This window comes from Allocellulophaga tsushimaensis, assembly GCF_055383085.1.
In genome coordinates this window covers 3,748,641-3,979,326 of the sequence record NZ_AP039451.1, presented here as the reverse complement: position 1 = coordinate 3,979,326, position 230,686 = coordinate 3,748,641, and the positions used below count along the sequence as shown (strand labels likewise).

Genomic DNA, 230,686 nt, shown 5'->3' with positions numbered 1-230,686 from the left:
CGCATTTGTTTGTTAGGTTAAACAAAATGTTTACTTTCGCCGAGAATTTTGGTTTAGAACAATTTGTTATGATAATTTATTGTTTTGATTAAAAGGGAATCTAGTGAAAATCTAGAGCTGTTCCCGCAACTGTAAGTTTATGCCAAACCAGTTTGGCACCTAGTTTCTAGGGTTTTATTTACTTCTTTGCCACTGAGAAGATTTCTTGGGAAGGCTAAATAAAATAAAACAAGTCAGGAGACCTGCCAAATTTCAAAAACTATTGTTAAACTTTCGGGATAAAGGTTTACGTATGGGTACAGACATACTATTCGCTCGAACAAGAGATTAAAAATGAACAAATTTTTTTATGGGTTTTGTGCTACCATATTGGTAGGTACTAACCTTGTTGCACAAACGCAACAGAATGATTCCATTGCAATAAAACAATTGGACGAAGTAATTGTTAGTGATTCTCGTTTTGCCATAAAACGTGAAAATTCTGGAAAAACAGTGATTAAAATTACTGCTGAAGAAATTGAAAAAAATCAAGGAAAAAGTATCGCAGAAATTATTAACACTAAATCTGGAATTGAAATTGCAGGGAGTAGAGGTAGAGATGGTTCTATTTTGGGTGTTTTTGCCAGAGGTGGTAGAGGTAGGCAGGTATTGGTATTGATTGATGGGATTCGTGTAACAGATCCATCTAGTTTTTCGCCTCAATATGATTTGCGTTTACTTTCCACAAGTGCAATTGAATCTGTTGAAATTATTAAAGGAGCGGCAAGTACATTATATGGCACTAATGCTGCAACAGCAGTAATCAGTATTACAACAAAGAAAAGCACAACTAAAAAAATTGCGGGGACTTTTAAGGCTGCAACCGGAACCAATCAAACTTCAGAAAATCAAAATTATGATTTTAGAAGTTTTACAAATAGTGCTTTAGTACATGGAACTTTAGATAAGTTTAAGTATAAGATTGGCACTTCAAATCGATTTTCAGATGGAATTTCAGCTGCTGTAACTCCAGAAAATGAAGATGATGCCTTCTCACAGTATAGCGCTGATATTAGTATAGGATATCAATTTTCAAATCAATTTTCTGTTTCAGTTTTTGGAAACAAAACAAAAATAAATACTGAGTTTGATGCCGCTTTAGCAGAGGCACCTAATCGTTTTATACAGGACCAAGAAAGAATAGGCATCTCTTCTACTTTTGCATACAATAAAAATGGGTCATTACAATTAAACAGCTCTTATTCTGATTATACTTCAGATTCTGAAAGTACATTTGGAGAAACAGTAACCAATGGGAAAAATTTATTTGTTGAATTATATAATAAGTATATTATTGCACAAAAATGGCATTCCGTACTTGGTGTAAGTTATAATAAAGATGAAGCTATTTTTAGTAATGAGGTGGATTTTACAATTATAGATCCTTATGCTAATGTAGTATTTGTATCTGGAAAAGGTTTTAATTTAAATGCTGGTGGGAGGTATAATACACATTCAGAATATGGAAATAAGTTTTTATACAATATCAACCCTTCTTATGCTTTTTCTACAAATAATGGGTATTTAAAACTTTTAGGTTCATATGCTACATCTTATATTACACCGGCTTTAACACAGTTATTTGGTGATTTCGGAGCGAACCCAGATTTAATACCAGAGGAAAATAGGACTATTGAAGGAGGAATAGAATATGTAGTAAATGATGCTTTAAGAGTAGGTGCTGTTTATTTTGATAGAAATGAAAAAGATAGGTTTGGCTTTGATCAAAATTTTATGACCATAAATATTTCTGATGAAATTGATGTAAACGGAGTTGAAACAGAAGTTTTTTGGAACCCAACATCTAATTTGGATATTAGTGCTAATTATACGTTTACAGAACGAAAAGGAGATAATGCAATACGTATTCCAAAACATAAATTGAATGCTACTTTAGGATATAAGTTTAATAAAAACACCTCAGGGTCGCTCTCGTATACCTATACTGGGGATCGTTTAGATACTGATTTTACTACATTTACAGATGTTTCTTTAGATGCTTTTTCCATACTCAATTTATATTTAGATCATCAAGTTATCGCAGAAAAACTTCGTATTTTTATTGCTGCGGATAACCTTTTTAATACAAATTATACAGAGATTATAGGGTTTACAACAAGAGGAACTAATGTACGTTTGGGCTTTACGCTTAAACTTTAAAAAGTAAATATTAGACTTTAATTAAAAAGGCTCGGTAGATACCGAGCCTTTTTTGTTTGTGTAAAAAATGTATAATAAATTTTAGTTGGATACTTTTCTGGTATCTCCACTTTTATTCTTAATGATGTATAAGTTTTTTGGTAAGTCTGCAATAATTTGGTTTTCTTCAGAAATGCTATTGACAGTCTTGGTTAATACTTTTTGACCAGAAAAATTATAGATGTCAATTTGATATGGTTTTTCTGAAATAGGGCTATTATTTGTTTTAGAATAAAATTCATCAAAACCACCAAGAGGTGTTGGGCATATAATACAGCCGCCAAAAGGATCACCACCTCTTCCTGTAGCTGAAGAGTAATTAATAGGAATAGCAGTTACATTATTATTTTCAAGGCTTTCATCATTAAAGTCATCATTATCAGCTACAACTAAAATATTTGTAGTTCCTGAATTACGACCAAGAGCTCCAGATATTTCTGAATAGAAAAATGTAACATTAACTTGTCTGCTTGAATTTGGAGATATGGCAGCAAAATTAGAAATTTGCCCAAATTCGATATCTGTCGAAGTCTCCAGAGTTGTATTAGACGATAAAAAATATCTTAAGTTAGTTCCTTGTGAGGATGCATTTCCTTGGTTTTTTACAGATATATTTGCATTGATCGAAAATGCAGAATTGGCTATATGTCTATCATTACCTATGTCAGCAAGTACTCTACTACACTGAGAACATCCACTATCTACAGTTGTGTTATCTCTATCGATAATTAAATCTGGTTTACCTGATGAGTTAGGACAGTTAGCTCTATTTGTAGGTACTATTTTTGAACTACCTTGTCTATAGCGCACATCAAAATAATGTTCTACTCTAACATTAACTCTAACTCTTACTTGATAATTTCCATTTCTTGCCCAATTAGAATTTAGTGAGCTTGAATTTACCTGTGCTAAATAAGCAGATTTATTAGTAGCTCCTATATTTTTTACAGTTCTCCATCTTTTATTTTGATTATCAAAAATTTGAATCGCATAACTACTAATCCATCTTTCATAGACTTTTCTCCATCTAATATTAAAAAAATCTGTTTCACATTGATCAGAAGGTCCTAAGTAATTAACATGGGATATCCAAGGAGTAGTTCCTGCATAGTCTGGATTAAAGTTTATAGGTATATCATCAAAATTAATTTGAGCATAATTTAATTGACAAGCAATCATTAAAATTAAAAAAGTAATTTTTTTCATATTATCTTAGTTTAGAATTTATATTACATCTAATATAATATTATTAAAACAATATAGAAAATAATTTTTGTTAAAAATGAAAAATAATTCATTTTAAATAAAAAAATCCCTATCAAGACGCCATTTATAGGGATTATATGATGTAATTGTGATTAATTATTTCTGCAATAACATATCTTGATTTTGAAGATACATTTCATCAGTAAACTTTGGAAGTTTTAGTTCAATTGATTTAGACATATTAAAATTTGGAACCATTTCTTTTGTTTTAGAAGTACTACTTCCTGTAATTTGTTGTAATGCAACATTAAGCAAAGCTTCTGTAGGGTCTCCAAAAGGCTTAATGTCTGCTAAAAAACGAAATTCTTCGACTAAGATATCTGGTTCAAAACCAAAAGTGTAATCACTTTGGTTAAGACTATTAAAAACTTGAAAAACAATAGGTTGCATTCCAACTGTATGATTAGAATTTCTATTGTTTAAGTTTGTGAATGGGTCGTTGCCAGAAGCTGGTGAATCAACAACTGTTATTGAGCCTTCATTTTTTCCAACTGTTCTTTCTCCGATTATTGTAACAGGCATATAAGGTCTTAACCCATTTATAATCATCTCACTTGCTGAAGCAGTACTCCTACTGGTAAGCACATATAACCTATTAATATTTGAAAGTCTATTAGCAACCTCATCACCAGTGCGCTGGCTAGTTGTTTTATCAAAAAGAAAAACTTCATCGAAAAAAGTGAAAGTGAAACCTTCATCAGCTTCTCTTTTAGAATTATATTCAAGACGTGCAAAAGCGTCATTTTGTGCAGGTATACTTCCATTGATCATGCTAGCTAAGTGAGAAGATGTTAATACTGAACCGCCACCATTATATCTTAAATCTAAAATTAACTCGTTAATGCCCTCACTTTTAAAAGTTCCAAACACTTCATTTAATTCGCCATTAAATGTATTTCTAAATCCATTATAGACTAAATAACCAATTTTTCTACCGCCTTGTTCAATTATAGTAGAGTAGTGTACAGGATTAGATGTTATTGTTTCAGCAGTTAGTGCTATTTCGCCATCTATTGGTATTAGAGTTTCATTTTCAATATTAGCTAGTCCTAAAGTTATATTTTCTTCAGAAAACACTTTATTGATGATGGCTCCATTACCTGTAGTCATTCGTTCTCCATCAACTCTGCTAACAATATCACCTCTCTTTAAACCTGCTAAATCTGCTGGCGAACCTTCAACCACATAAGCGATAAAAATTACAACATCATCTGAATTTTGACTCACTCTAGTTAAACTTCTTGGAAATCCAATGCCATAAGATTTACTGATGCCTCTAAAACTATTTAATTGTTCATTTACATCTGGGATGTACCATGAGAAATCATCTACTTCCCCTGGTTTGTATATTAAAGAATTAAATAGATCTTGAGAATTACTAAATCCATTTAAGTAGGTGTTGAAATCATCAATACTAGAAAATCTATCGTCGGCTAAATTTGGTTGATCATCTTGCCAAAAATACCAATAGTTTAATCCATTCCAGATAAAATCGTTTACTTCACTATTTAGCTCAACAGATACTATTTCGTCATCATTTTTATTACAGCTAGAGATTGTTAAAAACAAACCAATAGCTATTATCATATACTTTTTCATTTTTTGCAATTTTAAATTTTTTATAACTTTTTCATCTTTAAACTAGCAATAATCATACCTAAAATGTTGATCATACCTCTATTACTATGCCTCTAAAATACTTAGATTAGGATTAAAAAAAAAGTATTCTGTAACAAAAATCGTTGTATGTCGTCTTCCTTGTATAAACTGCTAAAAATGGTTTTACAACAACACCAACTAAAAAATGAAACAAGTAGAATTTTTAAAAGTTGTGCTTCCCTTTAAAGATAAATTGTTTCGCTTAGCGAAACGATTACTAGTATCTACTGAAGAAGCTGAGGATGCAACACAAGAAATATTACTAAAGTTATGGTCTAAAAATGAAAAGATTGAAAAGTATAATAATGTAGAAGCTTTTGCAATGACCATGACTAAAAACTTTTGTTTAGACCGATTGAAATCTAAGCAAGCGGGTAATTTAAAACTAGTGCATAGTAATTATAAAGACGAGAACTCCTCTTTACAAAAACAAGTAGAAACTAGTGACAGTGTAAGCTGGGTAGAAAAAATAATGGACGAATTGCCAGAACAACAAAAAATGGTTTTGCAATTAAGAGATGTAGAGGCATATGAGTTTGAAGAAATAGAAAAAATGCTTGATATGAAAGCTACAGCGGTAAGAGTAGCATTATCAAGGGCAAGAAAAACAGTAAGAGAAAAATTAGTACAAAAACATAGTTATGGAATTGGATAATATAGAAAAATTATTAGAAAAGTATTTTGAGGCTACTACAACAGTTGCTGAAGAAAAAACCTTGAGAGCTTATTTTGCCAAAGAAAGTGTAGCTACACATCTAGCACAATACGCACCAATGTTCACCTATTTTTCTAATGCTAAAGAAGAAGAATATACAAAGCAAATGCCACTAAAAACTAAAAAGCAAAAGCCAAAGTGGTTAGCTGTTGCTGCTGTAGCATTCCTATTTTTTGGAGTTTATTTTGGGAACACTTATTTAGAGAAAAAAGAAGCTGATAAAAGAAAAGCACAAATGGCCTATGAAGAAACTAAGAAAGCCTTAGATCTTTTAGCAGTAAATTTTGGAAAAGGAATTGAAAAAGTTGCTTATCTAAATGAATTTGAAACAACAAAAATGAAAATTTTTAATAATAAATAATAAGTAAATAAATTATGAAAAAGTCACTAATAATTTTATTAATAAGTATTCTGCCTTTAGCTGGGCTATCACAGTCAGCCTTTGATAAGTTTGCAGATTTAGATAATGTTACTTCAGTAACAGTTAGTAAAGCTATGTTTGATCTTATTGCAAAAATCGGAGTAGATACTAACGATGCAGAAGCTCAAGAATATATTGAAATGGCAGAAAAACTAAGTGGGTTAAAAGTTTTTACTACTGACGATGCCACAATATCAAAAGACATGCAGTATACTGTAAATAAATATTTAAAATCTGCTTCTTTAATAGAATTGATACAGGTTAAAGACAAAGAAGCTGATATAAAATTTTATATTAAAGAAGGTAAAGATAAAGACCATGTTAGCGAGCTATTAATGTTTTTAACAAGTATGAAAAATATTGAAATAGAAGGTAGAAAATTTGAAACTGTTCTATTATCCTTAACTGGTGATATTGAATTATCTAAAATAGGAGCACTTACTAGTAAAATGAATCTTCCTAAAGAATTAAATAATGCTGGAGGAAATAACTAAAAATATAATGCAGTTATTGTACAATAACTGCATTATTTTAATCATCAATCATTAATTAATTAATTAAACTTTGAAATAAATTCAAGGTGATCAAAAACAACAATCATGAAAAAAATCAATTTATTCGTTTTAATCGCAGTTTTACCATTATTTGGCTTTTCGCAATCTATATTTGATAAATATGAGGATATGGATAATGTAGGTTCCGTAATTGTAAATAAGGGTATGATAGATCTTTTAGGCTCTTTAGGCGAAATGTCTGATGATAAAGAGGCAAAAGAGTTTTTAGAGGTAGCATCAGGTATTAATTCTGTGAAAGTATTTATGACAGAAGATGAAAAAATGTCTGCTGATATGAGTTTTACCGTAAAAAAGTATTTAAAAAAATCTTCTTTAGAAGAGCTAATGCGTGTAAAAGATAAAGATGTTAATGTAAAGTTTTACATTAAAAAAGGAAAACGGAAAAACCATGTTACTGAACTTTTAATGTTTGTTTCTGATCTTAAAAATAAAGATGTTGGTATTAAAGGAAGAGCTTTTGAAAGTGTAATTGTTTCACTTACAGGAGATATCGATTTAGATAAAATAGGAACAATAACAAATAAATTAAACTTGCCTAAAGAATTGAACAAGGCAGGAAACTAATATAAAGTGTAAAGCCATAAAAATGAGAAAAATTATATACAGTTTATTCATTAGCCTTAGCATGCTCTTAACTGCTTGCTCTTCTACAAAGAGTATCCAAGAATATTATGTAGATAATTCTGAGAACCCTAATTTTATTTCTTTTGATTTGCCTGCTAGCCTTTTAAATTTAGATAAAGCAGCTCTAAGTGCAAAACAGAAAGAAGCTATAAGCTCTCTAAAAAAACTAAATATTTTAGCTTTTCAGAAAACTACAGAGAATATTGCTGCATATAGAGCAGAAAAAGTAAATGTAAAAGCAATATTAAAAAATGATAAGTTTCAAGACTTAATGAAGCTAAATACAGAATATGGTAAAGGTGTTATAAAATATTTAGGGGATAGTGATGCTATAGACGAAGTTATCATTTTTGGTGATAATATAGATAAAGGTTTTATGTTAATAAGAGTATTAGGAAATGATATGAACCCTTCACATTTAATGGATGTAGTGAATGCTCTAAAAAAATCTGATTTTGACTTAGAACAATTAAAAGGTTTAGGTAACTTTTTTGAGAAATAATTTTATGTTGTTACTTTAAAAACTCCTGATATGGAAATTTCCATGTCAGGAGTTTTTGTTGTTACCTAGTATTAAATTTATGGCATTTGCTTAACTTGAACCTATATTAACTAAACACTATATTTTAAAATGACAAATTTACAAGAAACTGTTGTTGATAAGGCAGCAGATGCAGTAACAACTGGTAGCTTTTGGGAAAATTTATCTCCTGAAATTATAATGAAATATGCAATAGATTATGGGTTACCCATCGTAAAAGCTTTATTAATTTTTATAATTGGTTCATGGGTCATCAAGAAAATTGTTAAAGTCATTGCTAAAGTAATGCGTAAAAATAATTATGATGAATCATTACAGAAGTTTCTGCTGAACCTAATTTCATGGGCATTAAAAATCTTTTTAATTATAACTGTGATCTCTACATTAGGGATAGAAACCACAAGTTTAGCTGCGGTAATTGCAGCAGCCGGTTTAGCCGTTGGTTTAGCTTTGCAAGGTTCACTTTCTAATTTTGCAGGAGGAGTATTAATCATCATTTTTAAACCCTATAAAATAGGAGATTTAATTGAAGCGCAAGGTATAACTGGTGTTGTAAAAGAAATAGAAATATTCACTACTAAATTAAATACTCCTGAGAATAAATTGGCTATTGTTCCTAATGGTGCTATGGCTAATGGAAATATTGTTAATTATACTGCTGAAGGAAAAATACGAGTAGACACTTCAGTTGGTATTGGTTATGGAGAGGATATGAAAAAAGCAAAAGAGGTTTTATTAGCAGTTTTAACATCTCATCCTAAAGTGCTTAAAGAACCTGCTCCATCTGTAAATGTTGCAGAACTAGCCGATAGTTCTGTTAATTTGGTGGTTAGGCCATTTTGTAAACCAGAAGATTACTGGGATGTGTTTTTTGATACTGTAGAGGGTAGTAAACTAGCCTTAGATAAAGCTGGTATAGAAATTCCTTATCCACACGAAGTACAGATCAATAAATAACAAATTACACCTACACCTGTCAGGTTTTAGAAACCTGACAGGTGTAGGTGTGTTTTTCAAAACCTGACAGGTATGTTTTATATTCCTGTGTAATTGCTCGGTGTAATTGCTTTTAATTCCGTTTTTATGGCATCAGAAACTTCTAAAGTATCTATAAAATCAGCAATCGAATGCTGATTTATCTTTTCATTTGTACGGGTTAAACCTTTTAACGCTTCATATGGATTTGCATATCCTTCTCGTCTTAGTATGGTTTGTATAGCTTCTGCTACTACTGCCCAGTTGTTCTCTAAATCTTGTTCAAATTTTTCTTTATTTAAGAGTAATTTGTTAAGTCCTTTTAAAGTAGATTGTATGGCAATGATCGTATGCGCAAAAGGTACGCCTACGTTTCTAAGTACGGTACTATCCGTTAAATCTCTTTGTAATCTAGAAACGGGAAGTTTAGCACTTAAGTGTTCAAAAAGTGCATTTGCAATACCTAAATTCCCTTCAGAATTTTCAAAATCTATAGGATTTACTTTATGTGGCATTGCTGATGAGCCTACTTCTCCCGCTTTTATTTTTTGTTTAAAATAATCCATAGACACATAAGTCCAAAAATCTCTGTCTAAATCTAGGAGGATGGTATTGATGCGTTTTAAGGTATCAAACAATGCGGCCATATGATCATAATGTTCAATTTGAGTGGTAGGAAAAGAATGTTGTAAGCCTAATTTTTCTTGAACAAATTTTTGACCAAAGACTTTCCAATCTATAGTAGGATATGCCACTTTATGTGCATTAAAATTTCCAGTTGCTCCACCAAATTTAGCAGCACTGGGGATATCGTTTAATAAATTGAATTGCTCTTTTAATCGTACAGCAAAAACTTCAATTTCTTTGCCCAAACGAGTAGGAGAGGCAGGCTGACCATGCGTGCGTGCTAGCATAGGAATTGTAGCCCATTCTTTAGCTAATTCCTCAATTTTAGCTAAAATCTCCAGATAATTTGGTACGTATACATCATTCATTGCTTCTTTTATAGAAAGCGGAATAGCAGTATTATTAATATCCTGAGAGGTTAGACCAAAATGTATAAATTCTTTAAATTCTTGTAAGCCTAGCGAATCAAATGCAGCTTTAATAAAATACTCAACTGCTTTTACATCGTGATTGGTTGTTTTTTCAATTTCTTTAATTGCTAAAGCATCTTCAGAAGAAAAACTCTTATAAATAGCTCTTAAATCATCAAATTTAGAAGGGTCAAAACTGGCAAGTTGAGGCAATGGAATTTCGCACAATGCAATAAAATATTCTATCTCTACTAGAACTCGATATTTTATTAATGCTTCTTCAGAAAAAAAAGGAGCTAAAGCTGCTACTTTACTTCTGTAACGACCATCAATAGGTGATATTGCATTTAATTGATTTAATGACATTTCTATGATTTTGATTAAAAATTTGAAAGGTGCAAATGTAATTAAAATTGTGCTTATATTTTTGGTGTAAGCACCAGTTTAAAGTACTATTTGGTATGTTGTAAGTTATAGTTTTGCTAATGTTTGTCTTGCTCTAGCCTTATATGCAGCACTCCCATTATTATAATTTTGCTCTAATACTAATTTAAGTTCAGGGTGTACCCATTTAAATTTTTCACCCAATAGTAATAAACTTGTCATAGAATAGGCTTGTGCAGCTACTTTATGATCACCAATAAGCCAATCAAAGCAAGCTGAAGTAATCCGCTCTAAATAGGTGTTTGTTAAAAATTTAATGCTTTCAGGATCTTTCTTTTTAAAGTAAGATAGGGTTAAATATTCGCATATTTTAGCAACCGGACGTACAGCAGAATCGTTATAAACACTACTTAAATTTCTAGTAAATTCCTCTAAATAAGGAAAAATAAAGTGTAACTGTTCTTTGGCCGTAAATTCTAATACCCAACATGCCCTAGGGGAAATTTTATCATCTACGGAAAAGGCGATGTCTATTAAAGGAGCTACTAATTCTTTATGAGTATTAATTAGTTGTGCCATTTCTGTTCTTTTCTCTCTAGAATGGTTTACATCATTTAATGCCTTATACAATTCATTTGGTGTCACACAAAAATATTTTAGTATAGATAATTGATTTTTGGTAATTACAATTTAAACAGTTAATAGCTTAACTTTTAATTCGGATCATTTTTTAATACACTGATGTATTTCCTTGCTTTAGTTTACAAAATCATATAATATAAAACTAGCTATTATTTTAGGTATAAAGCCCTATGAGATCATCAACTAAAATTGGAATACCATTTACAGCGGTTTTAGATATGATGGTTAAATTATTAAAGTCTGTTTGTTGCACAGATGGTTTTGGATCTATAAAATAAATAGGGGTATTTGCTTTTATATAATTTACTAAGCTAGCAGCTGGGTATACTTGCATAGAGGTGCCAATAATAATTAAGAGATCTGCTTGTTCTGTAATCTTAATGGCTTTTTCTAACAATGGTACTTCTTCTCCAAACCAAACGATATGCGGTCTTAATTGATGTCCATTTTTACTTAAGTCACCTAAATTTAGATCGGTTTCCCAATCTATAATTTCAGTAGTACTATGTGCTGTGCTCCTTACTTTTAATAATTCGCCATGTAAATGAATAATTTTTGAACTTCCAGCTTTTTCATGGAGATTATCAATATTTTGAGTAATAATTGTTGTGTCAAAGTGTGCTTCTAAATCTACCAAAGCTTTATGAGCGGCATTTGGTTCTACTTTTAATAATTGTCTGCGTCTTTCATTGTAAAAATCTAAGACAAGCTTTGGATTATTTTTAAATCCCTGTGGAGAGGCTACTTCCATAACATTATGTCCTTCCCAAAGTCCATCAGCATCTCTAAATGTTTTTATGCCGCTTTCTGCACTAATCCCAGCACCAGTTAAGATGACTATTTTTTTCATTTCTTTTTCCAATTTTTATAAGCATTTGAATTTACTAAGTTTTCAAAAGTATTTATTTCAGATTCATCAATATCTTCTATATAGTCTATTAAATCAGATTTTTGGTAATCATAGATATGTATTAAATCATCTAAAAAACGGATGCATTCTCCATATTTTTCAGCTGTATTATAAATCATTAATAAAGTAAATTTAGCTTCTGTATAATTGGGAAAATTTTGAATTATTTTTTTAAATGAAGTTATAGCTAAATTATATTTTTTTTCTTCAAAAGCTATATTTCCCCTATATAAATTGAGAAATCTATCATTTGTAATAGCTTCTAAATAGTTTAATACTTCATATACTTTGTCATATTCTTTTGTTAAAGTATAATAATCTATACTAAGCAAATAAATGGTTTTATCGTTTGGATAGGCTTTAATCATATTTGCCATTGCATTTAGGTATAGTTCTTCGTCTAAATTACTAGCAGCGGTAGTTTTTATAATATGAATAATTTTTAGATTTTTCAGATCATCTCCTTCAATCTCATTTAATTCTTCAATTGTAGTCTTATAGTCTTGTTTACTATATGCTAAAAATGCTTTTAATAAGTGTTTTTGATCTAAACTTTCTTTTGAAGCAATTATTTTTTTGAAATTTGATATAGGTATGTAAGCTTTAAATAGCTTATTAATACTTTCTGTTAGATTTTCTCCGCTAGTATAATAGTAAATATCACCAATATAAAATTTACCGTTTTTTTTATTTATTAAGTATTCATGATAATTAATTCCTCCCTCTTCAGAAAAAAGCCTAAATAATATTTTATAGGCTTTTATATCGTAATCATAATAATAATCAATGAAATCATAATAACCATTATTAACATTTATATCATCATAAATTTTTTTTGGTATACCTTTTATTTTTCTGACAAGACCTTTTACAAAACTATCTGTATATTGTTTTATAGTTGATCCAAATTCATCAGTTTTAATAGTTTGATTTATAAAATAAGATTTATCTAAATGTTCTAAAAAAGCTTTGCTATCATTATTATAAATAGCATTTTCAATTTGATATCCTAAGTCATATATAAGAGAATCATTTTCTACTTTTAGTTTTGCTTTTGTTCTTATATTTTTTGTGTTTATTTGACAAAAAACATTTGAGGTACCATAAAGGATAAAACAGATGTATAGTAATATGGACTTAATTTTCATACTTTAGGCAGCAATTACACTGTATAAATATACTTTTTTGATTTTTATTATATTCGGTTTATGGAAGACAATTTACTTTTAAATTATTTAGAAGAATTTATTTCTACTGATCGGAAGCAACGTTTTCTAGAGGTTTTAGAAGAACGCACTAAATATATTACCGTAGCCATAGAAGATGTGTACCAGATGCATAATGCAAGTGCAGTAGTGCGTAGTTGCGAAATATTTGGGGTACAGGAAGCACATATTATAGAAAGTAAATATGGGAAACGCTTAGATAAAAACATTGCGATGGGAGCAGAGCAATGGGTAGATGTTTGTAGATATGATAGCACCTCTTCATGCATTAAAAAATTAAAAGAAGATGGGTATCAGATTATTGCAACTACACCACATCATAATTCAAATTTTTTAGATGATTTTGAAATTAAAGGGAAAACTGCTTTGTTTTTTGGAACAGAGAAAAGTGGATTGAGTGATGAGGTTTTCATGGCTGCAGATGGATTTTTAAAAATACCTATGGTTGGTTTTACAGAAAGTTTAAATATTTCGGTATCTGCAGCCATTATTTTAGAACGATTAGCGACAGAACTTAAAAAAAGCACTTATAATTGGCAACTTACTGCATCAGAGAAATTAGAAAAACGTTTAGATTGGACCAAAAAGTCAATTAAGAGTATCGATGCCATTTTAGAAAGGTATTATAGCATTAAATAATTTTTAGTACATTTATTTGCAACCAATAAACTGATATACAGATGACTACAATATTACTCGTTTTAGGTGGAATTACCATAGTATTCCTTTTTTTAATATTAATAGCACCAAAAACATATGATGTTTTTAGAACTATAGAAGTTCATAAACCAAAAACAACTGTTTTTGAATATTTAAAATATTTAGAGAAACAACAAGAATGGTCTCCATGGGCAAAAAAAGATCCTGATAGAAAAACGAAACTAACTGGAACCGATGGAACTGTGGGAGCCGTACATTATTGGAATGGTAACAAAGAAGTTGGTGAAGGAGAACAAGAAATTACAAATATTATTGAGGGTGAAAAAGTTGAAGGTGAACTTCGTTTTTTTAAGCCTTTTACATCTACTTCCAATTGTTACTTAATAGTAGAAGAGGCTGCTAATAAAAGTAGTAAAGTTACTTGGGGTTTTTCTGGAAAAAATAAATTTCCGATGACGATACTGTCTTTATTTATGAGTATGGATAAAATGGTAGGTAAAGATTTTGAATCTGGTTTAAAAGATTTAAAATTGATATTAGAAACCAAGTAGCACTATTATTTTTTCTTTTTTCTATTTAGTACTTTGTAATCTTCATAACAACCACTAATAGCATCTAGAATTTGTAAATCGTTTGCGGTTAATATAAAAGAATTAGAGTAGTTACAGTTTGTTAAGATATCGTTTATATCTGCCTTATCTATTTGGAGTAGTACAATAAGGGTTTGCCTATCAAATTTTGAAGCAAGTAAATCTTTAATAGCATCATCTTCTTTTACTTTTCTTAGCTTTTTTAATTGGTTAGGTCTTTTGCCAAAAAGGTTTCTTAATAAATCAGCAGGATTTAAAATGGCACCAAGTACTTTAGTTACTGCACTAGGATTTTTCTTGCCCGCTTCATAAGCTGTATTTAAACCAGAGATACTGTATTGGTATGCATCGTTTACAGGAAGATTTTTAACATCAATTTCTAAATATCCTGTGAGTTGATATGGTGTAACTATAACTTCTTCTAATGCATATGCGAGCTCCGTTAATGAAATTTTTGTGTTTTCAAACTTTATCATGTCGTTTGTTACACTTATTTTTTGTGGTTTAAATCCTAAATAGGTGAGGTACAAAGTATCATTTAAAGTTGCAGGGATACTGAATTCGCCTTTTTCATTGGTAATGGTTCCAACCACTTGGGTGAGGTTAACAATATGCACACTCTCCATTAACGCTTTAGTTTGGTCGTTAACCACAACTGCTTTTACAAGCGTTTCTTTATTTATTTCAGTTTCTTGTGAAAAACTCAAAAAAACAGATAATAGTAAAATGCATAATATAACTTTCTTCATCTATAAATTATAAAAATACCCATGAGGTTAAGATAGGTATAAAAATAGAAAACTATATAAAAAAATACGCCTGAGCGTATTTTTTTATTATTTAATTAACTAAAAGAAACCACTTCTTCTTTTGCTTTTTCCGCTACTACCAGAATTTCCAGATCCAGAACTTCTACTAGCACCTCTAGCGCCAGAAGACCTTCTTCTTGAGGAATCTCCACTATCTCTGTTCCTACTTTTATTTCCATTACCGTAACCGCCACGAGAAGAATCTCTTCTTCCGCCACCACTACGATTTCTATCTCTACCACCACGGCGACTACCACCTCCAGGGTTACTAGAAATTTCTACATTTACAAATCTACCATCTACTTTATAATCTTTAAAAGTTTCAAGAATCTTTGGTGTTAAAGCTGCATCTGTATTAAAGAAAGAAAAACTCTCTTTTACATCTACTTTAAAAATATCATCTTTACCAGTGTCTAAAGTATCTCTTAAGAAGTCTTTTAAGGACATCCAGTCATAATCGTCTTTTTCCCCAACGTTTATAAAATAGCGAACAGAACCACTTGTAGGTACTTCGTTAGTATTACGAGCGCTTCTTTCTCTTCGATCATTTCTATCAGATCCGCTAGTATTTAAATCTTTTGCTTTGTTGTAATAGTTAAAGAAACGTGTAAATTCTACTGAAACCACTTTTTTAATTAGTTCTTCTCTGTCTAGTCCTTCAAAAATTTCGTTAATAGCCGGTAAATAACTTTCTACTTCAGGATTAATTTCAGTACTTTTTATTTTTTTGGCTAAATGATGCAATTGAATCTCACAAATTTCCATTCCGGTTGGAATTTTCTTTTTGAGGAATTTTTGATTGATTTTATTTTCAATTGCTTTAATTTTTCTTAGCTCACTGCGCGTAACAATAACCATAGAAACGCCTTCTTTTCCAGCCCTTCCGGTACGCCCACTACGGTGTGTATAAGTTTCTATTTCATCGGGTAATTGATAGTTAATTACATGTGTAATATTATCTACATCAATACCTCGGGCAGCTACATCAGTAGCAACAAGCATTTGAATTTGTTTTTTACGAAAAGCATTCATCACCAAATCTCTTTGGTTTTGACTTAGATCTCCATGTAATGCTCCTGCATTATAACCATCTTCTATTAGATTTTCAGCTACTTTTTGAGTATCCCTTTTTGTTCTACAAAAAATTACAGAAAAAATATCAGGATTCGTATCTGCTAGTCTTTTTAATGCAGGATAACGATCTCTTCCACTAACAACATAATACTCGTGTTGGACGGTAGAAGCTCCAGAATTTTTTGTTCCCACAGTAATTTCCTGTGGTTTATTCATGAATTTTTTGGCTATTGTGGCTACTTCTCTTGGCATTGTTGCAGAAAATAACCAGGTAGATTTTTCTTTAGGAGTATCGGAAAGTATTTCTTTAATATCTTCATAAAAGCCCATGTTTAACATCTCATCAGCCTCATCTAGAATACAATAATCAATTTTAGAAATGTCTACTAGGCCTCTCCCGATCATATCTTTCATACGGCCTGGTGTGGCTACAACGATCTGAGCTCCTCTTTTTATTTGCCTTGCCTGATCTGTAATACTTGCACCTCCATAAATGGCTACCACATTAATATTACGTTCGTATTTAGAATATGCCTGTATTTCTTTTGTAATTTGTAAACACAGCTCTCGAGTAGGAGAGAGAATTAAGCCCTGTGTAGTTCTACTATTTGGGTCAATTTTTTGAATTAGTGGAAAACCAAAAGCTGCGGTTTTACCTGTTCCGGTTTGTGCAAGTGCTACTAAATCGGTATCACTTTCTAATAAAATTGGGATTGCTTTTTCTTGTACTTCAGAAGGGGTTTCAAAACCCATATCTGTAACAGCATCTAATATGGACTTTTGCAGTCCAAGTGCTTCAAATTTTGTCATAAATAAGTTAATGTTAATCGCAAATATGTATGTTGCGTAGAGTGATTATCATCTTATTATAACCTATCCTGACTCCGAGCAACACATGCTATACCAGCGGCGTTAATTGAAGTTGCAAAGGTACTCTTATTATTTAAGATTACCATTTCTTGTTTTTAGTTCCTAAAATAGTCTCTTAAGGACTGTTATTATTGAGTTTTTAGAGTTACTATGTATACTTTTATTTTTTTTATTTTGTTTCTATACCATGCAAATAGCTAATTAATGCTCTTGTAGCTTGTCCGCGATGACTAATTTTATTTTTAATTTCTTGTGGTAATTCTGCAAAAGTTTCCTTAAAACCATCTGGTCTAAAAATAGGATCATAGCCAAAACCTTTTTCTCCATGTTTTTTGTGCGTGATTTTTCCTTTAGCAATTCCCTTAAATATTTTTTGTTGCTTTCCAATATTTAAAACAATACAAGTTTCAAAATATGCTGCTCTGTCTTTTTTGTTTTTTAATGAAGTTAAAAGCTTATTCATATTTGCTTCAGCATTTTTTTGAGCTCCAGCATAGCGTGCAGAATATACGCCCGGTTCTCCATTTAAGATAGCTACCAAAAGTCCAGTATCATCAGCAAAACAATCTAAGTTATATTTTTTTGTTACAAAATCAGCTTTCAATTTAGCATTACCTTCTAAAGTATTTGCTGTTTCAGGGATTTCATCAAAACAATTAATATCATTTAAAGAGAGTAGTGTGATGTTTTTTGGCATCATAGCTTTTACTTCTTCTACTTTATTTTGGTTGTGTGTTGCAAAAACTAATTTCATGTATTTTCATTTTTATTAAAAGGCTAATATCTTACAAAATTTCTGAATTAAATAAAATCACAAATACAGATCAAAATCATTTAATTTCTGATCAATACAACAATATTGTACTGCTTAAACAAATAGAATTATAAATATCATAGTAAATTTTCTTATATTTATCTCTAAATTATTAAATCAAACTAAACCATAGTATGCATAAATTATTGTTAGTTTTTTTGTTGTTGTTATTTTCTATTTCTAATGCTCAACAAACAATTTTATCAGAAAAAAATAACCCTAATTTAAAAGTGCTTAGTACAAATTCCTTTGATATTGGGAAAAGCAGTTTGCATTTTGTTAATTACAGAGAGAAAAATGGAAAAAGGTATTATAGTAAGCCTTATTATGTTACTGAAAACAGGGACGTAAAAAAACTCAAAGCAATAAATTATATTCCTAAATCCAATATTGTTGGACATCATGTAAATAATGGAGTATTTACTTATGTATCTTTCTTAGCAAGAAAAAAGATATATTATGTCACAGACTTAGACCTAGATACTGGTATCTCCATAACTTCTGATCCAATAAAATTTAAGGATGCTACCAATGTGTTTAAATATGAGGATAAGACTATTATTTCGTATTTATCTAGTATCGATTATACCGCAGAATTTTTAGAAATAAAATCTTCTAAGAATTTTAAAAGCATAGCTTTTAAAATCCCTGAAAAACAACAAAACGCATTTTCTAAGGTCATTACCCTTTTTTCAAAGCCAACTCAAATTTTAACAGACGAATATTCTGAGAATGGTTCTATAAAAAATGAAAAAGTATATGGATTAGGAAATAAAATACACTATACCTTGGATTATGCAAAAGGTGTAAATAAGGTGTTTACGTTTGATTTGGATCAGCCAGAAAAAGGAGTTAATGTTTCTAGATTTGTTACTTCTAACTTAGATGATATAAAAGATAATAATTCATTTTTATATAATAAATATTTATTTTGTTTATCCATTTCTAAGGAAGACCTGTTATTACAGGTTAGAAGTTTAGAAGACTCTGTTTTTTTAAAAGAATACAGGGGAATAGATGATTTTACAATGAATTCAAGTATATCAAGAAAATTTATTGTAGAATCTTATGTAAGAAATGTATCAAAAAAAAAGATAAGACCAACTATAACTGTTTACGAAACTGAAGATGAAAATTTAATGGTACGCATTTCAAGGGTATATCCTGAAAGATATAATTATAATAATGATTTTTGGTGGCATCATCAGATGTTTTTACAGCACCAACAATTTCATCAACAATCCATAAATAGTGTTCCAAGGTTTAGCCCTAATCCTAGTTTTTATGAAAACCTTGATGCTATTTTTTATACATATGATAATGAGGAGGTAATAGAATTTGTACTTGATAAAAATTTTAAAATTCAGTCAAAAGAAAATTATACCACCAAATTAAGGAAAATAGATAAGAAAAAAGTTTTTAGTAAATATCAAAATTCAAAGTTAAATAGAAAAGTCTCTGCTGCTTTTTTTGATACTAATACTACTTTAATATATTTAAATGGTGAAAAAAAGATAATTATTAGAAATGTTGATTACTAGTATATAATATAGGCTGTTATGGTGTTAGACTAGTAGTTTGAAGAAGCTCTAACAATTAATTCAGCTTTTAAAATTATTTTATTTAGCTTTTGCTTTACAGTTGTTTTTTTAGCGTGTGCTAAAAAGGTTTTGGCAGCTTGTTTTCCAATTTCAGCACTATGCTGATTAATACTAGATAATGTTGGAGTTACCATAGCTGTAAAAGGTTCGTTTCCAAAGCCAATTAAAGCAATATCTTCGGGTACTTTAACACCTTGTTCATTTAGTACTTGTAATGCGCCTAAAGCAGCATAATCACTAGCAATGTATACAGCATCTGGTCTATTTTGTAACTTTAACAATGCTAACATTTTTGCTCTTCCTTCCTCAATACTAAGGCTACTTTCTATTAGTAATTCCGGATCTAAGGGTAATTGGTGCTTTGTAATAGCATCAATATACCCTCTAATTCTGTTATTAAAAATGCGGGTATGTTTATAACCACCAATATGTGCAATTCGTTTACAGCCTCTTTTTACCAAATGTTCTACAATCATATGGCTACTATCATAATCATTAATTCCAATATAATCTACATTTAGATCATTCTCCCCACGATCAAACAAAATAAGCGGAATTCCTTTTGCTTTAATTTTTTCGTAATAGCTTAAGTCAACTGTTTCGTTTGCCATAGAAGCAATAATGCCATCTACTTGAGTAAACAACAACGTATCTATAGTATCACATTCCTTTTTAAAAGATTCATTAGATTGGGTAATAATAATGTTATACCCTTCTTTATTTAAAACTTCCTCTAAATTCTGTATTACAGACGAAAAGAAATTGCTATTGGTTCTAGGAACAATAACACCTACAAGATTACTTTTTCCACTTCGTAATGCACTGGCAAGATGGTTAGGTTGATAGTCTAAGTCTTTAGCAACCTTTTTTACGGCTTCTTTTGTTTTATTGCTAATTCTGGGATCGTTATGTAAGGCTTTAGAAACAGCAGCAGCCGATATATGTAAAACATTTGCAATATCTTTTATGGTTGATTTTTTTTTCTTTCCCAATTTTATATATATTTGCTTAAACGTTTAAGCAAAAGTAAGTCTTTTAGCTTTTAGAAACAAAATAACACTTTTCTGAAGTCTATTTTGTTTTCTTTTAAAGAATTTGCTTTAACGTTTAAGCAACTTTAATTAATATCAACTTAAAAACAAATAAAATGGGTAGAGTAGTAACTTTTGGAGAAATTATGCTTCGTTTAGCACCTCCAGGATTTTTAAGATTTTCGCAAACAAATAGTTTTGATGTAGTTTATGGAGGAGGAGAGTCTAATGTAGCAGTTTCTTTAGCTAATTATGGTGTTTCTGTAGATTTTGTTACACGTTTACCAAAAAATGATATTGGTGCTTGTGCTTTAATGGAAATGAGAAAAAGAGGTGTAGGGACTGATAAAATAGTTTATGGAGGTGATCGTTTAGGAATTTACTTTTTAGAAACTGGTGCAGTATCTAGAGGCTCTAAAGTAGTATATGATAGAGCACATTCTGCTATTGCCGAAATTGAGTCGGGGATGATAGATTGGGATGTTGTTTTTGATGGTGTTGAATGGTTTCATTGGACAGGAATTACCCCTGCTATTTCTCAAGGAGCAGCAGATGTATGCCTAGAAGCTGTAAAAGCAGCAAGTGCTAAGGGAATTACCATTTCTACAGATTTAAATTATAGGGCAAAGCTTTGGAAATTCTGTGATGCAGCTCATAGAGAAACCATTATGACGGAGTTAACCTCTTATTGTGATATTGTTTTAGGAAATGAAGAAGATGCCGAAATGCACTTTGGAATTAAACCAGAAGGTATTAGCGTACAAACTGAAGGGCATAATGTAAAAGCAGAAGCTTTTTTATCTGTTTGTGAGCAAATGATGAAAAAATTCCCTAGAGCTAAAAAAGTGATTACAACCTTAAGAGGTTCTATTTCTGCATCACACAATACATGGGCAGGCGTTTTATATGATGGTAAAACTTTATTCCAAACACGTCAGTACCAGATTACAGATATTGTAGATAGAGTGGGTGGTGGCGATTCTTTTATGGGAGGATTAATTTACGGATTATTAAAATACCCAGAGAATGATCAGAATGCATTAGATTTTGCTGTTGCAGCTTCTTGTCTAAAACATACAATAAAAGGAGATGCAAACTTAGCAACCGTAGCAGAAGTTGAAAAATTAATGGGCGGCGATGCTTCAGGACGTGTTGCTAGATAAATAATGTTTGTTTAATTGTTGATTTGTAGAATAGTATATCGTTTTTTCAAATCAACAATCAAACAAATTAACAAATTAACATTTAAGGAAAAATGGCACAATATTCAAGAATAGAAGTAGCAGCAGTAATGAAGGAAAACGGAATGGTTCCTTTATTTTATCACCCTAATATAGCATTAGGTAAAAAAGTTTTAAAGGCATGTTATGATGGAGGTTCCAGATTAATGGAATTTACAGCTAGAGGGGACTTTGCTTTTGAAGTTTTTTCAGAATTAAATAAGTATGCTATTAAAGAACTACCAGGGATGATTATGGGGGTTGGCTCTATAACAGACGCAGCCGCTGCATCTTTATTTATGCAAATGGGCGCAAACTTTATTGTAACACCGTCGCTTAGAGTAGATATTGCAAAAGTTTGTAATCGTAGAAAAGTTTTATGGTCTCCTGGTTGTGGTTCATTAACAGAAATTAATGATGCAGAAGAGTTAGGCTGTGAAATTGTTAAGCTTTTTCCAGGCTCTCTTTATGGTCCAGGTTTTGTAAAAGGAATTAAAGGTCCACAACCATGGACAAGCGTAATGCCAACTGGTGGAGTAAGTACAGAAGAAGCAAACTTAAAAGGTTGGTTTGATGCTGGTGTTACTTGTGTTGGTATGGGATCTAAATTAATTAGCAAAGAAATTTTAGCTAATGAAGATTATGCTGGTTTAGAAAAAACAGTTAGAGAAACCTTAGCTTTAATCAAAAACTTGAGAAGCTAATGATATTAGCTAGACTTATCGAAAACAAAAAATCCAGTGTATTAGCACTGGATTTTTTTATCCCTTGAAATCAGTTTCTAAATATACTGATTGATTATATTCTCGAACAATTCTTGTTTACCGCTTTGCAATTCTAATTCTCCGTTTTCTAAGGCAATTTCATATAAAGCTTTAAAATCTAGTTTTCCATTTTCAAAATCTTTTCCTTTCCCTGTATCAAAAGAACTATAACGTTTAGTGCGTAGCGCATCATAAGAAGAAGAACTAATAATTTTATCAGCAGTTAATAAGGCTCTAGCAAAGGTATCAGCACCACCAATATGCGCTAAGAATACATCTTCCATATCCGTAGAGTTCCTTCTAATTTTAGCATCAAAATTAATACCTCCTCCTTGTAAGCCACCACCTTTTAAGAATACTAACATAGCTTCAGTCACTTCTTGGATATTATTAGGAAACTGATCTGTATCCCAACCATTTTGGTAATCCCCACGGTTAGCATCAATACTCCCTAACATATTATGAGCAACAGCAACTTCCATTTCGTGTTGCATGGTATGGCTCGCTAAAGTAGCATGGTTTACTTCTAAGTTTAATTTAAAATCATCTTGTAAACCATACTGATTTAAGAATCCAACCACAGTTGCAGCATCAAAATCATACTGATGTTTCATAGGTTCCATAGGCTTAGGTTCAATAAAGAAAGTGCCTTTAAAACCTTGACTACGGGCATAATCTCTTGCCAACCCTAAGAACTGTCCCATATGGTCTAATTCTCTTTTCATATCCGTATTCAGTAAAGACATATAACCTTCACGACCACCCCAAAAAACATAGTTTTCACCATCTAAAGCAATCGTAGCATCTAAGGCCAGTTTTATTTGTCCGCCCGCTCTTGCTAAAACATTAAAATCTGGATTAGTAGCTGCACCATTCATATATCTTGGATTGGAGAAACAATTAGCAGTACCCCATAATAGTTTTACACCAGAAGCTACTTTTTTCTCTTTAATAAAATCAGTAATAGTCGCCAATCTTTTTTCAGACTCAACAAGAGTAGTACCTTCTTGCACTAAATCATAATCGTGAAAGCAGAAATAGTCAAAGCCCATTTTTGTAATAAACTCAAAAGCAGCATCTGCTTTTTCTTTAGCGGCATCAATAGCATTGGTGGGTTGATCCCAAGGAAAATTCTGCGTACCTGGCCCAAAAGGATCGGCACCTTGCCCACAGAAGGTATGCCAATAAGCAATGGCAAAGCGTAAATGTTCACTCATTGTTTTTCCAGCAACCACTTGACTTGGATTATAATATTTAAACGCTAAAGGATTATCAGATTCTTTCCCTTCAAATTTTATATCGCCTATTCCTTTAAAGTATTCTTTATTTCCTATAAGTGCCATTTTATTGATTTTGTTAGGGTTTGTATAATATATTAATTGTTTTTGTGAATTTATTATCTGGTAATTTATAAGATCTTAATAGTAATACAAAGCAAATTACTAATACCCTAACTTTTAGTGTTTCTTAGCTCATTATGTTTATTAAATACACTAATAACATAACTTGTTATATCTTCCAGGTGTTAGATAAGTAATAAGTGTTAGAATGTTAAAGATTTTTATGTGTTATAGCTATCAAAACTAATCTTTAGATAAAACGATTAATTTTGGCTAATTAGGTGTATTTTGGTCGTGGAGGTAAAGAAAAGTTAATTTAGCTTACGCTCTTTTGTTACCGGGTTTTCATGAAAAAACAGATATAACAATACTTCTATTTTGTCTCCTAATTTTATTCGAAGTTTTGTAAAAGCTTTCGTGATTTGTGCTTCTACTGTTTTAACAGAAATGTCTAAATAATCGGATATTTCAACATTGGTTAGGCCTTCTTTTTTACTTAATGAAAAGATCTGTTTGCATTTTGGCGGCAACTTATCAATTTCAGTAGTAATTAAATCGATGACTTTCTTATAGTTTTTCTCATCTGTTTTTTCTACCTCTTCGTATAAAAATTCATAGTATTTCATTTGTAGCGTCATGGTAGCTCTATCCTTTTTGTAGGTATTTACAAATTCATTATAAACAGATTTATATAAAAAGCTCTGGATAGAATATTTATTATTAAGATTTTCTCTCGTTTGCCACGTTTTTAAAAGCACATTTTGGACGATATCCTGTGCTTGCGCATGATTGTCTATTAAGGTTAATGCATAAGCATAAAGTTTCCTGTGATATTTATCTAATAAATACATATAGGCTTTCTCTTCACCTCTCTTTAAAGAATCAATCAAAACCTTATTATCTGTTAAATCCATGTTATTTGTTTGTTGATATGGCAATCAAACCTACTAATTAATTACGAATTAAAAAAAAATATCATATTAATTGAGAATTTTTTAAAAAAAATATTTTAAAAAGATTAGGGTATCGCAAATTTGCTTTGTATTAATTAAAAGACCTGTATTTATGGATGCATCTGAAATTCAAAAAACTATTATCCAATTTCTTCATAATTCAGCTAATAAAGCAGAATTGGATAAACTAAGTGTTTGGTTACAAGATCCATCAAATGAAGCGATTTTTAAAGATTATATAAAAACCCATTACGCAATAACCCTTGGAATGAATAACCCAGATTCTAGTGAAATTAGAGAACGCCTACTTAAAGAGATTAGGAAAGAAAAAAGTATTTTCTACCGCTTTAAGCAAAATCAAATTCTAAAATATGCTGCAGTTGCAATTCTTTTTTTAGCCCTGGGCTATTTTTTTCAAACAGATTTTTTAAAGAATTCTAATGATGAATTATTAAATCCTACAGAAGAAGCTATAACGCTGAAGTTAGATAATGGTAATATCCAGATTATTTCGCCAGACGGACAAACCAAATTGGTAGATTCTGAAGGTAAAGTAATTGGTAAACAAGAGGGGGAACAACTTGTTTACTCAAACGATAGTAAAATCTCAGAACTTGTTTACAATACTATAAATATTCCCTATGGTAAAAAATTTGAAATAAGATTATCCGATAATACATTGGTATATCTAAATTCTGGCACATCTCTTAGATATCCAGTACAGTTTCTAGATGGACAAAAACGCCAAGTATATTTAAAAGGTGAAGCTTATTTTGATGTGGCGGAAGATAAAGAAAATCCTTTTGTTGTAAATGCTCAGGAATTAAATGTGCAAGTGGTAGGCACAGAATTTAATGTAATAGCATACCCTGAAGATCAAGAAACAGATGTTGTATTAATTGAAGGTTCTGTTGGTTTATCAGAACAAGGTAAACCTTTAGATTCTAATACACCAAACCTTCTTCAACCTGGTTTTAAAGGAACTTTTAATAAAGAACTAAAAACAATTAATAAAAGTAAAGTAAATACACTCCTTTATACTTCTTGGATGGATGGCAATATTGTTTTTAGAAATGAATCTTTCGATAATATTATTAAAAGATTAGAACGTCAATATAATACATCAATAATAAATAATAATGTGGCACTTTCAAATGAAACTTTTAATGCAACAATAGAAGTGGATAAAGAATCTTTAGAAGACGTCTTAAATTATTTTAAGAAAGTGCATCAAATACAATATCAAATTATAAATAATAAAGTCGTAATCAATTAAAAATTAAATGCCAATGAAATAAAAAAAGTTAAGTTAATAAAAGTTACACCTTTTTAAATAAAAAAATATCGGAAAATGCTGTCACATTTCCCGATGTATTTATGTGACAAACTAATTAAAGTTAACCACTTTCTAACACTACAAAATTATGAAAAAAGTATTTAACTCCAATTTTTTAAAATTTGGAGTTCCAAAATTTGATTTAAAAATGAAGTTATCCATTCTTTTTCTGTTTGCAATGGTCTTTGTGTTACAAGCAAATACTTCATATTCTCAAGGTACAAAAATTACCTTGCAAATGGATAATGTTAAGGTTACTGATGTAATAGATGAGATAGAATTGAAAACTGAGTTTAAGTTCTTATTTAATACTAAAGTTATTGATTTGAATAGGATCGTTTCCATAAATCATAAGAAACAGACTATAGATAAAATTTTACTTGATCTATTTAATAATACAAATACAGGTTTTGAAATAGAAAACCGAAAAATTTTATTAGTAAAGAAACAAAAAACTAGTGAAGCTTCCCCCCAAAAAACAATAAAAACTGCGCAAGTTGCAATAACTGGTAGTGTAAAAGATTCAGGAGGTGTTCCTTTACCAGGTGCTAGCGTTTTAGAAAAAGGAACTACTAATGGTGCACAAACAGATTTTGATGGTAATTTTACCATAGAGCCACAAGGAGAGAATCCAGTTTTAGTGATTTCTTATATTGGTTTTGCTACAGTAGAAATACCTGTAGATGGAAAAACCACTATAGATGTTATTTTAAAAGAAAGTGCTGCTGGTTTAGATGAAGTAGTGATTATTGGATATGGTTCTATAGCTAAGAGAGATGTTACTGGTGCAGTATCTACCTTAAAAGCGGGTGTCTTTAATAGAGGACAAATATCATCTCCAGAATTATTAATTCAGGGTAAATCTCCAGGAGTGCAAATTTCTTCTGATGGTGGTGAACCAGGTGGTAATGTAAATGTTAGAATTAGAGGTACATCTTCTGTTAGGAGTGGTAACGGTCCCTTATATGTAGTTAATGGAGTACCTTTAAGTGGTGCACCTATAGCACCATCTGGTGCTAATGTAGGAGGTAACGATGCAGGTAACGGAAACACCACTCCAAAAAACCCACTTAGTTTTCTTAACCCTAGAGATATTGTAAGTATTGATATTTTAAAAGATGCATCAGCAACCGCTATTTATGGTTCTAGAGGAGCTAATGGTGTCATTATAATAACAACAAGATCTGGAAAGGCTAACAAAAATGCTTTAATATATAATTCTTCTTTAGCTGTTAGTAATATCACTAGAGAACTACCCCTGCTATCCGCAGAAGAATTTGTGGCAGCCGGAGGTAATGACTTAGGTGGTAATACAGATTGGCAAGATGTAGTATATAGATCTGCACTTTCTGAGAATCATCATATTAGCTATGGTGGTGGCACGGAAGATGGTGATTCTACTTATTCGCTATCTTTTGGTTCTCAAGATCAAGAAGGTATTGTAAAAGGTAGTGGCACAAAAGTGTACACAGGTACTATTAATACCAGTTATAAATTATTTAATGATAAATTAAAAATCATTGCTTTTGCTGCAGGTGCCAATATTTTAGATGATAATCCACAAATTTCTAATGATGCAGGTGTACCTGGGGATTTATTAGGCGCTGCTAACAGAGCAAACCCTACACAACCTATTTTTAATGCAGATGGTAGTTTTAATCAGCCTGGAGTTTCAGAACTTAACCCAGCAGCTATTTTAGCACTTTCTAGAGATAATACCAATACGTTAAGAATTTTAGCTACTATTTCTGCAAATTATAATTTTACAGATAATTTTTCGTATAAGTTTAACTATGGTGTAGATCGTTCTAACTCTCAGCGTATCAGTGGTGTTTCTAGTGATCTTATCGCAGCAATATCCTCTAGAGGAGGTATTGTAACAGTAGCAAACGCTTTTCAGTCTAATTTGTTATTAGAGCATACATTAAACTATAATACAGATCTTAATGATCATAGTAGGTTAAATGTACTTGGAGGGTATTCGTATCAAAAATTTAATACAACATCTTCTGTATTTACAACAGAAAATTTTCAGACTTCAGATTTAGATGTTATGATAAATAACTTAGAGTCTGCTAATACATCAATTGGTAACGCAGGAGAGGCTAGGAGTGATGCTACATCAGATGAGCTTCAATCCTTTTTTGGAAGAGTAAATTACTCTTATGATGGGAAGTATTTAGCTACTGCTACATTAAGAGCTGATGGATCTAGTAAATTTGGGGAGAATAATAGATATGGATATTTTCCTTCTGTAGCATTAGCATGGAGATTGTCTGACGAAGATTTTATACCAGACGCTATTGATAACCTTAAATTTAGAATAGGATATGGTATCACAGGAAATCAGGAATTCCCGGGTGGAGCGGCTTTAACTATCCAACGTTTTGATCGTAATAATAATCTTTCTGCACCAAGATTTTCTAACCCAGATCTTAAATGGGAACAGACCAGTCAGTTAAATGCAGGAATTGATTTTGCTTTTTTAGATAGTAGAGTTAGAGGTTCTTTTGATGTGTATAAAAAAACAACTACTAATTTATTGTTGCAACTAGATAGTGCTGTACCGGCACCTGCTCCTTTCTTTTTTGCTAATTTAGATGCAGAAGTGGTTAACCAAGGTTTTGAATTTGGTATAGAAGCAGATATTATAAAGAAAGATGATATTAACTGGACTTCTTCATTTAATATTGGTTACAATAAAAATGAGGTAACCAGGATTGATAGAACAATTCAAACAGGAGCTATTAGTGGTCCAGGTTTAACAGGAGCATTTGCGCAGGTTATTACAGAAGGACGACCACTTTATTCATACTTTATATCTGAATTTAGCGGATTTGATGAAAATGGATTTAGTATAGAAAGTGCTCCTACAATTCTGGATAAATCTCCTTTACCAGATTTTACATTTGGTTTATCTAATTATATAACTATTAAAAATTTTGATATAAATATGTTTTTCTCGGGTCAGGTAGGGGCATATATTTATAATAATAATGCTAATGCTCAGTTCTATAGATCTGCTCTTGTTGGAGGGCACAATGTTACCCGAAATATATTAAATAATGGCGAAGCAGATACCAATGGTAATGGAGTTTCTACACGTTTCTTAGAAAATGGTTCTTTTTTAAGATTACAGAACTTATCTGTTGGGTATAACTTTAATACAGATAAAATTAATTTTATTGATAAACTGAGATTTAGCCTTACGGGGCAAAACTTATTTACCATCACTGGGTATTCAGGTCAAGACCCTGAGGTAAATGTTGATAAAAATATTAATGGTGTACCATCTTTTGGTATTGATTACTCAGCATACCCTAGAGCACGTACTTTAGCTGCAGGATTAGAAGTTTCATTCTAATATTTGACTTAAATATTATGTATAATAATAATAACTACAACTATGAAAATAAAAAATAAAATAAAACTAATAGTTAGTTTTTTTGGCCTAATTATATTGGGCGCATGTACGGATTTAGAATTTAATAACCTATCAGGAATTACTCCTGAAGGTTCTGGTGATTCTAGCGAATTATTAGCATCTGCATACGGTAACCTAAGAGAATTTGCTAACGAAAGAACTATTTTTGGTTTATCGGAACATCCTTCCGATGTACTTATGGGACCAACAAGAGGTGGAGATTGGTTTGATAATGGTGTATTTCAACAAATGCATTTGCATTCATGGGCTCCTGATCATTTATTTATTAGAACTGTTTGGAGCGACTTAAATGCAGGGGTTTTTAGAGCTACTGAAGCTATTGCTGGTACTGGTGCAACTCCTCAAATAATTGCAGAAGCAAAAACGGTAAGAGCTTTTTATATGTTTCATATTTTAGACTTTTGGGGCATTACTGTTTTTAGAGAAGCTACTGATGGCTTAGAGGTAGATCCAACCGTGAGAACTTCAGCCGAATCTGTTGCATTTCTTATTGAAGATTTAGAATCTGCATTGCCAGATTTACCTGATACATCCAGCCCTAATGTAGCAAATAAGAATACCGCTAGAGCTATTTTATGCAAGCTTTATCTTAATAAAGCTGTTTATGATGTTGAAGACAGAAGTGTTTCAAGCTCTTTTAATTTTGAAGCTGCGGATATGGATAAAGTGATTGAATATGCAAATGCAATTATAGATTCAGGAGAGTATTCATTATCACCAGGGGTATTAGGATATTTCAATACATTTGCAGAGTTAAATGATGTGCAAAGTTCAGAATTAATTTTTTCTGTTCCTTCCTCTCAAATTCCACAATTTAAAGCAAAATGGAATTGTTCTTTGCATTGGAACCAAAAACCTAATGGATGGAGTGGTTATGCAACATTATCTGATTTTTATGACACTTTTGATGAAGAGGATAGTCGTTTAGGAGGGCCTTATAATAGTGCAACTAATCCATATACAGAAAACTCTGGAGTTAATGCAGGTTTTCTTATAGGATTACAAACAGACGAAACAGGTGCACAGGTATTTGCTAGAGATGGTGTTACCCCAGTTGATTTTACAAGAGAAGTAACGCTAAAAGTAAATGGCGAAACAGAAGGGATTAGAGTATTAAAATACATCCCTGACTTTACTGGTGGTAATGATAACGCAGATAATCCTACCAATAGTATGGTATTGTTACGATATGGTGATGTTTTAATGAATAAAGCTGAAGCTATATTTAGAGGGGGAACAGATCCTATGGGACAAACTGCTTTAGAGGCTGTAAATGCAGTGAGAACAGTTAGATATACAACACCATCGCCATTTACAGAAGTAACTGCAGAAAATCTTTTAGCTGAAAGAGCAAGAGAGTTGTATTGGGAAGGATGGAGAAGAAATGATTTAATTAGATTTGGTAAATTTTTAGATGCTTGGCAAGAGAAACCTGCAACTACAGCAGAAAGAGTTTTATACCCAATTCCGCCTACAGCAATATTAGCAAACCCTAATTTAAATCAGAATCCGGGATATTAATAAACGAATTAATTTTTATGTAAACCATAAAAAAAAGAGTTTAGGTTTATATTGATTAAACCTATTTTTTACTGTTTAAGTTTTGAGTTTAGTTTTTTGGAAACACTCCATAGCAAATTAATTTTCTTTTGAAAGTATAATTCCCTCAAAAAATATTTTTGATTAAGGAAGTTAATATAGTGTATGGGGTGTTTTTTTAAATATATTGCTATTAAAAAAAGAGCACAAAAACATATATGGGTAAGCATTTTTTTATTTTAATATTTTTTTGCGGAATTTTCTCCTGTGTAGAAACTAAAGAAAAAAACACCTCTAAAACACTATTTAAAAAAGTTAGCTCTGAGGAAACAAATATTCGTTTTGAAAATACAATTACGAATACTAAAGACCTTAATATTTTTAACTACCGTAATTTTTATAATGGAGGTGGGGTAGGGATTGGTGATATTAATAATGATGGTCTTTCTGATATTATATTTACAGCCAATCAAAATAAAAATAAGCTATACTTAAATAAAGGAAATTTTAAATTTCAGGATATTACAGAAAACGCTGGAGTTTCTGGAAAAAACAAATGGTCTACTGGTGTAGTTATGGTAGATATCAATGCAGATGGTTGGTTGGATATTTATGTTTGTAATGCAGGAAATATTGATGGCGATAATCAAAAAAATGAACTCTACATTAATAACAAAGACCTCACATTTACAGAAGCTGCGGAAAAATATAACCTAGCCGATAATGGTTTTACTACACATGCTTCATTTTTTGATTATGATAATGATGGAGATTTAGATGTTTACCTGTTAAACAATAGTTTTATACCAGTAAACAGTTTAAGTTTTTCTAACAAACGAGATTTAAGGAGTAAAGATTGGGATGTTGATGCTATTTTAAAAGGCGGTGGTGATAAGCTATTGAGAAACGATGCTAATTATTTTGTTGATGTTAGTGAAGAAGCTGGTATTTATGGTAGTCTTATTGGGTTTGGACTTGGCGTAACTGTAGGCGATATTAATAACGATCAGTGGCCAGACATCTATGTATCTAATGATTTTTATGAACGCGATTATTTATACATTAATAATAAAGATGGTAGTTTTTCTGAAGAAATAAAAGATTGGACTAATCATTTAAGTCTGTCATCAATGGGAGCAGATTTAGCGGATATTAATAATGATGGATATCCTGATGTTTATGTAACTGATATGCTACCGGAAAAATTAAGCCGTGTAAAAGAGACAAATGAATTTGAACGGTATGATTTGTTACAGCTCAAAAAAGAAAAAGGTTTTCATAATCAATTTATGCAAAATACATTGCAGCTTAACAACCAAAATGAAAGTTTTTCTGAAATTGCATACCATGCAGGAATAGCCATGACCGATTGGAGTTGGGGTGCCGTAGTAATGGATATGGATAACGACGGATATAAGGATATCTACGTGTCTAATGGCATTTATCACGACCTTACAAATCAAGATTTTATGGATTTTTTTGCCAATACTATTTTAGAAAAAATGGTACGTACAGGCAAAAAAATTGCAATGGACACTATAGTTGATAGAATGCCAAGTACTCCCATTCCTAATTATGCCTTTAAAAATAATGGTGATTTAACTTTTTCAAATACAGTAAGACCTTGGGGTTTTGAAGAGGCAAGTTTTTCTAATGGAACTGCCTATGGCGATTTAGATAATGATGGCGATTTAGATCTTGTTGTTAATAATGTAAATCAGCCTGCTTTTGTTTATAAAAATGAAACAAATATACAGTCCACTAATACCTATCTACAATTAAAGTTAACAGGCAAAGACAATAACACTTTTGCAATAGGAAGCAAAGTAGATATCTATACCAAAAATGGAATTATACACCAGCAATTGCAGCCTTCAAAAGGTTTTCAGTCTTCATCAGATTATATGATAACTGTTGGTACTGGAGTACATAAAAAAATAGATTCTTTAATTATCACGTATCCAGATCATAGTCAACAAATCAGAAAAAATGTTGCTACCAATCAATTATTAGTTTTTCATCAAAAAGATACCACCAATAGCTATATAGGAAAAACATTGGTAGCGCAGAAAAAATTACTTTCTAAAGAAGTAAACACTGTTTTAGAAGCGCATAAGGAAAATAATTATGTAGATTTTAATTATGAAGGTTTAATTCATAAAATGATATCAAAAGAAGGGCCAGTAATAGCTACAGGAGATGTAGATAATGATGGTATAGAAGATCTATTTATAGGAGGAGCAAAGGGGCAAGAAGGACAAGTATACCTTTTAAAAAATAAAAAGTTTTTAAAAAAGAATACTGTAGCATTTACCAACGATCTTGATTATGAAGATACTGCAGCTAGCTTCATAGACGCTAATGGAGATGGGTTTTTAGATTTACTTGTTGGCGCTGGAGGAAATGAAATGGGAAGTATAAGAAATGGTTTTAACCTGCGCCTTTATATAAATGACGGGAAAGGGAATTTTTCTAAAAGTATGTTCAATCTTCCTCAAAATAATTATAATACTTCAGTAATAGCGCCTTATGATTATGATCAAGATGGAGATATAGATGTTTTTGTGGGCAATAGAAGTGTTCCAGGAGTTTATGGAATGGCTCCTAAACACTTTTTATTAGAGAATGATGGAAAAGGAAACTTTACGAATAGCATACAGTTACATATTCCAGAATCAAATAAAATAGGAATGCTTACTGATGCGGTATGGGAAGATATCAATAAAGATGGGCTAAAAGATCTTATTTTAGTTAAAGATTGGGGTGGAGTACAGGTTTATATAAATCAAGAGAAAACATTAGAGCCAATAATTACTAATCTTGAAGCCCTTAATGGATGTTGGAAAACATGCAAAGCTGAAGATATAGATAATGATGGAGATATAGATCTTATTCTTGGTAATAGAGGAACAAATTCAATATATAAAGCAGATAGTACAAACACCTTAAAAATGTATGTTAATGATTTTGATAACAATGGTGCTATTGAACAAATTTTTACCACAACTATAAATGGAGAAGATGTTCCTATACATTTAAAAAGAGAACTCACAGATCAATTACCAGATTTAAAGAAAAAAAACCTACGCTTTTCGGAGTATTCAAATAAAACAGTACATGATTTATTTCCAAAAATAAAACTAGAACGTGCCATAAAAAATAGCGTTACGATTTCTGAAAGTGTAGTAGCGCTAAATAATGGTGATACTACATTTACAATAAAAAAATTGCCGGTTCAGGCTCAGCTTTCATGTATCAATGCTATTGAAGTTTTTGATCTTAACAATGATGGGCATTTAGATATTATTTATGGCGGAAACGATTATTCACTAAAGCCCCAATTTACGCAATTAGATGCCAGTTATGGAGGTGTTTTGCTAGGTAATGGAAAAGGCGATTTTAAATGGATGCCTTATCAAGATTCTGGTTTTTTTGTAAAAGGTGTTATCAATAATATCAAAATAATAAATTCAAAAAAGAAAACACCACAAATTATTATTGGAATAAATAATGAATTGCCAATACTATATTCTATTGCAGAAAATGATTAGTGTATCTAACATACGATATTTCCTAATACTAGTATTGTTAGTAGGTTGTGAGTCCCAAAAAGAAAAACCAAAACTTTTTGAGCTGATCTCAGCTGAGCAAAGTGGTATACACTTTAAAAACACCCTAAAACCAACTGAGACGCTTAATATCTTAGATTATTTGTATTTCTACAATGGGGGAGGTGTAACTATTGGTGATATTAATAATGATGGTCTAGTAGACCTTTTTTTTACGGGTAACCAAGTTAAAAACAAACTCTATTTAAATAAAGGAAATTTTCAATTCGAAGATATTACAGAAAAAGCAAAAGTTGCAGGAAATTCAGATTGGAATACTGGAGCTACTATGGTAGATATTAATGGAGATGGACTATTAGATATATATGTGTGCGCTGTTTCGGGAGTAAATGGCTTACAAGGGCGTAATGAACTTTATATCAATAAAGGAAACCTTGGCTTTGAAGAACAAGCCATACCATATGGATTAGGTTTTGAAAATTATAGTACGCAAGCAGCATTTTTTGATTATGATAATGATGGTGATTTAGATATGTATTTACTAAACCAATCTGTACACACCTTAGCATCTTATGGTGCTTCTTCTATCCGTAATAATCGTATAACAAACGGAGACAAACTATTGCAAAACAAAGATGGTGTATTTATAGATGTAAGTGATACATCTGGTATTTATGGAAGTACTATTGGCTATGGATTAGGCGTTTGTACAGCAGATTTTAACAATGACGGTTATATAGATCTTTATATCTCTAATGATTTTCATGAAAACGATTATTATTACATCAATCAAGGAGATGGTAGTTTTAAAGAAAGTATAACAGAAAAATTTGGACATACTAGCAAGTTTTCTATGGGGAGTGACGCCTCAGATATCAATAATGATGGCTATTATGACCTTTTTACTTTAGATATGATGCCTGAAGATGAGAAAACCCTAAAGGCTAGTATTGGAGAAGATAATATTGATATTCATAATTTGAAAATTAATAAATTAGGATATCATTATCAGTATGCTAGAAATATGCTCCAGATAAATGAAAAAGCAATTTCTTTCTCTGAAACAGCTTTGTTAAGTGGTGTTTCCGCAACAGATTGGAGCTGGTCTTCATTATTTGCCGATTTTGACCTTGATGGAAATCAAGACCTTTTTATTAGTAACGGTATCCCTAAACGCCCTAATGATTTAGACTATATTAATTATATAGCTAACGAAGAGATCAAGTATCAGGTTAATAACACAAAAATAATAGATCAAAAAGTGTTAGATAAAATGCCATCAGGAGCTAGTCAGAATTATATTTATAAAGGGACTGGAACACTTAATTTTATTGATAAAACAGCATCATGGTTGCCGCAAGATCTTTCTTTTTCTAATGGTAGTGCTTACGGTGATCTAGATAATGACGGTGATTTAGATCTAGTAACTAATAATATCAATGCTACTCCATTACTTTATAGGAATGTTAGCGCAAATACCAACCATTATCTTAAACTTAAATTAAAAGATACTACCAAAAATAGTTTTGGTATAGGAAGTAAAATTTTTGTGCATCAGAATGGAAAAACACAGTATAAACAACTTTTTACAACTAAAGGATTTCAATCTTCGTCAGAACCTTTGCTGCATTTTGGTTTTGAATCAAAAACATTAATTGATAGTATTACCATTGTTTGGCCAAATCAAGAGCTTCAAAAATTATATCATATTGCTTTAGACACCAGTTTACTAATTCAAAAAGAAAAAGCAGTAAGAGCAACAGTTCATAAAAAACAACTTCTTTCTAATAAAAAGCCAGTTTTTTTACAATTAGAAAATACCCTTGGATTAAATTTTAAGCATACTGAAAATAACTTTATTGATTTTAACAGGCAAAGTTTAATTCCCTATAAAATATCAGATAGAACACGCGCTATGGCGGTAGGAGATATTAATAATGACTTTAAGGATGATATTATCATAGGTGGAGGTAAAACACAGAAAGCTGCTATTTATATTCAAGGGGAAGATGGGTTTAAAATGCAAGAAGATTCGGTAATTGCATTAGATGCAATAAATGAAGATACCCATATTCTGATTGAAAACTTAGATCATAAAAAAGGGAATGATGTATTGATGCTTTCTGGTGGTGGGGAATTTTATAAAAAAAGTAAGCCATTATTAGATCGTTATTATCGCAATACAGGAGTAGGTGGCTTCTATAAAGAAACAGTATTCCCAGCATCTTATGAAAATAGTTCGGTTGTTAAATCAGCAGACATAGACCAAGATGGAGATTTAGATCTTTTTATTGGGAGCAATGCAGTAGCAAATAATTTTGGAAGTATTCCTAATTCATTTTTATTAGAAAATACACCAGAAGGGTTTAAAGTTATTGAAAATGAAACCCTTCAAAAAATAGGGATGGTTACTGATGCTATTTTCTCAGATTATGATGCAGATGGAGATGAAGACCTTATTGTAGTTGGAGAATGGATGGCTCCCGTGTTTTTTCGAAATGAGAAAGGAATTTTTATAAAAAGTGAAGTCATAAAAGATAAATTAAATGGTTTGTGGCAGGCAATTAGCCCTTTTGACATTGATCATGATGGTGATGTAGATTATGTATTAGGGAATTGGGGGTTAAACTCTAAATTTAAGGCAAGTACAGACTATCCTATGTTGATGTATTATGGGGATGTTGATAAAAACGAAATGACAGAAACCATAGTCTGTATAGCAAAAAACAAAACATACTATACTTTGAATAATTTTGATGAGCTTTCAAAACAACTTCCATTATTACAAAAGAAATTTAACACTTATAATGCTTTTGCAGGAAAGTCTGTTAAAGAAATTTTTAGCACTACAGAACTTAAGAAGTTAAAAACTTTAGAAGTACATGAACTCGCTTCTGGATATTTAAAAAATGATGATGGTACATTTACATTTGTGCCTTTTAGAGAAGAACTCCAAATAGCACCTATTACAAATATGTTAGTCCATGATTTTTCTAAAAACGGTTCTGATGCTATTTTTTTAGCTGGTAATTATATGGGAGTAAGCCCATATCATGGTAGGTATGATGGATTTATGGGTGCTATAGTATTTGATGATGCTACTATAAAATTTGGAAAAGATATTGGTATAAATTTAGCTAAAAAACAAGTGAGTCAAATAAAAATAATACGAATTAAAGGTGTAGCTTATATGGTGGTAATGATTAATAATAGTCAATTAGAATTATATAAAATTCAATAATTACAACATAGATATTAAAAAGCATATAAATGAAAATTATTAAAAAAATCGTTTTATTTTTTCTCGTTTTATTTTCTTTAGTTTCCATATGGTATCTTTTTATAAAAGCAAATGATTTTGAAGTTGTTATTAATGTAAAAACGACACCAGGTACCGTTTATCAGAACGCATTAGATTGGAATAAAAATTTAAATATAGATAAAGCAAGAACTTCAATTCGCGAAAAAGAGCCTTTTCAGCGTCTAGTTCATACCTATAATTTTGAATCACACCAATTAGAGTTCGATTGGGATATATATAAAATAAATGATTCCATAACAAAAGTTGCTATTGGAATAAATGATTTAAACCACTCAATAAGTACAAGAATTAAAAAGCTAATAGGTACTTCCAAAATAGAAGGTTTTTTAAATCAGGAATTTTCAGGATTCAATAAAGTTTTAACTAAGCAAATAAAACAATTTAAGATTAAAATAGATGGAGAAGAGAATACTCCAGAAACCTATGTTGCTTATGTAGCTATATCTTGCGACCAAGGGGAGAAGGCAAATAATATGATTCATAATAGTACTTATATCAATACTTTTTTAATTGATCATAAAATCAAATTAAAAACCAACCCATTTGTAGAAATTACAGATTGGAATATCAATACAAGAAAAATAAATTTTAACTTTTGCTTTCCTATTGAGCAGCAAAGTAATTTTCCTTTTCATGAAGAAATAAAATATAAAAAAGTTACCGCAAAAAAATCATTAAAGGCAACTTTTTATGGTAACTATAGTTTTACTGATAATGCTTGGTACGCATTATATCAATATGCCAAAGAAAACCAGTTAAAATCTATACAAACCATTACCGAAGTGTTTTATGATAATCCCCATACTGGCGGAAAAGATAGTACTTGGAAAGCAGCAATTTATATGGGAATTGAATAATACAGTTTAGTAGAATAAATCTGTTTTTGTATCTTTTACAGCTGATAGTCTAAAAGTAGATTTTTTGATGAAATATAAACTGAAGAGACTCTTTTCTATTGGTCTTATTTTAATTTGCTGTTCCAGTTGTAATGCGCAATCTAAATTAGTTAAAGAAGAATTTCGTATTGTAGTAAACGAAGAGATAAAATACTATTTGTATTACCCATCTGGTTATGAAGATAATATGAGTAAAGAGTATGGTTTGCTCCTTTTTTTGCATGGTGGTGGAGAAACCAGTGCAAATGCAAAAGGCGAAGCCATTCCGCCAAAAATATTAATGGATGGTACAGAATTCCCTTTTTTAGTTTTAGCACCGCAACACGATAAAGAAAAAAAATGGTGGGATACTAAAGCAGTAAAACAATTATTAGACACTGTTGTGCAAAATAACAGAATAGATACTAAAAGAATTTATTTGTCAGGTTTAAGTAGAGGGGGAGGTGCAGCCTGGGAAATGGCAGTACAATACCCAGATACCTTTGCAGCACTAGCCATTGTATGTGGTATGGCTCCAACGCCCTATGCACATTGGATTAATAAAGAAATGCCCATATGGGTTTTTCATGGAGAAGATGATCCAGTTATCCCTATTTCAGAATCCGAGGAAATTGTAGCACGGTTAAAAAGCCTTCATTACAAGATACAGTTTACACGTTATAAAAATACTGGGCATAATGCCTGGGATAAGGCCTATAGAACCCCAGCATTATTCACTTGGATGCAAAATCAAAAAAAGAAGTAACTTGTAAACCGTTGATCATAGAAATTTAATCATATGATAAAGATGATATGTAAGAGAAAAAACACCTATTCTCTATTTTATTTACTGTTTCTCTTTTTTTTGATGGGATGTAAAGAAGCTACTAAAAAAGAAGCTATCACAAAGGAAAATGTATTAGATTCGGTACAAGTTGATACTAGTATGGTAACCAAAACTATAGTACCACAGTTAAAAAGTTTTGCAGGTTTATCAGATACTACTTTTGTTAGGCTGGCAGACTATAGTAAAGATTTTGAGTATGATTTGCGATATGCAACAACCAATAATTTTTTAAAAGAAAAAGTATATGACTGTGCAGAATGTTATACAAGGGTAAAAACTGCAAAAGCATTGATTAAAGCCAATAAAAGTTTATTAAAAAATGGCTATAAAATTAAATTTTACGATTGCTACAGGCCTAATTCTGTACAATATAAAATGTGGGAAATTGTTCCAAACCCTCAGTACGTGGCTAATCCTAAAAAGGGTTCTATTCATAATAAAGGAGGAGCGGTAGATATTACCTTAGTTACCTTAGAAAATGAACCTTTGGATATGGGCACAGATTTTGATTTTTTTGGGAAACGCGCCTATCATGATAATACCAATTTACCAGATGAAGTGTTAAGGAATAGAAAACTCCTAAAAGAAACTATGGAGGCTTATGGGTTTTGGTCAATTAGAACAGAATGGTGGCATTATAATTTAGGGGCAGCTAGTAATGATAAAGTCGCAAATTTTAAATGGGATTGCCCTAATTAAGCCTAAATAAGATGTATTACTTAGTATCTGTATTATATTTAAATGAAATAAGAGATAACAATATGAGGAGAAAAATAATACTACTTTGTTCTGTGATTTTTACAGTATTATCAGTAGCTGCGCAAGACACTATTTTACCTTTATGGAACAAAAAGATTCCAAATCAACTGAAATCTAAAGAAAAAGAAAAACAAACAAGGAAAGCAATTTACGGAATTAGTAATGTACAAAACCCAACTATAGAAGTTTATTTACCCGCTAAGGCAAATGCAAATGGGCAAGCAATGCTGATATTTCCAGGAGGTGGTTATGGTAATTTAGCGTATGATTGGGAGGGAATAGATATTGCTAAATATTTAAATGCAAAGGGTATTGCCGGTATTGTTGTAAAATATCGTTTGCCCAATTCAAAGTCTCTTACAGAGCAGTATAATGTGCCTTTACAAGATGCACAACGTGCTATGCGTTTGGTGAGAAGTAATGCGGAGCAATGGAATATTAATGCTGATAAAATTGGAATTATAGGTTTTTCTGCTGGCGGACATTTAGCTTCTACTTTAGGAACTCATTTTGATGAAAAAGTATATGAAAAACAAGATGTTATAGATGAATTAAGCGCAAGACCAAATTTTATGGCATTACTATACCCTGTAATTTCAATGAAAGAAGAGCTAACTCACAAAGGATCTAAAAATAACTTATTGGGTAAAAAAGCAACTCCAGAAATGGTAAAACGTTTCTCTAATGAATTACAAGTAACTGCAAATACACCGCCAACTTTATTGATACATGCTACAAACGATACTGTTGTGCGAGTAGCCAATAGCATCAAATTTTATGAAGCCTTAGTAGTACACCAAATACCTGTAACGATGCATATTTATAAGGATGGAGGACATGGTTTTGGTTTAGGTTTAAACCATAATACCGTTAAGGATTGGACCGCTAGATTGGGCGATTGGCTTAAAGATTTGTAATAAGAAAATACAGCTGTTATTTAATAATCCGAATAGGTTGTTGGATATAAAAAATCAATATCAATATGCGAAACATTATGTTGGTATTTGTCTAATGCAGCCATTTTTTTCCATTCTGGGGCAGCAACAAACTTTTTCCAATAAGCATCTCTAGTTGTTTTGTCTTTATAGGTAGTTAAATACATTAAGTTAGGCATTTGCGGTCCAGAAAGTACTTCTCCATAAAACACACTTTGAAAACCAAGCGATTTAAAAAGTGTTATTTCTCCACCTTCATTAAACATATCTACCTTATTTCTATGTAATTCTTCTGTTGCAGATTCATAACTCCGTAATTCATAAATACGTTCTTTTCTTAAATTTTTTAAAGCAGGCACTTCTAATTGAGGCTGATCTGCAAATGCTTTTAATAAAATAGAACTGATTCGTTTGTACGGAGGAGTATGATATGCAGCATTTAAATATGTTTTTCCTGTATTTAAATAGACAGAATCTTTTTGTAATTTTTCTGTAATAGCATAAAACTGTTCTAAATGGGTAAACGGAGCAAGTACATAGGTCTTTTGAATGCTATCCTTTTCATTAGGTCTAGATTTAAAAACTCCTATCTGCTTTACACCTTCTCTTTTAAGTGCTGGTAAATACGCCTCTTTTAAATACTGATCTGTAGCAATTTCCTGTGCTTTAGTCTCAAAAGCATATATTTTTAATTGATAGTACTGACGATTTGATTTATGTAAAACTTCTTCATTTTGAGTTTTAGTTGCATTTGTACAGCTTATAAATGTAGCGATAAGAATTACAACTAAATATGTTCTTTTAATTTCCATAGTTTTTCTATTGAAAACAAAGATATAGGAAACCTGAATTTTTATGGAATAAAATTACAAATTAGCCTTCAAACTCTAAATCATCTCCACCACCATTAGTTCTCTGCCCACGTTGAGGTTTTCTATTTTGTTGTTGATTAAAACGGTATAGGAATGACATATTTATTTGACGTACGCGCCATTGAAACTCACTAATGGTAAAAACATTATCTGTTCTTGTTTCACGCCTGCGGATACGTGAATTAAAAAGGTCTCTTACATTTAAAGATAGTGTAGCTTTATCCTTAATAAGGTCTTTGCTAAATGCCAAATTAGTACTTAAAATCCCTTTGTTTCTAGCTTGTGCATTTCTAGAAGCACCTCTATAAAATAAATTAGCCTGAAAATCTATTTTGGCAGGTAGTGGTAATTTGGCACTAAAACGCGTAAACCAGGTAAAATTATCAGCATCAAAATTTTGTGTTATTTCGGTACCTTGAAAATTTATAAAACTATGATTTCCTCTCAATTGTTGTTGAAATACATTAAGATTCCAGGTAAGTCGCCATTTTCTTATTGGCGTATAAGTGGTTGTAAACTCTGTTCCGTAGCGCAGGTCTGTTGCTAAATTTATTGGAGTTCTCGCCTGTACTGGAACAATTACATCATTATTAGGATCGTCTGGATTTGCTAGTATTACAAAATCTCCTGTTTCTTGAGTTATAAACTGAAAAACACCTGTAGATCTGTTTACATATGCTGAAGTAGTAAACGATACTTTAGCCCAACGTTTTAAATAACCAATATCATAAGCATCTGTAAAGGTAGGGTCTAAATCTGGATTTCCTTGAAACAGGTTTGTATTACTAGAACGGGAAGGAAAAGGATTTATAAAGCGCGAACGAGGTCTGCGTAAACGCCTACTATAACTTATATTGAATTGTTCTTTGTCTGAAAGTTCATAACCTAAGAATATAGAAGGAAACCAACTTACATAATTTTTATTACTCAGATCGTTTGTATCGATAAGTTTAATATCAATATCAGTAGTTTCTACTCTCAAGCCTCCTAAAATACTAAACTTATTGTACTTACTGCCCAATTGCGTATAAATAGCATTAACATTTTCTATATAGCTCAGTTCGTTACTAAAATTTGGATTGCTAGAAAAATCCCCACTTAATTGCTGTGTTCCAAAATCAAAATCGGTATTAAAATTATTGAAAGTACCTCTATAACCAAATTCAAATTGAGATTTATTGTCTTTCCCAAATGGTAAAACATAATCCATTTGTAAAAGCTGATTGGTCTGACTTTCATCATTTATAGTTCTTTCGGTTGGTAATGAATTGGTGTTGTTTAGAACAATTTCATCTATCAAAGAGTTTTCTAATTCAGTTCCTTTAGAAAATTGGTAATCAAAAGTTAATTCATGCCCTTTATCGTCAAACTTTTTCTTGTAATTTAGGGAGTATTGCACATTTTGATCCATATCATCTTCAGAAGTAAACCGCTGCCTTTGTATGGTTGGGTTTTGATTTGCATCAAAATTATCAAAATCTATAGCTACGGTATTAGTGCCATTCCGTTTTCTAAAAACAAAAGAGTTCGTGATGCTACTATTTTTGCTTAAAAATAGTTCTAAACCAATATTAGTATTGAAACCGCTATTTTGTCGCTGAATATCTCTTTTCTCATCCTGGAAACTTAGCGTATTTCCATTAGCATCAAAATTCTCTTGTTCAAAAAGCGCATTTCCGGGACCATTCCTAAATCGGTAAGACGTATTTGTAAAAATATTAAACTTCTCTCGCCTTAAATTTAGACTTAACGCTCCGCCATAGGTTTCTGGAATACCAGTAAAAACATTTATAGAACCGTTTAATCCTTTTGTTTTATTCTGTTTTAAAATAATATTTAAAATACCTGCAGTACCTTCAGCATCATACCGTGCAGAAGGGTTGGTAATGACTTCTACTTTTTCTATAGCATTGGCTGGGAGTTGTTGCAGCGCATCTGGACTAAGACCAGATAGGGCAGAGGGCTTTCCGTTAATAAGAATACGAACACTTTCATTACCACGTAAGCTAATATTACCTTCTACATCAACATCTACAGAGGGTACGTTGTCTAATACATCAGTTACAGAACCCCCTTTAACAGTAAGATCTTGCCCAACATTGTATATTTTTTTGTCTAAACGCAGTTCAACAGTTGTACGTTCTGCTACAACTTCTACACCTTCTAACTGTGCTACATCTAGTGCTAATTTAATGGTCCCTAGCGCTGTGGAAGATCTGTATAATTGTTCTTTTAATTGATAGGTTTTGTATGAAATGTATTCTATACGAACATTGTATTTACCTGGATAGGTTTCAACAGAAAATTTCCCCTCTTTATCTGTAATACCCCCAGTAACCCTATCTGGGTTACGTACACTTTGCAAAACAAGAGTTGCATATTCTAAAGGCTCTCCTGTATCTTTATCTATTACTGTTCCTGTTATTTTTATGGGTTGCGACCTCTTTCCTTGTGGTCTTTGCGCAATGCATTGAATTGTAATTAATAAAATAACAATCAGCAATAGTTTCTTCATATTATTCTTTGCTTTTCTTTTTTTTCTTCTTTTTCTTCTTCTTTTTTACCTTGTACTGATTTTTTTGCAACTCTACCATCGCATCATACTTATCTGCAGGTAAACCAGACTTTAACTCCTCATCATGAACTTTTTTCATTTTTTCATATGCCTCTCTATTTTGTTCAGGGCTTAAGGCTAAAATTTGTAGTTCAATACTTTTTTGAACAAATTTTGTAAGTGAAGCTCTAACAATGGCACTTTCAAAAGGATTAAGATCTACTGCCTTTACAATATTTGGCATCTGTAGGTCTACAATTTGTTTGGCATTTAATTTTTCGGGTTCTTTTTCTGGGGTAGTCGCCTGAGGAATCGTATTTCTATTTCTTCCAAAACCTCTTCCATTTCCATACCCGTACCCGTATTGTGCAGCTGCTTCTGTAGTAAAAACTACAAAGGCGAATAAGATCATAATATGTTTTAAATTTAATTTCATCTTATATCTGTTTTTATATGACTATCAAATTATAATAAGGTTTAATTAGAGTATTAATATATATTCTAATTATTAAAGATGCAAGATATAAAATATGCTTTAAATAGAGTATGACAAAAACTTTTTGGGTAGCAGAAATAAAACCATTACACAGTAATTTCTATATCCATTTATGCTTGAAACATCTTCTTTTTGCAGGTGCCTATTGGACTTATTTGCTTTTAAGTTTTTTGGCCACACTATTGTAATATTCTTGCGTTAACTTTTCTGTCCATATGGTTGGTTCACTTCCATAAATAGCAATATAGGTAATTGAATGATCTCTAGAAGAGGTATGCCAGTGTTCCCTATTTTTTTCACACCTTAAAACATCTCCTTTTTTTATGATTATTGGTTCTTTTCCCCTTTCTTGATAATAGCCTTTACCCTCAATAACAATTATAACCTGATCTGTTTTATGTTTGTGCCAATCTAATGTAGAATTGGGACTAAATGTTGCTTGTGTAATATTATGAACAAAATTCTCATCTGCTTTTGATAAAAAGTTTAACCAAGCATCACCAATATGATGTGTATTGGGTGCTTTAATACCTTTATCTAAATATGAACTTATATGATACTTGGAGTCTTGTGCATAAATAGATAAGGGTAGGAGTATGACTAGAATTAAAAATCGTTTTTTCATTTATAAAAGTTTTAATTAAAAATAACACAATTTAAATGAATTGTAATGAACTGTTAAAGTTGATTGTCATTAAAAATAATTGATCTACAGCTGTTTATTTCAAATTTTGGCTAAAAGGAAAGAAATAAAAACGGTTTAGATATTAATTTTCTAAACCGCTTTAAACTATTTTTAAGTTACTTTTTTAAATACGAATACTACCACCTCCAAACAGAGGAAGCGTCATTGAAAACGTTTCTTTAAATAATAATTTTTGTTCTTCCAGTATTCCAATAGCTATTTTTTCGCCCATTAATATAGATTCGTAATAATCTGTAAAATAATGTACGCCTGCCCAATCTCTACCTATAGATATATTAGAAGCTAATTTGTTTAATTCCCCTTCAACTGTTAATTCAGCACTTTTTCCAAATTGATCTAATACAGGCGTTAATTCTAATTTTTCACCATTATGTGTAGATACATATGCTTTATTGGCGTTTACTCCATCTGCTTTAAACTTGCTATTACAATCAAAAAATGCTTTTAAAACAGTAACACAAGCACCAGCAACAGTAGCATGCCCTGCACCATAAGCAGGGTGCATTGGTGCCCCCTCTGTAAATGCCATTGGTAAAAGATAATTTTTGTCAGGTGTATGTCCAGATTCAAATAAATCTCCATTTTGATTGTCAATTAAACTAAGAATTGAACCATTGGCAGTACCTATATCGTCACGCATTGTTTTAAATTCTTCTGTCACATCTGCTAAATTATCTGCCATAGTTAATCTTGCAGCTAGTACTTCTGGTCTACATCTGCGGTGTACATTATATTTTTGAAATCGTACTGCTTTTAGAGCTCTGGTGGCTACTTCAGTAACTAAGGTTAAAATATGTGGTCCTCCAAAATGTGCAAATCCTTGCTGATGGTCTCTAGAATCATCTTGTTGATAAGGGATTCCTGGGTCAAAAGCAACACCTTTTCCTAAAAGAATTAAACATGCATTAAAATAAGCTTCATAAAGTGCATCATAGTGTACATATGTTGCTAAATCTCTTGGCGTGTAAATAAACCTTCTTCCTGTAGCCCCTTGCACATACTCTTCTAATCCAGAAACATTTGCCGCATTCTGAACATCTAACCATTCTTCCCATTTTGTCATATAATCTCTTGGAGCAGCGTTGCGCACTTTCTGGTCCACAGAAATGGCTCCAAAAGTTATTTTTCCTTCTTCAACTCCTCTTTCATTATCTCTAGAATTAATGCCAGTATTCCCAATCAATAAAAATTGAGAAAGATACGGTCCTATATCATCACCTCTGGTAATCCCTCTAAAGGCGTTTGATGGTGTTGGATGAAGTCTATTTAGCCTTCTTATTTCTTCTTGTTTTGATAAACTTAAGTCTACATCAGAAAACCAATCTAACTGTTTTAATTCTTCAGTAATTTTTAGCGCTTCTTTTACATCATTTTTATTCGCTTTTAAATCTCCTAATCGTGGTTGGTTTACAACACCATTTTGTGGTATAGACTGGCTTTTATCTTCTAAGTATTGATCATCAAGAATCCCAGCACTTAACGCATTTAATGGAACATCTCTAAGTAGTGCTTGTGCATACACTTCTGCCATTTCTGCGGTTAGTTCAGGACTTCCTAAGGTTGGAGCGGGTGGCATTGTTACAGCTTGAGCATCAAAACCTTCTAATTCAAAAATTAATCCTGCACTTTGGCTTTCCCAAGCTCTTAGACCAACATTATTCTTATTATTTACAGGTTCTGTATCTAATTTTCCTGTTTTTGCTATTTTAGAAAACCACATTTTTGGAGGCGAACAGTTCTCTGTAGACCCACAATGTTCTTCTGGTCCTAAAGGCGTATCCCTAAAGTCTCTTGGATCTCCACTATCAATACCTCTTACAAAATATTGAAAATGTTGTGGGTCTTTTAATAAACCCGTTTTTTTGTCGTGTGGGAGTCCTTTCGTAAAGCTAACCGCATAAATAGGTTTATCTTTATCGTTTATTTTTTTTCTAAACCTTTGCTCATCACCATTACTTAGATGTTTTACAATTGGTCTTTCGTTTGCTAAAAGATTAGCTTCATTACGTTTATTAAAAGCCTCTTTTTTTCTTAAATTGTTTGTCATGGTATTATTTATTTAGAAATTAAATATTGAGTTAACATGAATTTGAAAGCGTTTTATTTTTAAGAAAATATCCTCAAAATATGTTGCGTATTAAGCCGTTTAAAAAGCAATACCTTTTTTTAAAAATTCGCTTAGGGGAAACAATTAATAATACAGTAAATATAAGTGTAATCTTATATTTAAATATTACATAACTGTATGATTTGTAGTATTTTATGTGTGAATTGTATTTTTAATATCTTATATTAAAATAGAATAAATGTATATTTTGAATACGTACTTTTATGATACATAAACTCCTGTTTTATAATGCTAAATTTTATAGGAAACTAGCAATTTAAATACGATAAGGTTTCTCGCTTTATAGGTATTTTTTGTAAATAACTTTTATAGGTATTATTACATTGTATGTAATGTCTGATTACTTTCATTAACAATTAACTCTCCCCAATTAAATAGGGTTTTCTCTTCATCTTCAAGGATATTTTTATAAGTGTTATGTAATAGCGCTTTTAATTGATCACCTTTATGCATCATGAAATTTTCTATTGATTTTTCTAATCCTATGTTCCTATTAATATTATGGATTAAATAATCTTTTGAAAAACCATACGAAATAGGGAGTACATCTCCTTTTTCGGTTATAATTATTTCTTTAAATAGATCTCTAGTAGTGTTTATGTTATCTATTTTTCCATATATGATTTCTGGTCGTGTTTCTATATATGACTTATGTAACAAGTCTAGTTGAATTTTTACTGGAGTAGTTTCTTGTACAACAGCACAAAGTATAAAGATACGTTGTAAATCATCATTACTCAATAAAAACTCATTATGAAGTTCATTAATTGACCTACCTGCATTTTCTATCGGATGTAATTGTAATAAATTACCACCATTATTTTCTACTAATTCGATTAAATCTGGTATTTGCTGCCAAGATTTTTTTGTTACGGTATGTATAAATCCATAAGGAATATTACTATCTTTTAATACTTGAACTCCTTCCAACATTTTATCATATGCAAACTCTGATGCCCTAATTTCATTGTGTAGTTCTTTATTTCCATCTACACTAATTGCAATAGAATCGATATAGTTTAACGTTTCTCTATTTCTTTTAGACTTTAAAAGCATGCCATTGCTCACAACCTGATTGTTATACCCTAACTCTTTTGTATAACAAAGTAATTCTTTTAAATTTTTATATAAGAAGGGTTCACCGCCAGAAATTGAAACAACATTAAAGTTATGTTTTTCCCTTAGATATTTAAGATATGGCAATATCTTATCTAACTCTAAGCCTATCTTTTGATTAGGCCCAGAGCTAGAATAACAATGCAAACATCTTAAATTACAATTTAATGTAGGATGAATATGTACAATTGAGAAGTTTGATGAAGCACTCATTTTATCTTCTATATCTATTATTGGAAAATGTGGCTAGTACCTCAAGAAATTCGGGAGCTCGTATACCTCTTGGGAAAACCTCAATTTTGCTAAGGTCTCTACTCTTTAAAATATTTTTAATGCGCCCAATATTATTAATTGCAAGTTTGCCTCTAACACATATACTGTCAGGGTTTTTTATGCCTACAGGAAATACATCATCCCATTTAATTCCCTTCCCAACTGACTGTGCAATAAATTCGGTTGAATTTTTTAGTAGTGTCTGATCTAGCTCAGGGTTAGATAGTCTTTCCACCAAATGTTTTTGAAATAATTTTACATCTTTAGAATCCATAATTGTTAAATTTTAATAGTTAAAATTGAAATAGTGTTTTCTAAAGGTAGGTTTAATCTTATAGTAGTAGATTACTTAATTGTACAACTTGTAGTTATTTATGTATAGGCTGTATTTGAAATTGTATTAGTAATAAAAAGAAATATAGGCTAAGTTATTAAAGCATTTAAAGTAATGATTTTCAGTAAATTAAATGTTTTTTAGAGTTCAATATTCTGTTCTAGAAGTATTTATTTCTCCGATCTAAGCACTAGAATTAATGAATTCTGAATACAAAACATAATGTCTAACAGCTAATAATAAGATTAACAAAATAGTAACTTTTATCTATTTAGGTAAGGAGCACACTATGATATAATTTTTACAATTTCATCTGCTGGTCTACCGATTACTGCTTTATTCCCATTAATAACTATGGGTCTTTCTATCAGTTTTGGATCTTTTAACATTGCATCAATGATCTCTTCATCAGAAAGTAATTTTCCACGATAATTTTCTTTCCAAACCGCTTCATTTTTTCGAACTAAGTTTTCTGGTTTAAGATCTAAATAGTTTAAAACCTTTTTTAATTCTTCTTTTGTAGGGATATCTTCTAAGTACTTTATAATTTTAAAGTCCTTACCAGAATTTTCTAAAATTTGTAACCCTTCTCTAGATTTGCGACACCTTGGATTGTGATATATTTTAATCATTATTTTTTAGTATTGAGTGGTTAGTAAAAAGTATTGCGTATTCATTTTTAGCTTGTTGCAACTATTACAGAGGTGGTACTAGCTATTATAATCATCATCATTTCCACATAATAATTAAATACAAAAAGTCCCGTTAATATTAAATGATCATTACTGATTGAAGATTCAATTTCTCCTTTAGAAGCTGAACCCCTATATTTAATTATAGGCTGTCCGTTTTCTAAAACACTCCATTTTTTACCCCAAAAGCTATCAGATTTCCAATCAATTTTTTTGCTCTCAATATTTATTTCTGCTTTGTTTCCCCATGTATTGAATTTTATTTTCCCTACAACCTTCTTTTGGATTAAGTCAGTAATCTCAGTTTCTGAGTTAAAAAAACCTCTTTTTTGAAACTTTAATTTGCTATTATTTAAATTCCCTATAGAAGTTGAACTAAACGACTTTTTATTCAATTCCCCAATTTTTTGGTTTACAGCAAACAATTCGTATTTTGAAGCGAAAACCTTTTTTTTCCAATTAATTTTCATAATTACTATTTTTTACCAATAACAAATTCCTTATTCCTCCTCTTTCTGCCCCATCATCATTAAATATGCTTTTAAAAATTTATTAATGTCACCGTCCATTACAGCATCTACATTACCAGTTTCTTGTGCCGTACGTACATCTTTTACTAGCTTGTATGGATGCATCACATAATTGCGAATCTGTGAACCCCATTCAATTTTCATTTTAGACGATTCAATTTCTTGTCGCGCTTCCATTTTTTTACGCAATTCTATTTCATATAATTGCGATTTAAGCATTTTCATGGCAGTGGCCCTGTTATCATGTTGAGAACGAGAGTCTGAACATTGAATTTGTATTCCAGAAGGTTTGTGAACCAGTTGAACTTTAGTTTCTACTTTATTTACGTTTTGCCCACCAGCACCACTAGATCTAGCCGTTGTAATTTCAATATCAGCTGGGTTTACTTCTATTTCAATACTATCATCAACTAATGGATATACGTAAACGGAAGCAAAAGAAGTATGTCTTTTAGCATTGCTATCAAAAGGAGAAATACGTACCAAACGGTGTACTCCATTCTCTCCTTTAAGCCATCCAAACGAAAATTCGCCATCTATTTGTAACGTAACTGTTTTTATACCTGCAACATCACCTTCTTGGTAATTGAGCTCTTTTACTTTGTAGCCGTTTTTTTCGCACCACATCATATACATGCGCATTAGCATAGCAGCCCAATCACAACTTTCAGTACCACCAGCTCCTGCGGTGATTTGTAATACAGCAGACAGCTCATCGCCTTCCTCTGAAAGCATGTTCTTAAATTCTAAATTTTCAAGAGTATCAACTGTTTTTTCGTAATGTTTTTCTACCTCTTCATCACTAACATCTCCTTCTTTTTGGAATTCAATAAGAACTTCTAAATCATTCACTAGAGTTTCTACAACTTTATAATCATCAACCCATTTTTTTTTAGATTGAATAAATTTCATTTGAAGCTGCGCTTTTTGAGCATCATCCCAAAAATCTGGCGCTAAAGTTTTCTCTTGTTCGTTCTCTATTTCAATAAGTTTGGCATCAACGTCAAAGATACCTCCTTAACGCACCAAGGCGATCTAAAAGACCTTTGTATTGGTCTGTGGTAATTGTCATGTTTATTTTAAATTTTTAGTAAAAATAGCACTCTTTTTTACTTTATTTATATGATGCGAAATGTTTTATTTTATCTAAATTTAGCGGATCAAAAAAATCATCATGAAACAAGGCTTTTTTCTTATTTTTTCGTTCCTTTTTAGTTCAACTTCTCTTTTTGCACAATTTACAGAACAAAGTAAAAACTATACGAAATATAAGGGTTATTTTGATTTTTACTATGATGCAAAAACGGATAAAGTTTTTTTGGAAGTAGCTGCTTTAGAAAAAGAATTTTTATATGTCTATAGCTTAAGTAATGGTATAGGAAGTAATGATATTGGCTTAGATAGAGGGCAAATAGGGAATGAGCAAGTTGTTTATTTTAAAAAAGCAGGAAATAAGTTATTGCTGGTACAACCTAATTTAAAATTTAGAGCGCTTACAGAAAATACCTTAGAAAAGAAATCGGTTGAACAAGCATTTGCAAAATCTATTCTTTATGGTTTTCCAATACTAGAAGAAAAAAAAGGGAGATATATTATTGAAGTGAGTAGTTTTTTAATGCAAGATGCACATGGAGTTTCGCAAAGATTAAAAAATGCGAATCAAGGTTCTTATGCTGTAGATCTTTCAAAAAGTGCATTTAATTTAGAAAGAACCAAGGCTTTTCCAGAAAATACGGAGTTTGATGTTGTTTTAACATTTAAAGGAGAACCTAAAGGAGATTTGTTAAGGTCTGTTACACCAAATGCTAGCTTGGTAACTGTTGCGCAACACCATTCTTTTATTAAACTTCCAGATAATGCCTACAAAAAAAGAGTGTTTGACCCTAGATGTGGTTCTTATCCTTTTTCATATTATGATTATGCAACACCAGTACAGGAACCTATCCTTAAACAATATATTACAAGACATCGTCTTAAAAAAAAGAATCCCAATGCAGCTATGAGCGAGGCTGTAGAACCTATTATTTATTATTTAGATAATGGAACACCAGAGCCAGTACGCTCTGCTTTATTAGAAGGCGGTAAATGGTGGAACCAAGCTTTTGAAGCTATTGGTTATAAAGATGCTTTTCAGTTAAAAATATTACCAGATGATGTAGATCCATTAGATGTACGGTATAATGTAATACAATGGGTACACCGTTCTACGCGTGGCTGGAGTTATGGCAATAGTATTACAGATTCGCGAACAGGAGAAATTATAAAAGGACATGTTAGCTTGGGAAGTCTACGAATTCGTCAAGACTTTTTAATTGCGCAAGCACTCATGGATAAGCCCTTTGCAGAACGGGACGATAACTATAAACCAATGTTGGCATTAGCGCTGGCTAGAATTAGACAGCTCTCTGCACATGAAATAGGGCATACTATTGGTTTTGCTCATAATTTTGCTGCTAGCACCAATGGTAGGGCATCAGTAATGGATTATCCGCATCCACAATTTGCTATAAAAAATGGCAAAATAAATTTTTCTAATGCCTATGCCGAGGGAGTAGGAGCTTGGGATAAAGTTACTGTAGCTTATTCGTATAGTGAATTTACAAATGAGAATGCTGAAAAAGAAGGTTTAAATACGATTTTAGATACCGCTAGAAAACAGGGACTCCGATATATTTCTGACCAAGATGCCAGACCAGCAGGAGGAGCACATGCCTTAGCACATTTGTGGGATAATGGTAAAAGTGCTACGCAGGAACTAGAAAGTGTATTACAAATACGGAAACAAGGAATTGCTAACTTTTCAATAGATAATATTAAAACGAGAGAAGCAAATTCTACCTTAGAAGATGTTTTTGCCCCATTGTATTTTTTCCACAGATATCAAACAGAAGCTGTTGCTAAAGTAATAGGAGGTTTAGATTATAATTACACGGTAAAAGGCGATGGGCAAGAAACAGTAAAGATTATTGATAGAAAAACGCAAGAAAAGGCATTGAATACTATTTTAAAAACCTTGGATGCTCGTGAGATAGCAATCCCTAAAGAAAAATTAAAGCTATTTCCTCCCAGAGCTATTGGTTTTAGTAAAACGAGAGAATCTATAAAAGGAAAAACGGGTGTTTCTTTTGATGCGCTTTCTGCTGCTGAAACTGCTGCAGATATGACGCTAACTTATCTTTTGCATCCAGAAAGAGCGTCTAGACTAATTCAGCAGAAAGCATTAGATTCCAAACAATTGGGTTTAGCTGCTTTAATTGATGAAATTGTAAAAGAGACCTTTAACAAAGTTCATAAAGATGCGTATCTAAGAGAAACTCAAGCTAATATTAACTTTAGAGTATTGGAGCATTTAATGAATTTAGCAGCACATAAAAATGTGCATCCACAGGTGAATGCTATTGTTCATGCAAAACTAAATGAGTTGAAAGCACCATTAGATAAAGCAGCATTAGCACTATATGGGAATAGTTATGGTCTAATGATTCAGAAAGAAAGAAACCGTAGAATAGCTGCTTTTTTAAAGAACCCATCTGCGTTTAAAATTTTACCAACACCTAAAATTCCAGATGGATCACCCATTGGGATGGAGTGTTTAGACATGAATTTAAAATTTTAAGAGCTTAATAAATGTCCTATAAACTGCCTTTGACTTTTAGTTATTATGTTTTTTAAAAAGTAATAAAAATTAAAAAAGCTCCCAGAAACATGTAAATTCGATTATGGGGATATTAAGATTATAAAAAATAAATTGATTGAAATGAAAATTAACTTAATAAGTGATACAGTTACCAAACCAACTCCAGAAATGCTAAATGCTATGATGCATGCAGAAGTTGGCGATGACGTTTTTAAAGAAGATCCAAGTATTAATGCTTTAGAAGAAAAAGTAGCAAAGTTATTTGGTATGGAAGCTGCATTGTATTTTCCGAGTGGTACCATGGCAAATCAGGCCTCTATAAAATTGCACACGCAGCCTGGAGAGCAGTTAATATGTGATAAATATGCACATGTATATAATTATGAAGGCGGTGGCGTTAGTTTTAATAGTGGTGTTTCTTGTAAATTAGTTGACGGACATAGGGGGATGATGACAGCGGAACAAGTAGCAGCAGCGATTAATCCGCCAGATTTTTATCATAGTCCATTGACTAGTTTAGTTTGTATAGAAAATACAACTAATAAAGGAGGAGGAGCTTGTTGGAATTTTGAAGAACTTAAAAAAATCCGTACTATCTGTGATGAGAATAATTTGGTATATCATCTAGACGGTGCTCGCTTATGGAATGCTATGGTAGCAAAGCAGGAAACTCCTTTGCAATATGGTAAATTATTTGATACAATTAGTGTTTGCTTAAGTAAAGGTTTAGGTTGCCCTGTAGGATCTATTTTAGTAGGTGATGCTGCAACTATACATAAAGCATTGCGAGTACGTAAAGTATTAGGAGGTGGAATGCGTCAGGCAGGGTTTTTGGCTGCAGCTGCAATTTATGCTTTGGATCATCATGTAGAAAGACTAGCAGAAGATCATAAAAAAGCAAAAGAAATAGGGGAGGTACTTAATCGCCTAGATTATATAAAGAAAGTAGAACCTATAGAAACGAATATCGTCATATTTGAAATTGATGAGACTAATAGAAGTGCTGACGTTTTTGTAAAGCAATTAAAAGATAATAATATCCATATTATTGGTATGGGTCAGGGGAAACTTAGAATAGTAACACATTTAGATTATACAAATGTGCAACATGAAGCTTTTTTAACTATTTTAAAGAAGCTATAGGAAGAACAATTTTATTTTAAATCTTTCCAGCCCCACTGCAAACGTCACATTTTCCACATTTTTTTATAATCGGACGACGGATTTAAGTTTTTATAAATATAACAAACAATAGATACAATGATCTGGATTAGTAAAACTCTTAAAATCATTTATGATAGAGTTTATCAATATGATTTCTTAAATATTTAATTCCATTTTCCATACCCGCTTCAGAAGCATAATATTGAGAATGTGCAATAATACCACCATTAAGGTTTTTTAAACTAAAAAGAAAATCGCCATTATGATTGGTTTTGCGTTCAAAGACATTCGTTTTTTTAAGCAGGGTATGTAAAATAGCTAGGGTGGCTTCAAAATCAATTTTACTTTTAAAAGAAATACTATTCAATAACGTGTGCCCTTTTTTACTCTTAATGAGAAAAGAATAGCCATCGTTAGTCTTTGTTTCTAATTGTATCATACAAAATCAACTTTCTTTAAAGTTAGAAAAAAAACTTTAAAGCATAAAATACACTTTTTATATATTCTTTAACTTTTTATGTAATTCATCGGTGTTTTAATATAATTCATCGATAATGCTAAAATCAAATGCTATTTTTCTTTCTTTTTTTTTCTTCAAGTTACATTTGACTAACTATAAATTTTATAAACACTAAACACAATGAAAAAAGTTTTATTTTTTGCTGCAGTCTTATCTGCATCTTTTACAATTGCCCAAGATTTACCCGCTAACCCCGAACCAGGAAAATGTTATGTACGTTGTACTACACCAGATGTTTACGTAAATGAAACCGTGTCTTTTACTGTAAAACCAGCTTACAAAGTCTTAAAAACGGTACCAGCCACCTTTAAAACAATTACAGAAAGAGTAGAGGTGAAAGCCGCTAGTAAAAAGTTGACTATTATTCCTGAAAAGTGGGGAACAGAAACAGTAACCTATACTTCTAAAGAAGGTGGAAACTCGTTAGCAGTAGTTCCAGCAACATTTAAATCTGGTTCAGAAACAGTAGAAATTAAACCCGCTTATGCGCAATGGGAGTTAGGTGCTGCTGCACCTGATTGTTCTTCTGGTAACCCAGATGACTGTAGGTATTGGTGTTATAAAGGTTACCCTGCAGAATATCAAACAGTATCTACTACCCTTTTAGATAGTGATGCTTCTGTAAGAACTACTCCTTTAGGATCTAGAAATGGAACATATACTAGACGAGTGCTTTTAGAACCAGCAAGAGTTGTAGAAAAGATTATTCCTGCAGAATACAAAGAAATTACTAAAACTGTTTTAGATAAAGATGCGTATACTACAGAAGTAAATATGCCTGCAAAAACAAAATCTGTAACTAGAGAAGTATTAAAAGAAAAAGGAGGCCTTACAAGTTGGAAAGAAGTAGAGTGTTCTTTAGTAGAATACCAAGCATTACCAATTAGTTGGAATACAGGAAGTGCTACTTTAACTTCGGCAGCAAAAACGCTTATAGATACGCGTTTATTACCAGTTTTAGCTAAAAACCCTGGAGTAAAAGTAGAATTAGCTTCGCATACAGATGTAAGAGGTGGAGCGGCAGCAAATCAAAGCTTATCTGAAAGAAGAGCTAAAGCAGTTGCAGATTATTTAATAACTAAAGGGATTAACCCTAGCCTTTTAGTTGCTAATGGCTATGGAGAAACTAAAACTAAAAATAGATGTAGAGAAGGTGTTTCTTGTACAGAAAGAGAGCATGCTGTAAATAGAAGAACTGAGTTTAGGTTAATAAATAACTAAATTTCTATTGACACAAAAAAACCCCAATAATATTTATATTATTGGGGTTTTTATATTAAAAAAAATTGTTTTTAGTTTGCTTTTATATATTTATCTAAAAATTCTTTATGGTATTTAAGTTGCCCATTCATACTATAACCAGACATTTCATCTAACTTAATTCCTTCTTTGTTTAAAATATTAACCGCAGGAATAGCTGATTTTTTATTGTATCTAGAAGCTAATTCTTTATTCAGACGATATTCTTCAGCTGTAAGTAGATCTTTATTTCTAGGTAAATCGATGTAGAGTAAAATGTAGCTCTCTGCATATTCTTTAAACGCTTCAGTTTCTAAAAAATCTTTCTTTAAAGCGATACAAGGTGGGCACCAATCGCTACCTGTGAAGAATAGTAATATATTCTTGTTTTCTTTTTGCGCTTTTTTAGTAGCTTCATTATAGTTGGTTAACCAATTATAAGAAGTTTCGGTTATCAAATCTCCCTGAGCACTTAATAAAATAGGGAATAATATTAAAATGATAATTTTTTTCATAATTTTTTATTTGGCTATTAAATTAACAAAAATGATGCCGTTTATAAGATACTACAAATTTAAAATAGTAATGCCTGGTAAAAATCCAGAAGTATACTAAATAATGTTTATACTATAATTAAACGCATTTTTGCTATTAGAATTGTTTGATGGTATATTTTATTTTAATTGGTTTACAGGTGCTTATAAAATTTTATAAAGTATACTAATATGCTCAATAGTAGCCATTTAAACGAGTTTTGAGCATACTAAAACAATTAACCGATTATCTATAGCAGTTGTAAAAAACAAGAATAAATTACCACCGTCTTTTATTTTTAATTTTTTTCTGATGACAGCAACTGAATCTGGGAAGTTACGTGTGCTGATATTAGCTTTTACTATTTTTAATTTTTGGATAACTTTTTTATTATAAGGATATATAGCCTCAATTTTAAAGGCTCTCCCTGGAAAATCTACTAAATTAGGAGAGGTGTATAAATGAGTATGTTCATGTAGTTTTGCTACTTTAAAGTGTGCTCCTAGGCTTTTAAAAGCTCCTGATTTAAGAATTGCACTATTGGGTTCATACAAGTAATCTAAGGGCAGACTATAACTTGTAACCGCACTTTTCTCATTTGATAATATAAATTCAAATTTTTCTGCTATTTCATTTTTGATATGAATAGTTTTAACTACAATTTTATCTTTCACATCTTTTTCTAAAAACCATAACAATTCTTTTACGTCATTATTTATGGCAACTACATGAATCTCTTTTACAAATTTTAGTTCTTTTATTCCAATCGAAAGGTCTAAGAGTGGGGAAGTTTTTAGTAAAAAATGTTTGGTTTTGTTCAATATAAAATTTAAATGTTTTGGAATATTGGGCAAACAATCTGATAGTAAAAATACTTTTTCTTTACGATCATTTCTGCGCGAAGGATCGCAAAAAATCCAATCAAAAAATAGTTCAGTTCTATGTAAAAAATCCAATCCGTTTTCAGGAATAAATGTACAGTTATTTACACCTAATTGATTAAAATTATGCGCTGCAATTTCGGATAATTTTTCATTGATTTCGCAATGGTATATTTGACTCATTTTTTGACTCATAAAATAACTATCTACACCAAGACCACCAGTGAGATCTAAAACGGAATTTCCTGTAATATTATTTGCTTTATATTGAGCCGTAATTTCTGAAGAAGTTTGTTCTATATGTAACTTGTTTGGATAATAAATATTGGGTGTTTTAAACCAAGTCGGAAGCTTTGTTTTGCATTTTTTTTTAGCTTCTAGCTGCTCAACTAACTCTTTTTGTGAAACTTCTTTAAAAATTGGTTTTTTAAGTAAAACTGACATGATGTCAGCATTCCAATTTTTATTTATAAATAATTGTATACCAGTATGTAGTATGTATTTATTCAAAGTAAAACTATAAATTTTCAGTCATTGATTTTACAATCTTATTTTCTGATAAAAACTCTTTTAAGATTACTTTTATTGCTGTATAACCAGGCACGGCAACAATCATTCCTGTGACTCCAAATAATAGGCCAGCTATAATAATAATTAAGAAAATTTCTAAGGGGTGTGATTTTACACTATTGGAAAAAATAAAAGGTTGTGAGAAGAAATTATCTACGAGTTGACCAATTACCAAACCTATAAAAACATAACCCGCTTTTGGGAGTATAACTGTACTAAAATCCGCACCTAAATTACTGGTCATTGTAAGCCCTAACATAAGCACTCCTCCTATAATTGGACCGATGTACGGAATAACATTAAATAATGCACATAAAAAAGCAATTACGATAGCGTTTTCTATACCCACAATAAAGAGCACAATACTGTAGATAATGAAGAGAATAAATATTTGTAAAAGCAGTCCTGCAAAATATCGAGAAAGCAGTCCATTTATTTTTGTGATAGAGTTTACCATTCCACTTTCTTTTCGCTCTGGAATAAAGGTTAATAATCCGTTTTGGAAAAGAGTACTATCTTTTAAAAAGAAGAAAGAAATAAAAAGTACTGAAAACAAACCAATACTTGCACTACTTAAAACTCCAATTATAGAATTAAAAAAATCCGGTATAAAACCAACATCAATGCCTTCCAAAATGTTTTTTTCAATATCACTGTCCGCCAATAAATGGGTAACGGTTTCAGGAGTAGCTCCAAAATACTCGGTTATTTGGCTGTAAAGGGTATTTACATTTGCTTGTAATTGATCTATGTTTAACAATGATAAATTTTTACCTTGTTCTGTAAGTACAGGAATAAAAAGTGCAATGAGTCCTGCTAAAACACTAACCATAATTAGCATGGTTACAATAACTGCTGCTGTATTAGGAAATTTTAGTTTTCGTCTTAGAAATATAACAATAGGCCTCCCTATTAAGGCAATAACTGCAGCAATGCATAAATAGGCTAAAACAGATTGTATTTTATACAAAAAATAAAGTACTAGTAGAATTCCAGTAAGTATTCCTACTGCTCTTAATATACCATTAGATAATGTTTTTGATGTCATTGGTTTAATTTTTAAAAACATATTGGATTATATTCGCTCCCATCTGTAGTGCCTTTAATCGTATTTCTTCGGAGTCATTATGCACAGAAACATCTTCCCAACCATCGCCTAAATCACTTTCAAAAGTAAAAAGTAAGATAAGTCTGTTGTTGTGATATATACCAAATGCTTGTGGTCGTTTTCCATCATGTTCATGTATTTTTGGTAGCCCTTGGGGAAAGGTATACGTCTGTTTAAAAATTGGATGATCGGCCCCTAATTCAATCAATTCCTTATCTGGAAATACTTTTTTTAATTCTTTTTTTAAATATGGTTCCATGCCATAATTATCATCAATATGTAAAAAACCACCAGATAATAAATATGACTTTAGATTTTCTGCATCTTCGTTTGTAAAGAAAACATTTCCATGCCCTGTCATATGCAAAAAAGGATATTGAAAAATAGTAAGGCTATTTGCTTCAACTGTTTCTGGTTTAGCTTTTATAGTTGTGCCAATATTAGCATTACAAAATCGTATCAGATTTGGTATAGCAGTTGGGTTGGCATACCAATCACCACCTCCATTGTATTTTAAAATAGCAATTTCCTGAGCAGGTGTAATTGCAAAAGACATAAAAATAAGTATAACAGTAAGTTTTTTCATGAAGCATCGACTTTAAACAATAGATTCAAATTTAAAATATTATGAAGAATAAAGCAGGGATTTTTGGATTAGTTTTAATTACTATTATGATAACTTCATTTTCAATTTCTAATCTAAATGGAGAAAATGACAAAGAAACTCCCCATGCTTCTGATGCTGTAGTTGTTTTAGAGTTGTATACCTCTCAAGGCTGTTCTAGCTGCCCTTCTGCTGATGCTTTATTAGAAAAAGTGAATGCGCAATATGGAGATGCAGTATATGCGCTTTCGTATCACGTAGATTATTGGAATTATATTGGTTGGGAAGATCCTTTTAGTAAAGCTGAGTTTACAAAAAAGCAGACAGCTTACAATTATAAATTTAAAAATAGAAGTAACTACACACCACAACTTATAGTAAATGGTAAAACTCATTTTGTAGGTTCTAGCGCCTCTAAAATGCGTGCAAATATCAATTTGTTTAAAAAAGAAGAGCTACCTAATAATGTTAAAATTTCTAATATACAACTCAATGCTAATAGTGTTGGTTTTGATTATGAAGTATCAGGTAACTTAGTTGGTAAAGAATTACGTGCTGTTTTGGTTATTGATAAAAGAGTAACTCGAGTAAAACTTGGTGAAAATAGAAATAAAACCTTAACAAATACAAATATTGTAGTTGCAGAAAAGTATATGAGACCCAAAGAATCGGGGAATGGTTTTATTCAAATTCCAGAAATCATTGAAGATAATGATGCCATTTCTATAGTCCTTATTACTGAAAATGAAGATTTTGATATTACGGGTGCGGCAAAAAGCAGTATTAATAAATAGAATATTTCAATATTTTTTAGAAAAGTAAATATAGCGATTGTGTCATTTTTGGACGATTTTATAATTTAATTATTTACCATTCTCATGGTGGCACAGGCAAATATGGCTGCTGTTTCGGTTCGTAACCTGTTTGTCCCTAAAGATATGGGTTCATAGCCTTTATTTAAAGCCATATCAATTTCAGAACTACTAAAATCTCCTTCAGGGCCAATAAGTATAGTAGCGTTTTTACCTGGGCTTAGCTGCTTCTTTAAATCTTTCTTTTCTTCATCTTCACAATGCGCAATAAATAATTGCTCCTCAGGATTATTTTTATCTAACAATTCTTTAAAAGAAAGTGGTGCATTTAATATAGGAAGGTGGTATTGTAATGATTGTTTCATGGCAGACTGTATTACTTTGTATAACCGATCTAGCTTTACAATTTTTCTTTCGGAATGATCGCAAATAATTGGTGTAATCTCTGAAACACCAATTTCAGTAGCTTTTTCTAAAAACCACTCATACCTGTCGTTCATTTTAGTTGGCGCTACGGCCAGATGTAAAAGCGGTTTTTGTTGTGTATGTTCTTTTATGTTAAGAACTTCTACAGTACACTTACGAGTGTCCGGAATTAGAATTTTTGTTTCTAAAACAAGGCCTTTTCCATTGGTAACATATAAAATATCACCTACTTTTTTACGAAGCACTTTTACAATATGCCTACTCTCATCCGCCGGAAAAGTGTACTTTTCTGTATTATGGTTTAGATCAGCACTGTAAAAAAGTTGCATATTTTAAGAGTTAATTACGTAACGCGCTTTGGCAGTTATACTTTGGTTTGTAAAAAGTTGCTCTTTATATTTTAGATAACCAACTATACCAATCATAGCTGCATTGTCTGTACAGTATTCAAATTTTGGAATATAGGTTTTCCACCCTAAACTGGTTTCAGCATCTTGAAGTGCTTTTCTAATCCCAGAGTTTGCAGAAACACCTCCACCAATTGCGATTCTCTTAATTCCAGTCTTTTTCACTGCTTTTTGTAGTTTAGACATTAAAATAGTTACAATTGTATGCTGTATGGAGGCACAAATATCATTTCTGTTTTCTATTAAGAAATTTGGATTTTTTTGCGTTTCTCTTTGTATAAAATATAGGATACTTGTTTTTAAACCACTAAAACTAAAATTTAAGTCACCTACTTTAGGTTTAGGAAAAGGAAAAGCATGTGGGTTTCCTAAAGCCGCATATTTGTCAATTAGCGGTCCGCCTGGGTATGGTAAACCTAATATTTTAGCACTTTTATCAAAAGCTTCTCCAACAGCATCATCTAGCGTTTGCCCTAGAATTTGCATCTTAAAGTAATCTTTAACAAGTACTATTTGGGTGTGCCCGCCACTTATGGTCATGGCTAGAAATGGAAAATCTGGTGTTTCCATACTTTCTTCTTCAATAAAATGAGCCAAAATATGAGCCTCCATGTGGTTTACTTCAATTAAAGGAATATGCAAACCAAGGGCTAAAGACTTTGCAAAAGAGGTACCAACTAATAAAGAACCCATAAGTCCAGGTCCACGCGTAAAAGCTATGGCGGATAACTGTTTTTTATCGATATTTGCCTTTGTTAATGCTTGGTGTACAACAGGAACAATATTTTGTTGATGTGCTCTTGAGGCAAGTTCAGGGACAACCCCCCCGTATTCCTCATGAATTTTTTGTGTAGCCACAACATTACTGAGCCTTTTTCTATTGCATAAAATAGCAGCAGAAGTGTCGTCACAAGAAGATTCTATAGCCAGAATATAACTATTTTTGCTATCCATTAGTATTTGGAATAAAAATTGAAGGTACAAAGGTAAAACATAAAAGCCCTATCAGAAAACTTAGAAAAATATTGTTTAGAACGTTTTTAGTAGTAGTACTATTATGCGTTTTCGCAACCTTAATTTTCTCGCTTCCCATTGTACAAACTAGCCTTGCTAACTATGCTACAGATAGTATTAATGAAAAGTATGGCACTAACATAAAAGTTGATAAAGTAAAAATTTCACTCATCACTTGGGATACCTCTTTACAAGAAATTTACGTAGAAGATTATAAAAAGGACACACTCTTTTATATAAAAAGCCTAACGACCTCCCTAATTGATATTAGAAATATAAGTGGAAAACGAATAGAATTAGGCGATGCAAAAATAGATGAACTCCATTTTAAACTAAAAACATACAAAGGAGAAAAAGAACCTAATATTAATGTCTTTGTTGATAAACTTTCTGGTGGAGAAAGAACAGGAGCTCCTTTTTTATTAACGTGCTCTGGTATTACGGTAAAAGATAGTAAGTTTAAACTAATAGATGAGAATTATGAAAATAGCAAACGTTTGCTATTTACTAATTTGAATATTGATTCTGAAGATTTTCAGGTTTTAGGTCCAGACGTAACCGCTAGAATAGAAGCACTTTCTTTTAAAAGCAGTAGAGGTTTGATGGTTGAGAAACTAGCAACAAATTTTAAATATACCAAAACTCAAATGAATTTTGATAAACTCCAAATAAAGACGCCTAAGTCTAAATTGTTTGGAGATGTAAAAATGAATTATGATAGAAGTGATTTTTTAGATTTTGTTAATAAGGTAAAGTTTTCTGGAGCATTTGAAGAATCTACCATTGCTTTTGATGAAATAAACCTATTGTACAATCAGTTTGGAAAAGGGAAAGAAGTTACTTTTTCATCTACAATTGATGGTCCTTTAAATAATTTAGATGTTTCTAAATTATTTCTTTTTTCGGATAATACAGGAATCCGAGGAGATTTTAATTTTAAAAACCTTTTTACCTCTAGTAAGCCTTTTGTAATGGAGGCTAATATGAAAAATGTAACAAGCAGTTACTACGAGTTACGTAGCTTGTTGCCTAATATATTAGGGAAAACCTTACCCTCATCTTTTCAAAAATTTGGACAATTTACGATTAGAGGAACTTCTACAGTTACAGAGAATACTATAGATGCTAAAGTAAACATAAACACAGCTGTAGGTAGCAGCTATTCAGATATTGCACTTTCTAATATTAAAGATATCGATAATGCATCTTACAAAGGTTTTATCTCTTTAATAGATTTTGATTTAGGAACTCTTACTAATGATAAAAATTTAGGAAAAACTACCTTAGATTTTAATGTAGAAGGGCAAGGTTTTTTAGCAAAAACATTAAATACAGAAGTAATAGGAGAGGTCTACAATATTAATTTTAATAACTATAATTACAAAAACTTAAAAGTTTCAGGAGTATTAAAAGAACAATTGTTTGATGGTCTTTTAGTCTCTAATGACGAGAATTTTAAAATTGACTTTAAAGGATTAGCAGATTTTTCTTCAGAAGAAAATAACTTTAATTTTATTGCTTCTGTTGATTATGCTGACTTTAAAAAATTAAATTTTATTAAAGATAGCATCTCTATATTTAAAGGAGAAGTTAATATGGATATTACGGGTAATACACTTGATAATATCGTTGGGGATATTAAATTTTTTAAAACAGTGTATCAAAATAAAAATGATACCTATTATTTTGATGATTTTAAAGTATCATCAACTTTTGAAAACGATTCTATTCGTCTTATCGATATTAATTCTCCAGATATTATTACGGGGTATATAAAAGGAAATTTTAAAGTTGCTGAGCTTATAAAATTAGGAGCCAATTCTGTAGGTAGCATTTATACCAATTACAAACCATATGATATATCTAAAGGGCAACGCTTTGCTTTTAATTTTAAAATATATAATAAAATTGTAGATGTTTTTTATCCAGAAGTAAAGTTTGGTCCAAATACTTTCATAAGAGGTAATATTATTGCAGATCAAGGCGATTTTAAACTTACGTTTAAATCTCCGCAAATAGAAGCTTTTGGAAATGCTTTAGATAGTATTGATATTAAGATAGATAATAAAAACCCATTATTTAATACCTATATTTCTGTTGCCGACGTTGCTACTAATTATTATGATGTTCAAGACTTTAAATTAATTAATACAACTTTAAAAGACACTTTGTTTTTTAGAACAGAATTTAATGGAGGGAAAACATTTAATGATAAATTTAACCTTAATTTTTATCACACCTTTAATAAAGATAATAAGTCAGTTATAGGTTTAAAGACATCAGATGTTAGTTTTAAAGGCAATAAGTGGATCATCAACAAATCGGGTAAGAAAAATAAAGTTATCATAAATAAAACATTAGATAGCATTACTATAGAGGAGATTGTAATGAATAATGGTTTAAATGAACAAATAATGCTTAAAGGGCAAATAGCAGATTCTACTTATAAAGATTTAAAATTAGATTTTAATTTTGTTTCATTAGATAAAATTACACCATCAATTGATAGCCTTAAATTAGATGGTAAAGTAAATGGGAAGCTTTATATAAATCAAAGAAATAGTGTATATAGACCATCAACTAACTTAGATGTTAAAAACTTTTCAGTTAATAAAATACCTTTAGGAGATTTAATTATTGATGCAATTGGGAATAAAGATTTAACGAACCTAAGTATCAATTCAAGATTAACAAAAGATGGTGTAAACGCCTTTAATCTTATTGGTAATTTAGATATTAAAGATAAAGTTCCTAATGCTGATTTAATTGCTAGTTTTGATCGGCTAAATCTTGCACCTTTTAAACCTCTTGGAGAACCTGTTTTATCTAATATCCGTGGTTTTGTTAGTGGAGATGCTCAAATAAAAGGAGGACTAAATAATCCTGATATATCAGGAATTTTAAGTTTAAATGATGCTGGTATCGGTATTCCATATCTTAATGTAGATTATAACTTAGGACCAAACTCTACAGTAATGCTATATAATCAAGTATTTGATTTTCAAAATGTTGCTGTAACTGATGTTACAGAAAATACAAATGCAACTGTAGATGGTATTATAAAACATCAATTTTTTAAAGATTGGACATTAAATCTAAATGTAGATACCAATGACGATCGACTTTTGATTTTGAATACGCCCTACAAAGAAGATGCCTTATATTATGGGACAGGATTTTTAAATGGCTCTGGTAAAATATATGGACCAACAAAAGCACTTAATGTAGAAGTGAATGGAGAAACTGCAAGAGGTACTTCGTTAAAGATACCCATTAGTGATGTTGCAACAGTAGGGGATTACTCTTTTATAAATTTCATAGATAAAAATACGGTTTCTAGTTTTGAACAACAAAGAGAAATAGAGACATATGAAGGTTTAGAATTGGCTTTTGATTTAGATATCACGCCAGATGCTGAAGTTGAAGTCATTGTAGATCAAAAAACAAAGAGTGCTTTAAAAGGCACTGGAAAAGGGCTTTTATTAATGGAAATTAATACCAATGATAAATTTATCATGGAAGGTACTTTTGTTGTGGTTACCGGAGAATATAGATTTAAAAAAGCTGGTATTATTGACAAAACATTTACTGTTGTACCTGGAGGCACTATAAATTGGGAGGGCGACCCCTATAAAGCTAAGTTAGCAATGGAAGCAGTTTATTCTTTAAATGCAAACCCAGCACCATTATTAGATAACTCTGGATACACAAAAAAAATACCGACTAATGTAATTATAAAATTATCAGAATCCTTAGAGCAACCCACAATAGATTTTGATATTGCTTTTCCGAGTGTAAGTTCTGTTATAAAATCTCAATTAGAATATCGTCTTCAGGATCCTACCGTTGAAGATAATAACGCTTTCTTTTTATTAGCACAAGGAACTTTTGTAGATGAGGCAAATGGAGGATTAAACCAACAAGCCTTAACTGGTAATTTATTTCAGTCGGCTGGAAATTTATTGACCAATGTATTTGGAGGAGACAACGATAAATTAGATTTCGATTTAACTTACGATCAAGCGGATTTAAGCCCTACAGGGGACCAAGGTGAAAGTGAATTAGGTTTTAATTTTGCAAGTAGACTAGGAGATAGGTGGCTTTTAAATGGTAGGTTTGGTATCCCAGTAGGAGGGGGTAATAGTGTAAGCCAAACTGCTGTGGGTGGAGATTTTGAATTGCAATACCTTATTAATGAAGAAGGATCGTTTAGTATGCGTTTTTTTAATAGAGAAAATGAAATTCAACAATTTTTTGGAGACAATCAAGGGTATACTCAAGGGGTAGGTCTTTCTTATCAAGTAGATTTTGATAATTTTGAAGAATTAAAGAGACGACTTTTCGCCAGAAAACCTAAAAAAACTCCAGTTGTTAAAAAAGATACGATATCAGAAATAGAAGATCCTTTAGACAATCCCATAAATTTTATTCCTAAAACTAAGCAGAAAAAATAGGCACATAGCCTAAATGGTTTCTGTTTTTATCATTTTTTTTGTTGTATTTGTAACGAAAACGTTATAAATGTATTTTGTACATTAATAAAGCTTGTTTCTATGTATTCTTAATCCGAAAAGTTTATTAATTTTACATCTTACAAACTTTGATGAGTACAGAAATAAAAAAAATAGGTGTTTATACTTCTGGTGGAGATTCACCTGGGATGAATGCGGCAATTCGATCAGTTGTGCGTACTTGCGCATATTTAAAGATAGAATGTGTTGGTATTTACAGAGGATACCAAGGGATGATAGAGGGCGATTTTAAACCAATGGATGCCCGTAGCGTAAACAATATTATCAATAAAGGAGGTACAATACTAAAATCTGCGAGATGTACCGAGTTTCAAACCAAAGAAGGCAGGCAGAAAGCTTACGATCAATTAAAAACTGAAGGCATAACCGGTTTGGTTGTTATAGGTGGTGATGGTAGTTTCACTGGGGCATTGATTTTTAATAAAGAATTTGATATCCCTATTATAGGAATTCCGGGTACAATTGATAATGATATTTTTGGTACAACTTATACTTTAGGTTTTGATACCGCTTTAAATACAGTAGTAGATGTAATAGATAAAATTAGAGATACTGCTAGTTCTCATAACAGACTCTTTTTTGTTGAGGTAATGGGTAGAGATGTAGGGCACATTGCTCTAAATGCTGGAGTAGGAGCAGGTGCCGAAGAAATTTTAATACCAGAAGAAAACTTAGGTTTAGAACGCCTGTTAGAATCCTTAAAAAGAAGTAAAAAATCTGGAAAATCTTCTAGTATAGTTGTTGTAGCCGAAGGCGATAAAACAGGAGATAATGTTTTTAAACTGGCTGAATATGTTGAAGAACATTTGCCGATATACGATGTTCGTGTATCCGTATTAGGGCATATGCAAAGAGGTGGAGCGCCATCATGTTTTGATAGAGTTTTGGCAAGTAGAATGGGGGTGAAAGCGGTAGAAGCTTTATTAGAAGGAAAAACAAGTTTAATGGTGGGTATTCAGGATAATAAAATAACACTTACTCCAATAAGTAAGGCTATAAAAGGACATACAAAAATAGATAGGGAACTCATGAGAGTTTCTGATATAATGACTGTATAATTTTAATAAATTAAATAAATAAAGAAGAAAAAATGTCAAATTTAAAAATAGGAATTAACGGATTCGGTAGAATTGGAAGACTAGTTTTTAGAAGTAGTGTAAAAAGAGGTGATGTAGATGTTGTTGCCATTAATGATTTATTGGATGTTGAACACCTAGCATACTTACTTAAATATGATTCTGTTCACGGAAAATTTGACGGAACTGTAGAAGTTAAGGATGGCCACTTAGTAGTAAATGGAAAAACAGTTCGTATTACTGCAGAGAGAGATCCTAAAAATATTAAATGGGATGCCGTTGGTGCTGATATTGTTGCAGAATGTACAGGAATCTTTACCACTTTAGATTCGGCACAATATCATATTGATGGTGGAGCAAAAAAAGTAGTAATATCGGCTCCTTCTAAAGATGCTCCAATGTTTGTAATGGGCGTAAATCATACAGAAGTAGAAGCGTCAAATACTATTGTTTCTAATGCATCTTGTACAACAAATTGTTTAGCACCTTTAGCTAAAGTATTAAATGATAATTTTGGAATAGAAGAGGCCTTAATGACAACAGTACATGCTACAACAGCAACTCAGATGACAGTTGATGGTCCTTCTAGAAAAGACTGGAGAGGTGGTAGAAGTGCAATGTTAAATATTATTCCTGCTTCTACTGGTGCAGCTGTTGCGGTTACAAAAGTAATCCCAGCTTTAAAAGGGAAATTAACAGGGATGGCTTTTAGAGTACCAACAGCTGATGTATCTGTAGTGGATTTAACAGTGAAAACATCAAAAGAAACTTCTTTAGATGAAATTAAGAAAGTATTTAAAGCGGCTTCTGAAGGTGAATTAAAAGGAATTTTAGGATACACAGAAGAAAGTGTGGTATCACAAGATTTTATTGGTGATCCTAGAACAAGTATTTTTGATGCAGGAGCTTGTATTGAGTTAAATGCAGGATTTTTTAAATTAATATCTTGGTATGATAATGAAGCTGGTTTTTCTAATAAAATGTTAGATTTAATTCAGCACGTTTCTAGCTTATAAAAGCTTAAATAAATAACATATCCTGAAAGTGAATATACCATTTACTTTCAGGATTATTTTTTTACTTTTTCAAAATATGATTCTAATAGTAGATAGTGGAGCAACAAAATCTGATTGGATTGCTCTAGATAGTAAAGGAGAACAATTATTTATGACACAAACTTTAGGTTTAAGCCCTGAAGTATTAACGCGTGAAGTTATTGAAGATCGTTTAGCTAACAACTTTGAGCTTTCGCAATGTAAAGAAAAAGTAACAGATCTTCATTTTTATGGTGCTGGTTGTGGAACAGATAAAATGCGAAGCTTTTTAAAAAGTATTTTTGCTTCTTATTTTCCAAATGCAAAAGCAGAAGTAAAAGAAGATACTTATGCTGCTATTTATGCAACAACAGCAATAGGAGATCAAAGTATTGTAAGTATATTAGGTACAGGATCTAATTGCAGTTATTATGACGGGCATCAGCTATTTCAAAAAGTAACCTCTTTAGGATATATACCTATGGATGATGGCAGTGGTAATTTTTTTGGTAGAAAATTAATTCGCGATTATTATTTTCACAAAATGCCACAAGATTTAGGAATTAAATTTGCTAAAGAATACAACTTAGAGGCAGATGTAATTAAAGAAAATTTATATAAACAACCAAACCCCAATACTTACTTAGCAACTTTTGCACGTTTTATTGTAGAAAATAAAGAACATCCTTATTGTAAAGCAGTAATAGATAAAGGTTTCCAACAATTTATTAATAACTATATCATGCAATTTGAGTTGGCTACAAAAGTACCTGTTAGTTTTGTTGGTAGTATAGCATATTATTTAAGAGATGAGCTTACGGCTGCATTAAAACGTAATGATTTGGTTGTGGGAGCAATAAAACAAAGGCCTATAGATGGTTTAGTAGAGTTTCATAAAAAAACCATGTAATAAGTATTGTTATTTGAAACTAAAAAATAATTTTGACTACTGACTACTGACTACTGACTACTGACTACTGACTACTGACTACTGACTACTGACTACTGACTACTGACTACTGACTACTATTTATTTTACAGCAATCATAGAAATTTCAACATTTACAAATTTAGGTAGGTTTGCTACTTCAACAGTTTCCCTAGCTGGAGCAGTTTCAGCATTAAAGTAAGAACCATAAATCTCATTTATTTTTGCAAACTGATTCATATCTTTTACAAAAATTGATGATTTAACAACATTTTCAAAAGTCATCTTGGCTTCTGTTAAGATGGCTTTTAAATTTTCCATAGATTGTTTGGTTTCTGTTTGAATATCGCCTTGAACTAGTTCTCCTGTTTTTGGATCTATTGGTATTTGTCCAGAAATATACAATGTATTTCCTGTTAAAACAGCTTGGTTGTATGGCCCTATAGGAGCAGGGGCATTAACAGTATTTATTATTTTTTTCATAGCTATAAAGTTAGCATATTTCATAAAAGATCTACATTGTTTTGATTATTTTTCTTTCTGAAAATACTCACACATTTATGTTAAATAAAAAAGACTGCCCATTAAGAGCAGTCTTTTTACAAAGTATATATAATTATTAGTGGTTTCTTATTGGACAATTAATTTGTGTGTTTTTTGTACTCCATCAGCAGAAACGCTAACCAAGTATATTCCACTCGATAATTTAGTTGTGTTAATACTAGTAGAATTGCTTTGTAAAACTAAAGCGCCATTTAAGTTGTATACATTAACATTTACTTTATCTGCTGCAGTATCAAGATAAGTAGTACTACCAGCTTTTACAGGGTTAGGATATAAACTTACTTCCGATGGATTACTAGTATTAGTGAGTTCATCTAAAGAAAGAAATGATACCGTAGCTGCAACTCCCGCTTGGCCTAGTCCAGTATACGTAAATATTTCCCAATCGCCACGTGCTCTTACACTAGTATTTAATACTGGTGTTCCGTTGGAGTTTTGAGGAACTTGAACATATTGGCCGCCTGGCGTTTTTAAGGCAAAACGTCTCGTACCTGGTAAAACTTCCCATATAAATCTTGTATTGTTATTGTTTTTATTTGTAGCATTAGCGGTTAAATTTCCAGTACCATTATGTTGTAGGTATTTTGTGCCACCTTGTTGCACGCTTAGAGCAACTCCTCCATTTGGATGTGCCTCAACGCTAAAACGTTCCCATCTCTTCCATGCCTGTGTTGGTGGACTCGTCTGATTAGATGATTTTACAAGACCTCCATCATCAAAACGAGTAGATACATATCCTAAGACTGGCTTGCCAGCTCTATTAACCCAACTAGCTTGTACAGGTATAATACCAATTAATTGTCCTATTGGAGCATTAGAAGTGGTTGGAGGGATTGGATTAGGATTTGGAGAAGTAGCTCCCACTTCTCCCCAATCAAATAACTCCCAACTTAAGGGCTGTGGTGCTAACGAGGTTACGGAAGGATTATTTTGATTATGAGGGGCTATCACCCATGCATCTAATTCATAACTTCGTAGAGATACTTTATTAGCACCCCTATCTTTCCAATGAAATTTTTCCCATTGCTGTCTGTTATTCGATGTCGCAATTATGGGTTGCGTTTCATTAGTACCAGTGATTCTTAAATATCTTCCTGTTGCAACAGACTTTAATACCACTCCATTATTTGCTGGATGCGCTTCTACAGTAAAATGTGTTTTTGTAGCATTACTATTCGTTGCGACAGCCTTTAAAACATTCCCAGATTCTACAGATAAGTATTTACCAGGTCCACCAGCTTGCTTTAACCATATTGTTTTTCCAATTGGAGCATTGTTAATACCATTTCCATAGTCTGAGCTTAATGGTGTAAATTCTGGTTGTCCTGGTTTTTTTCTCCAAAACCTTACCCATTGTACCTCAAAACTTGCAAGAGGTGTAACAGCATTGGCATTAGCTAAGGGGTTATCTTGTTGATAAGCAACACCGCCACTACAACATATATTATATCTTGTTCCTCTTAAATGTGGCGAAGAACTTAAAATAATTCTAGTAGGGGCTGGATCTACAGCAGCATTCTGCGGTTGTTTTGATCTGTAGTATTCAACACCATCATAAAAGAAAACAATTTTATCTCTGGCCCATAATACTCCCCATGTATGCTCTTCAAATGCATTTCGTTGAACTACAGAATAATCTCGTGTAGTGGTATTAGACCTTCCTTCTACTGCTCTTTTTTGCGTATAATGATGAGAAGAAGTTGCTCTACGTAAATGATTTTGAAAAGCAAAACCACTATATTCCATAACATCTATCTCGGTAGGGTTATTCTCATTAGCATTCCACATCCAAAAAGTTGGCCATACCTTGCCATTATTTGGTCCGTTTATTCTTAATCTTGCCTCATAATAACCGTATTTTTGATTAGAAGCTATAGGACTAGATTGTAACCATCCTCCTTTAGATGTAGTACCATCCCAAGAATTAGAGATGGTCAATTTACCACCTGAAACATTTACTTGACTTCTTAAAAAGCCTTCATTGGTTGTGTTTTTTACTTCCCATTTATTTAACCCACCATTAAATTCATCAGAATATCTCGTGTCTAATTGCCAATTATTTTGATTACCTGGGGGTTGAGCGAAAACGTTTGCGCTAAAAAATAGAGCTATTAAAAATAAAATAGGATAAGTAGTTTTTTTCATGATTTTGGGTTTTGAAAATTACTGTAATTGAAGTATGTATGTTAATTTTTTAACAATATTAACATTAAATTATGAAATAATGTTTTAAAAAAATACTTTTTCGATAAAGTGTATATGTTTAATTTATACTATTCTTAATTTCTTAAAAAAAAAAGTATCTTAAATTTTCTAATTGATAAGATGTTTTTTTGAATACGTTATGTTACATGACGTAGTGAGAAAATAAAATATTTAAACCTGAATAAAAATTAAAATAAATGGGTGATAGTCACTATTCTTTTTAATCCAGTAAGGTTAAGTAATAATAGTGATAAGCAATTAATTGTAGTGTTATAGCACATTAACGTTGTTGAGGACTTCTTCTGCTTTGTTTGTCCCATTTTAAATCTTTTAATAAGGAAGACGATATTCCTATAAAAAAGTTCCAGCGTTCTAATGTACCAAATGGGGTCCAAGCAAAACGTAGATTAAAACTTTCTAAATTTCTTTCAAAACGAAGTTGTGTAACAGAAAACCCTTTGTTTACAAAATCATAACCAGAAGATCCCCCAATTTTCCATTTAGGGGTTAAGGCTATATTTCCAGAAAATTGCATGGTATGATTGCTAATATCATTTTGCCTATTAGAATTAGAATAACCAATTACATAGGCAACACGTAAATCCCACGAAATAGGATTAGAGTAGAATTCGTTGTTTACTTCTTCCTCATCAATATTAGGGTTATTACGTCCATTTATAAAATCAGCATCACCAAATAGATCATCATTTCTACCGCCACTTGAAGCTGCATAATCATAATCTAGGTTATCATCTTCTTCCTCTTCTTCCTCTCCTTTTCCTTTTTTCTTAAAATCCTTATTAGAAATGGAATAGCTAATATTAGACCTAGCGTTGGTTAGCCTAAATAAGCTACCACCATTTTCTCTATTAAAGGTATTTATTCTGGTACCATTATTATCAATAGCGTAGGGATCTAAAGTAGCACTGAAATTAATAGACATTTTATTTTTTAAAATGCTTGTATTTCCATTTAAGCGAATTGGGGCTAATTTTAAAGAATCTGCGTTAAAGTTATAACTACTACTAATATTAAGGTTTTTTAATATAGATACTTTCTTAGGTTCCGTAGCGGTAGAATCTTTAGAACGTACTTTGGCTTCTAATGTATTTGCCAAAGAAAAACTTAAAGAATTAGATCTGGATAAGCTAGGTACTCCATTTAAAGTTCCTTGGAACCTTGTGAATTGTGATATTTCCCCATCTCTGTCAAGTACAGGTAAACCTGTTTCAAAATCTAATAAATCTTCGTAAAATTGGTCAAAAGCTGGGGTGTATCCATAACTTATAGATGGACGTACAACATGGCGTAAAGCTTGTATTTTTTTATCCTCTCCAAAATTAAAAGTACCGTAAATATTGGTGGTAAGACTTGTACTAAAATTATACCTGTTAAATCGATCAAAGCCATTAACAGTATCTCTAACAATTTCTCTATTTCCATTATCCAATAATCTAGATGATTGCGAAAACGTATTTCCTGTCCAAATATCTTCATAATTACCTCCCATAGTAATGCTAAAAAATTTGGCTAATTTAAAATTGGTGTTAATGGGGATTCGATGTCTTGCACCAAGTCTAGCATTATCAAACATTCTAGTGGTTAAAAAGTTTTCCTCAGTAGTTTGTATTTGGTTTTGAGCATTTACATCATACTGAAAATTTATATTTTCAATAATTCCTTTTTTGGTACCTTCTCTTTTTGCAAAAGGATATATACGTTCTACACTTCCTTGTAATGTAGGCAAAGTTAAATCAACCGTTTGTGTTCTTGTATTTTGCCTATGACTCGCTGTTAAACTGACATTAACCGAAGGATAATTTGGAAATGTTTTTGAATAAGATACAGAAGATTGAAAAGTGTTATTCTGACTGTTTGAAATATCTCTTTGTTGAAATGAATTTGTAAAAAAATCACTACTTCCTAAGTTTACAGAAGCTGAAAATCTTGAATTTGGACTAGATTTAGGATCTTGAGAATGACTCCATTGAATATTATAACTTTGAAACTCATTAAAATCATCAAAACCTTTTTGACTGGTAATTAAATTTTGATATTGAAGATTAAAACTACCTCTAAATTTATAGCGTTTGGTGTAAATAGACCTAGAATTTAAGCCCCAACTACCATTTGTAAAAAGGTCTCCGGTTATTTCTAGATCCGCATATTCACTAAGTGGAAAATAATAACCACCATTTTGTATAAAATAACCCCTATCTGGTGTGTTACCAAAAGTTGGGAAAATAAGCCCTCCTGTTCTACCAGAGCTTAATGGAAAAAAGGCAAGTGGCGTAAATATTGGAGTAGGGACATCAGAAATATATAGTTGTATAGGTCCTGAGATTACTTTTTCTCCTGGCACTAATTTTCCTTTTCTCCCATATAAGTAATAGTCTGGATTAACAGTATCTTTAGCAGTAGTTAACTTAAAGCGATCTAAAAAGTATACAGAGTCATTTTGCTTTTTAGTAATATCTGCATATACTTTCATAGCATCACTACCTAAAGCTCCTAAACCAGCCTGTTGTTCTGTTCTAGAATTCCAAATTAATGCTTTTTGAGTGTCAAAATTAAAACGGATAGAATCTGGATTTACCACCTGATCTGCTTGCTTAAAATTAGGAATTTGGGAGTAATTGCCTAATGAATCTTTAATTCTACCAGCATAAACCTCATTAGTTAAATAATCTAAAATAATAATGCCTGCTTTTAATTCTGTATCTTGGTAATATACTTCAGCCTCATTATACATATAAATTTTATGTTCCTTTTTACTCAGCCTTACATAATCTTTGGCTTTATATTTGATTACATCTAATAAAAGAGGCTTTTTTTTAGGTAAAGTATCAGTGGCAGAAGAATCTATTTGTGTGCTGTCTTTAATTGCTAAGAAGGAAAAGTCTTTAGGAGCAGAAATAGAATCTTGGATAGGATTAATTGTTATTTTTTTAGTAGGTATTGGGGTAAGAGGATCTCTTTGACTGTATATAGAAGTAACACTACTAAAAAGTAGTATGATAAGAAGTAAATAATGTTTATTTGATTGCAATGCTTTAAATCCTATTTTTGTAATGGTTTTTGGTTCTCCTGATTACTTAAGAATTAGAGTTCAAACATACATATATTTTTTGTTCTGTCGGTTCGACATTACAATAAATTTAACCTTATTTCTATATAAAAATGAACATTAGACACCTTGATAAAAAATATTTGCGCATTTTATCTTTGCTATGTGTAATTTTTCTTTTGACGTCTTTTGACGGTAAAACAAAGGAAAAACAACAAGAAGCACCTTTTATTGTGGTTTTAGATGCTGGACATGGAGGGCACGACCCTGGAAATTTAGGAAATGGATATTTAGAAAAAAATATTGCACTAGGTATTGTGTTAAAAGTAGGAGCAATATTAGAAAAGGAACCAAATATAAAAGTAATCTACACAAGAAACGATGATACTTTTGTTGATTTATACAAGCGGGGAGAGATTGCAAACAAAGCAAATGCTAATTTATTTGTTTCAGTACACTGTGACTCTCATACATCTGAGGCACATGGGGCAGGAACTTTTGTGTTAGGGCTACACGCCAATAAACAAAATTTCGAAATTGCTAAGAAAGAAAACTCAGCTATTTATTTAGAAGATAATTACCAATCTAGGTATGCGGAATACGATATCAATTCTCCAGAATCTGTAATCGGTCTGACTATAATGCAAGAAGAATTTTTAGATCAAAGTATTCTTTTAGCTAAAATGATGCAAGATAATTTTACAGGTAGCTTAAAAAGAAAGGATAGAAAAGTAAAACAAGCAGGTTTTATTGTATTACACCAAACTTTTATGCCCAGTGTTTTAGTAGAAACAGGATTTTTAACCTACAAGCCAGAAGGAGCGTATTTAAATTCTACTAAAGGGCAATCGCAAATGGGAAATGCAATAGCAAAAGCCATTATAAATTATAAAACAAGTTTAAATAAAGTAAGCACAGTAGAAGATACTTTTACAGAAACAACTTCAGTAGAGGAAATAGAGGAGGAAAATGAAGAAAAAAAGGAAACAAAAAAAGAAACCGTAATTATTGTTGCGGAAGCCCCTATAGAGAATGAGCCTATAAAGACGCCAGAAAAAGAACTTCTTAAAAATGATATTCCAGAGAAAAAAGATATTTCTAAACAAGTTGTAGAAAAGCAAGTAGAAGAAAAACAAGTTGAAAAAAACAGTATTGCAAAAGAAGCTGTAAAAAAGGATATTGTCATAAAAGAGGTAAGCCCTAAAGAAACAGAAACAGCAGAAGAAATTATATTTAAAATTCAAATTTTCGCAAGTTCTAAAGACCTTACATTAGATAAGTCTAATTATAAAGGACTCTATGACATTTCTAAAGAATCACACAACACCTTATTTCGCTATATGTTTGGAAAAACAAAATCATATGATTATGCAAAAACGCTTAAAGAAAATGCAGTAATTAAAGGATATAAAGATGCCTATATCGTAGCCTATAAAGCCGGAAAACGAATTGCTGTTAAAGAAGCTTTAAAGTACCTTTCTGAATAATATAGCTAGTCTTCAAAAAATTATTTCTAATTTTGTTTAGAACGTAAAATTCATCCTTTTGAAAATATCCAGGGAAATTAAAACAGGAATTATTGTTATAGGTGGTATTCTGTTATTTATAATGGGCTTTAGTTATTTAAAGTCTACCTCAATTCTAGATAGCAATAAAACTTTTTATGCAGTATACGATAATATAGGAGGCCTGCAAACAGGAACGCCAGTATCTATTAACGGTTTTAATATTGGTAAAGTAAATGATATCGGGTTCAAAGATAGTTCTGGGAAATTACTAGTTACTTTTTCTGTAGATAGTGATTTTGAATTTTCTAAAAACAGCAAAGCAATTTTGTTTGATACTGGAATAATTGGAGGAAAAGGAATCCAAATTAAACCGGTTTTTGATGAAGCTAGTACAGCTAAATCTGGTGATACTTTAGTAACCAATATTAAACCAGGACTTACTGATTTAGTACAACAAAACTTAGCACCATTACAAACAAAAATTGAAGGAGCAGTTACTAATGCTGATTCGTTATTGATTAATTTTAATCAAATATTAGATGTAAAAACTAAAGCCGATTTTAAAGAGAGCATTAGTGATTTAAAAGATCTTATTAAAACTTTTCAAATTACTGCAACTTCTATGAATGGCTTCTTAGTAGATAATAAAGAACAGCTAGATAATTCCGTAAAAAATATCAATACAATGACAACTAATTTTTCTAAACTATCAGATTCTTTAGCCAATGCAGGTCTAACTAAAACCATAAAGAATTTAGAATCAACCATTATTAATCTAGATAAAATGTTAGCTCAGATGAATAAAGGAGAAGGGTCTTTAGGAAAATTAATGACAGATGAAGAACTCTATACAAATCTTACCAATTCTAGCAAGCAGCTAGATTTATTATTACAAGATTTTCGTTTAAACCCTAAACGATATGTAAATGTATCTGTTTTTGGAAAAAAGCAAAAAGAGTACGAATTACCTGAAAATGATCCTGCCAAACAAACTGAAAATTAAAGTATGGACTATCTTCCCAATATTATATTTGCTATTATCCTTATTGCTGGAGTTGGCTATTTTGCCAATAATGTAAAAAAACTATTTCGTAATATAAAGCTAGGAAAAGATATAGTCGTTAATGATAACAAATCACAACGATGGAAAAACATGGCAAAAATAGCTTTGGGGCAAACCAAAATGGTTGCACGTCCTATAGCTGGTTTTCTTCATATTATCGTATACATTGGTTTTATTATCATTAATATCGAAGTATTAGAAATTGTAATAGATGGTCTTTTTGGTACACATCGCATTGGGTTAAATGTTTTACCTGAATCTGTATATGGATTCTTAATAGGTTCTTTTGAAATTTTAGCAGTACTTGTTTTAGTTGCCGTATTTGCCTTTTGGATCAGGAGAAATATAATAAAATTAAAACGTTTTTTAAGTCCAGAAATGAAAGGTTGGCCCAAGAATGACGGGAATATTATTTTATATTTTGAAGTGGTTTTAATGTGCCTCTTTTTAGTAATGAATGCTACCGATACTACTTTTCAAAACTTAAATTCAGGAAATGTAATAAGTCAGTTTGTAGCTCCGCTATTTAATGGAGTATCAGAAAGTAGTTTACATATCATAGAACGCGGCGCATGGTGGGCTCATATTATTGGAATTCTAATCTTTTTAAATTATTTATATTTTTCAAAGCACCTTCATATTCTTTTGGCTTTCCCTAATACCTATTATGGAAAATTGAAACCGCAAGGTCAGTTTAAAAATTCTGAAGCAGTTACTAAAGAGGTGATGTTAATGATGGATCCGTCTGCTGATCCATATGCAGCACCAGCTGAAGATGCACCAGAACCTGAAAAATTTGGGGCTTCTGATGTAACAGATTTGAATTGGGTACAACTCTTAAATGCATATACTTGTACAGAATGTGGCCGTTGTACTAGTGAATGCCCTGCTAACCAAACAGGTAAAAAACTATCACCTAGAAAAATTATGATGGATACCAGGGATAGACTGGTTGAAGTAGGAAAAAATATTGATGCAAATAAAGGAACTTTTGTTCCAGACAATAAACAATTATTAGGCGATTATATTAGTCATGAAGAATTATGGGCATGTACTTCATGTAATGCCTGTGTGCAAGCTTGTCCTATAAGTATAGATCCACTTTCTATTATTATGGAAATGAGGCAATACTTAGTGATGGAAGAATCAGCCGCGCCATCAGACTTAAATAATATGATGGGTAATATAGAAAATAATGGCGCTCCATGGCCTTTTAATCAACAAGATAGACTTAACTGGGCTAACGAATCATAAAAATACGTTTTACTTATGGCGAACGAACTAAAAGTGCCAACAATGGCATCCTTACATGCAGAAGGAAAACAACCTGAAGTTTTATTTTGGGTAGGTTGTGCAGGTAGTTTTGATGATAGAGCAAAGAAAATAACTAAAGCTTTTGTAAAAATATTAAACAAGGCAAACGTTAGTTTTGCAGTATTAGGAGCGGAAGAAAGTTGTACTGGTGATCCTGCCAAACGTTCTGGGAACGAATTTTTATTTCAGATGCAAGCTGTTACGAATATTGAAGTAATGAATGCTTATGAAATTAAAAAGGTAGTGACTGCCTGTCCGCATTGTTTTAATACCATAAAAAATGAATATCCTGGATTAGGGGGTACTTATGAAGTGGTACATCATACTCAGTTTTTAAAACAACTTTTAGATGAAGGACGCATTACTATGGAAGGTGGCACCTTTAAAGGAAAACGGATTACATTTCATGATCCTTGTTATTTAGGAAGAGCTAACAATGTATATGAAGCCCCCAGAGATTTAATTCGAAAATTAGATGCAGAACTTATAGAAATGAAAAGCTGTAAGACAAGAGGTCTCTGTTGTGGGGCTGGTGGTGCACAGATGTTTAAAGAACCTGAAAAAGGAGAAAAAGATATTAATATAGAACGTACGGAACAAGCTTTAGAGACAAAGCCAGAAATTATAGCTGCTGGATGCCCGTTTTGTAATACCATGATGACAGACGGAGTAAAAAATAAAGAAAAGGAAGCCGATATTGCTGTAATGGATATTGCAGAACTTATTGCTACTGCCGAGGATTTATAGATTGATAAGAAATAAAAGTAAACGATAGAAATCAACTATCAACAAAGAATTATGCTAGTAGATTTTAAAAAATTACCAGAATCATCACGGGTTTGGATTTACCAAGCCAACAGAAGTTTTTCTACTGATGAATTAGAAGAAGTTACACAAGCATTAGATCATTTTATATCCGAATGGACTGCTCATGGAGCAGATTTAAATGCTGGTTATGAAATTAGATATAAAAGGTTTATTATTTTAGCTTTAGACCAATCTATAGCTGGGGCAACAGGTTGTTCTATTGATGCTTCGGTTCGTTTTATTCAAAGTTTAGAACAGAAATATCAAATAGATTTGCTAGATAAGATGAATGTTTCTTATAAACAGGGAGAATTTGTGGCGTACAAGCCTTTGTTAGATTTTAAAAAAATGGCTAAAAACAAATCCGTTTCTAAAAAAACGATTGTTTTTAATAATTTAGTCACAAATAAAGGAGAATATTTAACACATTGGGAAGTTCCTGCAGAGGATAGTTGGCATAGCAGGTTTGTCTCTTAATCCACTTTAAAACAGTAAGATCACTGTAAACCGTGATGAATTTGTAATAAAAGGCACTATTTTTGGTTACTACTAAGAATAGTATCGTTTCTATGTTAAAAAACTACTTATATATATTCTTTTTTTTAGTTGTTGTCATTGGTAATGCACAACAAAACCCATTAGTAACTACAGATAGCTTACAACAACAACAATGGGTTGATGAAATTTATGATTCAATGTCTCTAGAAGAAAAAATAGGGCAATTGTTTATGGTTAGTGTAGCATCTAATGAGAGCAAACCGAGAACAGACAAAATTGTACAACAAATAAAAGAGCATCAGATAGGTGGGGTTATATTTTCAAAAGGAGGACCAGTACGTCAGGCAAAATTAGCGAATAGCTATCAAGAGGCTTCTAAAATTCCTTTATTAATTGGTATGGATGCTGAATGGGGATTAGCGATGCGATTAGACTCTACCTATGCTTTTCCTTGGAATATGACATTAGGAGCTATAAAAGATAGTAGTATTGTAGAAAAAATAGGAAAACAGATAGGAAAACATTCTAAACGCTTAGGAGTGCATATTAATTTTGCACCAAGCATAGACATCAATACCAATCCCCAAAACCCAATTATAGGAAATCGTTCTTTTGGTGAAGATAGAGAAAATGTGACTAAAATGGGTGTGGCTTTTATGAAGGGTATGGAAAGCGAAGGTGTTTTAACTACTGGAAAACATTTTCCTGGTCATGGCGATACTGCTAAAGATTCTCATAAAACATTACCATTAATTCCTTTTGATAGGATACGATTAGATAGTATAGAGCTATACCCTTTTAAACAATTGGTTAATGAGGGAATTAGTAGTATAATGGTGGCCCATTTAAATGTTCCTAGTTTGGAAATACAAAAAGAAATACCTTCTTCGCTTTCAGAACAGATTATTTCAGGAATATTGCAAGAAGAATTAGGCTTTAAAGGACTTGTTTTTACAGACGCATTAAATATGAATGGGGTAGCGGTGTCTAAAAAACCAGGTGATATAGAAGTAGCTGCTTTTTTAGCAGGGAATGATATCCTATTAATGCCAAAAGATATTCCGTCTGCAAAAGCAGCATTATTAAAAGCATATAAAAGGAAAAAGATTTCAGAAGCGCGGTTAGCCTATTCTGTAAAGAAAATTTTAATGGCAAAATATAAAGTAGGGCTTCATGACTATAAGAGTGTTCACCTACAAAATCTTTATACCGATTTAAATACTTTTGAAGATGATATTTTTTATAGTGAAGCTATTGAAAATGCAATCACTGTTGTGAAAAATAACTTCTCTTTATTACCAATTAAAAAACTAGAAAATAAAAAAATTGCTTATATCCATTTAGGTGATTCTGATGGTGATGTTTTTCTGAACGAATTAAAAAAGTACGCTCCTATTACATCCATAGATATCATGGATACCACAATGATTAAGAACAATTTACCATCGTATAATATGATCATTGTTGGTCATCATAAGCCTAATACATCACCGTATAAAGCATACAAATACTCAAAAAAAGAATTAAAGTGGTTAAATGAAGTGGCAAATCTTAGAACTTCTAATACTATTTTAGTAGAATTCACAAAACCATATTCGCTTTTAGATATTAAAAATTTTGATGCTATTGACGCAACAGTTATTGCATATCAGAATAGTAAAATATCACAAGAGAAAACGGCACAAGTACTATTTGGTGCACTTCCTGCAAAAGGAGTATTACCAGTTACTATACATCAAGACTTTCCTGTAAACACAAGTATTAAACTAAAACCCTTAGCTAGGTTAAGTTATGGCTTACCTGAGCAGGTTGGTATAAGTGCTACGAAATTAAAAAAAGTAGATACCTTAGTACAAATAGGATTAGATTCTTTAATGTTTCCAGGTGCACAAATTTTAGTAGCACGTAAGGGTAAAGTTATTTATCATAAGGCTTTTGGGAAGCCTAGGTATGAGGCAAAAGAGAATCTAACAACAGATTACATTTATGATTTAGCTTCGTTAACAAAAGTGTTGTCTACATTACCGCTTCTAATGCGTATGGAAGAAACCAATAAAATAACTTTAAATCAGACATTTGAGCAGTTAAACCCTAATTACAAAGATACAGAAATAAAAGATGTTACTGTTTTAAAAGCGCTTTCTCATTATGGGAGATTGCCCGCTTGGATTGCTTTTTACGCTAGTACATTAGATAAAAAGAGCAGGCCTTCATCAGAATTTTATAGAACTAAACCTACTGTAGGTTTTTCAACAAAAGTTACTGATAAACTCTATTTAGTTGATGCGTACAAAGATTCAATTTATAATAGAATAGGCAGGCAAGATTTAAAATCTAATCGATATCGATACAGCGATGTTGGGTACTATGTTTTTCATAAATATATAGAAGACACCTATAAGAAAGCGCAAGATATATTATCAGACGAAATGCTGTATAAGCCTCTCGGCGCTTACCATATGACCTATAACCCTTTAGATAAGTTTTCTAAAAATATTATTGTTCCTACAGAAGAGGATAATTATTATAGATATGAAAGAGTACAAGGTTATGTACATGATATGGGCGCAGCAATGCAAGGTGGAGTAGGAGGACATGCTGGATTGTTCAGTAATGCTAATGATGTTGCAAAGCTTATGCAAATGTATTTGCAGGGTGGCACATATGGAGGAGAACAGTTTCTAAAATCAAGAACTATAAAAAAGTTTAATACCTGTTATTTTTGTAAGGAAGATGTTAGGCGTGGTGTTGGTTTTGATAAGCCAGATGCTAAAACGGGCAATCCTACTTGTGGCTGTGTATCTCCTAAAAGCTTTGGACATAGTGGTTTTACAGGTACCTATACCTGGGCAGACCCAGACGAAGAAATTGTTTATGTATTTTTATCTAACCGAACATATCCATCATCAAGCAATACTTTGTTAATTAAGTCTAGTTTAAGAACGCGGATACAGCAGGCTATTTATGACGCCATCATCCACTAGTTTCACCCTTTTAAAATTTATTGCGCTATTATTAGGCTGTAATTAAACTACTTTTTTTCGACCAAAAAATAATTAATTTGTAAATTTATAGAATGAAAATAGCGATTGTTTGTTACCCTACTTTTGGAGGTAGTGGTGTAGTTGCAACAGAACTTGGTATTGCACTTGCAGATAGAGGTCATGAAGTCCACTTTGTAACATACAAACAACCGGTTAGATTAGAGTTATTGGGTAATAATATTCATTTTCATGAAGTTCACGTACCTGAATATCCATTATTTCAGCATCAACCTTATGATTTGGCATTGTCTAGTAAATTAGTAGATACAGTGCGTTTACATCAAATAGATTTACTACATGTTCACTATGCTATTCCGCATGCCTATGCAGGGTATATGGCTAAGAAAATGCTGCAAGAAGAAGGTATTTTTATACCAATGATTACTACATTACATGGTACTGATATTACTTTAGTAGGTAAACATCCATTTTATAAGCCTGCTGTTACTTTTAGCATTAATAAATCTGATATGGTTACTTCCGTTTCAGAAAGTTTAAAGCAAGAAACTTTAGATTTATTTGTTATAGAAAAGAATATTGAAGTAATTCCAAACTTTATTGATCGAAAAAAATATAGCTCAGAATTTACTGACTGTCAACGTTCTTTAATGGCTGCTGATGATGAAAAAATAATTACGCATGTTAGTAATTTTAGAAAAGTAAAGCGCATCCCAGATGTGATTGAAATATTTAATCTTGTTCAGAAACAGCTGCCAGCTAAACTTTTAATGGTGGGAGATGGACCAGAAAGAGAAGGAGCAGAAAAGCTATGTGAGGATCTTGGAATTAATGATAAAATCTTATTTCTAGGAAATAGTAATGAAATTGATAAAATTCTGTGTTTTTCTGACCTGTTTTTATTGCCTTCCGAAACGGAAAGTTTTGGTTTAGCAGCACTAGAAGCTATGATCAATAAAACACCAGTTATTTCTTCTAATGCGGGTGGTATTCCGGAAGTAAATGTGCAAGGAGTTACTGGTTTTTTAAGTAATATTGGTGATGTAGAAGAAATGGCACAGAACGCTATTAAAATTTTAGAAGACGAAACAGTTTTACTTCAATTTAAGAAGAACGCATTAGAAAATGCGTATAAGTTTGATATTCTAAAAATATTGCCCTTATATGAAGCAGTATATGAGAAAGCGCTGCAAAGTAGATTTAAAAATGTACATTAGCGCCTATGAAGTATGTCTTTATATTATTTTTAATAGTTACATCATGTAACGCTCAAAAAAAGCATAAATCTAGTATTTCTAATTTTAATACTGATTTAAGATTAGTTTTGAGAGATAGTTATAGTAATTATACTCGTCCAGAAATTCAGATTATAAAAGAAAAAAACACACTTCAGAAATTCTTTTCTAAAATTAATAAAACTAGAAAACCTGGTTTGGCTGTTCCTAATATCGATTTTACGAAAGAAATGGTTGTAATTTATTGCGCTGGTGAGCAAGAAGGAAACCCCACATATACTTTAGAGATGAACAAGGAAACGGATCATCAAATTTACCTTTCACTTTTTGAAGAGTCTGATATACAAATTGATTCTAATGCCATTATAACGAGCCCATTTTGTATGTATAAGATTACTGCAACTCATAAAGAGATTATTTTTAAAAAATAAAATAACGGATTCGTTTAGGCTTGTGTTGGCCAACTTTAATATCAAACTTAAATGAAATTATGGAGTAGTACTTATTCTAATTTTTATTTTAATTTTCTTGAAAAAAATAGAATTCCCTCTTTTTACATCAATAACCTTGTTGCTATTAAGAGCTTAGACCATAAAGATGAGTATCTAAATCTACTGGTGAAGGATCAAATACATACTATTAATTATATTCCTCCATACTATAGCCTTCAAAAAAGTACTTTACCTTCATTTATATCTGTTCTTACGTTTTCGCGTAACTATGGTTTTTTAATCAACTTAGAAAAAAATAGTAGTATTGAGAATTATATGCAAACCCAATTAGGATCGCATAGAAGGCAAATTTTAAAACGTGTTAAAAGATTAGAAACCTGTTTTAATATTTCGTATAAACTATACTATGGGTCTATTTTGGAAGAGCAGCGTATTTTTTTATTTCAAAAACTAAAGGAATTCCTCCAGAAAAGATTTCATCAAAAAGGAAGGCGTAATATTCAACTAGAAAGATGGGAATCCTATACCGCATCTATAAAAGAAATGGTTAATGCTAAAAAAGCTTCCATTTTTGTTATTTATCATAAAGACCAACCTGTTAGTATTTCATTAAACTACCATATGGCAAATGTAATGGTACATACCATAAATGCTTATGATATTGATTATGCAAAGTTTGGTTTAGGGAATACCGCAATTTATAAATTAGTAGACTGGTGTTTTAAAAATAATTACAAAAGATTTGATTTTGAATGGGGTGATTTAGCGTATAAGAATGACTGGAGTAATACAATTTATAATTTTGAAAGTCATATTTTTTATGATAAACGTTTATATAAGAATAGTATAAAAGCAAAAACTATTTATGGTTTGAGTTATTCAAAGGAGTTTTTCAATCAAAATAAGATTCTATTTTTAAAAAAGTTATTTAAAATGCTTTCCCAAAAGAAAATTGTAAAATATAGAGCATATACACATGCAACAACTTATAATTTTTTAGAGGCTTCAGAAAATAAATCTATAAAAGGCTTAACTATAATACATATAGAAAAAACTGAATATGCTTTTTTAAGAAAGGCAGTTTATGATTTTCAATATTTAAATTTTGAAAATTTTAAAAATATAAAGATTTATAAGTCACCATCTAAGCGCTATTTTATTAAAGGGAGTAGTACTTTTCAAGAAATTATACTCAAGTTGTAGTAAGTGAAACACTTTTTTTTTGCCCTATAATATAATAGCCTTTTTGATTTTTGTATACCGTAATATCCTTAATATGCTCCATATAGGAATATAAAAAATCATAGATATGCTTTTGAATATGGGCATGTTCATCTAATACGTAATTAATTTTTTGATGATTATTAAAATCGGTATCTTCTTTATTTATAGGAGTGCTTATATACTGATGCTGGGGGGTATTCTTAATTTTGCTTTTAGATACTGATAATTTTAATTTTTCATATGCCTCATTTATTTTTTTTGCTTTTAAATATTCTTTCAGAAGAATTCGACAAATCTCTATTTTAGAGCTAATTTTAGAAAGTATACCGGCTTTTTTTGAACATATAATGAAATGTTCATATTGGTAGATGTTATTGCTCCATCTGCGCTTATAATCCATTCCTCCAACGCCCATTTCAAAAACAGTATAATTATTATGAATACACCATTCTAATTGTTTGTAGATTTCAACATGGCCTAATCCAAATTTGGAGTAATTGATGTCAAAAGATGATATAGAACTAAAGAGAATTTTATCAAAATGGTAATTTAGTGATATTTCAATGGGTTTACTTTCATTAAAAATAACGAATAAAGAAGCCTGTTTTTTTATGATTTTTTCATAAGTGGTTTCAACTAATTCATTCCATTGATGTATCTCTTTATGTATCTCCTTTCTTTGATGAAATCTATTTATTATCATTTGATGCAAACATTCCATAAGAAATTGATAGGTTTCAAAAGATATATCTCCATGAAATAATTTATACTCAATATTAAAACAACCCTCTAACCTTTTTAGATATCGTTTAATGGTTTTACGTGGCGTATTTTTAAACTGATTATTCAAATATTCGGGTACATTAGAAACGCTACTTAATTCAATTGCATAACCCCAATTCTGTTGCTTTATTATTTTTGTACGTAATGTATTATCATTATAGGATAGCTTAAAATAGCTTGGGATTAGCCGTATAGAGTATATCTCATTTATTTTTGAGTGATCATCATTTATAAGCTGATTATTAAAATATGTAAGATTTTTAAATACAGAAGGAATATGATGCTGTTGTAAAACAGCATAATGTAAGTTTATTTTTTTTAATCCCTTCTTTATCATATTATAAAACCTTCGTTACTTTTAACGCACTTTTTTCGCCTTTAATATAAAAAACGTTTTTATCTTGAAGATGGTTGTAAATTATAATATGATGTATAGTTTCACGATTCTTATATAAAAAATCATTTAAAGGTTTTTTTAAAAAAGAATTTGGACTATCATCAATTACAATTTCTTTTAATTGTTTAATTGGAACTTCATGACTAGCCATTTTGTGCGTATCTAGTTGTATCTTAATTTCTCTCTGCGATTTATATAATTTGGAATTCCTGTAATAATAGGTCATAAATTGCCCAAATAGGATATGAAGATTTATTTTCTTTAAAAATTGTATTGCCCTATATCTTAATTTTAAGACTATTTTTTTACAATATGCTTTATAGCTATTTAATAAGTGTTTATCATTATAAATAATATGTTCTTGATAACGATATGTTTCGTTTACCCATCTCCTTTTGTGTAAAAAATCACCTCTTCCCACATCAAATATTTTGATGTTTTGATCAAAACACCATTGTATATGCTTCATCATATTGATGTGCCCTAAATTAAATGCAGAGTAGTCTATATCATAACAATTATTAAAAGCAAAAAAAAGTTGTTTTCTAATAAATCCGATACTAATATTTATAGGTTTTTTTTGATCATAAATTGCATAAATACATGCTTTTTTGGTTAGTATTTGTTGAAACATTATTTCTTGATAGAAATCTAAAAAAACTACTTCATAATTACGTTCTCCTTTTTGAATAAAGCGTCTTTTAATCATCCTTTTTAATTCCTTAAAAAGAAAATTATATTCTTTTTTAGTAATTTCTCCATAATACATTTTATATACTGGCGAAAGACACAAATCTAATTTTTTCTGATACCCTAATAATTTTGGTTTACTTTTTTTTCCAAAATTAAAACTCATGTAATCGTCAAAATTTTTATAGCTATTTAAATTAACAAGGTAACCTGAATATAAAGGGGCATTTAAAATGTTTAACTTTTGAGCGCTTTCTTGAGGTATTTGAATTTTTAAATAATCGGGAAAATCATATATAGCGTAATTATCTTTTAAATAATGATTGGAAGTATTTGTATGGCTATAAATACTACTTTTAGAATAGCCCTCTATTACCTCAAAATCTATGATAGGTTCTTTTACATCTTTAAATAATAGATCTAAAAAAAAACTAAAACGATTTTTCTGGGGTAATAGCATGTATCGTATTGTTTATATGAAAGGTTATGGTTTTAAAGATAACCACTGACTTTTATGTTCTCCTTTTATTTGAAAATAATTATCATTTTTTACTAGAGTAAAGACTTTTATATTTCCAATAGATTCCTGGTTTAAATATAAAAAATCATATACATGTTTTCTTAAAAAAGAGAATTTTTCATCATTTATAAAATCGATGCTAATAGTATTATTGTCTACATCAACTTTTAGATCATTAATTGGTATAGCTTTAGGGTTTTTTATTTTTTTTCGGAGGCCAAAAAAACTTTTCTTTACTTTTTTTAAAAAGGAATATAGCTTTAATTTTTTTGCATTTTTTAATAATTGGTAGCGAATGATATCTTTCTGTATTTTAAAATTAGCAAGTACTATAGCAGACATAGAAGAGGTGTCATAAATAGTATAATTATAACAATCATAAGAAGTAGTCATCCATTTTTTTTTGTAATGATAATAACCTTTTAATAAGTCATAATATCTAAACGAATTATGAATACACCACTCTATATTTTTTAGCATATCTATAGTACCTAAATGAAATTTAGAATAATCAATATCATAACCACTTAAAATGTAATACGCGTATTTATTTTTAAGCATATTTATTCGGATGCTTATAGGTTTGTTTTCTTCGTATATAACATATATAAATGCTTTTTTTGCTAAAATCATTTCATATACCTCTTCTTGAAATTGGTTTAAATGTTTAAGCTCATAGTTGGTTTCTCTTTTTTCTTGAAACCTTTTAATTAATAATTTCTTTAAAACAGAAAACAATCTGTTGTATTCATGGATATTAATTTCGCCATGGTATACCTTATATGTTATATTAAAACATTTTTCTAATCTATTCTTATATCTTCTTAAAGCAGATTTGCTTTTGGCACCATAATTAAAATTTAGATACTCATCTATATGTTTAAATTTCTCAAGTTCTATTAGATATCCTTGTTGTGTAATTATTTTTTTTGTTTTTTGTTTTTTGTTTTGATGATTGAAATGTAATTGTAAATAACTAGGGACATCATTAATTAATACTACCTTATTTTTTATCGCCTCATTTGTATGTGTTTCTAATAATGTATTGTTTCTATGCCTAATTTTTGTGGAGTATGGAAACTGATCATGCTTATTTAAAAACGCTTCTAAAAAAATAATTTTATGTATAATAGATTTACTCATAAATCATCTATTATAAATTATTTTTAGAGTACTATTTTTTCCTTTTATACAAAATGTATTTGGGGCTTTTAATTTGTGAACAGTAATATCGTTAATATGCTCTTTTTGAGTATAAACAAAATCACAAATTGGTTTCTTTAAAAAAGAGTAGGATTCACTAGCAAAGTCTATGCATTCAGCATCTTCTATTTCCTTAGTATCTTTTAGTATTGTTTTTTTTATGATTTCTTTTCTATTCTTAATTTCTTTTCTATTCTTAATGCGATAGACCAAAGATTTATATTTATTAAACAATACATTAATTTTTATTTTTTTTAGAAAATTAACTGTAGTGTAAAAAACATATATTCTAAACCATGTTAACAATGCAATTAGACTTTGTTTAAATGATTTTGGGTTGTATAAAATTAAATTTTGAAAATTATATTCATGGTCTGCCCATTTAGATTTATAATCATATTGACCTTTTAAAAAATCAAAAACATGAAAGTTATTTTCAAAAGCCCATTTTAATATCGTGTAAAGCTCAATAAATCCTATGGAAAATTTAGAAAAAGCAATATCATATGATTTCACATAACCGCAAATTATTTTGTCTCTAATACAATTTACACTAATGCTGATAGGTTTATTATTCTCATAAATAACAGAAATTATAGCTTCTTTTTTTTGTATTAAAGGAAAAAAAGTTTGATGTAAATGATTCCAATATTGTATTCCATCATTTTTCATTTTTTTTTCTAAAAAACGTTTTTCTAGCATGGAAAAGAGCTCTTTAAAAAGATAATCGTATTCTTTTTTAGTAATTTCTCCATGAAAAATTTTGTATTCAATATCAAAAGAATTAGAAAGCCTTTTTTGATAATTTTTTAATTGTGATCTTCTTTTTGTTGTAAATTTTGATTGTAAATAATGATCAAAACTTTCATAACTTTTAAGATAAATTAAAGAGCCTTTAAAAGAATTCGCCTTTTTTTCTGCTATAGGTTTGCATGATTGCGTTTTTAAATAGTCTGGTAAATCAAAAACTAAGTAAGGGCCATTATTTATAGTATTAGATTTAGGTGCGTCAAGATCATAAATAATATTTTTTGATAATACATTAACAATTTTTTTAAAAAAAGAAGAACTGTTTCTTTCTTCTAAAAAAATAGCTAAAAAATCTATTGGAGTAGCGCTTATTTTACGTAAAAATGAAAACATTCTAATCCTCGATTTAAATAATTTGTATGCATTATAACGAATCTTTCCAGTTATAATTTTTTAATTTCTTTACTCTTGTTTTATAAAAAAACGTATCATATTGAAAAAACTTACCAATAATATCTTTATTTCTTAAAAATTGTTTGATTTTCAATTTTAAGATAATAATAAAGCTTAAAAATAACGATATCATTGATTTTGGATTATAATAGATGTGATAATTAAAGTGATATACATAATTACTCCATTTAATTTTATAATAGGTTTTCCCCATAGAAAGGTCAAATATAGTTATGTTGTTTTTAAAAGACCATTCTATTTGTTTAAACATACTAATATCTCCCATATTATATTTAGAATAATTAGTGTCATAAGTCTGAATATGACTAAAAGTAATTCCATTTAAGTGAAAGTTAAGGGTAATCGTTATTGGTTTTTTATCATTGTAAATAACAAATAAAGATGCTTTTTTGCTCAGTATCATAGGGTAAACCAAATGATATAAATAATGCCATTCAATTAAATTTTTATTGTACATTTTTTTTTCATGAAATCTTTTTTCTAGCAACTCATAAAAAGTTTCAAAAATTGTAATGTATTGTTCTTTTGATATTTCTCCAAAGTAGCATTTAAAAGTAATTTTGTTGTTGTTTAATAACTTTTTGTACTTAGACTTTAAGTTCTTAATGTTTCTTTTACTTAAAGTATCAGATAAGAAGATATCTGTAGTAGTATAATTGCTTAGGTTTATTAGGTAGCCTTTGTATTGTTGTATTTCTTTAAACTTTAGATTTGGTGTAATTCTGGGTTGTATTTTTAAATAATCTGAAATATCCATAACAACGTGTGGAATATGTTTTTTAGATATTACAGGAGATAGGGTATCCTTAATATTTATTTCAGAAGCATTAAATTTATTTTGAATAGCACTGCCATAATAAGGATGAATTTTATTTTCTAGAAATAGTTTGAAAACAAACTTTTGGTACGTTGGAGTGTATTTATGAATTAGTTTGCGTACAAAACTCAAATTAGATGGTTTAAATTATATTATTTCAGAACATATAACTCAACAAAAGATTTATGTTGAATTATATATTGATTAGATATTTCTTTTACTTTAAACAATGCTGTCATTTTTTCACATGTTTTTTTAGTATACAAGATATCATAAAAAGGTCTTTTTAAACTAATATTTTCTAATTTTTCTAAATCTATATTGATTAGTTTTTCGGTATTGGGTAATTCAATATTTTTTAAATATTGAAATTTTCTATTTTCTAGTAATTTTTTTTCTTTTCGTTTTTTTAAGGTGAATATTAATTTTTGTAGTAAAACATTTATATTCTTATTTCTGAGAAATTGTTTCAATGAAAAGAAAATTTTTAAAAAAACAACTATACTAGAAGCTATTAATGATTTAGAATCGTACAAAATGTGATATTGAAAAAAGTACTTTCTATTGGTCCATCTTTTTTTGTATTCGTAATAGCCTTTAGAGAAGTCTAGATTCTTTATGTTATTATTAAAACACCATTCTATTTGTTTAATAATAGAGAGTGTACCCAAACGAAATTTAGAATAATCAATATCAAATACTCTAATAGTATCAAAAACAGTAGTTTTTGAAAGAAAGAGAAGAGAAATTCCAATAGGTTTTTCCTTATTGTAAGTTACAAATAAAGCGGCTTCTTTTTTTAAAATCATTTCATAAGAAACGGTATGGTAAAAATTCCATTCAGCTGGAGAAATATTATTATTTATTATTTCTTTACTAATAAAACGTTTTTGTAATAATAATTTAAACGCTTTAAATAAGTAGTCATATTCATCTTTTGTAATATCACCATGAAACATTTTGTAATTGATATCAAAACTACTCTCTAATCTCTTTTTATATGTATTATACTTATATCTACTTTTTTTGCTTACAACAGATACCATATAATCATTAAAGCTATTGTATTTTTCTAGTTCACATATGTATCCAGGGTACTGTTTAAGTTTATCTATTTTTAAGCTGCTTTTTTTATTTAAAGTTGCTTCTAAATTCATGTATGTAGGTACATCGTAAATTAAAAAAACTTTGTTTTTATATTCTTTTAACGAATTATCTACAAGCTTGTAACATATCCCTTTTGTGTTGGTGCCGCCAATATTAATATATAATGGGAATAGCGATTTTTTTATAAAAGATAGATCAGGAATAAAGTTATAGGTAAGCCTAGCCTTCTTTTGGTTAAAATGATTTAACCAAATTTGTGTAAATGTATTAGATGTAAAGGGGTTTTTATTCATTACTTTAAACCTTGTTTGCTATACCTTTATTTAGACAATTCTTTATTGATATCCTTACTTAATAGTTTGGTTAGTTTTTTTGCACTTTCTGCTAAAAGATGCGAGCCATCATATGTTTTATATTCTTTTGAATGCTTGGAATAATTAAAATAAGGTACTTTATGTTTTTTAGCGATACTATCAAAATGCACGTCAAATTTTTTCCATACGCTATTTTCTAATTTAATTAGTTCTGGTGCAGCAGGCATTCTAACGATAAAAACGGTACCTTTTTCTTTTAAAAATGTTATTGTTTCTATAAAACTTTTAATTCTATACTCAGAAATAAATTCTTTTTCTATTCTTTTTTTGTTTAATTCTAAAGTGTTATTTGTCCAAAACTTAATGTCTTTATCTGTTATAAGTTGAGAATTTTTGTACTGTGTTTTAACCTCATTCCAACCATTTTTATGAGTTATTAAATTTGCCCAGCCACTAGTTTTTAAAAAAATATGATATAAGGGTTGTGAATAACAATTTATGATATAATCATAATTTGGAGCAGATGTAAAGTTATCTATTTTGCCAGGAATCATTTTCATATCCATCTTAGTAATTTCCTTTTCATCTTTAGTATGACTCGCAAAACTACTTAAATCTATAGTTAGTATAAAAACACCATTTTTAGAATTTGGATTCAATTTTTTTTTGATAGCTTCTAAATATACAGCTCCATATGGCGATTGGTAACTGTTAAAAGCAAAGTTAGTTAGTGGGGTATTTATGCCTTTATTTTGTAATTCTTTTTCCAGAATTTCAGGAGAAATACCTTGTTGAGCTCTAGAAGTACCAATAATTAGACTTTTTGCTTCATTAATACATTTATTATAATAAATATCTACATTACCATCAGAAAGTTTTTTAATAAATAAGTAGTATGTTGATATAAATATCAAACAAAAAACACCAAACTTTAATATAAATTTTTTCATTTTTAAAATTGAAAATATATAAATGTATGCTGCCTGTTTACTGCGAGCAAAATAAAAATAAAAATATATGCTATATACATACACCATCTAATACTTTGAGATCTATTTAAGACTATTTCATGGATTTTTTGATTTCCTTTAAAAAAATGAATTGTTTGTACAATAATTATAAGAAAAAATGATAAAAACAACTCAAAATAATTACCAAGGATATTCACATGGAGGTTAGAGATTTTAAAAATATTTTTGATATAAAGTAGTGCATGCGATATGGATGTTGCTCTAAAAAAAATTAAAGTAAACATAATATAGTTTATACCAATAAGCCAGCCTCCAAATGAAATGATTTTTTTGGATATTCCTAATTTTCTAAAAAGACGTTTTCTTTTAAAATTGGTTAAATTTTCTAAGATCAGTAAAAATGCATTTAATAGCCCCCAAATGATAAAAGTCCAATTTGCTCCATGCCACAAACCAACAATAAAAAAAACAATCAGAACAACAACAATTTGTTTATATTTTAATTTTTCTTTTAGCGGAACAGATATATAATCATGTATCCATTGGATTAATGAGATATGCCATCGTTTCCAGAATTCTCGTATGGAAGTAGCAAAAAGAGGTCGGTCAAAATTATGCATTAAATCATAACCTAAAATTTTGGCAGCTCCAATGGCTATTATTGTATAGGCAGAAAAATCATAATAAATTTGGAAACCAAAAAACCAATATCCTATAATTAAGGGTAAACCACTATACATTTCTGAATTTACAAAAACTTGATCTACATACATACCAAGTCTATCAGCTACAACTAGTTTAAGAAAAAAACCCCAAGCCATATATACCAGTCCTTTTCGGAAATTCTCTATATTTATGGATATTTTATTTTTAAACTGAGGTAATAGTTTTGTTGCTTTCTCTATAGGGCCAGCTACTAGTTGCGGGAAGAAAGCAACATATAAGGCGAATTTACCTAAGTGTTTCTCAGATTTGATATTACCTCTATATACCTCTATAGTATAAGACATCGTTTGGAATGTATAAAAACTAATACCAATGGGCAGTAGAATAGTACTTAAATTATATGCGCCAGTTTCTATAGTATTTGCATTTAAAAACCCTAAAAAATTAAGAAATGAAGTAAAAGAATTTATAAAAAAGTTTAGATATTTAAAAGAAAAAAGTAGTCCTAAGTTAACAACAATACTTACTAGTAAAAAAGCTTTTTTTCGTTTTTTAAATTTAGTACTATCTATTTTTATGCCGCAATAATAGTCTACTAAGGTAGAAATCCATAACAATATAATCAATATGGGTTCTACTTTTATATAGAAATAGTAACTTCCAAATAATAATAATATCCATCTATACTTGTTAGGAATACTATAGAAAAGAACTGTTATTATTAGAAAAAAAATAAGGAATTCAAAAGAATTGAATAACATTTATTTATAATTGAGATTATTCTATTTTTTATGAAATAGTTTAAATTTTAGTGAATTATATGATATCTGTAGGTTTGATAACGTTGGCTTTAAATCTTTGTTGTAAGATCTTAATTTTAATTATATCAATCATAGATTTAATTTTCGCGAATTTAATTCATAAGATCTGAACTTTGCTATATAGAGAGTATTTTGAAAACCTTAGATTTTTTTACTGAACATCAAACGTTTAAGAAATCCTTATGTTTATCTCAAGAAACGATAAAAAATAAAAATATTTAGTTTTTTAAAGCCATTACAATAATTTAAAACTATTTATTTGAATATCTGTATAGAGGAAAAAAATTATTTTCTGTTTCTACTATATTCATTTTTTCTACCAATTCATTATAAACCCTATTGTTGCATATATACTTCCAAACTTTAAAACTTTTAAAATCTTTAGAAAAAGAAGATTTAAATCTAAAAAGCTCATCTTCATTATTACCTAAACCACCCCCTAAATTAAAATACTTATAATTCTCATAAGTACCCTTAATTCTTGTTTTATCTATAAGAAGCCTAATAGGTGATAAATTTAAAAAACTAGTTTTTGTTCCAGAAATATGATATTGAATAATGTTATTGGTTTTCACCATTATAGCTGCAGAAATAATTTTTTGAGTCTCGTTATCTATGGCATACAAAACATCTGTTTCGTATTCTTTACTATCTATAAATTTAAAAAGATAATTCTCATCAAAATAATATTTTTCTTGTGCATTAACACGATTCATATTTTCATGATACAATTCTTTAAACTTTAGAATATCCTCTTTGGAGTTACTTATTTTTACTTCTAAAGATCTATTTGCTTTGTTGATATATCGTTTTGTAGTTCTTGAAAAAATTGTTCGTTGCTCTTCTAAATTTTTAGTCAAATCTATATTTACTATATTCCCCATTTTTACAACGTCACCTATGTTTCCAAGTATCGTTTCTTGATTTTCAATGAAAGGGTTTAATCGAGAAAAAACAGATATAATTTTATGATCTTTAAAATAATTTTCCAAGGCTTTTAAAAAATGTATATTATTAAAATCAGAAGAAATATTTTTTTGTAAAGGTCCAGCATATCCATAAACAGAGGTGGCATCGTAATATTCAGTATTTTCAATTTTTCGTATAATAAGTGGTAAGTAAATAAACTTATTACCTTCTGTATACTTTAAGAGCACTTGCTTTTCTCCTCGAAGCTTAGAAAGCTCATGATAATCATAGGTATGATAAAAATCATAAGTCTCAGCATTTAAAATAGCTGCTTGCCATTCTTTTTTAGAAGTTATAATTGATAAGCTGTTTTGTTTATTCACTTTTGTTATTAACAATTTTGTTGACTTATTTTTTAACTTAAGCATATCTTAATTATATTCTTATGATTTTGCCATCATAAATTAAACGTTAGTAATTTTAATATCGTGTATTGTATAATTAATTTATTATTGTAATTAATCCTAACACAAAAAAATTATAACCTAAATATATATAAAGATGCTAATTGAGTTAAACAAAATAGTGATGAACAGGAATTATGGGGTTTAAACAGGAAATTTATTTAATTATATTTTTGTTTCTAAATACATGTTTCTGGCTAGATATTTTTCACCTTTAACCCTATCTCGTATTTCAACTGCAGGAACCCCATAGGCTACTTTATAATTTTCTATGTTCTTTAATACAACAGCTCCTGCTCCAACTACGGTATGCTCTTTTATGGTAATATTCTCAATTATTTTAGCTCCGATTGAGATAGCTGTAAATTTTCCAATAGAAACATTTCCTCCAGTATTTGCGCCAGGTCCAATACTAGAAAAATTTTCCATTTTACTCTCATGATCAATAGAGGCAGATGTATTTACAATGCAGAAGTCTCCAATAACACTATCACAATTTAATACAGCTCCTGGCATTATAACTGTACCTTTTCCAATTTTTACACCTTTTCCGATACATGTATGTGGGTGAATAATAGATATAAAATCAAAATCTGTATTTAATTTTTTGATTTGTTTGTATATAGTATATCTAGACCAATTATCGCCTATTGCTATAAATCCTCCTAAAATTCTATTTTCTAAAATAATTTTAGTAATATCTTTTTCAGTTCCTAATATTTCATAACCAAATACAGAATCACCTTTTTCTTTAAAAGTGTCTATGATACCAAAAATTTTGTATTTACCTTCCTTTTCTATGATGTCTATTGCTACTTTAGCATGACCTGAAGCTCCAATAATTAGAATTTTGTTCATTTTATTATTTTACTTTATACACTGTATAATAGCCTAGATTACTTATTTAATATTACCTAGTCTTGCATCATTAATTCTTAATTCATTTAGCAACACTTCTACTTTTGAATTATCTGCAGCTACATCTTTAGAAGTGATTACTTTATAGAATGTTTTGAATAAAATATTGATATCCATTTTAAAAGTTAAATTATCAACATAATCAGCATCATATTTAAGTTTGGTATCCCAACTTATATTATTTCGCCCGTTAACTTGTGCTAAACCAGTAATACCAGGTTTTACATTATGTCTTTTTTGTTCATTTTTCAAATAAAAAGGAAGGTATTGTGGTAGTAATGGTCGAGGCCCTATTAGAGACATTTCTCCCTTTAAAATATTAAATAATTGAGGTAATTCGTCTATAGAAGTTTTGCGCACTATTTTTCCAAAAGTAGTTAAGCGCTCTGTATCTGGCAATAAAATTCCATTATGATCAGTTTTATCATTCATAGTTTTAAATTTAATAATTTTAAATATTTTCTCTTTTTTTCCAGGTCTATTCTGAAAGAAAAAAGGTTTGCCATTATTTAAAAAAAACAATAAAACTGTGGTAATGATAATTATTGGCGATAATAATGCTAGAACTGCAAAAGCTATGGAGTAGTCTAATAATGGTTTTATGTGACTTTTGTAATTCATATAACAATAAAAGTGGTTTGGTTTTTATATTAATATCAATATTATCAGTATATTATTTAACTATAGCCAAATTCAACTTTATAATTGATCTGGTTTTATTTACGATAAAAATGTTGATATAGACGTTGGTTTTTTTACAAAGTAAGATTATTTTTTTGTAAAATTGACTATACATGTATTACAATTATAATTTTATATTGTTTTTTGAATAAAATGAATATTTCTGTTGCTTAAAAAGCTATTGCTTAGTTTAAACTATTGTATTCTGATAATATGGCATCCCAAACAATTTGCCGATCGTACTTTTTTGTAATTAAGTCTCTACAAACCTTAGCATCAAATAAAAATTCTCTATTTGCTATTTGTAACATTTTTGTACTAAGTTGCTTAGTATCTTTAACTGGTATAATCGTTCCATTTTTTCCTTCAATAATAATTTCATTACAACCATTTATATTAGTAACGATACAAGGAATACCCATGGCTCCAGCCTGCATAACTACATTTGGAAATCCTTCTCTGTAGCTTGGAAAAGTAAGTACGTCTGAAATTGCTATGAATGGGCGTACATCATTTTGCCAACCAACACTTATAATGTTTGGACTTGTTTTTATAAGATATTCAGTATTTGGTAACACAGGATCTAAATCACTTTCATAGCCACCAACGAGTAATAATTTTATTTTTTTATTTTCTTCAGACAGGCTATTGAAAGCTTCCACTAATTCATTAATTCCCTTATCTTTTACCAATCGTCCTATAAAAAGAAAAACAAAATCTTCTGTTTTTATATCAAGACTATCTTTAAGTTTTAAATTTTCTTTAGCGTTGTAAAGCGAGGGATCAAAATGATGTATATCAATACCATTAGAACTTCCATTCGCTAGCACTTTAAGCTTATCTGATTTAGCGTATTTATTTTTTATAATAATATCTCTTAGGCCATGTGAGTTAGGATAAATTTTAGTAGCGCAGAAGTAAGTCATTTTTTCTACAATATCTAAAAGCCGTCTTTTACTTCCAATAGCTTCTAATAGTGGTAAACCAGCTATTGTATGCAGTCTATGAGGAACTTTTGCCATATATGAGGCTAACATAGCTAGGGTTCCTGCTTTAGGGGTATGTGAATGTACAATAAATGGTTTTTCTTTTTTAAATATTTTGTATAATTTCCAAACGGCTTTTAAATCTTTTAAAGGAGTTATTTTTCTAGTCATTTCTACAGGAATGACTTTAACACCTTCTTTATTCCCATAATTCTGTAGCGATAAATTACCATGCCCAGTTGAAGAAACGCCAATAATTTCGTAATAATTGGAAATAAATTTAATCTGCCCAGTTAATAGGCCACCAAGAGACAAAGGAACTGTTGTGATTCGTATAATTTTTTTCTTCATTGATTATAGTACAACTACTATTGTTTGGAATATTTGTTTAATAAGTTTTTTTAATAATTAAACGAAATTATAAAATCCATAAATTTAATATAATTAACCAAGTTTTTTACGCTAATTATGTTAATTATCAATTTTCTTTTAGTGTAAAATTTTATTTTTTAGCAATTTCTAGTTGTATCAGTAATAGGCTAATTACTATTTCCAAAAAAATATAGTATTTGTGAATTTATAAATTGGTATATGATATAAAACGAATTGAATTGTTTTTTGTATCATATATCGATTAAATGTGCATTTGAGAGAACTTTATAATGCTTGTTTTTAAAATGTGATACTTTTGTGATACTATTTTGAAAAAAAAACCGTAAGAATGCTAAACTTAACTTTTAAACAGACCAAAAACATCTTTTTTTTAATTCCTATATTATTCATGCTAACTGCATGTAATAAAGATGATGAATATACTGAAGTTCCAAATGAAAATGTATTGGATAATGCTCTTTCAGATTTGCTAGATGTAGCATCGGATGGAGAAGGAGCTTCTTTTTTTATATTACCAGAGAGTAACGATTTTGTAAACATACCTCAAGATCCATTGAACCCTATCTCACAAGAAAAAGTAGCATTGGGTAAATTATTATTACATGAGACTGCTTTAGGTGGGGCACCAAAAATGGGAGAGCAAACGCTAGGGCAATATACCTGTGCATCATGCCATCCAGTAGCATCTGGTTTTAGTTCTGGCTTAAGGCAAGGAATTGGAGAAGGAGGCATTGGTTTTGGACTAAAAGGAGAAGGAAGAATTATTAATACAGCCATGCCAATTGATTCTGTAGATTTACAAGCTGTAAAACCCCCTACACTTTTAAATTTAGCATATCAAGATGTAATGCTTTGGGATGGAAAATTTGGTGGAACTGGAACAAATGTAGGAACCGAAGCAAATTGGGAAGAAATACCTGAAAATGCAGAAGGTTTTCAGGGTATTGAAGTACAGGCAATGAAAGGACAAAATGCGCATAGGTTACTTGTTGACGAAAATTTTGTAAACACATACGGGTATAAAGAATTATTTGATGCTGCTTTTCCGGATGTTCCTTTAGAAGATAGGTATTCTAGAAAAACGGGAGCTTTAGCTATAGCTGCATATAATAGAACATTATTAGCAAACGAAGCACCTTGGCAAAAATATTTAAAAGGGGATAAAAACGCTCTTACAACTCCAGAAAAAGAAGGAGCTATTGTATTTTTTGGTCAGGGTAAATGCTATGAGTGCCATACAGGGCCTGCTTTAAAAGATAAAGAATTTCATGCTTTTGGTATGGAAGATTTTGAAATTTCGGGAGAAACAGTAGTTTTAGATTTAGTTAAATTTGAAGATGTAAAAAAGGGTAGAGGAGGTTTTACTAAAAATGCATCAGATGATTACAAATTTAAAACACCTACGCTTTATAATTTAGTAGATGCAAAATTTTTTGGTCATGGTGGTACATTTAATTCGGTAAAGAGTGTTGTGGAATATAAAAATAGTGGCGTTCCGCAAAGTAACGAAGTTACTACTGCTAATTTAGCTTCTCAATTTGGAACCATTAATTTGGATGACGCACAAATAACTGCCCTTACACTATTTTTGGAAAATAGTTTAAGAGATCCCAATCTAATTAGATATGTACCCGAAAGTATTAATTCTGGTTTTTGTTTTCCTAATAATGATGATCAATCTAAGGCAGATTTAGGCTGTAATTAATTCAGTATTTACTAATTTCGAATTCTTAAGAATTATCAGTTATTATTTAATTTAAACCTTGATGAAAAATACTTTTAAAAGAATTTTAATTTTCCTAAAAGACAAAGACAAAAAGAGTTGGTGGAAAATGTCAAAAGAAGTATTTCAATTGATAATAGCAAAAAAAGAATTTCCCCTATTTTATTTTGGCAGATTTTTTTACAAAAATGATAATACGCTCGATGCTAGGAATTATATGAGTTTAAAGGAGTTTTATAGTATTATTTTTTCTTCTAAATTAGAACGTAAGCACACACAAAATATACTTAAAAATAAACTCAATTTTGCGCTTTTTTGTCAAGAAAACAAATTGGAAACACCTAATTTATTGTGCTATAATCTTTATAATAGTTTTATTTTAGATGGCAAACAACAAACGGTAAACAATGTAGCGCAATTCATAGAACTTTGTAATAGTCTATTTAAATTACACCATAATATAGAAAAAGTATTCGTAAAAGCTTGCGAATCTAAGGGAGGTAAAGATATTTTTTTAATCACTAAAAATAGTATAAACGCTACTTGTGAAATCATATGGGATGATATTAAAAATGCTTCTTTCATTTTTCAAGAGGGTATAGATCAGCATGAAAAAGTAAGTCAAATATTTCCTAACAGTATTAATACAGTTCGTATAGAAACGTATATAGACAAAACTAATACTATCCAGATTTTAGGAGGTTATATGCGTTTTGGTTCAGGAGATAGTTATGTAGATAATGTTGATGCTGGTGGTTTTTTTGTTCCTATTTATTTTGATAAAGGGAAGTTACATGATAAGGGATTTACTGCAATGATTAATGGTAGTAAATTAATAGATAAGCATCCAACATCTCATGTTAAAATTTCTGGTTTTGAAATCCCATTTTTTAGTGAAGCTTTGGTTTTATGCAAAAAATTTGCAAGCCATATTCCCAATAGGCTTATAGGTTGGGACGTTGCTATAACACCAAATGGACCTATGATTATTGAAGGTAATTATAATGCAGCTTTAATAGCTGGTGAATATAGTTATGGTGGGTTTAAAAATCATCCTGCTTTTAAAGAAATTTTAGAAGAAATTTAATTTTGGTCAGATAAATTTAAGATAATCTTTCTCTTTCCTGATTTTAAAAGAGGAACTTCGTCTACATACTCAATTTCAATAATTGCATCATGCCCTAAATACCCTTTAAATAGTGAAATAAATTCTTTTTCTCTTTGGAAAGGTAACGCACAGTTTACCTTAAAAACATAAGCTGTTTTTGACATTTGTACAAGTTGTACTTGTTCCAATTCTGGAAATTTATAAATTTCTACATAAACAACAAACGGGTTTATAACCTCACCTTTTGTGTTGTATAAAATATCTTTAATTCTACCTTGTACAATCTCAAATTTAGGGATTTGATCGTTTTCAAAATTGCAGAAATTGCCAACATCTCCTGTATCATAACGGATCATTGGGGTAGCTAAATTAAATAAATCGGTAACAACGATACGGCCTAATTCTCCCATTTTTGCTGGAGTATCTTTTTCTAAATCTAATATTTCAACATAAAAACTAGACCAATTGATTGTAAACGCTTTTTCACCAATCATTTGTTGGGATAGAATTCCATTTTCTTCATTAGAGTACCTAGAAACAACAGGTGTATTAAAATAATACTCCATTTGGTCTTTTACATAATCATTTAAACTTTCAGAGGTAGCAATTATTGATGTTATATTACAATTAATTGGTTTTATTTTATTTTTTTGTAGTGAAGCGCATATTTTTTCGAAACCAGAAGGATAACCAAACAAACATTTTGGCGATCTATCTTTACTGATTTTTTTAATAAGCTTTAAAACATAACTATCAGTTAGGTTACGGACATCTATTTGTTCTAGATTTAACAGTTTAGCAAAAAAAGTATTTTTTTTATAATGATCAGACCATAATCGGGTAAATAATAATCGCTCCCCTATAGTGTAACCACCCAAACTACCATAAAAAATAACATCAGCTTTATTTCGTATTACTTTTCTTTTTGTTTGATAAATTTTAAAAGGAATACCTGTAGAACCACTAGAGCTTACTGTTCTTACATTTTTGTCACTAATGTTTATGGTATTAAAATTCTCCTTTACAATTAATTTATTAACAACAGGAAAATCATTTAAGCTTTTAAAAGAGTCATATTTTTTATAAAAAGGACTAGAATTAACAACTTGATTTAGTAAATCTTTTATAAGAGGGGCATTTTTTTGCTGTAATTCTTTAAATGATTTAATTTTAAATTTTTCGGTAAGATCGTTTAAATCTTTTTTTATAGCACCACCTTTAATACTATCTATTGCCCAAAAAGCACTATATCTTAATTTGTTTAAGAAACTCATTGGTTTAATTTTCTATAATCATCTAAATCTAAAAGCCCTGAACTGGCTTCCATAGCAACATCTTTTGCTGTAATTACTTTTAAAATTGTTTTAAAAAATATTTTTAAATCTGTTGTAAAAGATAAATTCTCAACATATTCAATGTCTTTTTGTAATCTATCTTCCCATTGAAGTAAGTTTCTTCCAGATACTTGGGCTAATCCTGTTATACCAGGTCTAACAGTGTGTCTTATGCTTTCTTTTTCAGTATAATAAGGCAGGTATTTTACATGTAGCGGTCTTGGTCCAATAATGCTCATGTCTCCTTTAATAACATTTATTAATTGGGGGATTTCATCAAGAGATGTTTTTCTTATAAAATTGCCAAAAAGAGTAATTCTTTTTTCATCAGGTAGTAATGCTCCATTACTATCTTTAGCATCTGTCATTGATTTAAATTTAATAATGCTAAATATTTTTTCTCCTTTACCGGGTCTTTTTTGAAAGAAAAATGGCCTTCCTTTATTTATAAAAAGTAAAACAAGGGAAATAAGTACAAAAAAAGGTAAGAGTGCAATCATACCAAAAATAGAAATAAGAAAATCTACAAGTCTTTTAAAGGTTTTTTTATACATTATTTCTTATAAAATTAAATGTCAATCAAATATAAATAAAAGGTTAATTATTATAAAAATTAATAGTTGTTTCTCGCCATATAATTATATATACCGCCTGTATACCAAAAAAGAATATTTCCCTTTAAGGCTTTATTTTTAATGGTCTCTTGCATACCATAAAATGCTTTTCCAGTATATGTAGTATCTAAAATAATATCATTTGTAGTGATTGAATTGGCTGTAATTTTAGCTATTTCATCATTATATTGCTCATATCCACCACATAAAAATTTGTCTTCTACAGTAACGATATCGTTTCTCTTTTCAATTTTAAATTTTTCACAGATTTCTATGTAAAAATCTTCAATTATCTTTTCAGCTCGTTCTTTAGTTCTTCCAACCGATATACCTACTACTTTTGTTTGTAAATTATATTTAGTAATACCAGCCAAAATACTCGCTTGTGTTGAGCCAGTTCCTGAAGCTAAAAAAATATAATCTGGTATAAAATTATTTTTAGAAATTTCGTTAAACACCTCTATATGCCCTTTTGTAGTGTCTATAGAATGTCCACCACCATAAAGATAATACGGTTTTTCTCCTTCATTTTTGTATGCAAACATGGCATTATCCATTAATTTGGAAATTTCAGTTGCATTACAAAAAACAATTTTTGCATCTGTATCTCTAATTAATTTTGCATTGCCAGATTGTTCTTTAAACTTTTTTTCATCCCCATGAATAATTAGGGTACATTTTAAATTAAACTTCTGACAGTAAAGAGCTGTTGCTCTGCAATGGTTAGATTGTATTCCACCTGTAGTGACAATAGCAGTATACAAATCATTGGAAATAGTTGTATGCAAAGACATCATTTTTCTAGCTTTATTTCCACCACCTAAAAGCGGAAACAAATCGTCTCTATAGTATGCAAAAGTGTTATTTATACGTTGTAACATTTAGTACTTCTAATATTCTAAATTTTTAGTTTGGTAATGCTTTATATTCTTTCAATAATTCATTCCAAATTAAATTTCTTTCATATCTGGTAGTGATTTGAGTTCTAATATGTTCTTTTTTTAAAAAATTAGGATTATGCTTGTTATAAGCTAGTAACATAGCTTCGTGTAGTTTTTCAATGTTTTTTACTGGTATTATATACCCGTTTTCATTATCAGTAATAATTTCGTTACATCCATTAATATCGGTAACAATTGATGGAAGACCCATAGAGCCCGCTTGCATCACAACATTTGGAAAACCTTCTCTATAACTCGGAAAAGCTAATATATTGGCAATTGAAAAATAAGGTCTTACATCTTTTTTCCATCCAACCTTAATAATGCTTGGATGATTTTCAATGATTTGCAAGGTAGTTTTATGTAATGGATCTAGACTTGTTTCAAATTCGCCAACTAATAACAACTTAGTGTTTTTGTGCTGCTTATTTAATTTTTTAAAACTAGTCACAAGTTCATTAACACCTTTATCTGTAACTATTCTACCTACAAATATAAATACATAGTCTTCTTTATCAATTGAAAGGGAACTTCTTAAATTTAATTTCTCTTCATCATTATATAAAGCTGGATCAAAATGATTTGTATCAATACCATTAGAACTTCCATTTCCTATAACTCTCATTTTTTTTGGAGTTGTAAATTTAAGATCAATAATGATTTTTTTTAATCCAAAAGAATTCGGATATACTTTTGTAGCACATCGATATGTTATTTTTTCCACTAAGTTTAAAAGAATACGTTTTGATCCTTTAATTTCTAGTAATGGAAGCCCCGCTACTGTATGTAACCTATTTGGGACCCTAGCTAAATATGAAGCTAACATACCAATTGTACCTGCTTTTGGAGTATGGGTATGCACAATATCTGGCTTTTCTTTTTTTAAAATTTTATATAACTGCCAAGTCGCTTTTAAATCTTTTATGGGTGTTATTCTTCTTGTCATTTCAAGAGGAATTGTAGTTGCAGATTCATTAATTCCTACTTTTTTTAGCCTATCACCAAAAGGAGAAGACATAGCAATAACATTAAAATAGTTAGACATGAATTTGAGCTGTCCTTTTAATAAAATTTCTAAAGAGCCACAGACAGTTGTAATACGTATTAATTTTTTACTCATATTAATAACAATCTACGCTTTAATTAATTTTAATTAATCGGTCGCATTTAGAAAATCCAATACCTGACTGGTAATTATTAAATTTATCTACTTGATCATTCCCTTCTAACCAAGCTAAATAAATAGCAGGAATATCTATGCCAGCTTCATGAGAAAAAGGATATCCACCTCCAAACCTAGGATTCATTTCTAGAAAGTATATTTTTTCATTTGAAACAAAAAAGTCGCAATCCATATTTCCAATATGTTTGGTATGTTGCGCTATTTTTTTAGCAACAGCATTAAACCTTTCATCTATAATAGAAACTGCTTTATCTGTTTCGCCAGAACGCATCCCTAATTTCTGCCTCACAAATGAATTGTAATAATTACCATTAAAATCATTTAAAATATCTATGCCATATTCTATTCCTACAATTTTCTCTTGAATTATAATATTTTTATCAATATCGTTTGAGCAAAAGTTTTTTAATATTGTATTTTTTAATTGTAGGCTTTGTAATTTATGAGAAAGAATTAATTCTTCTTCATTTGTCACAATAGAAACACCTATAGAGCCACTACCAAACCTAGGTTTTACAATTAGTGGATAACTCACCTCCTTATTATTTAAGGCATTTATAGCACTATCAACAGTTATGTAAGATTTTGGAGTAGCTACATCTATAGATTTAAAAAACTGATAGGTCTGCCATTTGTCTTGTGAGATGTCAATAACATTCTTTTCAGAGATAATTACTTTAGTTCCTTGTGCCTCAAATTTATCTTTACTGTTTGCTAAAATAGGAAGCTCACAATCGTGTAAAGAAATAATAGCTTTTACATTATGTTTTTTAGCAACTTCTAATAATGCCTCAACATAATTTGTATCATACATGGAAGGAACTACAATACTAATATCAGCATCAACTAGTGCTGGAGCTGTCATTTGTGTATCAACAGCAATTACTTTTCCATTATTTTTTAGCGCTTGCTTAAAATAATTAATCAGATAATTTCTTCTTCCTGCGCAAGTGAAAAGTATATTCAAAATAAATATGATTTAGTTTTTTTATTGAAAATATCATAATTCATTTATTTGATCCATAAATTATGATGTATACATTAAAAATTATCGATACCATTACTTTTCAAAGTAATGATATCAAAAATAATCTTTTTTATATTGTTTTGTATGTATTATAGTACCATTTTTGAAAACAATAAAATGTCCAAACTTTAAATGTATTATCCTCTTTCCCAGAGATATGATTCATTACTAATTTTTTTATGGCGCTTGGGTTAAATATATTCTGATCTGTAATACTTTTTTCATCACAGTAACTTTCTAATTCTTTTTTAAAAGTAGATTTTAACCAATCACCAACGGGTGCTCCAAATCCACTTTTACTTTTATCTAAAAAATGCTCAGGGAACTGATCTTTAAATGCATCTTTTAAAATAAATTTTTTATCCCATCCATTCATTAAAAACTTTTCGGGGAGTGTATTGGCATAGTTCCATATTTTTTTATTTAAAAATGGCGCTCTACATTCTAAAGAATTTAGCATACTTGTTCTATCAACTTTTACTAGCATATCTCCTTCTAAACTCATATGTTTATCTATGATTCTAAAATCAGTGAGACTAGTTGGAGTTTTTATCCCTGTTTTTTCTTTATAATAATTAAATATGGTTGTATCTGTTTTTTCTGGTAATAGATAGTTGTTTAGTGTATTATTATTAAATCCAAGTGATATAATATCCCAATAGTATCCGCCATTATAATCTATAGAATTTAATAACTTTTTGGCTAAAAAACGTTTTCCTCTATTATCATTTGATGTTTTTAAAAATGGAGCTGTTGTTTTTTGGATCATGTTATGAAACCCTTTGGGAACAATACTTGTATACCTTTGGTTCATTTTCCCCATATAATATTTATTATATCCTCCAAACATTTCATCTCCACCATCACCAGTAAGAGCAACTTTTACATGGGTGCTAGTTTTATTAGCTACTAAAAATGTGGGTAATGATGATGAATCTGAAAATGGTTCATCAAAATTCAATATAATTTTAGCTACATCTTTCTCTAAGTCTTTTTCACTAATAATAAACTCATGATGCTTACTTCCAATCATTTTTGCTACTATCCTAGATTTATCTGACTCATCATAAGATTTTTTTTGAAAACCAATAGAGAAAGTATCTATGGGTTGCGATTTTTCTTGAGCTAAGCATAAGGAAACAATAGAAGAGTCTACACCACCAGAAAGAAAAGTACCTAAAGGAACATCAGAAATAGATCTACTAGTTACACTATCGTAAACAAGCCTCCTAACTTCTTTTTTTGCTTCATTTAAAGTAAGGTCAGATTTGGATTCAGGAATTATGTCTTTAGCTATTTCATGAATTTCATGAGTATGTGTACTTAGATCGTATGCGATATAATGATTTGCATTTAATTTAAATATATCATCATATATGGTATATGGAGCAGGAATGTAAGTTAAACTAAAAAAAAGATTTAATCCTTTCGTATTTATTTTAGGTTTCCTCCCTATTTTTTTTATTACTGATTTTAATTCAGAACCCCATATGAGACCATTATCATTTTGATGATAATATAATGGCTTTTCTCCAAAGAAATCACGAGCTATGAAGACCATTTTTTTGGTTTTATCATAAATACTAAAACCAAACATACCGTCTAATTTTTTAAATGATGTAACACCCTCATGTTCATATAATTTTAAAATAACTTCAGTATCGCTATTGGTTCTAAACGTAACTCCCTTTTTTTCTAAATCTTTTTTTAACTCTAAATAATTATATATTTCACCATTAAAAACGATAACTAACTTTTTGTCATCAGAAAAAATGGGTTGTTTTCCAGAATGTAGATCAATAATTGAGAGCCTTCGCATTCCAAGAGAAATAGTATACTCCTTATTCTCTTCATTAAAAACACCATCATCGTCTGGACCTCTATGAATAATTAAATCATTCATGATATTAATATCAATATCATTTTCTGAATTTGGTTTAGATATAAATCCGTTAATTCCGCACATTAATGAAGGTCTTTTTTTAAGTTTTACTTTTTTTAAACACTAAAATTTGTTTAGCAATTGGTAAATATTGTTTTATCAGAAAATATAGAACAGTATTATTTATATATCAAGGTTAATGAAATATTAAATTTTAATATTATAAAATTCCAAAAATACTATATAAAATCATTTATTAATTATAGTTGAGGTATTTAACGGACTTAATAGGCATTATATTTTAAATATTTTTATTTTTAAGTATCACTTTATCAAAATTCTAGAATAAATTATATCGTTTTTTTACTTATCCACTGTTTTTCGGAAAAAATGCTTTGCTGCAACATTAGTAATTCATCGATTTTTATGTTAAAAAAAACCAAACGAAAATCCAAATTTTGCGATTTGTCGTAACTGAAAGTGTAACTTATCGAAAAATATCAACAATTAGACGATTACTACGTTATAAATAATAATATTTGAACAAATAAAAGAAACGTAATGAAGAAACCTCAGATTTTTACAGTTAAACTTTTAGTTTTTTACCTACTTACCCTTATCACTATAAATTCTTGTACAACAGAAGGCTTATTGTCTGGCATAATAGAAGACAGTATTGAAACAGGAGATTCAGATCCCGTAACTGAAGATCCAGTTATTGATGAAATGGATGTTAATGAAACTCCTTGTGATTATACAATAGCTGATATTGCAGCCAATACTACATTAGCCATCGAATGTCAACTAGATTTAGGAGGTGCAACTATAAACTTACCAGAAGGGGTAACCTTAGAATTTAATGGTGGAGAGATAATTAATGGAACATTAAATTTTGCAGCTTCTGGAAAAATTGATGGAGACTTATTAAACTACGAATTAGAAGTAACAGGTGATGTTACTTTAATTAGCGAAGTTTTTCAATTTCACCCGTCTAGATGGGATATTGTGCAAGGCCAGGTTGATGATGAAACTGCATTCCATAACAGAGATGTCTTAGAAAATTTATTTGCTAAAATAGTTAGTATTGGTGGTTATGAATTTCAAATAGATACTTTTGATGCCTTTTTTAAGACTGATGGTCTATTAATAGATGATGTTCCTGAATTTCATGCAATTAATTTACCTTCAAATTTTCACCTAAACATGTCTGATAACACGCATATACGTATGCAGCCTAATGGACATTTTAGACCTGATTTATTAGCTATATTTAACGAAAGTAATATTAAAGTAACAGGTGGTACTTTACATGGAGAGAGAGATGAACATGATTATAATTCAAATTTTGTAGATTCTGATGGTGCTACAGGACCAACTCATGAATGGGTAAATACTATGTCTATTAAAGGAGGGCAAGATATTATTATAGATGGAGTAACTTTTATGGACCCTGCTGGTGATTGTCTTGTAATTAGTAGTGTCTTTTTCTACTTTGATCCTAGACATATCCGTTCTAAAAATATTATAATAAGAAATAATAAATTTATAAGAGCAAGAAGAACAAATTTAGTAATTACAAACGCTGAACAGATTTTTATTGAAAATAACGAATTTATTGATGGTGGAGCTAATACTGCTGGATCAGATGGCACAGCACCTAGTTCAGATTTTAATATTGAAGCAGTTAGAGGTAGAAATGAATCTGGTGAATTAGTAGAATTCGAAAAAGTAAGTCATATTTATTTAAGAAATAATAAGCAGATTCTTAATAACCCAGAAGATAACCCTAGAGCTGGTGGTTTCCAAATATCTCATGCCAATGGTCCTATTGTTTTTGAAAATAATGAACTAATAGATGGTGGTGTTGGATTTTTTACTGCAGATGGTGTAATTATTAGAAATAACACATTAATTGGTGGTGGGATTTCGGCTGGAAGTGCAGAAAATATAGGCAGAACTGATTTCGTTTTTGGAAATGAAATTTATGGAAATACAGTAAAAAGTAAGGGAACTGCAATAACTTTAGTAGGTAACGGAACAACGGTTAATGATAATACTTTTGAAGGAGTAGTAGCAGTTGCTATTGGGCCTGGAGCTGTTAATACAAGCCAAGGTACTTCTAATGTAAGTTTAACAAATAATATTATTAGAGCAAGCAATAGAGCAATAGCTTCTAGTAATACGGTAACTAATGTGCTTATAGAAGGTAATACAATAGAAATGTTAGAAGGAAGCTTTTTTGCGCTAGTATTAGGGAATGAATGGGATAACCCAGGCGATGCTAACTTTGTATTAAGAAATAATAGTGTTACCGGTGTAATTTCTGGTACAGATACAGGAGCGCCACCTAGTTTATTTGGTGCTAACTCTATTAATGTTATAGAAAACAGTTTAGGAGCTGTTCAAGTCACTGGAGGGAGCAATATGAATTTTACAGGAAATTCTTTTGATGGTTTTATTGGTAGTAATGCTTTATTATTTAATAATGATACTCCAGGTTCTTCTTTTATAAATAATGACATGGTTATTTATACTTCTCAAACGCCATTACGAATAGATTGCGTTAAAATAAGAGAAGGAGTTAGTTTAACTAATGTAAGTATCAGTGAAAATAATTGTGTAGAGAAATAAATATAGCGGAAGCTAAATAATATTACTTTAAATATATATAATGCAATGCGCCTATGAAATCATTTCGATTTTGTAGGCGTTTTTCATTATGAGAAATTATGAATTTATTTTATGGATTTTTTTGTAATTCTGAGATATAAAATTCTTGAAGTAATTTCGCATTACTTTTAATATCATAACCTCCTTTAATGATCATTTCGTTTGTGTTCTCTCTATCATAATAGAGTTCATTTAAGATTTTTTTAGCCCAAAGCTCAGTAGTTTCTTTTAGTGATATAAAATGTATTAAATCTGTTATTTTCAATTCTTGCGATATTTCATCCGATGCTATTATTTTTAATCCTGCTGCTTGCGCTTCAATGAGTGTTACAGGCAAACCTTCGTTGGTTGAAGGGAATACAAATAGATCAATAGCTTGTAACAAATCAATTACATCATTTCTAACTCCTAAAAAATGTACATCATCAGCAATATTCATTTGAATCGCTAAATTTTGAATAGGGCTTATGTTACCTCCACCTACTAGAAGCAATACGGTATCATCTTGTATCTTTTTAAATGCTTTAAAAACATCTATTAAAAAGGGATGATTTTTTTCAGGAACAAAATTACCAACATGGCCAATTACCTTTTTTCCTTCTATACCAAGTTCTTTTTTAATGCTCAAAGCTATTTTCTCATTATAACTAAATTTACTTGCATCTATGGCATTATTAATAATAGTAAAATTTACTTTAGTTCCAAATAACCATTTACCAGCCTTTAAACCACAAGCAAAATAATGATTAGCATATTTTTTTATTTTTAGTTTAAAAAAATTTTGAGCAAAAAACTTAAAAATAAAATCTAGACTATGTCTATTTTTAGAAAAAGGGTTTAGATTTACTCGGTATAAACTGGTATGACTATGCGCTATTCGTACAGGAATATTATTGTTTTTAGCAGCCTGTAAAACAAAAATACTTAGAGCATTTAGATGAGAATGAATAATATCGTAATGATTATTTTTAAAAAAATAATCTAACTCTTTTTTATACTTTGATAAATTTTTGAAATTGATACTAGATAAACGATATATTTTACCGCCTAAGCTTTCAATTTCATCATCAAAAACTCCTTTTTCTTGTCTATGCAGCAGAAAATCAAATTGAACCTTTGTAGTGTCTACATTTCGATAATAATTCATTACCATTGTTTCAGCACCACCCCGATTCATAATGGTTAACACTTGAAGTATTCGTATTGGTTTTGAGTTATTTTGTTTCTCAAGCATTTTTTTTAGTTTTTAATCGTATATAGATATATAATGCCAAACCAAAAGGGATTGCTAACACTGTTAAAACTTTTTTAGGGGATTCCTTAATAAAACTCCAATTTTTTGATAAAAAACTGCTGGATACATAATGTATAATTTTTTTAAATCGTTCTTTAAATGTTTTTGCATATTTCATTTCTACTCGTCGCGAGAATGCAAAGCCTTTAGGATGTCTACGATACTGTTTTAGCATATTTAAGCTAGAACCATCTTGCATATATTCCACAATACAGAATACTTCATTCACAGGAAATAAAAAATAATCCTGATCTATCTGTTGATATAAATAACCAAGTGGAACAAAACGTTCTTCTTTAAAAATAGGGTAGGGAGGGTATTTTTTTACTACTTCAGTTCTATACACTAATTTTTTATCACCATGTATTCCGTGTACCTGATAAAGATCTATTAAAGTTGTTTTTTTGATATGCTCTGGGATTTTAGTTCCAATAATGTTCCCTTTTTTATCAGCATCCAAACCTATAAAACCTGCATATTGCGGCTCATCTTTAATTTTTAACCAATTTTCCAGAATCTTTTCAATAGCATTATCAGGCATAAAATCATCACTATCAATACATACGTTTAATTCTGTTTCTATTAACCGGTATGCAGCATTATGACCACCATGCATTCCTAGGTTTTCTTGATAATGGTATTGAATGTCGATTTTAGATTCATTAATCCAAGAATCTACAACTTCTTTTGTATTATCTGTAGAACCATCATCTATAATTAACCAAACAAAATCTTTATTAGTTTGCCTAACCAGACTATCATAACATTGGTCTAAGCAATATGCTCGGTTATATGTTGGCGTAAAAACGGTAATGGTTTTTGTATTCATAATTATTGTTGGTAGTAAAGTTTATACATTAAAAAAGTAAAGGCAAAATAGGCTAAAATAATTTTACCAATCATTAAATGATGGTTTTTAAAGAAACGTTGTTTTAACATTGGATAAATAATAACAATAGCCATCATAAACCACGATAAATAAGCAAATCTATTAGAATAATTGGCTCTAATCACTAAAACCCAAAAGCCATTACAAATGAGGTAAGTATTAAATAATTGAAAATAAATTTTATCTTCATATTTTCTTCTAACAATAAAATACCAACCTGCAAAGACAGCAAAAGCACTATGAAATAAGAAATCCCAACGAAAACCAGTATTTGCTTGGGCTTCTCCTGTTAAATAACCAGATAATCTTTCATCTCCAAAACCTAAACTGGTGAATAATGTAACCCAAAGTCCACCGGCAACTAATGAAAGTGGAATAGCGGATACCCAACCGATAAGGTATTTTTTTGGTTTGTTATAGAAAAAAGTGGCTATGTAAGCAAAAATGGGTAGTAGTAAAGTCTTATGGAATTGAATGGCAAGTAAAAAAAATAGTGCCATAATTATTTTTTTACGTTGGTAACAAATACCCCATAAAAATAAGGACCCTGCAACACCATTACGAACACCATTTACGCCATAAGTCCAAAAAGAAAATGAAACCATAAACATTAAGAATGCATAATACCAATATTGTTTAAAATATTCTTTCGATATTCTATACATTGGATAGATATATAAAAAAACACAAATGGTAAAAAATGTATGTACAGACATTATTTGTGAAGAAAACTTCATAAATAGTTCCCAACCAACATCACTTGAATTTGGATTTAATGGTGCCCCAAATTGATAGGCAATATATGCTTTGTTATAATTAGCAGTATCCCCAAAATAGACACCACTTATTGGGCGCTGACCCATATATAAAATAGAAAAAACACAAAGGAAAGCACCAGTAAATTGTATGAATATTAAATTTTTAGGAGAATCAATTTTTAGAATTAAGGTGTGGAAAATAGTAAATATTACTAAGAACATACTTAGATATAAGTATAATGCGTAATAATCTTCTAACGGAACTAATGTATTCATCTTATAATTTTTTAATACCGTTTTGTTTTATAATTCTTGCAGGATTGCCTACAACTACAGAATTTTCTGGAATATTTTTAGTAACAACAGCCCCAGCACCAATTTGTACATTATTCCCTATTTTAATATCCCCTATTACAATGGCACCTGTATAAATTGAAACATTATCTCCTATATATGGTCTTTTCCCGTTTACCTCGCCTACAGTTACAAGGTGATTTACATAAAAGTTTGTACCTATATAATCAGCGTTTAAAATTGTGCAATAGGGATGTCCAGTTAAAACACCACCTTGAATTTTTGTGGTAACATCTATAGTAAAATTAGATTGTTTTTTACAATATAAGTTTAGTAAATGATTGATGAAACTTCGAGTTCTAAAATAAAAAAGTGTTCTGAAATCAGGAGAATTAGCCAGAAAATGTAAAAGTAAACTATTTTTTGATTTATTAATTTTTTTTGCCTCCGCCCAACGCGCTATATCTAGATCTATTTGATTTTTATTTTGACTTTTCATATAGATGATTAGATGTGGGATCAGCAGAATTTTATATAAATTTAAAAGTATTGTTCTCATATCTAATTATTTTTTAACTCTTTAAATAATGCTAACCACTTACTCATAATGATTTCTACAGTATACTTTTTGGCATTTTCAACTGCGGAATTACTCATATTATTTAATAATTCGGGTTCTGAAAACATCTGCAGCAATGTAGTTGCAAATTTTTGTGTATCGTATAAGGTTACAAGATTTCCACTTTTATTAGATATGATATTTCTAGGACCATGAGGGCAATCAAAAGATATAATAGGCAAGCCACAAGCTTGAGCCTCTAACAATACTAAAGGAAAACATTCATTATGAGATGTCATTGCATATATGGAGGCATTTATCATTTTATCTTTTATATGAGTTGTAGGTCCTTTTAAAAATATAGAATGCTCTAATTTTTCTTTTTTTATTTTTTCTTGTAATGTAGATACATATTCTGGTTCACCACCTCCATAGATATGTAATTGCCAATCATTAGCTGATTGCTCAATAATTTTCCAAATATCAATCAGTAAATCAAAACCTTTTACGGGTGCAATTCTGCCTGCTGCAATAACGATGTTGTTTTGAAGCGTAGCTTTATTTTTTGGAAAAAATGTAAGAGGATTTGGAATTACCACAGTGTTATTTGATTCATAATATTCTTGCTCATCTAGGTTAAGAACTACAAGTTTATGATATTTTGATTCTACATAATCTGCAAATTTTAAAAAATATTTTTTTAATGCATTTTTAGGATTCTTACGAGATTCAATTTCAATAGATTTTGAATAATGAAACTCTTTTATTTTAGGTATTTTTTTAACAATGAATGGCATAAAGTAAGTGTCTGTACTATGACTACAAACAACTACAATATCTGGATTTATTTTTTTTAATATTTTTTTAGTCTTTTGTATGTGTTGAGGTAGCTTAATTAAATTTTTAGGATGAAAATATGATTTGCCTCTATGATAGTTAATATTTAAATCATTAAAATATATTTTTGAATTAAAATCATAACAAGGACTATTATCTTTCTGCTCAGTAGTGACAATTGTTATTTTATGCGTAGGCTTATCTGCTAAATAATTAGCTTTAATGGAGAGTACTCTTTCAATACCTCCATGCATATAAACCTGATCTATAAAAAAAACAATATTCATTTATTAGTTGTTAATTTTTGAAATAATTGTATCCATAATTTTGAAATATTATCTATATGATATCGTAGAATATCTTTTCTTGAATTAGATCCCATTTGCATGCGTAGGCGTTCATCTTTAATGAGTCTTAACATTCCATCTGCTAAACCTTCTATATTATCATTTGGTATCAAAATTCCATTTTCATTATGTGTTATAATATCTGAAGGTCCATAAGGGCAATCAAAAGAAACACATGGAACCCCATATGACATCGCCTCTGTTAATACCATACCAAAGCCTTCATATCTAGAAGACATAACATATATAGATGCTTCTTTATATTTTTCAGAAATATTTTTTATAGGTTTAAAAAAATTCACCTGTTTTTCTATACCCAATTTTTGAGCTAGCAAGGGTAAAGCCTCTTTTTCACTATAGGTTCCATAAATATCTAATACCCAGTCTGGATATTCATTTATAACTATTTTCCAACTTTCTAAAAGTCTATCATAGCCTTTTTGGTAACTTTGTTTACCAACAGCCAATACCCTTTTACGCGTTAAGGTACTTATTTCAGTATCTTTTGGAAAAAAAGATAATGGATTTGGAATTACTTCTATATTCTTTAATGACCATTCTTTTGTGTTGCCTTCTGTTAACACTATGAATTTATTATAAAAAGAACCTCCAAAATCCATTATTTTAAACTTTATTTTGGATTTTATTTTTTCAATAAATGATGTATTCTTAATTTCTATATTTTTTGACACATGACGTTCATATATCATTGGACAAGGTTTTCCAATAATTATAGGTAATAATAGGCCTTTAATACCATCATCACAAACACATATAAGATCTGGTTCTACTAATTTAATTACTGTTTTTATTTCTTTTTTGTATCTATATATATAACTAATTGGATTACCATAAACTTGGATGTTATGATAATTAATTTTAGAACTAAAATCATAAAATAGTTCTTGTTTTTCCTGATTTAATGTTAAAACATCAATAGTATAATTTAAATTTTCGGCAAAAAAACTAGCTTTTATAGATAAAACACGTTCTAAGCCACCAGGTCCACATACTTGATTAGTTATATATAGTAATTTTGGCATTTCAATTTTTTAAAGCATTATTTAAAAATTGCTTAGAAGTTTTTATTAATAGATCTAATTTTCCTTGTGTTTTTTGGAAATCTATGCTATTAATTTTATGATTTTTCACCATTAAATCATCTAAAATTAATAAGTGACCTAAATCAATTGAGTTTAATAAATCTCGCATTCTAGTATTTATTTTATAATCTCTATTAAAGACCACAAAATCTTTTTGAAAAATAATTGAAAATGCTACCGCATGAAAACTATTAGAAATAACAAATTCTGCGTTTTTTACTAAAGTTAAAAACTTATCAGGACCTTTAAGGAAATAGTTCTTATCAGCGTAGTTTATTAATTCGTTAACTGTTATAATATCCCATCCGTTATCTTTTTTTAATTTTTGAGCCATCTTTTTAATCAGTGGATTGGAATCAAAATCATAAATGAAAATATATTTCCTTTTTTCTTTACTGTTATCTTCTAAAGTAGACCAAGTAGCTGGATCCAGCAAAAAGACGGGATCGAGAACTTGTGTTACATTTTGAATATTTAGGTCTTCTAATATTTTTTTTCCAGACGATTCTCTAACAGAAACATGGTCTATTTTTGTCACTTTTTCTTTTACAAACTCCTTTATATTATCTTCTAATTGGTCAATAGCAAAACTAGCTGCATAAGATATTTTTAGTTTGTTTTCTGGAACAAAATCGAGATAAAAAGCAGGATCTTTTCCATTTTCGAAAAAAGAATTCCAGATTTGATCACTACCACATATATAGGCATCCGCTTCAGGAACATTGTTTTTTAGTTCTGTATTATTATGATATAATGTTTGCGTAGATTTTATATGTTTTTGAGAAAAAAGATCAAATTCTTTCTTCCGTTTAAGATTAATTAATCTTTTAGGAAGTTTTAAAATTAAATAAATGAGTCTTAAAATAATATTTTTGTCAAAAGTTGGGTTAGATACAATCCATAGTTTAAAGTGGTTACTTAGGTATGGAGGTTTGTAATGTATGGTTGAAGCTGTATGCCCTTGTTGATCTAGATATTTTAGTAGTGCATATTCTTGTAAGCTAGCGCCATAATTATAAACTTCATGGCATGTTATTGTTTTTATATTCATCAATTTAGCTTTTTTGATTCAGTATTAATAATGAATTAATTTATTTATGGCATTTACAGAATTTTCCATATCATTATTTTTTACTTTTTTTAAGTTTGTTGAAACAAACTCTCTTAAGTCTGGGTTTTCAATAAAACGGATAATATGATTGCTTATGTCTTCTGAATTCATATTGGTAATTAAACCAGTTTTCTCATGTTCAATAATTTTATAAACACTAGGAAAGTTAGTGGAAACAATTGGTTTATGTAAAATGGCTGCTTCAATAACTGATAGTCCTAAACCTTCAAACAAAGAAGTTTGCACATAAATATCGCACATTCTAACATATGGATAAGGATTTTCTTTTAAGCCAAGCAAAATAAAATTAGATGCAATGTTATTTTTTTGAATTAAAGTCTCAATCTCTTTTCGGACAGGACCTTCTCCTACCACATACCATTTAATTTTATAGCCTTTATCAATTAATAACTTACAGGACTCAACAGCCAATTCATAACCTTTTGGTTTTGCCAATCTACCTACTGTAGTTATTGTAATTTCATCATTTATTTTCTTTTCAGGAATTTCCTCTAAACTAATTTTATGTACCGTTTCTTCATTTGTAATATCCTTTATAATTTGAGTTTTAAGTGGAGTACTATATTTTTTCATGGCACTTAAAAGAGAAGTTTGAGCTTTCTTAGATACACATATAATGTCATTATATTTTTGATATATAGGATAATCAAAATCAGTATCATAACCAGCCCTTTCATAGTCAGTATTTTGCCAAGTATATTTTATTTTAGCTTTGATTTTATGTGCCACCAAATAGGTGGGAAATCCTTGATTGTAGGCAATTGCAATGTCATATTGCTTTTCAATAGATTTCATACTAGTTCCATATGCTTTCCAATGTAATTGGACTACGTGAAATTTTTTATATTTCTTGCTTTTTCTTAAATACTGAAGTTTTAATGAATTATAAAGCCTATCCCAAAAAGTTAGATTGTCATATAAATTCATCCCTTTAATAGCGATGTTTTTTGGAACTAACTTTTCAAACTCTCCTCCTTTTTTTGTTAATAAAATATCTACATCAAATTGAGATAAATCTACACTGTTTAATAGTGCAACAAGACTTTTTTCTGCTCCACCACAGTGTAAAGATTCAATTATAAAAGCAATTGATTTCATTACTTTTTTATTTTCCATATTTTAATATAAAATCATTAATGTCTAAATAAAAATCTTCAACTTTTTCTTTTACTGTTTCATTATTCCAATTCCACCATGCTATAGCATTCAACTTTTTTATAATTTCTTCATCATACTTAAACTTTAAGACTTTTGCGGGGCTACCTGCAACAATACAATAATCTGGAATGTCTTTAGTAACTACAGAGTTTGCTGCTACTGTAACACCGTTTCCTATTTTAACACCAGGCATTATATAGGCTCCCATTCCTATCCAAACATCATTTCCGATAGTTATTCCTTTGCGTTGCTCAATTTTAGCTATAAATTGATCTTTATCAATTCCACTTGGTAATTTATTATCAAACCGATACATATTTTGAACAAGCGGAAATGAGGTGATGGAAGATGCTTTATGAAAACCTTCATCAACTATAAAACGTACATTGTTTGCAATACTACAGTATTTTCCAATAATAAGTTTTTCATCTGTCCATCGCCACACTAATGCTCCATTATCGTATGTTTTTTCACCTATTGAAGTGTATTTATCATTTTTAAGAAATACATAATCGTGTATTTTTAAAGTTTGGTTGTAATCAATACCTAATATTCTCCATAAAAAATGTCTTATTTTTCTCATTTTTTAAATATTGAAATTAATATCGTATAGATTCTTTTCATCACAATTCTATAAGCACTATTTGTGGCATATAAAAATAAGCCATAGAGTACTAAGGTTATTAACGAAATCTGAATAGAAAAAATTATAAAATCTAAAATAGATTCACCATGATTTAATGCTAATACTACTTTTATTTTTGTAACTAAATAATACGTAATACAAAAAATTAATACGAGTTTAAGGAAGCCTGCCCAATATTGCAATACCTTGCCTTCGAAGCCTTTTGTAAATAAATAATAAGGTTTCCAGAGCAACACTATTGCTGATAAGCTTATCATAGTACCTAACATTATTCCCGCAATACCCCAATAATAGCCTAGTATCAATGATATTCCTAAATTAAGTGTGCTTTCGGTTATAGGAGCCCAAGTATCTTCATATAAGCCATATGCTTGTATAAAGCTATCTACAGTTGCTCTTATTTGATTGATAAATAAATTGGTAAGAATTAATATTAAAACCGAACCTTCTAAAACATATTGACTTCCAAGCCACATCGTTATGAAAGGATCAATAGTGTTAAATAATACAATAAAAGTAAATCCAGCAATATAAAACCTTAAGTTCATCATTTGCCAAAAAACACTATTAATTTGCACTTTGTTATTTTCAGCCACTAAATTTCCTACACCTGCTCCAATGCCAGAGAAAAAGTTGTTTAAGAGTCCCGCAAAATTAGATTTTATTAAGATATAATTTCCATATATGGCAACACTTTCTAAACTTACAAAAGAAAAAATGAGTATTTGATCAGTACCTGTTAAAATAAAAGTACTTAGCTTATGAACAGAAATTCGTTTTATTTTAGAAATAATATGGCTGTATTGACGAATTAGTTCTTTACTCTTATGAGTAATTAACCATGGATATTCGCTTTTCATTTTTTTTCTGATAATAAGATTAAAAATTATAGAAAAGAAAATGTCTAATGAAATCCACAATACATAACTTTTAAAATAATACGCTACTAAACTTTGAAAAACCACTTTTAACAAGTTTATGGTTTGAAAGTGTTTTGTAACGATATATCCTTTTTGATCTGCTTGTAGTAGTAGTAAGTTAAAATTGTAGAAGTAACTTAATAATGCAGAGCATAGATAAGAATAAAATAGAAAATATATAATACTTAACGATATAGTGGATGAGCTAAATATTAATGGAAAAAAAAATGAGAGGATAATACCGCAGACTAAAACTATGGTTCCTATCTTCTTATATAAATAACCAATTAAATTAATGATATTATTAATCTCTACATGATCATTTTTAAATAGAGGTTTATATATAGCATAGCCTATTGCTGTTCCTATTCCTAATTCAGCAATATTTAAAAAACCTAAAAAACCTTGTAAAGTACTAGTAATACCTACAAATTCATCTCCTAGAAAATTTAAAAATATCTTTCTTGAAAAAAAGTAAATAGGTACACCTACAAAATAAAAAAAAGTGCTAACCTTGGCATTCTGTATAATTTTTTTTACTCTAGACATTTTTATTCTTTGTTAAAAAAAGAGTTATTTTGAGCAAAACTTTATAAAGATATATGGGCGTATAAATGATTAGAAGATATTTTACTTTACGGTTAGCATTGTTATAATTTTCTTTGATTAATTGACGTATTTTTTTTCTATACTTTAACTCTTTATCTAATTTGGAAAACTCGAACAATGAATTATAAGAGTTGGTTAAAAAATTTAAAATTAAATCATTAGCAATTATGACTGTTTCTGGATTAAATAAAGTTTTATATTTATTAATGGAAACTATGCAATCAATTGAGTTTAATTTTTTTAAACTAAAATTACTCCTTGTAATACTATTGTTTTCAACAAAATAGATATAGAAAGCTTCATTGATATACCCAATTTGCGTTACTTTTTTTAAAACGCTCATTGTAAAAGGTACATCTTCATATACCTTACCAGAAATAAAATTTAAATCTTTAAGAACTGTAGACTTATAAATTCTTCTCCAAACAGAAAATGTTCTTTCTTTAATAATCCTATGATATGCATCAGTTACGGGTTCTATTTTTTTTTCTGATGATATTTCTTGAATTAAATCATCAGTTGATTTTACGCTATCACATTCAATAATTTCTAAATGATTATTTAAACCAAAATCTATCATTTTTTCAAGCATATCACTTTTTATCCAATCATCGCTATCTACAAAAGAAATATAAGCGCCAGAAGCTAGTTCTAGGCCTTTGTTTCTAGCAGAACTTAGCCCTAGATTTTCCTGATGGTATACTTTTATTTTTGCTTCTTTTTTTGAAAATTCGTCACATAAATTTCCACTATTGTCTTTTGATCCATCATTCACTAGAATTAATTCTAAATTCTGATAGGATTGGTTTAGTATGCTATCAACACATCTTTTTAAGTATAGTTCAACATTGTAAACAGGAACAATAACGCTAACTAAAGGGAACTTGGTTTTATCATTTTTATAGGCGTCCATCTACCTTTTTTTTATCAATAATACCTTTAACATCGTAAAAAATACCATTAGGAATTAATAAAGAGTCAAAGTCTAATGTTAAAAATTCTTTATGTGCTACAGTTAAAATTACTGCATCATATTTTTCTTTTGGAAGTTCTTTTGTAGTTATTAAATTATATTCATGTTTTACTTCATCTGGATTAGCCCAAGGGTCGTAAACACTTACATTTGTGCCAAAATCTTTTAAGCTATGGATAACGTCAACAGCTCTTGTATTTCTAACATCAGGACAATTTTCTTTAAATGTAATACCTAAAACTAAAACTTTAGCATTTTTAATTTTAATGTCTTTTTGAACCATTAATTTTATGATTTCTGAGCCTACATAAGTTCCCATACTATCATTCAATCGTCTTCCTGCTAAAATAATTTCCGAATGATAACCAAATTCTTGTGCACGTTGCGCTAAATAATATGGATCTACACCTATACAATGCCCACCTACAAGTCCAGGTTTAAAATTTAGAAAATTCCATTTAGTTCCAGCAGCTTCTAATACATCATGTGTGTCAATATCCATGAGATTAAATATTTTTGCGAGTTCGTTTACAAATGCTATATTGATATCTCTTTGCGAGTTTTCTATAACTTTTGCTGCCTCTGCAACTTTAATAGTAGGAGCAAGGTGAGTACCAGCTGTAATAACTGATTTATATAAGGAGTCTATCTTCTTACCAATATCTGGAGTAGAACCAGAAGTAACCTTTAATATTTTTTCAACGGTATGTTCTTTATCTCCTGGATTTATGCGTTCTGGAGAATATCCAGCATAAAAATCTGTATTAAATTTTAAACCACTAATTTTTTCTAATACGGGGATACATTCTTCTTCTGTAGCACCAGGATATACAGTAGATTCATATACTACAATATCTCCTTTTTTTAAAACATTGCCTACAGTTTCGCTAGCTTTATATAAGGGGGTTAAAACGGGTCTATTATTTTTATCTACAGGCGTGGGTACAGTTATAATATAATAATTACAATCTTTAATTGCATTGATGTTATTAGTACAATATAGTCCATTATTATGATCTCCTGAATCTTTTAGTACAGATTGCAACACAGCATCAGAAACTTCTAATGTGCTATCTATACCATCTTGTAATTCCTTTACACGTTCTTCATTTATATCAAAACCAACAACGGAGTATTTAGTAGCGAATAATCGGGCTAAGGGTAATCCTACATATCCTAACCCAATAATTGCAATTTTGTCTGAATTCATTTGTTTTTTATTTAGCAATATTGAAATTTAAATAATCTTAAATTACTTATTTATAGTTTTTTGGTTTAATTTAATGAATAGTAATAATTTCTGAAAGCTCTTTCTTTTTTGATAAAGCTACTTTATAATCATCTTTTAGATGACCAATTCCTATCATCATTATTAATTTTTCATTTTCTTTTATTTTCCCTTCTTTTTTTACTTTCTTTTCAGTGGTGTATGGAAAACAAGTATTTAAGCAACATGCTCCAATACCATTGTTATGTAAAGAAAGCACTATATTCATGGAAAAAAGTCCGCCATCTACATAAACTTGGTTACTTTCTAACGTAGTAAATGCTTTTGTATTGGTTGTTACAACAATTAATTTATTAATACTATTTGTAAAACCATTATTGCCTCCTTGTAATTTTAATAAATTTAGAATTTGTTTTTTTTGTGTGTAAATATGAGCAGACCACGCTTGTCTGTTACATACAGATGGAGCATATTTAGCAATATCGATTACTTTTTTAATGGTCTCTACATCCACTTCAGTATTATCGAAATCTCTAACCGAAAAACGACTTTTTACAAATGTTTCAAAGGGAATATCAGTAATTTTTTTTAATTCTTCTTTTGATATGATTTTTGTGCCTCCAATATTTTTAGAGTTATTTCCTTTAATGAATTCCTGGATCGATTCAAAAAAAGGTGTATTCATATCAAATTCATTTTTTTTATTAAATGTTATGTATTCAGACAAACAGTTTTTTATGGTGTAGATTAACTCATCTTCTCCAAAATCAGAAACATACTTTTTACTCCTGTTCATAAGAATATTTATTTTTTCTTGTCCAAAACCTAAACGGGGATCAGGTAATGCTAGGCCTTTTTCAATAATATGATATTGCTTTGTTAAAAATGCTCTATCACTTTCTTTACTCTTAGATTTATTTTTTCGAAATGAATATTTATAAAATATTTTAAGATCATATATTTTATTTGCTACATCACCAAGAGAGGTTTGCCAAAAGATTAGTGCATGTATTTTTGCTGTTATTCTGCTTGTTAAACTCATTTTATTTTTTCTCTATTTGATTGTATTCAAAATCCAATTTTTGTAATTGTTTTTCATTATATTAATTGCAACCGTCAAAAACTACTGGTGCATGTAAAGATTTTTTTAGTTCAGAGAAATCTGAAGCTTTAAATTCTTTCCATTCTGCTAATAAAAACATTGTATAGGTGCCTTTGATGACATTATATTTGGTATTGTAATAAGTGACATTCTTATTCCATTTTAAGTAGAATTCTTGCACTTCGTTTATTGCTTTGGGATCATATGCCCTAATTTTAGCTCCTTTTTGTGTCGATTCTTTAACAATATAATTTGACGGAGCTTTGCACATATCATGGGTACCAGCTATAAATGCAATGTCACAGTTTGCAATGTTATCTTTTAAACTAGTACTAAAAAAAAGTGTTTTATTATTAATTTTGCGCTGAACAACAGTTTTTAGACCAGACTCATATATTGGAACTATTCCTTTGTTAAGGTTTTTTATTTTTTTTTGGTCTATATTAATACAGGTCACAGTATTTCCCATTTCTCCAAAACAGCTACCACCTACTAGGCTTATATAACCTGCACCAATAAGTGTTAATTTCATTAAATTATTAAATTAAATTTTTCCAATACCAGTTTACAGCTTCTTTTAATCCTTTTTTAATATCGTATTGTGGATCATAGTTTAATTGTTTTTTAGCTTTTTCTATAGAAGCTAAAGAATGTGGCACATCCCCTTGACGTTGTGGGCCATAAATAATTTTTATATCTGCAATCTTTGGATCAAAATTACCTAAGTACTCTTTTAACAACGCTATTAACTCATTTAAATCAGTACGCTCCCCATATGCGGTATTATATACAGTATTAATAGCATCTTTATTTTCCGATACTATTGCTCTTACATTCATTTCAATTACATTATCAATATAGGTGAAATCTCTCGAGAAAGATCCATCACCATTAATAACCGGTGATTTATACTTCATCAACTGCATTACAAATTTCGGGATAACCGCGGCATAAGCACCATTTGGATCTTGCTTTCTTCCAAAAACATTAAAATAACGTAGGCCTATTGTCTCTAGACCATAGGTTTTACTAAAAATATCAGCATATAATTCATTAACATATTTTGTAATAGCATAAGGCGATAATGGTTTTCCAATAATGTCTTCTACTTTCGGCATATTTTTAGAATCACCATATGTAGATGAACTAGCAGCATATATAAAACGTTTTACACCAGCATCTCTTGCAGCGGTAAGCATATTTAAAAAACCAGAAACATTTACATCATTACTTGTTATAGGATCATTTATGGATCTCGGTACAGAACCTAAAGCAGCTTCATGTAATACATAATCTACATTTTTACACGCTTCATTACAATCTGTAATATTCCTTATATCACCCTCGATAAGAGTAAAATTTGGGTTAGATAATAAATGCTTAATATTATTTCTATGTCCTGTAGCAAAATTGTCTAAACAAGTTATTTTATTTCCGTTATTTATTAACGCTTCACATAGGTTAGAGCCAATAAACCCGGCACCTCCAGTAACTAAAATGTGATAATTCTTGTTTAAATTAAGTGTGTTGATATTCATTCTTTAAATTTTCGAGTGTAAAGATGTGGAAAACAAATTAAAATTAGGTGCTATTTTATATTAAATACAGTATAATATCGTTGAATTAACTATAATCTTGTATTTCTGGTTTTTAATTAAAATTATTAAACCTTATAATATAATTTGTACCATTTTATAAACTTCTCAACTCCAATTTCAATGGGGGTGTTAGGAGAGTAATGATATGTTTCAATTAAGGGGGTAACATTTGCCCAAGTTTTTTTGACATCACCTGGTTGCATTGGTAACATTTCTTTTTTAGCTTTTATACCTAGTTTTTTTTCTATTGTAGTGATAAAGTCTAATAATTTTACAGATTTGTTATTTCCAATATTAAATATATTATACTTTTCATTTGGGGAAGTTTTTTCGTTAATCGTATTTTCAATTATCTTAACCACACCTTCAGTAATATCATCTATATATGTAAAGTCACGCTCCATTTCACCATTATTAAAAACCTTTATTGGTTTTCCTTTCATAATTGCATCTGTAAACAGAAACATCGCCATATCTGGTCTGCCCCATGGGCCATAAACCGTAAAAAAACGTAGCCCAGTAGTAGAGAAATTATATAAATGACTGTATGTGTAAGCCATTAATTCATTACTTTTTTTAGTAGCTGCATAAATACTGATGGGGTGGTCTACATTATCTGTAGTTTCAAAAGGCACTTTTTTGTTTAACCCATATACACTAGAGCTACTGGCATACACTAAGTGTTTAATAGCATTATTTTTACAACATTCTAAGACATTTAAAAAACCAACAATATTACTATCAATATATGCTTTAGGATTTTCTATACTGTACCTAACTCCGGCTTGTGCGGCTAGATTACAGACAACATCAAAGGAGTGTTCTTTAAATAGCTTTGGTAGACTTTCTCTATCTTCTAAATGCATTCTAATAAAGCTAAAATTGTTTAAAGTATAACTTGTAGTTATTGTATTATACTGTTCACAATTTTCTTTTTTTATCCCAAGCGCAGATAATCTATCTATTTTTAATTTAACATCATAATAATCATTAATATTATCTAAGCCTACTACTTTATGTCCATTTTCTGCTAATTTTTTAGCAGTATAAAAACCAATAAATCCTGCTACACCTGTTACTAATACTTTCATTTTTAAAAATAATGACTATCTTAAACAAAAGTATACAATAATTCTTTTCTTGTAACGTACTTCTATATTAAAAAATAAATCATAGAAGTATCTCATGAAAAATACGATAAGAGGTATGGTTTAAAGTAATTAACCGATTTTTTAAAGCATTTACCGAATTATTTTATTTGCAGCCCTCTCTTATTAAAATTTAAAAGTAAATTTACCATGTTAAAATCCCCTTAAATATTTTTACATTAAAATTTAACCATTTGAATACTAAAATACATCAAAAAATTTGGCTTTCTTCTCCACACATGGGAGGGAATGAACAACTTTATGTAAAAGAAGCTTTTGATACAAATTGGATAGCTCCGTTAGGGCCTAATGTAAATCAGTTTGAAAAAGACATCGAAAGTTATATCAGTAACAAGATTCATGTAGCAGCATTAAGTTCTGGTACTGCGGCAATACACTTGGCATTAGAATTATTAGGGGTTTCTAAAGACGACGAAGTATTATGCCAAAGTTTTACTTTTTCTGCTTCCGCTAACCCTATTATGTATCTTGGGGCTACTCCAATTTTTATTGATAGTGAAAGAGATACTTGGAATATAGATCCAGTGCTCCTAGAATCAGCAATTAAAGAGCGAATTTCTAAAGGTAAAAAGCCAAAGGCCATTATTGCAGTGCATTTATACGGAATGCCCTATAAAGTAGATGTCATCCAAGAAATATCAAAAAAGTATAATATCCCAGTTATAGAAGATAGTGCAGAAGCTTTAGGAAGTACGTATAACGGAGAAAAATGTAGTAGTTTTGGAGATATTGGTATTTTATCATTTAATGGGAATAAAATTATTACTACTTCTGGTGGTGGAGCTTTGTTAACAGAAGATATTAACATTAAGCAAAAGGCTGTTTTTTTAGCAACACAAGCAAGAGATGATGCGCCACACTACCAACATTCTAGTATAGACTATAATTATAGAATGAGTAATGTGTTAGCTGGCATAGGACGTGGACAGATTGAAGTTATTGATGATAGAGTTAAGGCGAGGAGGCAAAATTATTTTTATTACTATACCCATTTAAATGCAAATACATCTATTGAGTTTTTAGAAGAACCAAAAAAATATTTTTCTAATAGATGGTTAACTTGTATCCTAACGCCTTCTTTTGAAATAAGAGAAAAAATAAGACGAGCACTTTTAAAAGAAAATATAGAATCTAGGCCATTATGGAAACCAATGCACTTACAACCAGTATTTAAAGATGCTCCAAAATATGTAAATGGTATTTCTGAGGATTTATTTAACAGAGGTTTGTGTTTACCCAGTGGGTCTGATTTAAGAGAAGAAGATTTAGAACGAATAGTGTATACTATCAAAGAATCAATATTATGATACAGAATTACCTAAACAATACGCTTTTTAAATACGCATCTAAATGGTTAGTTCTACTTATAGATTTAGTTATTGTAGGAGTTTCTTTTATGTTATCCTATTTTATCTTATTTAATTTAACCTTGAATTTTGATATATATAGATTGCCGTTACAACTTATTTTTGTAATAGGTATAGCTCTTGTAGCATTTATCATTACAGGTTCTTATAAAGGAGTAGTACGGCATACAGGGGTAAGAGATGTATATAATATATTTAATGCCATTTGTTTGTCTAGTATCATCACTATTTTTGCAATTATTAGTAATAGACAATTTAATTTCCTTGATGACTTTACCATACCACTATCTATAATAATCATTCATAGTTTAGTTAGTTTTGTTTCTTTAACGGCTTCTAGGTACGTTTTTAAAGGATTGTATTATAATCTTATAAACACTTTTAAGGCAACTAAAAATGTACTTATTTATGGTGCTGGAGAATCTGGTATATTAACACATAATGCTATTACAAGCCATTCTAAAAGTAATATAAAGGTTGTAGGTTATATAGATAACAACCGTCAAAAAGTTGGGAAACAAATTAATGGTGTTAAAGTATTTGATAAAGATGTTCTCACTGAAAGTTTTATATTAAAAAAAGATATTTCGGAGGTTATTTTTTCGATCCAAAATATTGACCATAATAAATTACGTAAACTTGTTGAAGATTTTGTTGATTACCCAGTTTTGGTGAAAATTGTACCTCCAGTAGAAGACTGGATTAATGGAGAATTGAATGCTTCTCAAATAAAGAAGGTACAAATAGAAGATCTATTAGACAGGGCGCCAATTACTATAAAAAATTCTAAAATTTATAAAGAATTAGAAGATAAAGTAGTTTTAGTTTCTGGTGGAGCAGGATCAATAGGAAGCGAAATAGTAAGACAGATTTGCACCTATAAGTATAAGTCTTTAATTATTATTGATCAAGCAGAGTCTGCACTATACGATTTGCAACAAGAATTAAAACAAAATGGTTTTCATAATTTTATTCCTATTGTATCTGATATTAGAGATAAGAATAGAATGAACAATTTTTTTCAAGAATATCAGCCAGATATTGTTTTTCATGCTGCTGCATATAAGCATGTTCCATTAATGGAATATAATTCTTATGAAGCAATTAAAATAAATGTTGCAGGAACAAAAACACTTGCAGATCTTTCTATACAATATAATGTAGACAAATTTGTATTTGTTTCTACAGATAAAGCAGTTAATCCTACAAACGTAATGGGAGCTACTAAACGTATTGCAGAGATGTATATAAGTTGTATGCAACAACAAGGCAAAACTAAATTTATTACTACGCGTTTTGGTAATGTTCTTGGGTCAAATGGTTCAGTTATACCATTATTTAAAAAACAAATAGAAAAAGGGGGGCCTTTAACAGTAACACATAAGGATGTTACTCGATTTTTTATGACAATACCCGAAGCTTCTCAATTAGTGTTGGAAGCAGGAGCAATGGGAGATGGAGGAGAAATTTTTATTTTTGATATGGGAGAATCTGTTAAGATCTTTGATTTAGCAAAGAACATGATAAAATTGTCAGGTTTAAAATATCCAGAAGACATAGATATAAAAGTTACAGGTATGAGACCTGGAGAAAAGTTATATGAGGAATTATTAGCAAATGGAGAAAATACCTTACCAACATATCATAAGAAAATAATGATAAGTAAAATAAGGGAGTTAGATTATGCTAATGTTAGAGCTAATATTGATGAGTTATGTGTTACTAATATGTTTTTTGATGGTGATACAGTGCGTTTGATAAAGCAAATAGTACCAGAATATATATCCAAAAATTCAGAACTTTCTAAGCTAGATGATAAAAACAAAAGTTTAGATAATTCTACAAATATTGAGAACAAGGCTTTACTGCCCTAAAAAATCCCTAATATTGTATAAAATATTATTTAATTATGTTAAAAACTAGATATTTATATCTTTTATTATTAATAAGCTCCATCTGTATGACATCATGTGGTTCTAAAAAAGAAGTAGTTTATTTTCAAGATTCTAAGGATTTTGAAACTTTAATAGGAGATAATTATTTTGAACCTAAATTTAAAGTTGATGATGAAGTAGTCATATTAGTATCAACGGCAAACCCTGAAGCCAGTGCTCCTTTTAATTTATACAGCGGAACAGGAGGGGATGGAGGTCAGCAACAAGTAAGTTATCTAGTAGATAAATATGGAGAAATAGATTTTCCGGTTTTAGGAAAAATTAAAGTAGCAGGGCTATCGCCAGAAGAGCTTAGAGTTTTCTTATACAAAAAATTAGATGGTTACCTAAAAGATCCAATTATTAACATACGATTAAATAACTTTACAGTTACTATTTTAGGAGAGGTAAATGCACCAGGAACATACCAAGTAATTGGAGAGCAAATTACCATTTTAGAAGCTCTTGGATTAGCAGGTGATTTGGGAAGAAAAGCAATACGGAATAATATTATGATTATTAGAGATTATAGTGGTACAAAAGTTATCAGTAGAATTGATTTAACTTCTAAAGAGGCATTCAATAATCCATCTTATTACTTAACTCAAAATGATATTATTTATGTAGAACCTAATAAGTCTGCTATATCTGAGTCTAGATCTGATGGTAGATTGGGTGTTGTTCTATCTTTAATAGGTATTGCTATAACTACAGCTACACTTATTACTAATTAATATAATTCATACTCATAGTTGATGAATACTAATCTAGAAGATAATATATCCAGTTCTTTTAATATTAAGGATATCATAAAGCCATATCTAAAAAAGTGGTATTGGTTTTTTATTTCCTTACTAATTTTTTTATTTGCTGCATATTTATTAATCAGATATACTGTGCCGCTGTATTCAGCAGAAGCTAAAATTCAAATACTTGCGGAAGAAAATTTAAATCCTGAATTGAATCTTTTTAAAGATTTAAATGATTCGGGCTCTTCATCTTCTGGCGCCATAGAAGATGAAATACTTTCGTTTAAATCTAAATCTAATGTTATTGAAGTTGTTGAAAGTTTAGGTTTAAATCAAACAATAACGCAGTTAGGAGGGTTTTTGGATAGCGAAATTTATAGAGGCTCTCCTTTTAAAGTAAATTATATAGCACCAGATTCTATTATAAAACAATCTAGTATTACTTTTTATATACAGCCTTTATCAGGAACTACCTTTGGTTATTCAGTTGACAAAAATAAACCTGTAAAAGAGTTTTCATATGGAAATAACTTACCATCTTCGGTTGGTGATTTAGTTATAACACCTAATTCTGACAAATTAGATAATTATAATGGCAAAAAATTTGAAGTCAAATTAAGACCAGTTACAGCTGTAGCACAAAGCTACAGAAATAGGGTGAACGTGTTTCCTGCTCAAAAGTCTTCTACCATATTAAACATTGGTCTTAATGATCCAGTACAAGAGAAAGCACAAGATATTATTAATGCATTAATAGATGTATATAACAGAAATGCAGTTGCTGATCAAAAAGCGCTTGCTGATAGAACTTCTGAATTTATTAATACTAGAATTGAAAATATATATTCGGATTTATCTTCTGTAGATCAAACAGCACAAGATTTTAAAACAAAGAGAAGAATTGTTGATTTGGGGTCGGAAGCTAATTCAAATTTAAGCGCAGGAAATGCAAATGAACAGGCATTAATAGAAGCTTCTACACAATTAAACATTGCTGAGTCTATGAACAATATTCTGGATAATACAGCCAGTAATAATGATTTGTTACCCTCTAATGTTGGTTTGTCTGATGGAGCCATTGCTGCTACAGCAGCTCGGTATAATGAGTTGGTATTAGAACGCAAACGCTTACTTAAAAGTTCAAGTGAGAAAAATCCAATAATAGTAAATTTAGATGAACAATTAAATGGATTAAAGCGTAATATGAGAACTAGTATTACAAGCATTAAAAATGTTCTAAATTTACAAGTTAATAATCTGAGTAATCAACAAGCTAAGATAAATTCTAGTTTATATTCTGCTCCTAAAAATGAGAGAGCCTTAAGAGATATTACAAGAAAACAACAAACAAAAGAATCTCTTTATCTATATTTATTACAAAAGCGCGAAGAATCTCAAATTACGTATGCTTCTGCTAAACCAAAATCAAGAGTTATTGATAGTGCTTCTAGTGGAAGTTCTTATCCTGTGGCGCCAAACAAAAAAATTATTTACTTTGGGGCTTTTGTTTTCAGCTTATTTTTACCATTTTCCATCATATATGTTTCTGACTTATTAGATAATAAAATTCATAATAAAATTGAATTAGAAAAAATAATTAATGATGTACCTATATTAGCCGAGTTACCGAAAATAAAAAGAAAATCATCTAAAATAATCATTAAAGATGATCGCTCTGTACTTGCAGAATCATTAAGAATATTAAGAACTAATTTAGATTATTTAATAAAATCAAATACGAAGAATAGTAAAAATAATGTCGTATTTATTACTTCTAGTGTTCCAGGAGAAGGTAAAACATTTTTGTCTTCTAACTTAAGTATGATTCTTTCAAATACAAATAAAAAAGTGCTGCTTTTAGGTGCAGATATTAGAAATCCTAAAATCCAATCATTTTTTGATCAAAATAAATCCAATATAGATTCTCTTGATAAATCTAAAATTGGAATTGGAGGTTTAACCGAATATTTATATGATAGTACTATTAGTTTAAAAGATATTACCAATACGATACTAGTAAATTCAAATAGCTTAGATATTATTTATTCTGGAAAAATACCACCAAATCCTTCAGAATTGTTAATGAGTAACAAGATGAAAGATTTGTTCGAAGAAGTATCTGAACTTTATGATTATGTTATTGTTGATACAGCACCATTAATGTCTGTAACAGATACACTTTTAATATCTGAATATGCCAACCATATCATCTATGTAACACGGGCTAACATGACTGAAACAAAAGTTTTAGAATATCCTATAAAACTTAAGAAAGAAGGTAAGCTAAAAGGACTATCTTTCATAGTTAACGATGTTAAGCAAACAGAATTAGGCTATGGTGGTAAATACGGTTATGGTTACAGTGCTACTGAAAAGAAATGGTGGAAATTTTGGAAAAGTGCTTAATTTACACCAAATGTTTTTATAGTATACTTTATTACAGGAAGTATTTGTTGTAGTGTTTTCTTAGAAATGGTAATCTCTTTAAGAGCCTTTAGTTGTTGCATATGATGAACATCACTACCTACAAAATCTATTTGCCCTTTATGAAGTAGTTTTATAGCGTTTTTTTGAACATCTCTGCCATAATATTCTCCTAATGATAATAAATTAAGCTGAAATAAAACACCTTGATTCCTATAGATTCCATATTTGTTAGTATTTTTTAAATACATATAACGTTCTGGATGCGCTAAAATAGGATATAATCGGTTTTTAGCTATTTTTAGTATAGCTTCCTCAAAATTTATTGATGCCTGTAAATAAGACATTTCAACAAGAATATAATCTTTGTGCAATGGCATAATAGAATTCGTATTTAGTATCTTTTCAAAGTTAGAATCTATCATGTGTTCCGCGGAAGCTTCAACAGAAATAAAGCGCAGACTCTCTTTAACTATTTCATTTTTTAGTATTGCTAATGCTTCGTTAATTGTATGTGGAGTATTTGGATAATAATTATCCATGATATGGGGTGTGGCTATAAAATGTTCAACACCGATATTAGAAAAACCTTTAATGAGTGCAATTGACTCTTTTACTGTTTTTGCTCCATCATCAATACCAGGTAAAATATGATTATGAATATCTATAAGACCTTCTAAATAATCTGCCAGAAATATTTTTTTACTAAAAATATGGAACATATTTTAGGTTTTATTAATACTAAATAATTGCAAAAATACTATTGCTCAATTAATTATTAGTATAACTTATTAAAATAATATATAAATAACAAAGCTAGTCTGTTTTTTAAACAAACTAGCTTTATTAGAAGTTTTCTATTTTTTATTAGAATCTAACAGATAATTTACCTCTTAGTGAAAAAGGAGTACCTGGTGTAAATGTAATTTCTTCAACAGAATTCACTTCATTACGTAATCTAGTTTCTGTTGCAAATTGAGTTTCATTCCATTCAGTATCAAATAAATTTTCTACAATTAATCCAAAAGACCAATTTTTAGTAAAATTATAATTTAAATTTAAATCTGTCACAAAATATCCTTCTGCTACAATAGAATTATCTTCATTTGCAGGTCTATCATCTACCAAACGGTAGTTAATACCGCCAGAGAATTTACCTAGGTTACGAATACTTAACCCACCACCAGAAGTTAAATCTGGAGCTAGAGGAATAAAATCTTGCCCATCTGGTTCATCAATACTTCTCGCTAATGTATAATTAACATCTGCATTGGCATATAACCAATCTGTTAATTGGTAACGAATACCAAAATCTACACCAAAACGTCTAGATCGTCCACTTGGTTCTACAACAGCTTCATCACCTACATACACAAACTCTTGTTCTAATGCTAAGCCCCAAACACCAGCATTTACAACAATACGGTTAGTTGGTTTAAAAATTGTTCCTAAATCTAATCCAAAAGCAGATGGTAAGGTCTCTAAGCTTTCATCATTTCCATTGTTTAATCCTAAACCTTGAGGATTAGTAACTACTCTACTATCATTAGAGTGGAAACCAAAACCAGATTTAAAGAATAATTGGAAATTTTGAGTTGGAGTATAAATTACATTAAATTTTGGACTTATAATAACATCATCTGTTTGTCTATCATCAAATAAATTTGGATTTACTTGAACTCCATCTTCCTCACCAGAAATAAAGTTGTTATATCCAAACTTAAAATAATCTAAACGTACTCCTGGAATAAAGCTCCAATCTCTAGTTTTGTAGGTTAAACTCGCAAAACCATAACCGTTTAACTCATCTACATCACCAAATGCTAAACGCTCTAAAAGCTCTCTTCTATTACGAGTACGAGATAATTGTACATCGTTATTATCATCGTATCGGAATCCAAAACCACTTTCAAAACTAATTTGTGTATCATGATCTTCTACATGAAAATTTTTCTCATATGCAGTCTCAGCACCTATAATTGTTCTACTTTCAGATTGTCTAATTTGATCTCCATCAACAGGGTTATTTAAGAAAAATGTAAAGTTTGAAAACAATTCAAAATCATATTTAGAAATAAAAGCTTTTGTTTTAATTCTTTGATGCTCATCTAACTGTTTGGTATGGTTTACCCATATATTAGATCTACTTGTAGTACCCCCTTCAGTATCATCTATTGCTCCAAACCTTGTAATTAAACCTTGGTCAACCGCACGTTGTGGTATTTGCCCAGAGGCATTCCATCTACTTTGAAAATGTGATACTGAAAGCGTTAATTCTTCATCTTCATAATTGTTAAAATTATAGCGACCTAAAATATTAATTCTATTAAAATTTTGTGGAGATTCAAAAAAACCATCTGTAAATACAGCTTCTGATGCTATATAAGCATTACTAAACTCACCTTCTGAAACTTTTATTAATCCTACAGCTCTAAGGGTATTGAATTGACCTACTTCAAGCGTAAAAGAATTATTGTCTATTTTATTTTTTATGTTTAGATCAATATATCCTGCAGTATTAAAATTACCTTTATTAGCATAATAAGGACCTTTTCCAAAATCAATATTATCTATTGTTTCGGGTATTAAAAAGTGTAAATCGGCATAACCTTGTCCGTGAGCATGTGAAGGTAAATTTACTGGTAAACCATCTACATTAATAGCTACGTCTGTACCATGATCTACATCAAAACCTCTTAAAAATATTTGTTCAGCTTTACCACCACCAGCATGTTGTCCAATAATAAGACCTGGAACTTTTCTAAGAATTTCCTGTGAAGATTTAACAGGGTTCACTTTCACATCTATATTAACAAGTTTTGTTAACACGTCTACTTTAGAAACTAAGGTAACCTGTTCTAAAGAAACAGCGGCTTCTAACAATATGATATTTACAGTTGCATCTAATTGACTTTCTGTTATGGTAATTTCTTGCGTTTTAAACCCAAGGCTATTAATATTAATTAGATCACCTACAGAAATATCATCTAATTCAAAATAACCAGATATATTACTTATTGCATAACCTCCTGTAGTTTTATTTACAATAGTAACCCCTTCAAGTGGTACATTTGCTTCATCTACTATGGTGCCTTTTAAATCGTGCGCACTAACACTTCCTATAAAAGCAAAAATAAATATGCTTCTTATGATAAAATTTTTCATTATATTTTTATTAGTAGTTAACTTTTATGTTAACCCTTTATACTTTAATTATTTTTTTGAAATGAGATTGATATTCATTTAGCAACAAACACTACAATTTTACATTTATATCATAAATGAAAATAAGTGAGGTAAAATAATAGGTTTAAATACTAAATTAGTGTTGCGCTATCTTTTGGAGGCGGGTATTTTTTGTTTTGATAGATAGTTATAAAACTTTCTTCAATCGCTATTGGTATACTTTTAATAACGAAAAAGCTCTTTTTAGGAAATAAGTCAAGTTTTGATATCAAATGCTTTGATATTTTTTTCTTAAAATTATTTTTTTTGTCAATTGGGTTATCTGTATCGGATGTTTTAAATATATCACCAATCAATTCAATTAAATTATGATCATGAGATTCACTTGTTTTAAAATGACTCTCAGGTGTTGTATGGTGTTGTTGGTATTTCTCATGAGACATAATATGAGTTGGCGCCTCTAAGTTATGAGTTATAGTATGTAATACATAAGTAATTTCTTTATGAATTGGGTGTACCAAATAAAGTATTGCTATGGCAATAGCAATATTTTTTATAATTAATGACTTGTAGTCTATTTGATACATTTGGTTACTTATCGATTTTACAAATTGTTAAACAAAATACCTTAATTAGCAAGGTTTTTATTTGAGGGTGCAAATTAAACAAAGAAGGTGCTTTAATGAAAAAAAAATAGACTAAGCGTGAATTAATAGGTTTGAAAGGGAATATAAATGCTTTTTAAAACCTTTTAAAAACCTATTTTCCCTTGTAAAATTACAATTTCACTAAAAATTACTGCATAACTCTTTAAGATAATACATAGAATGATTGAATTTGAAAATTAGAATGAAAGATAACGATTTAAGTATTTTTTTGTTTAAGTTTTGTTTGATTAAATAAGTTATGATACATTGTTAGTTATCGTTGTTTTTTGCTACTAAGAAAACTTTTATTATTAACTATTTACAACATATTTTTTTATATGATAACTTTGTTGTAAAATTTCTTAACCTTTTAAGTGATGATGTCAAGAACTCCTTTAGCCTTAACGAATAGCCAAATGAAAATATGGAGTGGACAATTTCTTAACGAAAATGACCCACTATATAACATGGTTTTAACGTATGAAATTAATGGAGAAATTATGGTTGATATTTTTAAAAGAGCTTTTCAAAAACTGGTTGATACTAATGATGTTTTTCGTTTAGTTATTAAGCTCCAAGATGATATTCCAGGACAGTTTTTTTATGATAAAGTAGAGAGCTCTTTAGAATTTATAGATTTTTCTAAGGAGCATAATTCGTATCAACTATATAATCAATGGGTAGAAGAGCATAAAAGAAAAATCTTTTCAGTAGAAGCATTTTTATATCATGCCGTACTATTTAAAATAGCTGAAGGTAAATTTATTTTTTACTTAAACCAACATCACCTTATTACGGATGGTTGGGCAATGAAATATGTCTATGATTGCCTAAATACAAATTATAAAACACTAATAGATACTATAGCAGAAGCGGATACTAGTAAATCATATACTTTTGAATCTTATGCAGCGAAAAACCCATTCAAGTATGAAGAAGAAATAAGTCCTTTTTGGAAAGAAAAATTAGATCATGTTAATACGCCTACTTCTCTTTACGGTATTAAATTAAAAAATGCCTCAAGCAATGCAACAAGACTTAATTTTGATTTAGGGGTAGAAAGAACTCATAAACTTAAGGAATTAACCCAAGATAAGGATATTAGAGCTTGGACAACAGAATTAGCCTTGTCTAATGTTTTTTTAACTGCAATCAGTGCTTTAATCTATAAAATTGGAAATCAAGAAGCCTTCACTATCGGAATGCCTTTTCATAATAGAACAAATGTAAAAGAAAAGCAAACAGCCGGTTTATTTATGGAATTGTTTCCCGTAGATGTGTTGGTAGAAAAACAAGAAACACTGATTGGCCTTTTTCAAAAAATGAAAAATGAATCTTTTGAGGTAATTAAGCAATCTGTTTTAGCTAAGCCTCCTGTAGATTTATTAAAGTCATTTAATGTGTTACTTAATTACATTCCTGTAGCCTTAGATGATTTTTCTGGAATGCCAATGAAGTGTAATTGGATCCTTTCCGATCATTTAGATGCAAATCACCATATCAGATTGCAAATTCAGGATTTTAATAATGAAGGTAATTATAAGTTACAGTTTGATTTAAATAATGATGTATTTCCAACAGATCAGGTAAATTACATAGCAGATCATTTTATCAAAATTATTGATGCATTTATTGAAGATAAAAATCAAAAAATAAATGATATTAACCTTATCACGGCTGAAGAGGTTGCAAAAATAAAAGAATGGAATGCTACAACTGTTGTGTATGATGAAAACGAAACATTACTTTCTAAATTTGAAAACCAAGTTAAAGAAACGCCAAATGCTATAGCACTACTGCATAAAGATCAAAAATTAACTTATAAAGATTTAGATGAAAAATCGAATCAGGTAGCTCATTTTTTAATAAAAAAAGGCGTTCAAAAAGGAGCTATTGTTGCGATTAGTTTAGAAAGGTCATTAGAGATGATGATTTATATTTATGGGGTTATTAAAGCAGGAGCTGCATATTTACCGTTAGATACTGGTATACCCATGCAGAGATTGAAATTTATAATAGAAGATGCTAAGGTTAAGCACCTCTTTTATAATCATACTAATATAGATGTAGCTATCCAAGAAACAGTTCAGTGTTATAAAATAGCAACTATTGCCGAAGAAATTTCGTTACAAGATCTTTATAAACCCTCAGTAGAAATAACACCAGACCATTTAGCATATGTAATTTATACATCTGGTAGTACAGGGGAGCCAAAAGGAGTAAAATGTCATCATAGAGGGGTTTGCAATCGTTTAAATTGGATGAGAGAAGACTATCCAATAACGAATAGTGATGTTCTAATTCAAAAAACGCCAATTACGTTTGATGTATCTGTCCCAGAATTATTTTTTCCACTGCAAATTGGTGCTACACTAGTTGTAGAAGTACATAAAGGACACCAAGATCCAGACGGACTCATAAAAACAATATTAAATTATGGAGTCACTATAATTCATTTTGTGCCATCTATGTTAGCTGTTTTTATAGAAACAGTTGGTGTAGAACAATGTAAAAACCTTAGAATAATTTTTTGTAGTGGTGAAGCGCTATCTGTGCCAGTAGTACAAAAAACATATGCTAAACTAGATGTAGAAATTCATAATCTATATGGTCCTACAGAGGCATCTGTAGAAGTATCTAGGTGGCATTGCACAAAAGATAGTGGTTTGGATAGCATTCCAATTGGGCATCCAGTTGCAAATACGCAACTGTACATATTGGATGAGTCTTTGCGTCAAGTCCCAATAGGAGTAAGTGGTGAGTTACATATAGCTGGTACACAAGTGGCTATGGGTTATTTAAATAGGGATGCATTAACGAATGAGCGTTTTGTAAAAAATATTTTTTCTGATGATAATACAGCTAAAATGTATAAAACAGGAGATTTAGTTAGATATAGAGCAGATGGAGCAATAGAATATTTAGGAAGAACAGATACGCAAATTAAACTGAGAGGCTTACGAATAGAATTAGGGGAGATAGAAAAAAGTTTAGAAAAGTATCCGCATATCTCTCAGGCGATAGTTAAAGTTAATAAACAAGAAAATAATCAAGAATATTTAGTTGCATATTATACAGGTAAAGAAGTAGATGAAGAAGCTGTAAAAGAACGGATAGGAGAAAATTTACCAGATTATATGATCCCTTCTTTTTTTATGCATGTAAAGCAATTTGAGTTATTATCTAGTGGTAAAATAAATAGAAAAAAACTACCACAACATTTTATAAACGATACGCAAGTAGCTAAAAGTTACTTAGCTCCTAGAAATGAGATAGAAGAAATTATAGTAGCTGTTTGGAAAGAAGTCTTGAAATTAGATGAAATAGGAGTAGATGAAAATTTTATTCAGATAGGAGGTAATTCCCTTAATGCCATGGTCATAACTTCTCGATTAAAGGCAGCTTTTGAGTTAGATTTATCTATAGCACTTGTATTTAAATATAATACTATAATAGCATATGCAGCATATATAGAAAAAACAATAATAGCATTATTAGAAGAAGAGTAAGATTGGAACTTCTTTAGATTGATAATGACCGAGTATACAAAGAGTACTTTTATTTTTATGTAAAAGAAATGCAAATGCTTAGATCTTAAGGTGTGAAAATGATAAATAGAATAGAAACCTATATTGTTGACTCTTTTACAGATATGCCTTTTAAAGGTAACCCTGCCGGTGTATGTTTAATGGATCAAAAATTGCCCGATGCGCAGATGCAATCTATTGCAAAAGAATTAGGGTTTTCAGAGACAGCGTTTGTATTTAAAACCGATAATCAAGAAAAATTTTTGATTCGTTATTTTTCACCCATCATGGAAATTCCACTTTGCGGGCATGCAACATTAGCAGCTTCTAAAGTTCTTTTTGAAAAGAATACTGAAATAAATGGAATTCATTTTAAAAATATTCAGGATTTAGATTTAATAATCAAAGGGGATGGAGACAAAATTGAAATGGAATTTCCAGTTTATAATACAGTTCCACAAGAGGTGCCAGATGAATTGTTACATGCCTTAGGAATAGAGGAAATATTGAATAGTGCGTATAATAAAGAAACAAATATTTTACTACTTGAAATAGAAAGTAGTGAGGTGTTAAATAGTTTATCACCAGATTTTGAAAGATTAAAACAATCACATCATTCCATAAATGGGGTATTAATTACCGCAATTTCTCAAAAGAAAGATTTTGATTTTGAGTCGAGATATTTCTGGCCTTGGAGCGGAACAAATGAAGATCCTGTAACTGGTGGAACACATACTTTTTTAGCAAAATATTGGAGCAAACGTTTGCATAAAACCAAAATGAATTCATATCAATGTTCAGAAAGGACAGGTTTTATGGAAGTAGAGTTGATTAATGATAAAAAAGTAATCATAAAAAGTGAAGCACAAATCGTTTTTCAAGGAATGTTAAGAATATAAGTCTGACTTATTTTTATTTCATAGTATGGCTACATACCAAAGTTGGTTTTTAAAAACATATTAATTCATAATAAAAACCTTATATTTGCACGCAATTAAATTTATAATTGCTATGCAAGCACATCTTGATAAAATTCTTGGAGAAGGTCTTACTTATGATGACGTACTCTTAGTTCCTGCCTTTTCAGAAGTACTTCCAAGAGAAGTAAGTATCAAAGCAAAATTTACTAGAAATATAACCATAAACGTTCCTGTTGTATCAGCTGCAATGGATACTGTAACAGAATCTAAAATGGCAATCGCTATGGCACAAGAAGGTGGCATAGGGGTTTTACATAAAAATATGTCCATAGAAAGGCAAGCCATGAAAGTGCGTAAAGTAAAACGTGCTGAAAGTGGTATGATTATAGATCCAGTAACATTACCCTTAAATTCTATTGTTAGAGACGCTAAAGCTAATATGAAAGAGCATAGTATTGGTGGTATTCCAATAGTAGATGACGATGGTAAGTTAATAGGTATTGTGACCAATAGAGATTTAAGATTCGAAAAAAATAATGATAGACCTATTGCTGAGGTAATGACTTCAGAAAATTTAGTAACAGTTGGCGAAGGAACATCATTAGAGCAAGCAGAAGATATTCTGCAAGAAAATAAAATAGAAAAACTTCCAGTAGTAGATAAAACCAATAAGTTAGTTGGTTTAATTACGTTTAGAGATATTACAAAACTGACGCAAAAGCCTATTGCGAATAAAGATCAATACGGTAGGCTGCGTGTAGCAGCTGCTTTAGGAGTAACCCATGATGCTGTTGAGAGAGCAGAGGCTTTAGTAAATGCAGGAGTTGATGCCGTGGTTATAGATACAGCACACGGCCATACTAAAGGTGTGGTTACCGTTTTAAAGGAAGTAAAAAAGAAATTTCCAAAGTTAGAAGTTATTGTAGGGAACATCGCAACAGGTGAAGCAGCTAAATATTTAGTTGCTGCGGGGGCAGATGCCGTAAAAGTTGGTATAGGACCAGGATCTATATGTACAACACGTGTAGTTGCAGGAGTTGGTTTTCCCCAGTTTTCGGCGGTACTAGAAGTCGCAGCGGCCATAAAAGGTTCTGGAGTTCCAGTAATTGCAGATGGAGGAATCCGTTACACTGGAGATATTCCAAAGGCAATTGCAGCGGGTGCGGATACGGTAATGTTAGGATCTCTTTTAGCAGGAACAAAAGAATCTCCAGGAGAAACCATTATTTACGAAGGGCGTAAGTTTAAATCGTATAGAGGAATGGGGTCTGTAGAAGCAATGAAAGAAGGCTCTAAAGATCGCTATTTTCAAGATGTAGAGGACGATATTAAAAAATTAGTACCCGAGGGTATTGTAGGGCGTGTTCCGTATAAAGGAGAACTGTATGAAAGTATACATCAGTTTGTTGGAGGATTAAGAGCAGGAATGGGCTATTGCGGTGCAAAAGATATTGAAACCTTAAAAGAGAATGGAAGATTTGTAAAAATCACGGCTAGTGGAATTAACGAAAGCCATCCACATGATGTAACCATAACAAAAGAATCACCTAATTATAGCAGATAACTTTTTTAAATAGTATAATTATAAAATAGAAAAAGGGATTGTTATTTTGAACAATCCCTTTTTCTATTTTATTTTAATATGTAAATTAACCGCCAATATTACCTATAACAGGTAATTTTTCTTCTTTTAGGTTCATTGCATTTATTATTCCTAAAATTGTTAAGACCCAAGGAATATAACCTAAATAAGCTATTGCTCCGATACCTGTAACCATTACTAGTACATTAGACACAATATTAATAATTACTAAAAGAATAAAAACTTTTAATGATTGCTTAATATGAAAATTAACAAATTCGTTTTGTTTGTCTTTATTAGAAAAATAGGCAATAAGTAGTCCTATTAATGTTACATAACTAATAATAGCCATTGTTTTTCCTTCTTCTTTTGTTGTTTGATCCATAATTTAATTTAGTTTTTAGATTGTTTATTTATTGTAATGATAACTCAAATATAATTATTTTAGTATCAGGGAGTTATTTATTACACCATAAACAAGCCCTTTTTGTTTTTTTCCTAGCAATGCAGCATTTTTGGAAGTAGAATGTATAGTATTTTCATTTAGTACGCTATCTCCATCTGGATTAAATAAAGTTAAACAGGCTTTAGCACCTTCTTTTATTTGTGGCGTTTCTAAACCAAATCGTTCTCTTCCTTTGGTTAACAAGCTAATGGAAATTTCTAAATCTAATAGGTAATTTAGACTTCCAAAAGCACTTTCGAGCCCAATAGTTCCATAAGCAGCATTATCAAATTCTACTTTTTTTTCTTCAATATTTATAGGAGTATGATCTGTAGTCACAAAATCAATAGTATTATCTTTTAACCCTTTTATTATCGCTTTTTGATCTGTTTTAGTACGTAATGGAGGCATTACTTTATAATTGGTGTCATATTCGTGTAAAACGTCATCCGATAAAATTAAATTATGAATAGCAACGCTACAACTTACATCTAAGCCTTTTTTCTTTGCGTCAGCAATCAACTTTACGGCATTTGCAGTAGAAATAGTTGGGATATGCAATTTTCCTCCAGTATATTCTAATATAAATAAATCTCTAGCTATTTGGATATCTTCAGCTAAAGCAGGAATACCTTTAAGCCCTAGTTTTGTAGAGTTTTCACCTTCATTAACAATACCTTTTCCAGCAATTTTTGTGTCTAAAGGAAAAGAATAAATAAGTCCGTCAAAACTTTGGGCATATTGCAGTGCTATTTTTATGAGATTAGAATTACTAACGGCATGTTTATAATCGTAAAAGCCTACAGCACCAGCATTTTTCATATCATATAACTCTGCTAAATCTTTGCCAGCAGCATGTACAGATAAAGTCCCAAGCGGATATAAATTTGTAGCCTGATTTTTCCCAGCATTTTTTAAAAATGCAATATGCGAAGAAGAATCGGGGAGGGGCTTGGTATTAGGATTTAATACAATATCGGTAAAACCACTTTTCGAGGCAGTAAATAAACCATTTTCTATCGTTTCTCTATCTTCATATCCAGGTTCGCCAAAAGCCACCCCACTATCAAACCATCCTAGAGATACATGTAGGTTGTCTAATTGAATAACAGTAGTTTTTGCATTAGGAGTAATTTTTGTTGCAATAGTAGAAATGATACCATTTTTAATCCAAACATCTCTTTTTTTTAAGTGTAGCTTAGGATTCGATGCATCTACAATTTTTGCAGCTTTTAACAGTATATTCATTTTAGGTATTTTTGGATAATCACTTCAATAAAAGCAAATACTAATGCTAAAATAACAAACCATTTCCAAAGCTCGTTAATGTTATTGTCTTTCTCTAATTGTTCAAATAAATTTGCAATAGAATTTTGTTTGCTTTGCGATTTAACCGTATTTAAATCGCTATAGACCAATTCACTTTCTTTAGTAGTATAATTAAAGCTTATGTTTTTTAAAATTTCAGTATCCTTTTTTACATTGAAATTACCATTTTTAATAGGGTTTTCTGTAAAAAGCAGTCTTGTTTTATTGCTAAAAGGCCTTTGTTGAGGAATAAATTCATATTCGTTTTGCGAAACCTTTAAAATCTCATCTTTGGCCAATGTTATAGGGATTTCTATAGTGCTAGCTTTGTTAAGCGTATTATAAAGCTGATTTAATTTTAAACTGCTTACACCTACTTTATATAATGTAGGTACAATTAATGGGGAATTTTTGAAATTAGAATTTTCTGCTGAAATAGGGGCTGTAAACACATAGGTTCCGTTACCACCTACCATAAATGGCTTGCCGTTAGTATAAGAGAGAATAGCATTTAAATTACCTTTTATATTATAATGCGTATTTACTTTTGGATACTGAAAATTACTTACTTTTTTATCAAAAACATTTTCATAGAGTGGATGCGAAAAATGAATTGTTGTTATTTCTTGCCCCTGTTTCACTAGTCTTGGTGAAATAACCATATCATTATTCAAAACCATATTAAAAGAGGCAATATCACTATTTTGAGCTGGTATTAATACTAAGCTACCTCCATTTTGTTTAAAGGCCTTTAAAGTATTTTGTAAAGCATTTGGAATAGTTTCTAACGCATTAATTATAATTAAATTTTGATTCTCTAATAAGCTATAATTAAGATTTTTTAGCGTGTAAGAGGAAAAGTTAAACTCATCCTCAGTATAAATCCTCTTTAAGTAAGAAGTCTGCTCTCCAATAGCTAACACTTTAATTTTTTCCTTAGTATTAAGACTAAAATACAGTCTGTTGTCATAATCTAAATTTGGGTCAGCGATCTCTATTTTCCCAGCAATTGTTTCATTCTTTGGAAGTGAAAAGCGTACAACGGCCTTATTTAAATCGTCAAAAATTGCTGCAGTTTTTGCAATTAATTTTTCACCATTATACAAGGAAACTGGTGTTGTTTCTATTTTTGTGGTACTAGATAGTATAGTGTTTAATTCTATAGTATCTGGTGTTTCTTTATCTATATATGCACTATCAATTGCAATATTGGCAGTGCTTTCTGGAGAAAGTTGTACCAAATGCATCTGTATATCGGAGAGCGAATCTTTGCTCTTTTTTAGTATTTTCTCTTGAAAATCAGAAATAACAACTAAGTTTTTAATATTATTTTCTTCTTTACTAAATACTGTTTTAGCTTTTAATTGAATTGCATTTAACGAAAGTTGTTTTTGAGTATAGGGTAATGCTAAAAGATCGTTTTGAATATTTTTTATCTTCTTATTTTTAAAAACTTTATGGTTCGTTAAAATAGTAATGGTATTATCTTTAGGGATTACTTTTATAACTTCTTGTACGGCTGCCTCCAATAATGGGGTATTTTCTTTTTTAGCCTGCATACTAAAAGAATCATCGATATAAATAACAGTTTCTTTTTTTTGCAATGCAGTTTTTTTAGCAAAAAAAGGTTGCGCAAAACCAAGAATAATAGCTGCAAATAATAATAATCTTGTAAAAAGTAAGAGCCATTTTTTTAAAGAATTACTCTTTCTAGATTCGGCAACTACTTTTTGTAAAAATTTTACATTAGTAAAAGCTGTTTTTTTAAATTTCCGAAGCTGAAAAAGATGAATAATTATTGGAATAAGTAGTAATAATAGTGCCCAAAGAAGTTCTGGATATTTAAATTGCATTCCCAATAATTGTTTGTCAAATATAATTAAAAAGAGTTTAAAAAATTAAAGGATCGTCACTTAAAAAAACGTATTGTTTTTGAGTTACTTAACAAAAGAAAAAGTAATCTATGTTAGCTTTCAACTTTAATTTAGAAAAGTACTTTTTTATGAATAGTTGCTCTTCAGGATTCGCTACAGTTATAATCACCTGTATTTGATCTATTTCCGCTATTTTTTGATAGGCTTGCATTTGTTTATCATAAATATGCTTTCCTATTTTTTTAGGATTATTACAGACCCATTTAAAACTCAACTGTTTTGCAATTAATTTTTTTGCAATGTCTTTGCCTTTATTTCCTGCACCCCAAATAACAATAGTTTTGTTTTTGTGATGTTCTAAGGCTAAAAAATAAAATATTTTAAGGGTTAAAAAAGAGTTATTTGCATAATGTGCGCTAGTTCTAGAGGTTCTGGTATCATAATCGCGCCAATAGTGCAAAATTTCATCACAAGGGATGCATTTTAACTGCTGTTTGTAAAACCGAAATGCTAAATCATAATCTTCAGGGTAAATGTTAGAATTAAACCCATTACAAGCATCAAAATCAGTTCTATACACCATCCAACAAGGAGACGGAACCACACATTCTTTATAGATTTCAGTATAATTAGTGCCATTTTTTGTTAATTGATTTAGCCATTCTCCATACTTTCTATAGCCATCATTTAAGCCTTTTTCAGAAAAATAGTTAACTAAGCCAATAGCAATATGTCCTTTTCCATGTTTTTGTAATGATTTTACCATCACTTCTAATTTAGAAGGAGTCATGATATCATCAGAATCCATACGTGTAATTAATGCACCTTTTGCTTTAGAATACGCCAGTTGCAAAGCAGCTATAATTCCTGTTCCATTATTTTTAAAAACTTGTATTCTTTCGTCTATTGCTACAAAAGAATCAACAATAGCATAACTTTTGTCAGTAGAATGATCATCAACGGCTAAGACTTCAAAATTTAAATAGGTCTGGTCGCAAATAGATTGTATGCATTCTTTTAAATATTGCGCAGTATTCTTAAAAGGAATTACAATACTTACTAATGGTTGTGGCATAAATAAAACACAAAAAGTTATTTTTGATTAAGACTGTCTAAAAAAACACTTTCTTCTTTAGTAAAATTAAGATCTATTTTAATATTTTTTTTAGTTAGGCGAATGGATATTAAATATGCAACAAGACATAATCCTATCACAAAATATAAAGCAATTCCGTTAATATAAAAAATGGCAAATGCAAAAAACGCAGGGCCTTCTATACAGGCATATCTTAAAATTAATGCACTAGTGTATAGTGCTAATTTATCTTTAAGAGGAGTTTCTTTGTTTTTTGTAATTAGAAGTACTTTTTGTTTAAAAAAGAACTTACTTGCAAAATAACCGATAATAGCTATTGATGGAACGATGTAGAGAAAAACATCATTTTTAGAAGCTGAACTTAAAATAAAACCTTCCCCAAGAAAATAACTAATCAAAGCAAAAATAAGGAGACCCATAACCAATGCTGCATGTATAATAGTCATGTTTTTAAAAAAAGCCTCAAGTTGATTTTTGTTATTTGAAGAAGAATTCATAGCTGTTAGTATTTAGAAATACCAAGGTAAGAATATCCAAAAAATAAAATAGAAGATGAATAAAGAAATTATAAAACAAAGGATAAATAGGTTACGATGTTTGCGTTTGTCTTTCTTTATTTGAGCACGTATTATGCGCATTTGTTCAGGACTATATTCTTTAAACTTTAACTTGGTTTCAGATGAGATACCATACACATCTGCTTTAGTCTTTAATTTTCTTCTTTTTAAAAGTGCTCTATTATTTTTTAATGCAACAATAGCACTAGCCATACTTCCTTCTCCACCCATACCTAGATATTTAACTGTTTAATTTATAGGTAGTTAAAAAATAATAATTGTTACATTTTACTATTGTTATTTTTTAAAAATGAAACGTAAAATTCTAAAGAGGTAAAATTACTTGTTATTTTAAGTTATTAAAAATCAGATGCTTAACATTAATTGCATTTATACCTTACATTTATTTTATGATAAGTTTACATCATAACCTAAACTTAAAAGTGGAGTAATAAAAGGTATATTTTTAGTTAACATTAGCCTAAAGGTTCTTAGATAGTTTTGTTAAAAATTATTTAAATATGAGAACATTTGAAATATCAAAAGTGATGTATAGAAATAGGTTTTGATTTACCCTACCAAACCTTCCCTTTTGATAAACTCAGTTTATCAAAAGAAAAACAAAATGCTTTAATAGAATTTATACAAACGTTGTCAGATGTTAAAATTGGACCAGAATAATGATTTTATTGTAAGTATTAACGTATAAAATATACTTTACTTAAGTCTAATCATATATTTTTTGTTGAATGAATAAAAAATGATTGCAAAAACACTATTTATCCAGATTAAAAATTTAAAAATGAAAAAAAAGAAAATTATCCCATTTGTTCATAAAGCAATTATTGTATTTGCTTTATTGCTATCCGTTATCTCCTGTAAGAAAAACAATGATAATCCACCACCAGAAGAAGAACAAGAAGAACCTAATCTTATTGAATTAGCAGAAGGTATCGATGTTTTAAGAACATTTGTTGCCTCATTAGATACTGCAGATGCAGGTTTAGAAGAGGTACTTTCAGCAGATGGAGGTCAAACCGTTTTTGCGCCAACTAATGATGCATTTACTAGTTTATTTGCTCAATTAGAGGGCTTTAATAGTTTAGCTGATTTTGATGAGCCTGCAGAAAGAGAATTATTAGCAAATATCCTTAAGTATCATATTATAGGGAATTCTTCTCGTACATCCGATCAGTTTTCTGGTGGAGCATTGGTTACTACCTTACAGTCAGAACAATTAGATTTTAGAATAACTACACGTCTTTTTGTGATTGATAAAACTGATGAAGAAGCAGCTGTTTTAGTTGCAGATCAGATTGCTACTAATGGTGTTCTTCATATTATCGATAAAATATTATTACCACAAGCTGTAATTGATCAATTATTTCCACAACCGACTTTAGCAGATATTATTGCTGAAGATGATAATTTAAGCTCTTTAGAGGCTGCTTTAAATGAGGCAGATTTATTAGAAAATTTTAATGCTGACGTACCATACACTGTTTTTGCTCCTACAAACGCTGCTTTTCAAGATTTTAATGATCAATTAGTAGCAAATAATATTACTGTTGATCCATCAGTATTAAATAATGTATTATTATACCATGTAGTAAGTGGTAGTTTTGAATCTTCGGCTTTAGAGGCAGGTACAAAAGAAACCTTATTTGCAGGAAATACAATTGACATTAATATAACAGATGATATCATTACAATAGGAGATGCTAGTGATGTTGATGCCAACTTAGTTACTCCAGATAATATTGCAGCTAATGGTGTTTTGCATAGCATTGATAAAGTACTTTTATCACAGGAAATTTTAGATCTTCTTTTTCCATTGCCTAATATTTCTGAAATTATAGACGAAACTCCTGAATTCAGCTTATTTGATGAAGCACTTAGTTTAACAAATATAAATGTTACTTTAATGGCAGATGGACCGTTTACTGTTTTTGCTCCATCTAATGAAGCAATAGAAGAATTATTTGTTGCCCTTGGAGATGATTTTAACAGCTTTGCAGATTTTGATCAAGCTATTGAAATTCAAATTTTAAGACAAATATTATTATACCATATTGTAAATGGAAATTTTGGTAGTGCAGATTTAGCACCAGGATCGCTTCAGACTTTATTAACTTCTGATAGTATTGAAATAATAGCTTCAGGAGATACTTTTGTCATAGGCGATGCATCAGATGTAGATGCTAATATCCTTACCCCAGATGCTATGGCTTCAAATGGAGTGGTACATGGTATCGACAAAATTTTAATTCCAACAGAAGTTCAAGCGTTTTTAGACCAGATAAATGAAGCGCAAATGAACACCATACAAGAATTAATAAATGAGTCTGATGAATTCTCCTTATTAAGAGAAGCATTAATTTTAACTGATTTGTATGATACTTTAGGTGAAGATGGTCCTTTTACCGTTTTTGCACCAACAAATTCAGATTTTAATAGAATGCTTGCTTTATTTGGTGCCTCTATTACAAATCTTAGTCAAATAGATACTGCCTACGAAATTCAATTGTTGCGTGATGTATTAAGCTATCATATTTTACCAGGTAGATTAGCATCAGCAAACTTTAGCGAAGGCTCTCTAGAAACTTTGTCTGGTGATAATATGTTATATCTTGTTGAAATAGAGAATACATTTGTATTAAGAGACGTTACAGGTTTAAATGTAAACTTTGAAATAAAAGATATCCCGGCAAGTAATGGAATAATACATACTGTAGAACGCGTTTTAATACCACATTCTGTAGTAGAAGATATTAGAGATGCTGCCCATGCTGAGATTTTACATTTCTTAGAAGGTAGAGTAGATTTATCACAGGCATATGAATTATTTAGAAGATTAGGAGACCAAGTAACCGATGTGTTAAATGATGAGTTTACCGTATTTATACCAAGCAATGCAGCTTTCGAAGAATTATTTCGCTCCATAGATGGCGTAAATACGTTAGATGATTGTGATACACCAGAAGAGATTGCCTATTTACTTTCCGTGCTTAAATATCACTGTGTAAAAGGACAGAGAATTGCGTCAACTTCTCTTTATGATGGACAATCATTAACTACTAAGCAAGGTGGTGCATTAGGAGTTAGCATTGATGCTACAGGAACATATTTATTAGATCAGTCTAATGACCCTGCAAAAATTACATATCCAGATATTTATATCTTAAGAGGAGTAGTACATGTGGTAGATAAGATATTAGTACCATAAAACTTTATTTTAAACTATTGGAATAAATCGTTTAAAAAATAAAATACCCCCGAGGCTTATAACAGTTTAGAAATAAATTTTTTATAATCTTCGGGGGTATCTATATCTATAAGTTTCTGAGGAGAATTTATAGGAATAATTTCTTCAGCCGAATTATTTAGTAGATTTTTTGCTCCTTTATCATCTTTTAAAACCAAAAGTTGTTTAAAATAAGATTTAGGGAAAATTGCTGGTACACCGTAACCCCAATTATATTGTGACGCTGTAATTTGATATGGTTGTTTTTTAAAAGAACTTATCATCGCATTTAAATAAGAAGTATCTATAAGAGGCTGATCTGCAAGCATAATTAATACACCATCTATATTATTTTTGTGCAGTACTATATGAGCTATCCCAGCTTTAATACTTGAGCTTAACCCTTTTTCCCAATTTTTGTTCTGAATGATAGTAATTGGGAATAGGTTTGTTATTTTTTTTACTTGTTCTGTATGAGCACCTATTACACAAAAAATGTCATTTGCTTCTGTTTTTAAAGCATTTTCTATGGTTAGCCCTAATAAACTCTTATTTTTTATAGGGAGTATTTGTTTTGGCTTTGCCATTCTGGAAGCACTCCCAGCTGCTAAAATAATGACTGCAATTTTAGACATTTTTAAATATTAAAAATTTAATAATTAAATATAAAGGTAATTTTTCTTAAAATTTTTCAAAAACACCTAATCCAAATAGTGCAAAATCGTATTTAACCGGATCAAGAGGGTCTAACTTTCTTAAACTTTTGTCTAATTCTGCTAGGGCTTTAGCATCATTTTGTTTTCGTTTTAACAATTTTAATTTTCGAGCTACATTACCAGAATGTACATCTAAAGGGCAAGATAAATAAGCAGGAGAAATGGTTTTCCAAATTCCAAAATCTACTCCAGTATTAGCATCTCTAACCATCCAACGTAAAAACATATTTATTCGTTTTGCAGCAGAACCTTTTAAAGGATCCGAGATGTGTTTGGTTGTTCTTTGTGGAAAATCAATTTCAAAAAAGACTTTTTTAAATTCACTTATAGCGGGTTGCATAGAATTATGATCAATATTTTTTTGAAATACAGCTTCTAATCCGTTGTGCTTTTTATAAATATTTTGAAGGCTTCTAATAAAAAAAGAAAAGTCTATACCATTATAGGTTCTATGTACAAAATTTTGAAGTTTTTCTAAATCTTCAGGTTGATGATTGAGAACAAAATCATATGGAGTTTGGCCTAGTAACTCCATCATTTTTTTAGCATTCGTAATAATACTTTTCCGGTTTCCCCATGAAATTGTAGCCGTTAAAAAGGCACTGATTTCTATGTCTTCTTTTTGAGTAAAACTATGCGGAATTTGTATGGGGTCGCTCTCTAAAAACTTTGGATTGTTGTACTGCGCTACTTTTGCATCTAAAAATGCTTTTAGTTCTTCTTTTTTCATGAAATTCCTAAAAGTTTTGCAATTATAATGGGAATAAAAACAATACCATTATGTGCAGTATGCAATAATATAGACCATTTAAAACCTAATTTTACTCTTGTAAAGCCTAAGAACACCCCAGCAAACAATTGAGGTAGTACTAATATAGGAAGTAGCCATAAATATTCTAAGTACGTACTATAGTTCATAATGTGTATTGCACCAAATAAAACTACAGAACTATAAAAACTAATCTTAAAAAAAGGGATTTTTCTAAAAAAATATAAAGGATATCTAAAAATAGTTTCCTCTATAATAGGAGCTACAAACACGCCTAAAATAAAAATTACCAGTAACGGATAAGTATCAAATGCTTTTTCTAAGTCATGAGAGCCTAAATCTACATGTAATAGTTGTGTTACTATCGTGGTAATTATACCGCTGACAAAACTAAAAATAACTGTTAAGCCTATTAATTTTATTATAGCTGTTAGTTTCTGCCCTTCTGTATAGTTTTGATAAGGTTCATAGATTGGATTTTTAAAAAATAACCAGACTTCGTTTAACATTCTAATCTACAATTCTACCATCTACCATGGTGAGTTTACGATCTGCCATATTTGCCAATTCTTCATTATGGGTAACAATTACAAATGTTTGCCCAAACTGATCTCTTAGTTTAAAAAATAATTGATGCAAATTGTCGGCACTTTCAGAATCTAAATTCCCACTAGGTTCGTCTGCATAAATTACAGATGGGTTATTAATCAAGGCTCTTGCCACAGCAACCCTTTGTTGTTCACCACCTGAAAGTTCATTAGGTTTATGATGATATCTATTGGATAAACCTAAAAAATCTAATAATTCCTTTCCTTTTTTCTCAGCATCTACCTTGGTTGTTTTTTTAATAAAAGCAGGGATGCAAACATTTTCTAGGGCTGTAAATTCTGGTAATAATTGATGAAACTGAAATATAAAACCAATATTTTCATTTCTAAAACGAGCTAGTTTTTTTTCAGAAAGCGTGGTAACATCAGTATCTATTATAGCTAAATGGCTGTTATTTTTATTAGACTGAAGGTCTAGAGTTCCTAAAATCTGTAGTAATGTAGTTTTCCCAGCACCAGAAGGACCTACAATGGCTACAATTTCACCTTTTTTAATATGAAGATTAACTCCCTTTAGAACTTCGAGTGTCCCATAAAATTTATGAATATTTTCAGCTTTTATCATTCAAAAAAATTAAAGCGATGAAATTAAGCATAAGGAAAGACATGACAAAACTCTTATATTTAAATGATTGCAAAGTATTTTTAAAATTTTTAATTATTGTTGTAAGTATTTTAAAGAATAAACTACTTCTTACTTGATAGAATTATCTAAATTTACCAAATAATTTTCCAAACAATAAACACATATATTTGAATATAGAAAGAGAAATAGCAGTATTTGCTGGAGGATGTTTTTGGTGTACAGAAGCTGTTTTTCAACGTTTAAACGGGGTAGAGGAAGTTGTTTCTGGCTATACAGGAGGTACTATTAAAAACCCATGTTACAGAGAAATATGTACTGGGAAAACCGGCCATGCAGAGGCTATTAAAATTAGTTTTAATCCTAAAAGTATAACGTATAAAGAGTTGTTAGAAGTTTTTTTTGCAACACATAACCCTACAACATTAAACCAGCAAGGGCATGATAAAGGAACGCAATATAGAAGCGCTATTTTCTATCAAAATCAAAATCAAAAAGAGCAAGCAGAAAATTTCATTGTTTTTTTAAATCAAGAAAAGGTATTTGATGCTCCTATTGTTACGGAGGTTACAGCAGCACAACATTTTTATATTGCTGAAAAAGAACATCATAATTATTTTAATGATAATAGTGAACAACCTTATTGTCAGTATGTGATAAATCCAAAAATTCAAAAGCTACAAACGCATTACGCAAACAAACTAAATACAAAATAATAGATGGCACCGTACAGAAAATTTGAAGAGTACAATATAGAAATTACTGATGATGTTAGAAGTAATTTTTCTACCATAATAGATGGTATAGGCGAAGATGTTGAGCGAGAAGGTTTAGTGAAAACACCCGAGAGAGCAGCAAAAGCCATGCTTTTTTTAACGCAAGGTTATAAACAAGATCCTGTTGAAATTTTAAAGGGAGCTATGTTTAAAGAAGATTATGATGATATGGTTATCATTAAAGATATTGAACTCTATTCGCTTTGTGAGCATCATATGCTACCTTTTTTTGGTAAAGCACATATTGCTTACATTCCTAATGGACATATTGTAGGTTTAAGCAAAATACCACGAGTAGTTGATGTTTTTGCTAGAAGATTGCAAGTGCAAGAACGTTTAACGCATGATGTTTTAGAATGTATTAATAACACTTTAAAACCTAAAGGAGTAGCTGTAGTTATAGAAGCTTCGCATATGTGTATGATGATGCGTGGCGTTCAAAAACAAAATTCGGTAACAACAACCTCTGGTTTTAGAGGTCAGTTTGAAAAACAAGAAACGCGTAACGAATTTTTAAAATTGATAAGCTCTAGTTTATCATAACTAAATTATGGACTAATTTAAATTAATATACTGTTAATTATGCGCCTCATTTACTATAGTATTTGAGGCGTTTTTTTTAAAGTTGGTTAGAAGTTTATGAGTTTATCTGCTCTGGAACAGTTTAAAAATTTATGAAAAGTATTGTCCCTTTGAGGGGACTTTAGGGGTGTAGAAATTGTAGTTAGTAAGTTTATAATTTTATTGGAAGTGGTTATTAGTTTATACTTCGCTAGTTTATGAAGTTTATTTTGTTTTGTTTTTTAGATTTTTTTCTTGGCTAGAAGCCTAAGGAAAGAGCTCCTGTATTGAGCGCAGTTGAAGGCAAAACTAAATTTATGGCATCTCTTTTGATATGATTATTTTAAAATCAGTAAATTTAGAAATGTCAAAAACTAAAGATAAAAAAATAAGAAACCTTTTTCTTGGACTCTTATTTGATGCAATTGGGATGTTATCTTTTGCAATTCCAGGAATAGGAGAATTCTCTGATATTATATGGGCGCCACTTTCTGCATGGTTAATGACACGTTTATACAAAGGTAAAATTGGTCAAGCAGCAGCAGCAGTATCATTTGTAGAGGAGTTAATTCCAGGTTCAGATTATATCCCTTCTTTTACTATAATGTGGTTTTACACCTATGTTTTTAAGAGAACTAAAGCAGAAAAAGTGATCAATGTAGATTAGATTGATGTATCATAACAAATAATAATCATTAATCTTTTGAATATCATGAATAAGTACCTTTAACTAATTCAAAAGACTTGTTTACTCATTTTTAATTTAAATGAAGTAGTGTTTACGCTATTTTTATTTTAATCAACTTATACAAGTAAAAAAATGAGAAAAAACTTTCTAATATTATTCTTGATACTACTATTACTTCTCTTTTATAAATTTGGAGAAAATACTTGGAAACCCTTTTTGTTAAAAACGGAAAATACAGTAGCAATAGAAAAACCTGAGGAAGTGGTCGTTATTAAAACAGAAGATAGAGTAAGAACTATACTTTCTGATAAAGGATTTGAATCTTACCCTGAAAAAATACAATTTTTGGCTTTTAAAGAAGAGCAAAAATTAGAAATATTAGCCGAAAGAAGTTCTAAATGGGTCTTACTCAAAACATATAATTTTACCGCTTTTAGTGGTCAATTAGGTCCTAAACTAAAACAAGGGGATAAACAAATTCCTGAGGGTATTTATAAAATAGAATACCTAAACCCCAATAGTTCTTATCATTTGTCTATGCGAGTAAACTATCCTAATAATTTTGATAGAGAAAAAGCGAAATTAGATCGTAGAACAAATTTAGGAGGAGACATCTTTATTCATGGGAAAGCTGTAACTATTGGTTGCATACCCATTGGTGATAGTGCTATAGAAGAGTTGTTTTTACTAACAGAACATACCTTAAAGAATGGAATTAAAATTATAATTAGCCCTAGAGATTTTAGGAAAAATAATAGCTATCCAGAAATTAAAAAGGTCCCTTGGGAGAAAGAATTATACAAGAATATTGAGTCCGAATTAAATGAAATAATTGTAGTAGCTATTTAATAACAGTACTTAAAATGTTATTTTAAATTTACCTTATTTGAAAATAAAGAGAGTTTTAAAGAACCGTATTTAGGAGCAATAGTGTCTTTTTTAACTTCATTCCATAAAAAAGGGATAGATTCATTAGGTTTAGAAGATTTAAAAACGTCAGCTTTCCAAATTATAAATTTACGGATAGCATAAGGAAGGTGAATAATCTTTACCGGTTTTTGTTGCGTTTTAAAAGTCATTTTAACCACTTCTTTTTGTGTTAAAACTTCTGGACCTCCTATACTTGTTTCTAAATTTGGAGTTTGCATAATGTCTACACATGTACTAGTGAAATCTCTTATGTGTATGGGATTAATCTTTTGTTTTCCTTTGCCAAAAAGGATGATGTTTTTTTTAGGTGTAATATCTAATAAGCCCATATTATCATTAAATATTCCATTAGCACATAAAATAGAATAGTCTAAGCCAGAAGTTTTTAATTTTTCTTCGAAAGATTTTTGTGTTTTATAAAAAATATGGTTTTTATGTAAATCGTTTTTGCAAGTGGTAGTGATGTATATAAATTTTTTTACACCAGCCTTTTTTGCAACTTCTAGTAGATTCATATTTGCTAAATAATTTGAATAAGTAGCTAGAAGGCTTTTTTTATTTGGTGTAATTGCAATGGTAGAGATAACTGTTTCAATTCTATTAAAATGTTGTTTTAACGTTTCTTTTTGTGAAAAAACAACTTCTAATACCGACGAAATTTCAGTATTTATTTTTTTAATTTTATTTCTGTTTTCAACCAAAATTTTAGCTGATATGCTACGCGTATTTAATTCTTTAATGACCTCCCCCCCGAGATAACACGTAGCACCAGCTAAAATTATAGAATGTTTAGAACTGTTACGGTTCAATTTTTTGTTTAAGTTTTAGATATAGCTGAACGCTAGTTGATTTCCAAATTTAAACACATTCTTAAAAAGAAAAGGAATCCGATAGGTCATTAAATAGCCCAATAAGACATTTTTAAGAACTCTTTCTATACTCGGAGGGTAATGCGTTATGACATTTTTGAAATGCTTGAGAAAATTTGCTTACATTTTCATAGCCAAAATTTACTGATATCTCTTTTATTTTTAAATCAGAATTTTTAACATATTCAATTGCTAGTTGCATTTTAGCATGCTGAAAATATTTAAAAATTGAACTTCCGTATAGCAGTTTAAAGTTTTGTTTTAATTTAGTAGGAGAGATATTATTTTTTTTAGCAATAGGATCAATACCTGGAAATTTTGCATATAAATTATTCATTAAATAGCGCTCTATTTTCTGAATTTTCATTCTATCTTTTTCATCTAATTGAAAAGAGTCTGTATTATCTTTTTCTTTTAATGACGTAAAAAAATGTTCAAACATTTCATAAGCTATTTTTTTTAATTCAAATATGTTAGGCTTAGTGGATTTATTAATAGTGCCCGAAATTCTTTTGATTAAGCCTTTGAAGCTATGTTGATTAAAATTATAATTTAAATATTTTTTTTCACCATTTAAAAATAATTCTTTTACAACATCAGTTATCGTCTCTGAATTTAAAATATTTTTAGTAGCCCAATCTTCACTAAAATATAAAATATACATGGTTTCTTTAGAACCTTTAAAGTGATAATTCGGAGATTTTACAACAGGTTTTGAAAACGCCATAGAGTAATTTTCAACCTTTAGATTATTAAAGTTATAAAAATTAGAATTGAATTTATTTTCAATGATATTTATAGTGATAAAATAATAATCCGCAGGTAAAAAAGTATCATAAACAGGAGTGTATGACACATTATTTTTATAATTCATAATAGAACTCATCATCCATAAACCATTCTCTAGCTCAGCATAAGAAAACTCGCCTTTTACAAAAGGAGTATCTGCAAATAATAGTTGTTTTTCTGTATCATGCTTCATAAAAGGCATTTTAGAAAAACTTTTTATCATCACATCAGGAGAATTTGATAAGTAGGATAAATTAAAAAAACCATTGCTATAAGTAAAAAGATATTGTTTAGATAAATTGAACCAATTGTTTATTCTTTCTCTTAGCATAGGTATTAAAAAGCCTTTTATTTTGTTATAATTCCAAATTTAAAAAATTATAATACCATATATTCAAGTGCTTATGTATTTTTTGCAAGACTTCTTAACAACATAAGAGTAGTCAAGCAGTAATTCCTTTTAAAGTATCTTTGTAGTAGTCTAAAATAAAACACTTGAAAGACCTTTTACTTTTAACGCCACCTTTTACACAATTAAATACTCCATACCCAGCTACAGCTTATTTAAAAGGTTTCCTGAATACTAAAGGGATTACTTCTTTTCAGATGGATTTAGGCATAGAAGTACTTCTGGAATTATTCACTCCAGAAAAATTTACTCAAATCTTTAATTTTGCTTTTGAAAATAATACTATTAGTTCTGAAAATTGTGAGCGAATTTATGCTTTAAAAGATAAATACTTACATACTTTAGATAATGTTATTAACTTTTTACAAGGTAAAAATCAGACTTTAGCAAGGCAAATTTGCACCTCCAATTTCTTGCCTGAAGCATCTCGTTTTAATCAGTTAGATGATATGAGTTGGGCTTTTGGAGAAATGGGAATACAAGATAAAGCGAAACATTTTGCCACATTGTACCTCGAAGATTTGTCGGACTTTATAGTAGAATGCATAGACCCAAACTTTGGTTTTAGCAGGTATGCAGAACGTTTAGGGCAAAGTGCTCATACATTTGATGACTTATATGACAGTCTACAAACAGAAATGACTTTTGTAGATACAATAGCCTTAAAAATACTAAATGATAAATTAAAAAAGGTACAACCTAAACTAGTTTGTATATCCGTACCTTTTCCAGGTAACTTATATAGTGCTTTTAGATGCGCACAATTTATAAAAACAAATTACCAAGGTATAAAAATTGCAATGGGAGGGGGATTCCCTAATACAGAATTGCGATCGGTTTCTGATGTTAGAGTATTTCATTTTTTTGATTACATTACTTTAGATGATGGAGAATTACCTATAGAGCTTTTATACAAAGCAATTCTACCTAGTGATGATAATATAAAATACAAACGTACTTTTTTATTAGAAAATGGAAAAGTTGTTTATAAAAATGATACTACAAAACCAGATTATAAACAGGCACAAGTTGGTACACCAGACTACTCAGATTTCGTTTTGGAAAATTATATTTCAGTTATAGAAATCGCTAACCCAATGCATAGCCTTTGGAGTGATGGAAGATGGAATAAATTAACTATGGCGCATGGTTGTTATTGGGGGAAATGTACTTTTTGTGATATCTCTTTAGATTATATTAAAATTTATGAACCTATTGCTGCAAAACACTTAGTTGATAGAATGGAGCAATTAATTTTACAAACTGGAGAAAACGGATTTCATTTTGTAGATGAAGCGGCGCCTCCTGCATTGATGAAAGCGCTGGCACTTGAAATTTTAAGAAGAAAATTAGTAGTAACCTGGTGGACCAATATTAGGTTTGAGAAAAATTTCACAAGAGACCTTTGTACTTTACTTAATGCTTCTGGTTGTATAGCTGTTTCTGGAGGCTTAGAAGTAGCGTCAGATCGTTTATTAAAATTAATAGATAAAGGAGTTACGGTAGCCCAAGTGGCACAAGTAACTCGTAATTTTACGGAGGCGAATATAATGGTACATTCCTATTTAATGTATGGGTATCCTACACAAACTATTCAAGAAACTGTAGATAGCTTAGAAATGGTCCGTCAGTTATTTAAACTTGGTATATTACAATCTGGTTTTTGGCATCAATTTGCTTTAACTACACATAGCCCCATTGGTAAAAGCCCATCTGAATACGGAATTATACCAAATTATAAGGAAATTTCTTTTGCAAATAATGATGTAGATTTTACTGATAGTACAGGAATAGATCATGCACTATTTAGTTATGGTTTAAAAAAATCGCTTCTAAATTTTATGCATGGTATCGGTTTTGATTTGCCCTTACAAGAATGGTTTAATTTTGATATCCCAAATACTACTGTATCCCCATCTTATATTGAGAATACTTTAAAAACGACACCAAATTTAATGGTGAAACCTTCAGCTAAAATTATTTGGTTAGGAAAGTTGCCACTACAAAGAACTTTTAAAAAAGGAAAACGAAAATTAATGCGTTTAACTTTTCATGCAAATACAGAAGTAATAGAAATAAATTTAGAAAAACATCAAGGTGAATGGTTTAGTACTGTGTTAGAAAAACTGCAGCCTAATCAAGAAAAACACTTACCTCTCTCGGCACTTAAAACTGATTTTGAAGTATATTTTGATGATTTTAAATTATTTTGGTTTTCAAAACCAATAACTATTCTAAAGGCTAACGGCTTATTAGAATTATAATTTTTTTATACTATTTTAGATACATCTTTACCATTTATAATTTTATATTGTATAAAGATTATGGTATTCTTATCTTTCCTATTCTAAATTTTTGATTCATGAAAAAGTATCAGCTCCCTATAGTAGGAATATATCTTGTTTTAGTATTACTTTTTTCATGTAAACCCTCTTCAGAAGAAAAGAAAAATCAAACTACAGTTGCAGTAGAAAAAAAACAGGTAGAGTTATATAACTCTTATTGTGCCAGCTGCCATATAGCACCAAAAATTTCAGATTTACCAAAAGATATATGGGAAACCGCTATTCTACCAGAAATGGGAGCACGCATGGGTATTAGAGATTTAGAACATGATCCTATGAAAGGAATAAGCTTAAGAGATCAATATGCAGCGGGACAGTCTGGAGTTTTTCCTACTAAGCCAATTATTAAACAAGAAGATTGGAAATTATTGAAAGATTATATTATACGCCTTGCACCAGATTCTTTAATTTCTTCGGAGAAAAACAAACCTCACAAAGAACTTACACAATTTGTATCAAAATCAATTACTTTGGATACTACTAATCTGGCTTTGTTTTCTTTTTTAGATTATGCTGAAAATCAGAAAAAACTTGTTACTGGTGATATGCATGGCTATTTAGCAACCTATGATTTTAAGAAAAATAAAGTTATAAAAAGGACTAAGTTTAAAAGCCCTGTTGTAGATTATTTAGAAAAAGATGGTATTGGATATGTTACTACTATTGGTAGAATAGACCCTTCGGAAATTGCCTCCGGTGGTATCAGTACAGTTAAGAATGGCACAGTGAATTATATTCCTGAAGTATTGCATAGACCCGTACATACTTTAGTTCATGATATCAATAATGATGGAAATGATGAATTAGTAGTGAGTGAATTTGGCTATTTTACAGGTAAACTTTCTTTACTTACAAAAGAAAATGAAGGCTACAAAAAAAGAATTTTACAAAACCAGGTTGGCGCTACTAGGGTTATAGCTAAAGATATGAACGGAGATGGTAAAGACGATCTAGTTGCTCTATTTGCTCAAGGTGATGAGAATATTACTATTTTTTATCAAGAAGATAACTTATCATTTAAAGCAGATAAAGTGCTTCGTTTTAATCCGGTTTATGGAAGTAGTTGGTTTGAAGTAGTAGATTATGATGATGATGGCGATCAAGATATTATTACAGTACATGGAGATAATGCAGATAGATCAACCATTCATAAACCATATCATGGAATGCGTATTCATATTAATGATGGAAATAATGTTTTTGCAGAACACTATTTTTATCCTTTAAATGGTGCTACACGTTTTGTTGCTAAAGATTTTGATATAGATGGCGATATTGACTTTGGCGTTTTAGCAAACTTTCCTGATTATGAAAACCATCCAGAATTTTCTTTTGTGTATCTAGAAAATATAAATGCATCAAATTTTGAATTTAAGCCCTTTACCTTTAAAGATTCCATGTTAGGTAGATGGCTTTTATTAGACTCAGGGGATATCGATAACGATGGTGATGAAGATATTATTTTAAGCGCTTTTTCGTATACTTTCTCACCAATACCGGATGGATTGCAAGAAAAATGGGAGAAAGAAAAAGCGCACTTGATGGTATTAGAAAATATACAAATTGAGTAATCCTAATTGATGAAACGATTTAAAAAAAGGTATGTATTATACGTGATTGGATGTAGTTATTTACTATTTAATTCTTCTTGTTTAACCATGAGGAGTTCTAAAAGTGATACAGTAGCATTATTTACTGCTAAAAAAGTTGCATATATAGATACCGTACAACAAATTCAAGATCAAAAAATCCATTATATACAAACAGGAAAAGAAGATGCACCAACCTTAGTTTTTATACACGGTTCCCCTGGTAGTTGGAATGCCTATGAGGAGTATCTTACGGATTCCTTATTACTAAAAAAATATAGAATTATTGCGCCAGATAGGCCTGGTTTTGGATATAGCAGTTTTAGAAAGGTAAAAAGTTTAAAAGAACAAGCATTAAGTCTTAATAAAATGTTAGTTGAATTGGCTAATGGACAAGCATATACACTAATAGGACATTCTTATGGAGGACCATTAATCGTAAAAATGGCCATTGAGCAGCCTGCTTTGTATGATAATTTGGTTGTTTTAGCAGGAGCTTTAGACCCTACAGCAGAAAAACCAGAAAATTGGCGTTATCCTTTTCATTCTTTTCCATTAAAATATTTGGTTCCAGGAGCTTTAAGGCCTTCTAATGACGAACTTATTGCCTTAAAAACTGAATTATATGCCTTAAAAGATGAGTTGTTTAAAATAAATCAGAATGTTTTAATTATTCATGGAACAGAGGACAAGTTAGTTCCTTACCAAAGCGCACCTTACATGGAAAAAAGGTTTACAGGAGCGCAACAATTAAAACTCCTAAGTTTAAAAGGGCAAAATCACTTTTTTGTTTGGTCTGCAAAAGACTTGGTTATAAAAAATATTATAGCATGGACTTCAGAAGAATAGTTAAATAAAGATCTTAAAAAGGGGTTCTACTTAAATAAAAAGCCCAGCCCTAATCTATGAAGCATCTTTTTTTCGAAATTCCAAAAGAATTTAAATTGACCAAAAAGCCATCCGAAAATTATGAGAAGTACTTGATAAATTGGAAATATTGCTACAATACGAATGGTCCAATATAAGACAGAAAAATACCAGTCATCATCAAAAACAGTTCTTGTAAAACCTATTTTTTCTAGTATTGGTCTAGCAATTTTAACAGATGTTGATCCTGTTATAGCAAACACAATCAGTATCATAACAACCCCAAAGTTAGAGTCTATTCCCCAGCGTTCTCTTAGTTTTTTCATACAATAATGCAGTAGGGGCAAATATACTATCAATTCACTGCGATGTCAAAAAGAACTTTGATAAATATTATATTCTAGGCATAAAACCACCTAAACGTTGATTATTTCTACGTTGAAAAAATATAAAATAATTGAAGAGTTTATAATTTACGTCATAACCATAATCAATATTAGGATCATAATTGATTTGTTGTAGATATAAATTAGGGTTAAAACGATGTGGTTGCATTACTCTTTGATTCCAAGATATGACCCATAAACGATTTCTAGTTTCTAAATAATTTTGAGTATAAAACCCAACAGGTCTGGCTATTCCAGCCAACCAAGAATTAAAACCAGGATCGATAATAATAATTTCATATTCTGTTTCTTCGTCGGCAATAACAGTTGTATCGTTTACGGTCTGATTAAAAATAGTTTCTTCTTCTTCAGAAATCACTAGTTTTTCAACATCCGCAGACACAGTATTATTCTTAGTACTATTGCAGCTATACAGTATTATTCCTAGAAATAGTAGGGAGAAGAGATATGTTAAGATTTTTTTCATAGAGCAGATTTTAGAATTAAGGTACAAAAAAAGCCGAACATATAATGTTCGGCTAGGGTATCATTTAACAATTTTTTAGGCTTATTTACCAAATAAACCTCCAAGAAGACCGCCAAGACCTCCTTTTTTCTTTTGACCACCGCCGAGAACCATTCCAGCAACATCATCTAAAATACTCCCGTCACCGTCTGCGTCTAAGAAAGATTCTATTAAAGATTGTTCTTTTGCACCACCATTATTACCGCCTAACATTCCGCCTAAAAGGCTTCCTAAACCATTTGCATCAGAAACGCCTTGTTGCTGTTTTTGTTTTCCTAAATAGCCCATAACTAATGGTGCGGCAACTTTTAAAATAGTACCTATAGAACTTGCATCTATACCAGATTTTTGACTTAACGCATTTTCTACTTGTGATTGTTTTCCGCCTAATATATGACCTAAAATACCTGCGCCATCCTCTTTTACTTCTTGGTTAACACCACCGCCAAATAAATCTCCAAGGTTGTCTAAAATACTACCATTGTGTTTGTTAGATAATGCATTCATTAACCCTTCTGCACCTTCTGGTGTTGATGCATTTCTTTTCATGGCACCCATTAATACTGGTAAAGCCATACTTATTACTTGACTCGTTTTATCAGCAGGCTGATTTGTTTCTTGAGCTGCACCGCTAATTAATTGTTTCCCTATTGGGCTGTTTAATAAATCTAATAATCCTGACATTATAGTTTGTGTTTAATTTTAAGCACTCAATGTACAAAAAAGTAGAGTACAGACGATAATCTGTTCTATATTATTTTAAAATTGAAATTATTTGATTTGCTAATTCTATTCCTATTCTATCTTGCGCCTCTATTGTTGCAGCACCAATATGTGGTGTTAAGGAAATATCTGGATGCATTAGAATACGAATTTCGGGTGTGGGTTCTGATTCAAAAACATCTAGACCAGCAAAACTCACTTTACCTGATTCTAAGGCATTTACTAAGGCTACTTCGTCTAACACACCGCCTCGAGCAGCATTAACAATTCCAACGCCATCTTTCATCTGATCAAAATCTGAACTTCTAATCACATATTCTTTTTGATATGGAACATGAATAGATATATAGTCAGCCATTTTTATAAGATCAGGTCTACTGCTACTTTTTAAATTAAAAGAAACCTGTTGTCCATCAAAAAATGAAAGCGAAATGTTGGCTTCTTCAACATTAGAATCGAAATACATAACATTCATGCCAACTCCTAAAGCAATTTTAGCTGTAGCTTGTCCAATTTTACCAAAACCGATAATCCCCAGCGTTTTACCTCTTAATTCGCTACCTTTTGCATATGCTTTTTTATATGTAGCAAATTTAGAATCACCATCTAAAGGCATATTCCTGTTAGAATCGTGTAAAAATCGAACCCCGCCATATAAATGAGCAAAAACGAGTTCGGCAACAGATTCAGAAGATGCGTTTGGAGTATTTATAACATGTATTCCTTTTTCTCTGGCATAAGCAACATCAATATTATCCATACCTACACCGCCACGTCCAATTATTTTCAGCTCTGTACAAGCGTCTATAATATCTTTTTTAACTTTAGTAGCACTCCGTACTAAAAGCACTTTAATGTTGTGTTGATTTATATAGCTTATTAATTGCTCCTGAGCCACATGTATCGTAAGGACTTCAAATTTTGCAGCTTTTAGGGTATCTACGCCAATTTGTGATATCCCATCGTTTGCTAATATTCTCATTATTAAATGTTAAATGATAAGTTTTAAGTGTTTAAGTTTTTTTGACTTGTCTTAACTTTTTTTGTTAAAATTTTAATCAATTCTTCCACTTCTTTAAGATACTTATCTATATTATTAGTAGTTAATTTTCCTTCTTTTATAAGTCTTAACCAAATATCTAGTTTCTCTAGCTTCTTTTGACGCAATAGCCATTTTTGCTATAAAATCTTTCTTAGATTGTCCTGCGCCAGCTTCTGCTACATTAGCACCTATGCTAGTTGCTGATTTAAGAAGTTGGTTTGCAAATATAAATTCTCTCTCATTTCGTAAAACCTTTATTAAAGAAATTATGTCAAGGGCAAACTGAATACTTATTTTTTCAATCAAAATAGATATTTTAAATATTTGATATTTAATTTTAGCACTTAGCACTTAGCACTTAGCACTTAGCACTTAGCACTTAGCACTTATTACCCTTCTAAGTCGCTCATTACATCTACTAAAACACCTACACTTTCTAAAGACATGGCATTATACATAGATGCGCGGTAGCCTCCAACAGAACGGTGACCATTAATTCCATTAATACCAGCTTCTTTGCACATGGCATCAAAAGTATCTTTTAGCTTTTCATCTGTTAAATTAAAAGTAGCATTCATAATAGACCGATCATCTTTCTTAGCAAAACCTGTAAATAGCGGATTTAAATCTATTTCGGAATATAATAACTGTGCTTTTTTCTCATTGATTTCTTCAATAGCAGCAATACCTCCTAAATTTTTTAACCATTCTAAATTAAGCATCGAAGTATACACGGCAAATACACTTGGGGTATTAAACATACTATCTTTACTAAGATGCACCTTATAATCCATCATTGATGGTATTTTACGGCTTACTTTACCCAAAGTGTCTTCTTTTACAACAACAAGAGTGGTTCCTGCAGGACCCATATTTTTCTGTGCGCCAGCATAAATTAAATCAAATTGAGAAAAATCTATTTTCCTAGAAAAAATATCAGAACTCATATCACAAATTAAAGGGACCTTAGTCGTAGGGATATTTTTTAGCTGAGTACCAAAAATAGTATTGTTAGAGGTAAGGTGTAAATAATCTAGATCATTAGGAACGCCATACATACTTGGAATATAATTGTAATTCTGATCTTTAGAAGATGCCACTTCTACAACTTCACCAAATAGCTTGGCCTCTTTTATAGCCTTATCACTCCAAGTTCCTGTGTTAAGATAGCCTACTTTGGTTTCTAAATAATTATAGGCAACTCTTAGGAACTCCATACTAGCACCACCTTGTAAGAATAATGCTTTATAACCTTTATCTTCCAAGTCTAAAAGCTCTAAGGCTAAAGCTTGTGCTTTTTCCATTACTGCAACAAAATCTGGGCTTCTATGAGAAATTTCTATAAGAGAAAGTCCAGAACCGTTAAAGTCTATTACTGCTTCAGAAGCTTTTAATATCACTTCTTGAGGTAAAATACATGGGCCTGCACTAAAATTATGTTTTTTCATTATTATTTTTTTATTCTGATGACTATGAGAAGGTAAAGGTCTAAAATTTATGGAAATATATTGCTAAACTAATTTAAAAATCTATAGGGTTTGTGTTTCTAATAGAAAAGCAATGGTGTCTGCATTATCTGCATAATCGCTAAGGCTTGGCTTTTGCGTTTGTCCAAATGCAATTTCCTGATTTAAAAAATCTTTGCTTACAATACATTGAATCAATTCTTCGTCTTCTTTGAGCTTTTCTTTTAATGCTTCTAAAGAACCGTATGTTTCATAAAATAAAGAAGCAATAGGAGAGGAGTAGCTCTCATCTTCTTTTAACATTAGAAAACCATTATCTAACAATTTAAATTCGCTCATTAAATAAACCGCTTTATTATAATCATAATTGTTAGCGTATTTCATTTGATTGATGATAGGATTAAATGCATAAATTGCTTTAAAAAAAGCATCAAAATTATATCCTTCAGGAACAAAAAGTTTAGAAACACTTCTACAGCCCAATCCATAGTATCTAAAGATATCTTCTCCTAAAGCGGTAAGTTCTTCTGTAGTTTCATTTCCTGTTAAAACAGCAACAGAATTCCGGTTTTTACGGATAATATGCTGTTTCCCTTTAAAATAGTATTCAAAATAACGTGCAGTATTATTGCTGCCTGTAGCGATTACCTTATCAAAATTTTCAAGTTTTTGATCTGTAAATTCAATTTTATCTTTTAAAGAGCCATCCGCAGCTATTAATACTTTTGAAATGAATGGAAGCAAAATAGTATCGTTAGAAGATAATTTCACCAATGCTTTATTTCCGGTAAGTAATACTGCTAAAAAATCATGGAAGCCTACTAAAGGAATATTCCCAGCCATAATAATAGCAACCACATTTTCTATTTCAGTTAAAGTATATGGGGTTAGCCAATTTTTTAACTGTTTTTCAGTTAATAATGCGCCCCAATTTTCAATACTAAACATAATGTTTTCTCTGGTAAACCAGCCATTTTTATGCTTGGCAAGTGTAATAATTTCATCAAATTCAGCAAATAGTTTTGTTGGTTTCGCTTTATTTTTGTCATAAGAACAAAAATCGCTAAAAAAAGTACCAAGTTTAACAAAAGCTTCTGATCTTGACTGATGCTGCGTCATTATATTTGTATAGGATTATATTAGGTTTTACCTTTGTGCAAAAATACGGTTATTGGAACTATTTTTCCAATCATCATAGTATAAGTTGGATGCTGTATACTATTTAAATGATTATATAGTTAATAACTATACGGAAAGTATAAGAATTTAGCTTAAAAAAGAACAAAATTATGGCAATTATAATAACAGACGAGTGTATAAATTGTGGAGCTTGTGAACCAGAATGCCCAAATACTGCAATATATGAAGGTGCAGATGAATGGCGTTATAGTGATGGTACATCTCTTACAGGTGATGTTGTTTTACCAGATGGTAAAGCAGTGAATGCAGATGAAGTGCAAGAGCCTATTAGTGATGAAATTTATTATATTTCTCCTGATAAATGTACTGAATGTATGGGCTTTCATGAAGAGCCACAATGTGCAGCGGTTTGTCCAGTAGATTGCTGTGTTCCCGATGAAGATCGTGTGGAAACAGAAGAAGTTTTACTAGGAAAACAAGCATTTATGCACCCAAAAGATTAAGGAATCTTTAAAGCATAAAATATTTCAAAGACCCATTCTTAACTGTTTGGGTTTTTTTGTGCAATAAAGTTTAATGTATTATGCAGTAAAAGCAATCTTATTTCAGTAAAATCATGATTATGCTTTATAAAAAACGAAATTTAGTGCTATTCATTTTCATCCAGTGATTTCTTTAGCTAGAAATATTTTACTTCATTAATACGTATTATATTTGCGCAAAATTTAATAACCCTATAGTCTAAGGACTAAAGGCTAACGTCTATCTAAAATGAAAGCAGGAATTGTTGGGTTGCCAAACGTAGGAAAGTCTACTCTTTTTAATTGTTTATCTAATGCAAAAGCGCAAAGTGCTAACTTTCCATTTTGTACCATAGAACCTAATATAGGCGTTGTAAATGTTCCAGATCCTAGATTACAGAAATTAGAAGCATTGGTTACTCCTGAGCGTGTATTGCCTGCTACGGTAGAAATTGTAGATATTGCTGGTTTGGTTAAAGGGGCTAGTAAAGGAGAAGGTTTAGGTAACCAGTTTTTAGGAAATATACGAGAAACTGATGCTATACTTCATGTACTACGCTGTTTTGATAACGATAATATTGTTCATGTAGATGGTTCTGTAGATCCTATTAGAGACAAAGAAACCATAGATATGGAGCTACAGTTAAAAGACTTGGAAACGGTAGAGAAAAAACTTGAAAAAGTTAAAAGAACTGCAAAAACGGGCAATAAAGAAGCTCAAAAAGAAGAAGCTGTTTTATTGGCTATAAAAAATGGCTTAGAAGCAGGAACCTCAGTTAGAGCGATAACGATATCTGATGATGATAGAGTGGAATATGTAAAGCCGTTACAGTTTATAACAGATAAGCCCGTGATGTATGTTTGTAATGTAGATGAAAGTGCTGCTGTAAAGGGGAATGCTTATGTAGAAAAAGTAAAAGAGGCAGTTGCACAAGAAAATGCAGAAGTAATTTTCTTAGCAGTAGGTACTGAGGCAGATATTACGGAATTAGATACTTATGAAGAACGCCAGATGTTCTTAGAAGATATTGGTTTAGATGAACCAGGATCTGGCAAATTAATCCGTGGTGCCTATACCTTATTAAATTTAGAAACCTATTTTACAGCAGGGGAAAAAGAAGTGCGTGCTTGGACCATTCCAGTAGGCGCTACTGCACCGCAAGCCGCAGGAGTGATCCACACCGATTTTGAAAAAGGATTTATTAGAGCAGAAGTTATTGCTTATGCAGATTATGTAGAATATGGTAGCGAGGCGAAAGTAAAAGAAGCGGGTAAAATGCGAGTAGAAGGGAAAGAATATATTGTAAAAGATGGAGATGTGATGCATTTTAGATTTAATGTGTAAAAACTAGCATTTAATCGCAATAACATAAATTACCTTTAAGCTAGTCTTAAGTTTTTTAATAACACTAATAATAGTTTGTCTAGTGTTCTAAATAACTACTAATACACATTATAGTATCATCAATGTTTACTGGTGGCGTAGCTAACATATATAAAATAACACCTTCGTTAGAAGCTCTGTATTCTTCTAGAATAAGACCAAATTCATCTGTTGTATAGCCAACAAGCTCATTTTTCTTTACTTTATCTCCAGCTTTATGTTTGCTATGAAAAATACCCTTTGCATTAGAACTTATATATGTTTGGCTATTACGATAAATAATATTTTTATGGGCACCAGTTCCATTCTTATACATACCCATAGTTTCTAGCATGTTATATACCCCTTTTTTAATTAAATTAACATTCTCTTCTTGTACATTTCCCAATTTACCACATTCAATACTTAATGCTGTTTTTCCATCTTGTACAGCTTGTTTAAAGGTATATTTAGCTGGCTCAGTATCCGAAATTGTATAAGGGTAAGAAACAACATATTCAAACCCACTATTTTCAGATAGCTTTTTAGCTAATGCTGTCTGATCTGGCTTTTTTGTATTGTTGTAATAGCAAACAAAAGGAATAAGATCTTCACAAGAATCTCCTCCATGTATATCTAAAAAAACATCACTTTTGGAAATAATATTTGTAGTAATAAAATGCGCTATTTGTTCTGTAATAGTACCATTCTTTTTTCCAGGAAAGGCATTGTTTAAATTTTTTTGATCCTGAGGATTAATAAAAGGCGTTCGTGTGTAAAAAGAAGCAATATTAGCAATTGGAATAATTATTAATGTTCCTTTAAGCTCTTTTATTTTTATTTCTTGCAGTATTTTTTGCGTTGCAATGATTGGTGGGTATTCATAACCATGAACACCAGCAACAATAGTGAAAATTGGCTCTTCAACTTTACCTTTTAAAATAGCGATTGGCAAATGACCAGAATTTCCTGTATCATCATTAAATTCTATTCGAATATTTTCCTTTGTTAATCTAGTCTTGGAATTAAATGCTTTTTGAAAAGTATTTTGTGCGATGACAAATTTCAGGATAAAAAATAAAAAATATGATAAATGTATTCTTCTCATTTAATTTAAAATGTTATTTGAGTGACATCGTTTACACTAAATAGGTTTATTTTCATTAGGTCTTTTTCCAAATCCCCACACGAAATATAGTGAAACCAAAATGGAAATAATTATTTCGGAAATTTTTAATCCATCACCAAAAATAAATGAAACTCCAATATAAAGAAGGGTTAAAATAGCTACAGTTCGTAAAGTCCAATTATGTTTTAAAATCTTAATTATTTTTTTCATTCTTTAATTTTTAACTTGTCAGATTTATTAGTGTTATATAGTTCCATCGCCTCTTTCTTTGACTTTTCAAATATATCTGAACCGAATTTTTTAAAAACTAATTCCATCATTACATCAGAATAGCATTCCGAATGTTCTGTTACAAAACAACCCGCATTCTTAGAAATAATTCCATATTTATTTTTCCTGTATTCCTGAAGGTAATAATTAAACTCAGAGTTGCTTTCCAATGTTAAGCCGTAAGAATAATAATTGTATATTCCTTTTTTAAAATCATTTTGAGCATCCTTTTTTCCTTTTTCACAATCTTGTTTTATAAAGACAACAGAATCTTTCTTCTCAGAGTTACTTGATTGTGCTTTAGTTACATTAATAAAACTTAAAAATATTAATGTTAAAAAAAGACTTATTTTATGTTTCTTTAATGACATTGTTTACATAAAATTAATTTGTTGTTTTGTTTGTTTTTATGAGTTCTTTTTCCAAATCTCATACAATATAAAGGAAAACCAGAATAAAAATAACTATTTGAGAAATTTCTGTTTTGTCACCAAAAATATATGAGACTTCAAACTAAATAATGATTGAAACTGCTATGTTTTGTTGAGTCTAATTATTGATATAGTACATACCTTGGAGGTTTGAGCCCATTTAATCTCAAATAAACAATCAGTTGCGCTCTATGGTGCGTGATGTGGTCAGCAACTAACAATAGTATTTGCCTTTTTGTTCTATCTGCTCCAAAATAATCTAATCTTTCGTCAAGTTTTTTGATATCAAAATTTAAAATAAAGGCTATCGCCTTATCAAAAACTGTATTGATTTTGGCAATCATTTCTTTTTTTGATTTGTTATTCACTTTAAGTTCAGTATCTGTATTCCAGTCTCTTGCTTTACGTCCGCCTAGTAAAGATTCTGTATGCCAATCCATTGCCCAAGCAATATGCATTAAATGTTCTTCAAAACGCATCAGTTCAGGTGTTGCTTTAAAAGTATATTTGTCTTCGGGCATAGTTTCGGCCACTAGCATCAAATATTTTTTTGAATTCTCGAGTCGCTCTATGTACTCTTTAATAAATATATTTTCTTGAGCATAAAGATGTGAAGTAAAAAGTGGCAATATTAATAATGCCACTGCTACTATTTTATTTTTGACAGGGTTTAGAAATCGTTTTTTCATTTTATATTATTTTAAAGTAGTGACTATTACAAAATAAATGAACTAATGGCTGCGCAGCTACTTTTTTAGGTATGATTTAAGTGCTAGTCCTAGTATTTTTTTGAATATAAATTATTTAAATTCTTTATTCTAGTTATCAAATAAATCACCATCTTCCCAAGTTTTTTCGCCGATGAACTCTCCACAAAAATTATATCTTTTTATTCGTCCGTCTAAATCATAATTTTTCCCGTAATTGAAAATCCAGATTTCTTTATCAACAATTTTTATCCGATTGAATCTTCTTGTATCAGATGCATCCATTGATTGGATAAAAATAGATTTTTTCTTAAAAATTTGATTTCCGTTTTCGTCAATAATTCGATCGGTTATAATTACCTTTTTATGGCTTAAGGTCCAAAATAAAAACCTGCGTTTCTTTTCTATTAGTTCTGTTTTTAGTGTTACATTTTGAATTTTGCATTCATTTTTTGCCTGATTTTTGTTCCCCTTTTCAGAATTTTTTATTTCGCTACTTAAATTAAGGAATAAGAAAATTAGACTTGACGATATGATAAGTGTTGGTTTCAGAGCTTTTATTTTTTAACTAATTAAACTAATTATCTTTTATTAAACAAAATAGGATTGTAAAAATCAATATTTTCATTTTGGCATCATCTACTATTACATAATATTTAACTAGATTTTAATCTTATCTAAAAATATACTATTTATAATAACTTCTTTTTACTTTGTGAAAATAGAATCATAGATCAAATTAAATCTTTTTCAGAAGTATCTTTTTGATTGGTTGTGTTATCTGTGTAAGTTTTAGTGGCTTACAATATTTAGTATTAAAATTTCGAAAAAAATGAATAGGAAATGAATAATATCAACAAAAAGCCTTCGTATTGTTGATTACTTTCAATGTATGTAGTTTTATCTTTGGAGAACACTCCCTATATTAGCAAGACTTTCAAAAAAAGAAACCCCTGCGCATGTCAGAAAACACGGCTTATAATGAAGATAATATACGTTCCTTAGATTGGAAAGAGCATATTCGTATGCGCCCTGGAATGTATATTGGAAAACTTGGAGATGGTTCATCTGCTGATGATGGTATTTATATTCTTTTAAAAGAGGTTATAGATAATTGTATTGATGAGTTTGTCATGGGATCTGGTAAAACCATTGAAATTAGTATAAAAGAAAATTTAGTTTCTGTTCGTGATTATGGTCGTGGTATTCCTCTGGGTAAAGTTGTAGATGTTGTTTCTAAAATGAATACGGGTGGTAAATATGATTCTAGAGCGTTTAAGAAATCTGTAGGTCTAAATGGAGTAGGTACAAAAGCGGTGAACGCATTATCTACCTTTTTTAAAGTAGAATCTTCTCGGGAAAATAAAATAAAGACCGCAGAATTTCACCAAGGGAATTTAGTAGCCGAAGAAGGTCCTGAAGATAGCTCCAAAAGAAAGGGCACAAAAGTATCTTTTATTCCAGATGAGGCTATTTTTAAGAATTATAAATACCGTAATGAGTATATAGAGCGAATGCTTAAAAACTATGTATACTTAAACCCTGGACTTACGATAGTTTTTAATGGTGAAAAATTTCATTCTAAAGATGGTTTAAAAGACCTTTTACAGGATAATAATAATGAAGCAGATTTGCTATATCCTATTATTCACCTGAAAGGAGACGATATAGAAGTGGCTATTACACATAGTAAAACACAGTATAGCGAGGAGTATCATTCTTTTGTAAATGGACAACATACGACACAGGGTGGTACACACCAAGCGGCATTTCGTGAAGCAATAGCAAGAACCATTCGTGATTTCTATAAAAAGAATTATGAAGCAGCAGATATTCGTAAATCTATTATATCTGCCATTGCAATTAAGGTAATGGAGCCTGTTTTTGAAAGTCAGACAAAAACTAAATTAGGTTCTACTGATATGGGAGGAGATTTCCCAACAGTAAGGACCTATATCAACGATTTTATTGGTAAAAATTTAGATAATTACCTTCATAAGAACCAAGAGACTGCAGATGCTTTACAGCGTAAAATTATACAAGCAGAAAGAGAGCGTAAAGAACTTTCAGGAATTCGTAAACTAGCAAAAGACCGCGCTAAAAAATCGAATTTACACAATAAAAAATTACGAGATTGTCGCATCCACTTAGGGGATACTAAAAAAGATAGGTGTTTAGAAAGTACTTTGTTTATTACAGAGGGTGATTCTGCATCTGGTTCTATAACCAAATCTAGAGACGTAAATACCCAAGCCGTTTTTAGTTTAAAAGGGAAACCATTAAACTGTTATGGACTTACAAAGAAGATTGTATATGAAAACGAAGAATTTAATCTTTTACAAGCTGCTTTAAATATAGAAGAGTCTATGGAAGATTTGCGTTACAATAATATTGTAATTGCAACAGATGCCGATGTAGATGGGATGCATATTCGTTTATTATTAATTACATTCTTCCTACAGTTTTTTCCAGAAGTTATCAAAGAAGGGCACCTTTATATTTTACAAACACCTTTGTTTAGAGTCCGTAATAAAAAGAAAACGCATTATTGTTACAGTCCGGAAGAAAAGCAAAATGCTATCGAATCGTTAACAGGAAAACCAGAAATTACGCGTTTTAAGGGATTAGGAGAAATCTCACCAGATGAGTTTAGACATTTTATTGGAGACGATATCCGTTTAGAACCTGTAATGTTAGACAAGACCATGTCTATAGAAAGCATGTTAGAGTTTTATATGGGTAAAAATACACCAGATAGACAAAAATTTATTATAAATAATCTTAAAGTTGAGTTAGATTTAATTGAGGATAACTAACTGTAAAATAAACCAATAGCTCTTAATCTTTTATGGAAGAGAACGAAGATTTAAATTTGCCACCAGAAGAGGCTGGAGAAGATAATAACGAACAAAAAGAGAATACCCAAGATACTTTAACTAAAGTAACAGGGATGTATAAAGATTGGTTTTTAGATTATGCATCCTATGTAATTTTAGAAAGAGCTGTACCTGCAATAGAAGATGGTTTTAAGCCAGTACAAAGAAGAATTATGCACTCGCTTAAGGATCTAGATGATGGTAGGTATAATAAAGTAGCTAATGTAGTAGGGCATACCATGCAATACCATCCGCATGGAGATGCAAGTATTGCGGATGCTATGGTGCAAATTGGCCAAAAAGATTTATTAATAGATACACAAGGTAATTGGGGGAATATATTAACAGGAGATAGAGCAGCAGCGTCTCGTTATATAGAAGCGCGTTTATCTAAATTTGCATTAGAAGTTGTTTTTAGTCCAAAAATTACGGAATGGCAAGCCTCTTATGATGGTAGGAAAAAAGAACCTGTAAACCTCCCTGTAAAGTTTCCACTATTGCTCGCTCAAGGGGCAGAGGGGATAGCTGTAGGTTTGTCTACAAAAGTATTACCGCATAATTTTATAGAACTTATAGATGCTTCCATAAAACATTTAAAAGGACAACGTTTTACCATAGTTCCAGATTTTCCTACATCGGGGATTATAGATGTGAGTAATTATAATGATGGTTTACGAGGAGGAAAAATACGAGTAAGAGCAAAAATAGCCCAACTAGATAAAAATACTTTAGTAATTAGTGAGATTCCTTATGGAACAAACACTTCTAGCTTAATTGATTCTATTCTTAAAGCCAATGATAAAGGAAAGATACGCATAAAGAAAATTGAAGACAATACAGCTGCCAATGTTGAAATATTAGTACACTTACCAAGCGGACTCTCACCAGATAAAACGATTGATGCATTGTATGCTTTTACAGCATGTGAATCTTCAATTTCGCCCTTAGGTTGTATTATAGAAGACAATAAACCCTTATTTATTGGAGTAACCGAAATGCTAAAACGTTCTACAGATAATACAGTAGAACTGTTAAAGCAAGAACTAGAAATTCAGCTTAATGAATTAGAAGAGCAATGGCATTTTGCTTCTCTAGAGCGGATATTTATTGAAAATAGGATTTATCGTGATATAGAAGAAGAAGAAACTTGGGAAGGCGTTATTAATGCTATAGATAAAGGTTTACAGCCTTTTATTAAACACCTAAAAAGGCCAGTAACCGAAGAAGATATTACAAGACTTACAGAAATTAGAATTAAAAGAATATCAAAGTTCGATATTGATAAGGCACAACAACTTATTAATAGTTTAGAAGATAGAATTGCTGAGGTAAAGCATCATCTTGCGCATCTCATTGAATTTGCTATTGATTACTTTAAAAAATTAAAAACTACCTACGGGAAAGGAAGAGAGCGTAAATCTGAAATCCGAATTTTTGATGATATAGAGGCTACAAAAGTTGTCATCAGAAATACCAAACTCTATGTAAACAGAGAAGAAGGATTTATAGGAACTTCTTTAAGGAGAGATGAGTATGTTACGGATTGTAGTGATATTGATGATATTATTGTGATGACCAAAAGTGGGGAAATGATGGTTTCTAAAGTAGGTTCTAAAACTTTTGTTGGTAAAAATATTATTCACGTAGCTGTTTTTAAGAAAAAAGATAAGCGTACTACGTACAACCTTATTTATAAGGATGGTAAAGGAGGTCCAAGCTATATTAAACGTTTTAATGTCACTTCAATTACAAGAGATAGGTTGTACCCCTTAGGAACAGGAAAACCTAATACGGATGTATTGTATTTTTCTGAAAATCCTAACGGAGAGGCAGAAGTTGTCACAGTACATTTACGCCAAGCTGGGAGTATTAAAAAACTAAAATGGGATATTGATTTTGCAGATGTACTGATTAAAGGGCGCGCTTCTAAAGGAAATATAGTTTCTAAATATGCGGTAAAACGAATAGAACTAAAAGAAAAAGGAGTTTCTACACTTAAACCACGCAAAATATGGTTTGATGAGGTGGTGAGAAGGTTAAATGTAGATGGAAGAGGTGACCTCCTTGGAGAATTTAAAGGAGAAGATTTACTGTTAATAGTCACTCAAAAAGGAATTGCGAAAACTATTGCACCTGAACTAACCACGCATTTTGAGGATGACATGATTGTGTTAGAAAAATGGAATCCTAAAAAACCACTATCTGCGATTTATTTTGATGGTGATAAGGAAAAGTATTATATAAAACGTTTTATGATAGAAAACAGTAAAAGAGAAGATCTGTTTATTTCTGAGCATCCAAAATCGGTATTAGAATTGGTTTCTACAGATTGGAGGCCCGTAGTTGAAATAGAATTTTCGAAACAAAGAGGAAAAGATCAAAAACCAAATCAAAATATTAATATAGAAGATTTTATAGCCATCAAAGGAATAAAAGCATTAGGAAATCAGCTCACTTCTGATAAGATTAAAAATGTAAATGCATTGGACGCGCTTCCATATGAAGAACCAGAAGATGTTCCCACAAATGAAATTGAAGTAATAGCAGAAGATGATGAAATAAATGAAGAAGATAAAACCAATACTGAAAATATGGATAATTTAGATGATGAACAGCCTACATTATTTTAGTCTCTATTTCACTATAAGAAAATCATATCAACTTTATCATAAATATCATTAAAAAAAACACATATTTGTTTAATAAAAGAATCACCAACTTATAAATTGTGTTTTAAAAGCTTAAACAAGTTATATATTAAGGCCGAATAACAGTACATTTAAAGAAAATTATAATTTATGGATTTTACAAACCCCCTAATTTATGGAGTTCCTTGTTTTATAGGTTTCATATTATTAGAATTAACTTACAGCAAAACACATGGAGATGATGATTTATATGATTGGAAAGATTTTGCGGCAAGTGGGGCAATGGGAATTGGATCTGCTATCATTGGTCCTTTAATCAAAACAATACTTTTAATTGTAGTTTTTGAGTATACTTATGAACTTTTTAACCCATTAGTTGATGGTGTTCGTACAAATATCATGGGATGGAAATCTTTTGGTTATGCATGGTATGTTTGGTTAGCTTGTCAGTTAGCAGATGATTTTACCTATTATTGGTTTCATAGGGCTAATCATGAAATCCGTATTTTATGGGCAGCACATATTGTACACCATTCTTCAGATAACTTTAATTTAGGGACAGCAATCCGTAATGGATGGTTTACACTATTATACAAACCATTTTTTTACATGTGGATGCCTGCAGTAGGTTTTACGGTAGAGATGGTAGTGGTATGCTTGGCAATCGAATCTTTCTGGCAGTTTCAACTCCATTCTCAATATATTCCAAAAATGGGCTGGGTAGAGAAAATCTTTAATACGCACACCATGCACCAAGTGCACCATGCTCAAAATGTAGAATACTTAGATAAAAATCATGGAGGGTTTTTAAATATTTTTGATAAGATATTTGGAACATGGAAAGAATTTGATGAAAATATTGATGTAAAGTTTGGCGTAATACATGCTCCGAATTCCAATAATCCATTAGTTATTTTAACGCATGAGTATAAAGATATTTGGAATGATATGAAAAAGTCTCCCAAGCTGTGGCATAAGTTCATGTATGTTTTTGGCCCTCCAGGTTGGAGCCATGACGGTAGTACTATGACCGTAAAACAACAACAAAGAAGTTTTAAAGAACATAAAAATAAAAACCCTGAGGTAGCTTACAGTAGACCTAATTAAAAAAAGCGCTTATTTAAATCTTTAAATAAGCGCTTTTTTTTAGTCATCATCGTCATCGTCATCGTCATCGTCATCACAAACTTTTAAAGCTTTTTTAGAATATTTGATAAGATCTTCAATTTCTTCTTCAATATCATCTAGTTCGTCTATTGCATTTTTTATGTAATGCTCGCCATCATCATGGTATTCAGAATAATAAACATTTTTGATGTTTTTAATAATGATTTCTATTCGTATCGTTACTTCATCCAATTTTCTTTCCGATGCTCTAAAGTGTTTTCTTCTTTTATAACAATCACAAGCATATAACCTCCTTTTAGCAGATTTAGAGGCGTGGACAGCATCATCAAGATATTGAAATATTTCATTTTCATATTTCAAAGCTCTTTCAGAATAATGTTTTAAATCATATAAAGTATTTGCATTGTCTGCTTTTTTGGTTTCATATTGCAAATCTTGTACTGCTTCGTCTAAAGCTCTAGAATACTTAACTAAATAGTGTAATTCACTCTCAAAACTAGATTGCGCATGTAGCGCAGTAGTAAAACAAATTGTTGCGGTAAATAGTAATAATTTTAAAACTTTCATGATACATTTATTTATAATTTTCAATAAGCTATTTTTAGAATAAATCCAAAATGTGTTCTTAAAGAATAAATTTAAATCTTGTCTATTTTGTATAAGATATCATAAAGCGTACCATTTTGCTTTAAGCGCATATAATTGTATATTTCGTTTATGAGAAAACTGTTTTTATTCTTACTTTTTATTTCTTTTTTAAAAGTAAATGCACAAGACCAACCCAACTTTATTTTTATTTTAACAGACGACCAATCTTATGAAACTTTGGGTTGTACAGGTAATAAAATTATACAAACGCCACATATAGATCAATTAGCAAAAGAAGGTGTTTTATTTACTAATGCGCATGTAACAAGTGCTATTTGTACTCCAAGTAGAATTTCTATTCTATTAAGTCAATATGAACGAAAACATGGGGTAAACTTTAATTCAGGTACGAGTGTTTCAGATAAGGCTTGGGAGAATTCGTATCCAGTAGTAATGCAAAAAGCAGGTTATTATACAGGTTGGATAGGTAAAAATCATGCCCCAATTGGTAGAGGGGGTTATGAAAGTGGTCTTATGGAAAAAAGTTTTGATTATTGGTATGCGGGCCACGGACATCTAACATTTTATCCAAAAGACAGGCATAAGATTTTTGAAGATGCACAATCTAACACCCAATTAGAAATTATGACAGAGGGGATTGATGATTTTCTGTACCCACAAAATTCAAAGCTAAAAGGAGCAATCAGATTTTTGAAAAATAAACCAAAAGACAAACCCTTTATGTTGTCTATAAATTTAAACCTTCCTCATGGTGCTAGCACATCAACAATGAAGCAAAAACAGACAGATGACGATTTATACAAATCATTATATAGAAATAAGGAAATACCCTTACCGGAAAATTATGTAGCAAAATCTGATATTATAAACCCTAAATTACCAGAAGAATTGCTAAGGGTAGCTGATAGACAAGCTATTTATGATTGGGTAGATACACCAGAAGGGTATAAGGAGCGTACCATTAGGCAATTTCAAACCATAACGGGTATTGATAGAATGTTAGGGAAGTTAAGAATAAAATTAAAACAGATTGGCGCTGATAAAAATACCATTATCATTTTTACTTCAGACCATGGGCTTTTTAGTGGCGAATATGGGATAGGAGGTAAAGCTTTGTGTTATGAGAAAGCAACACATGTACCGTTAATAATATATAACCCATTAGCTAAAGAAAAAGGAATACGGTCTAATGGTTTGGTGCAAACTATTGATATTGCGCCAACAATATTACAAATGGCAGGGGTTGAAATTCCAAAAACGTATCAAGGAAAACAATTAACAGGTATTTTAGATAGAAAAGAAAGTGAAGTAAGAGATTATACCTATACAGAGAATTTATGGTCTAATCATTTTGGAAATCCGCGTTGTGAAGCGGTACAAAATAGAGATTGGAAATATATTAGATACTATAAGAACACTACTTTTTCAGCCTTAAAAAAGATTGAAACTGCTAAATCATTAGGGGTAAACTTATCTGAGATGTTGTATAGGGTGAATGGTACCGATATAGCGGTTTATAGAGATTATATAACCGCTTCTATAGATGGTGAGCAACCTGTTTATGAAGAATTATATCATTTAAAAACCGATCCAAACGAAAAATACAATCTTGTAAATGATGTTAAATCAAAAGAAATTTTAACTGAAATGCGAAGTGTATGGAAGCAAAAAATTAAAGCAGCACGAGGTACAGGGAGCCCAGAAGTATATCCTTATATCGCTGATGGAAAATAAAATGTAAGACTATAATCTTTTTAATATCTTCGCACCAATAATTTAGCTGTTTTGTATATTGTAATGATGACTTTATTTTCTAAACTAACTCCAGAAAAAAGAAAAGCAGCACAGTACTTTACGTTCCTATTTTTAATACTATTGTTATTAGAGTTTATTTTTAATTTTTCTGCTGTAATCTTCTCAAATACAACAGATCGGATTAAGCTAAAAGCTGCAATGTTTGAATATCGGAATACTACAGCAGTTTTATTTATGGGGAGCTCTCGTTTTAAAGACGGAGTATCTGCTAAAAAATTTAGTTCCTATTTAAATGATAAGCACGGTATAGCATATAATAGTTTTAATGGCGCTATAACAGGAGCTAATCTGGAACGGTTAGCATATTTTTTTAATAAAGCAGTAGAAAAAGAAGGGTTAAAACATATTATTATTGAAATATCTGTACCGCAATTAGAGCGCAAACCCTTAGATATAGAAGCAGACAAACAAGAAATAGATTTTGATGCGGAACTCTCCGATTTTTTTGCAAATAATTCTAAACTAATACAATGGCGAAAATCATTACGTTTAGATAATCTTAAAAACATACCAGTTATTATGTTTTCTGATTATTTAGGTGGAGCAGAATTGTCTAGAGCAGGTGGCTTGGGAGATTTGTTTTCTAACAGTGATGTTGTACTAGATTCAACTGTTCTAAATACATGGCAACCTTCTATAATCCAACCTAAAAATAACAATGTAACTACTAATGAGTTTATGTTAAGTACTTTAAAGACTATTATTGAAAAAGCTAAAGAGAAAGCTATAAGTGTAGTTTTTATAATACCACCTTTAGTAAACAAAAGAAAAGAAATTGAAAATAGTTCAGAAATAATAAATAGGTACCAAAACGTATCCAATAGTACGGGTCAAAAAATATATAATTTTTCTACTATCAATATTCCTGAAAAATATTTTAGAGATCAAGATAGTCATATGAATAAAGAAGGGCGAGCCTTATTTACAATACGCTTAGCGGAGTTACTCCATCAAGAAAACCTTATAAAGTAAAGGTAGTATGTTATTTAATAGTGTTGTTTTTCTTTGTTTTCACATACTTGCTTTAGTATTGTATTGGACTTTTAATTCTCAGAAATTACGCTTATTAGTTTTATTAGCGGCATCTTTAGTTTTTTATGGTTGGTATTACTGGCCTGGTTTAATTTTACTTATTGTAACCATTTGTGTTAATTACGGCTTGAGTTATGCCGTTTCTCGCTATCGTAAAAAATGGATTTTTGTTACAGCCATAGCCATTAACCTCTGCAATTTGGGTTGGTTTAAATACGCAACTTTTGTTTCTGATAATATAGCGGTATTTCTAAACTACTTTATTGATGATGTTCAAATGCCAGAGATCAGCTATTGGCTGCCTTTGGGTATCTCTTTTTATACTTTCCAATTTCTTGGATATTTAATAGATATTTGGCGTAAAGAATTAGAACATGAAAAATCTATCTTACATTTTGCTGTATTTAAATGTTTGTATGCGCAATTAATAGCGGGACCAATTGTAAGAGGAGTAGAGTTGTTGCCACAATTACATCAAAAGCAGACTTTTAAATTTCAAAACTTCCAAAAAGGCTTCTTTTTATTAATTGGAGGGCTTTTTATTAAAATTTGTACAGCAGATGTTTTAGCACAGTATGTAGATTATGCCTTCGAGAATACAGACAAAATTAGCACGTTACATACTTGGGTGAGTATGTATGGTTTTGCTTTTCAGATTTTAGGCGATTTCTGGGGCTATTCTACTATTGCTGTTGGTATTGGTTTAATGTATGGGATTCTATTGCCAGATAATTTTAATTTCCCATACAGGGCAGCTACCTTTCAAGATTTCTGGAGAAGATGGCATATTACCTTATCCATATGGTTTAGAGATTACTTGTATATTCCGTTAGGGGGTAGTAGAACAAAAAACTTAATTTACAGGAACCTTATTTTAACAATGACCATAGCTGGAGTATGGCATGGTGCAGGTTGGAATTTTATTATATGGGGCTTAGGACATGGTGTATTATTAGCGCTTGAGCGTAAAATTGGGGCTAATAAAACAGAATTAAAGGGTTTTAAGTTATTATTAAAGCGTTTTTTTATATTTAATATGGTTTGTTTGTTATGGGTGTTTTTTAGAGCAACAGATTTTCAACAGGCCATGCTTTTCTTCGAATCGCTTTTTGTAGCACCATATAGCACTAAAATATCTCACCAAGAAACTTTAATCATCATTATACTACTCTTTGCTTTATTAAGCTATAGACTAGGAAAATTATTTGTGGGTAACAATTTTTTAAAACTAAGCGTAGCAAAACAACTTGCCATTACTGTAGGTATGATATTACTGATCTTAGGCTATGCCGAAGCAAAATTAGATTTTATCTATTTTGTTTTTTAGTGCCAGTACGTAATCAATTCTAATACTACTATTATTATAATTTTGAATTAGAAATAAAAGAAATATACTTGCTATCCGGAGACCAACTTGGAACATTAATAGTACCTTGTCCACCATATAAGTATCCAATAATTTTAGGAGTTCCTCCATTATATGGCATGATGCGTAGTAAACAATGCTTATAAAAAGGATGGTCATTAGGATCTATATCTTTAGGGAAAGAAATAAAAACAATCCATTTCTGGTCTGGACTCACATGCGGGAACCAATCGTTATATGCATCAGAAGTCAATTGTTTTTTGTTTTTTCCATCAGCATCCATTCTCCATAATTGCATCGTACCCGTTCTTACCGAATTAAAGAATATATATTTCCCGTCTGGGCTATATTCAGATCCGTCGTCTAATGTTTTTTTATTGGTTAATTGTGTTTCTTTTCCAGAAGCAATATCTATGCTATAAATATCATATTGCCCTTTGCGTTCTCCAGTAAAAATCATTTTTTTATTATCCGGAGACCATCCATGTAGGTACGATGCTCCAGCACCTTTTTTTGTAACTGCTACTGGGTTTTTGCTACCTTCTACAGGCAGATAGTATAATGTAGATTTGTTTTTATCCTTTGGGTTATGATGACTTATTCCCATTAGCGCGCCATCAAAAGAAAGTACGTGATCGTTATTATTTTTTATAGCTTCTCCAGTTTCCATTGGTTTAACTTGTCCCTTATGTAAATCGTATTTAAAAAGCCTACCTTCAGAATTATAAATGAGTTCTTTACCATCTATAGTCCAGTTTGGTGCTTGGATAGAATGGGCGGTGCTAAAAAGTACTTTTCTGTGCCCAGTTTGTACATCCATAACTTCAAGATTACTACCAATATAATCTCTGTAAGGTTGAAAATCTGGTGCTGCAGGTGTAATAATCCTAACATTTCTAAACTTTACCGTTTCTAAAATATCAGGATTGTGTGAGCAAACTCCTAATCCTACATATACTTGATTTTTTAGAGACATGTCTGTTAATTCTACCACTGTAAATTCGGACCCAAATTTAGCTGTAGACATGATAAAAGTATCTCCTTTACGCTCTAACTTAATTACATTTGGTAAACTGTCTTTAGAAATTACTTCGGCTGTTTCGCCACCAGTACTTTTTCGGTATTGTAAAGAGGTTAGCCCATCTCCATGAGTAGTTGCATTTACATGAGGCGTATTGCTATTTAAATCGTTTTTTACAACCCAACCCACTTTTCGGTGCGGATCAACACCCTTTCCTTGAAATTCAACTTCAGCTCTTAGTATAAAATCGCCTTGTAATGTGGTCCATAAATAATGAAACTGATCTTGGTTCGCCCACATATTAATACCACTACCTCCAATAACATAGGTCTGACTTTCTTCTTCATAATGTGCAAAACCTTTGTTTTCAGGGTTTCCAACATCTAAGTGATTATCAAATAAACCCAAATTGTTCTGACTTGTCATTGTAGTACTGATCAATAATAATAAAATAAAAAGAGGAGAGGTTTTAATAACTTTCATTTTGTACGTGTTAGCTGTTGTACTATAGTAGTAATTGAGGCTATAAAATTACAAATGTCAAATATGAGATTATGTATTGTAAATTAAAATAAGGGTTATTATGCAAGTCTTATTTAGAAGCTGAATATGAATTGATAACCTCTTTTAATTTCTTTAAAGAAGCCTTTATTTCTTCCGAATTACTCTTTTTATGCATTAAATCTATTTTTCGTAGTGTACTATTATGATTAGCTTTTGGGTACAATTTTACTAAATCAATAAAATATTTTTCAATTCCTTTGGCCATCATCTGCTTACCTTTTTCGGAATATGCTTTTTCTTCATTTATATTATCTAAGTAATGGTGAAAATTTTCAATTAAAATATCGATGTTAGCGTTAACTCTGTTTTTTGTTGATTTTGAATTAGGATCATCTGAACTTTTAATAACATCCTCATTTCCTAATTTAAAATATATGAGTTGTAATCCAAGTCCAAATTCGTGTACAGCAAGTCGTTCTTCATCATATACGTAATTATCCTTTAGATCTCTTGCATTATATATATTCATCATATCTTTCCATTGAAGAAAAAATTCTTCACTAGCATTGTTTCTATATTTCAGCCCTAATTCATTGTCATTAAGAACTATTTCGTAATTTTTAGGATCAACTAACTTTTCAATAATTGCTCTAGTCTCAGGATCTTTAAAAGAAGGAAGATTCTCGTCGCTTTCGTAATTAAAATTCAGTTCTAAGTTAGCATTCCTATAGTCTTCTGTACTCCAATACCGCTTTTCTAAAGGAAAAGAATGTTTTTCTTCTTCACAACTTAATAGCATTAGACAGAAAAATACTAGAAATATGGATTTATGCTTAATCATTAATTTTAATTTTTGGTTTTTTAAATTCAGAAAGTGAATTTAGTAAACTATCTACAATTTTCTCATATTTTTTTTGTTCACTATACACATAACTGTGAAAAGTATCATAATCATATTTATATTGAAATTCTCTTTCCTGTTTATTTATTTCTTCCATTATATTTTCAATTTCATCACTTTTTATATTTTTCACTTTTGAAATGCGTTGTTTTGCTTTCCTGGTAAATAATTCTGTAATTCTAAAATGGTACATTTCATGGGTTAATAATTCTTTACTATTAGAATGAGAATTGTAGACAAAAGAACGTGAAGGATGAAAAAGAGATTTTATGATAACATGGTCGTCATTAATTTCACTTTCTATGGTTACCACAACATAAGCAAAATGTTTGTTGCCATAAAGTGATTTTTTAAAAAATTCAAGTCCTCTGAAATTTTCAAAAGTTATTTTATCAATTTTGTCAAAAGTTATTGGCTTTTCATAGTCTAGAAAATTTATGCGTATTAGCACTGCAAATCCAATTGCTAAAGGTAGAAGAATTGCAATACTGTATTTTAAAAACCTTTTAAATCGTTTTAAAGGTATTTTGTTTCCTTTTTTATTTTCCTTAATTACGATATAAAGCTGATAAAAAACGGGAGAAAAGTAAAGTGTTAAAAATAATAGTATTATTAAAGCGTCTCTCATTGAATATGGTATATAGATACATTTATTTAGTTAAAACAAACCTTTTATTACTTTCTCAACCAGCCTAGTATGCGTTTATTTATAATTTCCCATTTGCCGCTATTGGTTTTCTCTAATTTAAATGTTTCTCTAGTTGGGGTAAATGGTACTGGGTTTTGCTGTATAATTTCAATAGTATGATTTGTTGTCTTTGAAATTATAGCAACATGCCCATATCTGTTGAATATAGTCTTATCCATTACTACTAAATCTCCTTCTTTAGGAATCGTTTTACTTGGGTTGCTATATTGTATTAAGTCTCTTTGCTTGTTTAGTTTCCCATCTAAAATAGTTTTATCATAAAAACTTATAGCATGACCATAGCTGTCTGGCATTTTATGGTTATAATGTTTAAAATAATAGCGTTTTACAAACTCGACACATTGATATTCAAGACCAAGGTTATAACCATCTTTTGTATTTCTTTGAACTACATTATCAACACCTCCATTATAAAAGACAATAATATTATTTAAACTATCAATATGTTGTCCAACTTCATATTTTGGATTAAAATTTACTTTCTTAAGTGTTTTATAAGAAAAGAATATAATGGTTAATATGGAAAGTGTTACGAGTACTTTTTTTATCATTTTAGTACGAGTAAGTTTAATTAATATTTAAACTAATACAAATTATTATTAAATTTCTTTTTTAAACACTGTTTTGGTAGCGATATGCGATAGTACATCTTTTAACTGATTGTTTTTTTCAAAATCAGCTACTGAAAATCTTTTTCTTTCTTTTTCAAAATTAATTTCAAGAACAGTTTCTTTTTTTAATGATTTAAAAAGAAAAAAAGAGCCAAAAAAAATTAAAAAGAAAGGGATGATTATTTCTTCGATATAAAATTCTCCACCTACACCCGATACAAAAAATAAAATAATATTTTTAGTAAAATATAGTCCAGGGATAATTAGCAAAAGACCTAAAAGGAGTAAAATAAACCAATTTTTAACAACTCTACCACGTTTTAGTATAACTTCATCTATATCAGAAAATAAAATAGATTTGTATTCAAACCTATTTCTAAGGAAATGCATTTTTGTTTCGCTTATGCCAAGATAATTGTCCTGAAATAGATATTTAGCATCCATATTTTATCTTTTTCTAAGCTATTTAAAAATTAAGAACGCTATTCCTCAGTTTCCTCAACCACATCCTTTTTCTTATTCCGCTTCATACGCATATCAAAAAATTCTACCATTAAAGAAAAAGCAATAGAGAAATAAAGATATCCTTTAGGAATGGTACCTACTTCGTTTCCAAAAACAACTAAATGGCAAATATGGGCAGATTCCGCAATTAACATAAACCCAATTAAGATTAGAAAAGAAAGGCCTAAAATTTGTATAGAAGGGTGTTTGTTTACAAATTCGCCTACAGGATTAGCAAATAACATCATTATAACCACGGAAATCACCACAGCAACAATCATTAAGATTAAAGCATCATTAGGGTTAGGAGAGATGCCGTTTGTCATTCCTATAGCTGTTAAAATAGAATCAAAAGAAAAAACGATATTAATAACAGTAATTTGTAGGATAGCATTGGTCATCGTTGTAGAACGCCCTTTAGTAACCTCTCGTTCATCATGGCCTCTGTCTTCTACCTTTTCATGTATCTCTTTAGTGCTCTTATAGAGTAAAAAGAGTCCTCCGGCAAAAAGAATAAGCCCTTGTCCGCTGATACCACCGCTAATCCAAGATTCATCTAAGAGAAACCAAGGTTTTTTCATAGCAGTTAGTAATGATATACCAAATAAAAGAACAATACGCATTACCATTGCTAGTACTAAACCAATACTAGTTGCTTTTTTGCGTTGGCTTTTTTCTAATTTGCCAGCAGCAATAGAAATAAAGATGATATTATCTATACCTAATACAATTTCTAAAAAAGTAAGGGTAAGTAGGGCGATCCAAGCATCTGGACTTGCAAAAATTTCAAACATAGTTTAGTTGGTTTTTAGGGCTATTCCTTTAGATTTATTTTTTTTCCCAATTACATTATATTCAAATGTATAAGAATTGCTCGTAGTAGTTAATATTTTATAGTGAATAGGTGTTTTTTTATCGTATGGGTATAAAACAAATTCACAATCGTTTAACCAGCGTACTTTAGCAGTATCAACTTTTTGGTCATAATATTCAATACTTAAGGTATCGTTTCTAGTAAATGTACTTTGTTTTTTTTCACCATTAATATCATACTCGAAAGTAAAAGTACCTGTTTTATATTTTTCACAGAAGCGATCGGGTTCAAAACAGGCGGTTGTACATATTAAAATTAGAAAAACAGCAAGAAATTGTATTTTCATAACAACAAAAATATTAAATAGTATTAAGTAATTGATGCAAGTTTTAAGAAAATATAATTTTGCATTTAAAAGCTTATTAATCTACAATACAACGCAACCTTATATCAAAAACAACATCCTTTATACAATATGAAAACAATAAAAACCATTCCGTTAGTTCTATTTTTTGTCATTTTTATTTCCTGTGATAAAGAAGAAAATGGAACTCAAGAGCAAGAAGCCCAAAATTTGAATGCATTATTTCTTGAGATTGAAAATATGGTATCAAATGAAAATTGTGAAGATAGTACTGAATGGACTTTTACAAGTTATGGTAGCAAAGCCTGTGGTGGACCAATTGGTTATATTGCTTATCCATTACATATTGATGTTGAATTGTTTCTTAATAAAATAGAAGAGCATAAAGCGCAGGAAAGAGCTTTTAATATGAAATGGGGTATAATAAGTAATTGTGCTTTACCAGCAGAACCCATTGGAGTGCGCTGTGAAAATGGAAATCCTGTTTTAGAATATTGATGGTATTATTATTTGTAAAATGATTTATACTAGTTGATAAGTTTATAACAAAAGATATAAGCGTTATATTGGTTGATATACTTAGAATGTTTTTTTCTAACCTCTAACCTCTAACCTCTAACCTCTAACCTCTAACCTCTAACCTCTAACCTCTAACCTCTAACCTCTAACTCAAGGTATTTCTTGAAAACTACCATCTTCATAAAACACAATGACCTTTTTTATTTTTTTAGATGCATTATTTGTTTTAGAAATTTCTACAGGAACTTTATCATCATCTGATTTTGGTGGGCTAGAAGAGGGGGGATTTTCTTCTTGATTTGGAAACTTTCCTTTGCCATTTAAAAGCCAATATAAGTTTACTTCAGGAAAAGCTTTTACAACCTTTAAAACAAACTCTAAACTTGGTTTATTTCTACCAGAAAGCAGGTGTGATATACTAGAGCGTTGCACTGCTATTTTATCGGCAAATGCAGCGCCAGAAAGACTATAATATTGTATTATTTTTTCTAATCTTTTTATAAACTCTTCTGAATTTACCATTGTAACTTAATTAGAGGTTTATGTGTTGAAAATTAACGAATTTTATATGATTTATAACACTTTTTATTAATGTAAAACTTTAGTTAAAAATGTTTAAAAATCTGAAATACAAATAATTGTTATGTATTTATTATAAAACCCAATAGAAATCATAAAAATTGTTTACAATTGTATATTATTTGATTTCAATATATGCTTAATGTGATTACAAATGTAAATAAATGGAATTACATTTGTAATTTAAAAAGAAGTTATTTTTGTAAAAATAAACAGGGGTTTAAAAATGATAGATGTAAAAAAAATTCACTCTAATTGTAAAGAGAAATCAGTACAAGGAAGGTATGTAACCAATGAGCATATTTTTCCTTTTTTGGAACAATTTTCAGATAAATTTGCAATAGAAATTATTGGTGAATCTGTTCAAAAAAAACAGATAAAATCAATCACTTTTGGAGTGGGTAAAAAGAAAATTTTTATGTGGTCTCAGATGCATGGAAATGAATCTACAACAACCAAAGCTGTTTTGGATTTTATTAATTTTATGAATTCAGATACACCACTTGTAAAAAGTATTTTAGATGAGTGTACTATTAAAATTATTCCAATTTTAAATCCAGATGGCGCAAAAGTATATACGAGAAGTAATGCAAATGAAATTGATTTAAATAGAGATGCTCAAGAAAGGAGTCAGCCCGAAAGTGAAATTTTAAGAGCTACTTATGAAAAATTTAAACCAGACTACTGTTTTAATTTACATGATCAGCGTACCATTTTTAATGTTGGTTTAACAGATAAACCAGCAACAGTATCTTTTTTAGCTCCTGCTCATGATGAAGAACGAAGCATTTCTATGACAAGAGGAATTAGTATGCAGCTTATTGTTGCGATGAATATGGAATTACAAAAACATATTCCTGGACAGATTGGAAGATATGACGATGGTTTTAATGCAAATTGTGTGGGAGATACATTCCAAATGTTAGCTACTCCCACCATTTTATTTGAATCAGGTCACTTTCCTAATGATTATAGAAGAGAAGAAACTAGAGCACAAATTTTTTACGCAATCCTTACTGGTGTCCATGTTATAGCTACAGATACGATTTCTAATTATAAACAATCAGATTATTTTCAAATTCCTGAAAATGGCAAATTATTTTATGATATTATTATAGAAAATGCGGAAATTTTAAATAGTTTATTTAAAAAAGGCACTTCTTTGTCAATTTTGTTTAAAGAAACTTTAAACAAAAACAATGTAAAATTTATTCCAGTGATACAAAAAAAAGAAATTGGCACTAATTTTTATGCACATAAAAAGTATAACTGTTTAGATGACAATGATTTAAGAGCTTTAAAAGAAGATAAAGCTATTTTAAACCTAATTTTAAATAATAAAGATTTTGTTTAAATAGCACTAAATTGTTACGTTTTTTTTAAAAAGTTTGCTGTTTTATTGAATATAATTTCTTAATTATTTATTTTTGCCTTAAAATATGATATAAATGGGAAAAGTTAAATTAGACGAAATTGATCATCAGATTCTAGATATGTTAATAGACAACACTAGAACTCCTTTTACAGATATAGCTAAGAAATTGTTGATTTCTGCAGGAACTGTACATGTTAGAGTTAAAAAAATGGAGGAAGCAGGTATCATTAGAGGTTCTTCATTAACTTTAGATTATGTGAAATTGGGCTATGCTTTTATTGCTTATGTGGGTATATTTCTTGAAAAAACACATCAAACTAAGTTTGTATTAGAACGTCTAAACTTAATACCTAATGTTACTGTAGCGCATATTACAACAGGAAAATTCAATATCTTTTGTAAAATACGAGCTAAGGATACTAACCACGCAAAAAACATCATTTTTAAAGTAGACGATATCGATGGTATTAGTAGAACTGAAACAATGATATCTTTAGAAGAAAGTATTAACGATAAGAAGCGATTGATGCATACTATTTTTAACGAAATGTAATGACATCATTTTTACAATTATAAAAAACCTCAAGCATTAAATTGTTTGGGGTTTTTATTTAAATTACTTTTATATTTTTAATTAAACATGCGCATATTTTATGAAAATAGCTACTTTATCTAAGTCATCATACAATCCTTATTATCAAATGTATATAGACATTTTGGGAGACGTAAACTTAACCACGCAGTTGCGCGATGGTTTAGAAGATTTTAAAACTATAGTAGGTAATATTGCTGAAGATAAATTAACCTATGCATATGCAGAAAACAAATGGACGGTTTCTGAATTGATTATGCATATGATAGATACAGAACGTATCTTTCAGTATAGAGCTTTACGTTTTTCACGCAATGATATGACCCCTTTAGAAGGTTTTGAGCAAGATGATTATATTCCAGAATGTAATGCACCCAAAAGAAGCATAAACAGTTTATTAAATGAATTTACTGCGGTTAGAAATTCAACTATTTCCTTATTTGAATCATTTAATGATAACAGTACTATATTAAATAGGGAAGGGATAGCTAGCGGATCAAAAATGAGTGTAGCTGCCCTAGGATTTATTATCTCAGGACATCTAAAACACCATTTAAGTATACTACAGAATCGTTATTTGTAAAAAGTTAATCCAAACCTTCTTCATACTCAGCATCAAGTTCTAATTCTTGATGTTCTATGCCATTTTCAACAAGATTTTTGGAGGGTTTAACTTCTAATTCTTTTTCTATAGATAAATCAAAATTTGCAATAAAATTAGAAAGACTTTTACTAATCTTTACAAGATAGATAGTGTCTTCTGTTCTTACTTCTACAGCTTCGATAATTTCTCCATGCGCATTTTTAAATGCAATAATATCAGAATCACCATACCCGTGTGGATAGCTTTCTATAAGGAGTTTAGCAACTTCGTGGTCTAATTTTTTGTAATCTACAAGTCTTCTTAACATAGTTTAGTTATTTTAGTTATTATGGTTTACCTAAACTAATGTTATTTTATTTTGAATTAAATTAAGAGTTGTAGAATGCGATATTTTGTAGGTGAAGTGTTTATAATTTGTAGTAAGCAAATGCTTCAGCAAATAATTCCAGAGGAACTTGTGCGTCAATAACAGTTTTGCCTATACTTTTTAATAATACAAAATTAATATTTCCATGAGAATTCTTTTTATCAAACTTTAAAAGTGCTAAAATCTGTTCAATATCTTCTGTTGTAAAAGTAACTTTTGGGTACCTCGCTAAAAAAGTAGTTTTAATATCATCTAGTTGAGATTTAGATAAACCTGTTAGCTTATATGATAGAAACCCTTCCATAATCATTCCTATACCAATAGCCTCACCATGTAATAAAAGCTCATGTGCTTCACTTTCTAAAAAGTAAGATTCTATGGCATGCCCTAAAGTGTGACCATAATTAAGTGTTTTGCGTACATTTTGTTCAGTTGGATCCTTTAATACAACATCATTTTTAATTATAACTGAATCGTATATCAATGTATCAATAGCATTAAAACTATTTGGATCCTTTAATGTATTCCAATAATTTAAATCTTCAATAAGGCCGTGTTTTAGCATTTCTGCATACCCACTTTGTAATTGCCGCTCCTCTAAGGTTTTTAAAAAATCTGAAATAATCAAAACCATTTCTGGCTGATTGATAACACCAATTTGATTTTTAAGGGGGCCCAAATCTACACCTGTTTTTCCACCAACGGATGCATCAACCATTGCAAGTAGGGTAGTAGGGATGTTTATAAAAGCAATTCCTCTTTTAAAGGTGGAAGCAACAAAACCGCCTAAATCTGTAATAACACCACCTCCTATATTAATCAGTAAACTTTTTCGGTCTGCGTCTAAATCAGATAATGCTCCCCAAACTCCAGCGCAGGTATCAATATTTTTATGAATTTCTCCAGATTCTATTTCAATAATTTCACATTCATAATCACCTTCTAACTCAGCCATAAATGGAGCCAAACAATATTGATGTGTATTTTCATCTACCAAAAGAAAAATCTTAGAGTAATTGGCAGTTGCAAGATGATTATTTAATATTTGATAAGCAGTTTTATTAAAATGTACTGCATAAGAATCAGAAATAATAGAATCCATTATAATAACTAAATTTTGCACAAAATAAAGACTATTTTTAATTATAAGAATACATTTTCTGTAGTTATCTTTGATTCATTACTAAATTATTAAAAATGAAATCGATTTTTGAGGATACTGCAACAGCTTTTGCTTTAAAGACGGATTCTGAATTAGAAAGAGCCTATTTTTTATTTAAAATGATTGCTAACGAGCCATTAGTTCGCATTGGTACTGCAATGACTAATTTTGCAATTAAAGCACATTTACCAGTTGAGGGACTTATAAGAGCTACTGTTTTTGATCATTTTTGTGGTGGTGTTGATGAGCAAGATTGTTTGGCGGTAGTAGATAAAATGTATGAGAAACGCGTTTGTTCTGTTCTAGATTATTCTGCAGAAGGAAAAGAAGAAGAAGAACAATTTGAAATTGCTACAGAAAAAATCCTTAAAATTTTAAACTTTGTAAAAGAAAAAAATGCAATTCCATTTGCAGTGTTCAAACCTTCTGGTTTTGGTCGCTTTGCATTATTTCAAAAAATAAGTGAAGGTAAACAGCTTACTGACGAAGAGAAATTAGAATGGAATAATGTTATTGTACGATTTGATAAGGTATGTAAAAAAGCTTTTGATATGGATGTAGCATTATTAATAGATGGCGAAGAGAGTTGGATGCAGGATGCTGCAGATGATTTGGTAGAGCAAATGATGCGAAAGTATAACAAGGAAAAGGCTATTGTATATAATACCTTACAGTTGTACCGTTGGGATAGATTAGATTATTTAAAACAACTACAAGAAAAAGCAAAAAACGATAATTTTAAAATAGGAATGAAAGTTGTTAGAGGTGCTTACTTGGAAAAAGAAAATAACAGAGCTATAGAAAAAGGATATCCTACTCCAATATGCGCTTCTAAAAAAGAAACAGATGATAATTTTGATGCAGTAGTAGCTTACATGTTACAGCATCTAGATATTATGAGTGTTTTTGCTGGGACGCATAACGAATTAAGTTGTTTAAAATTAATGGACCTAATGGAACAATATGCAATTACACCAGATGATAATAGTATATGGTTTGGGCAATTATATGGTATGAGCGATCATATTTCTTTTAATTTATCTGATAGAGGATATAATGTAGCAAAATATTTACCTTTTGGTCCTGTAAAAGATGTAATGCCATACCTAATTAGAAGAGCTGAGGAAAACACTTCTGTAGCTGGGCAAACTAGTAGAGAGCTTAATCTATTGAAAAAAGAACGAAATAGACGTAAAATATAACAATAGTCATTTTGTTATATTTACTCAACTTTTAAAAATAACATGAAAAAAATTAGCTCACTATTAATGATTTTGGCATTAATTGTTTCTTGTCTTGGTGATAATGAAACCTCACAAATAGATCCAAACACAGATTTTTCAGAAACAAATGAAACAGAAATTTTAGCTTATATCGCTGCAAATAATTTAGTTGCAGAAAAAACAGCTAGTGGTTTGTATTATGTTATAAATGAGCAAGGTACAGGAGAACAACCTGTTGCTAGTTCTAATGTAACAATTACTTATAGAGGTACTTTAACTAATGGAAATGTATTTGATCAAAATACAATTGGCTTTATAACTGATTTGGCTAGCGTTATTCCAGGCTGGAGAGAAGGTATTCCACTTTTTAGAGAAGGAGGAAGTGGTATACTGTTAATACCAGCAAGATTAGGCTATGGAGCTCGTGGAGTTCCACGGACTATTATTACTCCAGGAGCAGTGTTAGTTTTTGAGGTGAATTTGATTTCTGTAAATTAAATTTAAAATAGAAGTTTTGAGTTTTTACTTAGATTTCAGTTGTCTCTGTTTTTGAAGTGTTATTGATAAGTTGAATAATGCTTGCTATGATAATGACCAAAGCACAACCAAAAAGATTTAACCAGAGATAAGGCATCCAATCTAACCACCAACCAATAACTACTATTAATTGTGTTATTAAAGCACCTATAAAAACAGCATTACCCTTAATAAATTTAAAGAAGAAAGCAATTAAAAATATCCCCAGTACATTTCCATAGAATATAGAGCCAATAATATTTACCAATTGAATTAGATTTTCTGCCAAATCAGCAAAACAAGCAATAATGATGGCAACGATTCCCCAACCTAAAGTAAACCATTTACTTACATTAACCATTTGCGTGTCTGTTTTTTCTTCTTTCTGGTTTCTACCATATAAATCTATAGCAGTTATGGTGGCTAAAGCATTAATTTCTGATGCAGTAGAAGACATGGCTGCGGATAGTATTACTGCTAATAATAAACCAATAAGCCCAGTTGGCAGATGGTTTAAGATAAAACGGATAAACATATAATCCCTATCATTGGTTTTTGTGTCTTTTGCAGCATCTTTATATAAATCTTTTAATGCTTTAGCTTTGGTTTTATACGCTTCACTTTTTGGATTAGCTTTTAATATTTCTACCTCATTTTTAAGTATATTGTATTTAGAAGTATACTCTGCGTCTACTGCTTTTTTAATCAAGAACTTTGCTTCTAAACGGTATGTTTTTTCAATACTATCTAATCGAAATAATTCTTGCCTCAAGTTTTCATCTTCCTTTTTAGATAAGGCTAAACTTAAATCTTGTTTTTTGGAGAATAGAACCGATTGTTTATTTTGAAGTTTACTATACTCACTGCCGTATTCTGAAGCTAAAACTGTTTTAGTAGAATCATCTATAAAATTTAACGGAGATGGATTAAATTGATAAAAGACAAATACCATAACTCCAACAAGTAAAATAAAGAATTGCATCGGTACTTTTAATGCGCCGTTAAAAAGCAAACCCATTTGCATTTCCTTCATAGATTTACCGGAAAGATAGCGTTGCACTTGACTTTGATCTGTTCCAAAATATGATAACATTAAAAATGTGCCGCCAATAAGACCAGTCCATACGGTATATCTATTTTCCAAATCAAATGAAAAATCTAAAATTTTCATTTTACCAGTAGCACCAGCAATAGCTATAGCATCCGTAAACGAAACTTCTTCTGGAATTAAACTGATGACAACATATAAAGCTGCAAACATGCCAGCAAAAATTACAAACATTTGTTGTTTCTGGGTTACAGTAACCGCTTTTGTACCTCCAGAAACAGTGTATATAATAACCAAAACCCCAATCACGATATTTAAGCTTGTAATATCCCAACCTAATACAACAGATAATATAATTGCTGGAGCAAAAATGGTAATACCTGCTGCTAAACCACGTTGAATTAAAAACAATATGGCTGTAAGACTTCTGGTTTTTAAATCAAATCTATTTTCTAAAAATTCATAAGCAGTATATACTTTAAGACGGTGATAGATTGGAATAAAAACCAAACAAATAATGACCATGGCTATGGGTAAGCCAAAATAAAACTGAACAAAGCCCATACCGTCAGAAAATGCCTGACCAGTAGTAGATAAAAATGTAATAGCACTGGCTTGTGTTGCCATTACAGAAAGTCCAATAGTCCACCAATTAGACTGTTTTCCACCTAAAACATAATCATTAACCCCTTTGTTTCCTTTAGTTTTCCATACACCATATACTACAATAAATATAAGCGTACCAATAAGAATGCACCAATCTAGTATTTCCATATTATGCGTTCGCTGTCATTATAAAATAGAAAACAATAAGGTAAATAAGATTCAGTATAAGTACTATACTATATCCTTTTTTCCAAGAGACTTTCATACTTATTTTTTTATTTGATTTGTAGTACCAGTCTCTCTTTTCTCTAGAGACAACATATTTGCAAATAATTTATAAGCACCAGGAACTCCAACAGGTAACTCCCTAAAGAAACTAATGCCTGTATAGATGTAATTTCCTTTTCCATATGGGGCTACTAACAAACTCCCGTTTTTTAAAGTCTCTCCTTCGTCTTTCATAGCTAGTATAGGAGTAAATTCTTTAGACCATGCGGAAGGGAAATACAAACCTCTTTCCTGTACCCAGCCATCAAAATCTTTTGTAGTAATTTTATTGGGATAATTTACTAACGGATGTTTTTTTGCAATGATATTTACTTCAGAGTTTTCATCTGTGACCCTGTCTCTAGAAAGGGTTAAATCATATGGCGCAATATTTTCAAATTGCCTGGCCCATCTGCCAGCAGTATTGTACTGCACAATTAAATTACCACCTTCTTTTACATAGTTTAATAAAAAACGTTGTTTAAATTTCAGTTCTTTGACCACATTATAAGCTCTAATACCAACTACTATGGCATCAAATGCTTTTAATGAGCCTTCAGATATGGTGTTAACATCAATAGTATTTACGGTATATCCTATTTGTTCTAAACTTTCTGGAACAGCATCACCAGCACCAACAAGATATCCAATATATTGCCCTTTTTTCTTAATATTTAATCGTACTACTTTAGTTTCTGAAGGTAATAAAACCGATTGCTCTGGTATATGATCATAAGCAATAGTAATTAACTCTTTGGTAATTTCTTTCCCATTAATTTTTAGTATCGGAGAAATATAACTTTCATTTTCTTTCTCTGGAGGTGTTAAGGTAAATAGTATAGTTTGCTCATCACCTTTTTTTGCAATCTCAAATGGTTTTGTATCTGCATCTACTTTCCATTGTTTATCATAACAGAATTGAACTTCTCCTTTAGTATTGTCCTTATGTGCTTTTATAGTGATAGGCACCTGTTTTGGTTTTCCATCAGCGAATATAATGACCTTGTCTTTAAAACTAGCTGTAGCTTCTGGGAGTACTTCAAAGGGTTGATATAGTTCTCCTTTATCTGGTTTAGAGTAACGGTATACCACAGGTTTATTAATTGTAATTTCCTGTCCATCAAAATCTAAAATAAAATGTGCATTGAAAGCTCTTGGCGTTTCTGGATTGCCTATTAGTTCTTGGTTGGTAACCTTATAAGTGCCTAAAGTTCCTTTTTCATTTAACCAATACGGGCTAGTATGCTTCGTGTTTTTAGCAACATTTATATCAACATCAAATTTAAAATCCTCATTTTGTTTTAGTTTGATGTTTTTCTGAATTTGATCTGTAATAGTAATAGATTTTAAGGTAATTACAGCTGAACTTCTGTTAAGAACTTCAATACCAATTTTTATATTTTCTCCTGGGTTTGTAGATGCTGTTTTTGATGAAGCTTCTATATATAAACCAGAAACAGCAGTAATAATATTTAAGAGTTCTTGTGACTTTAAAGTTTTCCAATGCTTATCATCAACATTTTGTAATAAAGCATATGCTTTTACTAAATCAGGAAGATGTACTTCAGGTTTTTTAAAATTAAAGTTTTCTTCTACACGATATAAAATGTCACCTATAGCTTTACCACCTTTAATTCTAGACCAACTCGTGTCGATACCTTCAAAAAGATTATTTTTATTTTTAGGCAAATCCCCTTTTAATAACTCAACATATTCTGTTTGGCTACCTCTTGTACTTAATCTTCCAAAACCTTGACATAAATGCTGGCTACTTGCTAATGATGCAATTTCGTTATTAGAAACGCCTAGAGTAGGGTAGAAGACTCCTATATCTACATTTAAAAGATTTGTTTTATCTGCTTTCTCAAAGTTTTCTCTGCTACCATAAAACCACCAAGATGTATTAAAAAACAGACGCTTAGGCTGCCATAATTCCGTTTTTGATAATTGCTCTGGGTAGGCTTTAGCATCATTTACTAAATCAAAAGCTTCTACGCTTAGCATGGCCGATGATGTATGGTGTCCATGTGTTGTCCCCGGTGTTCTATGGTTAAACCTGTTAATAATTACATCTGGTTTAAAATTGCGTATTACCCAAACCACATCACTTAAAACCGCCTCTTTGTTCCAAATTTTTAGAGTTTCTTTTGGGTGTTTGGAAAATCCAAAATCATTAGCTCTAGTAAAAAACTGCTGTCCGCCATCTACACGACGTGCTGCTAAGAGTTCTTGCGTACGTAAAACGCCCAATAATTCTCTTAATTCGGAACCTATTAAATTCTGACCACCATCACCTCTTGTTAATGATAAATAAGCTGTTTTTGCTTTTACCTCATTCGATAAATAAGAAATGAGTCTTGTGTTTTCATCGTCTGGATGAGCTGCAATATATAAGGCTTTTCCTAAAAAATTTAACTTTTCTAAGGAATGATATATTTCAGCAGAAGTACTTTTTTTTGGAGCTTGAGAAAAAATAAAATTTGAATTCAGTATAAGTGCTACTGATAAAACCTTAATAAGGCGCATATGTTATGATTTAAGTTGGAGCCCAAATATAGAAAGATTATAGAGCGAGCAGACCATTTTTAAAGTTTCTTTAACATGCTAATTCTCTCCCTGTTGCTCAATAATGTCTTCGTATTTATCTATTAAAGTAACTGCTTTTTGTAACATTAAACTATTAGGATAGGTTATTAACTCCTTTTTGTTATTTCTAAGGTGTACATGGAAAGCTTTAATGTCTTCAATTAAAAACTCCTCATCATTGTCAAGAATATCTTTATCCATCACTTTTATTTTATCTCCAATTTTAAAAGGGAAAGAGAAAAAGAGTACTATACCTGCAGTAACATTACTTAAAATGGACCATTGCGCAAATAAAGCAATACCTAAAACGGCAAAGGCGGAAGAAAGTAAAACAGTTAAATCTTTAATTTCTATCTCCCAAATAATAGCAAAAGCTACCAATATCAGAAGAATACATAAAATAGTAATATACCTTATGATAAGGTTAGTTCTTGTAATTAAAAACTTTTTAAGCTTACCAATTCTGCGGATTGCTTTTCTGGTAATAAAATTTAAGACTAGTGTAATTACTAGTGCAATTGCAGAACTAATAAATTCCGATGAATACATTTCTAAAAAAGCATTCATATTATAAACCTAAAGAATCGCGTAAATACAAATCGCTATTATGATTTTTACCCCAATAGGGCGATTTTATTGTTTTTATTTTTTTCCCTGTAGAAGTTAATGTTTTTGCATTTACACCATAGCCATCTACAAATGACTCTGACCAACTTTCTATAGTATACGGAAAATCAGCTAAAAAAGTAATAGCAAGTGAGCGGTTTAACTTTGGGTACTCAATAGTATAAGTTTTTGTAGCATCTTTGTTTACCAGTATAGTGGCTTTTGCATCATATGCTTTTACTTCTTTATGTTTTAATCGCGCAAATTCAAAAGAAGGGACTATTTTTAAATTACCAACAGGTAAATCATTTGGGTTTATTCTTATTTTTTGCCAAATTTCATTTTCCAAAATATTTTTTTCTAGAGTAAAACTCTCATCACCTTCACTTTCAAAATAAGACCTTGATTCTATTTGAAACTGTTCTTTGTTATTTAATTGCGCATATACATGTCCGCACCATTCTTGAGCAGAAAAAGAAATTTTTAAAGCGTGTTGATTATCGTGAACAGGATAAAAAGCACTCGTCATTATAGAGTAGGGGTAAATGCCTGTGAGATATTTTTTGGTACTATTTAACTTTAAAACGGGAATATTGCTAGGATTATTTCTATCTGCTTTTACTTGTTTGTCTGCAACAAAAGGTTCTGTAACATAGACTAAAACACCAGTTCCTTCTCGCATTTCACCATAACGCGCTTGTTCTAATGTATAAGAGCTAATTTCTGCCTCTCCAGCATACCAATATTTTTTAAACTCTTCGGATATGGCTTTCTTTTCTTTTTTAGTTTCAATATTTTTTTCAGTATGTAATGCAATTGCTTCTTTACTACTAGAAACATTTTCTTTACAAGATATAAAGCATATCGAAAAAGTAAGTGTAAGGATAATAAAGTGAAGTTTGGAAGTTTTCATACATCGAAATTTTATACAAAAATATTTAAAAAGAACTAGTTAGCCATAGCTATTAACGTTTTGTATACTAAATGTGTTGGTAGTCCAACCACATTTGCATAAGAACCTTTTATTTCAGTAATTCCTATTAGGCCTATCCATTCCTGAATGCCATAAGCTCCAGCTTTATCAAAAGGTTTGTAATTGTGAATGTAAAACCAAATTTCATCGTCTGTTAATGCTTTAAATTTTACTTTGGTAGTATTATTTAGCGTTATTTGACTGGTTTTGGTGGTAAAACATACCGAAGTAATTACATCATGCCAATCATTGGATAATGTTTTTATCATTTGATAAGCTTCTTGTTCATTTACAGGTTTTTCTAATGATTTTTGTTGATGCCAAACAACAGTATCCGAAGTAATAACAATGTCGTTTGTGTTTAAAGTATTTACAAACTGACTTGCTTTTAATTCCGCTAGATAGTCAGAAATTTCAGAAGCTTGTAATTCACTGGGATATACTTCTTCTATAGTCTTTACAGAAATGCTAACGTTTAAAGCTAAATCTTCAAAAAATTGCTTTCTCCTAGGAGAACCCGAAGCTAATATAATATTGAATTTTTTCAATTTTTTATCCCACATAAAACTTAGGCATTTTTAGCATCAAAATTCCCATACCAATCTCCTCTAACTTTTAATACCTGCTCAATAACATCTCTAACACAACCAGAGCCACCATTTTTATGCGAAATGTATTTTGATACTGCTTTAACTTCTGGAACAGCGTCTTGTGGGCAAGTTGGTAGACCTACTATTTCCATTGCTGGAATATCAGGAATATCATCACCCATATATAGTGTATTTTCGGGTTTAAGTTGATACTTATTTAAGTATTCTTTAATGGGTTTAAGTTTTTGATGCGCCCCTAAATAAATATCTGTTACTCCTAAATTTGCCAAACGTTCCCGGACACCTTCATTTGTTCCTCCAGAGATAATGCAGACATGATATCCTTTGGTAAGCGCTGTTTTTAAAGCATATCCATCTTTCACATTCATTTTACGAAGCATATCACCTGTATCTGTAATGAGTAATGAGCCATCTGTAAATACACCGTCAACATCAAAAATAAAAGTGTTTATATTAGTGAGGTATTCTTTATAACTTTTCTCCATATTTCTCTTTAATTGATTGTGTTAGCAAAGTATATATTTCTTTATGTTTTTTATGTTTTAACTGCTTTAAATGTTTTTCTAAAGTATTGGTGTCGTTTCTTCTTGCTGGTCCAGTCTGTGCAGCATTAGGAGAAAGATCTTCAATTTTTTTTGCCGTCTCTAAAATAAGCGGTTTTAAAATAGTGAAGGGTAAATTGTTTTCCTGGCAAATAGTTTCTCCAATTTGATAGAGATGATTTGTAAAATTATTGACAAATACAGCAGCAAGATGTAACGGTTTCCGTTGTTCTGAAGAAATTTTATAAATATGGTCAGAAATTTCTAAACCAAGTTTTTCTAATAATTCTAGATCTTTTTCATTTTCCGCTTCAATGCAAATAGGTATGGTTTTAAAATTTACTTTTTTTCCTTCAGTAAAGGTTTGTAATGGGTAAAAAACACCTTTCCTTACGTTGGTATTTAAATCTGATATACCTACACTACCAGATGTATGCGCAATCAAACCTTTTTTAACACGAATAAATTGTGAAACTGTTGATATGGCATTATCACTTACAGCAATTATACTAATATCTGCAGTAGCAATGTTATTAAAATCGGTACTTGTTTCAGTGTAGCTTTTGAAATACTGAAGTGCGGTATCGTTTCTACCAACAACTTGCACTATTTTTATATTTTTTGCTTTTTTAAAAGCATTAAAAAAATGTTTTGCAACATTACCAGTACCTATAATCACAATAGAAATCATACTGTAAAAATACATATTTTGATAGCTAGTTTATAGCTCATTAAAATTTATTGTGAATAGGAAAGATGTATTGCTCGATCATTTAAATTATTTTGATTGAAAGACTTTTGCACAATTAATTATTTGTTTAGATAATATTAACAATTCTGTTTTACGTTTTCTACGCTAGAATCTTCTTCAAAATCATAAAAAGAGCGTAATTTTGCATACTGAAAACTAAAGGTCTATTCTTCATGACAGCACTGCTTAAAAAGTTCTTTTTTTCTACTCGATTAATGTCCGTTCTATTTATTGTTTTTGCTACAGCAATGGCCTTTGGCACTTTCTTTGAAACTTGGTATAGCACTGACACAGCTCGTATTTGGATTTATAATGCAACATGGTTTGAAGCGATCATGGTCTTTTTTGTAATTAATTTTGTGGGGAATATTTTTAGATATCGTTTATTACGATGGGAAAAGTGGCCTGTTTTATTGCTACATGCATCTTGGATATTAATTATTGTAGGTGCTTTTGTGACACGTTATATTAGCTATGAGGGTTTAATGCCTATACGTGAGGGGAATACAGAAAAAGTCTTTTTTTCTGATAAAACTTATTTAACGGCATATATTGATGGTGACATCAAAGGAGAAAAAATGCGTAAAACTCCTATTGAAATTCCAATAATTGCCACGCCGGAAGCGCAAAAATCTAAACTACCTTTAGAAAATGATTTTAACGGACAAGAATTTAATATTTCTTATGTTGGTTTTATAAAAGGTGTAAAAAAGGGATTTGTACCCAATGAAAATGGTACAGCATATTTGAAAATTGTAGAGGCTAGCGATGGAGAAAGACATGACCATTATTTAGAAAATGGTAAAGTTGACAGTTTTCATAATGTTTTATTTGCATTAAATAACCCTACAGAAGGGGCTATAAATATTTTCACTACAGATAGTGTCTATCAGATAAAAACTCCTTTTGAAGGAGACTTTATGCGAATGGCTGACCAATTTAGAGGCCAGGTTTATAAAGATAGTTTGCAAAAGTTACAATTAAGATCTTTATACAATACTGCTGGGATGCAATTTGTAATACCAGATTCAATTACTAAAGGCTCTTATGATATTGTTAAAGCTCCTAAAGTTGAAGTCAATGAGGCAACTCCTAATGCTATTATTGTTGAAATAGCCAGCAATGGAGAAAAAAAAGAATTGAAAATACTTGGAGGAATGGGCTCTTATGAACCATCTAAAAAAGTTACTGTGGCAGGTTTAGAGTTTTCATTTACTTATGCTTCTAAGGTATATGAATTACCTTTTGAGATAAAAGTGAATGATTTTATAGCCGAAAAACACCCAGGTACCTTAAATGCCTACAAATCTTTTATGAGTAAAGTAACTGTGAAAGATGAAAAACCATTTGATTATGATATTTTTATGAATAATGTCTTAGATCATAGAGGTTACCGTTTTTTTCAGGCACAATTTGATCCTGATGAAAAAGGAACTACCTTATCTGTAAATCATGATTTTTGGGGTACTTGGATTACTTATATAGGTTATTTTTTACTCTACATAGGCCTTATGGGTATTATGCTCTTTGGTAAGACTAGATTTAAAGATTTAGCGGCATCACTTAATAAAATAAACAAGAAAAAAGCCACGCTAAGTATTGTCCTGTTTTTTGGGTTAATTTTTACATCAAATGCTCAAACCAGTCTTCGTTCACAACCAAGTGAAGCACAAATAGATTCTATCTTAAAGACAACTATAGTATCTCTAGAACACGCAGAAAGTTTTGGTGAATTAGTAATACAAGATGAAGGGCTTATGAAGCCTATTAACACCTATTCTTCTCAGCTTCTGCGTAAAATTAGCTTAAAGGATAAATACAAGGGTTTAACATCAGATCAGGTATTTTTATCTATGATCATCAACCCTGGTTTGTGGTATAATATGCCATTTGTTGCTGTTGATAAAAAAGGAAAGAATGATAGTTTACGTAATGTAATAGGAATTCCAAAAGGGCAACTTTATGTTAAAGCTATAGATCTTTTTGATGATAAAGGCTATAAGTTAGAACCATTTTTAAGAGATGCTACAGCTACAAATAATCCTAATAAGTTTCAACAAGATTATAAAGATTTAAATGTACGTCTTGTTTTATTAGATCAAGCTTTACAAGGAGGGGCTATTAAAATTTTTCCACTTCTTGATGATGAAAATAACAAATGGATTTCTACTTTAGAATATAGAGGAGGGCAGTACCAAGTAAGAGATTCATCTTATGCAAGCTTTATTAAAAACTCACTAACTTATTATGGAATAAAATTAAAAGAGGCAATAGCTAAAAAAGATTATACTGAAGCGGATGAATTCCTCAAAGCTTTTAAGAAAAATCAGAAAAATCATGGTAGTGAAGTTTTGCCTTCCGATGAGAAAATAGAAATAGAAATTATTTATAATAATTTAAATATTTTTAATTGGATTTGGCAAATATACTTTTTAATAGGCTTATTGCTCTTTTTTGTACTGATTTTCCAAATTTTAAAAGACAGATCTATTTGGCGAGTGGCTTCTTATTTTTTTAGAGGAACTATTATTATTTTATTTTTATGGCATACTGCAGGTCTCATTTTACGTTGGTATATATCTGGTCATGCCCCTTGGAGTGATGCTTATGAAAGTATTGTATACCTTTCATGGGGTGTTATGGCAATAGGTTTGGCTTTGGGGAGGAAAAGTAAAATTACATTATCTGCTGCAACTATTGGTGCTTCTATGTTTTTAATGATTGCAAATTGGAATTGGGTAGATCCTTCTATTGCAAACTTACAGCCAGTTTTAGATAGTTATTGGCTTATGATTCACGTTGCTGTAATTGTTGGGAGTTACGCCCCTTTAACTATTGGAGCTATAATAGGGATAATGAGTTTAATCTTAATCATATGTACTACATCTAAAAATAAAAAGAGAATAGAAATCAATTTAAAAGAGTTAACCATTATTAATGAAATTTCTCTTACCATTGGTTTAGTAATGTTAACTATTGGTAACTTTTTAGGAGGGCAATGGGCTAACGAAAGTTGGGGTAGATACTGGGGTTGGGACCCTAAAGAAACTTGGGCTTTAATTTCTATTATGGTATATGCCTTTGTAATCCATATGCGTTTAGTACCAGGAATGCGTAGCAAATGGTTATTTAATTTTATGAGTATTGCCGCTTTCGGTAGTATTATGATGACGTATTTAGGTGTTAACTATTACTTGGTTGGTTTACATAGCTATGGACAGAGTGGTTCGGCTGCTATAACACCAGATTATGTTTGGTATATAGTTGAAGGTGTTTTAATATTTGGAGGGATTAGTTTATGGAGATATCAAGTAAATTATGCTAAAAAATAAATTTAAAGATTAGGTAATTTAATTTATAGTTTCAATCCAAAAAACTAAGGCTTGTATTTGAATAAAAAATAGAATAAGAAAAATGAATATATTTAAAGTATTGATAGCTAACCAATATTAATTAAGCAGTTTTATGAGATAAATTTTCATTTTTTTGGAGTTTAAAATGGAAAGAACTCCCCATATTTAAAGTACTTTCTACCCAAATTTCTCCTTGATTTTTATCAATCATTTCTTTACACAAGGGTAAGCCTAAACCTGTACCTTTTTCGTTTGCTGTTCCATAACGGCTAATAACTTTTTTATTTTTATTAAAAATAGTGCTTAGAGTATCTTGGCTAATGCCTAAGCCATTATCTTTAATAATTATTTCCCAATAATAATCGCTTTCTATGGCATTAATAACTATTTTACCATTTTTATTAGTGAATTTTATGGCATTACTAAGTAAATTCCTAATTACTACATCAATTTGGTTTCTATCTGCCCATACTCTAGTTCCGTGAGCAACATCAGAATTCACTTTTATTCCTTTACTTTTAGCAACTTCAGCTAGTAAAGCCATATTTTGTGTCGTTAATTTATTAATATCTACATATGATTTTTTAATAATATCTTCATCTATTTGCGATTTTCCCCAAGAAAGTAAATTATTAAGTGTAAATAAAATTGCATCAACATCTCCTTTTAGTCTAGGGGCTAAATCTAAAAAATCAGACGGACTTATTTCTTTGTTTTTCACAAGCGATAGTAAACCTTGTAAACCAGCTAAAGGATTCCTTAAGTCGTGCCCAATAATAGAGAAAATACGATCTTTAGTTTCATTAAGGTCATTAAGTTTCTGTTCTCTTTTTTCTAAAATTTTAGTTTTTATTTTTAACTTGTGTACTAATTCTTTTCTTTTTTTAGATTGTTGTTTAGCAGAATAGGTAATTAAACTTAAAATTAATAATACACCTAAAGCTATATAGATGTAGTTTCTCTGTTTAGCCAGTTTTTTCTGATTGACAAGTTGTGCTTCTTTTTTTTCTTTTTCATAATGCGTTTTAGCTTTTAAAATTTCTAATCCATTTAAATTTTCTTTTCTAGAAATAGAATCAGATAATTTTTTAAAAATAATATGATATTCTAAAGCAGAATCGATTACGTTTTTTTCTTTAAATATTTTGTAATATAATTCGTAAGTGTCTCTCTTAGCTTCTATACCAGCAGTTTTCTCCATTGCATTTTTCGCGTATCGTAAAGCTTTATTATGATTGTCTAATAGAAGATGTGCCTTAGCTATATTATTATAAAGATTAGATTCTTCTTTTGTATCATCTAGATTTTTATGTATTAACTCGCATTCATTAAACCAGTGCAAGGCTAGTTTTGGTTTGTTTTGGTCTAAGTAAATAAGGCCTTTAATACGGTAAGCATATGCAAGCCAATCTATACTATTAACTCTATCGATATGTTTTATAGCATAATTAATATTTTCAAAAGCTCTATCATAATCTTTTACTACTAAATTAGTATACGCTATATTAGCTTTTGTAACAGCTATATCAATATCAATTTGATCTTTATACAATTCATAAAGTTCTTCTATTTCGTTAAAAATTTCTAAACCTTGCTTGTATTGACGTTGACTATTATAAAGCGATGCAATATTTTCTTTGGTAATAATAATAAGTGATATAGAATCTTTATGTTTTTTGGCTAATTCAACACCTTTTAAATACATTTCTAATGCTGTTGCATTATTTCCAATATCTACATTGATGAAAGCAATCTCAGTTAATATCCTGTATTGCTGTGATATATCTCCAGATTCTTCCGCAATACTTTTTGCTTGTGTAAATAGTTCAAGCGCTTTTTTATGATCCTTTTTTCTGGCGTAGTATGTCCCTATTCCTAATAAACCATTAGATTCTCCAATTTTATCATTTACATCTTTACTGTAATTTAATAACTTTTCTGAATAGAATTTTAAACTATCAGTTTCCACAAACTTATATGCTTCTGAGATTGCTATCAATAAATCAATATAATCTTCATTTTTAGAAGAAAAATCTATAGTATTTTTATATTTGTGTAATTCAGTTTTTAGGCTATCTAAAATACTATTATCCTGTGCTTGTCCAACATAAAATTGTCCAAGCATCAAAAAAACAAATAAAAAACTCTTCTTAATGTTATTAATAAAAAACAACTTTTTAAATTTTAACATTTAGTTCATAAATTTAGGGGAATATAAATTTAAATAGCTTTTGAACATAATTTTTGTTGTGAATATGCTTTTAAAGGTGTTAAATGTTTAAGAATTGATGTTTTTAAAGTAAAAGCATAGACTATTTATGAAATCAAAATATGGACTTTTCTTTAGTTGTTTTGGCTTGTTCTATAGCCTAATTTCATTATTATAATTTTATTTCATAGCAATAGCTATTCTATTTGTTTATTTTTAATTCTAATTTTGTAAAAAATCATTTAAATATGAAAAAAGATAAAATAGGATTAAATACTATTTGCACCCATACTGGAGAATTAGAAGACAAGGAATTTAAAGGTGCGGTTTCGCCACTTTACATGAGTACGGCATATGCTTTTGATGATATTGATGTAAAGCGTTATCCAAGATATTTTAATACCCCTAATCAAGTTGCTCTTTCTAAAAAAATAGCTGCTTTAGAACATGCAGAAGCTGCTATGATATTTGGTAGTGGTATGGCAGCAGTAAGTACTGCATTAATGGCTTTTTTAAAAGCTGGAGATCATATCGTATTACAAAAAACATTATATGGTGGAACCTATAATTTAGTAACAGAAGAATTTAAAAAATTTGGAATTTCTTATTCCTTTACCCAAGGTTTAAGTGCTGATGATTTTGAAACAGAAATTAAAGCAAATACCAAAGTTATTTATATAGAAACGCCTTCAAATCCATTATTAACCATAACAGATTTGACTGCTATAGCTAAAGTTACTAAAAAGCATAATCTTGTTTCTATGATTGATAATACCTTTGCTAGCCCAGTAAACCAAAACCCTATAGATTTTGGGATAGATATTGTAATACATAGTGCCACAAAGTATATGGGGGGGCATTCTGATATTTGTGCAGGTGCAGTAGCTTCTTCTACAGAAAATATGGAACACATTTTTCAATTGGCTAAAAATTTTGGAGGCAGTTTAAGTGATTATACGGTTTGGTTGTTGGAACGTAGTATAAAAACAATGGGAATACGTGTAAAAGCTCAGAACAATAATGCACAAAAGATGGCAGAATATTTAGAAAAACATTCAGCCATTAAAAAAGTATATTACCCTGGTTTACCGAGTCATCCAGATCATGAATTAGCAAAAAACCAAATGAACGGATTTGGAGGGATGTTGTCTTTTGAATTAATTTCAGAAGTGGATGCTGCAATTTTTCAAAAAGAATTAAAATTAATTAAATCCGTGATGAGTTTAGCAGGAGTAGAGAGTACTATATTATCGCCAACTAAAACTTCTCACTCGCTATTGAGTCCAGAAGAAAGGAAAAATCAGGGGATAGAAGACGGGCTAATTCGTTTTTCTCTTGGAATAGAAGAAATAGAAGATTTAATAAATGATATAGAGCAAGCTATACAAAGCGTAAGGAAAGTAGCAACACTAACGACATAAAACGAATTAAAAGATAAGTTAACGATACACAAAGTAATGAAATTAGACATATTAGTATTTGGAGCGCATCCAGATGATCAGGAGTTAGGAGCAGGAGCCACAATTGCTAAAGAAATTGCTAAGGGTAAAAAAGTTGGAATTATTGATTTAACCAGAGGAGAATTAGGAACTAGAGGCTCTGCAACAATCAGAGATGCTGAAAGAACAAAAGCAGCAGCGATACTAGGCGTTAGTGTTAGAGAAAATTTAAATTTTGCAGATGGTTTTTTTATTAATGATAAAGCCCATCAGTTAGAAATTATAAAAATAATTCGTAAGTATCAGCCCGATATAGTACTTTGTAATGCCATTAGAGATAGACATATAGATCATGGAAAAGGCAGTAGTTTGGTTTCTGATGCTTGTTTTTTAAGTGGATTGGTTAAAATTGAAACGAAATCAGATAATGATAGACTACAAAAGCAATGGCGACCTAAAGCAGTGTATCATTACATACAATGGCAAAATATAGAACCAGATTTTGTTGTAGATGTTTCTGGGTTTATGGACAAAAAAGTAGAGGCTGTATTGGCCTATAAATCTCAATTTTTTCAGTCAGGTTCTAATGAACCAGAAACTCCCATAAGTAACAAGAATTTTATAGATAGTATACTTTTTAGAGCTTCAGATATGGGGAGGTTAGTAGGAGTGGAGCATGCAGAGGGCTTTACTGTAGAAAGATATTTAGCGGTAGATACGTTAAGTAATCTTATTTAATAACATTATTTTTTCGTTGGTATTTGTAATAAAGTATATTTAGTTAAACTAATGTAGTTTAGATCATTATAAATAATATTTAAATTAAATATTATTTTATTTTGAAGATAAAACTTAAAAAAGTAACTTTGCAGCCGCTTACAAATGGTGGTTGTAGCTCAGCTGGTTAGAGCGCTGGTTTGTGGTACCAGAAGTCGCCGGTTCGAACCCGGTCTTCCACCCTTTTTATTCAAAAACCTATCTTAATAATTTAAGATAGGTTTTTTTTATTGGAATTCTTAAACACTTCTAATTTTAGATTAATTATTCACCTGCCTTATCAACAACTAATCTTTCTTTGCGATTTGCAATTTCCCAGGCAGTATGGAAAACAAGTCTACTTCTATTTTCTAAAAGGTCGTAATTAATTTTATCAGGGGTATCAGTTGGCCTATGATAATCGTCATGTGTGCCATTAAAATAAAAAATAATTGGAATGTTATTTTTTGCAAAATTATAATGATCACTTCTATAATAGAATCGATTAGGGTCATTTTTGTCATTATAGGTATAATCTAATTCTATATTCATATATTTTTCATTTACTTTTTCTGATAAATTATGGAGTTCTGTACTTAATTTATCTGAGCCTATAAGGTATATATAATTTCTATCTCCACTTCTTTTAGGATCAATTCTTCCTATCATGTCTATATTTAGGTTTGCTACAGTCTGTTTTAATGGAAAAATTGGATCAATATCAGAATAATATTGTGAGCCTAGCAAGCCTTTCTCTTCACCTGTTACATGTAAAAACACAATTGATCTCTTAGGTCTGTAACCATCATCTGCTGCTTTTTTAAATGCTTCAGCAATTTCTATAAGAGAAACCGTACCAGAACCATCATCATCGGCGCCATTATTTATTTCTCCATTTTTAGTTATTCCAATATGGTCTAAATGAGAAGAAATTATTAAATATTCGTTCGGTTTTTCTGAACCTCTTAAAATTGCAGCTACATTTTCTGATTCTACTATTTCATTAGAACTTTCTATTTCTAATTGGAGGTTTGTTTTAAGGATTTTGGGAGTATCTTCTGTAGCAATTTGCGGTAAAATTGTAGTTGCTAAATCTTCATTAATAAAAAAGCTATAAAAAACTTGATTGGTTTTAGTTTTTAAACGCATTCGCCCACTGTTATTTGCCTTCATAAAATCATACCTAGCTTTAAAGCGAGAAAAATTATTAGGATCAAAATAAAAAATGCCTTTAGCGCCTTTACTTTTTGCTAAATCCATTCTTTTACCAACAGACTCAGACATATTACTCCAAACAGATGGTGTCTTTGTCCCAGAAATCACATAACTCCCATCAGAATTTTTAGGTTCTCCAGATTTCACTAAAACGATCTTCCCTTCAACATTAATATTTTTATAATCTGAATAATTATCTTCTTCAATTCCAAAACCTACGTAAACAATTTCATTAAAGTTACCTTCGGCAGTAGAAAAAGTAAGAATTTCTCCTCCATTATAATATGATTGATTATTAATTTTAATAAGACCTTTAGGTAGCTTACTTACTTCTAAAGGAACTTTTTGAAAATAATCACCATTGGTTTGAGCTGCTGGAATTCCAATTTTTTTATATTGATCTGCAATATAGGCTACAGCTTTTTTTTGACCAGGTTGTCCAGTTTCTCTCCCTTCAAATTCATCTGATGCATATATATATAAATGTTCTTTTAGTTCAATGTCCTTAATAGATGTTGCATATAAAACTGATTTTTTTGAAGAATTGCATGAGGTTATTTGTGCTAGGACTAATAGGGTGATTAACTTTTTCATTTTTAGGGAGTATACTTATTAAATTTTGTGTAATCAAAAATAGCGAAAACTTAATTTCTTTACTCATTTTACAAGAATTATATGGTTGCTAAAAATATTTGTGTTTATATAATTAGGAGATTTAAGTTGTTTATTTAATTTTGTTTCTTTAGATTTAATTTTTTAGAAAAACAAATAAAAATAATATGGATATTTTAGAAGAAGCAACTGCTTTTTTAAATGCCAAAATGAGTAATATGTCTACAAGTGATAGGGTAGAAGCTTCTAGAGAGGCAAAACGACTTATTTTAGCAATTAATGAAATTTATAAAGAGAGTAAAGATCCAGCTTTAATGGACGAAATGAAACGCTTGACTGAGAAAAAAAAGAAAATAGATAAACGCCTCAATGGTAGACCTGATGATTCTTTTTAAAAAAGACCCCTCAATATAAATAACAAAACCCCTTAAGATATCTTAAGGGGTTTTGTTATTTATATATTAAAAAATGCGCTTATTTCTTTTGCATTAAATATTCACTGATGTGATTTACAGTCATGAAATTTTCAATAGTCATATCTTCTGGTGGGACTTGAATATTAAATTCAGTTTCTAGGAAAAGTACTAATTTCATCATTCCCAAAGAATCAATTAAACCACTGCCTAATAGGTCATCATGGATATCTAATTCATCTTCTAAATCATCATTAGAGAGCTCTTTTGTTATATAATTGATTATAGTATTATTCATTATGTATTATAATTTTATAAATTCTTTTTCTATTTGTTTTCGATCTATTTTTCCAGAACTGGTTCTTGGGAATTCTTGTTGTATCTTAATAACAGCAGGAATGGCATAGACTGGTAAATGTTTTTTACAAAAAGAGGTAATATCTTTAATGTCTAAACTAGATTTTTTGGATAATATTACTGATGCAACTAATTTCTTTTCATTTTCATCTTCTATAACGATCACAGCAGCTTCTTTTATTTCATTATTTTTTAATAATGTATTTTCTATCTCATCTTTTTCAATTCTAAACCCTCTTATTTTTACTTGGTTATCAATTCGTCCTAAAAATAATAACTCTCCTTTTTCATTATATTTTACAAGATCTCCAGTTCTATAATAAACATTTTCTACACCAGGAACTATAGTTTCTTTGTATAATGATTTAGTGGTAAGCGCTTTATTGTTCCAATAACCTTTCATCATGGTTGCTGATCTAATTACTAAAAGACCTGTTTCTCCATAAGAAACTTCATTATCCTCAGTATCTAAAATTTTATATTCTGTATTTTTCCAAACATGTCCTATAGGTATGGGTTCATCTGAAATGGGAGGTGTATTTAAATTATAATAAGTGCATTGATTTACTTCTGTTGGACCATATATATTGCTGTATTTTTTTTGAGGCCATATTTTCATTAATGCTTTTAAGTGTTTGGTAGGAAATACTTCTCCTGCAAAAAGAACCCATCGTAAATGACTCATATCCTTTTTTTCTATAGATCCATTCAATAAAATCTGAATTAAAGCGAGGGGAACAGAATACCAAACAGAAATTTTTTCTTTTTCAATTAATTCTGCTAAACTGGCGGGCATTTTGGTGTGAGCATCAGAAACGATAACTGTGGTAGCAGAAACTAATGGTCCTGCAAAATAACCGAAAGTAGAAACATCAAAATGTAACGGTGCATGATTGCCTAAAATATCTTTTTCATGTAGTTCATATAAATCGGCAGATAACTTGGCATAGCTTAATGCACTATAATGTGTATGCATTATTCCCTTTGGGGTTCCAGTACTTCCAGAAGTGTATAATATGTATGCTAAATCTTGTTCTAAAACAGTTACAGGAACATATTTTTCTAATGAAATAGAAAATATAAAATCCCAAGAAAAAGATGAAATGGCATCTAACTCAGAAACACCTATTACGGAATCTAAATTAACTCCTTTTGTAGTTAATTTTATTATTTTTTTAGATTGATTTTTTGTGCTTATAATATGTTTTATTCCGCAATCTTCTATTAAAAAAGCAATGCGTTCTGTTGGAGCAAATGAATCTAGTGGTACATAAACCCCACCAGCTTTTAAAATTCCATAAACAGCAATTGTTGTTTCTAAACAACGATTCATATATATGCCAACCCGATCTCCTTTTTTTATTCCAGAATTTACTAAATGCAGTGCTAACTGGTTCGCTTTAGTATCTAAATCTGTGTAATTAATAGATTGATTTAAAAACCGAAACGCATCTTTAAAAGGAAATTTTTTGGCTCCTTTTTCTATAGTATGTGATAAAGTGTGAATCATTTTAATTTAAAGGCCAAGAAATTTACAAATAATATTTCGCTGTATATCAGAGGTTCCGGCATAAATAACACCACCAACGGCATCTCTAAGGTTACGTTCTATTTCGTTATGAGATAAATAGCCACTACCACCATGATTGCGTATTGCATCTAAACTAGAATCTATAAAACTTTCACTTAATTGCAATTTTAAGAGTGCGGCTTCTAACATAGCCTGTTTACCTTGACTTTTTAACCAGGCTACCTTGTATAATAATAGCCTAGAAGTTTCTAATCTTAGTTTCATATTTGCTATTCTATTAGATACAGATTGAAATTCGCCGATAGCTTGTTTAAATTGCTTCCTGTTTTTAACAAAATCAATAGAGATTTCTAGTTGCCTTTCCATAGCTCCTAATTGGCTCGCAAGAATACTACATCTGTCATATTCTAAAGAATGATTAGTAATGCTCCAACCGGCACCTTCTTTTCCCAATCTATTTTCTTCAGGAATAAAACAATCTTTAAATGTTAAATCTCCAATAGGGACTGTTCGTAATCCCATTTTTTCTTTGTTTTCACTAATGGTAAAACCTTTAGTTCCTGTTTTAACAAGAAAAGCAGTAACCCCCCATTTTCCTAATTTTGGATTAATATTCGCAAATACTAATACTACATCAGCCACAGGTGCTAGCGTTATAAGGCATTTACTACCATTTAAAATGTATCCACCCTCAACTTTTTTTGCAATAGTTTGCATACTAAAAACATCGGACCCTGCGTTTGGTTCAGTTAATGCATGAGAACCAATCCATTTCCCAGAGGCTAGTGACGTCAAATACTCTTTTTTTTGAGCATCCGTACCAAAATGCGCTATTGGCATCTGAACAGTCCACATTTGAGCATTTAAAGCAAAAGGTAATCCGTTGTCCTTATAGGCATAGCCCAAACCTTCCATAGCCAGAGTTGCACCTAAAATATCTACATCGCTATTGTATTTATTATATTCTTTTGGAACTGATAAACCTTGGATTCCAAAATCAGCACATTTTTGCCAGTCCTCTCTGGAGAAAGCACAATTTTTATCTTGTTCAACAAAAGAAGAGTTAAGTTCTTTTTTTGCAAACTCAATAACTTTATTTTTATATGCTAGTTGTTCTTCAGTCCAGGAAAAATTCAAAATAATATGTTTTTAAATTGATATTGCATTATTTATTTAGTGTATAATTAGAATTAAACTTTCATTTAGTTTTATTTTTTAGCTTAAAAGCAAAATTCTAGGATATACGGTATTTCGCTGTAAATATATTTCGTACAAAGTATTTTGTTGCTAAAAATATAGATAAGCATGAATTATTAGCTTTAAAAGTGATTTTTTTTGACCTTAAAAAAAGTAAGTGAATTGCTAATAACCCTTATGAATAAAGCATTCAATTAGTTTTGTTTTTAGTTTTTATGTTTGTTTTATTATGTAAGCGTATAAGTTAAACGTTTTTGTTAAAATTAACATGAAGTATTCAATAACTATTTGTTTTTACGCTGTTTTTACCTAGTAAAAAAATATTTTTGTTTAATTTTGATTAGCTTAAAAACTAAAAATTTGTATTCCTTTTCAAGGGTGAAAATTCACTTTTACAAATGTTTTTAATGCAATATCAATAGTTGAATAATACATTTGCTTCAAAAAAAGAATGGTATTAAGAAGAAATCAAAAAAATAAGTTTTGGCTTCTTAAAATTAATAAAGTAAACTTATAAACGATTCAATTTTTATGCTACTTAAGAAGCATAATAAAAGTAATATACGAATGAATAGATTTTTAAAAATAATTCCAAATGTTCTTAATGGCTGGATGATTGATTTTGATTCGATGATTGATTTTGATTCAGAGAAACATTTATTGGAGGCTAATAGTAATTTGTTAAATTCTTTGACGTCTTATCTAAAATATATGGTAAATAGCAATTTTGTTAAAAGTGATGCAGAAGGGAATAGTACAAATACATTAATAGTTAAAACTTCTCATATATTTTTAAATATAAATATTTAATCTTCTGAACATACTACCGCTGTAATTATTTAAAATACACTTAATGCTTCAGAAAAGTGTTTTTCTTAACTAGATATGAATATAGTAACAATACCACACTTTTAGAGTTTAATAAAACATATATTTTCTAAATAATCAAAAACCACAAAAAAAACGAAATGAAAAAAATATTATTTAAGTTATTCTTTACACTATCATTACTCTTTTCAATAGCTGTATCAGCGCATAGTGTTAGTGGGAGTTATATATTTTTAAAAATATATGAAACTTCTGGGATTGATGGACGTTTTGAGCTTAACGTGAACGACATTAACAAAGTATTTAATCTTAATTTACCTAAGAATGCAACTGTAGAAGATATTAAACCTCATGTAGAAAGAATAAGAGCTTATCTTTTAGAGCATAGTAATTTTAATTCCAGTCTTGGAGAACATAAAGTTCTTTTTGATGATTTAGATGTTTTACCTGTTGGTTATGGTAATTATATGCAGTTTAACTTTCATTTAAGTAATCTAGATAGTTTGCCAGATGAGCTTGATGTTTTTTATAATGGAGTTTTTGAAGTTGATGATAGACATAGAGGATTTTTAGTTGTTGAACATAATTGGAAGGCAGGAGTTGTTAATAATGAATCTGTTATTTCCTTATATTTTACTCCCGATGACACCAAAGACACACTTCCTTTAAATGAATCTTCTGCTTGGAAAGGCTTCGTAGCAATGATAAAGCAAGGGATATGGCATATATGGATAGGCTTAGACCACATTTTATTTTTAGTGGCATTAATTTTACCGTCTGTTGTTCGCAGAAAAAGAGATAATGAAGGAAGTACAGCGGTAGAAACCATACCAACTTCATTTAACTTTTTTGGATGGGAACCCGTTTTAAAATTTAAACCTGCATTTATTTATATTGTAAAAATTGTTACTTTTTTTACAATAGCACATACTATTACTTTAACATTAGCCTCTTTAGAGCTTGTTAGCTTACCCTCAAGAATTGTAGAATCTATTATTGCACTCTCTATAGGGCTAGCCGCATTTCATAATATTAAACCTATTTTTAAAAGTAAAGATTGGCTCATAGCTTTTATATTTGGTCTTTTTCATGGATTTGGATTTGCAAGTGTTCTTAGTGATTTAGGCTTAACAAGCGAATATTTAACACTATCCTTATTAGGATTTAATATAGGGGTAGAAATAGGTCAGTTTTTAATAATTGCAGGAATATTCCCAATACTATTCTTTTTAAGAAGGACTAGAATATATCCAAAATTATTATTCTATGGATCAATTTTTTTAATCATAATATCGCTTTATTGGATCGTAGAAAGAGTATTTGATATTAATTTGGGAGTACAAGAATACATTGTATGGAAATTATACGAATTATCTGTTTACTTAGGTTTAAAATAAATTAAGAAGAATTCTTAAGGTTAAAAGAAAATGGCATCTATATTAAGTCAGTGGAAAAATAAAAAGAAAGCGAAAAGTACTTCTGTTCATTTAACAGATGCACCAAAAGGAGAACTTATTCCACTTTCTCATGGGCAACAACAATTATGGTTTTTACAAAAATTGTATCCAGACAACCCTTTTTATAATTATGCAGAAGTATACATATTAAAAGGAAATTTAAATAAGGAGTATTTAGAAAAGGCGGTACAACAAGTTGTTTTAGACCATGATATTTTAAGATCCATATATGTAGAAAATAATGGAGAAGCAATTCAAAAAGTAGGAGTAGACTTTAAACCTAGTGTAGAATTTTATGATTTCAGCAATTTTTCTGATCAAAATATTGAAGAGGAGTTAGCTGCTTTATCACTAAATGACGCTAAGACCAAATTTTCTTTAGAAACGGGACCTTTATTAAAATTTACATTGGTAAAACGTTCTAATTCAGAGTATTATTTTTTTGTGACTTTAAACCATATTATAACCGATAAATGGTCTATGATGGTTTTTAGAAATCAAATCGCATCACACTATAATAAACTTTTAAATAATTTACCTATAGTATCCTTGCGACCAAAAATCCAGTATTTTGATTATGCTTATTATCAAAGAAAATCTAGCGTACTAGATAAACAATTGGCTTATTGGAAAGGTAAATTGAGCGGTGAAATTCCTATTTTAAATTTACCATTAGATCATAATAGACCTATAAATCCTTCGTTCAAAGGAGCATTAAATACGCAGCGCTACTCTTATGACTTTTCTCAGGATGTTTTAGCATTAGCTAAGAAGTTAGAGGCTACGCCATATATTATATTTTTAACTGTTTACTATATTTTATTGCACAAGTATGGTAAACAAAAGGATATATGTGTAGGTTCTCCAATAGCAAATAGGAATCATAAAGATTTAGAAGAATTAATTGGTTTTTTCAATGACACTATAGTATTAAGAACCGAGGTATTGCCTGAAATGACTTTTTCTGAATTGGTTACAGAAGTATGTAAAACCACTTTAGATGCGTTTGCTCATAAAGAAGTTCCTTTTGACTTATTAGTAAAAACGCTAAAACCTAAGCGAACACTGAATTTAAATCCCCTTTTTCAGGTAATGTTTATTTATCATAAAGTTCCTGATAAACCATTTTTTGGAGATGATTTAACAATAGAACACGCTCCATCAGAAATGGGTGTGGCAAAATTTGATTTAACACTGTATGTGGCTGAAGAAGATGGTATTATATCTCCAACGATTGAGTATGCATCAGATTTATTTGAAGAAAATACAATAGGAAAAATACAAAGTCAATTAAAACATGTATTGGCTTCAGTAATAAAGGCTCAAGATGTAGAAATTGCAAAAATTTCTATAGAAGAAGAAATAAATCAAGACAATAATACTATAGCTGATCAAAACTTAATAAAGCTTGTTGAAACATATTCTGGTATACATAGTATAATAGAAGAAGTTGCTACAAAGAATTCTAACAAGGTAGCGATTACATATAATAATGAATCTATAACATATGCCGAGTTAAATAAAAAAGCAGTATTAATTGCGCAACAAATACTCCATAAAACAAATGGAGAAAATCAAATAGTTGGTTTATGCTTAAATAGATCAATAGAAATGATAGTGGGTTTATTAGGGATATTAAAAGCAGGATGTGCTTACCTCCCAATAGATCCAGATTACCCGCAAAAACGTATTCAGTATATGATTACTGATGCCAGTGTAAATTATATTTTAACAGAAAAAGAGCATACCTCTTTATTGGAAAATTCTGATAGCGAAATACTATTTATAGAGCATAGCTCAGAATTTGTATCAGATATACCACTTCCTATTGTAAAAAACGAGCAATTTGCATATGTTATTTATACTTCAGGTAGTACAGGAAAACCCAAAGGAGTGCCCATAACGCATAAAAATATTATGACTTCTACTTTAGGTAGATTCGATTTTTATGAGCAACAACCCACAGCATTTTTACTATTATCATCTATAGCTTTTGATAGTTCCAAAGCAGGATTATTTTGGACCTTGTGTAGTGGTGGAAATTTAGTTGTATCAGAGAAAAGGGTAGAGCAAGATCTTCAACGTTTAGAAAATATTTTTACAGTGCATAAAATTAGTCATACGCTGATGTTACCATCGTTGTATAACGCTATTTTATCTAATGCTAAAACTGAAAATTTAACTTCTTTACATACAGTTATAGTTGCTGGGGAGGCTTGTTCTAGTAAGCTTTGTACAGCTCATTATGATATACTTCCTAATGTAAAATTGTACAATGAATATGGACCAACGGAGGCTACTGTATGGTGTATAGCACATCAAATCACTAAAGAAGACACGATAGCTAAATCTGTACCAATTGGTAAGCCAGTTGCAGGAGCAAGGGTTCATTTGCTAAATGAAGAACTTTTACCAGTTGCTTTTGGAGATATAGGAGATCTGTATATAGAAGGAGAAGGGCTAAGCCAAGGGTATATAAATAGACCAGAGGTTACCGAGTCTGTTTTTAAAAGTATTTTAATTGATGATCGTATTAGAAGAGTATATAAAACAGGGGATCTTGCTAAATATAATTTTGATGGTACTTTAGCATTTTTAGGGCGTGTAGATAATCAAATTAAGATAAGAGGATTTCGAATAGAAATAGATGAAATAGAAAAAGTTATTCAAAATAACAGCTTGGTAAATGATGCTGTAGTAATTATAGAAGAAATTGTTAGAAATTCTAACAAGCCAGCTGTAAAAAACTTGGTGGCTTATATAGAACCTAATACTGAATATGATTTAGAGACCTTAAAAAAACAAATTAGGAAAGAATTGCCAGATTATATGATCCCTTCTAGTTTTGTTCTTTTAGACAAAATTCCTCTTTTGCCTAATGGTAAAATTGACAAAAACATATTACCAAGTTTAAGAAAGAAGGTGAAATCAGAAAATAGTATTGAAGCAATTGAAGAAAAAACAAATTCTTTAATTGAAAATCAATTGATACAAATTTGGGAAGAAGTGTTAGAATACTGCCCGATAACAACTAGTGATAATTTTTTTGAAATAGGGGGAGATTCTATTTTGAGTATTCAAATAATCGCAAAAGCTCGCAAATTAGGAATAGCACTTTCACCCAATCAATTATTTGATCATCAGACTATTGGAGAACTGTCACTTTTTGTTACTGATGAAATTAGTCCTAAAGGTCAACAAGAAATTCTTCTCGGAGAAATTCCTTTAAGTCCTATCCAAGAATGGTTTTTTAGTACACATAAAAATGTACCACATCATTGGAATCAGGGAATGCGAATTAGTAATATTGATCAAGATAAAGCTGATGTTATTAAAAATTTGGTAAATAATACCATAGCAGAACATGATGCTTTACGATTAAGTTTTTTGAAAAAGGATAAGGCATGGAAAGCCATAGTTTTACCAATTGAAGCTATCAATGCATTTACATACCTAGACCTCACTAATTCTAATGACTTAGAAGCTGATGTTGCTTTGTTTGTAGATAATTTACAAGAAAAATGTGTATTAGAAAATGGTAATTTATTTCAAACAATATATATAAAAACAAATCCTGAAATAGGCGATATATGTATTTTCATAGCACACCATTTAGTTATAGATGTTGTTTCTTGGCAAATACTATTAAATCCATTCATAAAAGCACTAGAAAAAGATGCTTCTACAGTAGATGCCTCTTTAAAAACAAGTTCAATTAAAGATTGGGTATCGTATTTACAAAATATTGAATTAGAACCAAAAGAGTTTGATTTTTGGAGAAAACAAACAGAACATATTGTTACACTACCTATAGAAGGTAATGGGAATTTTCCTATTGTAGAAGGTGCTGTAGATGTTATTCATAGTATATTGAATGAAGAGATAACGGAAGGTTTATCTAAATGGGCAAACGAGACGTATAATACCAAAATAGACGAACTATTAGTAACTGCTTTAGTTGATGCATTGTGTTTTGTCTCTAATACAAATGATATTTCAATAAGTTTAGAACGACATGGAAGGGAAACTGTAGGAACTAATTTTGATTTCTCTAATACGGTAGGTTGGTTCACCTCTTTTTTTCCTATAAGCTTTAAAAGAGAAGCTGAAGAGATAGGAGGTAAAATCATAGAAATAAAAGAACAAATAAGACAAATACCAAGGTCAGGTATTGGTTATGGAGTTCTAAAATATTTGAAAAAAGATTTAGTACATGATAATGAGCCCAGCGTAGTTTTTAATTATTTAGGAAAACAAGACAAACAAAACGATAATAATTTAATTGTCACCCCGTTAATGGATAGTGTATATCATACAAATAGTGAAAGGTATTCAGCTTTAGATATTAATGCATATATAGAAGATGAACAAATACATATTAGATGGGGTTATGGTAAGGATGTTCTAAAAAAACAGACTGTAGAGCTATTAATTAAAGAATTTGATTTAAGGATTAGTGAGATATTAAAGCATTGTAGAAATGCAGAGGAAAGTACATATACACCTTCCGATTTTCCAGATGTAGATCTAAATCAAGATGATTTAGATAATTTACTTTCTAATCTTTAAAATTGCAAAATGGGACAAACAGCTATAATAAACTCTAAAGCAAAAACAATTATAAAAAAGCCAAAAAAAGAAGAGGTTATTAAACAACCAGGAATGGGAACAACTACAAAAAAGCCAAAAATAGAAGCTATTTACCCTTTAACAGCAATGCAACAAGGTTTGTTGTTTCATCATTTAATGTCAGAAAATGATCAGGGCTTTTTA

Annotated in this window: 193 protein-coding genes, 1 tRNA gene and 1 riboswitch (1 of these 195 running past the window's edge); of the genes, 79 read left to right on the top strand and 115 right to left on the bottom strand. The window is 30.3% G+C overall.

Translation table 11 applies throughout. The features are described from left to right. The first annotated feature begins 32 nt into the window (after positions 1–32). A riboswitch (cobalamin riboswitch) is annotated at positions 33–264 on the top strand. 69 nt (positions 265–333) lie between these two features. Continuing rightward, positions 334–2,199: a TonB-dependent receptor plug domain-containing protein gene (locus ACZ451_RS17040; protein ID WP_464214609.1), complete on the top strand. Its 1,866-nt coding sequence runs from the start codon at positions 334–336 to the stop codon at positions 2,197–2,199. Positions 2,200–2,280: 81 nt separating this feature from the next. Here ACZ451_RS17040 and ACZ451_RS17035 read toward each other — a convergent pair whose 3' ends face one another. Together ACZ451_RS17035 and ACZ451_RS17030 are read right to left on the bottom strand one after the other, a co-directional pair. After that, complete coding sequence (locus ACZ451_RS17035) at positions 2,281–3,444, bottom strand: CARDB domain-containing protein (protein WP_464214607.1); 1,164 nt, start codon at positions 3,442–3,444, stop codon at positions 2,281–2,283. A 156-nt stretch (positions 3,445–3,600) separates the two neighbouring features. Beyond that, complete coding sequence (locus tag ACZ451_RS17030; RefSeq protein WP_464214605.1) at positions 3,601–5,103, bottom strand: S41 family peptidase; 1,503 nt, start codon at positions 5,101–5,103, stop codon at positions 3,601–3,603. 205 nt (positions 5,104–5,308) lie between these two features. Between ACZ451_RS17030 and ACZ451_RS17025 the strand changes: the two genes are divergently transcribed. The 6 genes from ACZ451_RS17025 to ACZ451_RS17000 all read left to right on the top strand — a co-directional run bounded on the left by ACZ451_RS17025 (position 5,309) and on the right by ACZ451_RS17000 (position 8,996). Beyond that, positions 5,309–5,818, top strand: coding sequence for an RNA polymerase sigma factor (locus ACZ451_RS17025; protein ID WP_464214603.1), 510 nt, complete (start codon positions 5,309–5,311; stop codon positions 5,816–5,818). Then, positions 5,805–6,239, top strand: a complete 435-nt coding sequence (locus ACZ451_RS17020) for a hypothetical protein (protein WP_464214601.1) — start codon at positions 5,805–5,807, stop codon at positions 6,237–6,239. The genes ACZ451_RS17025 and ACZ451_RS17020 overlap by 14 nt, the downstream gene beginning before the upstream one ends. 14 nt (positions 6,240–6,253) lie before the next feature. Beyond that, the gene (locus ACZ451_RS17015; protein ID WP_464214599.1) at positions 6,254–6,793 is read left to right on the top strand and encodes a DUF4252 domain-containing protein; all 540 of its coding nucleotides are present in this window, start codon (positions 6,254–6,256) and stop codon (positions 6,791–6,793) included. 105 nt (positions 6,794–6,898) lie between these two features. Next, the gene (locus ACZ451_RS17010) at positions 6,899–7,438 is read left to right on the top strand and encodes a DUF4252 domain-containing protein (RefSeq protein WP_464214597.1); all 540 of its coding nucleotides are present in this window, start codon (positions 6,899–6,901) and stop codon (positions 7,436–7,438) included. 22 nt (positions 7,439–7,460) lie between these two features. Then, positions 7,461–8,000 (top strand): DUF4252 domain-containing protein, encoded by a 540-nt coding sequence (locus ACZ451_RS17005; RefSeq protein WP_464214595.1) that lies wholly within the window; start codon positions 7,461–7,463, stop codon positions 7,998–8,000. Positions 8,001–8,219: 219 nt separating this feature from the next. Then, complete coding sequence (locus ACZ451_RS17000; protein WP_464216936.1) at positions 8,220–8,996, top strand: mechanosensitive ion channel family protein; 777 nt, start codon at positions 8,220–8,222, stop codon at positions 8,994–8,996. A 77-nt stretch (positions 8,997–9,073) separates the two neighbouring features. Here the strand turns inward: ACZ451_RS17000 and purB are convergent, their stop codons facing one another. The 4 genes from purB to ACZ451_RS16980 all read right to left on the bottom strand — a co-directional run bounded on the left by purB (position 9,074) and on the right by ACZ451_RS16980 (position 13,135). Further along, positions 9,074–10,417 carry an adenylosuccinate lyase gene (gene purB, locus ACZ451_RS16995; protein ID WP_464214593.1) on the bottom strand — a complete coding sequence of 448 codons (1,344 nt, stop codon included), beginning with the start codon at positions 10,415–10,417 and terminating at the stop codon, positions 9,074–9,076. 105 nt (positions 10,418–10,522) lie between these two features. Next, positions 10,523–11,080, bottom strand: a complete 558-nt coding sequence (locus tag ACZ451_RS16990) for an adenylosuccinate lyase (protein ID WP_464214591.1) — start codon at positions 11,078–11,080, stop codon at positions 10,523–10,525. A 151-nt stretch (positions 11,081–11,231) separates the two neighbouring features. Then, the gene (locus tag ACZ451_RS16985; RefSeq protein WP_464214589.1) at positions 11,232–11,927 is read right to left on the bottom strand and encodes an SIR2 family NAD-dependent protein deacylase; all 696 of its coding nucleotides are present in this window, start codon (positions 11,925–11,927) and stop codon (positions 11,232–11,234) included. Beyond that, positions 11,924–13,135, bottom strand: coding sequence for a tetratricopeptide repeat protein (locus ACZ451_RS16980; RefSeq protein WP_464214587.1), 1,212 nt, complete (start codon positions 13,133–13,135; stop codon positions 11,924–11,926). Before ACZ451_RS16980 ends, ACZ451_RS16985 begins: the two co-directional genes overlap by 4 nt. 60 nt (positions 13,136–13,195) lie before the next feature. On the opposite strand from ACZ451_RS16980, the gene ACZ451_RS16975 reads away from it, so the two are divergent. Together ACZ451_RS16975 and ACZ451_RS16970 are read left to right on the top strand one after the other, a co-directional pair. Beyond that, positions 13,196–13,852 (top strand): TrmH family RNA methyltransferase, encoded by a 657-nt coding sequence (locus tag ACZ451_RS16975; protein WP_464214585.1) that lies wholly within the window; start codon positions 13,196–13,198, stop codon positions 13,850–13,852. A 41-nt stretch (positions 13,853–13,893) separates the two neighbouring features. Continuing rightward, the gene (locus ACZ451_RS16970) at positions 13,894–14,424 is read left to right on the top strand and encodes an SRPBCC family protein (protein WP_464214583.1); all 531 of its coding nucleotides are present in this window, start codon (positions 13,894–13,896) and stop codon (positions 14,422–14,424) included. 5 nt (positions 14,425–14,429) lie between these two features. Here ACZ451_RS16970 and ACZ451_RS16965 read toward each other — a convergent pair whose 3' ends face one another. The 3 genes from ACZ451_RS16965 to ACZ451_RS16955 form a co-directional block, all read right to left on the bottom strand. Beyond that, positions 14,430–15,212 carry a carboxypeptidase-like regulatory domain-containing protein gene (locus tag ACZ451_RS16965; RefSeq protein ID WP_464214581.1) on the bottom strand — a complete coding sequence of 261 codons (783 nt, stop codon included), beginning with the start codon at positions 15,210–15,212 and terminating at the stop codon, positions 14,430–14,432. A gap of 99 nt (positions 15,213–15,311) precedes the next feature. Continuing rightward, a complete protein-coding gene (locus ACZ451_RS16960) occupies positions 15,312–17,156 on the bottom strand; it encodes a DEAD/DEAH box helicase (protein ID WP_464214579.1) in 1,845 nt (614 codons plus the stop codon). A 229-nt stretch (positions 17,157–17,385) separates the two neighbouring features. After that, positions 17,386–17,970 carry a non-canonical purine NTP diphosphatase gene (locus ACZ451_RS16955; RefSeq protein ID WP_464214577.1) on the bottom strand — a complete coding sequence of 195 codons (585 nt, stop codon included), beginning with the start codon at positions 17,968–17,970 and terminating at the stop codon, positions 17,386–17,388. 194 nt (positions 17,971–18,164) lie between these two features. Between ACZ451_RS16955 and ACZ451_RS16950 the strand changes: the two genes are divergently transcribed. Further along, positions 18,165–19,571, top strand: a complete 1,407-nt coding sequence (locus tag ACZ451_RS16950) for a hypothetical protein (RefSeq protein ID WP_464214575.1) — start codon at positions 18,165–18,167, stop codon at positions 19,569–19,571. Positions 19,572–19,600: 29 nt separating this feature from the next. On the opposite strand, the gene ACZ451_RS16945 is transcribed toward ACZ451_RS16950, so the two are convergent. Continuing rightward, entirely contained in the window at positions 19,601–20,623 is a 1,023-nt protein-coding gene (locus ACZ451_RS16945; RefSeq protein WP_464214573.1) for a LacI family DNA-binding transcriptional regulator, read from the bottom strand. Between the two features lie 155 nt (positions 20,624–20,778). Between ACZ451_RS16945 and ACZ451_RS16940 the strand changes: the two genes are divergently transcribed. Both ACZ451_RS16940 and ACZ451_RS16935 read left to right on the top strand, forming a co-directional pair. Beyond that, complete coding sequence (locus ACZ451_RS16940; RefSeq protein ID WP_464214571.1) at positions 20,779–21,825, top strand: PfkB family carbohydrate kinase; 1,047 nt, start codon at positions 20,779–20,781, stop codon at positions 21,823–21,825. A gap of 92 nt (positions 21,826–21,917) precedes the next feature. Further along, on the top strand, positions 21,918–22,586 hold the full coding sequence (locus ACZ451_RS16935; protein WP_464214569.1) for a bifunctional 4-hydroxy-2-oxoglutarate aldolase/2-dehydro-3-deoxy-phosphogluconate aldolase: 669 nt from the start codon (positions 21,918–21,920) through the stop codon (positions 22,584–22,586). 77 nt (positions 22,587–22,663) lie between these two features. Here the strand turns inward: ACZ451_RS16935 and xylA are convergent, their stop codons facing one another. After that, the gene (gene xylA / locus ACZ451_RS16930; RefSeq protein WP_464214567.1) at positions 22,664–23,989 is read right to left on the bottom strand and encodes a xylose isomerase; all 1,326 of its coding nucleotides are present in this window, start codon (positions 23,987–23,989) and stop codon (positions 22,664–22,666) included. A gap of 308 nt (positions 23,990–24,297) precedes the next feature. After that, complete coding sequence (locus ACZ451_RS16925; protein ID WP_464214565.1) at positions 24,298–24,900, bottom strand: RNA polymerase sigma factor; 603 nt, start codon at positions 24,898–24,900, stop codon at positions 24,298–24,300. Between the two features lie 151 nt (positions 24,901–25,051). Here ACZ451_RS16925 and ACZ451_RS16920 point away from each other — a divergent pair, with 151 nt between their 5' ends. The 9 genes from ACZ451_RS16920 to ACZ451_RS16880 all read left to right on the top strand — a co-directional run bounded on the left by ACZ451_RS16920 (position 25,052) and on the right by ACZ451_RS16880 (position 41,548). After that, positions 25,052–26,215, top strand: coding sequence for a FecR family protein (locus ACZ451_RS16920; protein ID WP_464214563.1), 1,164 nt, complete (start codon positions 25,052–25,054; stop codon positions 26,213–26,215). A 148-nt stretch (positions 26,216–26,363) separates the two neighbouring features. Beyond that, entirely contained in the window at positions 26,364–29,639 is a 3,276-nt protein-coding gene (locus ACZ451_RS16915) for a SusC/RagA family TonB-linked outer membrane protein (protein ID WP_464214561.1), read from the top strand. Between the two features lie 42 nt (positions 29,640–29,681). Further along, on the top strand, positions 29,682–31,241 hold the full coding sequence (locus tag ACZ451_RS16910; protein ID WP_464214559.1) for a RagB/SusD family nutrient uptake outer membrane protein: 1,560 nt from the start codon (positions 29,682–29,684) through the stop codon (positions 31,239–31,241). Positions 31,242–31,477: 236 nt separating this feature from the next. After that, complete coding sequence (locus ACZ451_RS16905; RefSeq protein WP_464214557.1) at positions 31,478–34,810, top strand: VCBS repeat-containing protein; 3,333 nt, start codon at positions 31,478–31,480, stop codon at positions 34,808–34,810. Beyond that, the gene (locus ACZ451_RS16900; RefSeq protein WP_464214555.1) at positions 34,803–38,069 is read left to right on the top strand and encodes a VCBS repeat-containing protein; all 3,267 of its coding nucleotides are present in this window, start codon (positions 34,803–34,805) and stop codon (positions 38,067–38,069) included. Before ACZ451_RS16905 ends, ACZ451_RS16900 begins: the two co-directional genes overlap by 8 nt. 29 nt (positions 38,070–38,098) lie before the next feature. After that, positions 38,099–39,007: a GyrI-like domain-containing protein gene (locus ACZ451_RS16895; protein WP_464214553.1), complete on the top strand. Its 909-nt coding sequence runs from the start codon at positions 38,099–38,101 to the stop codon at positions 39,005–39,007. Between the two features lie 67 nt (positions 39,008–39,074). Beyond that, complete coding sequence (locus ACZ451_RS16890) at positions 39,075–39,791, top strand: carboxylesterase family protein (protein WP_464214551.1); 717 nt, start codon at positions 39,075–39,077, stop codon at positions 39,789–39,791. A 102-nt stretch (positions 39,792–39,893) separates the two neighbouring features. After that, positions 39,894–40,571: a M15 family metallopeptidase gene (locus ACZ451_RS16885; RefSeq protein ID WP_464214549.1), complete on the top strand. Its 678-nt coding sequence runs from the start codon at positions 39,894–39,896 to the stop codon at positions 40,569–40,571. 62 nt (positions 40,572–40,633) lie between these two features. Next, on the top strand, positions 40,634–41,548 hold the full coding sequence (locus ACZ451_RS16880) for an alpha/beta hydrolase (protein WP_464214547.1): 915 nt from the start codon (positions 40,634–40,636) through the stop codon (positions 41,546–41,548). 20 nt (positions 41,549–41,568) lie between these two features. Here ACZ451_RS16880 and ACZ451_RS16875 read toward each other — a convergent pair whose 3' ends face one another. From ACZ451_RS16875 to prfB, 10 genes are all read right to left on the bottom strand, one after another. After that, positions 41,569–42,378, bottom strand: a complete 810-nt coding sequence (locus ACZ451_RS16875) for an NIPSNAP family protein (protein WP_464214545.1) — start codon at positions 42,376–42,378, stop codon at positions 41,569–41,571. Between the two features lie 61 nt (positions 42,379–42,439). Then, positions 42,440–44,953 (bottom strand): TonB-dependent receptor, encoded by a 2,514-nt coding sequence (locus ACZ451_RS16870; protein ID WP_464214543.1) that lies wholly within the window; start codon positions 44,951–44,953, stop codon positions 42,440–42,442. A gap of 1 nt (position 44,954) precedes the next feature. Beyond that, entirely contained in the window at positions 44,955–45,428 is a 474-nt protein-coding gene (locus tag ACZ451_RS16865) for a hypothetical protein (RefSeq protein WP_464214541.1), read from the bottom strand. Between the two features lie 211 nt (positions 45,429–45,639). Next, entirely contained in the window at positions 45,640–46,113 is a 474-nt protein-coding gene (locus tag ACZ451_RS16860) for a cupin domain-containing protein (RefSeq protein WP_464214539.1), read from the bottom strand. A gap of 184 nt (positions 46,114–46,297) precedes the next feature. Next, entirely contained in the window at positions 46,298–48,241 is a 1,944-nt protein-coding gene (locus ACZ451_RS16855; RefSeq protein ID WP_464214537.1) for a vanadium-dependent haloperoxidase, read from the bottom strand. Between the two features lie 399 nt (positions 48,242–48,640). Then, on the bottom strand, positions 48,641–49,651 hold the full coding sequence (locus tag ACZ451_RS16850; RefSeq protein ID WP_464214535.1) for a radical SAM protein: 1,011 nt from the start codon (positions 49,649–49,651) through the stop codon (positions 48,641–48,643). Position 49,652: 1 nt separating this feature from the next. Further along, positions 49,653–49,985, bottom strand: coding sequence for a hypothetical protein (locus ACZ451_RS16845; RefSeq protein ID WP_464214533.1), 333 nt, complete (start codon positions 49,983–49,985; stop codon positions 49,653–49,655). A gap of 347 nt (positions 49,986–50,332) precedes the next feature. Further along, positions 50,333–50,677, bottom strand: coding sequence for an arsenate reductase (glutaredoxin) (gene arsC, locus ACZ451_RS16840; protein ID WP_464214531.1), 345 nt, complete (start codon positions 50,675–50,677; stop codon positions 50,333–50,335). A gap of 47 nt (positions 50,678–50,724) precedes the next feature. Then, positions 50,725–51,207 (bottom strand): hypothetical protein, encoded by a 483-nt coding sequence (locus ACZ451_RS16835; RefSeq protein WP_464214529.1) that lies wholly within the window; start codon positions 51,205–51,207, stop codon positions 50,725–50,727. Positions 51,208–51,237: 30 nt separating this feature from the next. Continuing rightward, positions 51,238–52,339 (bottom strand): peptide chain release factor 2 gene (gene prfB, locus ACZ451_RS16830; RefSeq protein WP_464214527.1). Its coding sequence is split into 2 segments (ribosomal slippage): positions 51,238–52,272 and positions 52,274–52,339, totalling 1,101 coding nucleotides; the frame shifts between segments, so codons are not numbered across the junction. 102 nt (positions 52,340–52,441) lie between these two features. Between prfB and ACZ451_RS16825 the strand changes: the two genes are divergently transcribed. Together ACZ451_RS16825 and ACZ451_RS16820 are read left to right on the top strand one after the other, a co-directional pair. Further along, on the top strand, positions 52,442–54,883 hold the full coding sequence (locus tag ACZ451_RS16825; protein WP_464214525.1) for a zinc-dependent metalloprotease: 2,442 nt from the start codon (positions 52,442–52,444) through the stop codon (positions 54,881–54,883). Between the two features lie 141 nt (positions 54,884–55,024). Beyond that, on the top strand, positions 55,025–56,047 hold the full coding sequence (locus ACZ451_RS16820; RefSeq protein ID WP_464214523.1) for a threonine aldolase family protein: 1,023 nt from the start codon (positions 55,025–55,027) through the stop codon (positions 56,045–56,047). 145 nt (positions 56,048–56,192) lie between these two features. Here ACZ451_RS16820 and ACZ451_RS16815 read toward each other — a convergent pair whose 3' ends face one another. Then, positions 56,193–56,507, bottom strand: coding sequence for a YegP family protein (locus ACZ451_RS16815; protein ID WP_464214521.1), 315 nt, complete (start codon positions 56,505–56,507; stop codon positions 56,193–56,195). Positions 56,508–56,708: 201 nt separating this feature from the next. Between ACZ451_RS16815 and ACZ451_RS16810 the strand changes: the two genes are divergently transcribed. After that, positions 56,709–57,809: an OmpA family protein gene (locus tag ACZ451_RS16810; RefSeq protein ID WP_464214519.1), complete on the top strand. Its 1,101-nt coding sequence runs from the start codon at positions 56,709–56,711 to the stop codon at positions 57,807–57,809. 71 nt (positions 57,810–57,880) lie between these two features. Here the strand turns inward: ACZ451_RS16810 and ACZ451_RS16805 are convergent, their stop codons facing one another. The 4 genes from ACZ451_RS16805 to ACZ451_RS16790 form a co-directional block, all read right to left on the bottom strand. Beyond that, positions 57,881–58,342, bottom strand: coding sequence for a thioredoxin family protein (locus tag ACZ451_RS16805; RefSeq protein ID WP_464214517.1), 462 nt, complete (start codon positions 58,340–58,342; stop codon positions 57,881–57,883). Positions 58,343–58,570: 228 nt separating this feature from the next. Then, positions 58,571–59,686 (bottom strand): class I SAM-dependent methyltransferase, encoded by a 1,116-nt coding sequence (locus tag ACZ451_RS16800; protein ID WP_464214515.1) that lies wholly within the window; start codon positions 59,684–59,686, stop codon positions 58,571–58,573. A 73-nt stretch (positions 59,687–59,759) separates the two neighbouring features. Further along, complete coding sequence (locus ACZ451_RS16795) at positions 59,760–60,860, bottom strand: AI-2E family transporter (protein WP_464214513.1); 1,101 nt, start codon at positions 60,858–60,860, stop codon at positions 59,760–59,762. Positions 60,861–60,864: 4 nt separating this feature from the next. After that, positions 60,865–61,506: a DUF4159 domain-containing protein gene (locus ACZ451_RS16790; RefSeq protein ID WP_464214511.1), complete on the bottom strand. Its 642-nt coding sequence runs from the start codon at positions 61,504–61,506 to the stop codon at positions 60,865–60,867. 41 nt (positions 61,507–61,547) lie between these two features. On the opposite strand from ACZ451_RS16790, the gene ACZ451_RS16785 reads away from it, so the two are divergent. Continuing rightward, on the top strand, positions 61,548–62,318 hold the full coding sequence (locus ACZ451_RS16785) for a DUF1223 domain-containing protein (RefSeq protein WP_464214509.1): 771 nt from the start codon (positions 61,548–61,550) through the stop codon (positions 62,316–62,318). Between the two features lie 65 nt (positions 62,319–62,383). On the opposite strand, the gene ACZ451_RS16780 is transcribed toward ACZ451_RS16785, so the two are convergent. Both ACZ451_RS16780 and tsaD read right to left on the bottom strand, forming a co-directional pair. Next, positions 62,384–63,091, bottom strand: a complete 708-nt coding sequence (locus ACZ451_RS16780) for a 16S rRNA (uracil(1498)-N(3))-methyltransferase (RefSeq protein WP_464214507.1) — start codon at positions 63,089–63,091, stop codon at positions 62,384–62,386. Positions 63,092–63,094: 3 nt separating this feature from the next. Next, on the bottom strand, positions 63,095–64,123 hold the full coding sequence (tsaD, locus tag ACZ451_RS16775) for a tRNA (adenosine(37)-N6)-threonylcarbamoyltransferase complex transferase subunit TsaD (RefSeq protein WP_464214505.1): 1,029 nt from the start codon (positions 64,121–64,123) through the stop codon (positions 63,095–63,097). A gap of 71 nt (positions 64,124–64,194) precedes the next feature. Between tsaD and ACZ451_RS16770 the strand changes: the two genes are divergently transcribed. The 4 genes from ACZ451_RS16770 to ACZ451_RS16755 all read left to right on the top strand — a co-directional run bounded on the left by ACZ451_RS16770 (position 64,195) and on the right by ACZ451_RS16755 (position 71,735). Further along, the gene (locus tag ACZ451_RS16770) at positions 64,195–68,637 is read left to right on the top strand and encodes a translocation/assembly module TamB domain-containing protein (RefSeq protein ID WP_464214503.1); all 4,443 of its coding nucleotides are present in this window, start codon (positions 64,195–64,197) and stop codon (positions 68,635–68,637) included. Positions 68,638–68,786: 149 nt separating this feature from the next. Then, positions 68,787–69,773 (top strand): 6-phosphofructokinase, encoded by a 987-nt coding sequence (gene pfkA / locus ACZ451_RS16765; protein ID WP_464214501.1) that lies wholly within the window; start codon positions 68,787–68,789, stop codon positions 69,771–69,773. Between the two features lie 32 nt (positions 69,774–69,805). Further along, entirely contained in the window at positions 69,806–70,807 is a 1,002-nt protein-coding gene (gene gap, locus ACZ451_RS16760) for a type I glyceraldehyde-3-phosphate dehydrogenase (protein ID WP_464214499.1), read from the top strand. A gap of 76 nt (positions 70,808–70,883) precedes the next feature. Next, complete coding sequence (locus ACZ451_RS16755; protein WP_464214497.1) at positions 70,884–71,735, top strand: N-acetylglucosamine kinase; 852 nt, start codon at positions 70,884–70,886, stop codon at positions 71,733–71,735. A gap of 120 nt (positions 71,736–71,855) precedes the next feature. On the opposite strand, the gene ACZ451_RS16750 is transcribed toward ACZ451_RS16755, so the two are convergent. The 3 genes from ACZ451_RS16750 to ACZ451_RS16740 form a co-directional block, all read right to left on the bottom strand. Next, positions 71,856–72,236 carry a RidA family protein gene (locus ACZ451_RS16750; protein WP_464214495.1) on the bottom strand — a complete coding sequence of 127 codons (381 nt, stop codon included), beginning with the start codon at positions 72,234–72,236 and terminating at the stop codon, positions 71,856–71,858. Positions 72,237–72,383: 147 nt separating this feature from the next. Beyond that, on the bottom strand, positions 72,384–74,462 hold the full coding sequence (locus ACZ451_RS16745; protein ID WP_464214493.1) for a T9SS type A sorting domain-containing protein: 2,079 nt from the start codon (positions 74,460–74,462) through the stop codon (positions 72,384–72,386). Between the two features lie 340 nt (positions 74,463–74,802). Next, a complete protein-coding gene (locus ACZ451_RS16740) occupies positions 74,803–77,571 on the bottom strand; it encodes a putative LPS assembly protein LptD (protein ID WP_464214491.1) in 2,769 nt (922 codons plus the stop codon). Positions 77,572–77,702: 131 nt separating this feature from the next. Here ACZ451_RS16740 and ACZ451_RS16735 point away from each other — a divergent pair, with 131 nt between their 5' ends. The 9 genes from ACZ451_RS16735 (at position 77,703) to ACZ451_RS16695 (ending at position 88,671) form a co-directional block, all read left to right on the top strand. Next, a complete protein-coding gene (locus tag ACZ451_RS16735; protein ID WP_464214489.1) occupies positions 77,703–79,076 on the top strand; it encodes an N-acetylmuramoyl-L-alanine amidase family protein in 1,374 nt (457 codons plus the stop codon). A 58-nt stretch (positions 79,077–79,134) separates the two neighbouring features. Continuing rightward, positions 79,135–80,100, top strand: coding sequence for an MlaD family protein (locus ACZ451_RS16730; RefSeq protein ID WP_464214487.1), 966 nt, complete (start codon positions 79,135–79,137; stop codon positions 80,098–80,100). Positions 80,101–80,103: 3 nt separating this feature from the next. Continuing rightward, a complete protein-coding gene (locus tag ACZ451_RS16725) occupies positions 80,104–81,414 on the top strand; it encodes a 4Fe-4S dicluster domain-containing protein (RefSeq protein WP_464214485.1) in 1,311 nt (436 codons plus the stop codon). Between the two features lie 15 nt (positions 81,415–81,429). Then, positions 81,430–82,221, top strand: coding sequence for a (Fe-S)-binding protein (locus ACZ451_RS16720; protein ID WP_464214483.1), 792 nt, complete (start codon positions 81,430–81,432; stop codon positions 82,219–82,221). A gap of 51 nt (positions 82,222–82,272) precedes the next feature. Then, positions 82,273–82,758 (top strand): ABC transporter ATPase, encoded by a 486-nt coding sequence (locus ACZ451_RS16715; RefSeq protein WP_464214481.1) that lies wholly within the window; start codon positions 82,273–82,275, stop codon positions 82,756–82,758. 92 nt (positions 82,759–82,850) lie between these two features. Next, the gene (locus ACZ451_RS16710; RefSeq protein ID WP_464214479.1) at positions 82,851–85,763 is read left to right on the top strand and encodes a glycoside hydrolase family 3 N-terminal domain-containing protein; all 2,913 of its coding nucleotides are present in this window, start codon (positions 82,851–82,853) and stop codon (positions 85,761–85,763) included. 92 nt (positions 85,764–85,855) lie between these two features. Continuing rightward, positions 85,856–86,998: an N-acetyl-alpha-D-glucosaminyl L-malate synthase BshA gene (gene bshA / locus ACZ451_RS16705; protein ID WP_464214477.1), complete on the top strand. Its 1,143-nt coding sequence runs from the start codon at positions 85,856–85,858 to the stop codon at positions 86,996–86,998. Between the two features lie 5 nt (positions 86,999–87,003). Further along, a complete protein-coding gene (locus ACZ451_RS16700) occupies positions 87,004–87,447 on the top strand; it encodes a hypothetical protein (protein WP_464214475.1) in 444 nt (147 codons plus the stop codon). 51 nt (positions 87,448–87,498) lie between these two features. Beyond that, on the top strand, positions 87,499–88,671 hold the full coding sequence (locus tag ACZ451_RS16695; protein WP_464214473.1) for a GNAT family N-acetyltransferase: 1,173 nt from the start codon (positions 87,499–87,501) through the stop codon (positions 88,669–88,671). Here ACZ451_RS16695 and ACZ451_RS16690 read toward each other — a convergent pair. From ACZ451_RS16690 to ACZ451_RS16635, 12 genes are all read right to left on the bottom strand, one after another. After that, positions 88,661–89,812: a GNAT family N-acetyltransferase gene (locus ACZ451_RS16690; RefSeq protein WP_464214471.1), complete on the bottom strand. Its 1,152-nt coding sequence runs from the start codon at positions 89,810–89,812 to the stop codon at positions 88,661–88,663. The two genes, ACZ451_RS16695 and ACZ451_RS16690, sit on opposite strands and share 11 nt — an antisense overlap. Position 89,813: 1 nt before the next feature. After that, the gene (locus ACZ451_RS16685) at positions 89,814–91,022 is read right to left on the bottom strand and encodes a GNAT family N-acetyltransferase (protein WP_464214469.1); all 1,209 of its coding nucleotides are present in this window, start codon (positions 91,020–91,022) and stop codon (positions 89,814–89,816) included. Positions 91,023–91,046: 24 nt separating this feature from the next. Beyond that, on the bottom strand, positions 91,047–92,225 hold the full coding sequence (locus ACZ451_RS16680; protein WP_464214467.1) for a GNAT family N-acetyltransferase: 1,179 nt from the start codon (positions 92,223–92,225) through the stop codon (positions 91,047–91,049). Between the two features lie 3 nt (positions 92,226–92,228). Beyond that, complete coding sequence (locus ACZ451_RS16675) at positions 92,229–93,428, bottom strand: GNAT family N-acetyltransferase (RefSeq protein WP_464214465.1); 1,200 nt, start codon at positions 93,426–93,428, stop codon at positions 92,229–92,231. A 31-nt stretch (positions 93,429–93,459) separates the two neighbouring features. Next, positions 93,460–94,458: a GNAT family N-acetyltransferase gene (locus ACZ451_RS16670; protein WP_464214463.1), complete on the bottom strand. Its 999-nt coding sequence runs from the start codon at positions 94,456–94,458 to the stop codon at positions 93,460–93,462. A gap of 20 nt (positions 94,459–94,478) precedes the next feature. Further along, on the bottom strand, positions 94,479–95,726 hold the full coding sequence (locus ACZ451_RS16665; protein WP_464214461.1) for a GNAT family N-acetyltransferase: 1,248 nt from the start codon (positions 95,724–95,726) through the stop codon (positions 94,479–94,481). 26 nt (positions 95,727–95,752) lie between these two features. Next, entirely contained in the window at positions 95,753–96,697 is a 945-nt protein-coding gene (locus ACZ451_RS16660) for a hypothetical protein (protein ID WP_464214459.1), read from the bottom strand. 2 nt (positions 96,698–96,699) lie between these two features. Further along, a complete protein-coding gene (locus tag ACZ451_RS16655) occupies positions 96,700–98,010 on the bottom strand; it encodes an MBOAT family O-acyltransferase (protein ID WP_464214457.1) in 1,311 nt (436 codons plus the stop codon). Between the two features lie 446 nt (positions 98,011–98,456). Further along, positions 98,457–99,497, bottom strand: a complete 1,041-nt coding sequence (locus tag ACZ451_RS16650) for a GNAT family N-acetyltransferase (RefSeq protein WP_464214455.1) — start codon at positions 99,495–99,497, stop codon at positions 98,457–98,459. A gap of 246 nt (positions 99,498–99,743) precedes the next feature. After that, positions 99,744–100,436, bottom strand: a complete 693-nt coding sequence (locus tag ACZ451_RS16645) for an acetyltransferase (protein WP_464214453.1) — start codon at positions 100,434–100,436, stop codon at positions 99,744–99,746. A 42-nt stretch (positions 100,437–100,478) separates the two neighbouring features. Further along, positions 100,479–101,117 carry a sugar transferase gene (locus tag ACZ451_RS16640; RefSeq protein WP_464214451.1) on the bottom strand — a complete coding sequence of 213 codons (639 nt, stop codon included), beginning with the start codon at positions 101,115–101,117 and terminating at the stop codon, positions 100,479–100,481. A 245-nt stretch (positions 101,118–101,362) separates the two neighbouring features. Then, the gene (locus ACZ451_RS16635; RefSeq protein ID WP_464214449.1) at positions 101,363–102,514 is read right to left on the bottom strand and encodes a glycosyltransferase family 4 protein; all 1,152 of its coding nucleotides are present in this window, start codon (positions 102,512–102,514) and stop codon (positions 101,363–101,365) included. Positions 102,515–102,884: 370 nt separating this feature from the next. On the opposite strand from ACZ451_RS16635, the gene ACZ451_RS16630 reads away from it, so the two are divergent. Both ACZ451_RS16630 and ACZ451_RS16625 read left to right on the top strand, forming a co-directional pair. Beyond that, entirely contained in the window at positions 102,885–104,261 is a 1,377-nt protein-coding gene (locus ACZ451_RS16630) for a cytochrome-c peroxidase (protein WP_464214447.1), read from the top strand. A 61-nt stretch (positions 104,262–104,322) separates the two neighbouring features. Continuing rightward, a complete protein-coding gene (locus ACZ451_RS16625) occupies positions 104,323–105,366 on the top strand; it encodes a sugar-transfer associated ATP-grasp domain-containing protein (RefSeq protein ID WP_464214445.1) in 1,044 nt (347 codons plus the stop codon). Here the strand turns inward: ACZ451_RS16625 and ACZ451_RS16620 are convergent. The 6 genes from ACZ451_RS16620 to asnB form a co-directional block, all read right to left on the bottom strand. Continuing rightward, positions 105,363–106,661, bottom strand: coding sequence for a phenylacetate--CoA ligase family protein (locus ACZ451_RS16620; RefSeq protein WP_464214443.1), 1,299 nt, complete (start codon positions 106,659–106,661; stop codon positions 105,363–105,365). The genes ACZ451_RS16625 and ACZ451_RS16620 overlap by 4 nt on opposite strands. Further along, complete coding sequence (locus ACZ451_RS16615) at positions 106,658–107,275, bottom strand: sugar transferase (protein WP_464214441.1); 618 nt, start codon at positions 107,273–107,275, stop codon at positions 106,658–106,660. The genes ACZ451_RS16620 and ACZ451_RS16615 overlap by 4 nt, the downstream gene beginning before the upstream one ends. Positions 107,276–107,334: 59 nt before the next feature. Beyond that, positions 107,335–108,216, bottom strand: a complete 882-nt coding sequence (locus ACZ451_RS16610) for a 1-aminocyclopropane-1-carboxylate deaminase/D-cysteine desulfhydrase (RefSeq protein ID WP_464214439.1) — start codon at positions 108,214–108,216, stop codon at positions 107,335–107,337. A gap of 25 nt (positions 108,217–108,241) precedes the next feature. After that, the gene (locus ACZ451_RS16605) at positions 108,242–109,396 is read right to left on the bottom strand and encodes a glycosyltransferase family 4 protein (RefSeq protein ID WP_464214437.1); all 1,155 of its coding nucleotides are present in this window, start codon (positions 109,394–109,396) and stop codon (positions 108,242–108,244) included. Between the two features lie 19 nt (positions 109,397–109,415). Next, complete coding sequence (locus ACZ451_RS16600) at positions 109,416–110,426, bottom strand: ATP-grasp domain-containing protein (protein ID WP_464214435.1); 1,011 nt, start codon at positions 110,424–110,426, stop codon at positions 109,416–109,418. A 130-nt stretch (positions 110,427–110,556) separates the two neighbouring features. After that, on the bottom strand, positions 110,557–112,452 hold the full coding sequence (asnB, locus tag ACZ451_RS16595; RefSeq protein ID WP_464214433.1) for an asparagine synthase (glutamine-hydrolyzing): 1,896 nt from the start codon (positions 112,450–112,452) through the stop codon (positions 110,557–110,559). 477 nt (positions 112,453–112,929) lie between these two features. Here asnB and ACZ451_RS16590 point away from each other — a divergent pair, with 477 nt between their 5' ends. Then, positions 112,930–114,999: a right-handed parallel beta-helix repeat-containing protein gene (locus ACZ451_RS16590; RefSeq protein WP_464214431.1), complete on the top strand. Its 2,070-nt coding sequence runs from the start codon at positions 112,930–112,932 to the stop codon at positions 114,997–114,999. Between the two features lie 109 nt (positions 115,000–115,108). Here ACZ451_RS16590 and ACZ451_RS16585 read toward each other — a convergent pair whose 3' ends face one another. The 16 genes from ACZ451_RS16585 to ACZ451_RS16510 all read right to left on the bottom strand — a co-directional run bounded on the left by ACZ451_RS16585 (position 115,109) and on the right by ACZ451_RS16510 (position 131,576). After that, positions 115,109–116,272, bottom strand: coding sequence for a glycosyltransferase family 1 protein (locus ACZ451_RS16585; RefSeq protein WP_464214429.1), 1,164 nt, complete (start codon positions 116,270–116,272; stop codon positions 115,109–115,111). Further along, the gene (locus ACZ451_RS16580) at positions 116,265–117,161 is read right to left on the bottom strand and encodes a glycosyltransferase family 2 protein (protein ID WP_464214427.1); all 897 of its coding nucleotides are present in this window, start codon (positions 117,159–117,161) and stop codon (positions 116,265–116,267) included. The genes ACZ451_RS16585 and ACZ451_RS16580 overlap by 8 nt, the downstream gene beginning before the upstream one ends. Positions 117,162–117,163: 2 nt before the next feature. Next, entirely contained in the window at positions 117,164–118,255 is a 1,092-nt protein-coding gene (locus ACZ451_RS16575) for an EpsG family protein (RefSeq protein WP_464214425.1), read from the bottom strand. 1 nt (position 118,256) lies between these two features. Next, positions 118,257–118,832, bottom strand: coding sequence for an LbetaH domain-containing protein (locus ACZ451_RS16570; RefSeq protein ID WP_464214423.1), 576 nt, complete (start codon positions 118,830–118,832; stop codon positions 118,257–118,259). A 2-nt stretch (positions 118,833–118,834) separates the two neighbouring features. Beyond that, positions 118,835–119,956: a glycosyltransferase family 4 protein gene (locus ACZ451_RS16565; protein ID WP_464214421.1), complete on the bottom strand. Its 1,122-nt coding sequence runs from the start codon at positions 119,954–119,956 to the stop codon at positions 118,835–118,837. Further along, on the bottom strand, positions 119,953–121,059 hold the full coding sequence (locus ACZ451_RS16560; RefSeq protein WP_464214419.1) for a glycosyltransferase family 4 protein: 1,107 nt from the start codon (positions 121,057–121,059) through the stop codon (positions 119,953–119,955). The genes ACZ451_RS16565 and ACZ451_RS16560 overlap by 4 nt, the downstream gene beginning before the upstream one ends. A gap of 1 nt (position 121,060) precedes the next feature. Further along, entirely contained in the window at positions 121,061–122,170 is a 1,110-nt protein-coding gene (locus tag ACZ451_RS16555; protein WP_464214417.1) for a polysaccharide pyruvyl transferase family protein, read from the bottom strand. Between the two features lie 24 nt (positions 122,171–122,194). Beyond that, positions 122,195–123,367 carry a glycosyltransferase gene (locus ACZ451_RS16550; RefSeq protein ID WP_464214415.1) on the bottom strand — a complete coding sequence of 391 codons (1,173 nt, stop codon included), beginning with the start codon at positions 123,365–123,367 and terminating at the stop codon, positions 122,195–122,197. Then, the gene (locus ACZ451_RS16545) at positions 123,357–123,992 is read right to left on the bottom strand and encodes a CatB-related O-acetyltransferase (protein ID WP_464214413.1); all 636 of its coding nucleotides are present in this window, start codon (positions 123,990–123,992) and stop codon (positions 123,357–123,359) included. The genes ACZ451_RS16550 and ACZ451_RS16545 overlap by 11 nt, the downstream gene beginning before the upstream one ends. Beyond that, on the bottom strand, positions 123,989–125,524 hold the full coding sequence (locus tag ACZ451_RS16540) for a lipopolysaccharide biosynthesis protein (protein WP_464214411.1): 1,536 nt from the start codon (positions 125,522–125,524) through the stop codon (positions 123,989–123,991). The genes ACZ451_RS16545 and ACZ451_RS16540 overlap by 4 nt, the downstream gene beginning before the upstream one ends. Beyond that, a complete protein-coding gene (locus ACZ451_RS16535) occupies positions 125,517–126,497 on the bottom strand; it encodes a glycosyltransferase (RefSeq protein ID WP_464214409.1) in 981 nt (326 codons plus the stop codon). Before ACZ451_RS16535 ends, ACZ451_RS16540 begins: the two co-directional genes overlap by 8 nt. Continuing rightward, complete coding sequence (locus ACZ451_RS16530) at positions 126,484–127,767, bottom strand: nucleotide sugar dehydrogenase (RefSeq protein ID WP_464214407.1); 1,284 nt, start codon at positions 127,765–127,767, stop codon at positions 126,484–126,486. The genes ACZ451_RS16535 and ACZ451_RS16530 overlap by 14 nt, the downstream gene beginning before the upstream one ends. A gap of 70 nt (positions 127,768–127,837) precedes the next feature. Continuing rightward, complete coding sequence (locus tag ACZ451_RS16525; protein ID WP_464214405.1) at positions 127,838–128,827, bottom strand: nitroreductase family protein; 990 nt, start codon at positions 128,825–128,827, stop codon at positions 127,838–127,840. A 61-nt stretch (positions 128,828–128,888) separates the two neighbouring features. Next, positions 128,889–129,419, bottom strand: a complete 531-nt coding sequence (locus ACZ451_RS16520) for a UDP binding domain-containing protein (protein ID WP_464214403.1) — start codon at positions 129,417–129,419, stop codon at positions 128,889–128,891. Positions 129,420–129,426: 7 nt separating this feature from the next. After that, a complete protein-coding gene (locus ACZ451_RS16515; protein WP_464214401.1) occupies positions 129,427–130,425 on the bottom strand; it encodes an SDR family oxidoreductase in 999 nt (332 codons plus the stop codon). Positions 130,426–130,550: 125 nt separating this feature from the next. After that, entirely contained in the window at positions 130,551–131,576 is a 1,026-nt protein-coding gene (locus ACZ451_RS16510; protein ID WP_464214399.1) for an NAD-dependent epimerase, read from the bottom strand. Between the two features lie 296 nt (positions 131,577–131,872). Here ACZ451_RS16510 and ACZ451_RS16505 point away from each other — a divergent pair, with 296 nt between their 5' ends. Genes ACZ451_RS16505 through ACZ451_RS16490 form a run of 4 tightly spaced genes read left to right on the top strand, consistent with a single transcriptional unit; the run spans position 131,873 to position 138,110 of the window. Further along, on the top strand, positions 131,873–132,961 hold the full coding sequence (locus ACZ451_RS16505; RefSeq protein ID WP_464216935.1) for a DegT/DnrJ/EryC1/StrS family aminotransferase: 1,089 nt from the start codon (positions 131,873–131,875) through the stop codon (positions 132,959–132,961). Next, positions 132,958–134,895: a polysaccharide biosynthesis protein gene (locus ACZ451_RS16500; RefSeq protein WP_464214397.1), complete on the top strand. Its 1,938-nt coding sequence runs from the start codon at positions 132,958–132,960 to the stop codon at positions 134,893–134,895. The genes ACZ451_RS16505 and ACZ451_RS16500 overlap by 4 nt, the downstream gene beginning before the upstream one ends. A gap of 35 nt (positions 134,896–134,930) precedes the next feature. Next, a complete protein-coding gene (locus ACZ451_RS16495; protein ID WP_464214395.1) occupies positions 134,931–135,689 on the top strand; it encodes a polysaccharide biosynthesis/export family protein in 759 nt (252 codons plus the stop codon). Between the two features lie 21 nt (positions 135,690–135,710). Next, entirely contained in the window at positions 135,711–138,110 is a 2,400-nt protein-coding gene (locus ACZ451_RS16490) for a GumC family protein (RefSeq protein ID WP_464214393.1), read from the top strand. Here ACZ451_RS16490 and ACZ451_RS16485 read toward each other — a convergent pair. From ACZ451_RS16485 to ACZ451_RS16475, 3 genes are all read right to left on the bottom strand, one after another. Then, positions 138,107–138,850 carry a tyrosine-protein phosphatase gene (locus tag ACZ451_RS16485; protein ID WP_464214391.1) on the bottom strand — a complete coding sequence of 248 codons (744 nt, stop codon included), beginning with the start codon at positions 138,848–138,850 and terminating at the stop codon, positions 138,107–138,109. The genes ACZ451_RS16490 and ACZ451_RS16485 overlap by 4 nt on opposite strands. A gap of 145 nt (positions 138,851–138,995) precedes the next feature. Continuing rightward, positions 138,996–141,293, bottom strand: coding sequence for a TonB-dependent receptor (locus ACZ451_RS16480; protein WP_464214389.1), 2,298 nt, complete (start codon positions 141,291–141,293; stop codon positions 138,996–138,998). Positions 141,294–141,445: 152 nt separating this feature from the next. Then, positions 141,446–141,901: a hypothetical protein gene (locus ACZ451_RS16475; RefSeq protein WP_464214387.1), complete on the bottom strand. Its 456-nt coding sequence runs from the start codon at positions 141,899–141,901 to the stop codon at positions 141,446–141,448. A gap of 437 nt (positions 141,902–142,338) precedes the next feature. Between ACZ451_RS16475 and ACZ451_RS16470 the strand changes: the two genes are divergently transcribed. The 3 genes from ACZ451_RS16470 to guaB all read left to right on the top strand — a co-directional run bounded on the left by ACZ451_RS16470 (position 142,339) and on the right by guaB (position 147,972). Next, positions 142,339–145,470, top strand: a complete 3,132-nt coding sequence (locus ACZ451_RS16470; protein WP_464214385.1) for a non-ribosomal peptide synthetase — start codon at positions 142,339–142,341, stop codon at positions 145,468–145,470. 98 nt (positions 145,471–145,568) lie between these two features. Further along, on the top strand, positions 145,569–146,387 hold the full coding sequence (locus ACZ451_RS16465) for a PhzF family phenazine biosynthesis protein (RefSeq protein WP_464214383.1): 819 nt from the start codon (positions 145,569–145,571) through the stop codon (positions 146,385–146,387). Positions 146,388–146,499: 112 nt separating this feature from the next. Continuing rightward, the gene (gene guaB, locus ACZ451_RS16460; protein WP_464214381.1) at positions 146,500–147,972 is read left to right on the top strand and encodes an IMP dehydrogenase; all 1,473 of its coding nucleotides are present in this window, start codon (positions 146,500–146,502) and stop codon (positions 147,970–147,972) included. 85 nt (positions 147,973–148,057) lie between these two features. Here the strand turns inward: guaB and ACZ451_RS16455 are convergent, their stop codons facing one another. From ACZ451_RS16455 to ACZ451_RS16430, 6 genes are all read right to left on the bottom strand, one after another. Further along, positions 148,058–148,375, bottom strand: coding sequence for a magnetosome magnetite crystal formation protein family (locus tag ACZ451_RS16455; RefSeq protein WP_464214379.1), 318 nt, complete (start codon positions 148,373–148,375; stop codon positions 148,058–148,060). A 54-nt stretch (positions 148,376–148,429) separates the two neighbouring features. Continuing rightward, positions 148,430–149,683 carry a dihydroorotase gene (locus ACZ451_RS16450; RefSeq protein ID WP_464214377.1) on the bottom strand — a complete coding sequence of 418 codons (1,254 nt, stop codon included), beginning with the start codon at positions 149,681–149,683 and terminating at the stop codon, positions 148,430–148,432. Further along, positions 149,680–151,596, bottom strand: a complete 1,917-nt coding sequence (locus tag ACZ451_RS16445) for a BatA domain-containing protein (protein WP_464214375.1) — start codon at positions 151,594–151,596, stop codon at positions 149,680–149,682. Before ACZ451_RS16445 ends, ACZ451_RS16450 begins: the two co-directional genes overlap by 4 nt. Before the next feature lie 88 nt (positions 151,597–151,684). Continuing rightward, positions 151,685–152,692, bottom strand: coding sequence for a glycosyltransferase family 2 protein (locus tag ACZ451_RS16440; RefSeq protein WP_464214373.1), 1,008 nt, complete (start codon positions 152,690–152,692; stop codon positions 151,685–151,687). A gap of 17 nt (positions 152,693–152,709) precedes the next feature. Further along, a complete protein-coding gene (locus tag ACZ451_RS16435) occupies positions 152,710–153,210 on the bottom strand; it encodes a hypothetical protein (RefSeq protein WP_464214371.1) in 501 nt (166 codons plus the stop codon). A 12-nt stretch (positions 153,211–153,222) separates the two neighbouring features. Then, positions 153,223–153,501, bottom strand: coding sequence for a hypothetical protein (locus tag ACZ451_RS16430; protein WP_464214369.1), 279 nt, complete (start codon positions 153,499–153,501; stop codon positions 153,223–153,225). Between the two features lie 571 nt (positions 153,502–154,072). Between ACZ451_RS16430 and ACZ451_RS16425 the strand changes: the two genes are divergently transcribed. Then, complete coding sequence (locus tag ACZ451_RS16425) at positions 154,073–156,496, top strand: fasciclin domain-containing protein (protein WP_464214367.1); 2,424 nt, start codon at positions 154,073–154,075, stop codon at positions 156,494–156,496. Positions 156,497–156,552: 56 nt separating this feature from the next. Here ACZ451_RS16425 and ACZ451_RS16420 read toward each other — a convergent pair whose 3' ends face one another. Genes ACZ451_RS16420 through ACZ451_RS16405 form a run of 4 tightly spaced genes read right to left on the bottom strand, consistent with a single transcriptional unit; the run spans position 156,553 to position 159,172 of the window. Then, positions 156,553–157,149, bottom strand: coding sequence for a nucleotidyltransferase family protein (locus ACZ451_RS16420; protein ID WP_464214365.1), 597 nt, complete (start codon positions 157,147–157,149; stop codon positions 156,553–156,555). Between the two features lie 46 nt (positions 157,150–157,195). Continuing rightward, positions 157,196–157,960 (bottom strand): TIGR02757 family protein, encoded by a 765-nt coding sequence (locus ACZ451_RS16415; RefSeq protein WP_464214363.1) that lies wholly within the window; start codon positions 157,958–157,960, stop codon positions 157,196–157,198. Continuing rightward, entirely contained in the window at positions 157,957–158,508 is a 552-nt protein-coding gene (locus ACZ451_RS16410; RefSeq protein ID WP_464214361.1) for a CPBP family intramembrane glutamic endopeptidase, read from the bottom strand. Before ACZ451_RS16410 ends, ACZ451_RS16415 begins: the two co-directional genes overlap by 4 nt. A 1-nt stretch (position 158,509) precedes the next feature. Then, positions 158,510–159,172, bottom strand: coding sequence for an ABC transporter ATP-binding protein (locus ACZ451_RS16405; RefSeq protein ID WP_464214359.1), 663 nt, complete (start codon positions 159,170–159,172; stop codon positions 158,510–158,512). 188 nt (positions 159,173–159,360) lie between these two features. Here ACZ451_RS16405 and msrA point away from each other — a divergent pair, with 188 nt between their 5' ends. From msrA to ACZ451_RS16385, 4 genes are all read left to right on the top strand, one after another. Continuing rightward, on the top strand, positions 159,361–159,906 hold the full coding sequence (gene msrA / locus ACZ451_RS16400) for a peptide-methionine (S)-S-oxide reductase MsrA (RefSeq protein ID WP_464214357.1): 546 nt from the start codon (positions 159,361–159,363) through the stop codon (positions 159,904–159,906). Between the two features lie 3 nt (positions 159,907–159,909). Next, positions 159,910–160,509 (top strand): GTP cyclohydrolase I FolE, encoded by a 600-nt coding sequence (gene folE / locus ACZ451_RS16395; RefSeq protein WP_464214355.1) that lies wholly within the window; start codon positions 159,910–159,912, stop codon positions 160,507–160,509. Positions 160,510–160,891: 382 nt separating this feature from the next. After that, entirely contained in the window at positions 160,892–161,194 is a 303-nt protein-coding gene (locus ACZ451_RS16390; protein WP_464214353.1) for a hypothetical protein, read from the top strand. Positions 161,195–161,347: 153 nt separating this feature from the next. Further along, the gene (locus ACZ451_RS16385) at positions 161,348–162,064 is read left to right on the top strand and encodes a L,D-transpeptidase family protein (RefSeq protein ID WP_464214351.1); all 717 of its coding nucleotides are present in this window, start codon (positions 161,348–161,350) and stop codon (positions 162,062–162,064) included. Positions 162,065–162,081: 17 nt separating this feature from the next. On the opposite strand, the gene ACZ451_RS16380 is transcribed toward ACZ451_RS16385, so the two are convergent. After that, positions 162,082–162,954, bottom strand: a complete 873-nt coding sequence (locus ACZ451_RS16380; RefSeq protein WP_464214349.1) for an SDR family oxidoreductase — start codon at positions 162,952–162,954, stop codon at positions 162,082–162,084. Positions 162,955–163,066: 112 nt separating this feature from the next. After that, positions 163,067–163,996: a helix-turn-helix domain-containing protein gene (locus ACZ451_RS16375; RefSeq protein ID WP_464214347.1), complete on the bottom strand. Its 930-nt coding sequence runs from the start codon at positions 163,994–163,996 to the stop codon at positions 163,067–163,069. A 302-nt stretch (positions 163,997–164,298) separates the two neighbouring features. Here ACZ451_RS16375 and ACZ451_RS16370 point away from each other — a divergent pair, with 302 nt between their 5' ends. The 3 genes from ACZ451_RS16370 (at position 164,299) to ACZ451_RS16360 (ending at position 168,995) form a co-directional block, all read left to right on the top strand. Beyond that, positions 164,299–166,476, top strand: a complete 2,178-nt coding sequence (locus tag ACZ451_RS16370; RefSeq protein WP_464214345.1) for a B12-binding domain-containing radical SAM protein — start codon at positions 164,299–164,301, stop codon at positions 166,474–166,476. Between the two features lie 98 nt (positions 166,477–166,574). Then, positions 166,575–168,128, top strand: a complete 1,554-nt coding sequence (locus tag ACZ451_RS16365) for an FG-GAP-like repeat-containing protein (RefSeq protein ID WP_464214343.1) — start codon at positions 166,575–166,577, stop codon at positions 168,126–168,128. 87 nt (positions 168,129–168,215) lie between these two features. Continuing rightward, positions 168,216–168,995: an alpha/beta fold hydrolase gene (locus tag ACZ451_RS16360; RefSeq protein WP_464214341.1), complete on the top strand. Its 780-nt coding sequence runs from the start codon at positions 168,216–168,218 to the stop codon at positions 168,993–168,995. Positions 168,996–169,021: 26 nt separating this feature from the next. On the opposite strand, the gene ACZ451_RS16355 is transcribed toward ACZ451_RS16360, so the two are convergent. The 7 genes from ACZ451_RS16355 to ACZ451_RS16325 form a co-directional block, all read right to left on the bottom strand. Then, the gene (locus tag ACZ451_RS16355; RefSeq protein ID WP_464214339.1) at positions 169,022–169,339 is read right to left on the bottom strand and encodes a DUF6787 family protein; all 318 of its coding nucleotides are present in this window, start codon (positions 169,337–169,339) and stop codon (positions 169,022–169,024) included. A gap of 67 nt (positions 169,340–169,406) precedes the next feature. Next, positions 169,407–169,886 (bottom strand): DUF6146 family protein, encoded by a 480-nt coding sequence (locus ACZ451_RS16350; RefSeq protein WP_464214337.1) that lies wholly within the window; start codon positions 169,884–169,886, stop codon positions 169,407–169,409. An 81-nt stretch (positions 169,887–169,967) separates the two neighbouring features. Then, complete coding sequence (locus tag ACZ451_RS16345) at positions 169,968–170,609, bottom strand: DUF937 domain-containing protein (RefSeq protein WP_464214335.1); 642 nt, start codon at positions 170,607–170,609, stop codon at positions 169,968–169,970. Positions 170,610–170,679: 70 nt separating this feature from the next. Beyond that, positions 170,680–171,630 carry a D-2-hydroxyacid dehydrogenase gene (locus ACZ451_RS16340; RefSeq protein ID WP_464214333.1) on the bottom strand — a complete coding sequence of 317 codons (951 nt, stop codon included), beginning with the start codon at positions 171,628–171,630 and terminating at the stop codon, positions 170,680–170,682. Positions 171,631–171,744: 114 nt separating this feature from the next. Beyond that, complete coding sequence (locus ACZ451_RS16335) at positions 171,745–171,996, bottom strand: four helix bundle protein (RefSeq protein ID WP_464214331.1); 252 nt, start codon at positions 171,994–171,996, stop codon at positions 171,745–171,747. A gap of 83 nt (positions 171,997–172,079) precedes the next feature. After that, the gene (gene serC, locus ACZ451_RS16330; RefSeq protein WP_464214329.1) at positions 172,080–173,138 is read right to left on the bottom strand and encodes a 3-phosphoserine/phosphohydroxythreonine transaminase; all 1,059 of its coding nucleotides are present in this window, start codon (positions 173,136–173,138) and stop codon (positions 172,080–172,082) included. An 81-nt stretch (positions 173,139–173,219) separates the two neighbouring features. After that, positions 173,220–174,275 carry an acyl-CoA reductase gene (locus ACZ451_RS16325; RefSeq protein WP_464214327.1) on the bottom strand — a complete coding sequence of 352 codons (1,056 nt, stop codon included), beginning with the start codon at positions 174,273–174,275 and terminating at the stop codon, positions 173,220–173,222. A gap of 170 nt (positions 174,276–174,445) precedes the next feature. On the opposite strand from ACZ451_RS16325, the gene ACZ451_RS16320 reads away from it, so the two are divergent. Both ACZ451_RS16320 and ychF read left to right on the top strand, forming a co-directional pair. Continuing rightward, positions 174,446–174,799, top strand: a complete 354-nt coding sequence (locus tag ACZ451_RS16320) for a 4Fe-4S dicluster domain-containing protein (protein ID WP_464214325.1) — start codon at positions 174,446–174,448, stop codon at positions 174,797–174,799. 268 nt (positions 174,800–175,067) lie between these two features. Next, the gene (gene ychF, locus ACZ451_RS16315) at positions 175,068–176,162 is read left to right on the top strand and encodes a redox-regulated ATPase YchF (RefSeq protein WP_464214323.1); all 1,095 of its coding nucleotides are present in this window, start codon (positions 175,068–175,070) and stop codon (positions 176,160–176,162) included. A 79-nt stretch (positions 176,163–176,241) separates the two neighbouring features. On the opposite strand, the gene ACZ451_RS16310 is transcribed toward ychF, so the two are convergent. From ACZ451_RS16310 to ACZ451_RS16295, 4 genes are all read right to left on the bottom strand, one after another. After that, entirely contained in the window at positions 176,242–177,288 is a 1,047-nt protein-coding gene (locus ACZ451_RS16310) for a M14 family metallopeptidase (RefSeq protein WP_464214321.1), read from the bottom strand. Between the two features lie 36 nt (positions 177,289–177,324). Beyond that, entirely contained in the window at positions 177,325–177,519 is a 195-nt protein-coding gene (locus ACZ451_RS16305; protein WP_464214319.1) for a hypothetical protein, read from the bottom strand. After that, positions 177,516–177,950, bottom strand: coding sequence for a hypothetical protein (locus tag ACZ451_RS16300; protein ID WP_464214317.1), 435 nt, complete (start codon positions 177,948–177,950; stop codon positions 177,516–177,518). The genes ACZ451_RS16305 and ACZ451_RS16300 overlap by 4 nt, the downstream gene beginning before the upstream one ends. Before the next feature lie 182 nt (positions 177,951–178,132). Beyond that, positions 178,133–178,699, bottom strand: a complete 567-nt coding sequence (locus ACZ451_RS16295) for a DinB family protein (RefSeq protein ID WP_464214315.1) — start codon at positions 178,697–178,699, stop codon at positions 178,133–178,135. A 977-nt stretch (positions 178,700–179,676) separates the two neighbouring features. Between ACZ451_RS16295 and ACZ451_RS16290 the strand changes: the two genes are divergently transcribed. The 3 genes from ACZ451_RS16290 to ACZ451_RS16280 all read left to right on the top strand — a co-directional run bounded on the left by ACZ451_RS16290 (position 179,677) and on the right by ACZ451_RS16280 (position 185,348). Beyond that, a complete protein-coding gene (locus ACZ451_RS16290; protein ID WP_464214313.1) occupies positions 179,677–181,533 on the top strand; it encodes a DNA topoisomerase IV subunit B in 1,857 nt (618 codons plus the stop codon). Positions 181,534–181,565: 32 nt separating this feature from the next. Further along, positions 181,566–184,223, top strand: coding sequence for a DNA gyrase/topoisomerase IV subunit A (locus ACZ451_RS16285; protein ID WP_464214311.1), 2,658 nt, complete (start codon positions 181,566–181,568; stop codon positions 184,221–184,223). 168 nt (positions 184,224–184,391) lie between these two features. Further along, positions 184,392–185,348, top strand: coding sequence for a sterol desaturase family protein (locus tag ACZ451_RS16280; protein WP_464214309.1), 957 nt, complete (start codon positions 184,392–184,394; stop codon positions 185,346–185,348). 39 nt (positions 185,349–185,387) lie between these two features. On the opposite strand, the gene ACZ451_RS16275 is transcribed toward ACZ451_RS16280, so the two are convergent. After that, positions 185,388–185,936, bottom strand: coding sequence for a hypothetical protein (locus tag ACZ451_RS16275; protein WP_464214307.1), 549 nt, complete (start codon positions 185,934–185,936; stop codon positions 185,388–185,390). A gap of 150 nt (positions 185,937–186,086) precedes the next feature. Between ACZ451_RS16275 and ACZ451_RS16270 the strand changes: the two genes are divergently transcribed. From ACZ451_RS16270 to ACZ451_RS16260, 3 genes are all read left to right on the top strand, one after another. Then, entirely contained in the window at positions 186,087–187,712 is a 1,626-nt protein-coding gene (locus ACZ451_RS16270) for a sulfatase-like hydrolase/transferase (protein ID WP_464214305.1), read from the top strand. A gap of 63 nt (positions 187,713–187,775) precedes the next feature. Then, the gene (locus ACZ451_RS16265) at positions 187,776–188,765 is read left to right on the top strand and encodes a hypothetical protein (protein WP_464214303.1); all 990 of its coding nucleotides are present in this window, start codon (positions 187,776–187,778) and stop codon (positions 188,763–188,765) included. Positions 188,766–188,772: 7 nt separating this feature from the next. Continuing rightward, positions 188,773–190,152 carry an MBOAT family O-acyltransferase gene (locus ACZ451_RS16260; RefSeq protein ID WP_464214301.1) on the top strand — a complete coding sequence of 460 codons (1,380 nt, stop codon included), beginning with the start codon at positions 188,773–188,775 and terminating at the stop codon, positions 190,150–190,152. Between the two features lie 34 nt (positions 190,153–190,186). Here ACZ451_RS16260 and ACZ451_RS16255 read toward each other — a convergent pair whose 3' ends face one another. The 7 genes from ACZ451_RS16255 to ACZ451_RS16225 all read right to left on the bottom strand — a co-directional run bounded on the left by ACZ451_RS16255 (position 190,187) and on the right by ACZ451_RS16225 (position 195,601). After that, the gene (locus ACZ451_RS16255; RefSeq protein WP_464214299.1) at positions 190,187–191,695 is read right to left on the bottom strand and encodes a TolB family protein; all 1,509 of its coding nucleotides are present in this window, start codon (positions 191,693–191,695) and stop codon (positions 190,187–190,189) included. 109 nt (positions 191,696–191,804) lie between these two features. Next, complete coding sequence (locus ACZ451_RS16250) at positions 191,805–192,557, bottom strand: hypothetical protein (RefSeq protein ID WP_464214298.1); 753 nt, start codon at positions 192,555–192,557, stop codon at positions 191,805–191,807. Then, positions 192,550–193,245 (bottom strand): hypothetical protein, encoded by a 696-nt coding sequence (locus ACZ451_RS16245; protein ID WP_464214297.1) that lies wholly within the window; start codon positions 193,243–193,245, stop codon positions 192,550–192,552. Before ACZ451_RS16245 ends, ACZ451_RS16250 begins: the two co-directional genes overlap by 8 nt. A gap of 47 nt (positions 193,246–193,292) precedes the next feature. Continuing rightward, a complete protein-coding gene (locus tag ACZ451_RS16240; RefSeq protein ID WP_464214296.1) occupies positions 193,293–193,877 on the bottom strand; it encodes a CHAP domain-containing protein in 585 nt (194 codons plus the stop codon). Between the two features lie 48 nt (positions 193,878–193,925). Beyond that, positions 193,926–194,381 (bottom strand): hypothetical protein, encoded by a 456-nt coding sequence (locus ACZ451_RS16235; RefSeq protein WP_464214295.1) that lies wholly within the window; start codon positions 194,379–194,381, stop codon positions 193,926–193,928. Positions 194,382–194,419: 38 nt separating this feature from the next. Beyond that, the gene (locus ACZ451_RS16230; RefSeq protein WP_464214294.1) at positions 194,420–195,235 is read right to left on the bottom strand and encodes a TerC family protein; all 816 of its coding nucleotides are present in this window, start codon (positions 195,233–195,235) and stop codon (positions 194,420–194,422) included. 3 nt (positions 195,236–195,238) lie between these two features. Continuing rightward, positions 195,239–195,601 carry a hypothetical protein gene (locus ACZ451_RS16225; RefSeq protein ID WP_464214293.1) on the bottom strand — a complete coding sequence of 121 codons (363 nt, stop codon included), beginning with the start codon at positions 195,599–195,601 and terminating at the stop codon, positions 195,239–195,241. Positions 195,602–195,730: 129 nt separating this feature from the next. Here ACZ451_RS16225 and ACZ451_RS16220 point away from each other — a divergent pair, with 129 nt between their 5' ends. Beyond that, complete coding sequence (locus tag ACZ451_RS16220; RefSeq protein ID WP_464214292.1) at positions 195,731–196,117, top strand: hypothetical protein; 387 nt, start codon at positions 195,731–195,733, stop codon at positions 196,115–196,117. A gap of 171 nt (positions 196,118–196,288) precedes the next feature. On the opposite strand, the gene ACZ451_RS16215 is transcribed toward ACZ451_RS16220, so the two are convergent. Next, positions 196,289–196,660, bottom strand: coding sequence for a helix-turn-helix domain-containing protein (locus ACZ451_RS16215; RefSeq protein WP_464214291.1), 372 nt, complete (start codon positions 196,658–196,660; stop codon positions 196,289–196,291). A 283-nt stretch (positions 196,661–196,943) separates the two neighbouring features. Here ACZ451_RS16215 and ACZ451_RS16210 point away from each other — a divergent pair, with 283 nt between their 5' ends. The 3 genes from ACZ451_RS16210 (at position 196,944) to ACZ451_RS16200 (ending at position 199,267) form a co-directional block, all read left to right on the top strand. Then, positions 196,944–198,071 carry a M14 family metallopeptidase gene (locus ACZ451_RS16210; RefSeq protein WP_464214290.1) on the top strand — a complete coding sequence of 376 codons (1,128 nt, stop codon included), beginning with the start codon at positions 196,944–196,946 and terminating at the stop codon, positions 198,069–198,071. Positions 198,072–198,165: 94 nt separating this feature from the next. After that, positions 198,166–198,645 (top strand): Lrp/AsnC family transcriptional regulator, encoded by a 480-nt coding sequence (locus ACZ451_RS16205; protein WP_464214288.1) that lies wholly within the window; start codon positions 198,166–198,168, stop codon positions 198,643–198,645. A 100-nt stretch (positions 198,646–198,745) separates the two neighbouring features. After that, positions 198,746–199,267 carry a DinB family protein gene (locus ACZ451_RS16200; RefSeq protein WP_464214286.1) on the top strand — a complete coding sequence of 174 codons (522 nt, stop codon included), beginning with the start codon at positions 198,746–198,748 and terminating at the stop codon, positions 199,265–199,267. Between the two features lie 4 nt (positions 199,268–199,271). On the opposite strand, the gene ACZ451_RS16195 is transcribed toward ACZ451_RS16200, so the two are convergent. After that, positions 199,272–199,595, bottom strand: a complete 324-nt coding sequence (locus ACZ451_RS16195) for a hypothetical protein (protein WP_464214284.1) — start codon at positions 199,593–199,595, stop codon at positions 199,272–199,274. A 100-nt stretch (positions 199,596–199,695) separates the two neighbouring features. Further along, positions 199,696–200,757 (bottom strand): 3-dehydroquinate synthase, encoded by a 1,062-nt coding sequence (aroB, locus tag ACZ451_RS16190; RefSeq protein WP_464214282.1) that lies wholly within the window; start codon positions 200,755–200,757, stop codon positions 199,696–199,698. 95 nt (positions 200,758–200,852) lie between these two features. Between aroB and ACZ451_RS16185 the strand changes: the two genes are divergently transcribed. Both ACZ451_RS16185 and ACZ451_RS16180 read left to right on the top strand, forming a co-directional pair. Next, positions 200,853–202,019, top strand: coding sequence for a proline dehydrogenase family protein (locus tag ACZ451_RS16185; RefSeq protein ID WP_464214280.1), 1,167 nt, complete (start codon positions 200,853–200,855; stop codon positions 202,017–202,019). Between the two features lie 42 nt (positions 202,020–202,061). Further along, positions 202,062–202,538, top strand: a complete 477-nt coding sequence (locus ACZ451_RS16180) for an FKBP-type peptidyl-prolyl cis-trans isomerase (protein ID WP_464214278.1) — start codon at positions 202,062–202,064, stop codon at positions 202,536–202,538. 28 nt (positions 202,539–202,566) lie between these two features. On the opposite strand, the gene ACZ451_RS16175 is transcribed toward ACZ451_RS16180, so the two are convergent. The 7 genes from ACZ451_RS16175 to ACZ451_RS16145 form a co-directional block, all read right to left on the bottom strand. Then, entirely contained in the window at positions 202,567–204,378 is a 1,812-nt protein-coding gene (locus ACZ451_RS16175; protein WP_464214276.1) for a sodium:solute symporter family protein, read from the bottom strand. Between the two features lie 99 nt (positions 204,379–204,477). Beyond that, complete coding sequence (locus ACZ451_RS16170; protein ID WP_464214274.1) at positions 204,478–207,003, bottom strand: PIG-L family deacetylase; 2,526 nt, start codon at positions 207,001–207,003, stop codon at positions 204,478–204,480. A gap of 78 nt (positions 207,004–207,081) precedes the next feature. After that, entirely contained in the window at positions 207,082–207,630 is a 549-nt protein-coding gene (locus tag ACZ451_RS16165) for a mechanosensitive ion channel domain-containing protein (RefSeq protein ID WP_464214272.1), read from the bottom strand. Between the two features lies 1 nt (position 207,631). Further along, entirely contained in the window at positions 207,632–208,582 is a 951-nt protein-coding gene (locus tag ACZ451_RS16160; protein WP_464214270.1) for a septum formation inhibitor Maf, read from the bottom strand. A gap of 35 nt (positions 208,583–208,617) precedes the next feature. Further along, positions 208,618–209,205, bottom strand: coding sequence for a Maf family nucleotide pyrophosphatase (locus ACZ451_RS16155; RefSeq protein WP_464214268.1), 588 nt, complete (start codon positions 209,203–209,205; stop codon positions 208,618–208,620). 5 nt (positions 209,206–209,210) lie between these two features. Next, positions 209,211–209,738: a KdsC family phosphatase gene (locus ACZ451_RS16150; protein ID WP_464214266.1), complete on the bottom strand. Its 528-nt coding sequence runs from the start codon at positions 209,736–209,738 to the stop codon at positions 209,211–209,213. Beyond that, entirely contained in the window at positions 209,722–210,501 is a 780-nt protein-coding gene (locus ACZ451_RS16145; protein ID WP_464214264.1) for a Rossmann-like and DUF2520 domain-containing protein, read from the bottom strand. Before ACZ451_RS16145 ends, ACZ451_RS16150 begins: the two co-directional genes overlap by 17 nt. A gap of 218 nt (positions 210,502–210,719) precedes the next feature. Between ACZ451_RS16145 and ACZ451_RS16140 the strand changes: the two genes are divergently transcribed. Beyond that, entirely contained in the window at positions 210,720–213,878 is a 3,159-nt protein-coding gene (locus ACZ451_RS16140) for a cytochrome c biogenesis protein (RefSeq protein WP_464214262.1), read from the top strand. A 121-nt stretch (positions 213,879–213,999) separates the two neighbouring features. On the opposite strand, the gene ACZ451_RS16135 is transcribed toward ACZ451_RS16140, so the two are convergent. Next, entirely contained in the window at positions 214,000–216,024 is a 2,025-nt protein-coding gene (locus tag ACZ451_RS16135) for a tetratricopeptide repeat-containing sensor histidine kinase (protein WP_464214260.1), read from the bottom strand. A gap of 332 nt (positions 216,025–216,356) precedes the next feature. Here ACZ451_RS16135 and ACZ451_RS16130 point away from each other — a divergent pair, with 332 nt between their 5' ends. From ACZ451_RS16130 to ACZ451_RS16120, 3 genes are all read left to right on the top strand, one after another. After that, positions 216,357–217,529 carry a trans-sulfuration enzyme family protein gene (locus ACZ451_RS16130; protein ID WP_464214258.1) on the top strand — a complete coding sequence of 391 codons (1,173 nt, stop codon included), beginning with the start codon at positions 216,357–216,359 and terminating at the stop codon, positions 217,527–217,529. A gap of 36 nt (positions 217,530–217,565) precedes the next feature. After that, entirely contained in the window at positions 217,566–218,285 is a 720-nt protein-coding gene (bshB1, locus tag ACZ451_RS16125) for a bacillithiol biosynthesis deacetylase BshB1 (protein ID WP_464214256.1), read from the top strand. Between the two features lie 146 nt (positions 218,286–218,431). Continuing rightward, positions 218,432–218,507: transfer RNA gene (locus ACZ451_RS16120), tRNA-His, on the top strand. Positions 218,508–218,588: 81 nt separating this feature from the next. Here ACZ451_RS16120 and ACZ451_RS16115 read toward each other — a convergent pair. Beyond that, on the bottom strand, positions 218,589–220,112 hold the full coding sequence (locus tag ACZ451_RS16115) for a M28 family peptidase (RefSeq protein ID WP_464214255.1): 1,524 nt from the start codon (positions 220,110–220,112) through the stop codon (positions 218,589–218,591). Positions 220,113–220,297: 185 nt separating this feature from the next. On the opposite strand from ACZ451_RS16115, the gene ACZ451_RS16110 reads away from it, so the two are divergent. After that, positions 220,298–220,525: a hypothetical protein gene (locus ACZ451_RS16110; RefSeq protein WP_464214253.1), complete on the top strand. Its 228-nt coding sequence runs from the start codon at positions 220,298–220,300 to the stop codon at positions 220,523–220,525. 79 nt (positions 220,526–220,604) lie between these two features. Here ACZ451_RS16110 and ACZ451_RS16105 read toward each other — a convergent pair whose 3' ends face one another. From ACZ451_RS16105 to ACZ451_RS16095, 3 genes are read right to left on the bottom strand one after another with little or no spacing between them, the layout of a single operon-like run. Further along, on the bottom strand, positions 220,605–220,841 hold the full coding sequence (locus tag ACZ451_RS16105) for an acyl carrier protein (RefSeq protein ID WP_464214251.1): 237 nt from the start codon (positions 220,839–220,841) through the stop codon (positions 220,605–220,607). 6 nt (positions 220,842–220,847) lie between these two features. Next, on the bottom strand, positions 220,848–222,410 hold the full coding sequence (locus tag ACZ451_RS16100; protein WP_464214249.1) for an amino acid adenylation domain-containing protein: 1,563 nt from the start codon (positions 222,408–222,410) through the stop codon (positions 220,848–220,850). Between the two features lie 6 nt (positions 222,411–222,416). Continuing rightward, positions 222,417–223,568: an acyl-CoA dehydrogenase family protein gene (locus tag ACZ451_RS16095; protein ID WP_464214247.1), complete on the bottom strand. Its 1,152-nt coding sequence runs from the start codon at positions 223,566–223,568 to the stop codon at positions 222,417–222,419. Positions 223,569–224,195: 627 nt separating this feature from the next. Here ACZ451_RS16095 and ACZ451_RS16090 point away from each other — a divergent pair. From ACZ451_RS16090 to ACZ451_RS16075, 4 genes are all read left to right on the top strand, one after another. Next, positions 224,196–224,438: a hypothetical protein gene (locus tag ACZ451_RS16090; RefSeq protein WP_464214245.1), complete on the top strand. Its 243-nt coding sequence runs from the start codon at positions 224,196–224,198 to the stop codon at positions 224,436–224,438. A 158-nt stretch (positions 224,439–224,596) separates the two neighbouring features. Then, a complete protein-coding gene (locus tag ACZ451_RS16085) occupies positions 224,597–225,853 on the top strand; it encodes a HupE/UreJ family protein (RefSeq protein ID WP_464214243.1) in 1,257 nt (418 codons plus the stop codon). A gap of 30 nt (positions 225,854–225,883) precedes the next feature. Further along, entirely contained in the window at positions 225,884–230,482 is a 4,599-nt protein-coding gene (locus ACZ451_RS16080; RefSeq protein ID WP_464214241.1) for an amino acid adenylation domain-containing protein, read from the top strand. A 9-nt stretch (positions 230,483–230,491) separates the two neighbouring features. Continuing rightward, positions 230,492–230,686: the start of a condensation domain-containing protein gene (locus ACZ451_RS16075; protein WP_464214239.1), read on the top strand. Its footprint extends 2,298 nt past the window's final position; the window shows 195 of its 2,493 coding nt (coding positions 1–195); it begins with the start codon at positions 230,492–230,494; its stop codon lies off the right edge, out of view.

Coding starts and splice junctions, on each gene's coding strand:
- ACZ451_RS17040 (WP_464214609.1), top strand. CDS start 334: ATGAACAAATTTTTTTATGGGTTTTGTGCTACCATATTGGTAGGTACT.
- ACZ451_RS17035 (WP_464214607.1), bottom strand. CDS start 3,444: ATGAAAAAAATTACTTTTTTAATTTTAATGATTGCTTGTCAATTAAAT.
- ACZ451_RS17030 (WP_464214605.1), bottom strand. CDS start 5,103: ATGAAAAAGTATATGATAATAGCTATTGGTTTGTTTTTAACAATCTCT.
- ACZ451_RS17025 (WP_464214603.1), top strand. CDS start 5,309: ATGAAACAAGTAGAATTTTTAAAAGTTGTGCTTCCCTTTAAAGATAAA.
- ACZ451_RS17020 (WP_464214601.1), top strand. CDS start 5,805: ATGGAATTGGATAATATAGAAAAATTATTAGAAAAGTATTTTGAGGCT.
- ACZ451_RS17015 (WP_464214599.1), top strand. CDS start 6,254: ATGAAAAAGTCACTAATAATTTTATTAATAAGTATTCTGCCTTTAGCT.
- ACZ451_RS17010 (WP_464214597.1), top strand. CDS start 6,899: ATGAAAAAAATCAATTTATTCGTTTTAATCGCAGTTTTACCATTATTT.
- ACZ451_RS17005 (WP_464214595.1), top strand. CDS start 7,461: ATGAGAAAAATTATATACAGTTTATTCATTAGCCTTAGCATGCTCTTA.
- ACZ451_RS17000 (WP_464216936.1), top strand. CDS start 8,220: ATGAAATATGCAATAGATTATGGGTTACCCATCGTAAAAGCTTTATTA.
- purB (WP_464214593.1), bottom strand. CDS start 10,417: ATGTCATTAAATCAATTAAATGCAATATCACCTATTGATGGTCGTTAC.
- ACZ451_RS16985 (WP_464214589.1), bottom strand. CDS start 11,927: ATGAAAAAAATAGTCATCTTAACTGGTGCTGGGATTAGTGCAGAAAGC.
- ACZ451_RS16980 (WP_464214587.1), bottom strand. CDS start 13,135: ATGAAAATTAAGTCCATATTACTATACATCTGTTTTATCCTTTATGGT.
- ACZ451_RS16975 (WP_464214585.1), top strand. CDS start 13,196: ATGGAAGACAATTTACTTTTAAATTATTTAGAAGAATTTATTTCTACT.
- ACZ451_RS16970 (WP_464214583.1), top strand. CDS start 13,894: ATGACTACAATATTACTCGTTTTAGGTGGAATTACCATAGTATTCCTT.
- ACZ451_RS16965 (WP_464214581.1), bottom strand. CDS start 15,212: ATGAAGAAAGTTATATTATGCATTTTACTATTATCTGTTTTTTTGAGT.
- ACZ451_RS16960 (WP_464214579.1), bottom strand. CDS start 17,156: ATGACAAAATTTGAAGCACTTGGACTGCAAAAGTCCATATTAGATGCT.
- ACZ451_RS16955 (WP_464214577.1), bottom strand. CDS start 17,970: ATGAAATTAGTTTTTGCAACACACAACCAAAATAAAGTAGAAGAAGTA.
- ACZ451_RS16950 (WP_464214575.1), top strand. CDS start 18,165: ATGCATAAATTATTGTTAGTTTTTTTGTTGTTGTTATTTTCTATTTCT.
- ACZ451_RS16940 (WP_464214571.1), top strand. CDS start 20,779: ATGGGTAGAGTAGTAACTTTTGGAGAAATTATGCTTCGTTTAGCACCT.
- ACZ451_RS16935 (WP_464214569.1), top strand. CDS start 21,918: ATGGCACAATATTCAAGAATAGAAGTAGCAGCAGTAATGAAGGAAAAC.
- xylA (WP_464214567.1), bottom strand. CDS start 23,989: ATGGCACTTATAGGAAATAAAGAATACTTTAAAGGAATAGGCGATATA.
- ACZ451_RS16925 (WP_464214565.1), bottom strand. CDS start 24,900: ATGGATTTAACAGATAATAAGGTTTTGATTGATTCTTTAAAGAGAGGT.
- ACZ451_RS16920 (WP_464214563.1), top strand. CDS start 25,052: ATGGATGCATCTGAAATTCAAAAAACTATTATCCAATTTCTTCATAAT.
- ACZ451_RS16915 (WP_464214561.1), top strand. CDS start 26,364: ATGAAAAAAGTATTTAACTCCAATTTTTTAAAATTTGGAGTTCCAAAA.
- ACZ451_RS16910 (WP_464214559.1), top strand. CDS start 29,682: ATGAAAATAAAAAATAAAATAAAACTAATAGTTAGTTTTTTTGGCCTA.
- ACZ451_RS16905 (WP_464214557.1), top strand. CDS start 31,478: ATGGGTAAGCATTTTTTTATTTTAATATTTTTTTGCGGAATTTTCTCC.
- ACZ451_RS16900 (WP_464214555.1), top strand. CDS start 34,803: ATGATTAGTGTATCTAACATACGATATTTCCTAATACTAGTATTGTTA.
- ACZ451_RS16895 (WP_464214553.1), top strand. CDS start 38,099: ATGAAAATTATTAAAAAAATCGTTTTATTTTTTCTCGTTTTATTTTCT.
- ACZ451_RS16890 (WP_464214551.1), top strand. CDS start 39,075: ATGAAATATAAACTGAAGAGACTCTTTTCTATTGGTCTTATTTTAATT.
- ACZ451_RS16885 (WP_464214549.1), top strand. CDS start 39,894: ATGGGATGTAAAGAAGCTACTAAAAAAGAAGCTATCACAAAGGAAAAT.
- ACZ451_RS16880 (WP_464214547.1), top strand. CDS start 40,634: ATGAGGAGAAAAATAATACTACTTTGTTCTGTGATTTTTACAGTATTA.
- ACZ451_RS16875 (WP_464214545.1), bottom strand. CDS start 42,378: ATGGAAATTAAAAGAACATATTTAGTTGTAATTCTTATCGCTACATTT.
- ACZ451_RS16870 (WP_464214543.1), bottom strand. CDS start 44,953: ATGAAGAAACTATTGCTGATTGTTATTTTATTAATTACAATTCAATGC.
- ACZ451_RS16865 (WP_464214541.1), bottom strand. CDS start 45,428: ATGAAATTAAATTTAAAACATATTATGATCTTATTCGCCTTTGTAGTT.
- ACZ451_RS16860 (WP_464214539.1), bottom strand. CDS start 46,113: ATGAAAAAACGATTTTTAATTCTAGTCATACTCCTACCCTTATCTATT.
- ACZ451_RS16855 (WP_464214537.1), bottom strand. CDS start 48,241: ATGACAAACAATTTAAGAAAAAAAGAGGCTTTTAATAAACGTAATGAA.
- ACZ451_RS16850 (WP_464214535.1), bottom strand. CDS start 49,651: ATGAGTGCTTCATCAAACTTCTCAATTGTACATATTCATCCTACATTA.
- ACZ451_RS16845 (WP_464214533.1), bottom strand. CDS start 49,985: ATGGATTCTAAAGATGTAAAATTATTTCAAAAACATTTGGTGGAAAGA.
- arsC (WP_464214531.1), bottom strand. CDS start 50,677: ATGATTAAAATATATCACAATCCAAGGTGTCGCAAATCTAGAGAAGGG.
- ACZ451_RS16835 (WP_464214529.1), bottom strand. CDS start 51,207: ATGAAAATTAATTGGAAAAAAAAGGTTTTCGCTTCAAAATACGAATTG.
- ACZ451_RS16825 (WP_464214525.1), top strand. CDS start 52,442: ATGAAACAAGGCTTTTTTCTTATTTTTTCGTTCCTTTTTAGTTCAACT.
- ACZ451_RS16820 (WP_464214523.1), top strand. CDS start 55,025: ATGAAAATTAACTTAATAAGTGATACAGTTACCAAACCAACTCCAGAA.
- ACZ451_RS16815 (WP_464214521.1), bottom strand. CDS start 56,507: ATGATACAATTAGAAACAAAGACTAACGATGGCTATTCTTTTCTCATT.
- ACZ451_RS16810 (WP_464214519.1), top strand. CDS start 56,709: ATGAAAAAAGTTTTATTTTTTGCTGCAGTCTTATCTGCATCTTTTACA.
- ACZ451_RS16805 (WP_464214517.1), bottom strand. CDS start 58,342: ATGAAAAAAATTATCATTTTAATATTATTCCCTATTTTATTAAGTGCT.
- ACZ451_RS16800 (WP_464214515.1), bottom strand. CDS start 59,686: ATGTCAGTTTTACTTAAAAAACCAATTTTTAAAGAAGTTTCACAAAAA.
- ACZ451_RS16795 (WP_464214513.1), bottom strand. CDS start 60,860: ATGACATCAAAAACATTATCTAATGGTATATTAAGAGCAGTAGGAATA.
- ACZ451_RS16790 (WP_464214511.1), bottom strand. CDS start 61,506: ATGAAAAAACTTACTGTTATACTTATTTTTATGTCTTTTGCAATTACA.
- ACZ451_RS16785 (WP_464214509.1), top strand. CDS start 61,548: ATGAAGAATAAAGCAGGGATTTTTGGATTAGTTTTAATTACTATTATG.
- ACZ451_RS16780 (WP_464214507.1), bottom strand. CDS start 63,091: ATGCAACTTTTTTACAGTGCTGATCTAAACCATAATACAGAAAAGTAC.
- tsaD (WP_464214505.1), bottom strand. CDS start 64,123: ATGGATAGCAAAAATAGTTATATTCTGGCTATAGAATCTTCTTGTGAC.
- pfkA (WP_464214501.1), top strand. CDS start 68,787: ATGAGTACAGAAATAAAAAAAATAGGTGTTTATACTTCTGGTGGAGAT.
- gap (WP_464214499.1), top strand. CDS start 69,806: ATGTCAAATTTAAAAATAGGAATTAACGGATTCGGTAGAATTGGAAGA.
- ACZ451_RS16755 (WP_464214497.1), top strand. CDS start 70,884: ATGATTCTAATAGTAGATAGTGGAGCAACAAAATCTGATTGGATTGCT.
- ACZ451_RS16750 (WP_464214495.1), bottom strand. CDS start 72,236: ATGAAAAAAATAATAAATACTGTTAATGCCCCTGCTCCTATAGGGCCA.
- ACZ451_RS16745 (WP_464214493.1), bottom strand. CDS start 74,462: ATGAAAAAAACTACTTATCCTATTTTATTTTTAATAGCTCTATTTTTT.
- ACZ451_RS16735 (WP_464214489.1), top strand. CDS start 77,703: ATGAACATTAGACACCTTGATAAAAAATATTTGCGCATTTTATCTTTG.
- ACZ451_RS16725 (WP_464214485.1), top strand. CDS start 80,104: ATGGACTATCTTCCCAATATTATATTTGCTATTATCCTTATTGCTGGA.
- ACZ451_RS16720 (WP_464214483.1), top strand. CDS start 81,430: ATGGCGAACGAACTAAAAGTGCCAACAATGGCATCCTTACATGCAGAA.
- ACZ451_RS16715 (WP_464214481.1), top strand. CDS start 82,273: ATGCTAGTAGATTTTAAAAAATTACCAGAATCATCACGGGTTTGGATT.
- ACZ451_RS16710 (WP_464214479.1), top strand. CDS start 82,851: ATGTTAAAAAACTACTTATATATATTCTTTTTTTTAGTTGTTGTCATT.
- bshA (WP_464214477.1), top strand. CDS start 85,856: ATGAAAATAGCGATTGTTTGTTACCCTACTTTTGGAGGTAGTGGTGTA.
- ACZ451_RS16700 (WP_464214475.1), top strand. CDS start 87,004: ATGAAGTATGTCTTTATATTATTTTTAATAGTTACATCATGTAACGCT.
- ACZ451_RS16695 (WP_464214473.1), top strand. CDS start 87,499: ATGAAATTATGGAGTAGTACTTATTCTAATTTTTATTTTAATTTTCTT.
- ACZ451_RS16690 (WP_464214471.1), bottom strand. CDS start 89,812: ATGATAAAGAAGGGATTAAAAAAAATAAACTTACATTATGCTGTTTTA.
- ACZ451_RS16685 (WP_464214469.1), bottom strand. CDS start 91,022: ATGCTATTACCCCAGAAAAATCGTTTTAGTTTTTTTTTAGATCTATTA.
- ACZ451_RS16680 (WP_464214467.1), bottom strand. CDS start 92,225: ATGAGTAAATCTATTATACATAAAATTATTTTTTTAGAAGCGTTTTTA.
- ACZ451_RS16675 (WP_464214465.1), bottom strand. CDS start 93,428: ATGTTTTCATTTTTACGTAAAATAAGCGCTACTCCAATAGATTTTTTA.
- ACZ451_RS16665 (WP_464214461.1), bottom strand. CDS start 95,726: ATGAATAAAAACCCCTTTACATCTAATACATTTACACAAATTTGGTTA.
- ACZ451_RS16660 (WP_464214459.1), bottom strand. CDS start 96,697: ATGAAAAAATTTATATTAAAGTTTGGTGTTTTTTGTTTGATATTTATA.
- ACZ451_RS16645 (WP_464214453.1), bottom strand. CDS start 100,436: ATGAACAAAATTCTAATTATTGGAGCTTCAGGTCATGCTAAAGTAGCA.
- ACZ451_RS16640 (WP_464214451.1), bottom strand. CDS start 101,117: ATGAATTACAAAAGTCACATAAAACCATTATTAGACTACTCCATAGCT.
- ACZ451_RS16635 (WP_464214449.1), bottom strand. CDS start 102,514: ATGAAGAAAAAAATTATACGAATCACAACAGTTCCTTTGTCTCTTGGT.
- ACZ451_RS16630 (WP_464214447.1), top strand. CDS start 102,885: ATGCTAAACTTAACTTTTAAACAGACCAAAAACATCTTTTTTTTAATT.
- ACZ451_RS16625 (WP_464214445.1), top strand. CDS start 104,323: ATGAAAAATACTTTTAAAAGAATTTTAATTTTCCTAAAAGACAAAGAC.
- ACZ451_RS16620 (WP_464214443.1), bottom strand. CDS start 106,661: ATGAGTTTCTTAAACAAATTAAGATATAGTGCTTTTTGGGCAATAGAT.
- ACZ451_RS16615 (WP_464214441.1), bottom strand. CDS start 107,275: ATGTATAAAAAAACCTTTAAAAGACTTGTAGATTTTCTTATTTCTATT.
- ACZ451_RS16610 (WP_464214439.1), bottom strand. CDS start 108,216: ATGTTACAACGTATAAATAACACTTTTGCATACTATAGAGACGATTTG.
- ACZ451_RS16605 (WP_464214437.1), bottom strand. CDS start 109,396: ATGAGTAAAAAATTAATACGTATTACAACTGTCTGTGGCTCTTTAGAA.
- asnB (WP_464214433.1), bottom strand. CDS start 112,452: ATGTGCGGAATTAACGGATTTATATCTAAACCAAATTCAGAAAATGAT.
- ACZ451_RS16590 (WP_464214431.1), top strand. CDS start 112,930: ATGAAGAAACCTCAGATTTTTACAGTTAAACTTTTAGTTTTTTACCTA.
- ACZ451_RS16585 (WP_464214429.1), bottom strand. CDS start 116,272: ATGCTTGAGAAACAAAATAACTCAAAACCAATACGAATACTTCAAGTG.
- ACZ451_RS16580 (WP_464214427.1), bottom strand. CDS start 117,161: ATGAATACAAAAACCATTACCGTTTTTACGCCAACATATAACCGAGCA.
- ACZ451_RS16575 (WP_464214425.1), bottom strand. CDS start 118,255: ATGAATACATTAGTTCCGTTAGAAGATTATTACGCATTATACTTATAT.
- ACZ451_RS16570 (WP_464214423.1), bottom strand. CDS start 118,832: ATGAGAACAATACTTTTAAATTTATATAAAATTCTGCTGATCCCACAT.
- ACZ451_RS16565 (WP_464214421.1), bottom strand. CDS start 119,956: ATGAATATTGTTTTTTTTATAGATCAGGTTTATATGCATGGAGGTATT.
- ACZ451_RS16560 (WP_464214419.1), bottom strand. CDS start 121,059: ATGCCAAAATTACTATATATAACTAATCAAGTATGTGGACCTGGTGGC.
- ACZ451_RS16555 (WP_464214417.1), bottom strand. CDS start 122,170: ATGAATATAAAAACAATAACATGCCATGAAGTTTATAATTATGGCGCT.
- ACZ451_RS16550 (WP_464214415.1), bottom strand. CDS start 123,367: ATGGAAAATAAAAAAGTAATGAAATCAATTGCTTTTATAATTGAATCT.
- ACZ451_RS16545 (WP_464214413.1), bottom strand. CDS start 123,992: ATGAGAAAAATAAGACATTTTTTATGGAGAATATTAGGTATTGATTAC.
- ACZ451_RS16540 (WP_464214411.1), bottom strand. CDS start 125,524: ATGTCTAGAGTAAAAAAAATTATACAGAATGCCAAGGTTAGCACTTTT.
- ACZ451_RS16535 (WP_464214409.1), bottom strand. CDS start 126,497: ATGGACGCCTATAAAAATGATAAAACCAAGTTCCCTTTAGTTAGCGTT.
- ACZ451_RS16530 (WP_464214407.1), bottom strand. CDS start 127,767: ATGAATTCAGACAAAATTGCAATTATTGGGTTAGGATATGTAGGATTA.
- ACZ451_RS16525 (WP_464214405.1), bottom strand. CDS start 128,827: ATGAGTTTAACAAGCAGAATAACAGCAAAAATACATGCACTAATCTTT.
- ACZ451_RS16520 (WP_464214403.1), bottom strand. CDS start 129,419: ATGAAATTAACACTTATTGGTGCAGGTTATATAAGCCTAGTAGGTGGT.
- ACZ451_RS16515 (WP_464214401.1), bottom strand. CDS start 130,425: ATGAATATCAACACACTTAATTTAAACAAGAATTATCACATTTTAGTT.
- ACZ451_RS16510 (WP_464214399.1), bottom strand. CDS start 131,576: ATGAAAGTATTAGTAACAGGTGTAGCAGGATTTATTGGTTTTTATACT.
- ACZ451_RS16505 (WP_464216935.1), top strand. CDS start 131,873: ATGGGAGGGAATGAACAACTTTATGTAAAAGAAGCTTTTGATACAAAT.
- ACZ451_RS16500 (WP_464214397.1), top strand. CDS start 132,958: ATGATACAGAATTACCTAAACAATACGCTTTTTAAATACGCATCTAAA.
- ACZ451_RS16495 (WP_464214395.1), top strand. CDS start 134,931: ATGTTAAAAACTAGATATTTATATCTTTTATTATTAATAAGCTCCATC.
- ACZ451_RS16490 (WP_464214393.1), top strand. CDS start 135,711: ATGAATACTAATCTAGAAGATAATATATCCAGTTCTTTTAATATTAAG.
- ACZ451_RS16485 (WP_464214391.1), bottom strand. CDS start 138,850: ATGTTCCATATTTTTAGTAAAAAAATATTTCTGGCAGATTATTTAGAA.
- ACZ451_RS16480 (WP_464214389.1), bottom strand. CDS start 141,293: ATGAAAAATTTTATCATAAGAAGCATATTTATTTTTGCTTTTATAGGA.
- ACZ451_RS16475 (WP_464214387.1), bottom strand. CDS start 141,901: ATGTATCAAATAGACTACAAGTCATTAATTATAAAAAATATTGCTATT.
- ACZ451_RS16470 (WP_464214385.1), top strand. CDS start 142,339: ATGATGTCAAGAACTCCTTTAGCCTTAACGAATAGCCAAATGAAAATA.
- ACZ451_RS16465 (WP_464214383.1), top strand. CDS start 145,569: ATGATAAATAGAATAGAAACCTATATTGTTGACTCTTTTACAGATATG.
- guaB (WP_464214381.1), top strand. CDS start 146,500: ATGCAAGCACATCTTGATAAAATTCTTGGAGAAGGTCTTACTTATGAT.
- ACZ451_RS16455 (WP_464214379.1), bottom strand. CDS start 148,375: ATGGATCAAACAACAAAAGAAGAAGGAAAAACAATGGCTATTATTAGT.
- ACZ451_RS16450 (WP_464214377.1), bottom strand. CDS start 149,683: ATGAATATACTGTTAAAAGCTGCAAAAATTGTAGATGCATCGAATCCT.
- ACZ451_RS16445 (WP_464214375.1), bottom strand. CDS start 151,596: ATGCAATTTAAATATCCAGAACTTCTTTGGGCACTATTATTACTACTT.
- ACZ451_RS16440 (WP_464214373.1), bottom strand. CDS start 152,692: ATGCCACAACCATTAGTAAGTATTGTAATTCCTTTTAAGAATACTGCG.
- ACZ451_RS16435 (WP_464214371.1), bottom strand. CDS start 153,210: ATGAATTCTTCTTCAAATAACAAAAATCAACTTGAGGCTTTTTTTAAA.
- ACZ451_RS16430 (WP_464214369.1), bottom strand. CDS start 153,501: ATGGGTGGAGAAGGAAGTATGGCTAGTGCTATTGTTGCATTAAAAAAT.
- ACZ451_RS16425 (WP_464214367.1), top strand. CDS start 154,073: ATGAAAAAAAAGAAAATTATCCCATTTGTTCATAAAGCAATTATTGTA.
- ACZ451_RS16420 (WP_464214365.1), bottom strand. CDS start 157,149: ATGTCTAAAATTGCAGTCATTATTTTAGCAGCTGGGAGTGCTTCCAGA.
- ACZ451_RS16415 (WP_464214363.1), bottom strand. CDS start 157,960: ATGAAAAAAGAAGAACTAAAAGCATTTTTAGATGCAAAAGTAGCGCAG.
- ACZ451_RS16410 (WP_464214361.1), bottom strand. CDS start 158,508: ATGTTAAACGAAGTCTGGTTATTTTTTAAAAATCCAATCTATGAACCT.
- ACZ451_RS16405 (WP_464214359.1), bottom strand. CDS start 159,172: ATGATAAAAGCTGAAAATATTCATAAATTTTATGGGACACTCGAAGTT.
- folE (WP_464214355.1), top strand. CDS start 159,910: ATGGCACCGTACAGAAAATTTGAAGAGTACAATATAGAAATTACTGAT.
- ACZ451_RS16390 (WP_464214353.1), top strand. CDS start 160,892: ATGTCAAAAACTAAAGATAAAAAAATAAGAAACCTTTTTCTTGGACTC.
- ACZ451_RS16385 (WP_464214351.1), top strand. CDS start 161,348: ATGAGAAAAAACTTTCTAATATTATTCTTGATACTACTATTACTTCTC.
- ACZ451_RS16375 (WP_464214347.1), bottom strand. CDS start 163,996: ATGAAGCATGATACAGAAAAACAACTATTATTTGCAGATACTCCTTTT.
- ACZ451_RS16365 (WP_464214343.1), top strand. CDS start 166,575: ATGAAAAAGTATCAGCTCCCTATAGTAGGAATATATCTTGTTTTAGTA.
- ACZ451_RS16360 (WP_464214341.1), top strand. CDS start 168,216: ATGAGGAGTTCTAAAAGTGATACAGTAGCATTATTTACTGCTAAAAAA.
- ACZ451_RS16355 (WP_464214339.1), bottom strand. CDS start 169,339: ATGAAAAAACTAAGAGAACGCTGGGGAATAGACTCTAACTTTGGGGTT.
- ACZ451_RS16350 (WP_464214337.1), bottom strand. CDS start 169,886: ATGAAAAAAATCTTAACATATCTCTTCTCCCTACTATTTCTAGGAATA.
- ACZ451_RS16345 (WP_464214335.1), bottom strand. CDS start 170,609: ATGTCAGGATTATTAGATTTATTAAACAGCCCAATAGGGAAACAATTA.
- ACZ451_RS16340 (WP_464214333.1), bottom strand. CDS start 171,630: ATGAGAATATTAGCAAACGATGGGATATCACAAATTGGCGTAGATACC.
- serC (WP_464214329.1), bottom strand. CDS start 173,138: ATGAAAAAACATAATTTTAGTGCAGGCCCATGTATTTTACCTCAAGAA.
- ACZ451_RS16325 (WP_464214327.1), bottom strand. CDS start 174,275: ATGACGCAGCATCAGTCAAGATCAGAAGCTTTTGTTAAACTTGGTACT.
- ACZ451_RS16320 (WP_464214325.1), top strand. CDS start 174,446: ATGGCAATTATAATAACAGACGAGTGTATAAATTGTGGAGCTTGTGAA.
- ychF (WP_464214323.1), top strand. CDS start 175,068: ATGAAAGCAGGAATTGTTGGGTTGCCAAACGTAGGAAAGTCTACTCTT.
- ACZ451_RS16310 (WP_464214321.1), bottom strand. CDS start 177,288: ATGAGAAGAATACATTTATCATATTTTTTATTTTTTATCCTGAAATTT.
- ACZ451_RS16305 (WP_464214319.1), bottom strand. CDS start 177,519: ATGAAAAAAATAATTAAGATTTTAAAACATAATTGGACTTTACGAACT.
- ACZ451_RS16300 (WP_464214317.1), bottom strand. CDS start 177,950: ATGTCATTAAAGAAACATAAAATAAGTCTTTTTTTAACATTAATATTT.
- ACZ451_RS16295 (WP_464214315.1), bottom strand. CDS start 178,699: ATGAAAAAACGATTTCTAAACCCTGTCAAAAATAAAATAGTAGCAGTG.
- ACZ451_RS16290 (WP_464214313.1), top strand. CDS start 179,677: ATGTCAGAAAACACGGCTTATAATGAAGATAATATACGTTCCTTAGAT.
- ACZ451_RS16285 (WP_464214311.1), top strand. CDS start 181,566: ATGGAAGAGAACGAAGATTTAAATTTGCCACCAGAAGAGGCTGGAGAA.
- ACZ451_RS16280 (WP_464214309.1), top strand. CDS start 184,392: ATGGATTTTACAAACCCCCTAATTTATGGAGTTCCTTGTTTTATAGGT.
- ACZ451_RS16275 (WP_464214307.1), bottom strand. CDS start 185,936: ATGAAAGTTTTAAAATTATTACTATTTACCGCAACAATTTGTTTTACT.
- ACZ451_RS16270 (WP_464214305.1), top strand. CDS start 186,087: ATGAGAAAACTGTTTTTATTCTTACTTTTTATTTCTTTTTTAAAAGTA.
- ACZ451_RS16265 (WP_464214303.1), top strand. CDS start 187,776: ATGATGACTTTATTTTCTAAACTAACTCCAGAAAAAAGAAAAGCAGCA.
- ACZ451_RS16260 (WP_464214301.1), top strand. CDS start 188,773: ATGTTATTTAATAGTGTTGTTTTTCTTTGTTTTCACATACTTGCTTTA.
- ACZ451_RS16255 (WP_464214299.1), bottom strand. CDS start 191,695: ATGAAAGTTATTAAAACCTCTCCTCTTTTTATTTTATTATTATTGATC.
- ACZ451_RS16250 (WP_464214298.1), bottom strand. CDS start 192,557: ATGATTAAGCATAAATCCATATTTCTAGTATTTTTCTGTCTAATGCTA.
- ACZ451_RS16245 (WP_464214297.1), bottom strand. CDS start 193,245: ATGAGAGACGCTTTAATAATACTATTATTTTTAACACTTTACTTTTCT.
- ACZ451_RS16240 (WP_464214296.1), bottom strand. CDS start 193,877: ATGATAAAAAAAGTACTCGTAACACTTTCCATATTAACCATTATATTC.
- ACZ451_RS16235 (WP_464214295.1), bottom strand. CDS start 194,381: ATGGATGCTAAATATCTATTTCAGGACAATTATCTTGGCATAAGCGAA.
- ACZ451_RS16230 (WP_464214294.1), bottom strand. CDS start 195,235: ATGTTTGAAATTTTTGCAAGTCCAGATGCTTGGATCGCCCTACTTACC.
- ACZ451_RS16225 (WP_464214293.1), bottom strand. CDS start 195,601: ATGAAAATACAATTTCTTGCTGTTTTTCTAATTTTAATATGTACAACC.
- ACZ451_RS16220 (WP_464214292.1), top strand. CDS start 195,731: ATGAAAACAATAAAAACCATTCCGTTAGTTCTATTTTTTGTCATTTTT.
- ACZ451_RS16215 (WP_464214291.1), bottom strand. CDS start 196,660: ATGGTAAATTCAGAAGAGTTTATAAAAAGATTAGAAAAAATAATACAA.
- ACZ451_RS16210 (WP_464214290.1), top strand. CDS start 196,944: ATGATAGATGTAAAAAAAATTCACTCTAATTGTAAAGAGAAATCAGTA.
- ACZ451_RS16205 (WP_464214288.1), top strand. CDS start 198,166: ATGGGAAAAGTTAAATTAGACGAAATTGATCATCAGATTCTAGATATG.
- ACZ451_RS16200 (WP_464214286.1), top strand. CDS start 198,746: ATGAAAATAGCTACTTTATCTAAGTCATCATACAATCCTTATTATCAA.
- ACZ451_RS16195 (WP_464214284.1), bottom strand. CDS start 199,595: ATGTTAAGAAGACTTGTAGATTACAAAAAATTAGACCACGAAGTTGCT.
- aroB (WP_464214282.1), bottom strand. CDS start 200,757: ATGGATTCTATTATTTCTGATTCTTATGCAGTACATTTTAATAAAACT.
- ACZ451_RS16185 (WP_464214280.1), top strand. CDS start 200,853: ATGAAATCGATTTTTGAGGATACTGCAACAGCTTTTGCTTTAAAGACG.
- ACZ451_RS16180 (WP_464214278.1), top strand. CDS start 202,062: ATGAAAAAAATTAGCTCACTATTAATGATTTTGGCATTAATTGTTTCT.
- ACZ451_RS16175 (WP_464214276.1), bottom strand. CDS start 204,378: ATGGAAATACTAGATTGGTGCATTCTTATTGGTACGCTTATATTTATT.
- ACZ451_RS16170 (WP_464214274.1), bottom strand. CDS start 207,003: ATGCGCCTTATTAAGGTTTTATCAGTAGCACTTATACTGAATTCAAAT.
- ACZ451_RS16165 (WP_464214272.1), bottom strand. CDS start 207,630: ATGAATGCTTTTTTAGAAATGTATTCATCGGAATTTATTAGTTCTGCA.
- ACZ451_RS16160 (WP_464214270.1), bottom strand. CDS start 208,582: ATGAAAACTTCCAAACTTCACTTTATTATCCTTACACTTACTTTTTCG.
- ACZ451_RS16155 (WP_464214268.1), bottom strand. CDS start 209,205: ATGTGGGATAAAAAATTGAAAAAATTCAATATTATATTAGCTTCGGGT.
- ACZ451_RS16150 (WP_464214266.1), bottom strand. CDS start 209,738: ATGGAGAAAAGTTATAAAGAATACCTCACTAATATAAACACTTTTATT.
- ACZ451_RS16145 (WP_464214264.1), bottom strand. CDS start 210,501: ATGTATTTTTACAGTATGATTTCTATTGTGATTATAGGTACTGGTAAT.
- ACZ451_RS16140 (WP_464214262.1), top strand. CDS start 210,720: ATGACAGCACTGCTTAAAAAGTTCTTTTTTTCTACTCGATTAATGTCC.
- ACZ451_RS16135 (WP_464214260.1), bottom strand. CDS start 216,024: ATGCTTGGACAATTTTATGTTGGACAAGCACAGGATAATAGTATTTTA.
- ACZ451_RS16130 (WP_464214258.1), top strand. CDS start 216,357: ATGAAAAAAGATAAAATAGGATTAAATACTATTTGCACCCATACTGGA.
- bshB1 (WP_464214256.1), top strand. CDS start 217,566: ATGAAATTAGACATATTAGTATTTGGAGCGCATCCAGATGATCAGGAG.
- ACZ451_RS16115 (WP_464214255.1), bottom strand. CDS start 220,112: ATGAAAAAGTTAATCACCCTATTAGTCCTAGCACAAATAACCTCATGC.
- ACZ451_RS16110 (WP_464214253.1), top strand. CDS start 220,298: ATGGATATTTTAGAAGAAGCAACTGCTTTTTTAAATGCCAAAATGAGT.
- ACZ451_RS16105 (WP_464214251.1), bottom strand. CDS start 220,841: ATGAATAATACTATAATCAATTATATAACAAAAGAGCTCTCTAATGAT.
- ACZ451_RS16100 (WP_464214249.1), bottom strand. CDS start 222,410: ATGATTCACACTTTATCACATACTATAGAAAAAGGAGCCAAAAAATTT.
- ACZ451_RS16090 (WP_464214245.1), top strand. CDS start 224,196: ATGAATAGATTTTTAAAAATAATTCCAAATGTTCTTAATGGCTGGATG.
- ACZ451_RS16085 (WP_464214243.1), top strand. CDS start 224,597: ATGAAAAAAATATTATTTAAGTTATTCTTTACACTATCATTACTCTTT.
- ACZ451_RS16080 (WP_464214241.1), top strand. CDS start 225,884: ATGGCATCTATATTAAGTCAGTGGAAAAATAAAAAGAAAGCGAAAAGT.